Origin of the sequence: Streptomyces sp. PsTaAH-124 (assembly GCF_000373685.1) — a bacterium.
Taxonomy (GTDB): Bacteria; Actinomycetota; Actinomycetes; order Streptomycetales; family Streptomycetaceae; genus Streptomyces; species Streptomyces andamanensis.
Genome location: NZ_KB892160.1, coordinates 57,672 through 286,221 on the forward strand (window position 1 = coordinate 57,672; position 228,550 = coordinate 286,221).

The following is a 228,550-nucleotide window of genomic DNA, read 5'->3' on the forward strand; positions in this document are numbered from 1 at the left end:
CACCCGTACCAGATGGTCAAGGACCTGCGTACCGAGTTCGAGGTCGGCAACCCGGAGGCCGTGTTCAACGGCGAGATCGACGGGTTCCTGGAGGCCGGGATTCGCTGGCGCAAGCAGCAGGAACAGCAGAGCAAGTAGAGATCGGACGCTTTGTCGACAAGGCAACTGCTGCCCTCGTGGCGGCAGTTGCCTTTTCTGTGCCCGATGTCTGGGTTTTGCGTCACACTCACATCGCTCTTCCTCCGGCAAAGAGCGCTTACCCGGACATCGCGGTCGCAACGGCCTTGACGTTGCTTTGAAATATGGGAAGGGTGAGGCGCGGCATGCGTAGGTACGGGGCGCATGTGAACCGGGGGGCTTCATCGTTCAGCACCTCCGTCGATCACTGCCCCCGGCGCGGCCTCATTGACGATCGGCTACTGGGGGTAGCGAACATATGACGAAGAAGACGCGGGTCCGGGTCGCGCGCATAGCCGCCGGCGCGGTGATCGCCGCGGGTGCCTCGCTGACCGCCGCGGGCGCGGCTTCCGCGCTGGACGCGAACGTGCAGGTCGGTCCGGTCAGCCTCGGCGTCGCCGCCGGCGGTGACGACGAGGGCGCCAGCGAAGGAACCGACCAGGGTGGCACCAACGAGGGCACCTCGCTGGGTGTGAGCGAGGGCCAGTCCGAGGGCACCTCGACGGGCTCGGAGGGCACCTCCACCGGGTCGTCGGAGGGCACCTCGGAGGGTACGTCCACGGGCACCTCGGAGGGCACCTCCACCGGTACGTCCGAGGGCACGTCCACGGGTACGTCGGAGGGCACGTCCACCGGCACCTCGGAGGGCACCTCCACGGGTACGTCCGAGGGCACGTCCACCGGCACCTCGGAGGGCACCTCCACCGGTACGTCCGAGGGCACCTCCACGGGTACGTCCCAGGGCGGCGACAACGGCGGCAACGGCAACGGCGGCTCCGGCAACAGCGGGGGCGGCAACGGCGGCAACGGCGGCGGTTCCGGCAACAACGGCGGGAACGGCAACGGCGGAAACACCGGCGGCAACGGCGGAAACACCGGCGGCAACGGCGGGAACACCGGCGGCACCACCCCCGACGGCAGCAGCGGCGGCAGCGGCGGCCCCGCCCCGCAGGAGCAGGGCTCCTCGGCCCTGACCGACACCGGCACGGACACGCCGGCCGGCACCCCGGCGAACACCGCGCCCCAGGGCAGCGGCAAGCAGCTGGCGGAGACCGGTGCCGGCCAGACCGCGTTCCTGCTGATCGGTGCCGCGACGATGATCGCCGGCGGTATCGGCTTCCGGATCCTGCCGCGCATGATGGCGGGCCGCGGCGGCGCCACCGCCTGAGTGTGCCCACGGCCTCACGGGGCGTGAGCGACACCTGCTGAGGGGCCCGGAGCGCACCGCTCCGGGCCCCTCAGCCCTGTCCTGTCCACCCGCTCCCGGCGGGGCCCGCCGACCGCGGCTCCGTACGCCGCTAAGCGGTCTGCTGCGCCAGCAGCGCCACCCCGGCGATCAGCACCGCCAGCAGCGCGATCAGCGCCATCGGGTTCAGCCCCGCGAGGAAGTTGTTCTCCTGCTGGAGCCGCTCGCGGTTCGCGCGGCACACCGGGCAGCGGCCCTCACTCACGGGCGCCGCGCAGTTCGCGCACACCAGCCGGTCGTACGTCATGCGCTCGCCCTCCTTGCACCGGTTACACCCGTGACAACGCCCGCGGGCACGCGAACGTTCCCTTCTCCACCATGCCAGGTTCCCCGGATTTCAGCGCGGGGTCCTCCCGGATCCGGGCCGCGGGCACGACAAAACGCACAACTGTCCCCAACCCCGACCGGTGACTGCGCACCCACACCCGACTCGCGTATGGTCACGCTCATCTACCCCCGGCGACCCGTGGTGCATCCGTGATCCGATTCGACAGTGTCTCCAAGGTCTACCCCAAGCAGACCCACCCCGCCCTCAGGGATGTCTCCCTGGAGGTCGAGAAGGGCGAGTTCGTCTTCCTCGTGGGGTCCTCCGGCTCCGGAAAGTCCACCTTCCTGCGGCTGATCCTCCGCGAGGAGCGGTGCAGCCACGGCCAGGTGCACGTCCTGGGCAAGGACCTCGCGCGGCTGTCCAACTGGAAGGTGCCGCAGATGCGCCGCCAGCTGGGCACCGTCTTCCAGGACTTCCGCCTGCTGCCGAACAAGACGGTCGCGGAGAACGTGGCCTTCGCGCAGGAGGTCATCGGCAAGTCGAAGGGCGAGATCCGCAAGTCCGTGCCGCAGGTGCTGGACCTCGTCGGACTCGGCGGCAAGGAGGACCGCAGGCCGGGCGAGTTGTCCGGTGGTGAGCAGCAGCGCGTCGCCATCGCGCGGGCGTTCGTCAACCGGCCCAAGCTGCTGATCGCCGACGAGCCCACCGGCAACCTCGACCCGCAGACCTCCGTAGGCATCATGAAGCTGCTCGACCGCATCAACCGGACGGGCACCACCGTGGTGATGGCGACCCACGACCAGAACATCGTGGACCAGATGCGCAAGCGCGTCATCGAGCTGGAGAAGGGCCGCCTCGTCCGCGACCAGGCGCGCGGCGTCTACGGCTACCAGCACTGAGAAAGTCCACGACGGAAAGGCTTGACCAGACGCCATGCGCGCCCAGTTCGTCCTGTCGGAGATCGGTGTCGGTCTCCGCCGCAACCTGACGATGACGTTCGCCGTCATCGTCTCCGTGGCCCTGTCCCTGGCCCTGTTCGGAGGATCCCTCCTGCTGAGCGACCAGGTGACCAAGATGAAGGGCTACTGGTACGACAAAGTCAACGTGTCGATCTTCCTCTGCAACAAGAGCAACGCCGAGTCCGACGCGAAGTGCGCCAAGGGCGCGGTCACCGAGGACCAGAAGAAGGCGATCCTCGCCGACCTCCAGAAGATGTCGGTGGTGGAGAAGGTCACGTACGAATCCCAGGACGAGGCGTACAAGCACTACAAGGAGCAGTTCGGCAACTCGCCGCTGGCCTCCTCGATCACCCCGGACCAGATGCAGGAGTCGTACCGCATCAAGCTGAAGAACCCGGAGCAGTACCAGGTCATCGCCAGCGCCTTCAACGGCCGTGACGGCGTGCAGACCGTGCAGGACCAGAAGAGCATCCTGGACAACCTCTTCACCCTGCTCGGCTATCTGAACTGGGCGGCCCGCGGCGTGATGGCGGTGATGCTCACGGTGGCGACGCTGCTGATCGTCAACACCGTGCGGGTCTCCGCGTTCAGCCGCCGCCGGGAGACCGGGATCATGCGCCTGGTCGGCGCCTCCGGCTTCTACATCCAGGCGCCGTTCATCATGGAGGCCGCCGTCTCCGGGCTGATCGGCGGACTGCTGGCCTCCTCCTTCCTGGTGACCGTGCAGTACTTCGTGATCGACAACGGAGTGGCGCTGTCCTCGAAGCTCCAGCTGATCAACTTCGTGGGCTGGGACGCGGTGCTCACCAAGCTGCCGCTCATCCTCGCCGCGAGCTTCCTGATCCCCGCGCTCGCCGGTTTCCTCGCGCTGCGCAAGTATCTGAAGGTGTGACGCTTGTCCATCTGATGGTGTGACACATGTCGGCAGGGCCGCACCGCCAAGCGCGCGTGCGGCCCTGCGCGTTGTCCTAGACTCACCGCCATGTCAGGCCGTGACCCCTTCTGTCAGCCCCGCCGCAGCCGCTCCGGGGCCGGTCTGACGTTGGTCTTCGTGGGCGTGCTCGTGGCGGGCGCGGCGACCGGTTCGCTGCCCGGACACGAGCGCGGGTCCGCGGCGTCCGCGCACCGCGCGGTCCCGGTCCCGTCCGCCCCCGTCGGCCCGCCCGCTCCCGGCTCCGCCCCCGGCCCCTCGGACCCCGACTCCGCCGCCGCCTCCGCGCACCGGTCGTCGTCCCCCGTGAGCCCGTCCGAACAGGTCGCGCGGGCCGCCGCCGAAGCCATGGCCGCGGGCAAGTCGCCGGTGGAGGCCGCCGAACACGCCGTCAGCCGCAGCGGCGACCGCTGGGGCGCCGTCTACTCCCCGGGCGACTACGAGGAGTTCCAGGACGCCCTGGACGGCCGCTACACCGGCGTCGGGCTGTGGGCGCGGCGCGCGCGGGACGGCCGGATCGACGTCACCGAGGTGCAGACCGGCTCACCGGCCGCCGACGCGGGGATCCGCGCGGGCGACCGGCTGCGCAGCGTGGACGGCGAGACGGTGGACGGCCGGCCCGTCACCGACGTGGTCTCCCTGCTGCGCGGCGACGCCGACGACGCGCCCGCCGGCACCTCCGTCACCCTGGGCCTCCAGCGCGGCTCGCGCACCTGGACGCGGACGCTGCGCCGGGCCCGCCTGTCCACCGACTCCGTCTCGGTGCGGCGCCTGTCCGACGGTACGACCGTCATCAGGATCACCGCCTTCACCAAGGGCGCCGGGGACAAGGTCCGCACGGCCGTGCGCGGCGCCCCGGCCCGCTCCGGGATCGTCCTGGACCTGCGGGGCAACTCCGGCGGCCTGGTCACCGAGGCGGTCACCACCGCCTCCGCCTTCCTCGACGGCGGCCTGGTCGCCACCTACGACGTCGACGGCAGCCAGCGCGCCCTGCACGCCGAGCCCGGCGGCGACACCACCCGGCCGCTGGTCGCCCTGGTCGACGGCGGCACGATGAGCGCGGCCGAGCTGCTCACCGGCGCCCTCCAGGACCGGGGCCGCGCCCTCGTCGTCGGCTCCCGCACCTTCGGCAAGGGCTCGGTCCAGATGCCGACCCGGCTGCCCGACGGCTCCGTCGCCGAACTCACCGTCGGCCACTACCGCACCCCCGCCGGCCGCAGCGTCGACGGCCACGGCATCACCCCCGACCTGGACGCGGGGACGGACCCGCTGTCCCGCGCCCGCACGGTCCTGACGGGGCTGGGGGACCCTTCGTAGCGTCGGAAGACCACCCGGTGCCGCCGGGTGCCGCCGCTCCCGCCCCGGGCGGGTTTCGTACGGCACCGGTCAGCGCCGCTATCCGGGCGAACTCGTGCTCCAAGCGCTCCCGGCCGAGACGGGCCCACTCGCTCTCCAGGGCCGCCCGGCTCAGAGGGGTGACGTGCTGGAGTTCGACGAGCATGCGGTGGGCGACCGTCCAGCGGACGGCCGAGGACTCGGCCTGGATCTCCACCCTCACCGCGCGCGGCGCCAGCGTCCGCGGGTCGTGGACGTCACCCGTGACACCCCAGTAGGGGGCGTGCCGCGCCCACGCCGCTGTCCAGCAGTCCCGCAGGTCCGGGCAGACCTGGACGGCGACGGCGGCGCAGGGCAGATGAAGGGGCGGGCTGCCGGTGTGCTCGCCCTCGCAGACGGGCCCGCCCTCGGCCCTGCGGAGGAAGAGGTACGGGCCGGTGTAGCCGGGATCCACCGGCTGCTTGCAGATCGGGCACCACAGGTCGAGCATCGCGCGGCGCTGCCGGTACGGATGGACGGCCCGGGGCCGCGGACTCCCGCGCCGGCCCCTCGGCGGCATCGCCGTCCGCGTCCACAGCGTTCCCCAGCTGTCCCGGTCGTACGGCGTCTCGTCCGCGTAGGCCAGCCGGTCCCGGACCGGATCCCTGACCAGGGCGAGCGGCAGCGGTGTCTCGCGGCTGTAGCCCGCGAGGTAGGGCGTGATCCCGGCGGGGACGGGGGGCAGTACCGATGAGGCACCGGTCGGACCGGGGCGGCGGTCGGTGCCGGTCATCCCGTTCCCGCCTCTCCCACCTCGGCCCACACGCTCTTGCCGCGGACGCAGGGCGTGACGCCCCAGTCCTGGGACAGACCGTCGACCAGACGCAGCCCCCGGCCCGTCTCGGCCAGCAGGTCCGCGCCCCGCAGGCGCGGCAGCAGCGGACTCCCGTCCGTGACCGCCACGCGCACCTTCGTGTGTCCCGTACGGGTCACCGTCATCCCCACGTCCGGGCCACGCGCATGCCGGACGGCATTGGTCACCAGCTCCGAGGCGACCAGTTCGGCGTCGGCCACGAGCCGGGGCAGATGCCACACGGCCAGCACGGTCGCCACCATCACCCGCGCCTCCCCGGCGGCCCGCTCGTCCCGTGGGAACACTCCGCTGTAGGACGGGCATCCGGTGGCCGAGGCGACCGGATGCCAGGTCGGCCGCAGCCGTTTCGCACGCGTCGGCCCGTGCCCGGCCGGGCGGTCCGTGTCCGGCTCCGGCTCGTTCCGATCGCCGGACACACCGGGGACCATGCTTGTTCTGGTCATTTCACGCCTGACCTCTTCGGGGAGTCGGGGATGCCCTGCTCGCCTTCCCTCCGCTGCACACAGAGGGTGGGCCGGGCCATTGGTCGGCGGCCTGCTACGCGCCGACTGCCGATGACCAGACAACTCTGTCAGCCAGTGGCTCGGTTAGGGCGATGGGCAAGAGACCGGGCTTCGCCCCTAGGGGGATGTGACTCGCGGTTCTCCTGACGTGGCGCGTATGTGCCGCTACGTTGCGCGCATGAGTGCCGCGCGCAACGAAGCTCTTGAGACGTGGATGAAGGAGCACGGCCACAGCGCCAACAGCCTGGCTGAAGCGGCCAACAGAGCTGTGGAGCGGCTGACCGGACGCACAGGCAGCTATGACGGTTCGTCGGTCCGTTCCTGGAAGTCGGGCCGGGTCCGTTGGCCGAATGAATTCACCCGCAGGGCTCTTGAGGCCGTGACGGGGATGTCCGCAACGGAATTAGGGTTCGTGCCTCGTGGGCGGGCTCGGCCCGCCCGCGCCCCCCAGCAGGAGGACGACATGAAGCGCCGTACCCTCATCAGCGGAATCGCTGTGGCCGCGGCAGCAGTTCCCGGTACCGCCCCCCGACGTATCGGCATGAGCGACGTCGACCGTCTGCAGCAGCGATTCACCGAGATCATCGCCAGCGACATCCGCTGGGGAGGGCAGCCCGGCATCGAGCAGCGGGCCGCCGCGCTCGCGGACGAGGCACTGAACCTTCAGAACGCCGGCAGCGTCGCGCCGCGTGTGCGCAGCAGCCTGTATGCCTCTGCTGCCGCGTTCCGTTCCTCAGCGATGTGGGCCGCCATCGACGGCTGCCGCTACGACACCGCCAAGGCACACATGCGTGAGGCTCAGGCCCTTGCCGAGATGTCCGGCGACCAGGCGATCAAATTCCGAGTCTGGAGCCACGCGGGCAGCATGTACCGGCACATGGGCCTGCCCGCCGACGCCCTCGCGGCGAACGACGTCGCGCGAAGCCTGCACATCACGCGGCGTGATCCCCTGTTCAGCTGCCTCGGGCATGCCCGGCATGCCGCCACCCTCGGTCTCACCGGTGACACCGCGGCCGTCCACCGCGCCCTCGGAGCTGCCCAGGACGCGCTCGAACGCGCCGACCCGGACGCCGTTCGCCCGATGTGGATGGCCGCTGTGGGTGACGGAGCCGAGTTGGAAACGCTGGCCCTGTCCGCACATCTCCGCCTCGGCAACTTCGAACAGGCGGAAGCGCACGCTCACCGCAGCCTGGCCCTGCTCCGTCCCCAGATGCAACGTGACCGCGCGATCAACACTGCTCGGCTCGCACAAGCCCAGCTCGGGCAGGGGGAGGCCGACGCCGCCGCGTCCACCGCGATGGAAGTCCCCGCCATCACCGCTACCCGGCACGCCCGGGTCGCCCGGATGCTCCAGGAGTTCGGGGCCGCGCTACGGGCCGCCGCGCCCGGCAACACCATCATTCAGGACTGGACCGAGCACACCGCCACCTGGAGGACTGCCACGTGATCACGGAGCCCACCGTCGTACCGCACCTCTTCGCCCGCCCCTGATGTCACCGCAGTCACATGCGCGCCACTGCTCACCTGCCGAACCACGCAGTCACCGCCTTCGGCGAGCGCTTCGACCGGCACGGCACCGAGCCGGGTTTCGTGGCCGTGCTCGCGTACGCCGACGAGCACCCGGTCGGATACGCCTACGGCAACCGGATCGAGCACGGCGACCGCTACTGGCAGCGCACCAGCCCGGCACCGGCCGATGAATACACCGAGTATCCGGCCCTGGCCATCAAGGAGATCGGCGTCCGGCCGAACTGGCGTAAGACCGGAACGGCCCGGCGCATCCACGACGCCCTTCTGCTCGCCAGCCCCGGCGAGCGGTACGTGACGCTGATGGTCAACGGAGCGGCCGGCGACGGCAAGGTCCACGCGCTCTACCGGTCGTGGGGATACGAGGACATCGGCCACAGCCAGCCGTCACCGGCCTCCCCACGACTCACGGTGATGATCCGTCCCGTTCGCTGAGGAGCAGTGGCCGCTGCCTTCGAGGGGCCGCGGCCCGGACCTGAGCCGTCCCAGGCCGGGTGACTGGGAGACCGTGGAAATGGACTTCCCGTCCACCCCCCGTCTAGTGCCAAAATGGACCGCACTATGGCTAAGGAAAAAGGGCGCAAGCTGATCGCGCAGAACAAGAAGGCGCGGCACGACTACCTCATCCTCGACACCTACGAGGCCGGTCTGGTGCTGACCGGTACCGAGGTGAAGTCGCTGCGTCAGGGGCGGGCCTCGCTGGTCGACGGGTTCGTGCAGCTGGACGACCACGAGGCGTGGCTGCACAACGTGCATGTGCCGGAGTACACGCAGGGCACCTGGACCAATCACAGCGCCCGGCGCAAGCGGAAGCTGCTGCTGCACCGCGAGGAGATCGACAAGCTGGAGTCGAAGTCCCAGGAGACGGGGCACACCATCGTGCCGCTCGCCCTGTACTTCAAGGACGGCCGGGCCAAGATCGAGATCGCGCTGGCGAAGGGCAAGAAGGAGTACGACAAGCGGCAGACGCTGCGCGAGAAGCAGGACCGCCGCGACGCGGAGCGGGTGATGTCGGCGGTGCGCCGCAAGCAGCAGGCGTGACGCGCGCGTGACGCGTGACGGGACCGGGCGGGGCGCCGGGGCAGCGGGAATAAGCTGGCAAGGAGCCGCGTTGGTCACGTACGATGGCAACTGCACCGCACAGCCGGTGCGCGCCGCCTCTGCGGAGGGCCTCTGAGGGCCTCTTCGGAGGGATTGAAAAAACAACATGGGGATGATCGGTTTCGACAGCGGCTGTCGAAGCAGGGGAAGCGTGTCGAGGAAGCGGCCATGATCTCGTAAACCACAGGCCGAAAAAAATAATCGCCAATACCAAGCGCGATTCCTCCCAGCAGGCCTTCGCCCTCGCTGCCTGATCTCAGGTAGCGATCGCGAGCCTCCTATACAGGGAGTGTCAGCCCGGGGCTGTTCCCGACCCGGATCCTGGCATCAGCTAGGGGACTAAACCTTGATCCCGGTCACGGGGTGAAGAGGGAAACCAAACAGTGACTGAGCCCGTCGGAGACTTGTCCGCGTGATCTCCGGGGCCGAGAAAATCGTAGCGGACTGCACACGGAGAAGCCCTGGTTCCGCACCGTTGGACGCGGGTTCGATTCCCGCCATCTCCACTCACCCGTCCGCGGGTACCCCATGTGAGACCAAGGCCCTGCCGCTTTCGAGCGGTGGGGCCTTTGTCGTGCGCCGTGCGCGTAACCGCGGGCGGGGACGGTTCAGGGAGCGGGATGGTTCCCAGGTGCGCTGGTGTGATCCGGCCAATCTTGGCCGGGCAGCGGTGTCCGGAAACCGCTGGTTTCACAAGTGCTGCACGGGTCCTGCGGGGCATCTCCTTGTTTCGGTGAGGGGGGCGATTTCGGCCAGCGGATGATCCGGTTCTTGTCATGTACGCCCATGACCTGCCTAGAGTTGCCGGCGCGCCCGGCCGGAACTGACCCTTCTGGCGGTGGGCGCATCGGCCTGCGGTCGGGGGAATCGCCGGCAAGTGTCTGCTCGCGTCCCGCGCCTTCGGACTCTCCGGACGGGCTCCCGCCTGCCCGTTCACGAAGCAGGGATGCACTTTGAAGTCCAGAACAGGCCCGAGACCGCCCGTGCGGCGCGGCCGGCGCGGACCAGGGCGGTCCGCGCGTCTCGTACCCGCCCTTCTCACCCTCGCCGTCCTGACCCCGCTCGCCGCGCGGTCCGATCTGATCGGCCGCTGGGCCGAGGACGCGGTCCCGGTGGCCGACAGCTACGACGGCTTCGACACCGCCGCGGCCGAGCGGCTGCGCCAGGACCAGTGCCTGATGGCCGGTGTGCTGCGCCTGGGCGGCCCCGGGATGTACGGCGTCGCCCAGAACGCGCTGAACCAGACCCCCGAGCAGCTGCACACCGCGGCGAACCAGGAGTACTGGAACAAGACCCCGCTGTCCGAGGCGTACGAGGCGGACCGCAGCGCCGCCGACAAGGAGGGCTCGGCCCTCTACGACCGGGTCAAGGACTGGAAGATCTCCGGCCTGCCCACGCCCGGCGGCTTCAAGTCGGTCGCCGACTTCGAGGACCCGCCCGGCCTGCCCGGCGACAACCGCAAGGACTTCTTCGACCAGACCGGGCTCGGCCAGTGGACCGCGGCCCAGTTCTGGAAGGACGAGGACGGCTTCTACGAGGACCCCACGCCCCAGGCCGACGCCGAGACCGTCAAGGCGGTCAAGGAGCTCGGTACCCCGCTCTACGGCAAGGATCCCGACCCCACGGTCCCCGGCCAGGACTGGCAGCAGGCGACGGCCGAGCACGCCGCCTGGGACGATCTGGTCAACTGGGACATGGAGCCGACCGGCGCGGACAACGCCCGGCTCTTCCTGTCCTCCGGCGGATTCGCGCGCACCGCGCCCGAGCCCGGCAGCCTGGAGTACCGCATCGCGGTCGAGGACCTGAAGACCCGCTTCGCGGCCTGCGGCTGGCGCACCCCCGTCGACCCGGACAAGGTGCTGGGCAAGGAGGTCGCCGACGCCTCCGCCGAGTGGCAGCAGGAGATCGCCGCCCAGGCCGTCCAGCGCAACCAGATCCTGACCGCCAACAGCGACGCCACCAAGGCGCTCGCCGCCGGCGCCAAGGCGCTGGGCGAGATGCTCGGCCAGTCCTGGTACGCCGATCACCTCACCCGCTGGCAGGACTACTGGTCCGCGGGCGGCCCCGGCTGGATCGGTGACAGCCCGCTGGTGCTGCACGCCCACGGCTCCTCCGCCAACTGCCTCGACGTGGAGAGCGGCAAGAAGGACAACGGCACCCCGGTGCAGATCTACACCTGCAACGGCTCCGCGGCCCAGCAGTGGCAGATCCGCGACGGCGCGCTCGCGAACGTCGCCTCCGGCAAGTGCCTGGACGTCAAGAGCGCCGGCACGGCCGACGGCACCGCCATCCAGATCTGGACCTGCAACCAGAGCCCGGCCCAGAACTGGACGTACAACCCGCACGCCACCACGAGCCTGGTCAACGCGGGCTCCGGCAAGTGCCTGGACCTGAAGGCGTACACCAAGGGCCAGAACAGCCGGCTGCTCACGTGCAGCACCGCGGGTGTGCAGAAGTTCGACATCGTGCCGTCCGGCCACAAGGGCACGGACAGCCTCGAATACCCGAAGACGGCCCAGTTCACCACGGCCAAGAAGGGCGTCACCGACGCCCAGGCCGCCGCGAAGAAGCAGCTCGACCTGCTGAAGGCACAGGCTGCGGCGGCGAAGAAGGACGCCACCGACACGGACACCGCCGAACAGGCCGCCTACGCCGTCGCCGACAAGGCGGGCGCCCCCCGGGGCCGCGCGCTGCTCGTCGGCCAGCAGAAGGCCCAGGTCACCAAGGCGTCCGCCGCGGCGCTGGACGCGATGGCGAAGGCGGGCGACACCGCCTACGCCGCCACCCGCGCCGCCGCCGGTGACAGCGCCACCGTCGCCGCCCGCGCCCTGACGCAGGCCGCCGAGTCGAAGGCCGCCTTCCGTACGGCCGCCGCGCAGGAGGCCAACGCGCAGGCGAAGGCCGCCGCCGACGCCGCCGCCGTACAGGCGCAGACGGCCAAGGCCGCCCGCGACACCGCCCGCGCCAAGCTCGCCGAGACGCGCAAGGCCGAGGCGGACGCCAAGTCGGCCGCGGCCACCGCGCACGCCAAGCGGCTCGCGGCCGAGGCCGAGGAGGCCACCGCCAAGGCGGAGAAGGCGACCGCCGCGCAGAAGCAGGCGGAGGCCGCCCAGCACCGCAAGAACGCCGAGGGCTACGCCAAGACCGCCGAGGAGGCCAAGGGCCGCGCCGAGACGGCCGAGTCCACCGCCCGCGAGAAGCGGCAGGCCGCCGAGCAGGCACGGGACGGCGCCAAGGCCAAGCGGGACGACGCCTGGGACGCGGAGAGCAAGGCGAACGCCGCCCGCGCCAAGGCCGACGCCAAGGACGCCTACGCCGACGCCCACGCCTCCGCCGACGACGCCAAGGACGCGCGCGCCGCGGCCGACGCCGCCGACGGGGCCGCCGACGACGCCGAATCCGCCGCGCGCTCGGCACGCGGCGAGGCGAACGCGGCCACCCAGGCCGCCGCCGACGCCGACGCGGCCGCCACCCGCGCCGAGGCCGCGGCCGAGCGGGCCCGCTCCGACTCCGACGCCGCCCAGGCCGCCAAGCTCAAGGCGGACGCCGCGGTGCGCACCGCGACCAGCTCGGCGGCGGACGCCATCAAGGCGTCCCAGGACGCGGCCACCGCGGCCCGTACCGCCGTACAGCTGGCCGACGAGGCGGAGAAGCACGCCGCCGACGCGAAGAAGCAGGCCGACGCGTCCAAGGCGGAGGCCGCCAAGGCGGTCTCCGGCGCGGCGGACGCGGCCGGACACGCCCATGTCACCGCGCAGGCGGCCGAGGACGCCCGCAACTCCGCCCAGCAGGTGGCCGCCCCGGCCAACGACGCGATCCAGCTCGGCTCGCCGTACATCACCACCGACGCCGCCGCCGGGCTCGCCGTGCTGACGGGCCAGTCGTCCAAGACGATCGCCGAGCAGCAGCAGGCGGTCGCCGAGGCGCATGCCCAGAACGCGCAGCAGGCCGCCGCGCAGGCGCAGTCCACCGCGAACGCGGCGACCGGCGACGCCAAGGCCGCCTACACGATCGCGGCCGAGGCCGCCGGACACGCGGCGGACGCCCGCAAGTCCGCGAAGGAGGCCCTGGGATACGCGGCCGAGGCGGCACAGGCGGCCGCCGACGCCCAGACGTCACTGGCCAACACCCTGGAGTACGACCGCCAGGCCGGTGCGGACGCGGCGGCGGCCGACAAGGCCGCGGGACGCGCCGAGGGCTACGCCAAGGACGCCCGGGACTCCGCCGACCAAGCGGCGCTGGACGCCGAGGCCGCCCGTACCGCCGCGACCGAGGCGGAGCAGGCGGCCAAGGACGCCCGCGCCGCCGCCGACCGCGCCGACGCCGAGGCCACCGCGGCCGAGGAGGCGGCCAAGGACGCGCAGAAGTACGCGGACTCGGCCCAGCAGGCGGCCGACGAGGCACAGCGCAACGACGCCAACAAGCAGGTGCAGGCCGGTGCCGCCACCGGTGCCGGTGGCGTGTTCTCCGTCATCGACGAGATCAAGCAGAGCGGGGACCCGGAACGCCTTCCGGACGACTGCTCGCGGCTGCCCTGCGACCTGGTGTTCAAGGCGCACTTCGACGCGGTCGTCAGCTTCTACCTGTGCACGAACCCCGATGTCCCCGCCACCGAGTCCGGCTGCCCGGCCGAGGACACGGTCTTCCTCACCACGCAGACGATCAAGGGCCTGACCAAGACGGTCAAGGTCTCCTCGTGGCAGGCGACCAAGGACCTGTGGAAGGGCATCTTCGACTCGGTCGTCGGTGACTTCACCGGCTGCTACCACAAGATCAAGGGCGACGGCAGCGGCAGCTACGGCGACTGCGCCTGGGCCGCCACCTGGCTCCCGCTGGGCGGCCCCATCGCGAAGATCACCGAGGCGATCCGCGGGGTGGACGCCGCGCTGCGCACCGGCGTGGGCGTCTCCGACGCGCTGAAGGCGCTCAAGGCCCTCGACGTGGACGCGCGCACGCTCGCCGACATCGAGCGCACGGTGTCCGTCTACGAGGACGCGCGGACGGCGTGCCGGATCAACAGCTTCCCCGGCACCACGGACGTCGTCCTGGCCGACGGGAGCCGCAAGCCGATCCGCGACGTGCGCCTGGGCGACCGGCTCCTGGCCGCCGACCCGGCCACCGGACGCAACCGGTCCGAGCCGGTCACGCGCACCTTCCGGCACACCACCGAGGACCTGCTGGACGTCACCCTGGCGGGCGGCGGGCACCTCACCAGCACGCCGGGCCACCGCTTCTACGTCACCGGCCGCGGCTGGACCCTCGCGTCCGACCTGCGCGCCGGGGACCGGCTGCGCACCCCGGACGGCGGGACGCGCACGGTGGCCGCGCTGCCCGGCCGTGACTCCGCCGCGCCGCGGACGGTGTACGACCTGACCGTGTCGGGCCTGCACACCTTCTACGCGGTGGCGGGCGACGCCCCGGTCCTGGTCCACAACTGCAACGACCTGATCGCCGACGAGGGCAAGTTCCCCGGTCTCGCGCACGTCCTGGACGAGCACGTGGACCCGAGCAAGGCGGAGGCGGTCGCCCTGGCCGCCAAGAAGTCGGCCAAGGCCGGCCGGGACACGCCCAACAGCGTGTTCTCCGACGGCGTGACGGCCCAGCAGGTCGTCGACTACGCCATCGCCGGCAGGGCGGGCGCCATCGCCAAGTGGCTGCGCGGGTCGAAGCAGGAGCTGGAGTGGAGCGGTACGTTCGGGGCGAAGAACTCCCTGGGCACCGTCTACTACGCCAACAACACCGAGAAGGCCGCCGGCAACGGCTTCTACATCATGCTCAAGCGGGCCAAGGGCCACCCGCACGGCTACTACGTGTACACCGCGTACCCGAAGTAGGAAGAAGCAGGAAGGAAGCGGAACGAGATGCAGCGCTTCACCGACTTCGAGTTCGGTGTGCCGTGGGTGATGGGCTTCTTCCACGCGGACTGGACCCACTCGGGGGACACCCCCGCCGAGGTGGTGGCCAACCACTTCGCGGAGGAGGACGACCGGGAGGTCCTGGCCGTCCGGCGGGACGCCCTGACCCTGCTGGACGGCCTCGCCCCGGAGGCGGTCGGAGCGCTGTGGTCGGCCGGCGCGGAGTACCTGCCCGGTACCGCGCCGGCCGAGTGGACCGCGTGGACGCGGACGGTCGTCGCCCTGTGCGACGCGCGGCTGTCCGCGGTCATGGACCCCGTCGCCCTGTCCGGGGCCGACCTGGAGGACGGACGGGACCAGGAGGAGGCGGTCGTCGCCGAGATCGCGGGACTGTCCTTCCTGGCCGCGGACGTACGGGACGCGCTCACCGCGTGCGCCCGCCGCGGCACCCCCGACCTCGCGTTCCGGATCCTGCTGCGCGTCCTGCGCAACGCTCCGGGCGCGTGGCTGGCGCCGGACCGGTACGCGCGGATGGAGGCGATCGGTACGGCGCTGCACCTCGGCGAGTTCGTGGTGGACTCCGTCCGGTACCTGGTCGACGACGAGCCCCCGCCGGACCCGCCGACGGAGCGCTTCACCGACGGCGACTTCGGCATGAGCGGGCTGATGCGCGCCTTCGCTCCGGACGGCGGGGCAACAGCGCCGGTCGCCGTCGTCCGGGACCTGCTGTCGGAGGCGTCCGACCCGCGGGCGGTGCTCGCCGTCCGCCGGGATGCGCAGGCACTCCTCGACTACCTCCCCGGCCGTACGAGCGAGGTGCTGTGGTGCGCCGGTACGGGGCTGGGCCCCGGCTTCTTCGCGGGGGACGACCCCGCGAGGGCCTCGGGCAAGGCGTGGCTGCGGACCGTCGTCGCGGAGTGCGACGCCCGGCTGTCCGGCCTCGACGTGCCGCCGCTGGACGGAGGCGATCTGGTGGGCGGCGGCGCCAGGAACGGCCCGGCGACCCGTGAACTGGGCGAGTTCGCCGCGGTCCTGGATCCGGAGACCGCCCAGGCCCTCACCGACTGCGCCTGGCTCTACGCCCCGGAACTGGCCCTGCGCCTGCTGCTGCGGACGCTCGTGCGGACGCGGACACCGCTGACCGCCGGGCAGTACGAGCTGCTCGCGGCCCGCGCGGCGGCCTGTCTCCACGGCCCCCGCCTGCTGGCGGACGTCCGCCGCCTGGTGCCCGAGAACGCGGAGGGCTGACCCCGCCCGCGCCCCGCCCGCACCCGGGGCGCGTCCGGCGATGAGAACATGAGGTCTCGGCAACTACACCGCTGTAGAAGGACGTCAGGCACATGTTCGAACAGCTCAAGAACCTGAAGAACCTCAAGGACAAGGTCGAGGACCTGGCCGAGACCCACGGGGACAAGATCTCCGCCGGTCTGGAGAAGGCCGGTGACTTCATCGACGGCAAGACCGGCGGCAAGCACCACGACAAGATCGACAACGCCGTCGACAAGGCCCAGGACTACATCGGCAAGCTCGGCGAGAAGGAGAGCGGCAAGAAGCCGGAGAACCTGGAGAAGCCGGAGAACCTGGAGAAGTCGGAGAAGCCGGAGAGCGCGGGGGACGGGAAGGGCGGGGAGAAGTCCTGAGTCTCCCGGGAAGGGGGCGGGCGGCCGGTCCCGCGAAGCCCGCCCTCTCGGCCCGCCCCCGCCCCGCCCCCGAGTGAGCGGGGCGGGCGACAATCGGGGGGCGAGGTCGCGGCGCCGCGACGGCACGTGACACTGGTGGCAGGCACGACGAGGCGAGCACGGGACGATGAGCCATGGGTGAGGTCGAGGAACAGCAGCAGCCGGGACACGGACCCCTGGCCGGGTTCACCGTGGGGGTGACGGCCGCGCGGCGCGCCGACGAACTGGGCGCGCTGCTCGGGCGGCGCGGCGCGCTCGTCGTGCACGCGCCCGCGCTGCGCATCGTCCCGCTCGCCGACGACAGCGAACTCCTGGCCGCCACCGAGGAGATCGTCGGCCGGACGCCCGACATCGTGATCGCCACCACCGCGATCGGCTTCCGCGGCTGGCTGGAGGCCGCCGCCGGCTGGGGCCGGGGCGAGGTCCTGCTCGACCGGTTGCGGCAGGCGGAGGTGCTGGCCCGCGGGCCCAAGGTCAAGGGCGCGATCCGGGCCGCCGGACTGACCGAGCGGTGGTCGCCGTCCTCGGAGTCGATGGCCGAGGTGCTGGACCGGCTGCTCGAACAGGGCGTGGCCGGACGGCGGGTGGCCGTCCAGCTGCACGGGGAGCCGCTGTCCGGCTTCGTGGACGCGCTGCGGGCGGGCGGGGCCGAGGTCGTCCCGGTGCCGGTGTACCGGTGGCTGCCGCCCGAGGACCCCGGCCCGCTGGACCGGCTGCTGGACACCACCGTCGCGCGCGGCCTCGACGCGCTCACCTTCACCAGCGCCCCGGCCGCCGCGTCCCTGCTGTCCCGCGCGGCCGAACGCGGGCTGCTGGCCGAGCTGCTGGCCGCGCTCGCCCACGATGTGCTGCCCGCGTGCGTCGGCCCGGTGACCGCCGTGCCGCTGGAGGAGCACGGGGTGGCCACGGTGCAGCCCGAGCGCTTCCGGCTGGGGCCGCTGGTGCAGGTGCTGTGCCGCGAACTGCCGGGCCGGGCACGGACGTTGCCGGTCGCCGGGCACCGCGTGCAGCCCCGCGGGCACGCGGTGCTGGTGGACGACGACCTGAGGCCGCTGCCGCCCGCCGGTACGGCGCTGCTGCGGGCGCTCGCGCGGCACCCCGGCCGTGTGGTCTCCCGCGCCGACCTGCTGCGCGCCCTGCCCGGCACCGGCCGCAACGAAGACGAAGACGTGGTGGAGACCGCCATGACCCGCCTGCGCACCGCACTCGGACACCCCGACCTGATCCAGACGGTCGTCGGACGCGGCTACCGGCTGGCCCTCGACCCGACGCCGGACGCGCAGCACACGGACGACTAGGGTCTGTCCGCGCACTGCCGTGTCCCCGGCGGGACGGCGTCCCCGCCACGCCCGGCGGCGCGGCCCTCCGGTCCCCGGACCGTCCGTCGACCGCTCCTGCCCCGTCTGCCGTCTGCCGTCCGCCGTCCGCGGCCCCCTCACCCGCGCCGCTCCGCCCGCCCGTGCAGCAGCAGCGCCCGTGCCAGGCAGGCCAGGGCCAGTGTCACCAGTACGGTCCGGACGGCGTTCCAGGCCACCCACGGATTCTCGAAGTGCGCGCGGGCCGCGCCGGGGGCGGTGGCGCGGGCCAGCGCGTCGTTGAGGGGGACGTTGCACGCCGCGGTGACCGCGAAGGCGAGGACGTGCGCCGCCAGGGCCGCCCACACCCACGGGCGGAGCGGCCGGGTGCCGCGCAGCCGCCACGCCGAGACGGCGGTCAGCAGCGGGGCGCCGAGGAAGGAGAGGAGGAAGAGCGGGTTCTGGATCACGTCGTTGATGTCCCGCATGACCTCGACGTACGTGCGGTCGTCGCTGCGGGCCAGCGCGGGCATCACCGCGCAGGCGAAGACGTAGTAGACGCCCGCCAGCAGCCCGGTGGCGACGGCGGCCGTGCCCAGCACACCCGCCGTGGCGCCACGCCGCACCCTGTCCCCGCCCGCGCCGCGGCCCAGTCCCTCGCGGTAGCCGATCTCGATGTCCGTCATGCCACCCAGTCAACGCACCGGCCCGGCCCGCGCCCATCGCCGAGACGCGCGGGCGCATACGCGGCCGTCCACGCGCGGGGGGTTCCGGCCGGGGGAACGGGCGGGCACTGTGGGAGGGAACGCTTTCCCCAGCCCTGACGAGCACCCCGCCGTCGGTCCGGCGACCGGCCGGGGTGTCGCCCCCTAGGCGGTGACAGGCACATGGCACTGGGTACGGCTCCGCACACGGCCACGGTCCTCCCCGAACTGCGCTTCGACGCCGGGCGGATCTGTCTGGACCTGCTCGCCACCACCCACCCGGCGGAACGGCTCGGCACGCCCGCGCCGCTGCGCGCCTGGATCACGGGCTCGGGCCTGGTCCCGCCGGGCACCGGCCTGGCGCACGCCGACCACACCTGGGCGGCGGCCTTCCGCGAACTGCGCGGGCAGGTGGCGTACCTGGTGGACGCGCACCTGGACGGACCGCCGCCGCGCGACCCCCGCGCCCCGCGCGATCCCAGTGCCCCCCGCGCCCACGGCCTCGCTCTCGCCCTGGCCCGCGTCAACGACACCGCGCGCGCCGCCCCGCCCGCCCCGCGCGCCGTGCGCGGCGCGGACGGCGCCCTCGTACGGGTGCTGGCCGCCCCGCCCGAGCGCGCCGCGCTGCTCGCGGCCGTCGCCCGCGACGCCCTGGACCTGCTCACCGACCCCGTCGCCCGCGCCGCGCTGCGCCGGTGCGCGGGCGACCACTGCCCCCTCGTGTACCTGGACACCTCCCGGGGCCGACGGCGCCGCTGGTGCTCCAGCGAGGTCTGCGGCAACCGCGAACGGGTCGCCCGCCACCGCCGCCGCGCCGCCCTCGCCCGCACCTGACGGACCGTCCCGTCCCCGCCCGGCCCACCGCTCCGGGCGGCGCCCCGCCCGCAGGCCGGGTCCGGCTTCCGCCGACGGGCCTCCTTCGCGTACGGTTGACGGCTGCCCAGCACGTCAGAAGGGGGCCCGGTGGCCGCTCAGGCTCAACAGGATTCCGCGGTCGGTTCGGTTCACGACGCAGCGCACGACACCGTGCGCGACCGAGAGATCAGCATGGAGCAGGACCACCTGGACCGGGTGTACCGGCGGCTCGAGGTGAAGATCCACGAGGCCGAGTTCCTGATGCGGGACGCGGCCGAGCGCGGCCAGGTCGGCACGCCCGGCGCGCTGGCCGAACGGGACGCCCAGGTCTTCCGGGCGGGCATCCACCTCAACCGGCTGAACAACGAGTTCGAGGACTTCCTCTTCGGCCGCATCGACCTGCTGCGGGGCAAGGACGGCAAGAAGGGCCCGGACGGCGCCTACACCGCCGTCGAACCGGCCGAGGGCGCGGTGCGCGAGGACAACACCGCCGACATCGCCGAGACCCTGCACATCGGCCGCATCGGCGTCCTGGACGAGGACTACGCCCCGCTGGTCATCGACTGGCGGGCGCCCGCCGCCGCGCCGTTCTACCGCTCCACCCCGGTCGACCCCGGCCGGGTCGTGCGCCGCCGGGTGATCCGCTCCAAGGGGCGGCGGGTGCTCGGCGTCGAGGACGACCTGATGCGGCCCGAGCTGACCGCCCGGCTGGACGGCCGCGAGCTGCCCGCCGTCGGCGACGGCGCGCTGATGGCGGCGCTCGGCCAGGCTCGCAGCCACAGCATGCGGGACATCGTCTCCTCCATCCAGGCCGAGCAGGACCTCGTCATCCGGGCGCCCGCCGCCTCGGTGACCTATGTCGAGGGCGGTCCGGGCACCGGCAAGACGGCGGTCGCCCTGCACCGCGCCGCCTACCTGCTCTACCAGGACCGCCGCCGGTACGCGGGCGGCATCCTCATCGTCTCGCCGACCCCGCTGCTCGTGGCGTACACCGAGGGTGTGCTGCCCTCCCTCGGCGAGGAGGGCCAGGTCGCCGTCCGGGCGATCGGCTCGCTCGTCGACGGCGTCGAGGCCACCGTGTACGACGCGCCGTCCGTGGCCCGCGCCAAGGGCTCGTACCGGATGCTGAAGGTGCTGCGGAAGGCGGCGCGGGGCGCGCTGGAGCTGAGCCCCGGCGCACGCGGCGGGGCGCAGACCTCGGCGGGCACGCCCGCGCACGCGCCCGCGGGACAGCTCGCCTTCGGCGAGGACCCGGAGGAGACGGAGGAGGCGCCGGTCCCGGCCGGGCCGCCGACCCGGCTGCGGGTGGTCGCCTTCGGCCGCCGCCTCGAACTGGAGGCCGCGGAGCTGGAGCACGTACGGCGCACCGCCCTCGGCGGCACCGCCCCGGTCAACCTGCTGCGCCCGCGCGCCCGCAAGCTGCTCCTGGACGCCCTGTGGGAGAAGTCCGGGGCCGGTACCCGGCACACCGACCCGGAACTGGCCGCCGAGCTGCGCTCCTCCTTCGACGACGACGTCACGGACGAGGACTCCTTCATCGCCTTCCTCGACGCCTGGTGGCCCGAGCTGACCCCGCGCGCGGTGCTCGCCGCCATGGCCGACGAGCGGCGCCTGGGCCGCTGGGCCCGCCGGGTGCTCAACCCGGGCGAGGTGCGCAAGGTCGCCCGCTCGCTGCGGCGGGACGGGTACTCGGTGCACGACATCGCGCTGCTCGACGAGCTCCAGGCGATCCTCGGCACCCCGGCCCGGCCGCGCAGGAAGCGCGACCTGGACCCGCTGGACCAGCTCACCGGCCTGGAGGAGCTGATGCCGGTGCGCGAGGAGTCGCAGCGCGAGCGCGCCGAGCGGCTGGCCCAGGAGCGCACCGAGTACGCGCACGTCATCGTCGACGAGGCGCAGGACCTCACGCCCCTCCAGTGGCGCATGGTGGGCCGCCGCGGCCGGCACGCGACCTGGACGGTGGTGGGCGACCCGGCGCAGTCCTCCTGGTCCGACCCGGACGAGGCGGCCGAGGCCCGCGACGAGGCACTGGGCACCCGCCCGCGCCGCCGCTTCGAGCTGACGGTGAACTACCGCAACCCGGCCGAGATCGCCGAGCTGGCCGCCCGGGTGCTGGCCCTGGCCATGCCCGGCTCCCGCGCGCCCTCCGCGGTGCGCTCCACGGGCGTGCAGCCGCGCTTCGCCGTCGTCCGGGGCTCGCTGGGGGCCACCGTGCGGGCGGAGGCCGAACGGCTGCTGGAGCGGGTGGAGGGCACCGTCGGCGTGATCGTGGCCATGAACCGGCGCGAGGAGGCCCGCCGCTGGCTGGCCGGCCTGGGGGACCGGGTGGTGGCGCTGGGCAGCCTGGAGGCCAAGGGCCTGGAGTACGACGCGTCGCTGGTCGTCTCGCCCGCGGAGATCGCCGACGAGTCGCCGGCCGGGCTGCGGGTGCTCTACGTCGCGCTGACCCGCGCGACCCAGCAGCTCACCGTGGTCTCCGGCGAGCGCGACGAGCCGGACGCCGCCGGGGTGCCGGACCTGCTGCGGGACTGAGCGCGGAAAGGAACCTCGCCGGGGGAATGGTCTCGCCGGATCCGTTTGTTAGCCTTGGTGTGGCACCGGCCCGATCCAAGCCCCCGGGCCCAACCTTCGTCGCTACGAGCGACCACTTGCCGCGAGGCGAGCATGGCGGGCCGGTGTCATCAAGCTCAGCGGAGGCCCACGTCACAGCGAATGTGACGTGGGCCTCTTTTGCTGCTTCCGCCCCTACCGTGACCCCCGCTCTTCTCGTATGGTGGAAGTCACTTTCCGAAAATAGCGCCTCCCGGTGAACACAAAGTCCGCAATACGGGGCGGCTACCACGTACTCAGGGGTAGGTGCGACGATCGGACGGCACAACTTCGCGACACGGTGAAAGCAGAGGAAGTCGGCCATGGCAACGGCGCCCAGCGTCTCCTACTCGATGACCATCCGGCTGGAGGTGCCCGCGAGCGGAACGGCAGTCTCGCAGCTCACCACCGCTGTGGAGTCCTCCGGAGGCTCGGTCACGGGCCTCGACGTCACCGCGTCCGGCCACGAGAAGCTCCGTATCGACGTCACCATCGCGGCGACGTCCACCGGCCACGCCGACGAGATCGTCGAGCAGCTCCGGGGCATCGAGGGTGTCACCCTCGGCAAGGTCTCCGACCGTACGTTCCTGATGCACCTCGGCGGCAAGATCGAGATGCAGTCCAAGCACCCCATCCGCAACCGTGACGACCTCTCCATGGTCTACACGCCGGGTGTGGCCCGCGTCTGCATGGCGATCGCCGAGAACCCCGAGGACGCCCGCCGCCTCACCATCAAGCGGAACTCCGTTGCGGTCGTGACGGACGGCTCCGCGGTGCTGGGCCTGGGCAACATCGGCCCCAAGGCCGCGCTGCCCGTCATGGAGGGCAAGGCGGCCCTCTTCAAGCGGTTCGCCGGCATCGACGCCTGGCCGATCTGCCTGGACACCCAGGACAGCGACGCCATCGTCGAGATCGTCAAGGCGATCGCCCCCGGGTTCGCCGGCATCAACCTGGAGGACATCTCCGCGCCCCGCTGCTTCGAGATCGAGGCCCGGCTGCGCGAGGCCCTGGACATCCCGGTCTTCCACGACGACCAGCACGGCACCGCGATCGTCGTGCTCGCCGCGCTCACCAACGCCCTGCGCGTGGTGGACAAGCCGATCGAGAACGTCCGGGTCGTGATGTCGGGCGCCGGCGCGGCCGGTACCGCCATCCTCAAGCTGCTGCTCGCCGCGGGCGTGAAGAACGCCGTCGTCGCCGACATCCACGGCGTGGTGCACGCGGGCCGCGAGGACCTGGTCGACGCGGCCCCCGAGTCGGCGCTGCGCTGGATCGCCGACAACACCAACCCGGAGAACCTCACCGGCACCCTGAAGGAGGCCGTGCGCGGCGCGGACGTCTTCATCGGCGTGTCGGCGCCCAATGTGCTCGACGGCGCCGACGTGGCCGCCATGGCCGACGGGGCGATCGTGTTCGCGCTCGCGAACCCGGACCCGGAGGTCGACCCGGCGGTCGCCCGCCGGACGGCCGCGGTGGTGGCCACCGGCCGCTCCGACTTCCCCAACCAGATCAACAACGTGCTGGTCTTCCCGGGTGTCTTCCGCGGTCTGCTGGACGCGCAGTCGCGCACCGTCAACACCGAGATGATGCTCGCCGCCGCCCAGGCGCTGGCCGACGTCGTCACCGAGGGCGAGCTGAACCCGAACTACATCGTCCCCAGCGTCTTCAACGACAAGGTCGCCGGGGCCGTCGCCGGGGCGGTCCGGGAGGCCGCCAGGGCGGCCGGTGCGAGCGCGGCGGCCGGCCCGGTCACCGGAGTCTGACAAACGGCACGCATCAGTCAGAACGGACGTTCGGGGGCGATGGTTCCCGGGCGTGATGATCGCCACGACGCGCCGGGACCCGGCGCGTCGCGGCGGACGCTGTCAGTGGGGCGCCCTATCGTGGCTGGCCGGAGTCTGCGGCTGGAGCCGGACGGCAGGCCCTGGCCGGCAGACCCTCTTTTCGTGTGACTCCCAAGGGTGTTCTCACGACTCCTACGGGTGCCGGATTGGCTTTCCCGCCGCAGGTGGGGGCAGGATGCCACCCTGGGCGCGAGGGTCTGACGAGGGACCCGGGTCCGGGGACCCCCGAGGACCCTGGCAGCATCGGCTTGGCTGGCCCAACATGCGGCTTCGCCGCGTGGCACGCCTCAACGGCAAGAAGAACACGGGAGTAACAACATGAACCGCAGTGAGCTGGTGGCCGCGCTGGCCGACCGCGCCGAGGTGACCCGCAAGGACGCCGACGCCGTGCTGGCCGCGTTCGCCGACGTCGTCGGCGACATCGTCTCCAAGGGGGACGAGAAGGTCACCATCCCTGGCTTCCTCACCTTCGAGCGCACCCACCGTGCCGCTCGCACCGCCCGCAACCCGCAGACCGGCGAGCCGATCCAGATCCCGGCCGGCTACAGCGTGAAGGTCTCCGCGGGCAGCAAGCTCAAGGAAGCCGCCAAGGGCAAGTGACCTCGCCTTCCGTACGCCACGGGACGGCGTACGGGGCCCGCTAGGGCCGACAACGTCCATGGGGCGGCCCCCTTCACCGGGGGCCGCCCCATCGTCGTCGTACGCACCCGCGCGGCCCCTCCGGCAGGAGGCCGCGCGCGCGTGCCCGGTGGCTCAGCCGAGCGCCTGGCCCGGCAGCTCGACCTTCGCGCCCAGCTCCACCAGCTTGTCCATGAAGTTCTCGTAGCCGCGGTTGATCAGGTCGATGCCGTGGACACGGGAGGTGCCCTGGGCGGCCAGGGCGGCGATCAGGTAGGAGAAGCCGCCGCGCAGGTCGGGGATGACCAGGTCGGCGCCCTGGAGCCGGGTGGGGCCCGACACCACCGCGGAGTGCAGGAAGTTGCGCTGGCCGAAGCGGCAGTCGGAGCCGCCCAGGCACTCGCGGTAGAGCTGGATGTGCGCGCCCATCTGGTTGAGCGCGGAGGTGAAGCCGAGGCGGGACTCGTAGACCGTCTCGTGGACGATCGACAGGCCGGTCGCCTGGGTGAGGGCGACCACCAGCGGCTGCTGCCAGTCCGTCTGGAAGCCGGGGTGCACGTCCGTCTCCAGCGCGATGGACGTCAACTGCCCGCCGGGGTGCCAGAACCGGATGCCCTCGTCGTCGATCTCGAAGGCACCGCCCACCTTCCGGTAGGTGTTCAGGAAGGTCATCATCGACCGCTGCTGGGCGCCGCGGACGTAGATGTTGCCCTCGGTGGCCAGCGCCGCCGACGCCCAGGAGGCCGCCTCCAGGCGGTCCGAGAGGGCGCGGTGGGTGTAGCCGCCGAGCTTGTCGACACCGGTGATGCGGATGGTGCGGTCGGTGTCCATCGCGATGATCGCGCCCATCTTCTGCAAGACGCAGATCAGGTCCTCGATCTCCGGCTCGACGGCCGCGTTGGACAACTCGGTGACGCCTTCGGCGAGTACGGCCGTCAGCAGCACCTGCTCGGTCGTGCCCACCGACGGGTAGGGCAGCCGGATCTTGGTGCCGCGCAGCCGCTGCGGTGCCTCCAGGTACTGGCCGTCCGCGCGCTTCTCGATCGTCGCGCCGAACTGCCGCAGCACGTCGAAGTGGAAGTCGATGGGCCGGCCGCCGATGTCGCAGCCGCCCAGACCGGGGATGAAGGCGTGGCCGAGCCGGTGCAGCAGCGGGCCGCAGAACAGGATCGGGATGCGGCTGGAGCCCGCGTGGGCATCGATGTCGGCCACGTTGGCGCTCTCCACCCGGGTCGGGTCGAGCACCAGCTCGCCCGGCTCCTCACCCGGACGGACCGTCACCCCGTGCAGTTGCAGCAGACCGCGTACGACGCGCACGTCACGGATGTCCGGAACATTGCGCAGCCGGCTCGGTTCGCTGCCCAGCAGAGCGGCGACCATGGCCTTCGGTACGAGGTTCTTCGCACCGCGGACACGGATCTCGCCCTCCAGCGGGGTTCCGCCGTGGACAAGCAGTACGTCATCAGTGCCGTTGACGGTCATGTATCTCGCGTTCCGATGAGGTGGGGCAGGGGCGCGGCCGGTCACTCGGGCAGGGGCCGGACAGACAGACTAGTCGCGGCGGAGCCTGCTTTCGTAAGCCTGTGCACCACCCGTACGTCATGGCTGTGTCACAACACGAAGTGTCGGGCACCGGGCACGTGCGGTGACCGCCGTGGTCGTGCGCCCGCGACGCTCCCGTGCCCCGGGCGCGTCCTCACTCCGGTAGCCGGATTGGTCCCCCACGCCGGGGGAAGATGCGGGATCATGTCTGGCATGACCGAGGTGTCCTCGCTCACAGGGCGGCTGCTCGTGGCCACGCCCGCCCTGGCGGACCCGAACTTCGACCGTGCGGTGGTGCTCCTTCTCGACCACGACGAGGAGGGTTCCCTCGGTGTCGTCCTCAACCGGCCCACCCCGGTGGACGTGGGTGACATCCTGGCCGGCTGGGCGGACCTGGCCGGGGAGCCGGGCGTCGTCTTCCAGGGCGGGCCGGTCTCGCTGGACTCCGCGCTCGGTGTCGCCGTCATCCCGGGCGGCGGCGCGGGCGGCCGCGCCCCGCTGGGCTGGCGCCGGGTGCACGGCGCGATCGGCCTGGTCGACCTGGAGGCGCCGCCGGAGCTGCTGGCCTCCGCCCTCGGTTCGCTGCGCATCTTCGCCGGGTACGCGGGCTGGGGCCCCGGGCAGCTGGAGGGCGAGCTGGGGGAGGGCGCCTGGTACGTCGTCGAGTCGGAACCGGGCGACGTGTCCTCCCCGTTCCCCGAGCGGCTGTGGCGCGAGGTGCTGCGCAGGCAGCGCAGCGAGCTGGCGATGGTCGCCACCTACCCGGACGACCCGTCGCTCAACTGATGCCCGCGCACTTCAGTACCCTTGGCGTATGAGCACTCTCGAGCCCGAGCGCGGCACTGGTACGGGAACCCTCGTAGAGCCGACGCCGCAGGTGTCCCACGGAGACGGCGACCACGAGCGCTTCGCCCACTACGTCCAGAAGGACAAGATCATGGCGAGCGCCCTGGACGGGACACCCGTCGTGGCGCTGTGCGGCAAGGTGTGGGTGCCGGGCCGTGACCCGAAGAAGTACCCGGTCTGCCCGCTGTGCAAGGAGATCTACGAGTCCATGAGCGGCGGCGGCGACCAGGGCAAGGGCGGCGACAAGAAGTAGACCACCGGCTTTCCCCGCCCGTCCCGCGGGCCTTCGGGCCGACTGGGCCCCCGAGTGCGTTTCGCGCGCTTCGGGGGCCTTTGTGCGTTCCCGCGTTGCACGGGGTGCGTCGGGCGGTCACAGAGTGGTTGAGACCTCTTGTCGTCGCGTTCATGGAGTACCTAGCCTCCGTGGTGTTGTGCAGAGCAAAACCGCCATTGCATATGTTGCAACACTGACCGGAGGAACCGCTCCATGAAGCTCTCCGCAAGACTCCCCGGCCGACTGGCCCTGCTGGCCGCCGCGGCCGTCGTCGCCGCCACCGCCTGCGCCCCGCAGACCTCCGACAACTCCTCCTCCGGCAAGGACGAGAAGTCCGGCACCGTGCGCCTCTGGATGTTCCAGGAGGTCAACAACAAGCCGAAGGAACAGGTGGTCGCACAGGTCCTCGCCGACTTCCGCACGGCCCACAAGGACACGAAGGTCACCGTCGAGTACATCCCCGTGGAGACCCGCGCCCAGCGGATCAAGGCCGCCTTCAACGACCCGAAGAGCGCCCCCGACGTCATCGAGTACGGCAACACCGACACCGCCGGCTACGTCAAGGACGGCGGACTCGCCGACGTCACCGCCGAGTTCGGCGCCTGGAAGGAGGCCAAGGACACCGACCCCACCGCCCGCACCTCGGTCACGGTGGACGGAAAGGTCTACGGAGCCCCGTACTTCGTCGGCGTCCGCGCCCTGTACTACCGCACGGACGTCTTCCGGGAGCTGAACCTCCAGCCGCCGAAGACCCTGGACGAACTGGCCCGCACCGCCAGGAAGATCCGGTCTCAGAAGCCCGGCCTGTACGGCCTCGCCGTCGGCGGCGCCTACACCTACGGCGCCATGCCGTTCATCTGGGCCAACGGCGGCGCCCTCGCCACCGGCCAGGGCGGCTCCTACGCCTCCGCGATCGACACCCCCGCGGCCCGCAAGGGCATCGAGCAGTACACGGACCTGTTCGGCGACGACAACTGCCCCGCCGCCAAGTGCGCCGGGATGACCGGCAACGACACCATCACCGCCTTCGCCGCGGGCAAGGCCGCCATGGCGGTCGGCGGCGACTTCAGCCACCAGGCCGTGGAGGCGGGCAAGGCCAAGGGCAAGTACGCGGTCGTGCCGCTGCCGGGCGTCAAGGCCGGCTCCATCGCCCCCGCCTTCGCGGGCGGCAACAACATCGGCGTGCTCAAGAGCACCGCGCACCGCAGCCTCGCCGTGGACCTGATGGAGCGGCTCGCCTCGAAGAAGACCCAGGCCCAGACGTTCGACGCGATGGGCTTCCTGCCCACCTTCACGGACGTGCGCCGGGAGGTCGCCGCGAAGAACCCCTTCGTGAAGCCCTTCGTCGACACCCTCGCCGCGGGCACCGAGTTCGTGCCGGCCTCGCCCGCCTGGGCGCAGATCGACTCCTCGCTGGTGCTGCCGACCATGTTCCAGGAGATCGTCAGCGGCAAGAAGGACGTCGCGGCCGCCGCCGGGGACGCCGCGAAGAAGATGAACGACGCGTTCGGCTCCGTCGGATGACCGCTTCGCCCACGAGCCCGCAGGGCGTGGTGCGCGGACGGCCGCGGGCGCTCCGCGGCCGCCCGCGCGGCGCCCCGCGCCCCGGCGGGCGCGCCGTCACCCCCTGGCTGTATCTCGCCCCCGCCCTCGTCGTCCTCGGCGGACTGCTCGTCTACCCCGTCTACCAGCTCGGCCTGATCTCCTTCCTGGAGTACACCCAGGCCCAGGTCAGCGGCGGACAGCCGGCCACCTTCCAGGGCCTGGGCAACTACGCCGAACTGTTCGGCGACGACCAGTTCTGGCGGGTCCTGCTGGCCACCGTGGTGTTCGCGGCGGCCTGCGTGCTGTGCACCCTCGCCGCCGGCTGCGCGCTCGCCGTGCTCCTCACCCGGGTGCGCGCCGTGCCGCGGCTCGCGCTGATGCTCGCCGCCCTCGGCGCCTGGGCGACCCCCGCGGTCACCGGCTCCACGGTCTGGCTGCTGCTGTTCGACGCCGACTTCGGACCCGTCAACAAGATCCTCGGCCTGGGCGACCACTCCTGGACGTACGGCCGCTACAGCGCCTTCCTGCTCGTCCTGCTCGAAGTGGTCTGGTGCTCCTTCCCGTTCGTCATGGTGACCGTCTACGCCGGGATCCGCGCCGTCCCCTCCGAGGTGCTGGAGGCCGCCGCGCTGGACGGCGCCTCCCAGTGGCGGATCTGGCGCTCGGTGCTGGCGCCGATGCTGCGGCCGATCCTCGTCGTGGTCACCATCCAGTCCGTCATCTGGGACTTCAAGGTCTTCACCCAGATCTACGTCATGACGAACGGCGGCGGCATCGCCGGACAGAACCTCGTCCTCAACGTCTACGCCTACCAGAAGGCGTTCGCGTCCTCGCAGTACAGCCTCGGCTCCGCCATCGGCGTCGTGATGCTGCTGATCCTGCTGGCCGTGACGCTGGTCTATCTGCGGCTGCTGCGCCGCCAGGGGGAGGAGCTGTGAGCCTGGTGCGCACCTGGGTGCGCCGCCCCTGGCGGCTCGCCGCCGAGGCGTCGGCGCTGCTGATCGCGGCCGTGGTCGCCTTCCCGCTGTACTGGATGGTGCTGAGCGCCTTCAAACCGGCCGGGGAGATCGAGTCCGCCGAACCGCGCCCCTGGACGGCGTCCCCCTCCCTGGACTCCTTCCGACGGGTCTTCGGCCAGCAGGAGTTCGGCCGCTACTTCCTCAACAGCCTGCTCGTCGCGGGCACCGTGGTGATCGCCTCCGCGCTGATCTCGTTCCTGGCGGCGACCGCCGTCACCCGGTTCCGCTTCCGCTTCCGGACCACCCTGCTGATCATGTTCCTGGTGGCCCAGATGGTGCCCGTGGAGGCGCTCACCATCCCGCTGTTCTTCCTGATGCGGGACTTCGGCCAGCTCAACACCCTGGGCTCGCTGATCCTGCCGCACATCGCCTTCTCGCTGCCGTTCGCGATCTGGATGCTGCGCGGCTTCGTCAAGGCCGTGCCCGAGGCCCTGGAGGAGGCCGCCTACCTCGACGGCGCCGGCCGGGCGCGCTTCCTGTGGCAGATCCTCTTCCCGCTGGTCTTCCCCGGACTCGTGGCGACCAGTGTGTTCTCCTTCATCTCGACCTGGAACGACTTCCTGTTCGCGAAGTCCTTCATCATCAGCGACACCTCCCAGTCGACGCTGCCGATGGCGCTGCTGGTCTTCTACAAGCCCGACGACCCCGACTGGGGCGGGGTGATGGCCGCGTCCACGGTGATGACGATCCCGGTACTGATCTTCTTCGTACTCGTACAACGACGACTCGTCTCCGGCCTCGGCGGAGCGGTAAAGGACTGACGTGATGGACGTGATCCCCCAGCCAGGGCGTGCGACGGCCGACGAGGAACGCTTCCTCGAACTGGGCCCGGACACCACGGTGTCGGCGGGCGAGGGCACCGGGCGCACCGAACGCTGGCTGCGCACCGCCCTCGGCGCCGCCACCGGACTGCCGCTGGCCCCCGCCCCGGCCGGTGACGACGGCACCCTGCGCCTGCGCCTGGACGACACCGTCGCCCGCGACCTCGGGCCCGAGGGCTACCGCCTGACGGTCACTGAGCGGGGCGCCGACCTCGCGGGCGGCGGCCCCGCCGGGCTCTTCTGGGGCGCCCAGACGCTGCGCCAGCTCCTCGGCCCGGCCGCCTTCCGGCGCGCGCCGCTGCCCGGCGGCCGCTGGCGGCTGCCGCTCACCGAGATCGAGGACACCCCGCGCTTCCGCTGGCGCGGCGTGATGCTGGACGTCGCCCGGCACTTCATGCCCAAGGACGGCGTCCTGCGCTACCTCGACCTGATGGCCGCCCACAAACTCAACGTCCTGCACTTCCACCTGACGGACGACCAGGGCTGGCGCGTCGAGATCAAGCGCTACCCGGAGCTGACCGCCACCGGCTCCTGGCGCTCCCGCACCAAGTACGGCCACCGGGCCTCCCCGCTGTGGGAGGACAAGCCGCACGGCGGCCACTACACCCAGGACGACATCCGGGAGATCGTCGCCTACGCCGCCGAGCGGCACATCACCGTCGTCCCCGAGGTGGACGTACCGGGGCACTCCCAGGCCGCCATCGCCGCCTACCCGGAGCTCGGCAACACCGACGTCGTCGACACCGCCGCCCTCGGCGTCTGGGACGACTGGGGCGTCAGCAAGAACGTGCTCGCCCCGACCGACGCCACCGTGCGCTTCTACGAGGGCGTCTTCGAGGAACTGCTCGACCTCTTCCCGCCGGACGCCGCGCCGTTCTCGGACTTCTTCCACATCGGCGGCGACGAGTGCCCCAAGGAGCAGTGGCGCGCCTCGGCCACCGCCCAGGCCCGCATCAAGGAGCTCGGACTGGCCGACGAGGACGAGCTCCAGTCCTGGTTCATCCGCCACTTCGACACATGGCTCGCCGCGCGCGGACGCCGGCTCATCGGCTGGGACGAGATCCTGGAGGGCGGCCTCGCCGAGGGCGCGGCCGTCGCGTCCTGGCGCGGCTACGCGGGCGGACTCGCCGCCGCGCGCGCGGGACACGACGTCGTCATGTGCCCCGAGCAGCACGTGTACCTGGACCACCGGCAGGATGGCGGCGCCGACGAACCCGTACCGATCGGCTTCGTCCGCACCCTGGAGGACGTCTACCGGTTCGAGCCGGTTCCGGCCGGTCTGGAACCGGAGTTCACCGGCCATGTGCTGGGCACCCAGGCCAACCTGTGGAGCGAGGTGATGGACAGCCCCGCGCGCGTGGACTACCAGGCCTTCCCCCGGCTGGCCGCCTTCGCGGAGGTCGCCTGGAGCGCCCTGCCCGCTCCGGAGCAGCGGGACTTCGCCGGGTTCGAGGAGCGGATGACGGCCCACTACCGGCGTCTGGACGCGCTGGGGGTCGGCTACCGGCCGCCCGCCGGACCGCACCCCTGGCAGCGCAGGCCCGGCGTCCTGGGGCGGCCGATCGACGGCCCGCCGCCGGTCAGGTAGCGGGCGGCGGCCAAGGCCGGGCGGGGGTGCGGTGCGGGCGGCGTGGCCGTCCGTACCGCACCGCCGTGTCGCCGTACCGTCCGTGCCGTCCGTCTGTCTCGAACTGGCGGCGGAAATACACCGCAAGTGTCAGCGAACACCGGTAATTCGCTCGCATCGGTGATCCCGCGCCAAAACGGACCCGGCCCCCGATGAGGTGGGCGAACGCCTCCGCGCGGACCCGTGTCCGCGAGCCCTGCGAAGATGTGCCAGAGTTGCCACGTCCGCCCTGTCAGGCCGTACCGTACGGCAGCACGGGTGGGACCAGTGGGGCAGCGGGAAGGGGCAGCCGGTTTGACCACGCACGCACCACAGGCGGCGCAGGCCGTCACGCTGCCCACGACGCTCGACGAGGCCGTGGCGGCACTCGCGGCCATGCCCGCCGCCGTGCCCGTGGCCGGCGGCACCGACCTCATGGCCGCCGTCAACTCCGGGCAGCTCAGGCCCGCCGCGCTGGTCGGCCTCGGCCGGATCAGCGAGATCCGCGGCTGGCAGTACCAGGACGGGCACGCGCTGCTCGGCGCCGGTCTCACCCACGCGCGGATGGGCCGTCCCGACTTCGCCGCCCTGATCCCGGCGCTCGCCGCCGCCGCCCGCGCCGCCGGACCGCCGCACATCCGCAACGCCGGGACCCTGGGCGGCAACATCGCCTCGGCCGCCCCCACCGGGGACGCGCTGCCGGTGCTGGCCGCCCTGGAGGCGACCCTGATCGTCGCGGGTCCGGACGGCGCCCGCCGCGAACTCCCGGTCTCGCACCTGCTGGCCGGTGTGGAGATGCTCCGCGGCGGCGAACTCATCGGCTACGTACGCGTCCCGCTGCTGCACGCGCCGCAGGTCTTCCTCAAGGCGACCGGCCGCACCGGCCCCGGCCGCGCGGTCGCGTCCGTGGCGCTGGTCCTCGACCCGGCCCGGCGCGGGGTGCGCTGCGCGGTGGGCGCCATAGCGCCGATGCCGCTCAGGCCGCTGGACGCCGAGCAGTGGGTGGCCTCGCTCATCGACTGGGACAACGGCCGCGCGATCGTCCCGGAGGCGCTGGACGCCTTCGGCGAGTACGTGGCCGCGGCCTGCATCCCCGACCCGGTTCCGGCCGAGGACGGCTCGGTGCAGCAACTGCCGCCCGCCGTACTGCACCTGCGGCGGACCGTCGCCGCACTGGCCCGACGAGCACTGGGGAGGGCGCTGTCGTGACCGACGACCAGCACGGACAGGGCACGCCTCACGGCGGCGGCCGGTGGGACCCGCTGCCGCAGGGCGACTACGACGACGGCGCCACCGCGTTCGTGCAGCTCCCCGAGGGCGGTGTCGACGCCCTGCTGGCCGCCGACAGCCCGCTCGCCGCGCCCGGCCACGGCTATGTGCCGCCGCAGATAACGGTCACCGCCGCCCCGGCCGAGGCCACCGACCCGGCGGCCACCGGCACCTGGGCGGTGCCCGGCGTGCCCGCCCCGGGGGCGGGCTGGCCCGACCCGAACGCGGTGCCCCGGCAGGACGAGGGCACCGGCGGCGACCCGGGCGCGGGCGCCCCGTACGCCTACCGGCCGGACGCGACCCAGCAGTGGAACTTCCAGGAGGACCACGGGCATCAGGAGCACCCGGGCCACCACCAGGAGGCGGCGGCGCGGGGAGCGGTGCCCGGACACGATGTGACCGGGCAGTGGTCGATTCCGGTGGCCGGGGGTGACATCCCGGACGAATCCGGCGAGTTCACCACGTCGGCCCTCATCGAGCAGTGGGGCGGCACCCCGCCGGCCACCCTGCCCGGCGGCGCCCCCGCCCCCTGGGCCACGGAGGGCGCGGGCCAGCCGTGGGGCCGGACCGCGCAGGAACCCGCCCCGCCGCAGCCCTACGAGAGCGACGACCGGCCCTACGGGGCCGACCGGCCGTACGAGAGTGACCAGCCGTACGAGGGGGGGCAGGCGTACGGGAGCGACCCGTCCGGGCACTCGTACGGAGCCGGTCTCCCGGCCCCGGCGCCGGAGCACCCGACGACCGACCACCCGGGGGCTGCTTCCGGGCATCCGGGGCACCCCGGGCATCCTGCGCCGACCGAGGCGGCGGTACCGGAGGCACCGGCGGAGGACCCCGCCGAGGCACCGGAGGCCACGGGTCCCACGCGGCCCGCGCAGCCCACCGGAGCAGGCCACCCGGCCGAGCCCGCCGCCGGACAACTCCCCGAGGAGACCCCGGCGGAGGACGGCGAAGGCCCCGTGGAGGCCGCCGAGGGCGCCACCGAGCCGCCCGCGTCCCCTGTCGCGGCCGAGGACGCACCCGCCGCTTCCCGGGCCGCCCAGGAGCCGCCCACGGCCCCGGAGGACACCCCCGCCCCGGCGGCCGAACCCGCCCCCGGCCCCGACACGGCCCCCGACGCCACGGACCCTGGACAGACCGGACCGGCCGAAGCGACCGGAACGACCGAGGCGGATGCGGACGCGGCCGCGACCACGGAGGCGGCCCCCGAAGCCGCCGAGCCCGAGGACGGCCCCGGCACCGACACCCCCCACCCCGGGACGGCGACCGCACCGGACCCGCAGGGCCCGCCCCCCGTGCCGCCGCAGGACGAACACCCGCTCGCCTCCTACGTGCTGCGCGTCAACGGCGTGGACCGTCCCGTCACCGACGCCTGGATCGGTGAGTCGCTGCTCTACGTGCTGCGCGAGCGGCTCGGCCTCGCGGGCGCCAAGGACGGCTGCTCGCAGGGCGAGTGCGGCGCCTGCAACGTGCAGGTGGACGGCCGCCTCGTCGCCTCCTGCCTGGTGCCCGCCGTCACCACGGCCGGCAGCGAGGTCCGTACCGTCGAGGGCCTGGCCGCCGACGGGCAGCCCTCGGACGTGCAGCGGGCGCTCGCGCGCTGCGGCGCGGTGCAGTGCGGCTTCTGCGTGCCCGGCATGGCGATGACCGTGCACGACCTGCTGGAGGGCAACCCGGCCCCGAGCGAGCGCGAGGCCCGGCAGGCCCTGTGCGGCAACCTGTGCCGCTGCTCGGGCTACAAGGGCGTCCTGCGGGCCGTCGAGGAGGTCGTCGCCGAACGCGAGGCACAGGCCGCGGCGGAACACGCGGCGGCCGAGTCCGCGGGCGCGGACCACCGCACCGCGCGGCACCCCGCCGACGGCGGCGGCGCCCCGGACACCGACGAGCCCCGCATCCCGCACCAGGCGGGCCCCGGAGCGGGCGGCGTCCACCCGTCCGCCTTCGACACGCCCGACACGCACGGACACCCGCGCCCGCACCCGGACCCGCAGGGCCACGGCGAGGCGCACGCCCCGCACGAACCACCGCACGACACGCACGATCCGCACCACCCGCACGACCCCTACGGCCAGGACGGAGGCCAGGCGTGAGCAACGACGCCGGCACCGCTGCCACCGCTTCCGCCGCCTCCGCCGCGGAGACCGCGTCCGCGCCGGAGCCGCTGCCGCACGGGATCGGTTCCTCGCTGCCGCCCGCCGACGCCCGCGCCAAGACGGAGGGCACCTTCCCGTACGCGGCCGACCTGTGGGCCGAGGGCCTGCTGTGGGCGGCCGTGCTGCGCTCACCGCACCCGCACGCGCGCATCGTGTCCATCGACACCCGCCACGCGCGCGAGATGCCCGGTGTCCGCGCTGTCGTCACCCACGAGGACGTGCCCGGCAGCCCCCTGTACGGCCGGGGCCGGGCCGACCGGCCGGTGTTCGCCTCCGACGTCGTACGCCACCACGGCGAGCCCATCGCCGCCGTCGCCGCCGACCACCCGGACACCGCGCGGATGGCCGCCGCCGCTGTCATCGTCGAGTACGAGGTGCTCGATCCGGTCACCGACCCCGAGCAGGCGTTCGAGGCCGAACCGCTGCACCCCGACGGCAATCTGATCCGGCACATCCCGCTGCGCCACGGCGACCCGGAGGCGGCCGGAGAGGTCGTCGTCGAGGGTCTGTACCGCATCGGCCGCCAGGACCCGGCGCCCATCGGCGCCGAGGCCGGGCTCGCGGTGCCCCGCCCGGACGGCGGCGTCGAGCTGTACGTGGCCTCCACCGACCCGCACGCCGACCGGGACACGCTCGCCGCCTGCTACGGCCTGGCGCCCGACCGCGTCAAGATCGTCGTCACCGGTGTGCCCGGCGCCACGGCCGACCGCGAGGACCAGGGCTTCCAGCTCCCGCTGGGCCTGCTGGCGCTGCGCACCGGCTGCCCGGTGAAGCTGACGGCGACCCGCGAGGAGTCCTTCCTCGGCCATGTCCACCGCCACCCCACCCTGCTGCGCTACCGCCACCACGCCGACGCCGACGGGCGGCTGGTGAAGGTCGAGGCGCAGATCCTGCTGGACGCGGGCGCCTACGCCGACACCTCCGCCGAGGCCCTGGCCGCCGCCGTGTCCTTCGCCTGCGGCCCGTACGTCGTCCCGCACGCCTTCATCGAGGGCTGGGCGGTACGCACCAACAACCCGCCCTCGGGCCATGTACGCGGCGAGGGCGCCCTCCAGGTGTGCGCCGCCTACGAGGCGCAGATGGACAAACTGGCCAGGAAACTCGGCGTCGACCCGGCCGAACTGCGCCTGCGCAACGTGCTGGCCACCGGCGACGTGCTGCCCACCGGCCAGACGGTGACCTGCCCGGCACCGGTCGCCGAACTGCTCCAGGCCGTACGGGACCAGCCGCTGCCGCCGCTGCCCAAGGACACCCCCGAGGACGAGTGGCTGCTGCCCGGCGGCCCCGAGGGCGCGGGCGACCCGGGCGCGGTGCGCCGGGGCGTGGGCTACGGCCTGGGCATGGTCCACATGCTCGGCGCGGAGGGCGCCGACGAGGTGTCCACGGCCACCGTGAAGGTCCACGACGGCGTCGCGACCGTGCTCTGCGCGGCCGTCGAGACCGGCCAGGGATTCACCACGCTCGCCCGGCAGATCGTCCAGGAGACGCTGGGCGTCGACGAGGTGCACGTGGCCCCCGTCGACACCGACCAGCCCTCGGCCGGAGCGGGCTGCCGCGGCCGCCACACCTGGGTGTCGGGCGGCGCGGTGGAACGGGCGGCGAAGATGGTCCGCACCCAGCTCCTCCAGCCGCTGGCGCACAAGTTCGGCATGTCCACCGAACTCCTCCAGATCGCCGACGGCAAGATCACCTCCTACGACGGCGTGCTGTCGACCACGGTCACCGAGGCAATGGAGGGCAAGGAGCTGTGGGCCACGGCGCAGTGCCGCCCGCACCCCACGGAACCGCTGGACGAGTCGGGCCAGGGCGACGCCTTCGTCGGCCTCGCCTTCTGCGCGATCCGCGCGGTGGTGGACGTCGACATCGAGCTGGGCTCGGTGCGGGTGGTGGAGCTGGCCGTGGCCCAGGACGTCGGACGCGTCCTCAACCCCGCGCAGCTGGCCGCCCGGATCGAGGCGGGCGTCACCCAGGGCGTGGGCATCGCCCTCACGGAGAACCTGCGCGCCCCGCGCGGCCTGCTCCGCCACCCCGACCTCACGGGCTACGCCCTGCCCACCGCCCTGGACACGCCCGACATCCAGATCGTGCGCCTGGTCGAGGAACGGGACGTCGTGGCCCCCTTCGGCGCCAAGGCGGTCAGCGCGGTCCCGGTCGTCACCTGCCCGGCGGCGATCGCCTCCGCCGTGCGCGCCGCCACCGGCCGCCCGGTCAACCGCCTGCCGATCCGCCCCCAGGCCGCGGTCGTCACCGGCGGGTGACCACCCGTTCCCCGGGTGTTTCCCCAGGCCGGGGGCGTTGTCAGTGGTGCGGCGTAGTGTGCTGGGCAGTGGGGAGGACGGCTACCGCGATCCGACCCGCACCGGCACACACGGAAGCACGGAAACACGGGACACGGGGGACAGATGAGCACGACCGGCGCCGCCACCGCGGTGATCACCCTGCCCGAGGCCGCCCTCGACCCGTACGTCACGCACGCGCCGACCCGCCACCGGCTGACCGGCCCCGGCCTGCCGGCCGACAGCGCGTACCTGACGTTCGCTCCGCTGCGCCGCGACGGCCTGCGCACGGTGGCCGACTCCACCGGCGACCCCGACGGACTCGACGCCGAGCTGCGCGACCAGTTGGTGATAGGCGGTCTGCTGGGCCCCGGCGGTCTGGAGGCGGACACGCTGCTGCTGGACGGCGGCACCGGCGAGGTCTCCACGACGTTCTTCCTGCACGACCGCCCCGACCTGATGGACGCCAGCCCGCTGGCGCCGTCCCTGGACGCCCTGGTCCGCTTCGCCGCGGTCACGGAGGAACTGGCGGGCCTGCGCGGCCAGTTCGCCTCCTACGCCGGACGGTACGGCCCGGAGGCGGTGGCGGAGGCGTCCCGTCAGCTCCTGGCCGTGTTCGAGGAGGGCACGGACGGCGAGGTGCCGCCGTTCTGGAAGGCCGCCGCCCTCATCCGCCCCCTGGCCCTGATCGCGGGCCCCGGCACCCGCTCGGGCCTCGCCCTCGACCTGCCCGCCCGCCTCCTGGAGACGGAGTTCGGCCCCGGCCGCGTCGCCCGCTTCGAGGACGTCGACTTCCCCGCCGCCCTCACCCACGAGCCGACCCGCCGCTTCCTGCGCGAGACGGGCCTCCCCGAGGACGGCATCCTCTTCCAGCTGGACACCGACGTCCCCCTGCCCACCCTCACCGAGCACCACACCGACGCCGGCCGCCCGGCCCTGCCGCCCACCGGACTCCCGGTCCCCGCCGACCGCCTGATACGCCTCGGCCACCTCGTCGCCGACCACAGCCTGGTCGTCGACGGCGCCACGGGCACAGTCTGGAACTGGAGCGAACCGGAAGCCCTGCTCCGCCCGCTCAACACGGACGTCTCCACCCTCGCCTACACCCTCTGGCTCCTGCACCGCGAGAAGCAGATCGACGCCGACCTCGACGCCGAACTCACCACCGACGCCTACGACCAGCTCGCGATGCTCATGATCCAGGCCCTCACATCCATCGACCCGACGGGCACCACCCCGGACACCGACTGGCACTACTGGACAGAAATGTTCCAGGACGAGGCAGGCGGAGTCCTGTGACCCTCCACCTGCCCCGCCCTCATCCGGAGGCCGTGGCGGGAATCGAACCCGCGTAACTCGCTTTGCAGGCGAGTCCCTCAACCACTCGGGCACACGGCCGGGTCGGCGGGGCCGTGAGGCGGGCCGCCGTGTCGGTGTGACGACCGTAGGGCGGGTGGGGCGGGGGACTCAAGGGGAGAGGCGGGGGTGCAACGGGACTGCCATACGGCGTTCATGAACGGGGGAGGGCGGCGCGCGGGGTCGTACGACCAAGGTCCCGTCGCGGGGGCGACTCCGGACAGGGGTCAAAGCGGGCTGTGCACCTTACGCTGGCGACCATGACCGCCCTCGAACCACGCGACGCCGATGTCGCCGACACCCCTGGCAGATCCGAGACGCCCGCTCCGCCGTCCGTACGGGAGGCGGCGGAAGGGTCGGTGCTGGGCCGGGCCCACCGGGCGCTCAGTATCGGGATCGTCTCCGTCGTGCTGCTGATCGCCTTCGAGGCGACCGCCGTGGGCACGGCCATGCCGGTCGCGGCGCGGGAACTGCACGGGGTGCCGCTGTACGCGTTCGCGTTCTCGGGGTACTTCACGACCAGCCTGTTCGGGATGGTGCTCGCCGGGCAGTGGGCGGACCGGCGCGGTCCGCTGGCCGCGCTCACCACGGGCATCGGGGCGTTCGCCGCCGGGCTGCTGCTCGCCGGTACCGCGGGCACGATGTGGGTGTTCATCCTGGGCCGGGCCGTCCAGGGCCTGGGCGGCGGACTGGTGATCGTCGCGCTGTACGTGGTCGTCGGCCGGGCCTACCCCGAGCGGCTGCGTCCGGCGATCATGGCGGCGTTCGCGGCGGCCTGGGTGGTCCCCTCGATCGTCGGGCCGCTCGCCTCCGGCGCGGTGACCGAACACCTGGGCTGGCGCTGGGTGTTCATCGGCATCCCCGTCCTGGTGGTGCTCCCGCTGGCGATGGCCCTGCCGCAGATACGCCGCCGGGCCTCGGGCCCGGTGCACGGTCCCGGCCCGGTGAAGGGGGACAGCGAGGGCACGGACCGGGGCGCCGCGGCCTTCGACGCCCGCCGCATCCGGCTCGCCCTCGTCCTCTCCCTCGGCGCGGGCCTGCTCCAGTACGCGGCCCAGGACCTGCGCTGGATCTCGCTGCTCCCGGGTGCGGCGGGCGCCGCGCTGCTGGTGCCGGCCGTGCGCGGGCTGCTGCCGCACGGCACCTGGCGGGCGGCGCGCGGTCTGCCCTCCGTGGTGCTCCTGCGCGGCGTGGCCGCCGGGTCGTTCATCGCCGCCGAGTCCTTCGTGCCGCTGATGCTCGTCACCCAGCGCGGCCTGTCCCCGACCCTGGCCGGGTTCTCGCTCGCCGCGGGCGGGGCCACCTGGGCGCTGGGCTCGTGGGTGCAGTCCCGGCCGGGCCCGGCGGCCTACCGGGAGCGGCTGATGACGCTCGGCATGGTGCTGGTCGCGGCGGCCATCGCCACCGCGCCGAGCGTGCTGATCCACTCCGTCCCGGTGTGGACGGTCGCCGTCGCCTGGGGCTTCGGCTGCTTCGGCATGGGTTTGGTGATCTCCTCCACCAGCGTGCTCCTGCTGAAGCTGTCCGCCCCCGAGGAGGCCGGCGCCAACTCCGCGGCCCTCCAGTTGTCCGACGCCCTCTCCAATGTGCTCCTGCTCGCCGCGGGCGGCGCCGCCTTCGCCGCGCTGGGCGGCGGCACGGTGGCCCACACCACGGCGGCGGCCACCGGCACCGCCGCCCACCCCGCCGCCTTCGCGGCGGTCTTCCTGCCGATGGCGGGGGTGGCGCTCGCGGGCGCGTGGGTGACGCGGCGGCTCCGGACCCCCGACGGCACGGACGGACACCACATCACGGCCGATCTCACGGCCGATCTCCCGGATGACGTCACGGATGATCTGTGACCCGTGTCGCACCCGCCCCCGGTGGGGTGTCGTCGGCTCAGGGCCGGGGTGAGGACACCGGTAGGGTGGCCCGGTTGTCATACGTAGCCGAGCCCCGAGCCCCGAGCACAGCGAACCGGAGACCGTGACTACCACCACCGCCGCCGCCTCCCATCACCTCTCGCCCGCCTTCCCCGGCCGTGCCCCGTGGGGAACCGCCAGCAAGCTGCGTGCCTGGCAGCAGGGCGCGATGGAGAAGTACCTCCAGGAGCAGCCGCGCGACTTCCTCGCCGTCGCCACCCCCGGCGCCGGCAAGACCACCTTCGCGCTGACGCTCGCCTCCTGGCTGCTGCACCACCACGTCGTCCAGCAGGTGACCGTGGTCGCGCCCACCGAGCACCTGAAGAAGCAGTGGGCGGAGGCCGCCGCACGCATAGGCATCAAGCTGGATCCCGAGTACAGCGCGGGACCGCTGGGCCGCGAGTACCACGGGGTGGCCGTCACCTACGCCGGTGTCGGCGTCCGCCCCATGCTGCACCGCAACCGCGTCGAGCAGCGCAAGACCCTCGTCATCCTCGACGAGATCCACCACGCCGGAGACTCCAAGTCGTGGGGCGAGGCCTGCCTGGAGGCGTTCGAGCCGGCCGCCCGGCGGCTCGCGCTGACCGGTACGCCGTTCCGCTCCGACACCAACCCCATCCCCTTCGTCACGTACGAGGAGGGCAACGACGGCATCCGCCGCTCGTCCGCCGACTACACCTACGGCTACGGTTCGGCGCTGGGCGACGGCGTCGTCCGGCCGGTCATCTTCCTCTCCTACAGCGGCAACATGCGCTGGCGCACCAAGGCGGGCGACGAGATCGAGGCCCGGCTCGGCGAGCCGATGACCAAGGACGCCGTCAGCCAGGCGTGGCGCACCGCGCTCGATCCGCGCGGCGAGTGGATGCCGTCCGTGCTGCGCGCCGCCGACCAGCGGCTCACCGAGGTCCGCAAGGCCATCCCGGACGCCGGTGCGCTGGTCATCGCCTCCGACCAGGACTCCGCGCGCGCCTACGCCAAGCTGATCCGCGAGATCACCGGGGAGGGCGCCACCGTCGTCCTGTCCGACGACACCGGCGCCTCGCAGCGCATCGACGACTTCAGCCACGGCGACGACCGCTGGATGGTCGCCGTGCGCATGGTGTCCGAGGGCGTCGACGTGCCGCGGCTCGCGGTCGGGGTGTACGCGACGACGATCTCCACCCCGCTCTTCTTCGCCCAGGCCGTCGGCCGTTTCGTACGGTCCAGGCGGCGCGGCGAGACCGCCTCCGTGTTCCTGCCGACCATCCCCGACCTGCTGACCTTCGCCAACGAGATGGAGGTCGAGCGCGACCACGCCCTCGACAAGCCGAAGAAGGAGGGCGAGGAGGACCCCTACGCCGAGTCCGAGAAGGAGATGGACGAGGCGAACAAGGAGCAGGACGAGGACACCGGCGAGCAGGACATGCTGCCGTTCGAGGCGCTGGAGTCCGACGCCGTCTTCGACCGGGTCCTCTACGACGGCGCCGAGTTCGGCATGCAGGCCCACCCGGGCAGCGAGGAGGAGCAGGACTACCTCGGCATCCCGGGACTGCTGGAGCCCGAGCAGGTGCAGATGCTGCTCCAGAAGCGGCAGGCGCGGCAGATCGCGCACAGCCGCAAGAAGCCGGACGACGAGGCGGATCTGCTCGAACTGCCCGCCGAGCGGCGCCCGGTGGTGACCCACAAGGAGCTGATGGAGCTGCGCAAGCAGCTCAACACCATGGTCGGCGCCTACGTCCACCAGAGCGGCAAGCCGCACGGCGTGATCCACACCGAGCTGCGCCGGGTGTGCGGCGGCCCGCCGAGCGCGGAGGCCACCGCCGGACAGCTGCGCCAGCGCATCGCCAAGGTGCAGGAGTGGGCGACCCGGATGCGCTGACGGCACCGGTGCGCCGGGGGCCGGAAGACGGACCGTGGGGCCCCGGGGGCGTGTGAGGGATGTGTGCAGGCGGGTGCGGTACGTATCGGGACGAACGCGAGCAGTTTGTTTCGGTCGTTGACCGGATTCTGGACGGAGCCTTCCGCTCAGCGAACCGGCTTCGCTACTGTCCCGCTACGCACACGCCCCGTGGCAGCGCCGCCGCGGAGCGCAGCCGTGAAGCGACCGGGTCCGGGACCGCCCCCCGACCCGCCGGCCGATCGGCGGCCTCTGTCGCGCGTCACTGACGGGACTCGGTGACGCCCCGCCGCGATGAGCGCCGCCGACCTCACCACTGAAGGAGTGGGCGTCGTGACCGCGGAGACATCCCAGACGCTCGACCGGGGACTGCGGGTCCTCAAACTGCTGGCCGACACGGACCACGGGCTGACCGTCACCGAGCTGTCCCAGAGACTGGGCGTGAACCGGACCGTCGTCTACCGCCTGCTCGCCACCCTCGAACAGCACGCGCTGGTCCGCCGCGACCTGGGTGGCCGGGCCCGGGTCGGACTCGGGGTGCTGCGGCTGGGCCGCCAGGTGCACCCGCTGGTGCGCGAGGCGGCGCTGCCCGCACTGCGGTCGCTGGCCGAGGACATCGGGGCGACCGCGCATCTGACGCTGGTGGACGGCGCGGAGGCGCTCGCGGTCGCCGTGGTCGAGCCGACCTGGACCGACTACCACGTGGCCTACCGGGCCGGTTTCCGCCACTCCCTGGAGCGGGGCGCCGCGGGCAAGGCGATACTGACCGCCCGCCGCCAGCCGTCGGCCGAACCCGGCTACATCCTCACCCACGGCGAACTGGAGGCGGGCGCCTGCGGTGCCGCCGCGCCGCTGCTCGGGGTGACCGGCGTCGAGGGCAGCGTGGGGGTGGTGATGCTCGCCGACGCGGTGCCCGAGCGGGTGGGGCCGCGGGTGGTGGACGCGGCCCGTGAGGTGGCCGAGGCTCTCAGATGAGGGTGCCGCGCGGTCGCGTAGATTGATTCCGTGCTCTCTCGCCTCACACGCCCCCAGGCCCTCACCGTCTGCGCGTTGCCCGTCGTGGCCCTGATCGCCACGGCGGTCTTCGCGCCGCTGCCGTTCTCGGTGGCGCAGCCGGGGTCGACGGCGGATGTGCTCGGCAGCTACAAGGGCAACCAGGTGATCACCATCTCCGGGGCGCCCGTGCGCGGCACGACCGGGCAGCTGCGGATGACGACGATCGAGGCGACCGGTCCGGACGCGCGCATCTCGCTGAGCGAGGTGATCGACGGCTGGTTCGCCACCGACCGCGCGGTCATGCCGCGCGACGCGGTCTACCCGAGCGGCGACACCGTACGGCAGATCGAGCAGCACAACGCCGCGCAGATGAAGGAGTCGCAGGACTCGGCGACCCAGGCGGCGCTGAAGTACCTCGGCAGGTCCGGCGAGAAGATCGACGTCAAGCTCGACCTCGCCAACGTCGGCGGTCCCAGCGCGGGGCTGCTGCTCTCCCTGGGCATCGTCGACAAGCTGCACGGCGCCGGCGGCGGCGCCGATCTCACCGGCGGCCGGACGATCGCGGGCACCGGCACCATCACCCCCGACGGCACGGTGGGCGCGGTCGGCGGGGTCGGCCTCAAGACGCAGGCCGCGCGGCGGGACGGCGCCACGGTCTTCCTGGTGCCCAGGGCCGAGTGCAAGGACGCCGGGGCGGAACTGCCGAAGGGGCTGCGCCTGGTCCCGGTGACCACGCTGAAGGGCGCGATCACCGCCCTGACCGCCCTGCGCGAGGGCAAGGAGTCCGCCGTACCGAGCTGTTAGCCGGCCGTACCGAGCTGTCAGGCCGTCACGGCGCGCGGGGCGGGGGAGGCCGTGGCCAGGCGCAGGCCGACCTCCACCAGGGTCCAGCCGAGCCAACCCCTCAGGTCACGGGGCTGCCGCTGACGTGCGCTGTCGGCCAGCCGGTCGGCGTCGGCCTCCGCGTGGAGTGCGGCGGCGCGGTCGTGGTGCAGGGCGAGGTGGATCTCGGAGTGCATCGGGCTGCCTCTCAGGCCGTACGGGTGGGGAGGACGTGCGTGTGGATGCGGATCTGCTCGCTGTCCGGGGTGTTCTCCTCCGGGGCCAGGACCCGGTAGCTGTTCAGGAGCGCGTGCATCTTCTCGATGAGGTCGCGGGCGAGGTCGGGCGTCAGGCGCAGGGTCCAGTCGCTCATGTCCGAGGCCCGGCTCCAGCTCTCGCCCCAGTCGTTCCTGGTGGCGAGCCAGGTCGCCAGTTCCTGGGTGTGGTGGTTGGCGATCCCGTGCAGGAACACGTCGGCGGCGCCGCGCACGGTCGGGTCGGGGTCCTCGAGGAGCTGTTCGTCGAAGCTCACGCCGTCGTGCGCCGCCCGCCACCAGCGCTCGCGGCCCTTGCCGTGCTCGGGCGCGTCCTCGATGAAGCCGTGCGCGGCGAGCTGGCGCAGGTGGTAGCTGGTGGCACCGCTGGACTCGCCCAGCTTGGCGGCGAGCTGGGAGGCGGTGGCGGGGCCGCCCTGGCGCAGCGCGGTGAGCAGCTGCATCCGCAGGGGGTGGGCCAGCCCGCGGAGCGTCCGGGCGTCGAGGCGGCGGACTTCGGGCTGTTCGGGTCCAGGCAGTTCGGGTTCCGGCATGCGTACAAAGATAGCCTTGCAAAGGAACCCTTGCAAGGACTTCTTTGCAACTAAGTCTTTGTACGGGTGACTCGTTGTCCGGGCTCTCCCGCTGGACGCGGTCTCCCGGCTGGACGCGGTCTCCCGGGGGCCCGGGACCGGGCCCCCGTCGGGTCACTCCTCCGCCGCCTGCTCCACCAGCGGGATGATCCGCATCGGCACCGGGTTCTCCATCACGATCGCCGTGGAGGCGCGGACGATGCCCTCGATGCCCACCACCCGGTCGATCACCCGCTGGAGGTCGGCGTTGGAGCGGGCCACGAGACGGCACAGCATGTCGCCGGTGCCGGTGGTGGTGTGCAGCTCCAGCACCTCCGGCACGGTCGCCAGATGCGCCCGCACCCCCGCGCCCTGCCCCTGCCGGATCTGGAGCGTGGCGAAGGCGGTGACCGGATAGCCGAGCGCCGCCGGGTCCACCTCCGGACCGAAGCCGCGGATCACCCCGCCCGAGCGCAGCCGGTCCAGCCGCGCCTGCGCCGTCCCCCGCGCCACCCCCAGCCGCCGGGACATCTCCAGCACACCGATCCGCGGCTCGCGCGCCAGCAGCACGATGATGCGGCCGTCCAGATGATCGATCGCCATCAGCCCGCCTCCCGGTGGTCATCCTGTACAGAAAGCCCGACGTCACCGGGCATTCACTGGTCACCTTGCCCAGCGATTGTGCGAACTATTGCGCACCTTGCGGAGCCGGGTGACGCTTCGCCTATGACGCAGACCACACAGCACACTCCCGACGCGACCGCACGGCAGGCCGACCCCTTCCCGGTCAAGGGAATGGACGCGGTCGTCTTCGCCGTGGGCAACGCCAAGCAGGCGGCGCACTACTACTCCACCGCCTTCGGCATGACCCTGGTCGCCTACTCCGGACCGGAGAACGGCAGCCGCGAGACCGCGAGCTATGTCCTGGAGAGCGGCTCCGCCCGGTTCGTGTTCACCTCCGTGATCAAGCCCTCCACCCCCTGGGGCAACTTCCTCGCCCAGCACGTGGCCGACCACGGCGACGGCGTCGTCGACCTCGCCATCGAGGTCCCGGACGCGCGGGCCGCGTACAGCTACGCCGTCGAGCACGGCGCGCGCTCGGTGACCGAGCCGTACGAGCTGAAGGACGAGCACGGCACGGTCGTCCTCGCCGCCATCGCCACCTACGGCGAGACCCGGCACACCCTGGTCGAGCGCAAGGGCTACGACGGCCCCTACCTGCCGGGCTTCACCTCCGCCGAGCCCATCGTGGCGCCGCCCGCCCAGCGCTCCTTCCAGGCGGTCGACCACTGCGTCGGCAACGTCGAACTCGGCCGGATGAACGAGTGGGTCGAGTTCTACAACAAGGTCATGGGCTTCACGAACATGAAGGAGTTCGTGGGCGACGACATCGCCACCGAGTACAGCGCGCTGATGTCGAAGGTGGTGGCCGACGGCACGCTCAAGGTCAAGTTCCCGATCAACGAGCCCGCCATCGCCAAGAAGAAGTCCCAGATCGACGAGTACCTGGAGTTCTACGGCGGTGCCGGAGTCCAGCACATCGCGCTGAACACCAACGACATCGTGCACACGGTCCGCCAGATGCGCGCCGCCGGAGTCCGCTTCCTGGACACCCCGGACTCGTACTACGACACCCTCGGCGAGTGGGTCGGCGACACCCGGGTGCCCATCGACACCCTGCGCGAGCTGAAGATCCTCGCCGACCGCGACGAGGACGGCTACCTGCTCCAGATCTTCACCAAGCCGGTCCAGGACCGCCCGACGGTGTTCTTCGAGATCATCGAGCGGCACGGCTCCATGGGCTTCGGCAAGGGCAACTTCAAGGCCCTGTTCGAGGCGATCGAGCGCGAGCAGGAGCGCCGCGGCAACCTCTGACCGCACCGCACCCGCACCGCACCCCGCAACGGCGAGGCCCGGCCGTCCGTCCCGGCGGCCGGGCCTCGCCGTCTCCGGGAGACGCCCCGCCCCGGCCGGTGCCCGGCGCGGGCCTATCCGGTGGCGTCCGTCGCCACCTCCACCCCCGCGGGCGCCTCCGCCGCCACCGGCTCGCCCAGCTCCGCCAGCGCCCGGCCCGCCTCCGGCGCCCGGAGGGGGGAGAAGGCCGGGGCGGTGCGCAGCGCCTGCTCCAGATGGCGGCGGGCCGGTCCGGTCAGCCCCAGCTCCGCCTCGATGGCCCCCCGGTGGAACTCGTACAGCGCGTCGCGCACCCCGCCCCCCTGCGCCTCCTCCGTCGCCGTCGTCGCGAACTCCAGCGCCTCCTGGTCCTGCCCCGCCCGGTGCAGCGCCCAGCCCAGCGCGTCGGCCACCGCCGTGCCCGGCTGGCGCCGCCACTCCTCGCGCAGCCCGCGCACCGCCTCCTCGGGATCCCCGTGGTCCGCCTCCAGCCGCCCGAGGACCAGCGCGGTGTCCACCCCGGCCGCCTCTTCCTGCCCGGCCCGCTCCCGCACCCGCTCGTACTGCGCCTCGGCCGGTCCGTCCTGCCCCAGCGACTCGTACAGCTCGCCCAGTTCCAGCAGATGCTCCGGGCGCGGCCGGTCGCCCAGCGCCCGCCGGTAGGCGGCCACGGCCTCCGCGGACCGGCCCAGCGAGGCCAGCGTCCGGGCCCGCCCCGCCAGGGCGTCCCGCCGGGCCGGGTCCAGGCGCAGCGCCGCCGTGAAGGAGCGCTGTGCCTCGTCGAGATCGCCGCGCTCCCAGGCGTAGCGCCCGGACTGCTCCAGGTACGCGGCCCGTTCCGCCGGCCCGGTCGCGGCCGCCACCGCGTCCGTGAGCTGGGCCGCCGCGTCCTCGCGCCAGCCGCGGTCCCGGTAGACGGCCGCGGCCCGCGCCCGCGCGGCGGGGGAGTGGTCCGCCTTCAGTGACTGCTCCAGATAGCGGCCGACGGCCTTGTGGTCACCCATCCCGGTGCAGGCGTCGATCAGCAGCGCGTACGTCGCCCCGCGCCCCGGCGCCAGGGCCAGCGCCTGCTGGGCCCAGGTGCGCGCCGCGGGGAAGTCCCGCCGCTCGACGGCCAGCGCCGCCAGGGCGGTGGTCGCGTCCGCGTTGTGCTCCGGGCTCAGCCGCAGCGAGGTGCGCAGCGCCCGTTCGGCCGCCGGGAGGCCGGCCGGGTCCGCCGTGTGCCGCGCCCGCTCGACGTACGCCGCTCCCAGCACCGCCCACGCCCGCGCGTCCGCCGGGTGCGCCCGTACCCGGCGCTCCCGGTCGGCGATCAGCTCCGTCAGACCGGGCAGCGCGGCGGGCACCCCGGCCGTCACCGCGTCCAGCGCCGCCCGCGTCAGTCCGGCCGCCCGTGCCGCGCCGGGCGCCCCGGGCGCGGACGGCCGCAGCGCCGGGCGCTCCGCGGGCCGCGCGAGCAGGACCGCGCCCGCCGCACCGCCCAGCACGGCCAGCGCGACGAGGATCCGTGCCGCCGTCCGGCGCGCCGGGCGTCCCCCGCGCGCCGGGTGAATGGCCGGGGCCGGGTCCGGGGCCGGGTCGGGGGTCCGTGCAGGCTTCTCCATGGCGCACACTGTGCGCCGGTGCGCCCGCGCACGCCCGGCGCGACCCGGCGGCGGCGCCGAGGGCCACCCGGCGGGCGCAACCCGCCGCCACCGAGCAGGGGCACCGGGCAGGGGCACCGGGCAGGCCACCCGGCGGGCGGAGGGATCGCGTCCACGGGGTTCCCACCGGTCGCCGCGGGTGTCACGCTGTGATCATGAGCCGTATCCAAGCCGCACCCGACGCAGTGGAGGCCAACCTCACCGACCGGCTCCTCGCGGGCCTGCCGGCCGAGGCGGTCCTCACCGATCCCGACGTCACCGCCTCCTACGCCCAGGACATGGCGAGCTTCTGCCCGTCCGGCGCCCCGGCCGTCGTCGTCCTGCCGCGCACCGTGGAACAGGTCCAGCACGTCATGCGGACCGCCACCGAGCTGCGCGTCCCGGTCGTCCCGCAGGGCGCCCGCACCGGCCTGTCCGGCGCGGCCAACGCCTCTGACGGCTGCATCGTCCTCTCCCTGACCAAGATGGACCGCATCCTGGAGATCAACCCCGTCGACCGGGTCGCGGTCGTCGAGCCCGGCGTCGTCAACGCCACCCTCTCCCGCGCGGTCAACGAGTACGGCCTCTCCTACCCGCCGGACCCCTCCAGCTGGGAGATGTGCACCATCGGCGGCAACATCGGCACCGCCTCCGGCGGCCTGTGCTGCGTGAAGTACGGGGTCACCGCCGAGTACGTCCTCGGCCTGGACGTGGTGCTCGCCGACGGCCGCCTGCTGTCCACCGGCCGCCGCACCGCCAAGGGTGTCGCCGGGTACGACCTCACCCGGCTCTTCGTCGGCTCCGAGGGCTCGCTCGGCATCGTCGTGCGGGCCGTCCTCGCGCTCAAGCCGCAGCCGCCGCAGCAGCTCGTGCTGGCCGCCGAGTTCTCCTCCGCGAGCGCCGCCTGCGACGCGGTGTGCCGGATCATGGAGGGCGGCCATGTGCCCTCCCTGCTCGAACTGATGGACCGTACGACGGTCAAGGCCGTCAACGACCTGGCCCGCATGGGCCTGCCGGAGACCACCGAGGCGCTGCTGCTCGCCGCGTTCGACACGCCCGACCCGGCCGCCGACCTCGCCGCCGTCGGCGCGCTGTGCGAGGCGGCCGGCGCCACCCAGGTCGTCCCCGCCGACGACGCCGCCGAGTCCGAACTGCTGCTCCAGGCCCGCCGGATGTCGCTGACCGCGCTGGAGGCGGTCAAGGGCACGACGATGATCGACGACGTGTGCGTGCCCCGCTCCCGGCTCGGCGAGATGCTCGACGGGGTCGAGCGGATCGCCGCGAAGTACGGGCTCACCATCGGTGTCTGCGCGCACGCCGGTGACGGCAACACCCACCCGACCGTCTGCTTCGACGCCCGGGACCCGGAGGAGTCGCGGCGCGCCCGCGAGTCCTTCGACGAGATCATGGCCCTCGGGCTGCGGCTGGGCGGCACCATCACCGGCGAGCACGGCGTGGGCGTCCTGAAGAAGGAGTGGCTGGCGCGCGAGATCGGCCCGGTCGGGGTGGAGATGCAGCGGGCCGTCAAACAGGTCTTCGACCCGCTGAACCTCCTCAACCCGGGCAAGCTGTTCTGACCGCCGCCCGGCCCCCGTCCGCCCCGCTCGCTCTTCCCGCTCCTCCGGCTCACTGAGCGAGCAGTCCGGCCAGCCCCGCGTCGATCCCGAGCTGCTCGCCCTCGCTGCCCGGCGGCACCACCCGCAGGGTGCGCTCCAGCCACGACGACACCTGCGCGGAGGGCGCCTCCAGCAGCGCCGTACCGGACGGCGAGCTGAGCGCCATCAGCACCACGCTGCGGCCCTCCGCCTTCGACGGCCACACCCGTACGTCGCCGTGGCCGCACGGCCGGAACACCCCCTCCACCAGCAGATCCCGGGCGAACGCCCAGTGCACCGGCTGACCGGAGTCGACATGGAAGTCGATGTGCACGGCGTACGGATCGGCGGTGCGGTAGGAGAGCCGGGCCGGTACGGGGATCCCCCGCTCGGGCGACAGGATCAGCCTCAGCTCCAGCTCGCGCTCCACCACGGTGTGTCGCATGGTTCTCGTCCTCTCCACTCATGACGCGTGTCGCGTACGGCCCCGGATGCGGGCCCGCACGGGAGAGAGGCGGCCGGACGCCGGGCATTACGCGGGTCCGCGAAACTTTTTCCGCGCCCGTCCGGGGGAGGAGGGGGGGCGGCGCCCGGCTCCGGGAGGTGACGCACATGTACGAGGGAGTGCCCGGAAAGGGGTGGGTCCGGCGGGACGGGCCGTGCCGGGTGCGCCGGTCTGATAGATGTGGAGGCCCCCAAGACGACCCCCGAGCAGATACGGGACGACGGACATGAGCGCCCCAACCCCCGCACCAGGCGACGACAGGCCCCGCGAGGGGTACTACCCGGACCCGTCCATCCCCGGATACGTCCGGTACTGGAACGGTTCCTCCTGGGTGCCGGGCACCAGCCGGCCGGCCCCCGCCGACGGCGAGCCGCTCAGCCCGCCGCCCGGCGCGCGGCCCGCCGCGTCCGCGACCCCGGAGGTCGAGGAGACGGGCCCGCACTTCTTCGACGAGGACCCGCCCCCGGCGGCCGCCCGCCCGGAACCGGCGGCCGCGCCGTGGACCGCCGGCCCGGATCCGCACCCCCGGTGGACCGCACCGGCCGGCCCCGACCCCCGGGTCGCCCACACGAACTCCCCTGCGGGGGAGGGCGATCGGGGCCAGGGCCAGTTGCAGGGCCAGTTGCCGGGGCAGGGGCAGGGCGGTGGCGCCGCTCCGGCACAGGACGGCGGCGGATCCGCCGGTACGTTCGTGTTCCGGCGGCCGACCGCCGCCGACGCCCCGGCCGGTCCCGCCGGTCCGGCCGATGCTGCCGCCCCGGCTGCTCCCGCCGGTCCCGGCATCCCCGGGCCGGGCGGTCCCGTGGACGACGGCACCATGACCTTCCGGCCCGTCCCGCGCTCCGGCCCGTCTCGGGCCGCGTCCGGGCAGCCCTCCGTGCCCGCCCAGGGCGCCCACGACCCGGCTCCCGCACAGGCACAGGTCCAGCCGCAGGGTCCGGTCCAGCCGCAGGGCCCGGTGCGCGCCCAGCCCCCGAGCCCGGCACAGGCAGCAGGGCCCGCCCCGGCGCACGTACCCGCCCCCGCGTCACCCTCGCCTGCCCCCGCTCCGTCGGCGCCCGTCGCCCCCGCGGCGCCGCTGCCCCACCAGGCCGCAGCGCCCCCGCACGCCGCCGCGGTGCCCGGCTCGCTTCCCTCCCCGGTGGCCGGTGGCCCCGGTGGCGGCCAGGCGTCCTGGGCGCAGCAGGTGCACCAGCTCGCGGGAGCGGGGACCGGAGCGGGCCCCGGCGCGGCGGCCGGGGAGCAGCCCGTGGCGCCCTGGAAGCCGCCGGTGGAGGACGTGTTCCAGGCCGCGGCGCGGCGACAGGCGGCGGCCCGGCCGGCGGGCCTCGGCAAGCGGCTGGCCGCCCGCCTGGTCGACACCGTGCTCCTCGCGGGCGTCACCGCCGTGGCCGCCGTGCCGCTCGGTACCCGGGCCGTCGACCATGTCGACGCGAAGATCGACGCGGCCAAGCTCACCGGGCGCACGGTCACCGTCTGGGTGCTGGACGGCACGACGGCGGCGTACCTCGGTGTCGTCCTGGCCGTCCTGCTGCTCGCCGGTGTCCTCTACGAGGTGCTGCCCACCGCCAAGTGGGGCCGCACGCTCGGCAAGAAGCTCTGCGGACTCCAGGTGCGGGACATCGAGGGCCATGAGCCGCCGTCGTTCGGCCCGGCGCTGCGCCGCTGGCTGGTGTACAGCGTGCCCGGACTCCTGGGCGTGGGGATCGTGGGCGTCCTGTGGTGCCTGTTCGACCGGCCGTGGCACCAGTGCTGGCACGACAAGGCGGCGCACACCTTCGTGGCGGACTGACCCGGCCCCGGGCCGCGGGCGCCCACGGCCGTCCGCCCGCCGCCCGGTACCCGGCGCCCGCCGTCCGGCATCCGTCATCCGTCATCCGTACGGATGCTCGCCGGATGCGCCCCGCCCGCGTTCGGGTTCCACTCGGCGCATGAGCACCGAACCGCCGCCCCCCGGCTCCGAACCGCCCGCGGGCTCCGGACCCCCGCCCGGAGGCCAGCCGCCGCCGGGCGGCCCGCCCCCGGGAAGCGGCAACCCGTACAGCGGCGGCGGCAGTCCGTACAGCGGGGGAGGCGGCCCGTACGAGGGCGGCGGCTCTCATGAGGGCGGCGGCCCCTACGGCGGTGGCGGCGGTCCGTACGGCGGTGGCGGCGGTCCCTACGGCGGCGACCCGTACGGTGGTGGCCCGCCCCCCGGCGGCCCGCTCGCCGGGATGCCGCCGCTGGCGGAGAGCGGCAGGCGCACCCTCGCCCGGATCATCGACCTGGTCCTGGTCGGCATCGTCACCTGGGTGATCACCTGGGCGCTGCGCGTCAACGAGACGACGATGAACGCCGATCAGGTCGAGGTCGGTACGTCCATCGCGCAGTCGGTGGTCGGCGTGGTGCTCTACGTCGCCTACGACACCTTCATGATTTCCCGGTCGGGGCAGACGCTGGGCAAGAAGTGGCTGGGGATGCGGGTGGCGAACCTGAGCGACGGGTCGACGCCGTCCGCGGCCACCGCACTGGGGCGCTCGGCGGTGCTCTGGGTGCCGTTCTGGTTCTGCTGCGCCTGCATCTGGCTCGCGGTGTGCGGCGGCTGGAGCTACTTCGACCGGCCCTACAAGCAGGGCCTGCACGACAAGGCGGCCAAGACGGTGGTGGTCAGCACGGACCGGTGAGCCGACGCGGCGTCAGGGACGCGTGAGAGCAGCGCGGTCCGGTCCGGCGGCCCCGACGACAGCCGTCAGCGGCGGGCCGGGGTCCGGGGGCGTCCGGCGGCGGTCCGAGCCGCGGCGGCCATCGCGCCGGTGCCCGGCACCGCCGGGGAACCGGCCGCGGCGCTGCCGACGGCCGACGCGCGTGACTTCGGCAGCGGCACCGTCATGGCGACCAGGAGCCCCAGCGCGAGCGCCGCGAGGGCGATGACGGCGATCCCCACCCCCGAACTCGTCTGCGACAGCAGCAGCATGGCGAGCGTCGAGCAGATCACGGTGCAGGAGCCGTAGGCGAGCTGTGCGGCGGTCGGACGAGGCATGGCAATCGTGTCCTCGGAAGGATTGGGGGGTGCGACGGGGGCCGGCCTGGCGTCCCGTCCGCCGACTTCCGGGCGATCCGCCACATCGACTGTAATCTCCTGGATGCCCCTGCGGAACGCCCGGTAAGCGTGACCTAACCCACGGTGCCGGTGCACAGGGGGCGCACGGATTCACGGTGCGCCCTCCCGGGCCCGTTCCACGCGCCGGGACGGTCACCGGCCGGCGTCCGGCCCGCGTCCGGGCAGCCTGCGGTGCACCCCTGACCGTCCGTAAAGCGAACGAACGCTCCGCATAGTGCACTTGAACTGTCCAAGTCAAGGTCTGTCTTTTCTCGTAAACCTCTAGTCAAATGTCGTCACTTGACTAACACGCGTTGATCGCGCGCGGACTTTCTCGTGCCTCAGAGACCCCCCTTCCGCGCGTACGGACGCGTCAGGGGAGGACAGCAAGTGACCAGTAGACCCTGGACTTTCAGAGCAGCCGCGATCGGCGTCTCGCTCGCGGCGGCCGCCGCGACGTTCTCGACGTTCGCCGTCGCGGAGGCCGCCACCACGGCCGGCTCTCCCGCCGCCGTGAACCGGCACGACCCGCAGCCGGTCGGGCAGCACGAGCACAACCTCGACGGACCGCTGAGCAAGACCCAGGAGGCCCAGCGCCAGGAGGCCCTCAGCCAGGTCATCTCCGGCAAGGCCAAGGTCCAGAACCGCAATGGTTCCAAGGTCGTCGGCCTCAAGGGCAAGAAGGGCGACACCAAGTACGTCGAGCTGGGCCGGGAGAAGACCGACAAGATCTTCACCATCCTGGTCGAGTTCGGCGACCAGACCGACCCGAAGTACGGCGGCACCCCCGGGCCGCTGCACAACCAGATAGCCGCGCCGGACCGCAAGAAGGACAACTCCACGGCCTGGCAGAAGGACTACAACCAGAAGCACTTCCAGGACCTGTACTTCGGCACCGGCAAGAAGACCGAGTCGGTCAAGAAGTACTACGAGAAGCAGTCCTCGGGCCGCTACTCGGTGGACGGCGAGGTCTCGGACTGGGTCAAGGTCCCCTACAACGAGGCCCGTTACGGCTCGAACTACTGCGGCTCCACCAACTGCTCCAGCGTGTGGAACGTCGTCAGCGACGGCGTCAACGCCTGGGTGGCGCAGCAGAAGGCGGCCGGCAAGTCGGACGCCGCGATCAAGGCGGATCTGGCCAAGTACGACCAGTGGGACCGCTACGACTACGACGGCGACGGCAACTTCAACGAGCCGGACGGCTACATCGACCACTTCCAGATCGTGCACGCGGGCGAGGACGAGTCCGCGGGCGGCGGCGTCCAGGGCACCGACGCGATCTGGGCGCACCGCTGGTACGCGTACGGCACCGACGCCGGTTCCACCGGCCCGTCGGACAACAAGCTCGGCGGCGCGCAGATCGGTGACACCGGCGTCTGGGTCGGCGACTACACCATCCAGCCGGAGAACGGCGGACTCGGCGTCTACGCGCACGAGTACGGCCACGACCTCGGCCTGCCCGACGAGTACGACACCGCGGGCGGTGACAACTCCACCGGCTTCTGGACGCTGATGTCCTCCGGTTCCTGGCTGGGCCGGGGCGAGGACGCCATCGGCGACCTGCCCGGCGACATGAACGCCTGGGACAAGCTGCGTCTTGGCTGGCTGAACTTCGACACCGCCAAGGCCGGTGTGAAGTCCTGGCACAAGCTGGGCGTGTCCGAGTACAACACCAAGTACCGGCAGGCCGTGGTGGTCTCGCTGCCCGACAAGGCGGTCACCACCGAGGTCGTCAAGCCCGCGCAGGGCGTCACCCAGTGGTGGAGCGGCAGCGGCGACGACCTGAAGAACACCCTGACCCGGTCCGTCGACCTGACCGGCAAGAAGTCGGCCACGCTCAGCCTCGACGGCTGGTACGACATCGAGGCCAACTACGACTTCCTCTACACCGAGGTCTCGACCGACGGCGGCGCCAACTGGACCGCCCTGGACGGCACCGTGGACGGCCAGGCCATCCCGCGTGACGGCAGCGACAAGCCGGCCCTGACCGGTTCGGTCGACGCGTACAAGAAGCTGGCGTACCCGCTGGACGCCTACGCGGGCCAGAAGATCCAGCTCCGCTTCCGCTACCAGACGGACGGCGGCGCCGCGCTCAAGGGCTTCGCGGCCGACGAGATCGCGGTGACCGCGGACGGCACGGCGCTCTTCTCCGACAACGCCGAGACCGAGGACGCCGCCTGGACGGCGAAGGGCTTCTCCCGCATCGGCGCGTCCTTCACCAAGGACTACGAGCAGTACTACATCGCGGAGAACCGCCAGTACGTCTCGTACGACACCACGCTGAAGACCGGCCCGTACAACTTCGGTTCGGCCAAGCGCCCCGACTGGGTCGAGCACTACCCGTACCAGAACGGTCTGCTGATCTGGAAGTACGACACCTCCCAGGCGGACAACAACACCAGCGTCCACCCGGGCACCGGTCTGATCCTCCCGGTCGACTCGCACCCGACGGCCCTGCGCTGGTCGGACGGCACCCTGCTGCGCAACCGCGTCCAGGCGTACGACTCGCCGTTCAGCCTGTACCGCACGGACGGCATCACCCTGCACAAGGCGGACGTCAAGACCACGGTCAAGTCGTCGAAGGGGGTGCCGGTCTTCAACGACCACACCAGCACCTACTACGACGCCTCGAACCCGACCGGCGGGGTCAAGGTCACTGACACCAACACCCGGATCCAGATCACCAAGGAGGCCCACGACGGCTCCACGATCGAGCTGGAAGTCGGCCGCGCGGTGAAGTAAAGGTAAAAAGCCCAGGTCAAAAGCGTATCGGCGGCAACCCCCTGGCGGGTTGCCGCCGATCGTGTTTAGGTGCCTGCTGTGGCTCTCTTATTGACACCGACCGGAACGGGGAAGTGACCGCATGGCCGCAGGAGGCTTCAGCAAACTGCCGAACGGCACCGTCGTGGTCGCCCTCAACCTGCCCAGTCCCGCCCCCGGCAGCACCGGCGGCGTCCGGGTGCTCGTGCTCGCCCGCAACCGCGCCCGCGCCCTGACCCGGCTGCGCAACCTCGGTCTGCGCGCCGTCTACCTGCGGGGCAACGCCGCCCCGCCCACCCCGGACGAGATCACCGCGGTGCTGCACCACCCCGACGGCCTCATCTGGCGCACCTCGCCCGACGACGGCGGCGCCCCCGCCGGCCCCCCGGAGCTGTGGCACCCGATCAGGGCCCTGCTGCGCCCGCGCACCCCCGGAGCGGGCGTCAGCCCCGCCCAGGTCTGAGCACGCCCGGGTCCGTACGCCCCTGCGTCACCGCCCTAGGCGACGACGGGCTTGCCGGTCAGCTCCACGCCCGCCCGGCGCAGCTCCTCAAGGGCCCGCTCGGTGGTCTCCCCGGCCACGGCGGCGGTGAGGTCCAGCAGCACATGGGTGCGGAAGCCCTCGCGGGCCGCGTCCAGGGCGGTGGCGCGCACACAGTGGTCGGTGGCGATCCCGACCACGTCGACCTCCTCGACCTCCCTGGCCCGCAGCCAGTCGGCCAGGGACACGCCGTTCTCGTCGACCCCCTCGAAACCGCTGTAGGCGGCCGAGTAGGCGCCCTTGTCGAAGACGGCGTCGACCGCGCCGGAGGCGACGGCGGGCGCGAAGTTCGGGTGGAAGCCCACGCCCTCCGTGCCCGCCACGCAGTGCGGGGGCCAGGAGTCGACGTAGTCGGGGTGCTCCGAGAAGTGCCCGCCGGGCGCGATGTGGTGGTCGCGGGTCGCCACCACGTGCCGGTACCCGGCCGGGGCCTGCCCGATCAGCTCGGTGATCGCGGCGGCCACGTCGGCGCCGCCGGCCACCGCGAGGCTGCCTCCCTCGCAGAAGTCGTTCTGCACATCGACGACGATCAGGGCGCGGCGCATGTCGGGTGTCCTTCGGTTCCGGGGATCAGCGGGCTGGACGGGGTCTGAGGGTCCTGGTCGGGGCGGAGACGGCCATGCGCTCTAGCTACCCGACGCCCCGGTGGCGTACTCCGTCGGGAGGACGGGTTCCCCGCGCGAGAGCTGGGTGGCCGACAGCGGCAGCCCCGCGCGGGCCGCCACATGCCGGTCCCGTACGGCGTCCAGCGGCTCCCGGCGGACCACCTCGCCGCCCTTGACCAGCTCGACCTGGAGCTGCTGGTCCGCCAGTGCGACGGGCACCGGCCCGGTGCCCACCACCTCGGCCTCGGCGACGCCGTACGCGTCCAGGCGCCGGGCCGCCCACTTGCGGCCGCCGATGGAGGTCTTGCCGCCGCTGGACCGTTTCGCCACCGGCTTCAGCGGCGCCCCCGGGTCGGCGGACTCGGCACGGGCGACCAGCTTGTAGACCATGGAGCAGGTCGGGTGGCCGGAGCCGGTGACCAGCTGGGTGCCGACGCCGTAGGCGTCCACGGGCGCGGCGGCCAGCGAGGCGATGGCGTACTCGTCCAGGTCGGAGGTGACGACGATCCGCGTGTCGTGCGCGCCCAGCTCGTCGAGCTGCTGGCGCACCCGGTGCGCGACCAGCAGCAGATCGCCGGAGTCGATGCGCACCGCGCCCAGCTCGGGCCCGGCCACCTCCACGGCCGTGCGCACGGCCTCGGCCACGTCGTAGGTGTCCACCAGCAGCGTCGTGTCCCGGCCCAGCGACTCCACCTGGGCGCGGAAGGCGTCCCGCTCGTTGTCGTGGACCAGGGTGAAGGCGTGGGCGGAGGTGCCGACGGTGGGGATGTTGTAGCGGAAGCCCGCGGCCAGGTCGGAGGTGGAGGCGAAGCCGCCCACGTAGGCGGCGCGGGAGGCGGCGACCGCGGCCAGCTCGTGGGTGCGCCGGGCGCCCATCTCGATCAGCGGCCGCTCCCCGGCGGCCGAGGACATCCGGGAGGCGGCGGCCGCGATCGCGGAGTCGTGGTTGAGGATCGACAGGATCACGGTCTCCAGCAGCACGCACTCGCCGAAGGAGCCCTCCACCCGCATGACGGGGGAGCCCGGGAAGTAGACCTCGCCCTCGGGATAGCCCCAGATGTCACCGCTGAACCGGTAGTCGGCCAGCCACTGGAGCGTCGGCTCGTCCACGACCTGCTTCTCGCGCAGATAGCCGAGGACGTCCGCGTCGAAGCGGAAGTTCTCCACCGCGTCCAGCACCCGGCCGGTTCCGGCCACGACGCCGTAGCGGCGGCCCTCGGGCAGCCGCCGGGTGAAGACCTCGAAGACACTGCGCCGCTCGGCCGTCCCGGCCTTCAGGGCGGCCCGCAGCATCGTCAGCTCGTAGTGGTCGGTGAAGAGCGCCGTAGAGGGAACATCCACCGGCAGCCCAAGGTCCGCTGTGTTCATGACCGAGAAGCGTACTCCCATTTCGTCAGTCTGACGATTTAGGGATGCGGCCAGCTCGTTTGTGCTCCCGCGCCCCGGTAGTGGCAGCATGGGCCTTGTGACGTCAGCCGCACCCATCGAGATCGAGAAGACCGAGTCGGCACAGGAGGTCTTCGCCGTACCCGAGCCCGACGTCCCCTGGGTGACGATCGTCCACAACGATCCCGTCAATCTGATGAGCTACGTCACCTATGTCTTCCAGACGTACTTCGGGTACTCGAAGGACAAGGCGACCAAGCTCATGCTCGACGTCCACCACAAGGGCCGGGCGGTCGTCTCCAGCGGCACCCGCGAGGAGATGGAGCGGGACGTTCAGGCCATGCACGGCTACGGCCTGTGGGCCACCCTTCAGCAGGACCGCAAGTAGCCAAGCGGCCGGTGGCGCACGCGCCGACGACGGCCCGGACCGGAAGCAGCGAATCCCCTCCATGCCCGGACACTTCGAACCGCTCCCCGGCGGCGGCGCCGCCGTCGCCCTCGACGACGTCGAGATCTCCATCATCCGCTCGCTGGCGATCCAGCTCCTGGAGCTGATCGGCCCCGGGCCCGCCGAGGACGAGGGCGCCGACCCGCTCGCCGAGCTGTTCGCCGAGGGCCCGAGCGAGCCGCCCGCCGACCCGGTGCTCAGAAGGCTCTTCCCGGACGCCTACGGCGACCCCGGGCAGCCGCCGGCCGGCGCCGAGGAGGCCGCCGAGCAGCGTGCGCACGCGGCCGAGTTCCGCCGCTTCACCGAGAACGACCTGCGGGCCGGCAAGCGCGAGAACGCCCTCGCGGTGATCCACTCGCTCAACGCCCTCGCCGCCTCCGGTGAGGGCGGCGCGGTGCTGAAGCTGTCCCCGGAGGAGTCCCGGCGCTGGCTCGGCGCCCTGAACGATCTGCGCCTGGCCATCGCCTCCCGGCTGGAGATCGGCGCCGAGGACGACGCCGACGACCTCTACCGGCTGCCGGACGAGGACCCGCGCAAGCCGATGGTGATGGCGTACCTGTGGCTGGGCGGCCTCCAGGAGACCCTGGTCTCCACCTTCATGCCCTGAGGTGTCCCGCGGCGCCCCGGGTGTCCCGGGGTGTCCTGGGGTGTCCTGGGGTGTCCTGGGCGCTCTTCCCCCGCCTGCCCGGATCATCCCGTTCCGGGATGATTTCCTGTCCGCTCAGAGGATGCTCAAATCCGGATAACGATCGCGTCACCGCGACCGGCCCATTTCGGCCGGTCGCGTGTGTTTTGTCGGTTTTTCCAGGTTCCCCTGGTGTCGTGAACCACACGTACGTCCTGCGATCAGTGGTTCGAGCGTGATAAATCTTCACGACCGCCCGGCGAACACCACCCACGTTCGCCCGGGTGCGCCACCGAGCCGCCCACCAGCGGCCAGGCACAACTCCATTTCAGTCCGGGGGGATCGCGACCCGATCCGCGGCCGACAGACGGCCCGGGTCGGCATGGAGAAAGGCGCACGACACATGACCTCAGCGCGGGTCGAGAAAGAACGCGCCGGCACGGAGGCCGTGCCGGACGGCGAGGGGTACCAGCGCGGGCTCGGTGCCCGCCAGATCCAGATGATCGCCATCGGCGGTGCGATCGGCACCGGTCTGTTCCTCGGCGCCGGCAAGAGCATCTCCAAGGCCGGACCCAGCATCATCCTGGCGTACGCGGTCGCCGGTTTCGTCATCTTCCTCATCATGCGGGCGCTCGGCGAGCTGCTGATGTACCGCCCGGTCTCCGGTTCCTTCTCGGAGTACGCGCGCCAGTTCATCGGCCCCTTCGCGGGCTTCGTGACCGGCTGGACCTACTGGCTGTTCTGGGTCGTCACCGGCATCACCGAGGTCACCGCGGCGGCGGCGTACATGACGTACTGGTTCGAGATCCCGCAGTGGGTCTCGGCGCTGGTCTTCACCGTCGTGCTCTACGGCGCCAACCTGATCTCCGTGAAGCTCTTCGGCGAGCTGGAGTTCTGGTTCTCCATGGTCAAGGTCACCGCCATCATCGGCATGATCCTGATCTGCGTGGGCGTCCTCACGATCGGCTTCTCCGACGCGGGCGACACCGCCTCCGTCTCGCACCTGTGGAACGAGGGCGGCTTCTTCCCGCACGGCGTCGGCAACACGCTGATGACCCTCCAGATGGTGATGTTCGCCTTCCTCGCCGTCGAGCTGGTCGGTGTGACCGCGGGCGAGTCCAAGGACCCCAAGACCGTGCTGCCCCGGGCGATCAACACCGTGCCGTGGCGCATCGCCGTCTTCTACGTCGGCGCGCTGATCATGATCCTTTCGGTCGTGCCGTGGACCGCCTTCCACGCCGGTGAGAGCCCCTTCGTGGTCGCCTTCCAGAAGATGGGCCTGCCCGCCGGTGCCGGCATCGTGAACTTCGTGGTGCTCACCGCCGCCCTGTCCTCCTGCAACTCGGGCATGTACTCCACCGGCCGCATGCTGCGCGACCTCGCGCTCAACAGCCAGGGCCCGCGCTTCTTCACCAGGCTGACCAGCAGCGGCACCCCGCTGATCGGCACGACGTTCTCCGCCGCGCTGATGCTGGTGGGCGTCTGGATCAACTACCAGTGGCCGGGCAAGGCGTTCGACTACGTGGTGTCCTTCGCGACCATCTCCGGCATGTGGGCCTGGATCGTCATCCTGGTCTGCCAGATCCGCTACCGCCGCAAGTCCGACCGCGGCGAGCTGCCCGTCTCGGAGTTCCGCGCCCCCGGCGGCGTCTGGGCCAGCGTGTTCGCGCTCGCCTTCATCGGCATGGTGATCGTGCTGATGGGCATCGACAAGGACGCCCGGGTCTCGCTGTACTGCGCGCCGGTGTGGGGCCTGGTCCTCGCCGTCGCCTACCTGGTGCTCAAGCGCCGCAACCCGGAGGCCGCCGCCTTCAGCAGGCGCTGACCTCCTTCCGCAGGACGTCCGGCCGGAGCGGCCGCTCGTGGGAACCGCTCCGGCCGCCGCTCAGGGCGTCCGGCATATGGGCCGTCCCGTACCACTCACCGGTACGGGGCGGCCCGTCCGCCGTCCGCCGGGCGTTGACCGGCGCGCCGCGGGCCGTTCTGCTTTCCTGCTTATCCTGTGGCCCATGCTGACCATCACCCAGTCGCTCCACGACCAGATCGTCGCCCACGCCCGCGCGGACCACCCCGACGAGGCGTGCGGAGTGGTCGCCGGACCCGCCGGTACCGGCCGCCCCGAGCGGTTCGTCCCGATGCTGAACGCGGCCCGCTCGCCCACCTTCTACGAGTTCGACTCGCAGGACCTGCTCAAGCTCTACCGCGAGCTGGACGACCGCGACGAGGAGCCGGTGATCATCTACCACTCCCACACCGCGACCGAGGCGTACCCCTCGCGCACCGACATCTCCTACGCCAACGAGCCCGGCGCCCACTACGTCCTGGTGTCCACCGCCGACACCGACGGGGCGGGCCCGTTCCAGTTCCGCTCGTTCCGCATCGTGGAGGGCGAGGTCACCGAGGAGGAAGTGACGGTCGTGGCGGCGTACTGACGGGGCGCGTCTCGCACCGCGGATACCGGACGTCCGCAGGGTGAGATCACATTCCAGGGTGCGGACCGGGAATCGATACGATGAGCCCATGGTTCTCCACGACGTGAGCGACGAGATCCCGGGCACGCTGCTCGTGGCGCGGCTGCACGTCGACCTGTGCAGGTTGAACAGCGCCATCTGTTGACGTTCCCTGCCGCCGCCGTACGGCCGTGAGCCGCGGCGCTCCCCGGGGCCGACGCCCGGGGGGACCTCCCTCGCGCGCCCCCCCGATCCGACGACATCTTCCTGACAGGAGCCCGCACCCATGGCCATCGAGGTCCGCATCCCGACCATCCTCCGCACCTACACCGACGGGCAGAAGGCCGTGGAGGGCAACGGGGAGACCATCGCCGCGCTCTTCGCCGACCTGGAGGTCCGGCACCCGGGCATCCAGGCGCGCATCGTGGACGGCGAGCAGCTGCGCCGCTTCGTCAACGTCTATCTGAATGACGAGGACGTCCGCTTCCTGGACGGCATCAGCACCAAGCTCGCCGACGGCGACAACGTGACGATCCTGCCGGCGGTCGCCGGCGGCATGCGCTGAACGGCCGCTGAGCAGCGATGCGCTACGACTCCCCGCTGGCCGCGGTGGGCAACACCCCTCTGGTGCGCCTGCCGCGGCTCTCGCCGTCCGCCGACGTCCGTATCTGGGCGAAGCTGGAGGACCGCAACCCGACCGGCTCGGTCAAGGACCGTCCCGCCCTGCACATGATCGAGCAGGCGGAGAAGGACGGCCGGCTCACCCCGGGCTGCACGATCCTCGAACCCACCTCGGGCAACACCGGCATCTCGCTGGCCATGGCGGCGAAGCTCAAGGGCTACCGCATGGTGTGCGTGATGCCCGAGAACACCTCCCAGGAGCGCCGCGACCTGCTCGGCATGTGGGGAGCGGAGATCATCTCCTCCCCGGCGGCGGGCGGCTCCAACACCGCCGTGCGCGTCGCCAAGGAGCTGTCCGCCGAGCACCCCGACTGGGTGATGCTCTACCAGTACGGCAACCCGGACAACGCGGGCGCGCACTACGCGACCACCGGCCCGGAGATCCTGGCCGACCTGCCCTCCGTCACCCACTTCGTGGCGGGCCTGGGCACCACCGGCACCCTGATGGGTGTCGGCCGCTATCTGCGTGAGCACAAGCCGGACGTGCGGATCGTCGCCGCCGAGCCGCGCTACGACGACCTGGTGTACGGCCTGCGCAACCTCGACGAGGGCTTCGTCCCCGAGCTGTACGACGCCTCCGTGCTGACCACCCGCTTCTCGGTCGGCTCCGCCGACGCCGTCACCCGTACCCGGGAACTGCTCCAGCAGGAGGGGATCTTCGCGGGCGTCTCCACCGGCGCCGCGCTGCACGCCGCGATCGGCGTGGGCCGCAAGGCGGTCACGGCGGGGGAGAGCGCCGACATCGTCTTCGTCGTCGCCGACGGCGGCTGGAAGTACCTGTCCACCGGCGTCTACACCGCGGCCACCACGCAAGAGGCCATCGAGACGCTCCAGGGCCAGCTCTGGGCCTGACCGCCGCGCCGGCACCCCGCCCGCAGGAGCCGTGAGCCCGGTCCCGGAAGGGCCGTGAGGCCGGTCCCGGAAGGGCCGTGAGAGCGGTCCCGGAAGGGCCGTGAGAGCGGTCCGGGAAGGGTCGTGAGCCCGGTCCGGACCGGGCCCGGCCCGTCTCAAGCACGTCCCAGCCCCCTCCCACGAGGGGGCCAATCTCATCCTATGGAGGGGCAAAGAAATCCCTCCGGTACTGCCGTCCCCCGGCGGCCCGGGGCTACGTTCCTGGCGCACCCTGTCATGTCACGATCACGCGGCGTACAGGGTGTGGAGTGTCATGCTCATGACTGCGCGGCTACCGCCGCCACGCGCGTCACGGGCTGCCCGACCAGTGCGATCCCCACGTCAACGGAGGCAGTACCCCCATGCGTGAGTCACGCCCGAGCAGCCGGAGACGGAGTCCGCGCCGACTCCTCGCCGTCGCCTTCCCCGCCCTCGCCCTCACGGTCACCGGGTTCGTCGCGGCACCGACCGCAGGAGCGGCCCAGCCCGCCGCCGCGCACCCGGACACCGGCAGGACCGCCCAGAACGCGCACGCCCTCACCGCCCCCGAGCGGCAGGTCCTGCACAGCACCGGCACGGCCGGACAGAAGGTCCCCACGACCCGGCTGTGCGCCGACGCCCGTCCCGGCGAGGCCAGTTGCTTCGCCCAGCGCCGCACCGACATCCAGCAGCGGCTGGCCTCGGCGCTCGCCGCCGCGCCCTCCGGCCTCTCCCCGGCCAACCTGCACAGCGCCTACAACCTGCCCTCCTCGGGCGGCTCCGGCCTGACGGTCGCGGTGGTCGACGCCTACAACGACCCCAACGCCGAGTCCGACCTGGCCGCCTACCGCTCGCAGTTCGGGCTGTCCGCCTGCACCAAGGCCAACGGCTGCTTCAAGCAGGTCAGCCAGACCGGCTCCACCACCTCCCTGCCGACGAACGACAGCGGCTGGGCCGGTGAGGAGGCGCTCGACATCGACATGGTCAGCGCGGTCTGCCCCAACTGCAACATCATCCTGGTGGAGGCCAACTCGCCCACCGACGCCGACCTCGGCACCGCCGAGAACGAGGCCGTCGCGCTCGGCGCCAAGTTCGTCTCCAACAGCTGGGGCGGCGACGAGGAGTCCTCGCAGACCAGCCTGGACAGCCAGTACTTCAAGCACCCGGGCGTCGCGATCACCGTCTCCTCGGGCGACTCCGGCTACGGCGCCGAGTACCCGGCGACCTCCCAGTACGTGACCGCCGTCGGCGGCACCGCGCTCACCACCGCGTCCAACTCCCGCGGCTGGAACGAGACCGTCTGGAACACCAACTCCACCGAGGGCACCGGCTCCGGCTGCTCCGCCTACGACCCGAAGCCGAGCTGGCAGACCGACACCGGCTGCGCCAAGCGCATGGAGGCCGACGTCTCCGCGGTCGCCGACCCGGCCACCGGCGTCGCCGTCTACGACACCTACGGCGGCAGCGGCTGGGCGGTCTACGGCGGCACCAGCGCCTCCGCGCCGATCATCGCCGGCGTCTACGCCCTCGCGGGCACCCCGGGCGCGAGCGACTACCCGGCGAAGTACCCCTACGGCCACACCGGCAACCTGAACGACGTGACCAGCGGCTCCAACGGCTCCTGCTCCACCGCCTACTTCTGCAAGGCCGCCACCGGTTACGACGGCCCGACCGGCTGGGGCACCCCCAGCGGCACCGCCGCCTTCACCGCGGGCGGCTCCACCGGCAACACGGTCACCGTCACCGACCCCGGCAGCCAGTCCACCACCGTCGGCGGCTCCGCCAGCCTCCAGATACACGCCACCGACAGCGCGGGCGCGGCCCTCACCTACACCGCCACCGGCCTGCCGTCCGGCCTGTCCGTCAACGGCTCCACCGGCCTGATCACCGGCACCGCCTCCACCGCCGGCACCTACCAGGTCACGGTCACCGCGAAGGACTCCACCGGCGCCACCGGCTCCGCCTCCTTCACCTGGACCGTCGGCACCGGCGGGGGCGGCACCTGCACCGCCGCCCAACTGCTCGGCAACCCCGGCTTCGAGTCGGGCGGCTCCTCCTGGACCGCGTCCAGCGGCGTCATCACCACCGACAGCGGTGAGGCCGCCCACGGCGGCTCCTACAAGGCGTGGCTCGACGGCTACGGCGCCACGCACACCGACACCCTGTCCCAGACGGTGACGATCCCGGCCGGCTGCAAGGCCGCCCTCACCTACTACCTGCACGTCGACACGGCGGAGACCACCCGCACCACCGCCTACGACAAGCTGACGGTGACCGCGGGCAGCAAGACCCTGGCCACCTACTCCAACCTGGACGCGGCCACCGGCTACACCCAGAAGACCGTCGACCTGTCGTCCCTGGCGGGCTCCAGCGTCACGCTGAAGTTCAGCGGCGTCGAGGACGCCTCACTCCAGACCAGCTTCGTCGTCGACGACGCGGCCCTGACGACCGGCTGACCGTCCCGCCGGTCACCCACCGGCACACCGCTGGTCACGCATCCGTACACCTGCTGGTCACGCACCCGCACACCGCGACCCCGGCCGGAGCCACCGGCCGGGGCCCCGGCGTGCGCGGGACCGGGGATCCTGATGTGCTGGAGAAACGTCTCATCGGCACCAGGGCACCGGCCACCGGGAACGGGACAGCAGAAAGGCGGCCCCCATGCGCCGTACGACGCTCCACCGCACCACCCTCGCCACCGCCGCGACGGCGACGGCCCTGCTTCTGGCGGGCTGCGGCACATCGCAGGACGGCAAGGGCGGCGGCGGGTCGCCGGGCACCACGGCCCCCGCCTCCTCACCGGCCGCGACCGCCCCCACGAACCCCACGGCCTCCACGAACCCCACGGACTCCGCGAGCGGCGGGAGCACCGCGCCCTCCGCCCCGGCCTCCCCGCCGGTCTCCGCCTCCCCGCCGCCCCCGGCCGGCTGCACCGGCCACGCCGACCTGACCGCCGCCGACTCCGGCCGCACCGTCTGCCTCACCGTGGGCGGCTACCTCCGGCTCACCCTGGACGGCACCAAGGACCGCCCCTGGGCCCCCGTGACGGTCAGCGGTGGCGGTGGCGTCCTCAAGGGCGCCGACGCCGGCATCGTGATCCTTCCGGGCGACGCGCTCGCCGCCTACACCGCCACCGCCCCCGGCACGGCCCGCCTGACGTCCTCGCGCCCGATGTGCGCGACCTCGCCCGGGACCGTGGCCTGCCAGGGCATCGCCCGATGGACGGTCACCGTACGGGTGACCCGGCCGTGAGAGCGTCCCGCGCGGCGCCGGTTCCGCGCCCCGGCCCGCGCCTCACCCGGCCAGGTAGCGCACCTGGTCCCAGAGCACCGGATCCACGACCCCCACCCGGCGCCGGAAGTCCCACACCGGCACCTCCCGCACCTCGTCGGTCTCCAGAAAGCTGGTACGGCCCCGCGCGTCACCCACCGAACCGGGCGGCAGCGGGATCACCCCGGCCCGCTCCTCGTGGTACCGGCTGGTGATCTTGGCGACCCGGGCGCGCTTGCCGTGCACGGACAGCACCAGGCAGGGCCGGTCCTTCGCCCCGGGGCCGTCCTCGTAGGGCACGTTCGCCCACCAGATCTCCGCCGGGCGCGGACGCGCGGGCGCACCCCGGTCCTCCCGGCCCCTCGGCCGCGCGGGCGGACGCGACCTGCGCCCCGCGGGCCGGCGCCCCCGGCCCCACCCGTCGACGAGCGTGGCGACGAGCGCGAGCAGCACCACCGCCGCGAGCGCCAGCCACCAGGACGTGTCCATGAGAACGACGTTACCGGCGCGCGAGCGTCCCTGCGCGCCCTCTTCCGCACCTCGTGCGCCCCACGTCCAGCCGAACCGGTGACACCACAGGTGAGTTCGCCCACAACCCACCTGTGCAAAGGAGCGACCGGCCGTCGCGCGCCGTACTCTCGACGGACCGCACGACCCCCGTCACCTTCTGTATCCACCCGCCAGCGGAGGTTTCTGCTCCATGAAGCTCACCGTCGTCGGCTGCTCGGGGTCGTTCCCGTCCGCGGAATCGGCCTGTTCGAGCTACCTCGTAGAGGCCGACGGCTTCCGGCTGCTCCTCGACATGGGCAACGGCGCCCTCGGCGAGTTGCAGCGCCACTGCGGTCTCTACGACCTCGACGCGATCTTCCTGAGCCATCTGCACGCCGACCACTGCATCGACATGTGCGCCTACTTCGTGGCCCGCTACTACCGGTACGACGGCGGACGCTGCGCCCCGCTGCCGGTCCACGGTCCCGAGGGCACCGAGCACCGGCTGACCACGGCCTACGCCGACACCCCCTCGGCCTCCTCCATGAGCGAGGTCTTCGACTTCCACACGGTCAAACCGGGCACGTCCGAGATCGGCCCCTTCACCGTGCACACCGAGCGGGTGGCCCACCCGGTGGAGGCGTACGCCATCCGCCTGGAGCACGGCGGCCGGTCCCTCACGTACTCCGGTGACACCGGCGTCAGTGAGGCCCTGGACGAACTGGCCCGAGGCGCGGACCTGTTCCTGTGCGAGGCCGCCTTCACGGACGGCAAGGAGAACATCCCCGACCTCCACCTCAACGGCCGCGAGGCCGGCGAGTCCGCCGCCCGCGCCGGGGCCCGCCGCCTGGTCCTCACCCACGTCCCGCCGTGGACCGACCCGCAGATCAACCTCGCCGACGCCCGCGCGGTCTACGACGGACCGGTGGAACTGGCGGCGCCGGGAGCGGTGTACGAGATCTGACGGACATGAGGAGACAGACGCGCGAAGGCCCCCCGGCCTGACGGCTCGGGGGGCCTCCTCACGTCCTGCGGGGACTCACGCCTTGGTGAGGTCCTCGACCTCCTCCTCGGGCTCGCGGCCCGGGGTGGGGAGGTTGAACTTGGTGATGGCGAAGCGGAAGGTCACGTAGTAGATCGCCGCGAAGACCAGTCCGATCGGGATGATCAGCCAGGGCTTGGACGCCAGGTGCCAGTTGAGCGCGTAGTCGATGAAGCCGGCCGAGAAGTTGAAGCCGTCGTGCACGCCCAGGCCCCAGGTGATGGCCATCGACGCGGCGGTGAGCACGGCGTGCAGCACGTACAGGATCGGCGCGATGAACATGAACGAGAACTCGATCGGCTCGGTCACACCGGTGACGAACGAGGTCGCGGCCAGCGAGATCATCATGCCGAGGACGGCCTTGCGGCGCTCGGGACGGGCGCAGTGCGCGATGGCGAGCGCGGCGGCCGGCAGACCGAACATCATGATCGGGAAGAAGCCGGACTGGAACAGACCGGCGGACGGGTCGCCGTGCAGGAAGCGCGGGATGTCACCCTGCCAGACCTGGCCGGAGGCGTCGGTGAAGCTGCCGAGCTGGAACCACGAGACGGTGTTGACGAACTGGTGCATGCCGACGGGGATCAGCGCGCGGTTCACACCGCCGAAGAGCGCGGCACCGCCCGAGCCGAGGCCGGTCATCCAGTCGCCGAAGTTGGTGATGCCGGTGCCGATGGGCTTCCAGATCAGGGCGAAGACGACACCCATCACGATGCCCACGAAGGCCATGATGATCGGCACCAGACGGCGGCCGTTGAAGAAGCCGAGCCAGTCCACCAGCTTGGTGCGGTGGAACCGCTGCCACAGGACGGCGGCCAGCAGACCCATGATGATGCCGCCGAGCACCCCCGGGTTGTTGTAGCTGGCCTCGACTATCTTCCCCTTCTCGATGTGCTGCTCGGTGAGGGGGAAGGCCTCCAGGACCTTGCTGTAGACGAGGAAGCCGACCACCGCGGCCAGAGCGGTCGAACCGTCCGACTTCTTGGCGAAACCGATGGCCACGCCGATGCAGAACAGGATCGGCAGCGAACCGGTCAGCGCGCCGCCCGCGTTGTTGAACACGGCGGCGACCTTGTCCCAGCCCAGGCCGTCCTTGCCGAAGATGTCGTCCTGGCCCAGCCGGACCATGATGCCCGCGGCCGGCAGCACGGCGATCGGGAGCTGCAAGCTGCGGCCGACCTTCTGCAGGCCCTGGAAAAGGCCAGATCCCCGCTTCTTCGCGGGTGCCGCCGTCGATTCGGCGGTGGCGGTGCTCATACGTCCGTCCTCCATCGGGTGGTGGTCTACACCACTCAGTGGTGTAGACCTGTTGTAGCACGATGAAGGTGGCGTAAGGAACCCGCGAAAACGCGACCGAACCGCTACACGCCGTGCGGACTCCGGCCGCCGGTGACAAGCCGATTTCACGCCGGTCTCAGACCGATATCAGCCCCTGTCCGAGAGCTGTGCGCACCCCCGCCGAGGGCCCGCCGTGAGCCCCCGTCATCCGCCGCGGACGTCAGGGCTTCGTGGTGTCCTCGACCTCGTCCGCGGGCTCCCGCCCCGGAGTCTTCAGGTCGAACTTCGTGATGGCAAATCGGAAGACCGTGTAATAGACGGCGGCGAAGCACAACCCGATCGGGATGATCGCCCACGGCCGGGTCGCCAGATTCCAGTTGATCACGTAGTCGATCAGCCCCGCCGAGAAGCTGAACCCGTCGTGCACCCCCAGCGCCCACGTCACCGCCATCGACACCCCCGTCAGCACCGCGTGCACCGCGTACAGCACCGGCGCGATGAACAGGAACGAGTACTCCAGCGGCTCCGTGATCCCCGTGACGAACGACGTCAGCGCCACCGACAGCATCAGCCCGCCGACCTCCTTGCGCCGCGCCGGCCGCGCCGTGTGCGTGATCGCCAGCGCCGCCGCAGGCAGCGCGAACATCATGATCGGGAAGAAACCCGAGGTGAACTGCCCCGCGTTCGGATCGCCCGCCAGGAACATGTTGATGTCACCGTGCACCACCGTCCCGTCCGGCTTGGTGTAACTGCCGAACTGGAACCAGATGGGCACGTTCAGGAACTGGTGCAGCCCGATCACCAGCAGCGCCCGGTTCGCCAGCCCGAACACCCCCGCGCCCCACGCGCCCGCGTCGCTCAGCCAGTCGCTGAAACTCTCCAGCCCCCGCCCGACCGGCGGCCACACCCACAGACACAGCGCCGCGAACAGGATCGCCACGAACGCCATGATGATCGGCACCAGCCGGCGCCCGTTGAAGAAGCCCAGCCAGTCCACCAGCCTCGTCCGGTGGAACCGCCGCCAGAAGAAGGCCGACAGCAGCCCCATCACGATCCCGCCGAAGATTCCCGGATTCTGGAAAGCGAACGCCGTCACCGTCCCGTCGGCCGCCCGGCACCCGGCCGCCGTCGCCACCGCACCCGCCCCGCAGCCCACCGGGAACTGATGCAGCACGTTGTAGTAGACGAGGAAGCCCGCCACCGCCGCCAGCGCCGTCGAACCGTCCGCCTTCTTCGCCATGCCGATGGCCACCCCGACACAGAACAGCAGCGGCAGCCCCAGCGAGCCGTCGAGCAGCGCGCCCCCCGCCCCCGCCATCACCTTCGAGACGTCGATCCAGCCCAGCCCGTCCTTGCCGAACACATCCGGCTGCCCCAGCCGGTTCAGGATCCCGGCCGCCGGGAGCACCGCGATCGGCAGCTGAAGACTGCGGCCCATCTTCTGCAACCCCTGGAACAGGCTGTTCCAGTGCTCCCGCAGGGGCGAGACCCCCGTCCCCGCACCACCCGCGCTGTCGGCACTCATGGCGTCCTCCCGAGGCTCCGCTCCGTCGTGCGGCACCGCGTTTGGCCACCGCGCCAACGGTGGTGTAGACCAGTTGACGGACGGTTCCGCTGTCGTGAACGCCATCATCGGCCACCCACGGCACGACCGCTCGCGAAGATGGGCCAACTGTGGGTTACTGCGACAAAGCGGTTCGGATCAGGGAGACAGAACATGGCCAGCAAGGCTGAGAAGATCGTTGCCGGTCTCGGCGGCATCGAGAACATCGAAGAGGTCGAGGGCTGCATCACCCGCCTCCGCACCGAGGTCATCGACCCCAGCAAGGTCGACGAGGCCGCCCTCAAGGCCGCCGGCGCCCACGGCGTCGTCAAGATGGGCACCGCCATCCAGGTCGTCATCGGCACCGACGCCGACCCGATCGCCGCGGACATCGAAGACATGATGTGAACCACCGGTCCCACGGGACCGCGATTCACCCCCCAAGGGGCTCTTCCCGACGCGGGAGGAGCCCCTTGACCATGGGGCACTACGCTCGACCCCATGTCTCGAACCGACGGCCGCACCGCCGAACAGCTCCGCCCGGTCACCATCGAACGCGGCTGGAGCAAGCACGCCGAAGGCTCCGTCCTCGTCTCCTTCGGCGACACCCGGGTCCTCTGCACCGCCTCCGTCACCGAAGGCGTCCCGCGCTGGCGCAAGGGCAGCGGCGAGGGCTGGGTCACCGCCGAATACTCCATGCTGCCCCGCGCCACCAACACCCGCGGCGACCGCGAGTCCGTCAAGGGCCGCATCGGCGGCCGCACCCACGAGATCAGCCGCCTCATCGGCCGCTCCCTGCGCGCCGTCGTCGACTACAAGGCCCTCGGCGAGAACACCGTCGTCCTGGACTGCGACGTCCTCCAGGCCGACGGCGGCACCCGCACCGCCGCCATCACCGGTGCCTACGTCGCCCTCGCCGACGCCATCACCTGGGCCCAGGGCCGCAAGCTCGTCAAGGCCGGCCGACAGCCCCTCACCGGCACCGTCAGCGCCGTCTCCGTCGGCATCGTCGGCGGCGCCCCCCTCCTCGACCTCTGCTACGAGGAGGACGTCCGCGCCGACACCGACATGAACGTCGTCTGCACCGGCGACGGCCGCTTCGTCGAGGTCCAGGGCACCGCCGAGGCCGAACCCTTCGCCCGCGACGAACTCAACGCCCTGCTCGACCTCGCCGCGGCCGGCTGCACCGAGCTCGCCGCCATCCAGCGCGCCGCGCTCGACCAGCACCGCGAGAAGTAGCGGACCCAGAGAACACCGAAAAGCGGCGAACACCGAAAAGTAAAGAGCAGACCAAGGAAGGGGCCGCCGGGGCGCAACCCGCACCGCACACCCGGCGTCCCTACCGGTACGGGCGTACGGCACGACAGCCGCACGCCCGGCCACCGACCGGGGAGGGAACCCAGCCATGGCCGCGAGCCGACGCCGACGACCGGGCCGCACCACCGCCATCGCCGCCACCACGGCCGCCATCGCACTCGCCACCGCCGCCCTCACCGGCTGCGACGCGGTCGGCAAGGCCCTGGACTGCGTACAGACCGCCGACGCCATCGCCGACAGCGTCACCGACCTCCAACAGGCCGTACAGAACGCCGCCGACGACCCCGGCAAGACCGACGACGCCCTCCGCGCGATAGAGGACAAGCTCGGCAAGATCGGCGACAAGACGGACGACACCGACGTCAACAAGGCCGTCGACAACCTCGACAAAGCCGTCGGCAACGTCCGCACCGCCGTCAAGAACGGCGACCACACCCCCGACCTCACCCCCGTCACCGACGCCGCCGGCGAACTCACCAAGGTCTGCACCCCCTGACCCGCCCCCGATACTGGTGACCATGACCCGCCTGATCCTCGCCACCCGCAACCCCGGAAAGATCACCGAACTCCGGGCGATCCTCACCGACGCGGAACTGCCCCACGAACTCATCGGCACCGACGCCTACCCGGAGATCCCCGACGTCAAGGAGACCGGCGTCACCTTCGCCGAGAACGCGCTGCTCAAGGCACACGCCCTGGCCCGCGCCACCGGCCTGCCCGCCGTCGCCGACGACTCCGGCCTCTGCGTCGACGTCCTCGGCGGCGCGCCCGGCATCTTCTCCGCCCGCTGGTCCGGGCGCCACGGCGACGACCGGGCCAACCTGGACCTGCTCCTCGCCCAGCTCTCCGACATCGCCGACGGCCACCGCGCCGCCCACTTCGCCTGCGCCGCCGCCCTCGCCCTCCCCGACGGCACGGAACGCGTCGTCGAGGGCCAGCTCCGCGGCACCCTCCGCCACACCCCCGCCGGCACCGGCGGCTTCGGCTACGACCCGGTCCTCCAGCCCGACGGCGACACCCGCACCTGCGCCGAACTGACCCCCGCCGAGAAGAACGCCATCAGCCACCGCGGCAAGGCGTTCCGCGCGCTGGTACCGGTGGTACGGGAGCTGTTGGGCTGAACTTGCGGAGAGGCCCCGCACCTTGGAATCCAAGGTGCGGGGCCTCTCCTGCCTGTGCGCCCGGTCGGATTCGAACCGACAAACACGACCACCTAAAGATCGCCGCTCGGCCGTTGGCGTACGGGCGCGTGAGTCGGCCCTACTCTACTGCGCTGTGCCGGTCGGCGTCCGCCCCTGCACCAGGTACTGGTGACCGCATGGCAGTTGGGACAGAGCAGCCGCAGGTTCTCCCGCCGGTCGTCACTCCAGTCGCCGTTGATGTGGTCGATCTCCAGCGTCATGGGCTTCCCGAGCCACTCGGGTCCGACACCGCATTCGGCGCACTCCTCCGGTACACCAATCTCGCGGAGCGCGCGGCGCAACGGCGCCGTCCTGGTCCGGCGCCCGCCCTCGTGCTTGACCAGCACCTCCTCCGGGCGTTTGGCAGGCACCGGCCCCGGTCTGCCGCGTCCATGGGCCTGCCCGAGGAAGTGCGCGGTCGACAGCCGCTCCTCGGCGATCCACTGCCGCAGCAGGGAGCGTTGCCTGGAGTTGTCAGGGCACCCCAGGCGGCGGAGCGCCTCCGCGACCGAGACCGATGCGGCGACCGCCGTACGCAACTGCTCCGGCCCGGGACGGCCGCGCCGGGCACTCACCGGGCACCCCCATGGGCGCGACCCTTGCCGCGTCCACGGTAAGTATCCGTTGTGGAATGGCAGTTGGGGCAGAGCAGGCGCAGGTTCTCGATGCGGTTGTCACGCCAGTCGCCGTCGATGTGATCCACTTCCAGTGGCAGCGGGCGGCCGCGCCATACCGCCTCCGTACCGCACAGGGCGCACCACTCCCGCACGCCCGTCGTCGTCATCGCCCACTTGAGGCGGTCGCTCGGGATGCGCCGCGCTTGTGCGGCCGGTTGCTCGACGAGAATGTCTTCCGGTGTCCGGGGCCGCCAGGGCCGCCCGCGCCGGGTCGGGATCACGAAGTGCGACGTGTCGATGCCGTACGCCTTGATCCGACGGCTGATGTGGGTGTGGTGCCCGCCGACCACTTCGAGGCCGAGCCGCCGCAGTACCTCGCACATGGTCGTGGAGGCCGCCACCGCCTGTTCGAGGATCTCCCGGGTCCACTTCACGCCCTCCGGCTCGAAGTGGGAGACGTCCACGCCCAGTTTTCTCATCCGCCCCAGCACGTAGCGCCGCGTGGTGCTTCGCGGATCCACCCCCAGTCTCTCCAGCGCCTCCGACAGCGTCCGCGCGCCGCGTGCCGCTTCCTCCAGGCGGTCCCTGGTGTACGCACTGGCCCCCATCGAGTCCCCTCCGGTCCGGTGTCGGGCGTGTGTTCTTCGCCCGCACGGAGCAACGAACCGGATGCCGGGTGGTCACGCACGGCACACGGCAGGGGAACGGCCCGTGCCGGGGGTGCCGGGACGGGCCGTTCGGGAAGGGACGGCAAGGGAGGGGTGGGGCGAGGGCCGGGTCAGATGCCCAGGTCTCGGATGATCTTGGCGACGTGGCCGGTGGCCTTGACGTTGTAGAGGGCGCGTTCGACCTTGCCGTGCTCGTCGACGACGACGGTGGAGCGGATGACGCCGGTGACCGTCTTGCCGTAGAGCTTCTTCTCGCCGAAGGCGCCGTATGCCTCCAGGACCTTCTTGTCGGGGTCGGCGAGCAGGGTGACCTTGAGGGACTCGGTGTCGCGGAACTTGGCGAGCTTCTCGGGCTTGTCGGGGGAGATGCCGATGACGTCGTAGCCCGCGCCGGCCAGCACGTCGAGGTTGTCGGTGAAGTCGCAGGCCTGCTTGGTGCAGCCGGGGGTGAGGGCGGCCGGGTAGAAGTAGACGATGACCTTGCGGCCCTGGTGGCCGGCCAGCGACACCTCGTTGCCGTCGGCGTCGGGGAGGGTGAAGGCGGGAGCCGTGTCCCCGGGCTGGAGTCGCTCGCTCATCGAAGGTGCTCTCCTCGTACATGTCCTCGTGGGGCCAATACCGTGTCGGTCCGAGGGTAACCGGGGGTGCCGACGGTGCGGTCGCGGTGAGAGCTGACAGACTGTTCCGGACACGCACCAGTTGACTTCGGAGGCGCTACGGTGGCGGACACGGCGGACACCAGGACCCCGGCTGAGATCGAGGCGGACATCAGGCGTCGCCGCGCAGTGCTGGCCGAGACCCTCGACGAGATCGGGGTGCGCGTGCACCCGAAGACGCTCGTGGGGGATGCCAAGGCCAAGGTCGCCTCGAACGTCGACCACACCCTCGGGCGGGCGTACGTGCAGGTGAACCGGGTGGTGAGCGAGGTGCGGGCGCAGTTCACGGACGAGGCGGGCGCTCCCCGGCTGGAGCGGATCGTGCCGGTCGCGCTCGTCGCCGTGGGTGTCGTGGGCCTGCTCGCGGTGAGCGGGCGCAGGCGCCGGGGCTGACCCGCTGAGCAGGGACATCGGTCGAGGCAGGTAGGTTTCAGGCGTGAGCGCCAACAGAAACGAGCACAGCACCCATCAGGACAAGCTGCCCATCCGCATGCTGCACGACCGGGTGCTCGTCCGGCAGGACACGAGCGAGGGCGAGCGGCGGTCGGGCGGCGGGATCCTGATCCCCGCGACGGCCGCGGTGGGCCGTCGCCTGGCCTGGGCGGAGGTCGTCGCGGTCGGGCAGAACGTACGGACCGTGGAGCCGGGGGACCGGGTGCTGTTCGACCCGGAGGACCGGGCGGAGGTCGAGGTGCGGGGCACCGCGTACGTGCTGATGCGCGAGCGCGATCTGCACGCCGTGGCCGCGGACCGGTTCGAGGGCTCGGAGGACTCCACAGGTCTGTACCTGTGACGGAGTGAGCTGCTTCCCCAAGGGGCCGGTGACCAGGGTCACCGGCCCCTTGGGCGTTCCTTTGCTAGCCTCGGTGGGGAACCCGACGAGACGCGCCGTACCGGGACGAAGGCAAAGACGACGCACCTGGTGTCCGTCGCAACGCCCGCCCGTGGGGCAGGCGTTGCCGTTGTCTCGGAGGTGCCCGTCGTGGCCTGGGTTCTGCTTGTCGTCGCCGGTCTGCTGGAGGTCGGCTGGTCGATCGGGATGAAGTACAGCGAGGGCTTCACCCGTCCGGTGCCCAGCGTCCTGACCGGCGCGGGGATCGTCGTGAGCATGCTGCTGCTGTCCTACGCCGCCCGCTCCCTGCCCATCGGTACCGCCTACGGCGTGTGGGTGGGCATCGGCGCGGCCGGTGCGGCGGTGCTCGGCATGGTGGTGCTGGGGGAGCCGGCGACCGCCGCCCGGATCTTCTTCGTCTGTCTGCTGCTGGTGTCCGTGGTGGGCCTGAAGGTCACCTCGGGGCATTAGCGGCGGGCGTCACCCGGCGTCCTCACCGGCCGGTGCCGGTGTTCGTCCCGGTGTTCGTGCCGGTGCCGCCCGCGGCCGGTCCGGTGCCGGTGCCGCCGTCGGCGCCCGCGTCTCCGCCGCCGGGGCCGCCCGTGGTGGGGGTGCCGCCTCCGCCGGGTGTGCCGCCGCCCTCGGTGGTGCCGCCGGTGGTCGGGGTGCCGCCGGTGCCGTCCGTGGCGCCGGTGTCGCCGCCGCCGGGACCGCCCGGGGTGCCGCCGTCGGTGCCGCCGTCCGTGGCGGTGCCGCCGGTGGAGTCGCCCGGCGTCCCGGTGGTCTGTCCGGGGTCCTGGCTCTGGCCCTGGGTGCTCTGGCCGCGGGTGTCCTGGCCCTCGTCGCCCGTTCCCGGGCTGGCGCCGGTGCCGTCGTCGCCGGTGCCGGGGCTCTGGGCCGAGCCGCTGGGCGGTGCCTGGGACTCGTCGGCGCCGGGCTGGAGCTTGAGGTCGAAGTCGCTGACCGGAGTGCCCTTGAGCGCGTCGCCCATGTACTGCGCCCAGATGCTGCCGGGCGCGCCGCTGCCGTTGATGCGGGGCAGGCCGAGGGCGCCGTAGAGCGGCTTGTGCTTGGCGGTGTCGGGGTCCTGGCCCATGACGGAGACGACGGTGGCGAGGTCGGGTGTGTAGCCGGCGAACCAGGCGGCCTTGTCGTCCTCGGCGGTGCCGGTCTTGGCCGCGGCGGGGCGGTCGATGGCCTGGGCGGGGGCGCCGGTGCCGTTCTGCACGACGCTCTGGAGGACGGCGGTGGTGGTGTCGGCGGCCTCGCGGCTGACGGCCTGCGACTCGGTGCTGCCGTGGCCGGGCAGGGCCACCGCGTTGGCGCCGTCCTTGGTGATCTTCTTGATGATCGTGTAGGTGCCGTGCTTGCCGTGGTTGGCGAGGGTCGCGTACGCCTGGGTCATGTCGAGGACGCTGGCCTGGGCCACGCCGAGCGCGATGGACGGGGAGCCGATCAGCTCGGGGGTGTCGGCGGGCAGGCCGAGGGCGAGCGCGGTCTCCTTGACCTTGTCGGAGCCGACGTCGACGGCCATCTGCGCGTACACGGCGTTGACGGACTTGTCGGTGGCCTCGCGGACGGTGATGTCGCCGTAGGACTGCTGGTCCTCGTTCTCGGGGGCGTAGTGGCCGCCGTTCCAGCCCTGGACCGGCCGCTTGTTGGTGCCGTCGTAGAGGGTGTTCGGGGTGATGGTGCGGGAGTCCTGGGTGGTGGACTCGTTCTGGACGGCGGAGGTGAGCACGAAGGGCTTGAAGGTGGAGCCGACCTGGAAGTCCCGGCGGGTGGCGTTGTTGGTGTACTGCTTGACGTAGTCGATGCCGCCGTACATGGCGACGACCTCGCCGGTCTTCGGGTCGACGGAGGCGCCGCCCGCGCGGACGTAGCGGTCGGTCTTGTTGTTCTTCTTGTCCAGCTTGTCGATCAGCTGTTCGTCGACGGCCTTGACGAAGGCGTCCTGCTTGCTCTTCTGGAGCGTGGTGGTGATGCGGTAGCCGCCCGCGGACAGCTCGTCCTCGTCGAGGATCTTGTTCTTGGCGAGGTAGTCCTTGACCGCGCGCACGAGGTAGCCGCGCTGGCCGGACATGCCGGTGGGCACGGTGGCGGATCTGGGCGCGGGGAACTTGAGACCGGCCCGTTCGGAGGCGCTGAGCCAGCCCTTCTTGACCATGCCGTCCAGCACGTAGTTCCAGCGGGCCTCGGCGGCGCGCCGGTTCTCCGGGTGGGCGCTGACGTCGTACTCGCTGGGCGCGTTGACGAGGGCGGCGAGGTAGGCGGCGCGGGCCGGGTCGAGGTCCTTGGCGTTGACGCCGTAGTACGCCTGGGCGGCGGCCTGGATGCCGTAGGCGTTGCGGCCGAAGAAGCTGGTGTTGAGGTAGCCCTCCAGGATCTTGTCCTTGGACTCGTTGCGGTCCAGCTTGATCGAGATGAAGAACTCCTTCACCTTGCGGGTGACGGTCTGCTCCTGGCCGAGGTAGTAGTTCTTCACGTACTGCTGGGTGATGGTGGAACCGGACTGCTTGCCCTTGCCGGTGACGGTGCGCCAGCCGCCGCGGAGCACGGCCTTGGGGTCGATGGCGGACTCGCTGTAGAAGTCGCGGTCCTCGGCGGCGAGCACGGCGTGCTGGGCGGCCTGGGAGACCTGGTCCAGCGGGACGCTCTCGCGGTTGACCTCGCCGTCGCGGGCGATCTCGGTGCCGTCGGCGTAGAGGTAGATGTTGGCCTGTTTGACGGCGAGGGCGTTGGCGTCGGGGATCTTCACGAGGGAGTAGCCGAGGAAGAACAGGCCGACGCCGACGAGGACCAGGGTGAGGAACCCGCCGAGCGTCATCCGCCAGGTGGGGAACAGCCGCCGCCAGCCGGTCCGCCTGCGCCGGGGCTTCTTGCCCTTGCCGCCCGCGCCGGCTGTGGCGGCGGAGGCGGTGGTGACGTCGCGGTCGGCACGGCCCGCGCCGCCCTGGCCCTGGCCCTTGCTCTGGCCCGGGGCGGGAGAGGGGGAGGGCGTGGCGGTGCGGGGGGCCGCGGGTCCGGCGGTGACCTCCCGGCGGCCGGGGGTGCCGGGAGGCGTCGGCGCCGCGCCGGAGCGCGGTCCCCGGCGCGCGTCGGAGCCGGGGCCAGAACCGGAGCCGGAGTCAGAGCCGGTGCCGGTCTCCTTCGCGGCCCAGGCGGGCGTCGTCGTACGGCGGTCCGCCGCGCCCCCCGCGGCGGTCTCCGAGGAGTCCTGGCCGGAGTCCCGGCCCGAGTCCTGGCCGGAGGCCCGGACCGATTCCCCGTCCGAGGCCGCGTCCGCCGCGGCGCCCCGCCGCTCGGCAGCCGGGCCCGTCTCCGGTCCCGCGCCGGGTCGCGCTCCTGACTGCGCCCCCGGCTTCCCCTCCGGTTCCCCGGCGGGACGCGGTGCCTCGGCCTTCGGCTGCGGCTCGTCGCTCATCTCGTGCACGGACTCCGTTTCGCGTGTTCACGTTTCGCGGCATACGTTCGCGTACGCCCTCATGCGCCTTCTGCGCCCCTCGATGAAGACTCTCGCACCAAGCGTTCCGTTCCCGTGCCCGGGAACTTCTCGTCCGCGGAAAATGCGTGGCACATCACGTCCGGCGCGCACTAGGCTCCTGCGCTTCGGTGTCGGCTTGGCGGGAGGGGCGTGGCGTGGGCGCTGGACGGTTGTACGCGGCCGTCGCGGCGGGCGGATTCAGACGGTACGCGACGTATCGGGCGGCCACCGCGGCCGGGGTGTTCACCAACACGGTCTTCGGGCTGATCCTCGTGTACACGTATCTCGCCCTGTGGGACATCCGGCCGCATCTGGGCGGCTACGACCGCTCCCAGGCGGTGACGTACGTATGGCTGGGGCAGGCGTTCCTGGCGACCCTCGCCATCGGGGGCGGCGGGGCCGAGGAAGAGCTGATGGAGCGCATCCGTACGGGGGACATCGCGACCGATCTGCACCGCCCGGCCGACCTCCAGCTGTGGTGGCTGGCGGCGGACGTGGGCCGGGCGACGTTCCAGCTGCTGGGCCGCGGGGTGGTGCCGTTCGTGTTCGGGGCGCTGTTCTTCCCGGTGGCGCTGCCCACGGACCCGGTGACCTGGGCGGCGTTCCTCGGCGCCGTGCTGCTGGCGATGCTGGTGAGCTTCGGGATCCGCTTCCTGGTGGCGCTGAGCGCGTTCTGGCTGCTCGACGGGTCGGGTGTGACCCAGATCGCCTGGCTGGCCGGTGTGTTCTGCTCGGGGATGCTGCTGCCGCTGAACGTCTTCCCGGGCGCCCTCGGCGAGGTCGTCCGGGCACTGCCGTGGGCGTCGCTGCTCCAGGCCCCCGCCGATGTCCTGATGGGGCAGGCGCGGCCGCTGGGCACGTACGCCCTCCAGGGGGCGTGGGCGGTGGCGCTGCTGGCGGCCGGACGGCTGCTCCAGACGGTGGCGACCCGGCGGGTGGTGGTCCAGGGTGGCTGAGCGGTCCACCGGGACAGCGGCGGCCGGAACGACGGCTGATACGACGGCCGGAACGACGGCTGGTACGCCGGCCGGGGCCGGCTTCCGCGCGGAGCACGGCGGACGGGGCGGCGCGCGCGGCCGGCTGGCGGACGGGCTGCGCGCCTACCGCATGATCGCCGGGATGTGGCTGCGCTCCACGATGGCCTACCGGGCGTCCTTCGTGATGACGACGCTGGGCAACTTCGCGGTGACCGCGCTGGACTTCGTCGCGATCCTGCTCATGTTCTCCCGGGTGGACGCGCTGGGCGGCTACTCGCTGGGGGAGATCGCCCTGCTGTACGGGCTGTCGGGCACGTCCTTCGGTCTGGCGGACCTGGCGATCGGCTCGATGGACCGGCTGGGGCGGCGGGTGCGCGACGGCACGCTGGACACGCTGCTGGTCCGCCCGGTGCCGGTGCTCGCGCAGGTCGCCGCCGACCGGTTCGCGCTGCGCCGCCTCGGCCGGGTGACCCAGGGGCTGCTGGTCCTCGGGTACGCGCTGGCCACGCTGGACGTGCACTGGACGGTGCTCAAGGTGGTGCTGCTGCCGGTGATGGTGGTGAGCGGCTGCGCGATCTTCGGCGCCGTGTTCGTGGCGGGCGCCGCCTTCCAGTTCGCGGCGCAGGACGCCTCCGAGGTGCAGAACGCGTTCACCTACGGCGGCACCACGCTGCTCCAGTACCCGCCGACGGTGTTCGGCAAGGAGCTGGTGCGCGGGGTGACGTTCGTGCTGCCGCTGGCCTTCGTCAACTGGCTGCCCGCCGCCTATGTGCTGGGGCGGCCGTACCCGCTCGGGCTGCCGCACTGGACGGGGTTCCTCTCGCCGCTGGTGGCGGTGGTCTGCTGCGCGCTGGCGGGGCTGGCCTGGCGGGCGGGCCTCAGGTCGTACCGGAGCACGGGAAGCTGAAGGGACAGGGAGGACGGCATGGTGACGGGCGGAGCGGACGGGACCCACGAACCGGGCGGGCCGGACAGGACGGGCGGGCCGGACGGGGCGTTCATCCAGGGCGGGCCGGGCGGGCCGGGCGGGGCCGACGGGGCGTTCATCGAACTCGACCGGGTCGAGAAGGTCTTCGACGTGCGCAAGAAGACCGGGTTCCTCAAGCGGGAGCGGCGGCAGGTGCGGGCGGTCGACGCGATCTCCTTCACCGTGGCGCGCGGCGAGATGGTCGGCTACATCGGCCCGAACGGCGCGGGCAAGTCGACGACGATCAAGATGCTCACGGGCATCCTCACCCCCAGCGGCGGCCGGCTGCGGGTGGCCGGCATCGACCCCTCGCGCGAGCGCACCCGGCTCGCGCAACGTATCGGAGTGGTGTTCGGACAGCGCACGACCTTGTGGTGGGACCTGCCGCTGATCGACTCCTACCGGCTGATGCACCGCATGTACCGGATCCCCGACGCCCGTTACCGGGAGAACCTCGACCGCTGCGTCGAACTCCTCGAACTGGCCGACCTGCTGGACGTCCCGGTGCGCCAGCTCTCGCTGGGCCAGCGCATGCGCGGTGACATCGCGGCGGCGCTGCTGCACGACCCGGAGGTGCTGTACCTGGACGAGCCGACCATCGGCCTGGACGTGATCAGCAAGTCCCGGGTCCGCTCCTTCCTGCGCGACCTGAACGCCGAGCAGGGCACGACGGTGCTGCTGACCACCCACGACCTCCAGGACATCGAGCAGTTGTGCTCGCGGGTGATGGTGATCGACCACGGGCGGCTGATGTACGACGGCTCGCTGCCCGGTCTGCACGAGGCGGCGCAGGGCGAACGCACCCTGGTGGTGGACCTGGAGCGGGAGCTGCCGCCGCTTGAGGTGCCGGGCGCGCGCGTGGTGCGGGTGGAGGGGCCGCGGCAGTGGCTGTCCTTCCCGGCGGGCGAGTCGGCCGCGCCGCTGGTGGCCCGGGTCGCGGAGCACTACCCGCTGGTGGACCTGTCGGTGCGCGAACCGGACATCGAGGCGGTGATCGCCGAGATGTACGCGGCGGGCGCCACGGTCGCGGGCGAGGTCGGCGCGGCCGGCGGGGACGGTGCGGACGGCGTGGAACGCGCGCTCTCATAGCCTGCGGCGCGGGGATTTCGTAGGCTGCTGCACATGACCGACGATGCCCCCGAACTGCGCGCCTCAGACGCCGATCGCGAACGGGTCGCCGAGACCCTGCGGGACGCCCTCGCCGAAGGCCGCCTGGACATGGCGGAGTTCGAGGAACGGCTGGACGCCACCTACAAGGCACGTACGTACGGCGAGCTGGCGCCGATCACCCGTGACCTGCCCGTGGCGGGGGGCGTGCCGGCGGCGCCCGCGGTGTCCCTGCACAAGGAACCGGCCGAGCCGGGCAGCTGGGCGTCGCGGATCACCGGCGGCGAGGGCTCGTCGTCGTGGGCGGTGGCCGTGATGTCGGGCTTCCAGCGCAAGGGGCGGTGGACGGTCCCGAAGCGGTTCAGCTGCTTCTCCTTCTGGGGCGGCGGCGAGATCGACCTGCGGGAGGCGAACTTCGCGGACCGCGAGGTGGAGATCAACTGCATCGCGATCATGGGCGGCGCGCAGGTGATCGTGCCGCCCGGCGTCGAGGTCGTCGTCCGTGGCATCGGCATCATGGGCGGCTTCGACCACCGCGAGGAGGGCGTACCGGGTGAGCCGGGCGCCCCGCGCGTGATCGTCACCGGGTTCGCCTTCTGGGGCGGGGTGGCCGTCGAACGCAAGCTCACCAAGGCCGAGCGGCTGCTCCAGAAGGAGCAGCGCCGCCAGGAGAAGCTGGACCGCCGGACGGAGCGCCGCGAGCTCCAGTCCTCCCGGCACGAGGAGATGCGCGACCGCTGGGAGCGGCACTGGGACCGCCAGGAGGAGCGCATGGAGCAGCACCGGCAGCGCCACGAGGAGCGCTGGGAGCAGCACCGCGAGCGCCGGGAGCAGCGCCGGGACCGCCGCGGGCACCGGGACTACTAGCGGGTTTCCGGCGGGCGGGCACGAGGGCTCTCCGGGCCCGTGAGCTGCCCCGGCCGCCCCCGGGCGCCTGCGGCCCGCCCCCGCGGGAACTCCTGGTCCGCTCCGGGAGTAGGTCAGAGGGGACAATCGGGTACGGGGTGTGCGCCGGGCGCGCGCCGCCCGTGCGGACCGCTCACCGAAGCGGTGCGTACGGGAACGAAGCGGCGCGCACGGGAACACGGAACGGGTGGAGCGGATGGAACGCACGACGGAGGCCGAGCCTCGGACGGATCCCGCGGCGGGTTTGGCGGCGGGTCCGGCGGCGGAGCCCGCCACGGCCCGCCGCACGATGACCGTGTTCAGCCCCGCCGACGAGGAGCGCCGGCGCGGGGTGCGCCGGATGAAGCTGACCGCGACCGGACTGCTGCTGTTCGTCGCGGTGGTGTACGTCCTGGCCAAGTGGGCCGGGCACAGCGGCGCGGGCGCCTGGGCGGGCTACGTCGCGGCCGCCGCGGAGGCGGGCATGGTCGGCGCGCTCGCCGACTGGTTCGCGGTCACCGCCCTCTTCCGCCACCCGCTCGGTCTGCCCATCCCGCACACCGCGATCATCCCCACCAAGAAGGATCAGCTCGGTGTCTCGCTGGGCGAGTTCGTCGGCGAGAACTTCCTCTCCGAGGACGTCGTACGCCAGCGGCTGCGCGCCGTCGGCATCGGCGGCCGGCTGGGGACCTGGCTCGCCCGGCCGGAGCACGCCGACCGGGTGACCGCCGAACTGGCCACCGCGCTGCGCGGTGCGCTGACCGTGCTGCGCGACTCCGATGTGCAGGCGGTGGTCGGGGAGGCGATCACCCGCCGGGCCGCCGTGCAGGAGATCGCGCCCGGCCTCGGCAAGATGCTGGAGAAGATCGTCGCCGACGGCGGCCACCGGCGCGTCGTCGACCTGGTCGTCACCCGGGCGCACGACTGGCTGGTGCTGCACGGCGACTCCGTGATGGACGCGGTGCAGGGCGGCGCGCCCGGCTGGACACCGAGGTTCGTGGACCGCAAGGTCGGCGAGCGCGTCTACAAGGAGCTGCTCCGCTTCGTCACCGAGATGCGCGACATGCCCGGCCACCCCGCGCGCGGAGCGCTGGACCGGTTCCTCGGCGACTTCGCCTCCGACCTCCAGTCCGACAGCGAGACCCGGGCCCGGATCGAACGCCTCAAGAGCGAGGTCCTCGGCCGGGGCGAGGTCCAGGACCTGATCGCCTCCGCCTGGACGGCCGTACGATCCATGATCGTCTCCGCGGCGGAGGACGAGCACAGCGAGCTGCGCCTGCGGGTGCGGGCCTCGCTGCTCTCCCTGGGCCACCGGATGGCCGAGGACCCCGGGGCGCAGCGCAAGGTGGACCGGTGGGTGGAGGGCGCCGCGGTGTATGTGGTGACGACGTACCGCAAGGAGATCACCTCGCTGATCACCGACACGGTGGCGGGCTGGGACGCCGAGCACACCACCCGGAAGATCGAGGCCCACATCGGCCGTGACCTCCAGTTCATCCGCATCAACGGCACGGTGGTCGGCTCGCTGGCCGGGTTGCTGATCTACACGGTGTCGCGTCTCCTCGGAGCGTAGGCGGACCGCCGCCGTGCGTGACGTCCCCGCTTCGGGGGCACCCGCAGGGCGTTCCGCTCGTCGAGGAGGGAGCCCATGGCCAGTGCTGAGACCGCGGGTGCCGGGACCGGCCGCACCGTGACCACCGACATCCCCGCCAGACTCGACCGCCTGCCGTGGTCGCGCTGGCACTGGACCATCGTCGTCGGGCTCGGCACGGTGTGGATCCTCGACGGCCTGGAAGTGACCGTCGTCGGCAACATCGCCGGCCGGCTGTCGGAGCCGGGCAGCGGCCTGGCGATCAGCTCCGGGCAGGTGACCGGGGTGGCCGCCGCGCTGTATGTGGCGGGCGCCTGTGTCGGTGCCCTGTTCTGGGGGCGGCTGACCGACCGCTACGGCCGCCGGAAGCTGTTCATGATCACCCTGGCGGTGTATCTCGCGGCCACCGCCCTGACCGCGTTCTCCTTCGAGGCCTGGTGGTTCTTCCTCTTCCGCTTCCTGACGGGCTTCGGCATCGGCGGCGAGTACGCGGCCATCAACTCCGCCATCGACGAACTGATCCCCTCGGACTACCGCGGCCGGGTCGACCTGATCATCAACGGCAGTTTCTGGGTGGGCGCGGTGGGCGGCTCGCTGCTGTCGATCCTTGCCCTCAACACCGATCTGCTCGCCGCCGACCTGGGCTGGCGGCTGACGTTCGCGCTCGGCGCCGTCCTCGCCCTGGTGATCCTCCTCGTGCGGCGGCACGTCCCGGAGAGCCCGCGCTGGCTGCTGATCCACGGCAGGGACCGCGAGGCCGAGGAGGTGGTGGCCGGGATCGAGGAGCGGATCGAGGCCGAGAAGGGGGCGCCGCTGCCCGCGCCGCACGGGGAGATCACCATCCACCAGCGCCGTACCGTCTCCTTCGCGGAGATCGGCCGCACCGTCTTCGCCCGCTACCCCAAGCGGGCCGTCCTCGGCTTCTCCCTCTTCATCGGCCAGGCCTTCCTCTACAACGCCATCACCTTCGGCTTCGGCGCCATCCTGACCACGTTCTTCCAGGTGCCCTCCGGCCACACCGGCTACTACTTCGCCGTCATCGCGGTCGGCAACTTCCTGGGCCCGCTGCTGCTCGGCCGGCTCTTCGACACGGTCGGGCGCCGGGTGATGATCTCGTCCACGTATCTGCTGTCGGGGCTGCTGCTGTTCGGCACGGCATGGCTGTTCGACCGGGGCACGCTGGACGCGACCACGCTGACCGCCTGCTGGTGCGCGGTGCTGTTCTTCGCCTCGGCGGGCGCCTCCAGCGCCTATCTGACCGTCTCCGAGATCTTCCCGATGGAGACCAGGGCGATGTCCATCGCCTTCTTCTACGCCCTGGGCACCGCGGCCGGCGGCATCAGCGGACCGCTGCTCTTCGCCGACCTCACCGGCACCGGCGAGGTCGGCGACACGGTCCTCGCGTTCTGCATCGGGGCGGCGCTGATGTGCGCGGCGGGTCTGGTCGCCGCGTTCCTGGCGGTGAACGCCGAGCGCCGCTCCCTGGAGGACATCGCCACCCCGCTGACGGCGGTGGCGGGCAAGCCGGGCCCGGCCGCGCAGAACGGCCGCCCCGACGTCACGCCCCCGTCGTCGAGCCCGGCGTGAGGTGCCGCCGGTCCTCCTGGCGTGGCGCGGGTGTCAGGGGCGGTCGCTTGCGTGGCGCGCGGGCCGCTTGCGGGGGCGCGCGGATCGCTTGCGCGGGACGCGTGCGCGGCGCGGGGCGGGTCGCGCGGCACGCGTGACTCGCGCAGGCCGTACGCAGCGCGCACGCCGTATGCCGTACGCAACTCACGCCGTACGCAACTCACTCACGCCGTACGCAGCTCGCGCACGCGGTACCCGGCTCGCCTACGCGGCGTGCCGGTCGGCGACGGCCCAGGAGGCGAGGGCGACCGCGCCGGCCACGCCGACCACGGACGGCCAGGCGCCCACCTTCTTGGCCAGCGGGTGCGACCCGGCGAACGCGGCGACGTAGGCCGCCGTGAGGGCGCCCGCCGCCCTGCCGCCCGCCTGCCGCCGCCACTGCTGCGCGGCTGCGGCACCGGCGACGGCCAGCACGGCCCCGCCGAGCTGCCGCTTCTTGGTCCAGCGGGCCACCCCGTACCCGCCGACGAGCCCGGTCGCGGCGACCGCCGCCGTAGGAATCCTCGCCATCACTGTCTCCCTGTCTCCCCCGATGACCTGCGGACGCCCGGGTGCGGACGCCGAACGGACCGAGGCTAACCCTCGTCCGCACGGCGGATCGGACCGGCCCGCGAGGACGGAGCTGCCCGACGACGCACGGGCACGCGAGTGAGACCCAGGTCACACCACAAACATCTCCGGACCCGTCACACATGGCTCCCGCGCTCCGTCATGTCTGTGCAACCGAGCGAGCGAACGACGAGCGCACCAGCGCAGCACCAAGACCAAGACCATGACCATGACCATGACCAAGGAGCCCATGATGGAAGCCCGCCTCAGCCTTTTCGGAAACCCCGTCGCCGGCAAGTTCATGCGCCACGTCAACTCCGCGGGCAAGGTCCTCACGGACTCGACGCTCCCGGCCGCGACCCAGGAACTGGTGAAGATCCGCGCCAGCCAGATCAACGGCTGCGGTTTCTGCACCGACATGCACACCAAGGACGCCACGGCCGCCGGTGAGACCGCCGACCGCCTGAACCTGATCGCGGTGTGGCGGGAGGCGAAGGTCTTCACCGAGGCCGAGCGCGCCGCCCTGGAACTGACGGAACAGGGCACCCGTATCGCGGACGCGGCCGGCGGCGTCACCGACGAGGCGTGGGAGAACGCCGCCAAGCACTACGACGAGGACCAACTCGCTGCCCTCGTGAGCCTGATCGCCCTGATCAACGCCTACAACCGCCTGAACGTCATCGTCCGGCAGCCCGCGGGCGACTACCGGCCGGGCATGTTCGGCTGACCGGCCCGCGTCCCGGGGGAAGGGGGAAGAGGGACCTCGGGGCGTAGGCGGAGGGACCCCCTGGCCCAGAGCGCCCTGGCCTAGGCTGACGCCGGACCGAACGGCAGCAGTGACGACGCGCTGGGGGACGAACGGACGATGCCCGAGGGACGACCGGACACGCCCCCCGCCGCCGCACCCACCCGTCCGGGCCTGCTGCCCCGCCCGGACGGCACGCACCTTGCCTACGAGGACCACGCGCCCCCCTCGCCCTCCTCGTCCCCACGCCCGCCCGTCCTGCTCCTGCACGGACTGGCGGGCCACCGGGGCGAGTGGGACGATCTGGCCGCGCGGCTGCGGGCGGACGGCCATCGGGTGGTGGCGTACGACGCCCGGGGGCACGGAGGGAGCACCCGCCGCCCCGGAGACGTGAGCCGCGAGGCACATGTCGCGGACGCGGCGGCCCTGGCGGACGAACTGGCCCTCGCCCCGGCCGTGGTCGTGGGCCAGTCCTTCGGCGGCCACACCGCCCTCCTGCTGGCCGCCGCCCGCCCCGACCTGGTGCGATCGCTGATCCTCGTCGAGGCGGGCCCCTCGATCGCGCCCCCGGACCTCCCCGCCCGGATCGGAGCCTGGCTGGACTCCTGGCCGGTCCCGTTCCCGACCGCCGAGGCGGCGGCCCGCTTCCTCGGTCACGAGGCGTGGGCGCGGGGCCTGGAGCAGCGGGCGGACGGCTGGTGGCCGAGGACCGACAAGGACGTCATCGTCTCCACGATCACCGAACTGACCCGGCGCGACCACTGGCGGGAGTGGCAGGCGATCACCTGCCCCGTACTGGTGGTGCGGGGCGCCGACGGCACGATGCGCGAGGCGGAGTCCACCGGGATGCACGCCCGCCGCCCCGCCGCGACCCGCCTCCTGACCCTCCCCGCCGCGGGTCACGACGTCCACCTGGACCAGCCGGAAGCCCTGTACGAGGCGGTGCGGGCGTTCCTCGCCGACCAGACCTGAGTCGGTCTTCGGCCCCGCCCGGCCCGGCGCCATGCCCACGGACGCCTGTCGCTCGGGAGACGACTCCGTCGTCCACTTCGACCTCCCCGGGGTCGACCCGGAGACCCTCGACCCGGACGTCGAGCGGAACGTGCTGGACATCCACGCCGAGCGGACCCACGCAACCCACGCGACCCACGCGGAGGAAATCCCCGCAGCCAGGCTCATCGCCGCCCGGATCCCGGCCCTCCACCCCTCCCGGCCCGCGACTTCGTGGGATCGATGGCTCCCGCCTCGACAACTCCACGACTGCAAAGGCCCGTTGGGACACCGGCACGCCCCTGACCGCCCTGGCGAACCTCCTTCCCCACCCCTCCTGACGAACACCCTGGCGCAACTCCCCCCGGTGTACGCCCTGCTGTTCGGACCAGCACAAGTGAACTGAACGGCAGCCGACCGCCCGCACACCGAGGGGGGTGATCTGGCCGGATCTTCCCCCTCCGTGCCGAAGTGCGTTGTTCCGGCGATCGCCGCCCTGATAGAGATGAGGGCCTTCTCCGCCGGTCCGCGCGGCCTGCCCGGACCGGCGAAGGGAACGGTGTCGTCGCGGGAGATCCACGGGGGGTAGACGTGACGGGGTGGGATGTCACGCCCAGCGGGGTGGAGTCGATTCTGTCGCTGGTCGGTCTGGCGGCCGAAGATCTGGCCAAGGACATCAAGGGGTACGGCAAGAGCGTCGAGGAGGCCGCCCTCTGCGCGGGCACGATCAGCGGCCCGTACTGCGGCTCCGCGCCCGTCGGTCCGGTCGGTGCCGCGGTGGCGGACTTCGTCGCCGACACCGAGTCGCAGATCACGTTCATGGCGGCCCGTATCAAGAAGACGACGGACGGAACCGTCGACGCCACCACCGCGTACATCGACGGTGATCTGACCATGGCAGCGCGTGCCCAGCGCGAAGCGGCGAAGGTCCCCTCGTCCGCCGACCTGCGCGCGGTAGTCGAGCAGACCGGCCGGCACAGGGAGCGGCCGAGGTGATCGAACCCGGGAGAATCCCGCAGTACACCGGTGACTTCGCCAAGCTGTCCAAGGCCGTCTCCCAGCTTCGCACCCGCGCGGTCGGTATCCGCAACGACGGCCAGGACGTCCACTCCCGCTTCCAGGCGACGGCCGCCTACTACAAGGCGCCGGAGGCCGACCAGCTCCTCTCCACCACCCGGCCGGTGATGGACACGGCGGACGAGTTCGCCGCCCACATCGAGTCCCTGGCCGACGCCCTGGAGACCTTCGCCGCGGAGGCGAAGCCGCACGCGGACCGCTTGAAGGAACTGCGGGAGAAAGCGTCGACCTTCGTGGACAGCGTGCGGGGCGACGACGACTGGACCAAGGACCAGGACAAGATCGACGCGCACGACGCGCTGATGGACGGTGTCGCGGAGGCCGTCGACGGGTTCCAGACCGCGGAGCGCGACGCCGCGAACAAGATCAGCCGCATCAGCCCGGGGGCGTGCCGCCCCAGTTGGGTGGTCGACGACGGCAGCCACGCACCCGGCATGTACGGGGTCCACGCCGACACGCTGACGTCCATGGGCGACCTGCCGTGGGGCAGTCCGGAGAGCCGTTCCTACGAGCGGTGGAGCCTGGACTGGTGGGGGCACGGCGCCAAGAGCTGGGCCTGGGACGGCATCGTCAAGGACAGCGTCTGGGGCGGATTCGTCGGCCTGGGCGTCCTCGAGGACAACCTCCTGGGCGTCAACGGCGCCCAGGCCCGGAGCGACACCTGGGACGGCCTCAGACGTACCGTCGTCGGGACGTACGCCTACGGCATGGACGCGGTCGGCCTCGGCGGCCGTCTCTCGGACTGGCAGCGGGACAGCGAGGCGTACGCCGACGAGTTCGGCAAGGGGTTCGTCGCCTACGACACCTGGGACGAGGACCCGGCACGCGCCCATGCCGTCACCACATTCAGCCTCCTCACCCTGTTCGGAGGGGCCGCCGGCGGCCTTGCCAGGGTGAGCAGGGCAGGCCGGGTGGCCGAGACCGCCGGCGCCCTGGCCAGGGCAGGCGACGTCCTCGACCCCGTCTCGGGCGGCATGAGGGCGGCCAAGGCCCTGTCCGACCTGCCGAAGGTCTCCGAGACCCTCACTCGCGTCAGCGACCACCTCAAGCTCCCGAAGCCCCACCTCTCCGACACCGCCCTCGACCTGAACGACCGCTACCGGATCACCAAGGACGGCAACCTGGTTCCACTGCACGCGGACGGCACACCGGACATGGCCCTGCCCGAGCGTGAACCGGCGGCCACCGACCGTGCAGCCACCCCACAGCCCAGCGATCACCAGCTGCTCACTGCCGGAGCGCGACGCGGCGGGTCTACGGCAATGCATGCGGGTGACGCACCGCCGTCGAGTCCGGCACAGCATTCCGCAGGGCCCCATGGCTCTGAAGCAGTACGGCGTACGCACGAAGGGACTCACGCGGGACCGCCCCATGACGGCGGTAGCGAGCCCCATGACGGTGGTCACCGAGCGGGCGGAGATCATTCCGCGTCTTCGCACTCGGACTCGGACAGGGGTGAGGTCCCGCGCGGTACCGATGGGAACGATCCGTTCTCCGACGGTACGCCCCACCAGGAGACCGTCCCGTCAGGGCTCGATCACGGTCCTGCGGATCACGCCTCGAACCGAGAGCGCCCGCCACGTGAGGGTGACACCAATTACATCGTGGACAATCCCGAAAACTGGGCCGACACCATCACGGACATCGACCGGATCGATGGCGGTATTCTTTGGGAGGAGAAGACTGCGACGGGGCGTGATCCACGCGTGAATGTGAACAAGTGGATTGCAAAACACGTCTTCAAGAAACTGGACTCCTATGTTCGAGCCCGGCACTGCATGAGCGGCTATGAGGGAGCTCCGCTCGGTCTTGACTTCACAGAGCCTGGGGCGACGTCGGAGTTCAGGGCTGCGGTAGAGTCCGGCGTAGCCGAGTGGGTTACCAGAAATCCCGGCGTGGATGTGCGAGTGAGGTGGGCGGAGTGAGCTGTTACTTCCAGATGGGTGATCAGGAGTTGTGGAACCCTTCGAACTCTTTGGCTAAAGTTTTCCTGGGGCAGGCTGAGGTGCTGTCTGGGCTGGTCAGGAAGGATTCGGGGTTGGCGGGGGTCATTGAGGATGAATGTCAGGTCGATCCCTCGCTTTTCGTTCCATTCGTGGATGAAGTCGTGAAGGTTTACCAAGATTCCAACAATGAGGCGCTCAGGGCGCTCCTCAAGGGGTTTGCCTCCGTCGCGCTGGTGCTGGTGGATCGCATGGGTATGGAAGTGGTGGAAATCGCCCCGGAATTCTCTGAAATGTGGGCGACTGAACAGGAATTCCGAGCCAGGTACATGCCGACGGGTTGAAAAAGGGGTGGTGGAGATTTCCCGTGCCGACCCGTCGAGTGCGAGAAGAGTGCATTCCTGTCGACGCTCGCTGCTGTCAGGTCTTGCTGTCGAAGTGTCGCAAGCATGTGCATCCAGGTTGAATTCACTTCCGGTTGTGCCGTGATTTCGAGGAATCAGTACATGCCCCGTAGCACATTCGCTCTCACCGCGAGAATGCCGGACCCCGTCTCCCTGCTGGCCGCCCTCCACGCAGGCGGCCCCGATCTGCGCGTCGACCGGGCGGGTCAAGGCGCCGTGGTGCGACTGTGCACGGAGGACGGGCGCCAGGTGGTCGCGGTCGAGGCACCTCGCTACCTCCAGGTCCCGGGGGAGGCGGCACGGTTGCTGGGTCCTGCGGCGGCCACGGAGAGTCCGGTCTGGTGGACGGAGGTCCGCGCGGCCTCCGCCGTCCCCGAGGCCCCCCGGCTGGCGGCCTCCGTAGCCGGACGCCTGGCCACCTTGCTCGACGGCACCACCTGGCCTCGCGAGACTGCCGCCCACACCGATGTCGTCACGGTCGAGGCATCCGGCGAACCGGCGCCCGCCCTCGCAGCCGGCGATGACGTACTCACCGAAGCAGACATGCTCACGGACCGAGCTGCGGTCGTCCTCCCCGACATCCCGGTCCTGGCCGCCACCACCTGGCTGACCGAACTCCTGCGTACCACCGCACGGACCGGCCGGCACCTGTACCTGGTCACCCCGCCGACGACCCGCCTCACGCTGCCCGCCCGCACGCTTCTCGACCGTGCCCCCGCCCGCTGGGTCGTCAGGGACCCCGAAACCGGCTACTACGACGGGCTGACAGGTCTGGAACTGGTCTGGCACGGCGACCACTTCGCACCGCCAGTCGGTCGGAATCCCACCGTCGTGGATGCCTACCGACCGCCGCCGACCGGCCGATCCGGCGAGCGCCAGTTCCTCCTGTCGGCGCGCACCATCCACCCTGCCGACGAACAACTCCTCCTGGGCGGCACCCTGGAATGCGCCTGGCAGACCCTGACCGGCGAACCGCCCGCAGGCTGGTCCACAGCGGAACCCGTCAACGTCCCCTGGTCCCGCCGCCAGTTGACCGACCTCGCCCGTAGCCGTGCCCGCCGCGGCTCACCGACCTGGCTCGTGGCAGTCGGCAGCCCCGGCCGACCGGCCATCGCCACCCAGCGGGTGACCCACACCCGCCTGGGCGTGGAGGAGCACATCACGCTCGCCCTCGGCCACACCGCCGACAGCCCCGTCCCCTTGGACCTCCTGCCCCACCTGGCGAAGGACCTGGCCGCTCGACACCACCTGGCCACCATGGTCACCGAGGTACGAGCAGCCCGCGCGGACCTCATGGCCCCGGCGCACTACGAGCCACCGGCCCTCCCCGTCTCTCTCACCTTCGGCCCCGACACCGTTGCGGACACCGGCCTCAGCCGCGTGGAGGAAGCCCTACCGGACACACCCGTCGTACGCCTCGGCCCGACAGCCCGCCCCACCCTTCACTGCACACTCGGAGACGGAACGGATCCCGCAGCGTGGAGGCGCCTCCGGCGCGCCACAGCCCACCTGCACGTAGCCCCCGCAGCTCAGGCCGTACTCGGCCGGCCGGGCGGCTGAGCCCCTCCAGTCCGCTGCGCCAGGCCGGCCCCGAGCCGCCCGCCGAGGTGGAGCGAACTCCTCGCCCTCCTGCCGGAACTCGCGGCACTGGCCGCTCTGACCTGGTGGAGCTTCACCACCCCACCTCGCGACGGCGCTCGCGGTGGCCGGCCCGGCCACCGCGAACACGACACGGGGGGTGTTCCGGCAGCGCCAGGGGCGAGAGTGCCGCAGGCTGGAGACCGGACTCGCCGTGTTCGCGTGGGAGACCGGTCAGGCGGTGGTCCAGAAGTCCAGGGCCTCCCTGAGGATCTCCCGCGCACCGGCGCCGTAGGACGCGGCGGCCCTGAGTGCTTCGAATGCCTTCACATGGAGGGCGATCTCGGCCGGGTCGGTCACGTCCACGGCGGAGGAGACGAGCTCGTAATGCGCGCGCTGATCGTCGTAGACGTGGAAGCCAGAGGTGGGAACGATGCCCACCTCGACGCTCCGGGGGACGATACCGAGGTCGAGCGACGGCAGGTCGATCTCGCCGAGGATCCGCTTCACCTGCTCGCGCATCACCTCAGCTCCACCGACGTTCGTGTACAGCGCCTGCTCACCGAGGATCACGTCGTAGTGGTGCTCTCCGTCGTACAGGACCTTCTGGCGTTCCATCCGCTTCGCGACTCCGGCCCTCACGTCGTCCGGGACACCCAGGAAGTCGACGACTCGGCGCAGGATCACCGAGGCGTACGCCTCCGTCTGAAGCGTGCCCCAGATCATGTGGGGGACATACGCCTTGGCGTGAGCGCTCTGTCGATACCAGTGGATCACCTCGTCCTGAATGTCCTCCGTTCCGGTGGACAACCGCTGCTGCCACGGAACCGCGCTCGTCATGTGATCTCCTTCCGTCGACATCGGTGCCTCGGTCCGTCCGGACGTCGGTCGTCAGGGGGCGAGGACGGTCCCGAAGAACCCCAGAGTCGGCTCTTCCGGTGTCCCCACCAACAGTGCGCGGTCCAACAGGATGTTGTTGTGCTCGCAGCTCGTCTCCGGGAGCATGACGCAGGCGTGGCAGGCGGCGAGATTCGTTCCGGCGGAGCCGGCCGCGTCGGCCTCCATGCAGAGCGGGTCCGCGGAGCACCACTCGGCCCGGCGGATCGCCGAGCGCACCGTGTGGTCGAGGAGTTCCGGTTCGCCCTGTGCCACGAGGCCGCCGAGGCTGCCCGCCGAGTCGCTCGTCGCCGTGTGGACGAGCACGCCGGCCATGTCGTCGGCGGCGTACAGGCGCTCCCGCAGGGAGGCGGCCGGATAGCCCGCCTCCAGGCTCCACTCGTCGATGAGGACGTGGGCCAAGGTGTGCAGCAGCACCATGCGAGGCGTCGCGGGGGACGGTACGGCCCGGCTCGGGTCGTCGGCCCGCTGTTCGAGCACGCGCTGGTGGGCGGTGCGTATGCGCTCGACGCGGGCCGCCACGGCCGGGGCCTTCTCCCAGGTGTCCAGTCGGCTCTCGTCCAGACGCAGGAAGACTCCCTCTCCCTGGACCTCCATGGCCGGCAGCCAGCGCATGGGGTTCTGGGAGAGCGGCATCTCCTTCGCGTCGGTCGTCGACTCGGCGTCCACGAGTCGGGTGAACGCCTTCAGGGCCCGCACCTCGCGGAGCTTCTTGACCAGCATCGGACCGGTGATCCCGAGCGGCTGAAGCACGGTCGGGTCACCGAGCGGCGTCTCGCAGACGAACTGCTCCGCACGGGAGTGCTCGCTCTCGTCGTTGCCCGAGCGCAGGCGCTCGTACTCCTTGTTGCGCAGGGCTCGGTAGCGGTGGTCGAAGCTCGGCGTGCTCCCGTCCTCCGGGTCCTCCTCGCGTTCCGCGGCGAGCAGGGCCATGACCTCGTCCAGCGGAATCGGGCACTCGCCCTTGAAAGCCCCCTTGAGATAGATGCCGATGTGCTCGCGGCTGTCGAACTGGCGCAGAGCGTCCCAGTGTTCCGCGAGCGGATCCGCGCGACCGTCGCTCCACGGCGGGATGGACAGCGCCGACTTCAGCACCGGCTGCCACACCGACGAGGAACCGCGCTGCAGGGTGCGCAGGGGGAGCCCGCACCCCGCCGGGTCCGTGGCGGAGAGGCCGAGCCACGGGCGGGCGCCCCGGCAGGTGAGGCGCAGGTCCTTCAGCGCGTTCCTGCGGAAGGAGCCCTCCATCGAGACCTCGGGCACCTGGCCGCAGGTGCAGGAGATGACGACGGAGCGCAGCGAGGAGGTGCGTCCTGTGGTACGCATCCTGAGCCGGCCGCCGCACCTTCCGAGCCTCGTGGCGTCCCGGTCCGGCGAGCGGTGAACCCACTGCCAGTAGGGAAACTCGTCGAGGTGCCCGGCCTCACAGGCGACGACGAAGCGAGAGGGGACGAGGTCCACCTCGCACGTGCCGCAGACGCTTCGACCGGCCGGTGGTGAGAAGTCGCGGTGCGGTTGCAGTTCGTTGCACTCGGGGCAGGAGTGCATCAGCGGGAAGCGGCGGACCCGAAGACCGTCCGTGCTGGTGTCCTCGGACGCCGGCGGCAACCGGAAGAAGTCGACCCCGAGCAGACGGGCCAGACGCCGCTCATGGACGACTTTCGACTCGTCCGCGCTCCAGCTCCGGTCGGCCTCGTCCAGACCCGAGACGACGAAGGACTCGTGGTCGACGGCGACGAGCGACCCGACGCCGTACGTGGTGATCACCTGGGAGCGGCGGACCGTGCCTCGGCGCGGGAGGTTGTGGGCCGGGCCGGTGCCGTTCGCGGTGGTCCGGCGGCGTCGGGCGGGAGGCGGGGTCATCGGGTTCCCTCCATGAACAGGGCGGACTCGGCGTCGACGTCACGCAGGCTCCACAGGGTGGGCCACGCTTCGCGGTCCGCGGACTCGTCGTCGTACGACTTCAGGAGCGAGGGGGCACGGCTGCCCCGCCTCGGTTCGAAGAGCAGCTCGCTGTGGATGTCGGCCTCCTCGCACCACCAGTCGACGAACTCGTCGAAGCCCTGTGCCACGGCCTCGCTCTCCGAGGGGGTGACCGCGCGGACGCGATCCAGGAGCAGACACCTGATGCGGTCCCGCAGGACGTGCTCGTAGGACGAGATCCGGCCGGCGCCCTCGTTCGGGCGTGCGGCCGGGATCAGGACGCGGGCGAGAGCGACGATCACCGCGTGCAGCCCTCGTTCGCGCGCGCGGGCGGAGAACGGGGTCACGGAGGTGGATTCGACCTCGCGGTAGAGAGCCGAGTGGTAGTGCCGGAAGTTCTCGTAGTGCGACCGGTCCCGGGCGCGGGCGGAGTTGAGCATGACCGCGACCAGGCCGGGGTGCGCGCGGCCGACACGGCTCGTGGCCTGGATGTACTCGGCCGTCGTCTGGGGCTGGCCCATCACGGCCATCAGACCGAGCCGGTCCACGTCCACACCCACCGCGATCATGTTGGTGGCCAGCAGGACGTCCACGGTGTCCTCGTCCGGAAGCCTCTTCTCGATCCCCTTGAGGCGCGTGGGGATCTCGCTGGCGTCGATCCGGCTGGTCAGCTCCGAGTAGTTGGCCACCGGGCGCACGGCCACGCCCTCGCGCTCGCGCTCGGCGAGCAACTCCAGATAGGCCACCACGTCGTCGTGGACCTGGAGTTCGGCCGCGGACAGCAGTCGCAGGCTGTTGAAGTAGCCGACGAGGCTCCAGTAGGCGTCGCGCACCTTGTCGTCCGTGTCCGCGTGCATGGCCCGGTGCAGCAAGGTGGCGTACGTGCGGATCAGCAGCGTGGACTGGCTGGTGCCGGGAGCCAGCAGGCCGACGTAGCGGCGGCTCGCCTTCTCCTCGCGCGGGGTCTCCACTGCGAACCACGAGTCGCGTGCGTCCAGGCCCGCGGGCGGGAACTGCCGCACCTCGCGGGCGAAGAGGTGGCGACCCTGGTCGGCGGCCCGGCGGATGGTCGCCGTGGAGGCGATCACCTTGGGCCGGTCGGCCAGTGCGTCCACGGCGGTCTCGTAGAGGCCGGTGAGAGTGCCCAACGGGCCCGAGATCAGATGCAGTTCGTCCTGGACGATCAGTTCCGGCGCAGGGGTACCGTCGGCCGGGTCGTCCAGGTTGAAGAGCGCGGAGGTCGCCGGACGCCACGGCATCGAGGCGAACTTGTCGACGGTGGCGATCACCAGTGTCGGACGTGCGTCGTACACCGCCTCGTCGATCAGATGGACGGGGAGACCGTCGGCGAACTCACAACCCGTACCGGGACAGCGGATGTACATCCGCTTGGCGTCCTCGTCGACCTCGTAGTTCCGGGCGTCGAGCCGGACCGCGCACCAGGGACAGGCGTGCAACTGGACGGGGTTCTCGGTGGCGAGCCGCTTGTCCGGGTTGCCGCGCAGCTCGTCGAGCCTGGCGGCGGCCTCGGCCAGTGTGTTGGGGGTGGCCGAGCGACCCACCCACATGCCCACGGAGAACGGCTCGTCGCCCAGCTCGGGCGCGCGGCGCCGCATGTCCTCCATGGCACAGAGCAGGATCGCCGCACGCTCGAACTGTTGCAGGGTGAGCAGCCGGAGCGTGTACCGCATGAGGACGGTGACCCCGCCGCCGTTCGGGCCCCTGCGGATGCGGCGCAGGAAGGACGTCAGGGCGATCAGCCCGAGGTATGCCTCCGTCTTGCCACCACCGGTGGGGAACCACAGGAGGTCGGAGACCTTTCGGTCGTCGTGCTCGGGGTCGTCGATCCCGGCGACGCAGAGCAGGACGAAGGCGATCTGGAAGGGCCGCCAACGACCGGCTGACGGATCGGGCTCGCCCACGCGCCCGCCCTTCACCCAGGCACTGCGGGCGCGCTGGTCGGCCATGGCGCGGTTGGCGAGCCGGAACGCCCGCATCAGGTCGGGCTTGCCGCGCAGCAACCGGATACCCTCGCGGATCCGACCGAGCGCCTCGCGACAGGCGTCCACCTGCTCCCGTGCCGGCGCCTCGTGCGGGCCGCCCTCCAGAGCTGCCGCCTCGGCCGACTTCCGGTCGATCCAGTCCTCGTATCCGGTGGCCAGGGCCTCCAGGGCGGTCAGGATCTCGGTGTCGGACCGCTCGGCCAGCCCCAGCATCGACAGCGAAGAGCTGTCGATCTCCGGGTTGGAGTCGGTGAGCAGCACCTCCACGCTGGGCACGAAGTCGCTGCGCACCTCGGGGACCGCGGCCGGGACGCTGTCGGTCACGCCGATCGGCGACGGATTCCAGTCCCAGACGGCGGCGCAACCGTGCCCGACGGCGAAGGTCGGGGCATGGCGGTGCAACAGCCGACTGGTGGCGATCTCCGGATCGTGCGCGGCGGCCGGGGCGGTGCGTTCGACGAACGCACTCGACCCGTTCGCGGCCCGGACGGTCAGGGCGCACTGGAACAGGGCGAAGGCGTCCTGGAGGTCCCGTTCCCCGACCTTCTGCCGGTTCATCAGCGTGACCGTGACGGTGATCGTGCCGGTGACCGGGGCGGGCCGACGGACGATGACGTGCAGGGCGACCTTGTCCGGAACGAGGTCGATCAGATCGCCCGCGGTGGGGACGGTCACGTCGATGCTCTGCTCGGGAAGCAGCAGTTCCTCGCGCCGCCATCGCTCCCGCTGCTCCGCGACGGTCCGGGCCTCGGCACGGCGGGCCGGGACCGGCTTGCCGTCGGTGTCGGTGGGCTCGTAGACCGCCGCGCGCGCCGAGACCACGATCGCGTCGCTCATGGCCGGGGCGACCGCGAAGGTCAGCCCCATGGAGGACGGGCGTCTGTCGCCCGGGACACCGATCTCCTGCGCGGCGCCGGACTCCTCGGTGTCCCCTCGGGTGAGAACGGCAGGAGCGTCCGGACCGTCCTGTTCGGCGACGTTCTCGGCCCTCCGCTCCCGCGAGGCACGCGGGTACAGCACACCGGTCAGGTACCGGTCGATCGGCGCGTCCTGGGTGAGGATCTCGGTGCCGTCCGCCGATGCCGACCCGTCCGTCGGACCGAAGAGTTCCCTGCGCAGTCCCGCGAGAAGTTCCTCGTCCCGCACTCGATAGTGCTCGGAGTGCCGACCTGCCACGTGCGTCATGTGCCCTGCTCCTCTTCTTCCTCGGCCCGCCGCCGAAACATGCCGATGCCGGTGATCCTCGGCGCGATCCACACGCCACGATCGCCGAGGCCGGCGTTGGCGCCCGCGGCGACGCCGCCCGTCACCGTCTCCAGGGTGTCGATCCGCAGACCGTGGATCTCGTCGGGCCACCACGGGTCCCACGTCCGGTTCACCTTCTGCACCAGGAACAGCTCCTGCCGGAACCGCTCCGACGCCTCGCCGATCTCCCGGCCTCGGTGCAGCAGGGCGTAGGGCGGGCTCTGCGCCTCACCCGCCGGTAGGTCGTGACGCTTGCGCAGCAGTACCTCCTGACCGGGACCGACCTCCCGCAGGAGGTACGCCTGGGTCGCCACGGCGTCGGTCGCGTCACCGGGCGGGTTGTCGCGGCAGACGTCCCCGGCCTCGGCCAGCACGCCGTACCTCTCGTACGAGCGCCACCCGCCGACGTACCGTCGACTGTTCCTGCGGTTCCCCGCCCTCCTGATGGGTGGCACCTCCGGGGAGCGGACGTGATACAGGTCCTGGCGGGCGCGGGTCATCGCCACGTACAGGGCACGGACCTCTGCGGGGAGGTCCGTCTCGGTGCCGTACCGCTTGCGGAGTTCGGCGACGGTCGGAGGAGTCAGGACGATCACCCGATCGAACTCCAGCCCTTTGGCGCGGTGCACGGTGGAGACGACGATCCGTGCGCTCTCCGGGTCGGCCGCCTCGTCGGGGAACCGGCCGTCGGCGACCAGGCGGCGCAGTCGGTCCAGGTCGAGTGCGGAGCGGGCGGGCGAGCGGGTGGCGCGTCGCAGCACCGTCCACAGGGCGTCCGCGTTCGGCTCGTGGGGCAGTGGGATCTGTTCCAGCAGGGAGCGGAACCGGTCCTCGGTCAGTCCGGTCGCCTCGGTGCGGCGCAACAGCTCGGCCACCCAGTAGGGCACCGGCCGCTCCTCCAGAGGACGGCGCAGCCGGTGGCCGATGCCGTTCTCGTGGAGCAGCCGGGAGACCACCAGGGCCTGTCCGTTGTCGCGGGTGAGGACGGCGCAGGTGTCGTCGAGGTCCCGCAGACCGTGCAGTGTGTACTCGTCGGTGAGGTCGCCCAGTGCGTTCACCGGGTCCAGCAGCAGGTCGCGCAGTTCCTCGTGGAGCGTGGCGGCCTCGTCCGCGTCCCGGACCCGCTGGAGTCGGGAGCCGTACGGCAGCGCGATCCGCGCCTCCGGGGTGAGGGCCCGGAAGTTCTCGGTGAGACGCAGCTCCACCAGGTCGTCGGGATAGGAACTGCGCAGCCACTCGAAGAACCGACCGGTCTCGTCGTTCCGTTCCGCCGGGTCCTCGATCTGGAAGCCGTACACGGACTGGGCGGCGTCACCGACCACGGTGAAGCCGCAGCTGTCCTGGTAGCGGTCGAGCAGGGCCTCCACCAGTTCCCGACGGTCGCCCAGCAGGTCCTGCACCTCGTCGATCACCACAAGGGACGGCGGGACCGAGTCGCCGGACTCCAGCGCGCCCTCCTCGACGGCTTCCGCCGCGGCCTCGATCCGCTCGTCGAAGGAGGCCGTGGCCCAGTCCTGGTCCGGACGCGCCTGGCGGAGCACTCCGTACGCCCAGGCGTCGAAGGTCTGGGCGCGTACACGGCGGGCCCGTTCCCCGTGCCGGGTGATGCGCTCACGCAACTCACGGGCCGCCGCCCGGGAGAACGTGAGCACGAGGATGTCGGCGGCCTCCAGCGCCTCCTCCGGGTCCTCGTGACCGCAGAGCGCGTCGAGGCGGCGCACCAGCGTGTGCGTCTTTCCCGCGCCGGCCCCGGCGGTGACCAGGACCCGTGCGTCCCAGGGCTGCTCGACGACGGCCCGCTGCTCGTCGGTGAGCGGCGGACTGTCGAGGTGGACGTCGGTCACGTACGGCTCCAGAGGTGCTCGAACTGGGTGAACGCCAGCCGGGTGTCGAAGTTGGCGATGTTGTCGTCGACGTTGAGGATCAGACAGGTGTCCTTGCCGCCGTTCCCGGGGCCGCGCAGGCCGCGCCCGATCATCTGCTGGTACACGTTGGTGCTGTAGACCGGTCGGGCCACCACGACGACGCGCGTGGCCGGAGCGTCGAAACCCTGGGTCAGGACACCGTAGTTGGTGAGCACACGGAGGCGACCGCTCCGGAAGTTCTCGATCCGCGCCCTGCGGTCCTGCGCGCTGGTCGTCGAGTCCACGGCGGCGGACGGGACTCCCCGGTCGTTGAACATGGCCGACAGGTACTTGGCGTGATCGACGGAGGTGGCGAAGAGCAGCGTCGGCCAGTCCGCCGGCAGGGCGGCCACCGATTCGACGATGCGCCGGCTGCGCTCGTGGTCGTCGGCGAGTCGTTGCTCGGCGGCGCGGGACAGCATCGCCATGCGTTCGGCGTGCGACTTCTCGTCCTGGCTCAGTACGATCCGACCGCCCTCCAGGGTGCGGTGCTCGACCTGGGCGAGCATGCCCCACTCCTGGAGATCACGGTACGGGTCACCGGAGGGGAACACACCCTCGTCGAGGCGCCGGTTGCCGAAGCGGGTGACCAGTCGGCGGGTCTCGTCCTCGTTGGCGTTGCGGAACGGGGTGGCGGTCAGGCCGAGCAGATGCCGGCGCGTCTCGTACTGGGTCAGTCCCAGCAGGCCGAGGATCTCCGTGTACCGCTTGGAGATGGCGGTGTGCGCCTCGTCCACGACCACGAGTGCGGGCTCGCGCAACCACGTGTACTGGTCGGTGTCCAGACACCGCTCCAGCTTGGCATCCGTGGCGATCACCAGATGGGGGTGGTCGACGACGTTGCCGACCTCGTTGCTGCCCCACAGCCGGCTGATGGTCAGCGGTCGCTCGGCACCCACCTTGTTCCAGACGAACTTCCAGCTCTGCACGGCCTGTTCGCACAGTTCCTCGGTCTGCGCGATCCACAGCAGGGGGCCCTTGAGGTCACCGACCCGCTTCACCCAGCGGATCACGGCCTCGGCGGTGACCCGTGTCTTGCCGGCACCGGTGGGCAGCGACAGCATGCCGCGCTGCGGGGCCAGCCGGTCGAGCAGGGTGGAGATGTTCCGGACCAGATCCTCCTGGTAGCCGTGGAGCCTGGGGAAGTCCCGGGGGCCCTCGACGGTCTCGGAGGACGGCGGCGAGGGAGTCCTGGACCCGGCGAACGTGGCGGGCAGGCGGAGGTCGGAGACGAACGCCACTGCGGCCGACGACCCCCCGTACGCCACGGGGGCGTTGGGAAAGCGCGCCTGGATGTCCCGGGCGTGCTGCTGGAGCACCCCGTCGCCGTGCGCGTTGAACGCCATCTGCGCGACGCGCCGGCCGGACGGCTCCACCCCGTCGGTCGCCTGTAGCTCGGCGTCCATCAGCCCTTCGGGCAGACCGGCCCTGAGAGCGTCCGCACCGATCAGCAGTTCCAACTTGGCCACGACGTCGCCGGCTTCGCGTACGGCCTTCTGCGCCGCCTTCAGCGCGCTGTCCTTGGCCATGCGGTCCTGGTGCTCCAGCACCGCGCGGCAGCCGGCGGCGCCCAGGCCGAGACCCAGCTCGCGGTCGATCAGCCGCAGCATGGGCTCCGGCTCCACCGGCACCCGGACCTTGACCGTGCTGTCCTGGCGCACGGCGTCCAGGGGAGAAGCGTGCGTGCCGTTGGGAGTCCGGGTGACCTCCTCCAGCTCGGTGCACCGCTGCACCACGCTGTTGCGGTTGCCGCTGTTCAGGCGCTGCCGCAGGGCGGGGAACAGCTCGACGAGAGGCACGGGCTCGCCGTCGGGCACCTCGCGGGTCTCCCGGCTGATCACATCGGCGTAGCGGAGCATGCCCCACTTCTCGACCATCAGCTCGGCGTCCCCGGCCGTCGGTACGAGCAGGGCGGGCAACTGTTCGGCACGCAGGGCCCGGTACTCGGCGGTGCCGACGGCGAGGGTGATCTCGTCGTCGGGACGGGTGCCCCAGGTGTCTCCGATCCTGCAACGGGTCAGCGAGTCCTCGGGGAAGTCCGCCCCGAACCGGGTGAGCATCACGTAGGTGGTGCCGACGAAGGCGTCGTCCTCGCTGCGCGACACCTCGTCCAGGAGCGCGTCCCAGCGATCGGCGGGCACCTCCTCGACGGTGGTCGGCAGCCGCAGTTTGCGGGCCTTCTCGGCGGAGACGTCGGCGACCGGGAGCACATCGCGGTAGGCGGCGAGCTGGGGACCGACGGCCTGTGCGAGCGGCTTGAGCCCCTGTGAGGTGGCGACCCTGCCGTGTTTGCGCAGCATCCATCGGATCGGTGACATCACTGCCTGGCGCGTGCTGGTCTGGGCGCCGAACTGGCGCGTCCAGTTGTCCACCACCGCGTCGTCGGGCAGCGCCTTCAGGAAGGCGGCGCGGGACTCCTCGGACAGGTCGCGGAAGAGATGGAGAGGCCCACCGATCGCGGCGCCCTCCACCTTCATCCGGTTCAGCGACGGGCGCGGGGCACCGCTGTCCAGGTTGCGCAGCGAGGCGGCGTGGACGGCTGCCCGGTACTCCTCGAACCACGGCTCGTCCGCCCGGGGCTGCACGCCACCGGCCGGTCGGTCTCGCAGGGCGATCAGGGAGAAGAAGGACGTGTCGTCGGAGTGGAACGTCATGTCGACGGCGACGCTCGGGTCGCGCTCGGCGTCCACCACGACACCGGGCAGCATGCAGTCCGCGACGGGGCGGAAGTGCTTGTCGGCGGTCCGTACCCGGAGTGTCGAGCGCGGATCGGGCAGGCGCTCCAGGACCTTGTGCGCCAGCCGACGGACGCCGGCCCGGCGGAACAGTTCCCAGAAGCGCTCCCAGTCCGACTCCCCGTAGTGGTCGAAGCCCTGGTCGAGGACACTGGCGAACCGCCCCTCGACGTCGGCCTCACGGATGCCGAGGACATCGAGGGCGTGCGCCAGCGAGGGGTCCTGGGCGAGTTCGTCGACGACGTACACCAGGGACTCGCGCAGTCCGTCCTGGTGCTCGGCCCGACGGAACACCTTGCCGTGGACAGGAGCGACCAGCCCGTGTTCCTCGGTGAGTACCACGTGGGCCTTGCGTGCCTCGTCGGCGAAGGGGGAGCGGTTCTCGATCATGTCGGCCAGGATGCGGACGGCCACCGCCGACCCCTCGGCGGTGCCGCTCGCGACGAGGGCCTCCAGCCAGTCGCGGACGCCCGATCGTTCGTGTCCGGCGGCGAGGAGGATGTGCTCGACCTTGCCCGAGCGCAGGGCATCTGCCTCGACGCTCGGGTGCAGCCAGTCGGCGGGGCGTCCGGGGCACTCGTGCCACATCCGCAGCCACCGTGTCAGTTGCTTCAGATCCCTGTCCAGCCGCGGGTGGACGCGCAGTCGCTCGGGAATCCGCAGGACGCCGTCCTGGTCGGGCAGCGAGGGGCACGTGGCGGTGCGGGCCCAGATCTCCCGGGTCAGGAACTCGTCGGCCCAGCTGATCGACTCCTTGACACGGCCGGGCAGCAGGGGGAGGTAGGCGGCCGGGTCCTCCGCCGGGGCCAGCCCGGGGAGGGAGTCGACGACCAGCTTCGCCGACACCCTGATCATTTCCTGGTTGAAGGGGGAGGAGTCGAGCAGGTTCTGCCGGTCCTCGTTGGTCTTCCACGCCCCGTTGAGGATGCCGCTCAGGGACATCTCGTACTTGGTGGGGAAGAAGGACCAGAACTTGCCGCGCCCGCGTGAGCGGGGGCTGACACACATACCGCTCTCGGGGTCCGGCACCAGCGCGGGGACTGCCCAGGACAGGTCGAGCGTCACCCGGTCGTGCAGCTCGCCGGCGTCCGCGCGGGCGGCCGGACCCGGCTCGTGCGTGGTGGTGAACACGCGCCAGCGCTCCGTGGAGAGAGCCTTCCCCGTGCGCTCCTCGGTCACGGTGTGCAGGTCACCGGAGTGTCGGGCGGTCAGCGTCCGGCGTGCCGACGGCCTGGGTCGGTGGTCCTCCAGGACGACCTCGGCGACGTGCGGCGAGAAGAGCTGGAACCCGACCGGGAACTCCTCGCGGGGCTCACCGTGGTCCTTGCCACGATTGCCGTGCATGTCCCTTCCCAGCCGGTCGTCGGCCTTCGGGAGCAGCGGGAGCCGGACGACCGTCGTCGCCCACGTCAGCAGCTTGTCCAGTACGGGGTCGGAGGCACGCTCGGCCTGTGTGTCGAGCGGGCGGGCCATCCGCAGGACGGGGGCGTCGAACTCCGGCCCGTAGCGCTCCGTCACCCCTGGCACGGCCTTGATCTGCGCGTAGGACCAGGTGCGGTCGAATCCGAAACTCCCGGTGCTACTGAAGAATTCAGGCGCGTCGGTCACCACGAGGACAGACTTCACGCCGACCCCGAACCGCCCGATCTGCCCGCCGCGCTTCTTCGACATACTCATGCGAAGAATGGTCTCCGCCCCTTCCGGGGTGACCGGATTTCCCTCGTTCGCGCAGTAGAGATGGGTTTCTGTGAGGACCACGTGGACGCGTCCACCGGGTTCGTCGGCGATTTCGTCGGCAGCGTTCTGGACGAGCTCGAAAAGCTGACGGTCGCCGTATCCGCCCTGCGTGATGCGACGCTCACCATTGGCATGTTCGGCGACCAGGCCGGGGTCCACCGCATAGGTCCGCAGAACACGGGCGGACTGTTCGAGGACGGTTTCGATCACCGCTGAGGACGAGGACGGCACGACTGATGCTCCTGGTGACAAGGGGGGGTGGAGATCTGGATGACGGGCCGGCTCGCCGTCGGCTGCGCGTGAGCCGGCCCGTGGGGCATCGGGGTACTGGTGGCCGGAACGTCTTGCCAGGTCGTGCCGGTCATTCGAAGTGGGGTGCTCTCGAAGGGTCAGGTGTCGGGCAGGCTCCCGTCCGGCAGCTCCTGGACCACCTTCGCCAAGTCGGCGAATCCCGTGAGCAGATCGTCGTCGGACAGGTCGTGCTGGTCCAGGATGTCAGTGACTTCGGCCCTGCTCCTCGCTGAAAAGATGGCCAGAGCCATCGCACTGCATTCCCGCTGGCTGAGCAGCAAGGGAGAACAGTCGTCCTCGTTCTTCAATGAGACCCCGCCCCTGTCGAGTCATGGCCTGGTATCGCACGGGCGTAATCGGCTCACACCTCTGCGAAGTGACATGTTTTTGCTGTGGGAGTCGATCCCGTCGATCAACGTATCGGGTGGGTCCTTCGGGTCGCCAGCTTTTTGTCAGAAAAGCTTCTCATTACGGTCGTTGGTCGTGCGTGGACACACTTCTCCCCTTGTCGCCCGGCCCCCGGATTTCCGGTTCGCTGGCGAGTCAGGATTCCCAACGTGCCGAATGTAGCGAGGTCCGCCGGAATCGGCAACCTCAACTTTGGCCCGATGGGCCGGAGTTCATGGTCCCGCTTCGACGGGGTGGTGGAGAAGGTGGGGCGAGGCGGGCAAAACGGATGTTTCGGTCGGACGGGCAAGTCTGCTCGGCGCCTCCGCCTTGTTAACCATTGGTTGACGTGATCGCGATCGTCAAATTAGCCTCCCTCGTACGACCCGAGGAAGAGACAGGTGACGTGTGGAGACAGGTGAGGAGTTCGGACCATGGCTGGCCCGGCAGCTCAAGCTCGCGGGGAAGACCCAGGCCGAACTGGCCAAGGAACTCCAGCTGACCCGAGCGGCCGTCTCCGCGTGGATCGCCGGACGCTCGACCCCCCGTCCGACCGTCATGGCGGACATCGCCAAGGCGCTCGGCACGGACGTCGGCACGGTGCACACCCGCACCACCGACACCCAGGCCGGCCTCCCGGTCACCTGGTACCACCGACCCGGGTATCCCGACGGCGGCCGTGACCTGGGCAATGCCGCGGCCTTCGCCTTCGACGCCGACGTCCAGGTCCTCGGTCGCGAAACGTGCCAGAACAGCCTCGACGAGCGGTTGACGGAGAACGGCCGCCCCGTCCGCGTCCGCTACACCCTGAACGAGCTGACCGGTGAACACCTGGACGCCTTCCGCGAGGCCATCCTCTGGAACGACCTCTTCCCGCACTACTCCGCCGTCTCGGAGCTGGCCGGCAACCAGAAGGTCGGCCGGGTCGTCGACGCCGGTGTGCGCGACATGTACGAGAAGGGCCGTCTGGTCCTTCTGCGGGTCGACGACTACAACGCCTCCGGTCTGACCGGCGACGACTACAAGGACGGCAAGTTCGCCGCCGTGGTCCGACGTCAGCTCGAAAGCCTGAAGTCCGGTCCCGGCGCCGGTGGTTCGTACGGTCTGGGCAAGGCGACGCTGTGGGCGACCAGCGCTCTCGGCCTCGTGCTCATCAACTCCACCCTGTCGGTGCCGCACGAGGGGCGTACCGAACGACGGATGATCGGTCGTCTCGAACTGCCCTGGCGGGAGGTCGACGGGTGCGCTTACGCGGGCCCCGCCTGGTTCGGCCGTCCCGACCCGGACTCCCTGGGCGCCGAGGTCGCCCGTTCCTGGTGGGCGGACGAGGAGACCGCGGCCCGCCTGCATCTGAGCCGAGAGGGCGAAGAACCCGGCACGTCCTTTCTCATCGTGGGAGCGCACGACGTGGCCAGTCTCGAAGGGGATTGGTCCGATCAGGACGAGAGACCCCATGACGAGGAGGGTTCCGAGGACACGCGCGACATCGAGAGAATGCACAAGCGCCTGGTCGAGGCCCTGGGTCGCGACTTCTGGGCCGCCATGATCGGTGGCGGCGGCCGACTTCCGCTGCTGGAGGTCTCGGTCCGGGCCCTGCGCAACGGTGAGGAGGTCGTTCCGGAGACGAAGGTGGATCCGTCCGTCGAACAGCCTTCCCGGACCCGTGCCCTGCGGGCCCACTACGAGGGAGCCACGGTGGATCGGCTCACCGAGGCCGGGCAGGTGGCGGTCAGGAAAGTCCCGTTCAAGTTGCCGCTGGCCGGAGGCGCCCGAGGGACACTCGGCACCCATCAGGCGATCCTGCTCGTCACCGAGGCCACCAGCGACAAGGACACACCCAAGAACCAGGTGCACTCGCTGCGCGGCAACCGTATGACGGTCAAGAAGGCCACGGTCCCGAACCTGCCGTTGGGCACCAATCCCTTCCAGGCCGTTCTCCTGGTGGGCGAGGCCGCCGGTGACTCGGCCCCCTTCGCGAAGGAGGCCGAGGAGTTCCTGCGGGCGGCGGAACCGCCCGAGCACGACCGTTGGGGGCAGACGGAGGAGCTGATCCTTCGCTGGTCCCCTTCCGCGTACCGGCGGATCAACAACCTGACCACCGAGGTCAACAGCGCGGCCAGGGAACTCGTCGCCCGCCCGAGACGCGGCAGGGGCGAAGGCGGCGAGGCGCTGCGCAAGGCGCTGACCGTCAAGAGCAGGCCCAAGGCCAAGGTGCCTTCCGGCCCGGTGGTCCCGGTGCTGGCGGGGCTCGAGGCGACGATCGGCGACCACGGAGAGTGGACGGTCACCGCGGAGGTGAGCGTCCCGCGCGGTGACGAGATCGTCCCGATGGTGCCGATCGCCCAGTTGGACGTCCGCTCCGGGGGGCGCCCGAGACTCGACTGGGCGGAACTCGTGGCCGTCGAGGGCTGCGACGTGGAGGACGGCACCCTGCGTTTCCCACCGGGCACGCGGCGCGCGAAGTTCCGAGGAGCCACCGACGTCTCCAGCCATCCGGTGAGGACCATGTTCACCCGCCTCGTCGTCGAACTGCGCGCCGGCAAGGGGGCGTGACGCGTGAAGATCTACCCGTACAAGCGGCTTGCCCGTCCGGTCGTGCTCAGGGTGACGTCGGTCTCCCTCAGACTCTCCGACGGCACCCGTGAACCACTGGACACCAGTGCCTACTCGGCGCAGGATCAGGTCGTCGCCCTCGGGGTCCGGGGGCACACGGACTGGGAGAGCGCCACGATCGGTCTCTCGGCCACGCTGCCGCCCGGCGCCGACGCCCCGGACGCGGCCTGGTCCGATCTGCGGGTCCTCGCCGTGGCTACCGATGGCGAGACCAACGTCCGCACGTCGACGGCCCTCACGCGCGACACACAGGACAGCCACGACTGGTCGGGCCGCCTGGAAGTGCTCCGCGACGACCACCTCGGACGGGCCTCTCTCGCCGCGTACGCCGTCGGGACGGTCGACGGGGTGCGGGGCCGGTCGATCGCCGAGACCGACCGGAGCTGGGTCGTCGACACCGTGTCCGACGAGCCGGTCAGGGGCCTTCGACTCGACGTCCGGAAGGCGTCGTTCGGCAAGAGTTCCAGGGAGTGGCTGCGCGCCTACGCCGACGCGCCCTGGCTGGTGGACACCACCGCACGGGTTCCCACGGTGTTCGTCAACACCGACATCGACGGGATCGTCGGGCTGTTGGACAGCAACGGCTCCGGTGTGGACAGCAAGGTACGGGACCTGCTCGTCGCCCAGATGGCCACGGACGTGTGGACGGCGGTGTTCCACGCGGCCCTCGGCGACCTGGAGGTGGAGCCGGGCGGTGGCCCGGTCTTCCCGACCGACTGGCAGGGCGAGGTGTTGCGCGAGATGCTCCCGGACGTCGTCCCCGGTGTGCACGTCGAGGAGGCCCTGCGGCAGGTCCACCACCGCCGCACCGGCGAGTCGGGCTGGGGCGAACTCCAGACCCGTATCCACTACGCGGCCGTCCGGCGTGCCGAGGCCGCCAGAGCGGTGGGCTACGTCATCCGCGGCCTGGAACGGACGAACAGGGAGAGCGAGACGTGATCACCCAGCCCCACCACGTACCGGAGCGTCTGGCGCTGCTCTCCGGTTCGGCCGTCGACACCTTCCTCACCGAGGGGCTGCTCAGCGGTGAACAGGTCCACAGCGGCATAGACCTCGCCAAGCTCGTCCAGCCGCTCCCCGAGGACGACGCCAGGTGGTGGGTCGAGCCGATCCGCAGCCTGGTCGAGGACGCCATGTTCGAGTTCGGCAAGGACCGGACCCGGGCCGACGCCTGGCTCGCGCCACGGCTGCACGCCACGCTGCGTCTGACGCGGCGGGAGGCGGCGGACAAGAGGCTGTGGAACCACCTGGCGTTGGCCGTCGCTCCGGACTATGTGGTGTGGCGTCATCGGTCGGAGCCGGCAGGGCGCGTCGCCGCGGAGCGCTTCCGGGGCCCTGCGGACCGGCAGTGCTTCTCCCGCCTGTGGTGGGCGGCCGAACTCTTCCGGAACGGGCCGGACTACGGCCCGGCCGAGATCGCCTGCGGCAACCAGGACCTCATCCACACCGTCCTCCGGAACGACTTGATCGACCACCGTCCCACAGCCCAGGCCCTCGTCCGCCTCCTGAAGACGGGAAGGATCAGCACCGGCCGGGACGTCAACGGCCTGAGCATCGCCGTCAACGCGGCGGGAGCGACCTTGATCTACGACGTCCTCGCACCGGACGAACCCAGGGACCCCGCCCGTCTGCGGGACTGGATCGCGGAGGCGGAGACGGCACCACCGGTCTCACGCCACATCCTCCCGCAAGGGCCGGACGAGGACCCCGTCCCGAAGGAGTCCGTGGCGGCGCTCACCGAGTACCTCGCGGAGCTGTTCGAGACCGCTCCGGTCAGGGGCAGGAGGAGCGAGGGCTGATCGGGACCCCCGATGATCACTGCCGCGAGGCGGTGTTCCTGCGCGGGCGCGAGGTCGATCGGGGCGGTGTCTGGTCCTCGGGGCGCGGGCAGCGGGCGGTGCAGTCGTCCGCCGTCCCGCAGCCGTGGCTGCGCAGCTTGGCCCGCTGCTCCTCCGTGGCCGGGATCCACGGCTCCCTCATCACCTCCGGGGCCGGCGCGGGAAGACCGAGCGCGGCACTCAGGAGGTGTGCCCCGAACAGGGGCGGCACGGCGTTGCCCACCTGCTGCGCCTTCGCGGTGCCCGACCACGGGTAGTCCGGCGGGAAGCTCTGTAGCATTCCTGCCTCGTTCATGCTGAACCGCGCCCCCTCGTAGACGATGTCGTCGTCGAGGTGCTCGAAGACCACGAAGCGGGAGATGCGGCCGGTGACGGTGGTGGCGGGTTGTCGGTCCGTACGAACTCCGCGTCGTCCCGGGATTCCGGAGCTGCCGTAGTTCGACCGGACCAAGAAGGGTGTCCGGCGTCCCCGATGCTGCGTGCCGACCGGTTCGGCAAGGGCGTCGCCCATCGACGTCCAGTGCTCCAGATCGTCGTCCGCCGCGGGGCTCGGTCCGGGGACGCTCGCGTCACAGAGAGTCGGCTGAGCCACCGGGGCCGCGCTGTCGCCGTTCCTGCGATTCCACTCCTTCGCCTCGTAGGCGCGATGGGTCGGTTCGGGCAGCGAGGGCGTGCCCAGTCCCTCACGGCGGGCGATCAGCACGGCGCGGGACCGGGTCTGCGGCACTCCGTAGGTCTCGGTGGCCAGGACATCTACGACGACCTCGTACCTGGTGCCGTCGGGGAGGCCGACCTTCTGCAACACCTCGGCGTAGCGGACCCAGAGCGCCTCGACGGCGGGGACCTGCTCCAGGACGATGACGTCGTACGGCCGGTGCCCCCGGTTCGGGCTCCTGGTCGCCTGGATCGCGTAGCGGAGGGGTTCCAGCACCAGCGCGGTGCGCGGGTCACTGAGCTTCCTCAGCTCCTTGTCGATCTCTTCGTCGGAATCGCCTGCCATGAGCCGTTCGATGAACTTCTTGACCTCCTCCAGAGCCTCACGACCCGTGCCCGTCCCGGCCACCGAGTAGGTCTGGCACGGTGGACCGCCGGCGAGCACGTTGATCTCCGGGGGGAGCGACTCGAAGGACTCTCTGCGGATCGCGCTCACGTCGGCGTGGAGGGTGTCCAGCCCGGCCGCGTACCGCGTCAGACACGCGCTCCGGTCCCATTCGAGGCCGAGACTCGGGATGCCCAGCCGGTGTCCGGCCACGTCCAGCCCGCCCGGTCCTGCGAAGAGATCCAGGACAAAGGGCTTGTCGAGGATGGACTGGTGGGGAGGCGCGCTGGTCATGTGGCGGAAGTCTAGCCGGCGGCGGTGGCCATCGGCTCCCCGCACAGAGCTTCGGCGATCGCTCGTCCCAGCGCCTCCCCGACCGGAGGCGGCGTCGCGTGCCCGACCTGCCGGTACCGGGACGTCTTGAGCCCGGTGATCTGCCATGTGCTCGGGAACCCCTGCAGAAGTGCCGCCTGCTCGACTGTGATTTTCACCATGTTGTCCCTGCCGAGGCGCGGATCCCATACGAAGTCCGAGTCGGGAACCTCGTCCCCCAGGGTGTGTGCGTTCACGCCCATGGTCGCCCACTTCTGCTTCGCCCTGGTGGGCCCGAGGTCGGCGCCCCCGCGGTTCTTGGAACCTCCCACGAGGGTCGGGGCGGGTTGGTCGGCCTGGGCCGCCCAACGGTCGGCGTCCGTCCAGCCGCGCGCTGCCATCGTCGTTCTCAGGACCTCGCCGACCGTTCGCGGTTCGTCCACGGTCGGCGTCGGAAAACGGAACGCGGCGGCACACCGACGTTCGACCGCGACCAGGACGCCGTGCCTACGGCTCTGCGCCACACCGAAGTCGAGGGCGTTCATGACGGACCAATCGGGCTCGTATCCCAGGTGGGCCAGTTCGGCGAAGGCGAACTGGCGGAACGACTCGTGGTCCGAGGAATGTGCCAGTTGCGGGACGTTCTCGATGAGGATCGCCCGAGGGCGGATGCCATGGGCCAGATAGATCGCCGCTCGCAGGAGTTGCTCTTCCAGCCCAGAATCCACGCGTCGGGCGGTCGCGTCCGACCTCACCCGCGGCAGGCCGGCGGCGAGCAGGTCGACGTCGTGGCTCTCGGGGTGTTCGCTCGGGTCGAAGTCCAGAAGGTCCGCCTGAAGCACGTTCCACCGCGGCCGGTTGGCGCGCAGGGTCGCGCAGGCGTCGGCGTCCTCGTCGAGCAGCAGTCGGGGCTCGAAGCCGGCGCGCTCCAGTCCCAGGGCCAGTCCCCCCGCTCCCGAGCACACGTCGACGAAGGTCAGCCCCGTCATCGACGGCCCTCCGTGTCCTCTCGCGATCTGCGTCGCTCGACCGCGGCCGCGATGCGCAGGGCGACGTCCGGTGCGGGCTCGTGCTCCCAGAAGCGCAGGACCTCCCACCCGGCGGCGACGAGATGGTCGGTGGTCTCCGTGTCACGTGCCATGTTGCGGTCCAACTTCTGGCGCCACCACTGAGCGTTCGCCTTCGGCTGCGTGGCGTGTTCGGGGCAGCCGTGCCAGAAGCATCCGTCGATGAGGACGGCCACCTTGACCGAGGTGAAGGCCACGTCGATCCGTCGTCGGGCCATGCCGGGAACCGGATACTCCACGCGGTAGCGCAGCCCGGCGGCGTGCAGCAGACGTCGGACCGTCAGTTCGGCGGCCGTGTCCTTGCTGGCCTGTCTGCTCATACGTGCCGAGACGGCGGCCGACGACGGCTTCACTGTGCTCAAGACGACTGTGCCTCACGATCGTGACTCGGTCCCTGTGTCGATTCCATCATGGGGACGAGTACGTCCGCACGGGGTTCGGGCGGGAACCGCGGCCGATGCCGGCACCCCTCCCTCACGCCTCGACCGTCACCCCCACCACCCCGTCCTCCCCGTCGAACCGCACCGCCGGCCAGTAGCCGTCGAGGAAGTGGGCGCCGCAGGAGTCGGTCAGGTGGAGGGTCAGGTCGGTGGGGCTGGTGGCTTCGATGGTGTCGAGGAGGAGGTCGGTGAGGTCGTCGGGGGTCGGGGGGCCGTCGCTGAGGGTGTGGACGACGGCGGTGACGGCTCGGTGGTGCAGGTCCGCGTGGTGGGTGACCGCGTGGCGGAGGCGGGGGAGGAGGCGGTGGGCCTCGGCCGGGTCGGTGGTGGCCAGTTGGAGGGTGACGGTCCGGCCGCCGAGGTCGCGGGTGAGGCTGTACGAGGAGTCGTACAGGAAGGTGCCGTCGGAGAGGGCGAAGGAGCCTCGGGTGAAGACGCCGAGGACCCCGTCCGTGAGGTGCGGGTGCGGGTGCGGGGGCTCGGCGGGGTGTGAAGGGGTGGTCACGGTGGTCACTCCAGGGGCGGGGCAGGAGCGGTGGCGGGGGTGAGGCATCCCGCGTCCCGCCCCCGCCGGATGTGCGTGCGGCTCAGGCCGTCCCGCCGTGGCATTCCCCGTACGTCCGGCCCGAGCCGCACCAGCAGGTCGCCGTCTGCTGCGGGGGCCAGGCCACCGCGCGTCCCCGGGCCGCCAGGGTCGTCGCGTACTGGGGGAGGAGGGCGGTGTCGGTGGGGGAGGTGCCCTCGGAGGCGGCGAAGGCCTCGTAGGAGGGGACCGTGCCGGTGACGATGCCGAGGTTGGGGGTGCCGGAGGCGGACAGTTCGCGCAGGGAGCGCTCTATCGTCGCGAGGTGGGTCTCGTGGGAGGGGTACTCCGCCGCGAGGCCGTCGTACGCAGCGACCAGTTCCTCCAGTTCCGGGGCGGGCCAGTGCAGGACCGCCACCGGGAAGGGGCGGGAGAGGGCCTCGCGGTAGGCGCCCAGCTCCGCGCGCAGGCGGACCAGTTCGGCCTGGAGCTCGGCCGGGTTCTCCGAGCCGAGGGACCAGACCCGCTTGGGGTCGTGCAGCTCGTCCAGGGAGACGGACGAGGAGTGGAGGGTGTCGGCGAGCGCGTCCCAGGTGTCGTGGGACGCCCCGAGCATCCGGCGGACGCGGTGCCGGCCGAGGAGGAGGGGACGGGTCGCGTACGGGGGTTCCTCGACGCCGGTCAGCAGCAGCGTCACCGCCTCCGTGAACGTCTCGTGCGCCGCCTCCAGCTCGTCGTGCGACTCCAGGGACTCCGCGACGATCACCCAGGGCGCCGGGTCCCGCGGGGCGGCGGTGCGGACGCCGTCGATGATCGCCCTGGCCTCGGCCTCGTGGTCGTACTCCCACAGGTTGGCCGCCTTCAGGGCGCGCACCAGCGTGGCGTTCTCCAGGGCGTCCGCGGTGGCCAGCAGGCGGTCGTAGAGCGTCGTCGCCGCGGGGCGGTCCCCGGCCAGTTCCAGGTGGGCGGCGGCGCGCAGCAGCAGGGCCTCGGCGTCCTCCGGGTACAGGCCGGCGGCCCGCTCCAGACGGGCCGCCTCGGCGGTGTGGTCGGCGTTCTCGGTCCAGCCGGTGGGGCCGGGGGCACCCGCACGGCCGGCGCGGCCGGTGGGTTCCGGGGTCTCGACGTTCACGGCGGCTTCTGCGTGCACGGCGGCTTTGGCGTCTTCGGCGTTTTCGGCGGGCGTGTCGGGGCGCATGGGGGACACCGTACTGCCGGTCCGTGACGAAGGTGAGGCACCCGCGGGCCGGACGCCCCGACGGGTGGTCCTGTATAACCATGGGGAAGAAACGGGGAAGAAGCCGTCGGGGAGAGCAGGGGAGGGCCGGTCGTGATCCGTCGCGTTCGCCAGCGGGCCGGTGCTCCGCTCGTGCCCCTGCTGCTGCCGGTACTGCTGTCGCTGCTCTTCGTGGTCTTCCTGGTCCTCCAGCTGTCGCTGCTCGACTCGGGCAGCCTCGCCGCGACCGTCGCCGCCGGTGCCGCGCTCGTCGCGTGCGCGCTGCTCGGCTCGCGCTGCGCGCCCGCCGTGGCGCCCACCCGGGTGCGTACGGCGATCCGGGACCGCGACCGGCGTACGGCCTTCCTGCCGCAGCGCGATCCCGACGCGGCGGGCCGGCGACGGCCCCGCGCACCCGGACGGGCCCTTCCGGCGACCGCCGCCGCGTAGGGCACACTTCCGGACCCGTCACCCGCCGCCCGGCACCTTCCGACGGCCTCAGGGCCTGAGGTTCCGGGTTCCGCGTTCACCGCGTCCACTCCACTCCGTGACCCTGCGCCGCGGGTCGTCATGCCGCCATGTCCCGCTTCCGGCACGACGAGACCCCGAAGGGCTCCTCCACCATGTCCGTCTCCTCCGCCTCATCTGTCATTTCCGTCTTCTCCGGCTTCTTCTCCGGCGTTCTCACCGGCTTCGCCGCTCTGGTCGAACGCCTCGCCGATCTGATCCAGCCGCTGTTCCACGCCTCCGCGGCCGCCGCCGCGATCGTCCTGGTCACCCTGCTCGTACGGCTGCTCGTCCATCCGCTGTCCCGGGCCGCCGCGCGCGGGCAGCGGGCGCGGGCCGCGCTCCAGCCGCGCCTGGCCGAACTGCGCAGGAAGCACCGCAGGGATCCGAGGCGCCTCCAGCAGGCCGTACTGGCGCTGCACGCCGAGGAGAAGGTGTCGCCGCTGTCCGGCTGCCTGCCGGGGCTGCTCCAGATGCCCGCCTTCTTCCTCCTCTACCACCTGTTCTCCAGCTCGACGCTCGGCGGGAGCGCCAACGGCCTGCTCGGCCACCGGCTGCTGGCCGCGCCGCTGGGCGGGCGGTGGAGCGACGCCCTCGCGGACGGCGGGGTCTTCGGGGCGGCCGGGCTGGTGTACGTCGTGCTGTTCGCGGTCGTGACCGCCGTCGCCGGGTTCAACTTCGCGCGCGCCCGGCGGGCCCAGGCAGTGGCCACCGCCGCCGGTGCGGGCGAGGCGGCGCAGGTCCCCGGGCTCGCGGCCGTGGGCAAGGTGGTGCCCTTCCTGTCCTTCGCCACGCTCGTCACCGTGGCCGTCGTACCGCTGGCGGCCGCGCTGTACGTGGTGACCAGCTCCGCCTGGAGCGCCGTGGAGCGGACCGTGCTCCAGAGCTGAACGCGCACCCGTCCGGCGGCCCTACGGTCCAGTACGTGAACGGGGTATTGCGGAGTGGACGCGGACCTTGGAGGATCGACCAGTCCTCCGATGGCTGTGTCCGCCGCACCCGGACGCCGTCCCACCGGACGGGCTTCCCGCGAATCGAGGGAGTTGGGGAACATGAAGCTGCTGCGAGTCGGTACGGCCGGGGCTGAGCGGCCCGCACTGCTGGACGCCGAGGGCACCGTGCGCGACCTGTCGGGCGTCGTCGCGGACATCGACGGCGCCCTGCTCGCCGACGAGGCGGCACTCGGCCGGATCCGGGCCGCCGCCGACGCGGGCGAGCTGCCCGCGCTGGACGCGGACGGCCTGCGGATCGGACCGCCGCTGGCCCGGATCGGCAAGGTGGTGTGCATCGGCCTGAACTACCACGACCACGCCCGCGAGACCGGCGCCGAGCCGCCCGCCGAGCCCGTCGTCTTCTTCAAGGCGGCCGACACGGTCGTCGGGCCGAACGACACCGTGCTGGTGCCGCGCGGCTCCGCCAAGACCGACTGGGAGGTGGAGCTGGCGGTCGTCATCGGCCGTACGGCCCGCTATCTGGAGACCGACGAGGACGCCCTCGCGCACGTCGCCGGGTACGCGGTGGCGCACGACGTCTCCGAGCGGGAGTTCCAGATCGAGCGCGGCGGCACCTGGGACAAGGGGAAGAACTGCGAGACGTTCAACCCGCTCGGACCCTGGCTGGTCACCGCCGACGAGGTGCCCGACCCGCAGAACCTCTCCCTGAGGCTGTGGGTCAACGGCGAGCTGAAGCAGGACGGGACGACCGCCGAGCAGATCTTCCCGGTCGCCGAAGTGGTGCGCTACGTCAGCCACTTCATGACCCTCTACCCCGGCGACGTCATCAACACCGGCACGCCCGCCGGGGTCGCCCTCGGCCAGCCGGAGCCGAAGCCGTATCTGCGCTCCGGTGACGTGGTCGAGCTGGAGGTCGAGGGGCTGGGGCGGCAGCGGCAGGAGCTGAAGGACGCGTAGGCGCTCCGCCGTTCGCCGGAGGGCGGGGAACCGCGGTGCGCTTCCGCGTGCCGCGCCGCGGGGACGGCCGCGCGGTTCCCCGGCCCTTCTTCACAGGCCCTAGCCGAGAAGCGAGGCCAGGCGGCGCCACTCCTCCCTGGGGAGTTCGTCCGGGTCCGTCGTGCCGGTGACGACCTGGAGCGCCAGGTGGTCGGCGCCCGCCGCCAGGAACTCCTCCACCCGGGCCCGGATCCGGTCCTCGTCGCCCCAGGCGTACACCGCGTCGATCAGGCGGTCGCTGCCGCCGTCCCTGACGTCGTCCTCGGTGAAGCCGAGCCGGAGGAAGTTGTCGGTGTAGTTGGGGAGCTGGAGGTACATCGCCAGATAGCCGCGGGCGGTGGCGCGGGCCCGCTCGGGGTCCTCGTCCAGCACGACCTTCAGCTCGGGGGCGAGCAGCGGGCCCTCGCCCAGGATCTCGCGGGCCTGCGCGGTGTGTTCGGTGGTGACCAGGTACGGGATCGCGCCCGCGGCCCGGTCCCGGGACAGTTCGAGGGTCCTGGGGCCGAGCGCGGCCAGGACCCGGCGCCCGGCGGGCACCTTGGCGGCGTCCAGCTCGTCCAGGTAGGCGACCAGCGCCGAGTACGGGCGGCGGTACTGCTCGGCGAGCTTGGCGTGGCTCACCCCGAGGCCCAGCACGAAGCGGCCGGGGTGGGCCGCGTCCAGCTCGGCGAAGCCGGCCGCGCTCGATCCGGCGTCGTGCTGCCAGATGCTCTGGATGCTGGTGCCCACGGTGAGTGTCCGGGTCGCGCCGAGCAGGGGCGCGGCGTTGGCGGGGGCGCTGTTGCCGCCGAGCCACGCGGTGCCGTAGCCCAGCTCCTCCAGTTCGGCGGCGGCCTCGGCGATGGCGCCGCGCCGGTCCGCCTTCTCCGAGCGGAGGCCGATGCTCCAGACGCCGTAGCGTCCGACCGCCTCCTTCAGCGGGGCGGTGGTGTCCCGTGGGGCTGCCGTGTCGCTCATTCGGTTCCGATCCTTCCGGCGGTTTCCGTCCGTCACGCGTGACCGCGTCCGCGCATCACCGCTGCCCCGCATGACCATTTCGCGTACAGCCAACCCCAACCGGCCCGGCGGGCCCGGTCATTCCCGCTTTCCGGCGGGTCCGCCCTTCCGGTCGTTCCATCCTTCCGGACCCTTCCGGCCTTCCGGTCCCGGCTCGGCCGTCCGGCCCGGCCCGGCTACCGCTCCAGATACGCCTCCAGCGCCTCCACCACCAGCCGGTGGTCCTCGGCCTGCGGCAGGCCCGACACCGTCACCGCGCCGATCACACCGGCGCCCTGGACGGTGATCGGGAAGGAGCCGCCGTGGGCCGCGTAGGTGCCGGGGTCCAGGCGGGAGGAGTCCTCGAAGGTCGTGCCCTTGGCCCGGAACCGGGCGCCGACCAGGTAGGAGGCGCAGCCGTAGCGCTCCACCACCCGGCGCTTGCGGGCGATCCAGGCGTCGTTGTCGGGGGTGGAGCCGGGCAGCGCCGCGTGGAACAACTGCTGTCCGGCGCGGTGGATGTCGACGGCGACCGGGGCCCGCCGCTCCCGCGCCAGCGCGACCAGGAGCGAGCCGAGCGCCCAGGCGTCCTCGTGGGTGAACCGGGGCAGGACCAGCCGGCGCTCCTGCGCCTCCAGCTCCCTGATCAGCGCGCCTGCCGCCTCCTCGCCCGCCGCCTTCTCGCTCGCCGTCTTCTCGCCCGCCTCGGCCGGCTCCGCTTGCGCGGCCTTCGACGCCGTCGCCGTCGCCGTCGCCTTCGCCGCCGTCGTCCTGTCCGTGCGTCCGGTCGTCACAGCCGCACCGCCACGCCGTCGCGGGCCGAGCGGCGGGCCGCCTCCAGGACGTCCAGCGCGGCGGCGGCCTCGTGCGCGGTCACCGGGTTCGGGGCACCCTCGCGCAGCGCGGCGGCCACGGCCGCGTAGTACGCCGGGTAGTCGCCGGGCCGCGTCGGTACGGGGCTGCCGCCGCCGGTCAGCGGGGACTCTCCCGCGCCGAGACGGCCCCACAGCGACTCCTCCTCGACGCCCCAGCCCTCCGGCCCGGAGCCGGACCCCTGCTCCGGCCCCGTTCCGGTTCCGGTTCCGGGGCGCGCGCCCGCCCGCAGCGCCGCCTCCTGCGGATCGAGGCCGTACTTGACGTAACCCGCCCGCGAGCCCAGCACCCGGAAGCGCGGGCCCAGTTGGGCGGCCGTGGAGGAGACGTGGAGGTGGGAGCGGACCCCGCCGGTGTGCGTCAGCGCGAGGAACGTGTCGTCGTCCGCCTCGGCGCCCGCGCGCCGGACCACCGACTCGGCGTACACCTGGGTGACCGGGCCGAAGAGGACCAGGGCCTGGTCGACGACATGGCTCCCGAGGTCGTAGAGCAGACCTCCGATCTCTGCGGGGTCGCCGGACTCGCGCCAGCCGCCCTTGGGCTGCGGCCGCCAGCGCTCGAAGCGGGACTCGAAGCGCCAGACGTCGCCGAGTTCGCCGCGCTCGACCAGGTCGCGCAGGGTCAGGAAGTCGTTGTCCCAGCGGCGGTTCTGGAAGACGGAGAGCAGCAGGCCGCGCTCCTCGGCGAGGGCGGCGAGCGCGCGTGCCTCGGCCGCGGTGGCGGCGACCGGCTTGTCCACGACCACCGGCAGGCCCGACTCCAGCGCCCGGGTGGCGAGCGGGACGTGGGTCTTGTTCGGGGAGGCGACGACGATCAGGTCCAGCTCGCCGGCGCGGGCGAACAGGTCGTCGGGGCCGGCCGCGAGGCGGACGTCCGGGAACTCCGCGCGGGCCTGCGCCCGGCGCTCCTCGTCCGAGGTGACGACCGTGTCGAGGGCCAGGCCCTCGGTGGCGGCGATCAGCGGCGCGTGGAAGACGGAACCGGCGAGGCCGTAGCCGATGAGTCCCACACGGAGGTCGCGGCGGAGGGTGCTAGTCATGGCTCCTACTTTCGCAACGCTGTTGCCTAAGTGCAAGCGCGGGGGAGAATGAGGGGGCGGCGCCGCACGGGCGGCGGCGGGCGGACGGACGGGGAGCGACGAGGGTGGAGATGGCCGGGACGGTACGCGGCTCCGGTGCGGGCGCGCGCACCCGCGCGGGCGGGGAGGCGGATGTGGGCGGTGCGGGCTCGGGCGCGAACCTGCTCGCGCTGCGCAGCCACAACACCGCGCTCGTGCTCGACCTGCTGCGCCGGGCGGGCGCGGCCGGGATCAGCCGGCTCGAACTGGCCGAGCGGACCGGCCTCACCCCGCAGGCGGTCAGCAAGATCACGGCGCGGCTGCGGGACCGCGGGCTGGCGGCCGAGGCGGGGCGCCGGGCCTCCACCGGGGGCAAGCCGCGCACGGTACTGCGACTGGTCCCGGAGGCGGGCCGCGCGGTGGGCGTACACGTCGAGCGGGACGAGGTGCGGGCCGTCCTGGTGGACCTGGACGGCACCGTGACCGGCGAACGCCGCCGCCCGCTGGACCTGGGGGCGGCGGCGGGTGCGGTCGTGGCGGCGGTGGCGGAGCAGACCGAGGCACTGGTGGCGGAGGCGTTCGGGACGGGCCCCCGGGAGGCGGGTGCCGCCTCGCTGCTCGGGGCCGGGGTGGCGCTGCCCGGTCCGCTCGACCACGAAAGCGGGGTGCTGCACCGCGTCACCGGCTTCCCCGGCTGGGACGGCTTCCCGCTGCGGGACGCGCTGGAGCGGCGGCTCGGGGTGCTGGTCGTCGTGGACAAGGACACCAACGCGGCGGCCCTCGGCCTCGCGGTCGCGGGCGAGGGGCGCGGCGGCTCCTTCGCCTATCTGCACCTCGGTACGGGGCTGGGGGCCGGGCTGGTCGTCGGCGGGAGCGTGCACCGGGGCGCGCGCACCGGCGCGGGCGAGTTCGGGCACCAGGTGATCCAGCTGGACGGGCCGCCGTGCGCGTGCGGGGACCGGGGGTGCGTCGAGGCGCTGTGCCTGGCGGCGGTCGCGCGCGGGGACACGGCGGAGGCGGCGCGGGTGCTGGGCGCGGGCGCCGCCAATCTGGTGGGGCTCCTGGACATCGACCTGGTGCTGCTCGGCGGGCGTACGGTCGCGGCGGACCCGGAGGCGTTCGAGGCCGGGGTGGGCGCGGTGGTCGCCGCGCGCGTCCGGCGCAACGGGCTGCCGGAGGGCGCGGTCCCGGTCCGCCGGGCGCCGACCGGAGCGCGCGGGGTCGCGGAGGGCGCGGCGCAGTTGCTGCTGGCGCCGCTGTTCGGGCGGGGGGAGGGATAGACGGGGAGGCGGCGCGAGTCACCTCACCCCCGGCGGGAGTTGTCCCACCCCTGGCGGGCGCGACCCCGCCCCCGTCCGCCGTCGCCCCACCCCTGTCGCACCCGTAGGCGACTTTGAGCCACCCCGCACCCGGCGGCGGCGCCGAGCACGCGTCCGGGTCTGCGAACATTCCCCGGTGGACTACCCGAACGACCAGGCCCCCGGCGCGCCGGTCCGCTCCGGCATCCCGGAGCACGGCCGGATCCCCAAGTACTACGCGGTGAAGGCGCGGATCGACCGCCTCATCGGCGAACTGGGCGAGGGCGGCGCGATCCCCACCGAACGCGATCTGTCCGAGGAGTACGGTGTCGCCCGCGAGACCGTGCGCCAGGCGCTGCGCGAACTGCTCCTGGAGGGCAAGCTCAGGCGCCGGGGCCGCGGGACGGTCGTCGCGGGCCCCAAGCTGGAGCAGCCGCTGTCGCTGGCCAGCTACACCGAGGGCGTGCGCCGCCAGGGCCGTACGCCGGGGCGTACGCTCGTCGGTCTAGACCGCTTCCCGTGCCCCGACGCGCTGGCCGCCGAGACCGGGCTCACCCGGGGCGAGCCGGTCTGGCACCTGGAGCGGATCCTGCTCGCGGACGACGAGCGGGTCGGCCTGGAGAGCACCTATGTGGCCGTGGCGCGCGTGCCGCGCCTGGACACCGACTTCGACCCGGACTCGTCCTTCTACGGCTACCTCCAGAGTCTGGGCCTGTCCTGCGGCGACGCCGACGAGCGCATCGAGACCGTGCTCGCCACCCCGCGCGAGGCGCTGCTGATCGGCACCCCGCCCGCGCTGCCCATGCTGCTGATCCACCGTGTCTCGCGGGACGCGGTGGGCGGGGCGCTGGAGCGGGTGCGGAGCCTGTACCGGGGGGACCGGTTCTCCTTCACCGCCCGGCTGGACGGCTGACCGTCCCCGCGAACCGTGGCGCCTTTCACGCCCTCTTAGAATAACAAAAAGATAACGGGTCTAGCCCATTTTTGGCGCCTCGTTCAGGCTCTCGTTGTCAGCAGGACTCTTCCGGTTCGTTGTTCGAGAGGAACGTTGCCGTCGTGAAAGTGACAGTCGTCGGAGCCGGCGTGGTGGGAACCATGCACGCCTGGCAAGCAGTGGAACGCGGCCACGAGGTCGTGCAGATCGAGCGCGAGGCCGAGGCCCGCGGCGCCTCGCTGCGCAACTTCGGGCAGATCTGGGTGAGCGGGCGCGCCAGTGGCGAGGAGCTGGAGACCGCCCTGCGCGCCCGGGAGCTGTGGGAGGAGATCGGCGGCCGGGTGCCCGCGCTGGGCTTCCGCGCCAACGGCTCCCTCACCCCCGTACGCGGCGCCCTGGAGCTCGCCGTGGCCGAGGCCGCCGCCGCTGCCCCGGACGCCGCCGTACGCGGTCGCAAGCTGCTCACCCCGGGCGAGGCCCGCGCCCTCAACCCCGCGCTGCGCGGGGACTTCGACGCGGCCCTCTTCTGCGAGCGGGACGCGGCCGTCGAGCCGCGCACCGCCCAGCTCGCCCTGCGGGCCGAACTGCTCAAGCGGCCGGGCTACACCTTCCTGCCGGGCCGCGAGGTGCGCGAGGTCGTCGGCGCGGGTGCCGTCCGCGACGACCACGGCGACGTGCACACCGCCGACGTGGTGGTGCTCGCCACCGGCGCCTGGCTCGGCGGACTCGTGCGCGAGCTGGCCGGACCCGGCCTGCCCGTGCGCCGCGTCCGGCTCCAGATGATGCAGACCGACCCGCTGGGCGAGTCGCTGCCCACCTCGGTCGCGGACGCCGACAGCTTCCGCTACTACCCGGCGTACGCCTCCTTGGCCCTGGACGCGCTCAACGCGGGCCAGGCCCAGACCGAGACGGCCGCCGCGCACCGGATGCAGCTGCTCATGGTGCAGCGCGCCGACGGCGGACTGACCATCGGCGACACCCACGAGTACGAACACCCCTTCGCCTTCGACACCGTCGAGGACCCCTACGAGCACCTGACGGCCGTCGTCGAGTCGCTGCTGGGCCGCCCGCTGCCGAAGATCCGCCGCCGCTGGGCCGGGGTGTACGCGCAGTGCACCGACACCAGCAGGGTCGTCCACCGCCAGCAGGTCCGCGAGGGCGTCTGGCTGGTCACCGGGCCCGGCGGCCGCGGCATGACCTGCTCCCCGGCGATAGCCGAACGCACCGCGAACGAACTGGGCTGGTGACAGAACCCATGACCGAGACACCCACCACCGCCACCGACGCCTCGACGGCCACCACCGCCGCCACCACGCAGGCCGGGCCCGCCGGCATCCGCCTGGTCGTCCTCGACATGGCCGGGACCACCGTCGCCGACGGCGGCCTGGTCGAGCGCGCCTTCGCCGCGGCCGCCGCCGAGCTGGGCGTCGAGCCCGGCTCCGCCGAGCACACCGAGCAGCTCGCCTACGTCCGCGCCACCATGGGCGAGTCGAAGATCTCCGTCTTCCGGCACCTGTTCGGCGCCGAGGAGGCCGCCCAGCGGGCCAACGCCGCCTTCGAGAAGGCGTACGGCGAACTCGTCGACGACGGGCTCATCGAGCCCGTGCCCGGCGCCCGCGAGGCCGTCGAGGCGATCCGGGCGAGCGGCCGCACCGTCGTCCTGTCCACCGGGTTCGCACGTGTCACCCAGGACGCCATCCTCGACGCGCTCGGCTGGCGCGACCTGGTCGCGCTCACCCTGTGCCCCGCCGACGCGGGCGGGCGCGGGCGCCCCTACCCGGACATGGTGCTGGAGGCGTTCCTGCGCACCAAGGCGGCCGACTCCCTGGACCAGGTGGCCGTCGTCGGGGACACCTCCTACGACATGCTCAGCGGCGTCCGCGCCGGTGCCGGTCTCGTCGCCGGGGTGCTGACCGGGGCGCACCGCGAGCCCGACCTGCGCGCCGCAGGCGCCACCCACGTCCTCCCGTCCGTCGCCGACCTGCCCGCCCTGCTCGAGGGAGCCCGGTGAGATGAGCATCCGCTTCGACTCCGTCACGGTCGCCTACGACGGCAACGTCGTCCTCGACTCGCTCGACCTCACCGTCGCGCCCGGCGAGGTGATGGCGCTCCTCGGACCGTCCGGTTCCGGCAAGACCACCGCGCTGCGGGCGGTCGCCGGGTTCGTGCGGCCCGTGTCGGGACGGGTGCTTCTGGGGGAGCGGGACGTGACGGACCTGCCTCCCCACCGCCGGGGCATCGGCATGGTCGTCCAGCAGTACGCCCTCTTCCCGCACCTGCGGGTCGAGGACAATGTGGCCTTCGGCCTGAAGGCCCGCAAGACCCCCCGGTCCGAGATCCGCGCCCGGGTGGGCGAGGCCCTGGAGATGACCGGCATGGCCGCCTACGCGCGCCGCTACCCCCGGGAGCTCTCCGGCGGCCAGCAGCAGCGCGTGGCCATCGCCCGCGCGCTCGCCATCCGGCCCGCGGTGCTGCTGCTCGACGAGCCGCTGTCCGCGCTGGATGCCCGGCTGCGCTCGGGCATGCTCGCCGAACTCGCGCGCCTGCACCGCGAACTGCCCGACGTGTCCATCCTGTACGTCACCCACGACCAGATCGAGGCGCTGACCCTGGCCGACCGGATCGCGGTCATGGACAAGGCCCGGCTGCGGGCCTGCGGGACACCGCAGGAGCTGTACCGGGCCCCGGCCGACGCCTTCACGGCGTCCTTCGTCGGCAACGCCAACCTGCTGCCGGTCACCGTGACCCCCGGCGGCGCCGCCCTCGGCGCCGCCGAGCTGACGGTCGACACGGCGGGTGCGGCGTCCGGCGCGCGGGCCACCCTGTGCGTACGACCGCACCTGGTCGGGCTCGGCGACGGACCCAACCGGCTCACCGGCACCGTCAGCGAGATCCAGTGGCGCGGCTCCACCCACCGGCTCTACGTCGACGTCGACGGCCACCCGGTGATGGCCGACCTGCCCGAGCTGCGCGAGCCGCCCGCGCACGGCGCCGAGGTCAGCCTGCACTTCGCCGCCGAGGACGCGGTGCTGCTGGCGGCGGGGGTGAGCGGCGATGAGCGCTGAGCCGCTGACCACCCCGGCGCCCGCCCGCGCGACGGGCCCCAGCGCCGCCCCGGCGCCCCCGGCGGCGGTGCGCGCCCCCGCCGCGCCCCGCACGGCCCGGCGCCTGCTGTGGGCGCTGCCCCCGGTCGCGCTGCTCGCCGTCTTCTTCCTCTACCCGCTCGCCCTGGTCGTGCGGCAGTCCTTCCAGCCGGACGCGGGCGGCACCTCGGTGCAGCCGTACGCCGACGTGTTCGCCTCGGACGCCTTCCGCGAGGCGCTGTGGACCACCGTGTGGCTCGCGCTCGCCTCGACGGCGGGATGCCTGGTGCTGGGCTTCGTGCTCGCGCTGGTCATCGCCTTCGTGCCGTTCCCCGGCGCGAAGGGCGTGGCGAAGTTCATCGACGTCTTCCTCTCCTTCCCGTCCTTCCTGATCACCCTGGCGCTGCTGTTCGTCTACGGCCGCACCGGACTGGCCAACGGGCTGTGGACCCAGGTCACCGGCTCCGCCGACGGGCCCTTCGCGTTCCTGACCACGCCCTGGGGCGTGCTGCTCGCGGAGATCACCTACTTCACGCCGTTCGTGATGCGCCCGCTGCTCGCCGCGTTCACCCAGCTGGACACCGCGCAGCTGGAGGCGGCCGGTTCGCTGGGCGCCCGCGCCCCGCGCATCGTCCGGCAGGTGATCCTGCCCGAGGCGCTGCCCGCGCTCGGGGCCGGCGGGAGCCTGGTGCTCGTGCTGTGCCTCAACGAGTTCGGCATCGTCCTGTTCACCGGCGCCAAGGGCGTCACCACCCTGCCGATGCTCGTCTACAGCAAGGCGATCCTGGAGTCCGACTACCCGGGCGCCTGCGTGGTCGCCGTCGTCAACGTCCTGATCTCCGTGGGCCTGTACGGCCTCTACCGGGTGGTGAGCCGCCGTGCTGGTGCATAGCCGCAAGGGCCGCTGGGCCGTGTGGGCGGTCTTCCTCGTCCTCTTCCTGCCCCTGTTCGCGCTGCCCCTCCTCGTCGTCCTCGGCGCCTCCTTCGCCACCCACTGGTCCGGTGTGCTGCCCTCGGGCCTGACCACCGGCAACTACCGCACCGCCACCCGCGGCGACGCCCTCCAGGCGCTGACCACCAGCCTGGTCACCGCCGTGACCGCGAGCCTGCTCGCGCTGGCCGTGGGCACCTGGGCCGCGCTGGCCGGATCGGCGCTCAGGAAGAGCCACCGCCGGGTGCTGGACGCGCTGTTCGTGCTGCCGGTCGCCGTGCCCTCGGTGGTGGTCGGCCTGTCGGTCCTGGTGGCCTTCTCCAAGCCGCCGATGCTGCTCAACGGCACCAGCTGGATCGTGATCCTCGCGCACACCGTGCTGGTCACCGCCTTCGCCCACCAGTCCGTGTCGGCGGCGATCGTCCGCCTCGACCCGGCCTACGAGCAGGCCGCCGCCTCGCTCGGCGCCCGCCCCTCCCACGTCCTGTGGCGAGTGCGGCTGCCGCTGCTGCTGCCCTCGCTCACGGCCGCCGCCGGGCTCTGCTTCGCCCTGTCCATGGGCGAGCTGAGCGCCACGATGATGCTCTACCCGCCCGACTGGACCCCGCTGCCGGTGCTGATCTTCGCCGCCACCGACCGGGGCTCCCTGTTCACCGGCTCCGCCGTCGCCGTGGTGCTGATGGCGGTCACCCTGCTCGCCCTGCTGGCCGTCTCCCGCGTCCGCACCCGGGCGACCTACCGCTGACCCACCCCCCGCGCCCCACCCCGCTGGTCCCTCCCGTCCCACGTCTCAGGCTTCCGCCCCCGCAAGGAGTCCGTCCCGCCATGCCCAGGAACACCCTCAAGCTCGCCGTCGCGCTCGCCGTGCTCGCCACCCCGCTGCTGTCCGCCTGCGGCGGCTCCTCCGCCGCCGCCGACGACAAGTCCGTCACCGTCTACAGCGCCGACGGCCTCAAGGGCGAGAACGGCGACGGCTGGTACGACCGCGTCTTCAAGGACTTCGAGAAGCAGACCGGCATCAAGGTCAAGTACGTCGAGGGCGGCTCCGGCGAGATGGTGCAGCGCGCCGTCCGCGAGAAGGCCAACCCGCAGGCCGACGTGCTGGTCACGCTGCCCCCGTTCATCCAGCAGGCCGACGGCAAGGGCCTGCTCCAGAAGTACGCCCCCAAGGGCGCCGACCAGGTGGCCGCCGCCGACAAGGCCGCCGACGGCACCTGGACCTCGGTCGTCAACAACTACTTCGGCTTCGTCTACGACAAGAAGGAGCTGAAGCCCGCCCCCACCACCTGGGAGCAGCTCCTGGACGCGAAGTTCAAGAACCGGCTCCAGTACTCCACGCCCGGTGTCGCGGGCGACGGCACCGCCGTCCTGGTCAAGGCCATGCACGACTTCGGCGGCAAGGACGCGGCCCTGGAGTACCTGAAGAAGCTCCAGGCCAACAACGTCGGCCCGTCCGCCTCCACCGGCAAGCTCGCCCCCAAGGTGGACAAGGGCGAACTGCTCGTCGCCAACGGCGACGTCCAGATGAACTACGCCCAGTCCAAGACCATGCCGAACCTCGGCATCTGGTTCCCGGCCCGGCAGGGCGGCCGGCCCACCACCTTCGCGCTGCCCTACGCCGCCGGGCTCGTCACCAAGGCCCCGCACTCCGACAACGGCCGCAAGCTCCTCGACTTCATGCTCGCCCGGCAGGCCCAGGAGCAGGTCAGCGAGATCGGCGGCGGCTTCAGCTCGCGCACGGACGTCAAGGCCACTGACGCCAACGCCACCGCGCTGGCCAAGCTGATGACGGGCGTCGAGGTGTTCCAGCCGGACTGGGCGGACATCGACAAGAACCTCACCGCGTACGTCGACGCGTGGAAGGCGGCCACCGGGAGCTGAACCGTTCCGGCAAGATCGGGCCACTGGTTAGGCTGGGGCCACGCAGGCCCGCGTACGGCAGGAGACCGAAGCCCATGGCAGACCGCAAGCCCATCGAGTCGTGGCTCACCGACATGGACGGTGTACTGATCCACGAGGGTGTCCCGATCCCCGGCGCCGACGCCTTCCTGAAGAAGCTGCGCGACTCGGGACGCCCGTTCCTGGTGCTCACCAACAACTCCATCTACACCCAGCGCGACCTGCACGCCAGGCTGCGCCGGATGGGACTGGACGTACCGGTGGACAACATCTGGACCTCGGCGCTGGCCACCGCGCAGTTCCTGGACGACCAGCGGCCCGGCGGCAGCGCCTATGTCATCGGCGAGGCCGGTCTGACCACCGCGCTGCACGACGTCGGGTACATCCTCACCGACCACGAGCCCGACTTCGTGATCCTCGGCGAGACCCGCACGTACTCCTTCGAGGCGCTGACCAAGGCCGTGCGCCTGATCAACGACGGGGCCCGGTTCATCGCCACCAACCCCGACAACGTCGGACCCTCGGTGGAGGGCGACCTGCCCGCCACCGGCTCGGTCGCCGCGCTGATCACCGCGGCGACCGGCAAGAAGCCCTACTTCGTCGGCAAGCCCAACCCGCTGATGATGCGGGCCGGGCTGAACGCGATCGGCGCCCACTCGGAGACCTCCGCCATGATCGGGGACCGGATGGACACCGATGTGCTCGCCGGTCTGGAGGCCGGGATGCGCACCTTCCTCGTGCTGTCCGGCGTGACCCAGCCCGACGACGTCGACCGCTACCCGTTCCGCCCCTCCGAGGTCGTCGCCTCCATCGCCGACCTCGTGGAGCAGATCTGAGCGAGGGCACACCGGCGGCACCCCGCCCTCCGGCTCAGCGCCCGCCCGGCATCCGGGCGGGCGCTGATCCATGTGCTCACCCGTTCGGAGCAGCACCGGCCCGTTGTGGATGCGGACGCCCCTGCCGTGGAGTCTCCTGGTACCCGGAGGTCTCACGATGGGTTCACTGCGCCTGACACTCTGTACAGGACTGCTGCTGGCCGGTGCCTTCGCACCGGCCCTGGGCCCCGCCTCCGGCACCGGCGACGGCACCGCCGGGGCCGGCGGCAGCCCCGCGGCGCCGTCGGCGGCGGCGCCCGCCGCCGCACCCGCAGAGGCGGCGCACCCGGAGCCCTCCCCGGCGCGGTCCACCCCCGCCGCACACGCCGTCGCACCCCTGCCCGGCGCGGCGCACGCGGTGACCGGGCTGGTCCTCGCGGGCGCCGCGGCGGCCGCCGTCGTCCTCCTGCCCCGGGCCCGCGCCGCCCGCGCCGGGGACGGCGGGAGCGGGCCCGGCCGACGGCGCACCGAGGACTGAAGGCGAGCACTGAAGGCGAGCACTGAAGGACGGGATCACGATGTCGTACACCGAACGCTTCCGCGGCGCCGGCCGCGTCCTCGCCGCGGTGCTCTGGGTTGCGCTGCTGCTCGCGCTGTGGCAGTGGGGCGCCTCGGCCGACGTACAGGGGTCACCGGCCGTGCCGACGACCGGGGACATGGCCGCGGTCGGCCGCCCCGCCCAGGACCACCCGGACCGGCGCGCCGAGCTGCCCGGCCCCGCCGTCTCGGCGTACCTCACCCGAACCGGCCCGTGAGACCGCCGTCGCCTGGCAGCATGGAACGCGGCGAATGCGCCGTATGCGACTAGAGAGCTGAATGCGCTGAATGTGCCGAAGGGGACGAGGGGGAGGGAGTCGTATGCGCGGCCACAGGGGGGTGCGCGGACGCGTCCGCGCGGTGGCGGTGGTGCTGGGGGCGGCGCTGCTGGCGGCCGGATGCTCCTCGGCGTCCCCGGGCGGGGACGACGGGGCGGGCGCGGCGGTCACCCAGCGGCCCGGGGCGGCCGGTGACCCGTACTGGGTGAACCCGGACAGCGCGGCGGCCCGCCGCCTCGCCGGTCTCGTCCGGGCCGGGCGCACGGACGAGGCCGCGCTGCTCCGCAGGATCGCCGAGCAGCCCACCGGCCAGTGGATCGGACCGGAGAACCCCGAGCGGGAGGCGCGCGGCTTCACCGAGGCCGCCGACCGGGCGGGCCGCACCGCGCTCCTCGTCCTGTACGACATCCCGCACCGCGACTGCGGCCGGTACTCGCGCGGCGGTGCCGCCGACGGCGACGCCTACCGGGCCTGGATCGCCGCGGTGGCCCGCGGGATCGGCGGCCGCGCCGCCACGGTGGTCCTGGAGCCGGACGCCGTGCTGCACCTGGTGGACGGCTGCACCCCGGCCGAGTTCCAGGAGGAGCGCTACGACCTGCTCGCCGGGGCCGTCGCCACCCTCACGTCCCTCGGGCGCACCGAGGTCTACCTGGACGCGGGCAACCCCGGCTGGAGTCGCCCCGGCCAGATCCAGGAGCCGCTGCGGCGGGCGGGCGTCGAGCAGGCGGACGGCTTCGCGGTCAACGTCGCCAACTTCTACTCCACCCGGCAGTCGCTCGCCTACGGCCGACAGCTCTCCGCGCTGACCGGCGGCAAGCACTTCGTCGTCGACACCAGCCGCAACGGCAACGGCCCCGCCACGGACGGCGACCCCGGCGAACGCTGGTGCAACCCGCCCGGCCGGGCCCTCGGCGAGCCGCCCACGACCCGGACCGCCGACCCGCTCGCCGACGCCTATCTCTGGGTCAAGCGCCCCGGTGAGTCCGACGGCACCTGCAAGGGCGGCCCGAAGGCGGGCGACTGGTGGCAGGAGTACGCCCTCGCGCTGGCGGGGGCGGCCCGGTAGCCGCCCGGGACCGGGCGCGCGGCTCACCGGACCCGCACCCACCGGGCGACACTGGGCGTGCCCCGGGCGTCGTCCACGAACAGCATGTACCAGCCCGGCTGCACCAGGTTGCGGTTCCCCGGCACCCGTACGGTGACCCGGTCGCCCGACGCCGTGAAGTCCAGCGCGATCGAGCGCTGGTCCACGTCCGTGACGTGCGTGGAGGCGCTCGGCCGGATCAGCCGGACCTTCCTGATCCGGGCGGCGTCGCGCGAGACGAAGGTGGCCGGGGCCCCGCGCGCCACGGTCCCCGGGCCGCCGGACAGGGCGGGCCGCGCGCCCCGGTACAGATACGGCGGGGTGTAGATCTCGATGCGCTGCTCGAACGTGCCCGGCCGGGTGCCCGCCTTGTCGCCGTAGAGCGGGTCGGAACCGAAGAACATCACCCGGCCGTCCGGCAGCAGCAGCGAGCCGGAGTGGTAGTCGCGGCCCACCAGCGGATCGGCGACCCGGCGGAAGGCGCCGGTGCGCGGGTCGTACAGCCGGGCCCGGAGGATGTCGGAGGCGCCGCGCCCCCGGTAGTCCTCGGAGCCGCCGGAGACCAGCACGGTGTCGTCGGGCAGGACCGACGCCTGCGGATAGCGGGTGCCCCGCTCCAGCGAGGGGCCGTCGGTGAAGCGCGGGTGCGCCGCCTTCAGGTCGATCAGCCGGGTCCTGCGGCTGGAGCGCGCGGACTCCCCGACGCCCCCGCCGCCGATGACCAGGTACCGCTCGTCCTGGGCGGGCGGCAGCAGCACCGTGCCGGACGTCTCCATCAGGTCCGGGTCGCTCAGTCCGGGCAGCGGGGTGAACCGGTTGCTGCCCACGTCCCAGATGCCCGGGGCGCGCCCCACGTCCGCGGGCCCGTACCCCGCGTTGGACCCGGAGTAGAAGAGCCTGCCGTCCTGCATCAGGAACAGCGCCGGGTAGGTCGGGAACTGACGGACCTTCGGGGTGTACGCCCAGGTCCGGGTCGCCGGGTCGAAGAGCTCGTTCTTGCCGGGGACCAGCTGGCCGATGTCGTCCAGACCGGAGACGCCGAGCACCTTCCCGTCGCCCAGGGTGGTGAGCGTCGGGTACCAGCGGGCCTCGTGCATCGGGTCGACCTTGACGTACTTCTCGGCGACCGGGTCGAACTCGAAGGTGTCCCGGATCCCCTGGAAGTCCTTCTTGTCCAGGGCGAGTTTCTGCGCGATGCCGTAGGTGTTGCGGGCGTCGGCGCCGGTCAGGCCCCGGACGCGGTAGTTGTCCTGGGTGCCGGTCTCGTAGCGGGTGCCGCGGTGCTCGGCCTCGACGTAGATCCGGCCGAGCCCCGGGGTGTTGCCGCGGAACCTCCCGGTCCGGTCGAAGTTCTTCCTCGCCCGCGGGACGAGCACCGGGTCCTTGGAGACGAACGTCCGGCCGTTGGCCTTCCCGGTGAAGCGGGTGCCCGCGGGCAGGGTGACCGGCTTGTCCGGGTTCTCGTTGTGGACGATCATCAGACCGCCGGCCTTGGTGACGTCGCCCTTCAGCTTCTCGTAGCGTTTGGTGCCGCCCGCGATCAGGATGCTGCCGTCCGCGAGCTGGGCGTGGCCGGTGCAGAACAGGTCGGTCGGTGTGGGCACCTTCTTGACGGTGCCCTTCACCGGGTCCCACAGCCGGGAGTCGAACCGCCTGGCGTCGAAGTTCGCCTGGTTGTTGCCCGAGCCCGCGACCAGCAGCACCTTCCCGGTGTGCAGGAGCACCGCGTGGATGGTGTCCTGCCGGTACTCCTTCGGGAACTCCACGATGTCCCAGTGGCCGTGGGACGCCTTGTACCCCGGCTCGTCGATCTTGTACTGGTGGTAGCGCTGCGCGCCGAAGCGGTAGAGCCACGGCCCGTTCATCCCGGCCAGGGCGAGCACCACCACGGCGCCGAGCCCGACCCGGCGGGCCCGGCGCAGACCGGCCCGGTCCCTCATGCCTCACGCCCTCCCGTCCCGTGCCCGGCGTACGCCCGGGGTGCGGCGTCCCGCGCCGACGGCACCGGGTTCGCCGGGTTCGCCGGGGTCGTCGGGTTCGCCGGGTGCGCCTCCCGCCCGGGTCCGGTCCCCGGCCGCCGCGGCGAGCAGAGCCGGACGGCGACGGGGGAGAGGGTGATCAGCAGGGCGAGCCCGGCCCAGGTGAGCATCGCCGGGTGGGAGTGCCCGCGGACGATCCCGGCCGCGATCGAGCCACCGAAGACCAGCACGAAGAACCAGTGCACACGGAACGTGCCGAACGGCGTGTCCGGGCTGTGCGCCGCGCCCTTGGGCGTCACCACGAACCGGCTGGGGCGGCGCAGCACCGCGTCCAGCAGCGCGCGGGCGTACACCGGCGCGGACAGCGCCGACATCACCATCCCGGCCACCCCGCCGGAGCCCTCGGGTTCGTGCGGTGAGACGTTGTGCCGGCGGTTCCAGAGGTACAGACCGATCTGGAGCGCGGACGCGTTCCCGTACAGCATCAGCCAGACCACGGGGTCGATGTTCACACCCGAGGCGCCGAGGCCCAGGAAGAGCGCGCAGCTCAGCGCCGCCAGGATCCAGTTGAGCGCGGACAGCGGATAGAAGGCGATCAGCAGCGTGTAGTTGAGGAGGCGGCCCGGCGGCAGCGAGCCGAAGCCCTTCCAGTACTGCGTGAGGATCGTCTCGTACGTCCCCCGGGACCAGCGCAGTTGCTGGGAGAAGAAGTCCGTCCAGGAGGCGGGGCCCTCGCCGACCGCGAGCACGTCCGGGGTGTACACGGACTTCCACCGGCGGCCGGTCGCGGGGTTCCTGGCGCGGTGCATCTCGAAGCCGGTCGCCATGTCCTCGGTGATCGAGTCGTGGAGCCCGCCGATCTGCTTCAGGGCGCTGATCCGCACGGCGTTGCAGGTGCCGACGAACATCGGGGCGCCGTAGCGGTTCCCGGCGCGCTGGATCAGCGCGTGGAAGAGGAACTGCTGCGACTCGGCGGCCTTGGTGACGAAGGTGTCGTAGTTGCCGTAGACCTGCGGGCCGACGACGAAGCCGACGTCCGGGTCGCGGAAGTAACCGAGCATCCGCTCCAGGTAGTTGGGCAGCGGCACATGGTCGGTGTCGACGGAGGCGAAGACGTCGTAGGCGCCGCCGTGCGCCTGGAGCCAGGCGTTGTAGTTGCCGTGCTTGGTCCTGGCCCGGTGGGGGCCGCTGGGGCGGTTCCAGCGCTCGACGCCCCGGCGCGTGAAGTGGTGCACGCCCAGGCGCGCGCAGAGCGCCTTCGCCTCGGGGTCGTCGCCCTCGTCGAGCAGCCATACGTGCATGACGCCCCGGTGCCGCAGCCGTACGGCGGCCCGCAGCGTCCTGGCGGCCAGCTCCAGCGGCTCCTTGCCGGGCACGAACGTGGTGAGGAAGGCGACCCGGGTGCCGCTCTCGGGCACCACCGGGACGGGGTCGCGGGCGACCAGGGTGGCGTGCGCGTTGGACAGCACGTTCACACAGCGGAAGAGCTCGATCAGGCCGATCGAGACCAGCATCACCGCGTCCAGGAACGGCAGCCAGGGGTGGGCCGGGTGGTCGCGCTCGGTCCAGTGGGCGGGCTGCATCAGCCACGCGAGCAGGACCAGGGAGAGCAGCGGCGCGGCCACCAGCATCAGCGTGACCCGGACGCGGTGCGGCTCCTGGGCCAGCAGCGAGCGGTGGCGCACCCGGTAGGGGCGGTCCGGGTCGGGCCGGGTGAGCGGTCCGGCCAGCCGGCTGTGGTGCTCGTAGTCGTATCTGGGCAGGGCGCTCCTGATCGTGCGGAACGCCCCGGTGGTGCTGCCGCTGCGGTGCCGGGCGCCCGGCGGCGGCGTCGATGTCATGACTCATCCCCCCCACGCGCGCTCCGGCGCGTGTCGATCCCGTTTCGTACCGGTTCCATGGCTGCCCGGCCCGACCCCACTCGACGCGCGGAATCCGCGCCTTCGGGGGGCGCACATGAGTGCGAGCGAGGGGTGGGGGTGGTGACCGGGCAACGCGGAAGGCCCCCCGCTCGCGCGGGGGGCCTTCCGGTGTCGGGGGTGTGGGTGGCGGAGCCCCCGCCGCGCACGGCGCAGCCGTGCAAAAACGAAGATGGCGGGTCTTGTCCACACTTTCTGTGGACAAGACCCGCCATCGTCATCGTGCGCCGCCAGGGACTCGAACCCCGGACCCGCTGATTAAGAGTCAGCTGCTCTAACCAACTGAGCTAGCGGCGCCTGCTGACGTGGAGAACTTTACAGGAAGCAGTGAGGTGCCTGTGACCACTGCCCGGGGGTGGGGGGCGGGCCGGGAGAGGCCCCTTTGCGTCATTCAGACCGTCAGACATGCGTATTTTTGGGCTGATTGTGGCACTGATCACCGTGCATAGATCCGGACAAGTCCGTATGGAGTGTGACGTGGATCGCATGGAGCTCCCGGCCGACCTGCCGAATCGTTCCTTCCCTCGGCTCATCCAGAACGAGGCGACCACCGAGATCCCGGTCCACCTGCTCTTCCGCGACGAGGGCGGCCCGGTCCCCGCGCGGTCCTCGCCCACGGCACCGGCGGCCCCCGTCCGGCCCGCCGTGGTGGGCAGCAGGCGGGGCGGCCCGGACGAGCCGTCGCGCCCGCGCCGCCGGGTGCCCGCACCGGCCCGCCCGGCGCCCGGGGCGGACCCCGGCCTGGTGGAGCGGCCGGCCCGGACGCTGCCCGGCGCGGCCGGTGTCCTGGCCGGTGCCTGCGGGGCGGCGGGCTGTGTGCTCACCTCCTGGTGGGCGGGGGTGCTGCCGCCGCTCGCGGTGGAGGCGCTGCGGCTGCCGTCGGTCACGGGGGCGGGTCTCGGCCTGCCGCAGTGGGCCGCGTACGCCGGGGCCGGGGCGCTCGGGCTGCTCGGCTTCGGCGGGCTGGCCCGGGGGCGGACCGGGCGGGCCTGGGTGCTCCAGCGGTTCGGCCGCTACCGGGGGACCGTCCGGCGCGGCGGGCTCCTGTGGGTCAACCCGCTGGTGCCGCGCCGCCGGATCGACGTACGGCTGCGGCACTGGCGCAGCGAACCGCTTCCGGCCGCCGACGCGGACGGGGTCGCGCTGCGGGTGGCGGTCCTCGTCGTCTGGCGGGTGCGGGACACCGCGCGGGCCGCGCTCGGCGTCGACGATCACGAGGGATATCTGCGGGACTGTGTGGAGGCCGCGCTGGCGCGGGTGACGGTGCGCGCGGCGGGCGGCGCGCGCCAGACGGCGGAGGCGGCCGGGGAGGCGCTGACCCGGCTGGTGGCGCGGGAGGCGGAGCCGGTCGGGATCGAGGTGTTCTCGGTCCGCCCGGCCCGGGTCGTGTACGACCCGGAGGTCGCCGGGGCCATGCACCGGCGCAGCGTGGCGGCGCTGGACGCCCGCGACCGGGCCGGTGCGCTGACCTCGGTGGTGGACTCGGTCGAGGACACGGTGACCCGGCTGACCATGCGGGGACTGGTCGATCTGGACGCCGGGGAGCGCAAGGTGCTGGTGCGGGATCTGACGGTGGCGTTCTGCGCGGGACGGCGGGAAACCATCCCGTGATTGGTATGGACATGTTCAAGTGGCGGCCATAATCTGGGCTTGGTCTAGACCAGCACACCAGCACAGTTCAGCTCAGCGAACCTCCCCACACGTTCACCAGGAGCGACTCCATGCGGACCAAGGCCAAGTTGTACGCGGCCGTGCTGGGCCTCGCCACCACCGGTGCTCTCGCGCTCTCCACCGGCGGTGCCAGCAGCCACGGCTACACCGACCTCCCCATCAGCAGGCAGCTGCTCTGTGCCAACGGCACGGTGCGCGGCTGCGGCGAGATCCAGTGGGAGCCGCAGAGCGTCGAGGGGCCCAAGGGCTTCCCGGCGAGCGGAGCGGCCGACGGGCACCTGTGCTCGGGCGGCCTGGACCGGTTCGGGCAGCTCGACGGCGCCCGGACCCCCAAGGGTGCGGACTGGCCCACCACCAAGGTGACCGGCGGCCAGAGCTACACCTTCCGCTGGCAGTTCGAGGCACGGCACGCCACGACCGACTTCAAGTACTACGCCACCAAGCAGGGCTGGAACCAGGACCACGCCCTGAGCAGGAGCGACCTCAACACCACGCCGTTCCTCACGATCCCCTACGGCGGCAAGCAGCCCCCGGCCACCCTCAGCCACAGCGGCACCCTGCCCACCGGTCTGAGCGGCCACCACGTGATCCTCGCCGTCTGGACGATCGCGGACACCGGCAACGCGTTCTACGCCTGCTCCGACGTCACGTTCTGATCCGGACACCCGGCGCCGGCCGCGCGGTCCAGAGCTTTCTCCGAGCAAAGGGCGCGGCCGGTGCGGGTAGCCTCCCCTCCACGCCGGCCGGTCACGGCGTACCGGGGGGGGATCCGATGGAAACGCTGTTCTACGTCGTCCCGGGACTCATGGTCTGCGGCGCGCTCTGCGCACTGGTCGTGGTCACGCGACGCGCCGGTGAGATACGCCGCGCCTGGCGCGGCGGGCCGACCGCCGAGGCCCGCTGCCTGCGGGTGCACCTCGCGTCCGGCGGCGGGCAGACGTCCGCCGCCTCGCACCACGTGTACGAGTTCAGCACGCCCGAGGGCCGTGTCGTGCGGTTCACCGAGCACGGGGGACCGCTGACGACCGTCGAGGGCGACATCGTCACCGTGCGCTACCCGGCCGGGCGTCCGGAGCGGGCCACGGCCCATGCCCCGGCGTCCGGCAGGCTCCTGGCGGAGCAGGGCTGCCTCTGCGCCTTCCTCGGGGTGTTCATCGCCGTGTGCCTCGCCTTCATGGGCGTCGCCCATCTCGCCTTCGCGGCGGCAGGCGACGTGCTGCCGTGAAGCGACGCGCGGAGAAAAGCGAAAAAGCGAGGACGGTGAGAGGCGAGGACGGTGAAAAAAGCGGTGAGGCCGGTCCATGGACTCATGGACCGGCCTCACCGTCGGTGCGCCGCCAGGGACTCGAACCCCGGACCCGCTGATTAAGAGTCAGCTGCTCTAACCAACTGAGCTAGCGGCGCATGACTCCCGCCGTCCGCTTCCCGCGTTCGGCGACGAAGAAAATACTACCCGGTCCCGGGGGGTGCTCGTGACCACCCGCGCGGCGGGCGGAGCAGGGGCGGCGCGCGCCCCGGCCCCGCCCGCGCGGGCGGCTCACAGCACCGCGCTCAGGAACTCCCGGGTCCGCTCCTGCTCCGGGTCCCCGAAGATCCGCTCCGGCGGCCCGGACTCCACGACCCGCCCGGCGTCGAACATCAGCACCTGGTCGGAGATGTCCCGGGCGAAGCCCATCTCGTGGGTGACGCAGAGCATCGTGATGTCGGTGGAGCGGGCGATGTCCCGCAGCACGTCCAGCACGCCCGCGACCAGCTCCGGGTCGAGCGCCGAGGTCACCTCGTCCAGCAGCAGCACCTGCGGGCGCATCGCCAGCGCCCGCGCGATGGCCACCCGCTGCTGCTGCCCGCCGGAGAGCTGGGAGGGCCGCGCGTCGCACTTGTCGGCGAGACCCACCAGCTCCAGCAGCTCCCGCGCGCGGACCTCCGCCTCGTCCCTGCTCATGCCGAGCACGGTGACGGGGGCCTCGGTGATGTTCCGCAGCACCGACATGTTCGGGAACAGGTTGAAGTGCTGGAAGACCATCCCGATCTTCTTGCGGATCTCCCGGACCTGCTTCTCGGGCGCCGGGAAGAGCTGCTCGCCGTCGACCGTGATGGTGCCCTCGTCCGGCCGGGTCAGCGTCATCAGCAGCCGCAGGATCGTGGTCTTGCCCGAGCCGGAGGGGCCGATCAGCGTGACGTGCTTGCCGGCGGCGACGGAGAAGTCGAGCCCGTCCAGGACCGTGTGGTCGCCGAAGCGCTTGGTCACGTTCTCCAGGCGGACCAGCTCGCCGCCCGCCCCGGCGCCGGACCGGCACGGCCCGGCGGCGTCCTCGGGATTCTTCGTGGTGTCAACGGACAAGACGTCGCTCCAGTGCTCGCAGGAGGAGGGAGGCCAGGTAGGAGACGAGGATGAAGGCCACACCGATCACGGTCAGCGGCTCGGTGAACTGGAAGTGCTGCTGCGAGTACAGGCGTGCCTGCCCGAGCATCTCCAGCACCGTGATCGCCATCAGCAGCGGTGTGTCCTTGAGCATCGAGATGACGTAGTTGCCGAGCGCCGGGACCACCCGGCGGATCGCCTGCGGCAGGATCACCGCCGTCCAGGTCCGCCGCCGCGGCAGGTTCAGCGCCGTCGCGGCCTCCCACTGGCCGACGGGCACCGCCTCGATGCCGGCGCGGTACACCTGCATCGTGTACGTCGAGTAGTGCAGCCCGATCGCGAAGACACCGGTGGTCAGCGCGGAGAACGTCAGCCCCCACTCGGGCAGCACGTAGAAGAGGAAGAACAACTGCACCAGCAGCGGGGTGTCCCGGACGAACTCCGTGACCACCCCGACCGGCCAGCGCACCCACCGGGTCGGCGTCCGCATCAGCAGCGCCCACACCAGACCCAGCGCGAAGGAGATCAGCGAGCCCAGCACCAGCGCCTGGAGGGTGACCAGCAGACCGTCCCAGAAGTGCGGCAGGAAGTCGCGTACGGCGCCCCAGTCCCAGTTCACGCCGCACCACCCCCGACCGAGGTGCCCACCGGCCGCGCCGGGCGGGCGGCCGCGCCGCCCGGCGCCTTGCCGACGCCTCGCTTGAGCCGCTTCTCCAGACCGCGCATCAGCCGGGTGAGCGCGAAGGCGATCACGAAGTAGATGAGCAGGATGTACGTGTAGATGTGCGCGCTCTCCTGGAGCGCGAGCCGCACCAGGTTGCCGCTGAACGCCAGGTCGCCCATGCCCATGACCGACACCAGCGCGGTGCCCTTGAGCAGTTCGACCAGCAGGTTGCTGAAGGGCGGGATCATCTCCGGCACCGCCTGCGGCAGCAGGATCAGCCGCATCCGCTGCCAGGGCGTGAAGCTGAGCGCGATCCCGCCCTCGCGCTGCGCCGGTTCCACCGCGGTCAGCGCGCCGCGCACGATCTCGGCGCCGTACGCGCCGTACGTCAGCCCGAGCGCCAGCGTGCCCGCCCACAGCGGCACCAGCTGCCAGCCGAAGGCGGGCGGCAGCACGAAGAACACCCAGAAGATCATCACCAGCGCGGAGGTCCCGCGGAACACCTCGGTGTAGAAGCCCGCCAGGAAGCGGACGATCCACAGCCGGTGGGTGCGGGCGATGCCGACCACGAAGGAGACGGCACCGGCCAGCAGCGCGCTGAGGACGAGCAACTGGACCGTGATCCACACGCCTTGGAGTACGAGTTCCCACAGTCCCTTCGTCATCCGGCGCACAGCTCCTTCGCGGTCAGCTCCGTCATCTCGTCCTTCGAGAACCCGAAGGGCCGCAGGACGCGGAAGAGTTCGCCGCTCTTCTTCAGCTTGTGCAGCTCGGTGTTGAAGGCGTCGCGCAGCTTCGTCTCGGTCGGCCGGAAGGCGAAACCGCCGCCGTCCACATGGGGCTTGCCCTTCACCAGCGGCGCGAACGCCTCGGTGGCCTCCGCCTTGGCGGACTTCTGCACCACCGCGCGGGTGGTCAGCGCCGTCCCCGCGAAGACGTCGACCCGGCCCGCCTCCACGGCGTTCAGCCCGGCCACCTGGTCCGGCACGATCAGGATGTCGCTCTCCTTGTACCCGGCCTCCACCGCGTACTGGATCTCCGCGTAGCCGGTGCCGGTGGCGAACTTCGCCTTCTTCGCCACCACGTCCCGGTAGTCGTGCAGCCCCTTCGGGTTGCCCTTGCGGACGATGAAGGAGTCGAGCATCTGGTAGTCGGGGTCGGCGAAGAGCACCTGTTCGCACCGGTCGGCGTTGATGTACATCCCGGCGGCCACGACGTCGAACTGCTGGGAGTTCAGCCCGGGTATGAGCGAGCCGAACTCGGTGGGCACGGGCTGCACCCGGTCCACCCCCAGCCGCTTGAAGATCACCTTCGCCAGTTCGGGCGCCTCGCCCGTCACCTTCCCGTCCTTGCCGATGTATCCGAACGGGATCTCGCCCGCGATACCGAGCCGGACGACCCCCTGGGCCCTGAGCCGGTCCAGGAGGTCGCCACCGCCGTCCGCGGACGCCGTCGCCACGCGACTGCACCCCGCCGCCCCGAGCGCACCGGCCGCCGCGACCCCCGCGAGCAGCGACCGGCGGCTGGGCCGCGCGGGCGTCCGTCTGCCTCTTCCAAGTCCATGTGGTGGAGCCATGAGCGCGCCGCTACCCAGAGCCGGAGAACTTATGCGAAGGAAAACGCGGCCCCTCCTGGGTACCCGGAGAGACGACCCTGGCGGGGCCACGACCGGGCAACGGCACCGGACGCGGGCCCCGGCAGGGCCGACGACGCCCGCGAACACAGCAGAAAGGCTGGTCATGACCGCACTCGGAGTCCTCTACCCGGGCCACTTCGCCGAGGACGACTATCCGCGCATCGAACAGCTCCTGGGCAGCGACATCCGGGTCGACCTCGTCCACACCCCGAAGGACGAGGACGCGTACCGGACGGACGTGCCGCGCACGGCCCGGCCCGTCGAGGAGCTGACGCGCGGCGCGGAGGAACTGCGGCTGTCCGGCGCCGAGGCGGCGGTGTGGGCCGGCACCGGCGGCGGCTTCACCGCCGGCTGGGACGGCGCCCACCAGCAGGTGCGCGCCCTGGCACAGGCGATCGGCATGCCCGCCTCCGCCACCTCCTTCGGCTTCGTGCACGCGGTGCACGAGATCGGCGTACGGCGCGTCGCCGTCGCCGCCACCTACCCGGACGAGGTGACCGCCCTCTTCGCCGACTTCCTGCGCGCGGGTGAGGTCGAGGTGGCCGCCGCGCACAGCGCGGGCTGCCGCTCGGCCGCCGAGGCGGCGGCCTGGGGCGAGCCGGAGGTCCTCGCCCTGGCCCGCGCCGCCGACACCGCGCGGGCCGAGGCGGTGCTGCTGCCGGACACCGCCCTGCACACCGCCTCCCACCTCATGGCCCTGGAGAAGCACCTCGGCAAGCCCGTCCTCACCGCGAACCAGGTGACCGTCTGGGAGGGGCTGCGGCTCACCGACCGCCGCGTCAACGCCCCCGACCTGGGCGCGCTGTTCACCCGGGAACCGATCGTCCAGGTATGAGGCCGGCGGCCATCCGGCGGAAAGGTGTGAGAAGGGCGGGCGCGCTTGCGGCCGCCCGCGCCGAGGCGTTACCTGGAAGTGTCCGGCGGTGCAGCGAGAACGCCCCGGGTCCGGCGCAGGCACGGACCGGCGGCACCCGCCCGCCTGTGCTCGTGCGCCCCTGCCCGCGTGCCCCGCCCCTGAGGCGGGCCGCCGTCGCCGCCGCCCCTGAGCGATGACGCGGAGGTGACCGAAGGTGAAAGCCGTCGTCTACGAGAAGCCCTTCGACGTGGCGGTGCGCGACGTCGACGATCCCCGGATCCAGCACCCCAACGACGTGATCGTCCGCATCACGTCCAGTGCGATCTGCGGCTCCGACCTGCACATGTACGAGGGCCGCACGGCCGCGAAGGCGGGCATCGTCTTCGGCCACGAGAACCTGGGCGTCGTGGAGGAGACCGGCAGCGGCGTGACCTCGCTGGCCGAGGGCGACCGGGTCGTCATGCCGTTCAACGTCGCGTGCGGGTTCTGCAAGAACTGCCTCGCCGGAAAGACCGGGTTCTGCCTCACGGTCAACCCGGGCTTCGCCGGCGGCGCCTACGGCTATGTCGCGATGGGCCCCTACACCGGTGGCCAGGCCGAGCACCTGCGGGTGCCCTTCGCCGACTTCAACTGCCTGAAGCTGCCGCCGGGCGACGAGTTCGAGACCGACTTTGTGCTGCTCGCCGACATCTTCCCGACCGGCTACCACGGCTGCGAACTCGCCCAGGTCACGCCGGGTGAGTCGGTGGCGGTGTTCGGCGCCGGGCCGGTGGGCCTGATGGCCGCCTACTCGGCGCTGCTGCGCGGCGCGTCCAAGGTGTTCACCGTGGACCGGGTGCCCGAGCGGCTGGCCAAGGCGGAGGAGATCGGGGCCGTCCCCATCGACTTCACCCAAGGCGACCCGGCCGAGCAGATCAAGGAGCAGACGGGCGGCGAGGGCACCGACAAGGGCGTGGACGCCGTCGGCTACCAGGCCCAGTCGCACAAGGACGTGGGCCACGAGGAACCCGCCGTCGTCCTGAACACCCTGGTCGAGACGGTACGGCCCACCGGCATGCTCGGCATACCGGGCCTGTACGTCCCCTCCGACCCGGGCGGGCCCGACGAGCACGCCAAGCACGGCCAGCTGCTGGTCTCCATCGGCAAGATGTTCGAGAAGGGGCAGCGGATGGGCACCGGCCAGTGCAACGTCAAGCAGTACAACCGCCAGCTTCGCGATCTGATCATCGCCGGGCGGGCCAGGCCCAGCTTCGTCGTCTCGCACGAGCTGCCCCTGGACCGGGCACCGCAGGCGTACGAGAAGTTCGACCAGCGCGTCGAGGGCTACACCAAGGTCGTCCTGCACCCCGGGCACGCCCTGGCCGCGTGAGCCCCGCCCCCGGGCCGCCCCCTCCGGAGGGACGGGTCCGAGGGGAAGGGGGAACAAGCGGGGACCGTCTCCTGTTGTCGCCCGGAGGAACCAGCACGGCCAACCAGCAGGAGGCACCCCGTGGCGGCAGACGAGATCCGAGGCGAGCGGCACGGCAGCGCGCCCGTACCCCTCTCCGTCCTGGACCTGGTGACGGTGGGCGCGGGCCACACCGCCACCGAGGCGCTGCGCACCAGTGTGGCCCTGTCCCGGCTGGCGGAGAGCCGCGGCTACCACCGCTTCTGGGTCGCCGAGCACCACTCCATGCCCGGAGTGGCCTCCTCCTCACCTGCCGTGATCCTCGCCCACCTCGCCGCCCACACCGAGCGCATCCGCCTCGGCTCGGGCGGCGTCATGCTGCCCAACCACGCCCCGCTGGTCATCGCCGAGCAGTTCGGCACCCTGGAGGCCATGGCCCCCGGCCGCATCGACCTCGGCCTCGGCCGCGCCCCCGGCACCGACGGCGCCACCGCCGCCGCCCTGCGCCGCACCGACCACCTCGGCGAAGGCGCCGACGAGTTCCCGCAGCAGCTCGCCGAGCTGACCCGCTTCCTCGACGACGACTTCCCCGACGGCCACCCCTACCGCCGTATCCACGCCGTACCCGGCCCGGTCCAGGCCACCTCGCCCGGCGGCGTGCAGTCCCCGCACCGGCCGCCCATCTGGCTGCTCGGCTCCTCCGGCTTCAGCGCCCGGCTGGCCGGCATGCTCGGCCTGCCCTTCGCCTTCGCCCACCACTTCTCCGCGCAGAACACCGTCCCGGCGCTCGACCTCTACCGCGAGTCCTTCCGGCCCAGCGCGGTCCTCGACGCCCCGTACGCCCTCATCGGGGTCGCCGCCCTCGCCACCGAGGACGAGCGCGAGGCCCGCCGCCAGGTGCTGGCCGCCGCGCTCAACATGGTCCGGCTGCGCACCGGCCGCCCGGGACTCGTCCCCACGCCCGAGGAGGCGGAGGCGTACGAGTTCAGCCCGATGGAGCAGGACTTCATCGCGTCCTGGAACGCCAACGTCGTGCACGGCACGCCCGACGAGGTCCGCTCCGGCCTCGACGACCTCCAGAAGCGCACCGGCGCCGACGAGCTGATGATCACCGGCAACGCGCACAGCGGCGACGTACGGCTGCGCAGCTACGAACTCATCGCGGACGCCTACGGGCTGCCCCGCGCCTGAGCCGAGCCCAGCCCGTGCCGGGCGCCGGGGGCCTACCGGCGGCCGCAGGCGTGGCCGCCGAGCAGCTCGGAGATGCGGTCCGGTGACACCGGGCGGGAGTACAGCCAGCCCTGCCCGGTGTCGCAGCCGATGCGGCGCAGCCTGCTGGCCTGGTCGGTGGTCTCCACACACTCGGCGGTGACGGTCAGCCCCAGCCGGTGCGCGAGCTGGATCATCGCCTCGACGATCACCTCGTCGGCCGGGCTCGCGGGCTCCGCGCCCGCCTCCGGCGTCCCGGTGTCCGCGAGGGCCGGCCGGACCGCCTCCCGCTCCGCGTACTGGAAGCCCCGGACGAACGAGCCGTCCAGCTTCAGCGCCGACACCGGCAGCCGGCTGAGGTAGGCGAGGTTCGAGTAGCCGGTGCCGAAGTCGTCGATGGCGATGTGCACGCCCATGCCGCTCAGCGCCCGCAGCGCCTCCAGCGGCCGCCCGGCCGAGCCCATCACCGCCGACTCGGTCAGCTCCAGCTGGAGCAGGCCCGGCGCGAGCCCCGTCTCCGCCAGCACCTCGGCCACGTCCGCGACCAGGTCGGAGTCCCACACCTGGCGGACCGCGACATTGACGCTGACGAAGATCGGCGGCTCGTCGGGGTGGTCGAGCTGCCAGCGGCGGGCCTGGCGGCAGGCGGTCGCCAGGATCCAGCGGCCCAGCGGCACGATCGAACCGTCCTCCTCCGCCAGTGCGATGAACCGATTCGGCGTCAGCACCCCGAACTGCGGGTGCCGCCAGCGCACCAGCGCCTCCACCCCGCGCAGCCGCCCGTCCTCCATGGCGACCAGCGGCTGGTACTCCAGCGTGAACTCGCCCCGCTCCACGGCCGCGCGCAGCGTGGAGACCAGCGCCTGCCGGGTCATCCGGTGCGCGTTGCGCTCCGGGTCGAACAGGGTCCAGCGGGCCCTGCCGTCGGCCTTCGCCCAGTACAGGGTCGTGTCCGCCGCCTGCATCAGGGCGGTCGCCGAGGTCCCGGCGGCCTGCCGCTCGACCACGCCGATCGACGCCGACACCGACAACAGGCGCCCGGCGACCTCGAACGGCGCCTGGAGCGCGGTGAGCACCGACTCGGCCAGATCGGCCAGTTGTTCGGTGCCGGTGGAGTCCTCCACGAGCAGCGCGAACTCGTCGCCGCCGAGCCGGGCCACCAGCGGGGTGCTGCCCCGGCCGGAACCGGCCTCGTCCGCGCAGCCGGTCAGCCGCCGTGCCACCGCCGCGAGCAGCCGGTCGCCGACCCGGTGCCCCAGGGTGTCGTTGACCGCCTTGAACCCGTCGAGGTCCAGGTAGCACAGCCCGATCCGGCCGGTCCCGCCGTCGTCGTACGCGTCCGCCTCCAGCACGGCCGACAGGCGCTCGAAGAACAGGGTGCGGTTGGGCAGCCGGGTCACCGGGTCGTGCATCCGCAGATGCCGCAGCCGGGATTGCAGTTCACGGCGGGCGCTGACGTCGGCGATCGACAGCAGCACACCCGGAGGGACGTCCGGGCGGACGTCCGGCGGGGCGCCGTCCGAGCCGCCGTCCGAGCCGCCGGGCGCGGCTCCGGGCGCGTTCGGGGGACGGTTCTCCGGCGGCAGCGGCGCGACCGTGACCTGCGCCCACAGCGAGCGGCCGTCGGCCTGTTTGAGCCGCCGGGTGCAGCGCAGCCGGGCCTGCCGCCCGCGCAGCACCTCGCGGTACGCCTGCCAGGTGCGGGCGTCGGAGCCGAGCTCCACCAGATCGGCGGCGGGCTGTCCGGCGAGGTCGGCGGCGGACGCGCCGACCAGGGCGGCGAAGGTGTCGTTGGCGCTGACGACCAGGCCGTCGCGGTCGACGACCGCCATCGCGAGCGGGGCGGCGCCGAAGGCGGACCGGAAGGGCGGGGCGGGCGGGGCGGTGGAGGGGGGCGGGGTGGTGGAGGGGGACTGGTCCGGCCCGGCGAATCCGGCCCTGGCGGGGACCGGTTCCGCCATTGGGGTGACGCCGGGGCTGAGGACGGGGGTGACGCCGGGGGTGGGGACGGGCGCGGGCGGGGGCGTGGGGGCCCTGGTGGACAGGGCGGTGCCGTGACCGCCGTTCGGACCGGCCGTGGCCCCGGTGTCCGGGCCGCCGCTGCCCGGGTCGGTACCCGGAGCCTTCATAACATCACTCTGTGTGACTTTCGGCCGCATGAAGTCTGCCGCGGGCGTCGGCCCTTCGGACGTTCCGCTCACCGCTCGCTCCCGCAGTGCACTCGTTCTTCGTATCGGTCTCGTCGGGTGGCCGGCCAGGTGGGGATCGGCCGCCGGGCCCGTGTCCGCGCAGGAAGTGCCAGGAAAGTGTGCCGATCATAGATGCTGGCGCGGGGCCCCTTCCAGCCACTTGCCGGTTCCGCCGGATGGACGACCTTTCTGACAGATCGTTTCTGCCCACACCTGGGCAGGTTCTTCAGAAGGACGACCGATTGTGACGTTCCGTGAGTGGTCCGGGGGTGTCATCCCCGTCACGGCCGCTACGGCTCTGTATCTCGTGAACTCGCGTCCCGCACGCTCGCGCTCACCCTTCCGGTGCAGACAAACAGGGCGTACCTCTCCAAACTCGCACAGGCTGGGTTCGGTGTCCCCGCGAACCGCACCCGGAGGTCCCTGTGCCGCGTCAGCTCCCCCTGAAAGCGCTCGGCCGTGACGCTTTCCAGGCGCTGAGCCGCGCGGGGACGCGCCCCCGACTGCGCAGCACCGCCGCCGTGTTCACCACCCTCTCGGCGGTCGCCGCCACCTCGATCCTCAGCGGGCCCTCGGTCGCCGAGCCCTTCGCGGCCGCCCCCTGCGCGCTGCGCCGGACCGAGGCCCACCACTCGGAGGGCGTCGACACCTGGAACCCCTCCTACACCCGGCCGGTCAGACCGCTCGACGCCGTGATGATCTTCCTGTCCTTCCCGGACGCCGCCCCGCTCACCACCCCGGCCGAACTCGCCGCCGACCACTTCCCGGCCACCAGCCGCTTCTACGCGCAGGCGTCGTACGGCAGGTTCACGCTCCGGGCGCATCCGCTCAGGCGCTGGATCCGGATGCCGCGGCCGTCCACGGCGTACGCCATGCACCGCGACTGGGACGTCCGGGACCGGGCCGCCTATCTGCGCGACGCCGTCGCCGCCGCCGACCCGCAGGTCGACTTCTCCCGCTACGACATCGTCTATCTGGTCGCAGACCCGGACGCGCCCGGTGTCGACTCCGACGCCACGAAGGTCGTCAACCTCAACACCCCGCTGCGGGCGGACGGCACGGACATCCGGCGGGTGGTGACGGTGTTCGAACGGCACCCGCCGGACCGGCTGGTCCTCGCCCACGAGACCGGGCACGTCTTCGACCTGCCGGACCTGTACCACCGGCCGGCCGACGGCAAGGGCGACTGGGACACCTATGTCGGCGACTGGGACCTGATGGGCAGCCAGTTCGCGCTCTCGCCGGACCTGTTCGCCTGGCACAAGTGGAAGCTCGGCTGGCTGGACCCGCGCCAGGTCGTGTGCGTACGGGGGACCGGGCCGACCCGGCTGACCCTGGAACCCGTGGAGGCGGGCCCGGCCGCCGCGGGGCCGCCCGCGACGGCGGAGCCGCCGGACATGGGGCAGTCGTCGGACGTGCCCGGGGTGGCGCCGTTCGGGCTGGGCGGCGGCACGAAGCTCGCGGTGGTGCGGACCGGGAGCGACCAGGTGCTGGCCGTCGAGGCGCGCTCCTCGGTCGGCAACGACCTCACCGGATGCCGGCAGGGCGTACTGGTGTACCGGGTGCGGGGGGACACGGAGTCGGGCGGCGGCGCGGTCCAGGTGATCGACGCCCATCCGCGCACGGGGGCGTGCGCGCACACCTCCGTCTATCCGCCGCTCGCCGACGCGCCGATCGGCGTGGGGGAGAGCTTCACCGTGCCCGGCGACGGTGTCCGGGTGGAGGTCGAGGACCGCACGGCCTCGGGGGCGTACACCGTGAGCATCACCCCGGCTCTGGAGAGCGAGGGGTGAGGAGCCCGAGGCGAGGGGGCGCGGGAGGGGGTGGACGGGTGCGCGTGCACGAGAAAGGCGATGCGTGCTCGCTAAACGCGAACCCGCATCGCCTCTGTCATGGTGCGCCGCCAGGGACTCGAACCCCGGACCCGCTGATTAAGAGTCAGCTGCTCTAACCAACTGAGCTAGCGGCGCCTGCTGACGTCGTAGACCTTAGCATCCTGATCGGGGGGAGGAAAAATCGAAATCCGCACGGCCGACCGGGCCGCCCGGACGGCCGCCCACAGCAGGATCTCGGGACCCGGCAGCCACGGTCGCCGGGTGTCCGGCGCGACCAGCCAGCGGGACGCGGCGTGCGGGGCGCCGGGGCCGCCGACCGGTGCCGGGACGGTCACCGCGTCGCCGTTGCCGTGGCACAGCAGTGGCGGGACGCCGTCCGCGCGGCCCCGCCCGGCCGCCGGGCTCCGGGAGCCGAAGTCCTCCCACTCCAGCAGCGACGGCAGCCGGTGCGCGGTGCCCGGCGCGGCGAACAGCAGCATCCGTCCGCGGTGGACGGCCACCGGACCGGAGCCGGGCCCCTCCGCCCACAGCCGGTCCAGCATCCGGCGGCCGAAGACCGCGGGCACGCCGACCACGTCGAAGGCGGTGCCGCAGGGCAGGACGACCGGTGCGTCCGGCCGTTCGCGCCAGTGGGCGAGTGTGCTGCGCGGATACGGCCCGGCCGAGGCGAGCCAGCCGGCCCCGTCGGCGGTGACGCGGGTGGCGTGGGTGGCGCCGGGGAGGTTGGTGAGGTCGTTGAGACCGGCGGCGGCGGTCCGGTCGGCGAAGAGAGACGTTTCTGTGAGGCTCATGTCCCACGTCTACCGACCGTGAGGGTTTCCTCGCGCACAGTTGCCGGAAACCGGGACAGGGCGGGGGCCTGGGGCGTATCTTGCCCCGCGGGCATATGCCAGGGCGGGTCCGGCCGTGAGCGGCTGGGGCGGCCGGGCCGGGTGGGGTGAGTGTGCCGGGCGGGGGCGGCCGGGATCAGAGGGGATCGGCCGGGTTCGCGTGCACGCTGTCCTCGGCGCCGCGCAGCAGATCCCGTCCGAACTCGACCATCCTGTGGGCGTAGTCCTCGGTCCACTGGGCACGCTCGGCGATGTCCGCGGGCTTCAGCCGGTCGAAGCGGCGGGGGTCGGCGAGCTGGGCCGCCGCTATCGCCTGGAACTCCACCGCCCGGTCGGCCGCCGCGCGGAACGCCGTCGTCAGTTCGGTCGCCCGCTCCAGCAGCGTCCTGGGATCGTCGATCGACTCCAGGTCGAAGAAGTGCTCCGGGTCGGAGGCGGCTGCCACGGGCTCGAAGAGCAGGGGCGCGGGGCGTAGCCGCGGTTCGTTCCGACGCGGCGTGGGCTCCGCCATGTCTTCTCCTCCTCGTACTCGTACGGTCTCGGGTGGCGCCGTCCTCGTGGCGGGCCACCCTCCATTCTCTCGCGTGTGCGCAAGGGGACGGGTGCTCGCTGCCCATCCCCGGACCTTCTCAAGCCCCCGCCCCCACGGGATGTTCCCGCCTCACCCGCCCGGGGAGCCCCCGAGGCTCAGGGTCTCCATGGCACCCGGTGTTCGTGCAGGCGGGCCAGGACCGCGTGGTTGGCCTCCCAGCCGTCCGGGAACTTGACCGTGACGCCGAGCTGGACCGGGTCGGTGGAGGGGTGTTCGTCGAGGAGTTCGCTCACGCCCGCGCGGCAGACGACGATGCAGGCGTGCCGGTGCCGGGAGGCCAGCACGCACAGGCGGCCGGTCTCCAGGTGGAAGGCGGTGGCGTCGGGGCGGCCGGAGAGCGGGTGGAGCACGACGGTGACGTCGAACTCGCGGCCCTGGAGCCGGTTGGCGGTGTCCACGGTCACGTCCGTGACGCCCAGGGCGGCGAGGGCCGCGCGGACGGCCGCCGCCTGGTCGCGGTGGGCGGTGCCGACCGCGATCCGGCCGGCGGTCAGCGGCACCGGTTCGTCCGGCGACCGCTCGGACAGCGCCGCGCCGCCGCGCTCCAGCAGCCGCGCCACGACCGCCGCCACCGCCCGCACCGCCTCCGGGTCGGTGCGCGGAGTGTGCCGCGCGGGCAGCTCCAGCAGCCCCCAGCCGGACTCGGCGGCCTCGTCGATCACCCGGTCGGGGCCCGAGCCGTCCGAGGGCACCGCGAAGCCGAGCCGCCGCTCCCCGGCCGCCGTACCGCTGCGGAAGGGCGTGTACGGGTAGAACGCGTCGGACACCAGCGGCGCAGCCGACGCGGGCAGCCGCCACGACACGGGCAGCCGGTGCTGCGGCAGCTCCGGGTTGTGCGCCAGCAGTGTCGTCACCGCCGAGGCCGACGGGTCGTACGACAGCCCCGCCCACTGCTCGCCCCCGACGATCGAGAACGGGTCCAGCTGCCCGGGGTCGCCCACGAACAGCGCCCGCTCGAACAGCCCGGCCACGGCCAGCAGCGCGTCCGAGCGCATCTGGTACGCCTCGTCGACGATCGCGTGCCGCCACGGCTCGTCGGTCTTCACATGCGCCCACTTCGCGGCGGTGGACAGCACGATGTCCAGCCCGGCGAGGTCGCCCGCCTTGGCGGACGTGCGGACGTTCTCCAGGGCGTCGAGCGTCTTGTCGTACGGGTCGGAGTCGCTGCTGTGCAGCCGCCCCACGGGCAGCTCGGGCTCCTTCTCCGCGAGCCGTACCACCAGGTCGTCGACCTGCGCGTTGGTCTGCGCCACGACCATCAGCGGCCGTCCGGCGGCGGCCAGCTCCAGCGCGGCGCGCACCACCAGCGTCGACTTCCCGGCGCCCGGCGGGGAGTCGACGACGACGCCGCGGTGCGTGCCGTGCAGGGTGTCGCGGAGGATCGCCTCGGTGGCGCGGGCGGCGGCCGCGCCGGGGCCGAGGCCGGGCCCGGGGGCACCGGACGAGGCGGAGGTCTCCTCGGTGGGGGCGGTCACAGGACGTCCTCCTCGGTCACCGGGTCCGGGGCCTGGGCGGCGCTCTCCTCGCCCGGCGGCCCGCCGTGCGTCCACGGGGTCTGCTCCGGGTCGGGCAGCTTCGCCCCGCCGCGCTGCTCGTGCTCGAAGAGCGTGAAGCAGACCCGGTCGCCCTTCTGCGGCACCGAACCGGCCTCCGGCTCCTTGCCGCGGCCCATCTTGTCGAGGATCCGCAGCACCACCAGCGTCCCGTCGGCCCCGGCCTGCTCGGCCTCCTCGACGGCCACGCACTGCGCCGACTGCGGCCTGCCGTCCAGCGAGCGGTACACCTTGACCCGCTCGGCCAGATGCGGACGGTCGTCGGTGCGCACGGTGACCAGCGGGCGCGGGCTGGGCCGCTTGCCCTCGCTGTACGCCATGGTCACATCGGTGACCTCCCCGGCGAACGCCTCCCCGGACAGCCGCCGCCCCGCCATGACCAGCGGGTCGTCCAGTGCCTCCTGGGCGTCCAGGCGGGCCTGCTCGCGCTCGCGGGCCGCCAGTTTGTTCGCCGCGGTGACCGCGTCGTCGCGGCGCGGCTGCGGCGGCTCCCCGGCCAGCACCCGGTCGCGGTGGCCGGTGAACGACCAGCGGTCGCGCGTCCACCGCTCCGCCACGCGCGCGCCCTGAGGCAGCTCCCGCAGCAGGTCGAGGCCCTGCCAGACCTTCTCCCAGGTGGGCAGCGCACAGCCCAGGACCAGCTCGTGGACGCGGCGCTCGGCCGCGGTGAGCGCGGCGAGCCGGTCGTCGGCCTCCAGCCCGTCCGCGGCGGCGGCCAGCTCCCCGCGCGCGCGGTCGTAGCGCTCGATGGCGGGCGCGAGCAGCTTGTTGTCGAAGGCCGGGTCGGTGGCCGGACCGGCGGGCGGGCACAGCAGCTGCCCGGCCGCGTCCCGCTCCAGCTCGGCGCGCAGCGCGGCCTCGGCGCCCGAGAGGCCGTCCGGCGGGTCGATCCAGGCGAGCAGCGCTCCCAGGTGCTGGTCCTCCAGGGCGGACTGGCCGGTGGTCCAGTGCCGGGCCAGTACGTCGCTGAGGGCCAGCAGCAGCGAGGAACCCGGCACCCGGGCCCGCTCGCCGAAGTGGGTCAGCCAGCGCCCCAGCAGGGGCACCCGGGGCGGCGCCGGATACGGGGTCTCCGGGTCCTGCTCGGCGGTGCGCCGAAAGCGCATGGAGCGGCCGAGCAGCCGTACGAAGTCGAGGCCCGCGCGGCTCGGCACGATCAGCTGGGGGGCGTCCGCGCACAGCTCGGTCTCGACCTTGACCCGCTTGCCGGTCTCCGGGTCGGTGTCGGTGCGCTCGGCGGCCTCCACCACGTCGGCGTAGGAGTCCAGGTAGGGCAGGACGACGTCCGCCAGCTCGGCCAGGAACGCGAACCGCAGGTCGCGGTCGCGCGGCTGCGCCACGGCCAGCAGCCGGGGCGCGTCCCGGTCGGTGCCGACCAGCGCGCCGAGCGGGGCGCCCGCCTCACCGGCGGTGGTGAGCGGCACGAGCACCAGGGGCCGCCCGGACAGATGCCGGTGCCGGACGGTCGCGGCGGGCTGGGCGTGGCCGTCGTGCACCGCCTGGAGGCGCGCGAGGGTGTCGATCAGCGACATGCGGCCCCCCTCCGCTCGTCGGCGGCCGCGGTCCGGCGCGCGGGCGCCGGGCGCGGGTGGTCCCGCAGGGCCTCCGCCCGCAGCAGCGCGGCCCGGCGCAGGGCGGCCACCGCCGGGTCGTCCGGCTCGCCCGCCTCGCCGTGGGCCGCGGCGAGCACGTCCTCGACGGTCTCCAGGCCGCCCAGCTCGGCGCGGACCGAGCGGCCCAGGGCGGTCACCGCGCCGTGCGCGCGGGAGCGGGCCCGGCAGTGGAAGGCCAGCTCGCAGGCGGCCAGGCACTCGGGCGCGTAGGCGGCGGGCACCGCCTCGACCGCCGCCGTCAGCCGCTCGGCGGGCAGCTCGGGGGAGAAGCACACGCCCTCGGGGAGCAGGTCGGCGATGTCCTGCAACCGGGTCAGCCGCGCCAGCTGGCGGGCGGTCACCGCACGCTGCTTGCGCACGTCGACGGCGGAGGCGGCGGGCAGGTTGGAGAAGTCCTTGGGGCACACCAGCAGCACGCTGTGCCGCACGCGCGGGGGCGGCGCCCCGTCCGGGGAGCACCGGGCGGCGACCTCCTCCAGGGCCAGCACGTACACCGCGGCCTGGCGGGCCGCCGCGCCCACCTTCGCCGGGTCGGCGGAGCCGTCCAGCATCGGGAACGACTTGATCTCCACGACGGTCCAGGCGCCGTCGGGGTGCACCACCACCGCGTCCGGTTCCAGGAAGGCGGGGGAGCCCGCCACGTCCAGGGCGAGCATCGGGTGGTCCAGCAGCGTCCAGGCGCCCGCCGCGGTGGCCTCGCGCAGCGCCAGCGCCGTACGCGCCGCGCGTCCCTCGGGGCCGACGGCGGTCAGGTCCGGGACACGCGCCTCGTGCGGCGGCTCGGCGCCGGGGTCGAGCCGCCGGTGCACCAGCCGCAGCAGCTCGGCGCCGCCGTCCGCCTTGACCCGCGCCTCGAACGCGTTGCCCCGGGTGAGGGCGAACTGCGACTGGCCGAACGCGGAGGGGGCGCCCAGCGCGCCGGCGAGCGCCGTCTTGTCCACACCCGCGCCGTCCAGGATCGCGCGCCGTCTGCACCCCGGGTTGGCGGCCAGGGCCGCCAGCGCGCGGGCGTCCAGGGCACGGGCCGGTACGCCGGGGCCGCGCAGCTCAGCGAGCTGCTGCCGGAGCGCCGTCCCCGGTGTCCTGGGGGGAGGCACCCGGCTCGGCTCCGGAACCGAACCGTGTTTCGCGCTGCCGTGGAATTCGCTCACCCGCCGAAGTCTGGCACTCGCCACTGACAACGGGGGAACCCGCGCCGTCCGGGCGGCCCGCCAGGGCCGGGACCCGCGCGGCCAGCAGCGTCCGGGCCCGGTCGGCGGCGCGCAGCACGTACGGGGCGAGCAGCAGCCCGACGCCCATCACGGCCACGCCCGCGACCGCGTCGAGGAAGTAGTGGTTGGCGGTGCCCATGACCACGATCGCGGTCAGTGTCGGGTAGGCGACACCGGCCGCCTTCGCCCAGCGGGTGCCGCCGTGGCGCCACAGCATCACGCCGCACCACAGCGCCCAGCCGACGTGCAGGCTGGGCATGGCCGCGTACTGGTTGGTCATGCCGCCCATGCCGCGCGGCGCGCTGGCGTCGCCGCCCCACCAGCCGTACGAGCTGTAGTGGGCCATGGTGTCCACGAAGCCGTGACCGGGCGAGAGCAGCCGGGGCGGGCAGGTCGGCAGCAGGGTGAAGCCGATCAGTCCGATGAACGTGGACGTCATCAGCCAGGTGCGGGCCGTGCGGTAGGACGCGGTGCGCCGCCGGAACAGCCACACCAGGATCGCGGGCGTCACCACGTAGTGCAGGGACGCGTACCAGAAGTCGGCCGGGACGCCGAGCCAGGGCTCGCGGGTGAACAGCCGGTTCAGGGGGTGCTCGAAGTTGATCCGCAGCACCTTCTCGATGTGCAGGATCGACAGACCGTGGTCGACGGCGCCCGCGACGTCACCGCGGACCAGCAGCCGCCCGGCCGAGTAGCAGCCGTACACGAGCAGGATCAGCGGCAGTTCGGTCCACCAGCGGGGCCGGGTCCGCGGGGGCGCCTCGGCGCGCGGTGCACGTGCCGGTGCCTCGGTCTGCGGCATCCGATGCCCTCCCCCTTCAGGTCGCTCTTGTCGTCGCTGCGGCGCCCGGTGATCTCCGGTGGTCCCCGGCCGGTCGTGCCACTTTACGGTGTATGCGCCCGCCTGCGCGGGGCGCCCCGGCCCTCAAAGACGCGAGGGCCGCCCGCCGGGTTGCCCCTGCACAGGGTGCGCGATGATGGAAACCCCCGTCCGAAGATCTCACTATTTCCCGGAAAGGCTCCTCATGGCACCGCGCATCCTGCTGGCCCGGCACGGGCAGACCCAGTGGTCGCTGTCCGGCAAGCACACCGGCAGGACCGACGTGCCCCTCCTGGAGGAGGGCCGACGCGGCGCCAAGCTGCTCGGCGAGCGGCTGCACCGGGCCCCCTTCGACGGCCTGCCGGGCATCGAGGTCCGCACCAGCCCGCTCGTGCGCGCGCGGGAGACCTGCGAACTGGCCGGTTTCGGCGAGCGCGCCACGGACTGGGACACGCTCATGGAGTGGGACTACGGCTCCTACGAGGGAATGACGCCCCGGCAGATCCAGGACGAGGCCCCCGGCTGGCTCCTGTGGCGCGACGGCGCACCGCGCGGGGAGACGCCCGGCGAGGTGCGGGACCGCGCCGACGAGGTGGTGGCCTGGGCCCGCGCCGAGGACCGCGACGTGCTGGTCTTCGCGCACGGGCACATCCTGCGGGCGATCGGCGCCCGCTGGCTCGGCCTGCCGCTCGACTTCGCCGCCCGCGTGCGCCTCAGCCCCACCTCGCTCTCGGTGCTGGACTGGGCCTACGGCGAACCGGTCCTGCACAGCTGGAACGACGTGGGGCACCTGGAGGGCTAGGACGCCCGCCGGACCCGCCGCGCGCGGTACGCGCGGGGCGTGGTGCCAGACCCACGCGCGCGTGGCTGCCGTGTGGCCGGTCTCACGCCGTCCTGGGGGTGCTCGCGTGGCGTTCCAGGAACGCCGAGACGCCGTTCGCCCGGCGGTGCGGCAGCAGCACCCGTGCCGTCCCGGCCAGCATCATCTGGATCCGTGAGGACTGCACCTGGTCCAGCAGGTCCAGGACCCGCATCCCGGCCGCCGCCGCCTCGTCGGGACGGCCCCCGCGCGCGAGGTCGTCGGCCAGCTCCGCCGTGTACAGCGCGATGTTCCGGGTGAAGTGCGGGTCCTGGAGGCGGGCGGCCCGCAGCGCGTACCGGGCCGCGCGCGGCCAGTCGCCCAGCGTCGACCAGCACTGGGCCTCCAGGCCCGCCAGCTCCGCCTCGCCGTAGAAGCTCATCCACTCGGGGTCGGCGTCCGAGGGGCCCCGCCTGTACAGCGCCTGCGCGCGCGTGAGCGCCTGCGCGCAGCCGGTGCGGTCGGCGAGCCCCGCCCAGCCGCCCGCCTCGCGCAGCGCCAGCAGGGACATCAGCCGGGCCGAGCCCAGCTCGCGGGCGGCGCGCTGGGCCGCCTGCGCGGCGCGCACCGCCTCCCGGGGCCGTCCGGCGTCGCGCGCGAGGAACGCCGTGTTGCAGAAGGCGTGCGCCTCCACGGCCGCGTCCCCGGTCATCCGGGCGGTGGCCAGCGCCTCGGCGTAGTGCGAGCGGGCGTCGTCGAAGCGGCCCGAGTCATGGGCCAGCCAGCCCACCGAGATGGCGAGTTCACCGGCGCCCGCGTGCAGCCGGTCGGCCGTGGCCCGCCGGGTGGCGCCGGCGTCGAGCAGGGCGTACGCGGCGCGCAGCGGAGCCGCCGCGCGCCGGTAGAGGCCGTCCGCCCCGTGCCGGTCGTCGAGCAGCCGGATCCGGCGGACGGCCTCTTCGACGGCGCCCGCCTCGCTCGCACCGGCGCGGCGGACCGGGCGGTCCGCGGCCGACGCGTCGAGGGCGAGCCCCAGGGGGCCCAGCGAGGCGGCGGCCATCGTGGCGCCCCCGCGGGTCATGAATGCGCGACGCAGCACGTCGCTCTCCTCGTGGTCCTCGTGCGGGTGGTTCGGGTCTTGCTCGTCGTGACGATGGTCGTACGGGTCGTGCCGGTCGTGCGGGTGATCCTGGTGGTACGGGTCGTACCGGTGATTCTGGTGGTGCGGACGGGGCGCCCCGGTCGTCTCCCGTGGCGCGTGGGCCGGGCTCTCGGTGTGCGCGGGGGGTGTGTCGCCGCTTCCCGGGGCGCGCGCGGCACGCCCGCGCACGGACGAGCGGGGCGCGAACCCCAGGTCGGCGAGGGTGCGGCCGGGGAACATGTGCAGGAACACACGTTCGTATGCGTAGTTGGGGCAGCGGATCTCGCCCGCCTCCACCCGGCCGATGTAGCGCGCGTCGCAGCTGACCCGCTCGCCGATCTCGCGGGCGGCACGCCGCACCGCCGCGGCGAACTCGGCCGGGGAGCGCTGTCCGCGCAGCCGCCGGAAGGCGAGGTTCGGCCGCGGTGGCCGGGGGGACGGGGACGAGGTCACCGTTGACGACGCCATGGCCGGGCCCTCTCGTGCGAACCGTCGAACCATGCCGGAACCGAGGGGAGTTGCCCGGGTTGCCCCGGTGACGCCCTGTTTCCGACGGGCAAGAACGTACCGGTTGTGTCCGGGCCGCCACGCAGTGTTTGGCTACAAACCGGATATCTCATCCGTGATCTGCCATGAAGTGCCATCCTTTGTGGCTTACTTCGGCCGTAGCCGTTGACGTCCCCGCCGCGTTGTACCCCGTGAACCGGGAGCCGCCCGACTCCCGACCCGCTCGCGCACGAGGAGGGGTATCCGTGGTGGAGTCCGGGACGCGGACCAAGGGGAGCGCCGATCGTCGGCCGTCGCCGTCGGCACAGGAGGCCGACTGCGACCTGGTGACCGTACCGGCCCGGCAGGGTCTGGAGGCGGTCGACATCCTGCGCCGCGAGGCGGAGGAGGCGGTGGGACCCGTCCTGCACGACGACGGCGGCGACACGCTGGGATTCCTGGTCCCGGCGGGCACCGCGGCGGGCTGGGACGTACCGGGCAGCACCTGCACCAGGACGGACGGCCGCGGTCTGCGCACCGCCCCGGAGCCGCCCGTGGAGGGCTCGGACTGGCTCCTGCCGCCCGAGGAGTCCGACCTCGCGACCGACCCCGCCGTGCTGCGCCGCGCCCTGGACGAGGCGGCCCGGATGCTCGCGGTCGTGGACAACTGCTGCTGACGGGTCCGCGGCGGCTGCGGTGGCTGTGGCGGCTGCGGCGTACGGCGGACGCGGCGTACGCGGCGTACGGGGCGTACGCCGGTTATGACGTACGGCGGATGTGGCGTACCGCGAGCGCGGCGGGTGCGTCGGGCCGGGTGCTCTGCGGACTCCGTCGGGCCGCCCGGTCCGGCCGGCCGGACCTTGCGACACCGGACCTTGCGACAATGGGGGAATGGGAAGGTCCAGAAGTCCCCGGCGCGAGCGCGGGAGCACGGCAGCCGTCGCCGCACAGGTGGACGGCGGTCTCGCCGAACTCGTGCCCGACCGGGAGCGGGCGCGGGCCTGGACGCTGCTGATCGACGGGGCACCGCAGTCGCACGTCGACCTGGACGACCCGGCGTACCTCTCCTTCGAGTACCAGCGCCGGATCGGCCATGTCATCGACCTCGCAGCCCCCGCGGGCAAGCCGGTGCACGCCGTCCATCTCGGCGGCGGCGCGTTCACCCTCGCCCGCTATGTCGCCGCCACCCGCCCCCGCTCCACCCAGCAGGTCGTCGAACGGGACGCCGCGCTGGTGGGCCTCGTGCGGCGCGAACTGCCGCTGGACGCCAACGCCCGTATCCGGGTGCGTTCCACCGACGCTCGCGAAGGGCTCGCCAAGGTGCCCGACGGATGGGCCGATCTCGTGATCGCCGATGTGTTCAGCGGCGCCCGCACCCCCGCCCACCTCACCTCGGCCGAGTTCCTCGACGAGGTCCGCCGGGCGCTGAAGCCCGGTGCCGTCTTCGCCGCCAACCTCGCCGACGGTCCGCCGCTCGCCCATCTGCGGGGCCAGATCGCCACCGCCGCCGCCCGGTTCGCCGAACTGGCGCTCGTCGCCGACCCGGCCGTCCTGCGCGGCAGACGCTTCGGCAACGCGGTCCTCGTCGCCTGCGACCGGCCGCTGCCGATCGCCGAACTGACCCGCCGCGCCGCCTCGGACCCGCACCCCGGCCGGGTCGAACACGGCCGTGCGCTCACCGACTTCACCGGCGGCGCCGCCCCTGTCACGGACGCGGTGGCCGTCGCCTCACCGGCCCCGCCGCCGTCCGTCTTTCGCTGACGCCGGACGCCGGACACCGGACACCGGGCGCCGGCCGCCGTGCGGCCGACGAGCAGCGGACGGCGGACGGCCGATGGCGTAAGAGGGGTGCACGGGTCAGTAGTTGCCCACCTCGACCCGGGGCGGCCCGTCGTGCCATGAGCAGATGACCGACACCCGGTCCTCGCCCGAGGTGAACTCGACCCGGATCCAGCTCGCCGTCTTCCACACCTGCATCGACCAGCCCGTGCCCGGCGTCGCCGAGACCAGGCTCGCGGAGGCCGTGTCCAGGTCGAACACCACGCGTCCGCCCTCGGTGTCATAGCCCTTGACCGTCCCGGAACCGCCCGAACCCTCCGAACCGCCGGAAGCCCCGGAGCCGTCGCCGCCGCCCGGACCCCCGGCCGCGCCGGGCGCGTCGGGGGAAGCCGCGGACGCGTCGCCGGTGCCCTCGGGCGGCGCGGAACGCGACACGCTCGGGGCGGGCGCCGACGGGGTGCGGGACGGCGCGGCCGACGGCGCGGACGGGCGCGCCGACGACGGACGCCGCGTCGCGGAGGCCGGCGGCCGCGACTCCCGCGCATCCGCGTCTCCCGCCGTGATGGGCAGGGCGCGCGGCGGGTCGTAGGCGGTGCCCGCCAGCACCGTGTGGACACCCCACCACGACAGCGTGACCGCCGCGCTCGTCGCCAGCGACCACGCCAGTACGTGTACGAATCCTCTGAGCATCGCGGCCATCCTGCCGCACGCCCCCCACCGGCGTCTCCGCGGTGTGCCCCGGAGGGCAGTTGTCCACAGGTGGGGGGCCTCCCGGGTGGTTGTCCACAGGCGCGCACCGGCCCCGCCGGTATGGCGTACGGTGCGGCGCATGGCAAGTGTGCTCGTGGTCGAGGACGACCAGTTCGTACGCTCGGCGCTGATCCGGCATCTGACCGACGCCTCGCACACCGTGCGCAGCGTCGGTACGGCACTGGAGGCGCTGCGCGAGGTCGCCCATATCCGCTTCGACGTGGTCGTCCTGGACCTCGGACTGCCCGATCTGGACGGCGCCGAGGCCCTGAAGATGCTGCGCGGCATCACCGACGTCCCGGTCATCATCGCCACCGCCCGGGACGACGAGGCGGAGATCGTCCGCCTGCTCAACGACGGAGCGGACGACTATCTGATCAAGCCCTTCTCGGTCGAGCACCTGTCGGCCCGCATGTCCGCCGTGCTGCGCCGGGTCCGCTCGGGCCCCGACCGCACCGCGCGGCCCACCGTCATCCGCGTCGGCGGCCTGACCGTCGACCCGCTGCGCCGCCAGGCCGAGCTGGACGGCGCGCGGCTCGACCTGACGCGCAGGGAGTTCGACCTGCTCGCCTTCCTCGCCGGGCGGCCGGGCGTGGTGGTGGCCCGCAAGGAGCTGCTGGCCGAGGTGTGGCAGCAGTCCTACGGCGACGACCAGACCATCGACGTCCATCTGTCCTGGCTGCGGCGGAAGCTGGGCGAGACCGCCGCGCGCCCCCGGTATCTGCACACCCTGCGGGGTGTGGGCGTGAAGCTGGAGCCGCCCGGAGCGGGGCCGGACCGATGAGATGGGCCCTGGTCAAGGTCTGCCTGGCGGTCACCGTGATGGTCGTCGTCGCCTTCGCGGTCCCGCTCGGCCTGGTCGTCAAGGAGATGGCCCGCGACCGCGCCTTCTCCAACGCCGAGCGTCAGGCGGCCGCCGTCGCCCCCGCCCTGTCCATCACCACCGACCGCGAACAACTGGAGCGGGTCGTCGCCTCGGCGGACTCGGACGGCCGGATGGCCGTGCACCTGCCGGCGACCGGCGGCAGCGCTCCCGTCGACATCGGCCGGCACCGGTCCGCCGCCGCGGACATCGCCACGGTACGACGGCTCGGCCGCGCCTCCACCACCCAGGTGCCCGGCGGATCCGCGCTGCTCCAGCCGGTCGCGCTCAACTCCGGTGCCATCGCGGTCGTCGAGGTCTACGTCCCCGAGGCCGAGGTGAGCAACGGCGTGGGCACGGCCTGGGCGGTGCTCGCCGGGGTCGGCGCCGCGCTGATCGTCGGCTCGGTCGCCGTCGCCGACCGGCTCGGCGTGCGGATGGTGCGGCCCGCGCGCCGGCTCGCCGAGGGCGCGCACGAACTGGGGGAGGGCAGACTGGGCGCCCGGGTCCCGGAGGACGGACCACCCGAACTGCGCCGGGCCGCCGTCGCCTTCAACTCCATGGCCGACCAGGTCGTCCAGCTCCTCGCCAACGAGAGGGAACTGGCCGCCGACCTGTCCCACCGGCTGCGCACCCCGCTGACCGTGCTGCGGCTCAACACCGCCTCGCTCGGCGACGGACCGGCCGCCGAGCAGACCCGGGCCGCCGTCGCCCAGCTGGAGCGCGAGGTCGACACCATCATCCGCACCGCACGCGAGGCCAAGCCGCGCACGGCGGCGGCCGGACCGGGTGCGGGCGCGGGGTGCGACGCGGCCGAGGTGGTCCGGGAGCGGATGGGGTTCTGGTCCGCGCTCGCCGAGGACGAGGGCCGCACCTGGCGGCTGGCGGGGGTGGAGCGGCCGGTGCGCGTCCCGGTGGCCCGCGCCGACCTCGCCGCAGCCCTGGACGCCCTGCTCGGCAACGTCTTCCGGCACACCGCCGAGGGCACCGCCTTCGCGGTGGACGTGCACACCGCCGAGGACGCGGTGATCGTGCTCGTCTCCGACGCGGGCCCCGGCATACCCGACCCCGCCGCCGCCATGCTGCGCGGCAGGGGCTCGGGGAGCGACGGTTCCACCGGGCTGGGCCTGGACATCGTGCGCCGCCTGGCGGAGTCCACCGGCGGCGACGTCCGGATCGGCTCCTCCGTGCTCGGCGGCACGGAGATACGCCTCTGGCTGCAACTGGACGGCCGCCGTCCCGTACGGGGCACGGGCCACCGGGGCACGGTGCGCGGCCGCCGCCGCGCTGCCGCGCGATAGGGCGAGCCGCCGCGCGATAGAGGGAGCCGCCGCGTGGTGGGGTGAGGAAGGCCGGGCGAGGAGAGCCGGGCGAGGGCCGGAGGGACAGGGGCAGGGGCGGGGGCGGGCCGGGGGCGGGGGCGGGGGCAGGGGCTGAGGGGAGGGAGGGGGGGGAGGGGGGAGGGCCCCGGGACGGAGGCGAGGGGGAGCAGCGAAGTGAGTCACCCCCCAGGTCCGGACCTTTAACCGTCCCCGATCCCTCCCTTAAGCCAACCCTAAGATCCCCGACTCCCGCCCGGAACAGCCTGATTGCCCGGTTCCGGATCGCTAGCGTGCTGCCGCACCCCACTCGCACCGCATCCCCCACCACATCCCCCACCCGCACCGCACCCCCCACCCCGCGGCACCCCGCGCGCCCCCCGGCACCCCCCCACGCACCCCCCCACGCACCCCACCCCCGACCCGCACGGCACCCCCACTCCCTCGGGCGCCTCAGGGCTCCCGTGAACAGCGAAGGCAGGCACCGCGATGAGCACGCACCGGCGCAGGATCAGCGGCAGGAACAAGGCGATAGGCGGCCTGGTGGCGGCGGCCGTGGCCGGTGGCGGGGTGTTCCTGTTCACCGCCACCGCGCAGGCGGCCGGGACCGGTGCCGCGTACACCAGGACCAGCGACTGGTCGACGGGCTACACCGCGCAGTACGTCGTCACCAACAACAGCGGATCGGCCGAGAGGGTCTGGACCCTGGAGTTCGACCTGCCGTCGGGCACGAAGCTGGGCTCCCTGTGGAACGGCGAGGCCGCTGTCAGCGGACAGCACGTCACCGTGAAGCCCGCCAAGTGGGACACCGCGGGGCTCGCCGCGGGACAGTCCGTCACCGTCGGCTTCGTGGTCGACGGCACCGGCGAGCCGACCGGCTGCCGCATCGACGGCGCGGCCTGTTCGGCGGACGGCGGAGCGACCCCGCAGCCCAGCGGCCGGCCCACCCAGTCCGCGAGCCCGGCCCCGACGCCCACCCCCACCAGGACGTCGACGCCCGCCCCGACGGCGACCGCGACGGCTCCGACCGCGAGCCCCACGTCCTCCCAGAGCCCCGGCACCGGCCCCGGCACCGGCACGACCGCGGGCGCCGGCTTCGCGCCCTATGTCGACACCTCCCTCTACCCCGCCTTCGACCTGCTGGCGAGCGCCGACGCGACCGGCGTGAAGAACTACAACCTCGCCTTCGTCACCGACGGCGGCGGTTGCACACCCAAGTGGGGCGGTGTCACCGACCTCGGCGGCGACGCCGTGGCCGCGCAGATCGGTGCGCTGCGCGCCAAGGGCGGCGACGTACGGGTCTCCTTCGGCGGCGCCAGCGGCTCCGAGCTGGCGACGACCTGCTCCTCGGCGGACGCGCTGGCGGCGGCATACGGCAAGGCGGTCGACCAGTTCAAGCTGACCAAGGTCGACTTCGACATCGAGGGCGGTGCGCTGCCGAACTCCGCCGCCAACACCCGCCGCGCCCAGGCCATCGCCGCACTCCAGCGCCAACACCCGGACCTGGACGTCTCCTTCACCCTCCCGGTCATGCCCGAGGGCCTGACCCAGGACGGCGTGAACCTGCTGGCCGGTGCGAAGTCGGGCGGTGTGAAGATCTCCACCGTCAACATCATGGCGATGGACTACGGCGCCTCGTACAACGGCGACATGGGCACGTACGCCGAGCAGGCCGCCACCGCCACCCAGGCCCAGATCAAGAGCGTCCTCGGGCTGTCCGACAGCGCCGCCTGGAAGGCCGTCGCCGTCACCCCGATGATCGGCGTCAACGACGTCTCCGCCGAGGTCTTCAAGGTCGACGACGCCGGCCAGCTGGTCGCCTTCGCCAGGTCCAAGGGGCTCGGCTGGCTGTCCATGTGGTCCGCCACCCGCGACAAGCAGTGCGCGGGCGGCCCCAAGCCCACCGCGGACGCGACGTGCAGCTCCGTCGCGCAGGAGCCGTTCGCCTTCAGCAAGGCGTTCGGCGCCTACAACTGACCGGCGCGCCCCCGCGCCAAGCCGGCGGGCCGTACGGAGAGGTGTTCCGTACGGCCCGCCGCGCGCCAAGAAGACGTCCGTCAGGAGACGAGACGTCCGTCAGGAGACGTCCGTCAGGAGACGTCCGTCAGAAGGCGTCCACCGGCGGCAGTTGCCCGGTCCGGGCCGCCTGTCCGTACCAGAGGGCGCTGGACTTCGGGATGCGGTCCAGGGTGGCGTGGTCGACGTACACCGCGCCGAACCGCTTGGCGTAGCCGTAGGACCACTCGAAGTTGTCCATCAGGGACCACAGGTAGTAACCGCGGACATCCGCGCCGTCCGCGACGGCCCGGTGCACCGCCGCGAGGTGGGCGTGCAGATAGACCACGCGCTCCGGGTCGCGTACGCGGCCGTCGTCGTCGACCTTGTCGGGGAAGGCGGCGCCGTTCTCCGTGACGTGCAGCGGGAGGCCGGGTGCCTCGCGGCTGTAGCGCATGATCAGTTCGTGCAGGCCGCCCGGGTCGATCGTCCAGCCCATCTCCGTGCGGTCGCCCGGCGGCTGGTGGAACGCCACGTCCCGCGCACCGGGCCACGGCGAGTGCGCGCTCGCGCCGTGGGCGTCCGCGCGCGGGCCCGCGGGCGCGTTCCGCGCCGAGGAGACCAGCGCGGGCGTGTAGTAGTTGAGGCCCAGCGCGTCCAGCGGCTGGTGGGCGGTGGCCAGATCGCCGTCGAGGACGTACGACCAGTCGGTGAGCGGTGAGGTCGCCTCCAGCAGGGTCGCCGGATACGCCCCGTGCAGCATCGGACCGTGGAAGACCCCGCAGGCCAGGTCGTTGATCTGCCGGGCCGCCGCCAGGTCCTCCGGCTGCTGCGACAGCGGGCGGATCACCTGGGAGTTGAGGCTGACGGCGACCGAGGCGCGGGCCGGGAGCACCGAGCGCAGCGCCTGGGTGCCCAGGCCGTGCGCGAGGTTGAGGTGGTGCGCGGCGCGCAGCGCGGCCACCGGGTCGGTGCGGCCGGGCGCGTGCACGCCGGAGCCGTAGCCCAGGAAGGCGCTGCACCAGGGCTCGTTGAGCGTGGTCCACTGGTCCACGCGGTCGCCGAGCGCCTCGCCGACGAGGTGCGCGTACTCCGCGAAGCGCCGCGCGGTGTCACGCTCGGGCCAGCCGCCCGCGTCCTCCAGCTCCTGCGGCAGGTCCCAGTGATAGAGGGTGACGGACGGCTCGATGCCGTGGGACAGCAGTTCGTCGACCAGTCGGCGGTAGAAGTCCAGGCCGGCCTGCACGGCGGGCCCCCGGCCGGTGGGCTGGACGCGCGGCCAGGAGACCGAGAAGCGGTAGGCGTTCAGGCCGAGCCGGGCCATCAGGGCCACGTCGTCGCGGTAGCGGTGGTAGTGGTCGACGGCGGTGTCGCCGGTGTCGCCGTCGGCCGTCGCGCCCGGCGTATGGCTGAAGGTGTCCCAGATCGAGGGGGTGCGGCCGTTCTCCCGTACGGCGCCCTCGATCTGGTAGGCGGAGGTGGCCGCGCCCCAGAGGAAGGAGGGAGGGAAGGACACGTTCTGCGCTTCGGGCATGGAATCGCTCCCACGGGTCGGTGGCCCTCATTATGCATGGGAGCGCTCCCACAACAAAAGAGGGTCCCGCGCGGACCACGCCCCGTCCCCGGACCCCGTCCCCGGACCCCGTCCCCGGGTCACCGATCCGATCCCCACTACGCCCCCGGCCCCCCGGACCGCACCCCGCCGCCGGACCCACCCCAGGGCGCAGGCCCACGAGCCGACCACCGGTCCCGCTCAGGCCGACTCGCGCACCACCAGCTCCGTCGGCAGGACCACCGCGCGGTGGCCGGTGCCGCGCTGGGCGATCTCGGAGAGCAGCAGGTCCGCCATGGTGCGGCCCATCTCCTCCAGCGGCTGGCGGACACTGGTCAGCGGCGGATCGATGTGCCGGGCCACGATCGAGTCGTCGAACCCGACGACGGCGACGTCGTGCGGCACCCGCAGCCCGGCGGCGCGCAGTTCGAGCACCGCGCCCGAGGCCATCACGTCGGAGGCGGCGAAGAGCGCGTCCAGCGCGGGCCGCCGCCGCAGCAGTTCGCGCATCGCCGCGCGCCCGCCCTCCTCCGTGAAGTCGCCCCCCGCGATCAGCTCCTCGTCGCCGGGGAGCCCGGCGTCCGCGAGCGCCGTGCGGTAGCCGTCGAGCCGGGCCTGCGCCGCGTCCATGTCCAGCGGCCCGGTGATGGTGCCGATGACCCGGCGGCCCTGGGCCAGCAGGTGCCGCACCGCGGTGCGGGCGCCGCCGCTGTTGTCCGCGCGGACGTGCCCGAGCCGTTCGCCGTGGCTGCGCCGCCCGGCCAGCACGGTGGGCACCGCCAGTTCCTCCAGCCGGTCGGGCAGGGTGTCGTCGCCGTGCACCGCCATCATCAGGACGCCGTCCACGCGTTGGGCCGACAGATAGCCGGCCAGCCGCGCGTACTCCTTCTCGTCCCGGGCCAGGACCAGCAGCAACTGCATCCCGGCGTCGGCGAGTCCGGTCGACACGCCCCGGATGATCCCGGAGAAGTACGGCTCGGAGAAGAGCCGGGTCTCGGCCTCCGGGACGACCAGGGCCACCGAGTCGGTGCGGCGGGTCACCAGGGAGCGGGCGGCGCGGTTGGGGACGTAGCCGAGTTCGGCGATGGCCTGCTCCACGGCCGCCCGGGAGCGCTCGCTCACCTGGGGCGAGCCGTTGATCACCCGGGAGACCGTGCCCCGGCCGACCCCGGCGCGGGCGGCCACGGCGTTCAGGGTGGGGCGCCGGACGTCCGCGGGCCTCGGGGGCGGTTCGGCGGGGGTCATCGTTCACCTTCCGGCGGTTGCGGTGGGGGTCCGCTCATTCTGGCCCAGAAAATCCGGCGGTCGCCCCGGACGATCACCCCGCGGTCGCCCGGGGCCCGTTCACCCGGCTGTGACCTGCGCGAATCCTGGAGGACACCGGGCGGGGGCCGCAGGGTCACGATGCGCGGCACGACACATTCACGTGACGTGCGGAACACGCTTGCGCAACAACGCCGTTTTCAAGTCTTGACACCTGGCCCGGCAGCAACGAGTCTTCCGGCATGCCGCATGGGAGCGGTCCCACGGAGATTCCGGGACGCTCTCCCGTGCGGACCCCCGTACCAACGGCCCTTCCCTCTACCTCATATGGCACACCGTTGACCAGCAACTTCGCACCGCACTTCGGGTGCAGTGGGCTGGCCGCTGCTCGAACCGAGAGGGCAGGTCCGCACCGCCGGGATCCGGCGGTCTGATTCCTGAGGTCCCGTTCCCCCTGGAACAAGGAGTAGTGGAATGCGCATCACCCGTACCGTCGGCGGTCCAGGCCGCAGAGCAGCGGCCCTGACCACGACGGTTCTGACGGCCTCGGCCCTGCTGCTGACCGGTTGCAGCAGCGACGGCGACTCGGACAGCTCGGATGCCAACGGGAAGATCACCCTCAAGGTGGCCGACTACGGGCAGTTCGGCTACAAGGAGGCCGGTCTGTTCGCGCAGTACGAGAAGCTGCACCCGAACATCACGGTGAAGGAAGAGACCACCGCGAACGAGCAGGACTACTACCCGAAGCTCCTTCAGCAGCTGAACTCGGGCAGCGGTCTGGGGGACGTCACGGGTATCGAGGTCGGGCGCATCAAGGAGGTCGTCGACACCCAGGCGGGCAAGTTCGCCGACCTCAGCAAGACGATCAACGTCGCCGACTGGGTGTCCTGGAAGGAGAAGCAGGCCACCGCCAAGGACGGCACGGTCATCGGCGCGGGCACCGACATCGGTCCGATGTCGCTCTGCTACCGCAAGGACCTCTTCCAGCAGGCGGGCCTGCCCAGCGACCGCGAGGCCGTCGCCAAGGCGGTCGCGGGCGGCTGGGAGGACTACATCAAGCTCGGCGAGCAGTACAAGACGAAGGCGCCGTCCGGCACCTTCTTCATGGACTCCGCCAGCGCCATGTACAACGCGGTCGTCAGCTCCTCCGCGAAGCAGTACTACGACGCCGAGGGCAAGCCCGTCTACAAGGACAGCGAGGCCGTCCAGCAGGGCTGGAACCTGGCCGCCGAGGCCGCCTCCAAGAAGCTGAGCCAGGGCCTGCCGCAGTTCCAGGACGCCTGGCAGGCGGCGCTGCGCAAGGGCACCGTGGCGTCCATGGCGTGCCCCGCCTGGATGGCCGCCCAGATCGCCACCTACTCCGGTGAGACCTACAAGGGCAAGTGGGACATCGCCCGCGCGCCCGGCTCGACCGCGGCCAACTGGGGCGGCTCCTTCCTCGCCGTGCCCAAGGGCGGCAAGCACGTCAAGGAGGCCACCGAGCTGGTCAAGTGGCTGACCGCCCCCGAGCAGCAGGCCGCCGTCTTCAAGGCGGTCGGTGTCTTCCCCTCGAACAAGGGCGCGTACGAGCTGGCCGGTGTGAAGGACGCGAAGCTGCCGTACTTCAGCGACGCCCCGGTCGGCCAGATCTACGCCGACGAGGCCAAGGCCATCCCCGAGGCGGTGCTCGGCCCGAAGGACGCCGCGATCAAGGACATGATCTCGACGCAGATCAACAACATGGAGCAGCGCGGCACGGCGCCCGACAAGGCGTGGAAGGCAGCGACGGAATCGATCGACAAGGCGATCGGCTGACGTCCGCCGGTACGGGCGGCCCCACCGGTCCCACCGGCCGCCCGTACCACCCGCCCGCACCGCGCGCGACGGCCGCACCCCGGCGGCCGGCCCCGGGCGGCGGCTCCCGGTGACGGCTTCGGGCAGCGGCTCGGGGCGGTGGCTCCGGGTGCCGGTGCCCGCACCAGGCCCGGCCGCCGACGCCGGGCCGTACGGGCGTTCGCAGACGGACCGGGTGGACCGGACGGACCGGGTGGCTCGGATGGACCGGACGGACCGGACGGAACCGTCGGGCTGTCCTGGCCGTGACGGTTCCTGCGGGAATCCGGGCAGGGGGCGGCGCGAGGATCCGGTGGCGGGACTCGACCGCTCCGGCCCGCCGGGCCCTCGGGCCTGCGCCGGTCCGGCTCGCCGGGCCAGCCGCACCGCCCCGATGGCACGGCCGAGTTCACGGGCGCGGCCGTACCCCTGGGACGGCGGCCGATCCCGTGGGACGGTGAACGCTCCCGCAGGACGGTCCCCGTCCCTGGGGAGGGGACCGATCCAGGATCGGCACCGGCCCGCAGTTCGTCGGCCGACCCGACAGGACGGCGACGGTCCCGCGGGCCGGGCTCCGGTCCCGCAGACCGGTCCCGGCCGGTAGGACGAACCCCCCCGTGGGTCGGACTCGTCCCCGTGGGTCGGACCCGCCCGTAGGCCGGGCTCCCGCCCCCCGCCCGCAGGTGGCGACGGCCGGTACCGCGCAGGAGCGGCGCCTGGCTCCGGCGGCCTGCGGGCTCCGGCGGCCCCGGCGCCCGCCGGAGACCACCGCCCACCGCCCGCCGGAGATCACCGCCCGCCTCCGCCCGCCCCGCCCCCACCCGACCCCCGACCCCCTCCCTCCGTGGCAACGACAACCCCCGTACGGGGCGCCCACACCCCGCCGCCCGGCGGTTCCGGCGCCGCGCCGAGCCGTCGCGGCACATGGCGCACCCGGCTGTGGCGCTTCGACGACAAGGCGTCGCCGTACGCGTACATCGCCCCCTTCTTCCTCGTCTTCGGCGCCTTCGGGCTCTACCCGCTCCTCTACACCGGCTGGATCGCCCTGCACCGGGTGGAGCTGACCGGGCTCGACCAGTCGCAGTGGGTCGGCTTCGACAACTTCTCGAAGATCCTCCAGGACTCCGAGTTCTGGACGGCCGTCTCCAACACCTTCGTCATCGGTGTCATCTCGACCGTCCCGCAGCTGCTCGTGGCGCTGGGCCTGGCCCATCTGCTCAACTACAAGCTGCGCGCCAGCACGTTCTGGCGGACGGTGATCCTCACCCCGTACGCCACCTCCGTGGCCACCGCCGCCCTGGTCTTCGCGCTGGTCTTCCGCGCCGACGGCGGCATCCTCAACTGGGTGCTGCACTTCTTCGGCGCGGGCAACACCGACTGGGGCAACGGGGAGTGGACCTCCAAGATCGCCGTCTCGGTCATCGTCATCTGGCGCTGGACCGGCTACAACGCCCTGATCTACCTGGCGGCCATGCAGGCGGTGCCGAGCGACCTGTACGAGGCCGCGTCGATCGACGGCGCCACGCGCTGGCAGCAGTTCCGCAAGGTGACCATCCCCTCGCTGCGGCCGACGATCCTGTTCACCATCGTCATCTCGACCATCGGATCCATGCAGCTGTTCGGTGAGCCGCTGCTGCTCCAGGGCGGCACCCTCGGATCCCAGGGCGGCAGCGAGCACCAGTACGAGACGCTCAGCATCTACCTCTACAACTACGGCTGGAAGCTGGGGCATCTGGGCCCGGCCGCGGCCGTCGCCTGGGCCATGCTCGTCCTGCTGCTGCTCATCGCCCTGATCAACTGGATCGTCGGCCGGTTCGTGCGCAAGAGCGCGGCCTGACGGGAGCGACATCGATGACCACGACCAGTCCCCTCACCCCCGTACCGGACCTCACCCCGGCACCGGACGCCACCGCCCCGGGCGGGACCCGCGGCGGCCGTTTCAAGATCGGCGCCGGCCAGCAGCTCAAGGGCGGCCCGTTCACCTACCTCGCCCTCGTCGTCGTCGGCCTGGGCTCGATCTTCCCGCTCTACTGGACGCTGGTGGCCGCCTCCCACGACCAGCAGCGGGTCCTGGACAGCCCGCCGCCGCTGGTGCCGGGCGGCAAGCTCTGGCACAACATCCAGGCCGCCTGGGAGCAGGCCAACCTCGGCAAGGCCATCGTCAACAGCGTCGTCGTGGCCGGCTGCATCACCGTGGCCACGCTGTTCTTCTGCACGCTCGCCGGTTACGCCTTCGCCAAGATGCGCTTCCGGGGCCGGGGCGCCCTGATGACCGCCGTCATCGCCACGCTGACGATCCCGCCGCAGCTCAGCGTGGTCCCGCTGTTCATGCTGATGTCGGACATCGGGTGGGGCGGCAAACTGGAGTCGGTGATCTTCCCGACCCTGGTCGGCGCCTTCGGTGTCTTCTTCATGCGCCAGTACCTGCTGGAGGCACTGCCCTACGAACTGGTCGAGGCGGCCAAGGTGGACGGCGCGAGCAACCTCCGCATCGTGTGGAGCGTCGTCCTGCCCGCGGCCCGCCCGGCGATGATGGTGCTCGGCATGCTGACCTTCGTCCAGGCGTGGAACGACTTCTTCTGGCCCTTCCTCGCCCTCAACCAGGAGAACCCGACCCTCCAGGTCGCGCTCGGCCAGCTCAGCGCCTCCTACACCCCCGACCAGAGCATCGTCATGGCGGGCGCGCTGGTCAGCACGCTCCCGCTGCTGCTGGTCTTCATCGTCTTCGGCAAGCAGATCGTCGGAGGCATCATGGCGGGCGCGGTGAAGGGCTGACCTCCCGCGACCCGCCCCGCGACTCGCCCCGCAGTCCCGCCCCGCAGTCCCGCACCGCCTCGCCCGCGGGCCGGGCGCACACCCCGGCGCCCGCCCGCATCCCCCCACCGGACCCCGGTCCGGGCCCTTTCCGCACGCCACCCCTGGGAGCGCTCTCACCATGACCGCCGTACGACCCGAGACCACCGCCCGGACGGCCTCCGGCACCTCCTTCCCCACGGGTTTCGTCTGGGGCGCCGCCACCGCCGCCTACCAGGTGGAGGGCGCCGCGGCCGAGGACGGCCGCACCCCCTCCATCTGGGACACCTTCAGCCACACCCCCGGCAAGGTCCTCAACGGCGACACCGGCGACATCGCCGCCGACCACTACCACCGCTACCGCGACGACGTGGCGCTGATGAAGGACCTCGGCCTCAAGGCGTACCGGTTCTCCGTCTCCTGGTCCCGGGTGCAGCCCACCGGCCGCGGCCCCGCCGTCGAGCGCGGCCTCGACTTCTACCGCCGGCTCACCGACGAGCTGCTGGCGGCGGGCATCACCCCGGTCGCCACCCTCTACCACTGGGACCTGCCCCAGGAGCTGGAGGACGCCGGCGGCTGGCCGCACCGCGACACCGCGCACCGCTTCGCCGAGTACGCCGAGATGACCGCCCGCGCCCTCGGCGACCGCGTCGGCGTGTGGACCACCCTCAACGAGCCCTGGTGCTCGGCCTTCCTCGGCTACGGCTCCGGCGTGCACGCCCCGGGGCGCACCGACCCGGCCGCCACCCTGCGCGCCGCGCACCACCTGAACCTCGCCCACGGGCAGGCGGTCGGCGCGCTGCGTTCCGTGCTGCCCGCGTCCGCGCAGACCTCCATCACGCTCAATCTGCACCAGGTGCGCCCGCTCACCGGCAGCCCCGAGGACGCCGAGGCCGCGCGCCGCATCGACGCGGTCGGCAACCGGATCTTCACCGGCCCGATCCTGGACGGCGCCTATCCGCAGGACCTGCTCGACGACACCGCGCACCTCGTCGACTGGAGCACGCTGGTGCGCGACGGCGACCTGGCGGAGATCTCCCGCCCGCTGGACGTGCTCGGCGTCAACTACTACGCGCCGACCGTGGTCTCCCACTCCGCCGACGGCGCCGCCACCAAGAACGACGGCCACGGCGCGAGCGAGCACTCGCCGTGGACCGGCTCCGACCACGTCGCCTTCCACCTGGCCAACGACCAGCTCACCGCGATGAACTGGGCCATCGACGCCAGCGGCCTGCACACCCTGCTGACCGGCCTGGCCGCCTCCCACCCCGAGCTGCCGCTGATGGTCACGGAGAACGGCGCCGCCTTCGACGACTACATCTCGCCCGAGGGCCGGGTCAACGACCCGCGCCGGATCGCCTACCTCCACGCCCACCTGGAGGCCGTGCGCCGGGCGGTGGCGGACGGGGCGGATGTGCGCGGGTACTTCCTGTGGTCGCTGCTGGACAACTTCGAGTGGTCCTACGGCTACTCGAAGCGCTTCGGCGCCGTCTACGTCGACTACGGCACCCAGCGCCGCATCCCCAAGGAGAGCGCCCACTGGTACGCCGGGGTGATCCGGGACAACGCGCTGCCCTCGGCCGGCTGAGCGCGGCCGCCCCGCCCGCCGCCCTCCCCGCGGCGGCGGGCGGCGGCGGGGGAGGGGGCGGCCGCGCCCCGGCTGTTAGATTCCTGGCCTGGGTTCCCGGCCTGTCGGCGGGGTGAACGGAAGGCGGCGACTATGGCGGTCAACGGTGGGCGGGGCCGGGGTGGCGGCCGGCCGACCCTGGAGGAGGTCGCCGCCCGCGCCGGGGTGGGCCGCGGCACGGTCTCCCGCGTGATCAACGGTTCGCCCCGGGTCAGCGAAGCCACCCGCGCGGCCGTGGAGGCGGCCGTCGCCGAACTCGGCTACGTCCCCAACACCGCCGCCCGCGCGCTGGCCGCCAACCGCACCGACGCCATCGCGCTGGTCGTCCCGGAGCCGGAGACCCGGTTCTTCGCCGAGCCGTACTTCTCCGACATGCTGCGCGGGGTCGGCGCCGAACTGTCGGACACCGAGATGCAGTTGCTGCTGATCTTCGCGGGCGGCGACCGGGAGCGCAGACGCCTCGCGCAGTATCTGGCCGCGCACCGGGTGGACGGGGTGCTGCTGGTGTCCGTGCACGCCGACGACCCGCTGCCCGACCTGGTCGCCCAGCTCGGCATCCCGGCGGTGATCAGCGGCCCGCGCTCGGCGGCCGAGGCGCTGACGTCGGTGGACTCCGACAACTACGGGGGCGCCCGCTCGGCGGTGGAGCACCTGCTCTCCCGGGGCCGCCGCCGCATCGCGCACATCACCGGCCACATGGACGTCTACGGCGCCCAGCGGCGCGTCGACGGCTACCGCGACGCGCTCGCCGACGCCGGACTCACCGAGGACGAACACCTCATCGAGGAGGGCGACTTCACCGAGGAGGGCGGGCACCGGGCGATGACCCGGCTGCTGGAGCGCGAGCCCGCCCTCGACGCGGTCTTCGCCGGTTCGGACGTCACCGCGGCCGGCGCCCGCCAGGTGCTGCGCGCCTCGGGCCGCCGCATCCCGGACGACGTGGCGCTGGTCGGCTACGACGACTCGGCCATCGCCCGCCACATGGACCCGCCGCTGACCAGCGTCCGCCAGCCCATCGAGGAGATGGGCCGCGCCATGATCGGCCTGCTGCTCACCGAGATCGCCGACCGCCGCCCGCCCGAGTCGGCCGCCCCTGAGCGGCGGCACGCGGTGCTGGCCACGGAACTGGTGGTCCGTACGTCCTCCTGACGCGCCCGGCGGTCACCGTTCGGGCGCCGGTGCCGTCCCCCGCCACACGGTCTCGCCGTCCTGGACCTCCCCGGTCGGGGCGAGCCCGGCGGCGGTGGCGACCGCGGCGGAGGCGTGGTGCCCGGGGTGGATGTGCGCGACGACCGTGCCGACGCCCGCCCGCCCGAGCAGGGCGACCAGCGCCCGCGCCGCCTCGGAGGCGAACCCGCGCCCCTGCCAGGCCGTCCCGACGACCCACGCGATCTCGGCCGTCTCCCGGCCGCGCACCGTGGCCTGCACGGTGCCCGCCAACTGCCCGCCGGACCGCACCCGCAGCACCCAGTTGCACCAGGAGACCCCCGCCTCCCCGGACCCGCCCACCAGCCGCTCGTAACGCGCCCTCAGCCCGTCCTCGTCCAGCGGCTCCCCGCCGATGAACACATGCAGCCCCGGATCGGCCAGCACCCCGGCCATCTCCCGCGCATGTTCCACCCGCAGCGGGACGAGCTCCAGCCGCTCGGTACGGACACGCTCGGCACGCACGGGCACCCTCCGGCCTCCGGGGAACGACATCCCGGTCCTTGACCTCAAGCAAACCTGAGGTCCTACGGTCATCGTATTCCGTCGATCAAGAGGCACGAGGAGGGGCACATGAGCACGACGCTCAAGGAGTACACGCAGGAGGAGTTGGCCGCCCAGCCCATCGGGGCGTGGACCGGCGTGGCGTACCGGCTGGTGGTCGGCGCCATCCGCGAACAGCTTGCGGTGGAGGACCTCACACAGCCGCACTGGTGGACACTCAACCACGTGGCCGGGGACCCCGGCAGGTGGACCCGCGCCGCACTGACCGAGCGGCTGGCGAAGTGGGACGACCTCGGTACCGACTTCGACGCCGTCTTCGACGACCTCACCGGCCGCGGCTGGCTCACGGAGGACGCGGGACTCATGACCCTGACCGAGGCAGGCGAGAGCGGCCTCGCCCGCGCCAGGGAACGCGGCGCACGCGTCCACCGGCAGACACACCAGGGCATCGCCCCGGCCGACTTCGCGACCACGATCGACGTCCTGCGCCGCATGGTCGCCAACCTGGGCGGCGACGGCAACCTGCCGGACTGAGGGGAGGGGGGGGCGGCGAGGCGCCGAGAACGACGGGAGGGCCTCGGCGCGGCCGCGGTGGTCGCGGCGTCGAAGTCGCCTCGGGCGGCCGCTCGGTCAGGGAGAAGGCGGTACTGCGCACGACCACGCCTGCCTCCACTCGCGGAGCCGTTCCTCGCGAGGCACGGTGACAGTGAGCTGCGCCGGGTCGGAGGCCGGCCATGTCCCGCCCGAGTACCTGCCGAGGGGGCGCAGGACGTACGTCCCCTTCTTCACGTCGGTGATCACGCCCTCCCGGTTCGCGTGTCCGTCGTGCACCTGGTCGCCCACCCAGGGCTCCCGCCCGGTCACCGGGCGACCCCACAGTCCAGCTCGGCCCAGACCTGCTTGCCCCAGGGGTGTGGGTCGGCTCCCCAGCGCTCGGCGAGGGCGTCGACCAGCAGGAGTCCCCGGCCGTTGGTGAGGAGGCCGTCCCCGGGCTCAGCCGGTTCCGGCAGTCCCCGGGCTGTGTCGACCACGCCGATCCGTACGAACCGTTCGCCCGGCCGGGAGACGACGATGCGGATCACGCGGCTGTCCGTGTGCTTGACCGCGTTGGCCACCAGCTCCGAGACGACCAGTATCGAGGTGTCGGCCAGTTCCTCCAGGTGCCAGGCGGCCAGAGCCGTACGGACGAGCTTGCGGGCGATCCCGGCACTCTCCTCCAGAGCAGGGAGGGTCTCGGAGTAGCCGGGGCGCCCCGTGGGGTGTGGCCTTGCCATCACAGTCATCAGGACCTCTGGGAGTGCGGTTGCGGTGTGGCCGTACCCGAGTGAACGGCTCATGACCTCCCGGCGGCAGGAAAAATCCGTGCTGTGCGCGTCAGCGGGCACCGGAAATTCCGCGGCAGCCCTGATACCAAGGGGAACCGGATCGCTACTTTGGGTACGTGACGGAGAACGGGAGCCTCGCCGGTGCCCTGCGCGAGAGCGGGCTGACGCAGGCCGAGTTGGCCGACAAGGTGAACGCTCGCCTGATCTGCGCGGGACACGAGGGGACGGTGAGCGACCGCACCGTTCGCAACTGGCTGACCGGGAAGACGCTGTGGCCGCACCCCAGACAGAGGGAGGCGTTGGAGGCAGTATTCGGCTGTACCGCCGTAGAGCTGGGCTTCAGCGCACCAGAGCGACGGCGCCCCTCGAACTCTCTGGAGGCCCCTGTGAACCGCAGGAACTTCCTCACCGCCACCACCGGCACGACCGTCGCTGTGTCCGTCCCTCTTGTCGGCGCTCCTCCTCAGGTCGGCACCTCCGATGTCATCCGCCTCCGCCGGGGCCTGGACGCTCTGATGGAGGTCGACCGCAGCCGAGGCGGCCACGAGGGCTTGGAGCGGGCCGCCCTCCTCGGAGCCCAAGAGGCCCTGGCCAAGCAGAAGCTCGGGGCCACCCAGCGCATCCGCCGACGGCTCTTCTCCGTGGCCGCCGACTACACCGCCACGGCGGCATGGAGTGCCATCGACGCCCGCCGGCTGGACCGTGCGCACGTCCTGCTGGGAAAGGCCCTGTACCTGGCGGGGATGGCCAAGGATCCCATCGCGGAGATGCGGGTGTGGAACTCGTACGCGATGCTCGCCCACCATCGGCACGAGTTCACCGAGGCGGTCGATGCCGCCTACGCAGCGCAGGGCACGGGCATCGCCCGACGGGTTCCCTTCTTCGCCTCCCTGGCTCACGCCCGTACGGCCGTCGGCCACGCCAACCTCAGGGACCGGCAGGCCGCGTTGCGGTCCCTGGGGCACGCAGAGGACGCTCTGACCAAGGCGGAAGCCGCAGGGACCGCGCCGTCGTGGATCGCCTTCTACGGACCGGCCGAGCTGTTGGCCATGACCGCGATCGTCCGTGACCGCATCGGGGACGCAGCCGAGTCGGAGGCCGCCTCTCACAACGCCCTGGCCACGATCCCCGAGGAATTCCGGCGCAACCGGGCGCTGGCCATGTGCCGCCTCGCTCTGGCCCAGCTCCACCAGCGCGACGTCGACCAGGCGTGTTCGACGGCCTCAACGGTCTTCACACTGATGTCCGGACACCCGATCCCCGGCAGGATGCGTTCTCTGCTCGGCGACTACTACCGGGACTTGATCACTCTTGCGCCGGACGCTTCGATCGCCCGAGAGTGGGGCGACCGCTATCGCACTGAATGGAGCCGACTGTGAGCGCCGCCGGGCTGGACATCCGACACTTCGGGACCGATGACCTGGCGGAGATCCGTCAGACGCTCATCGCCCTGCACGCCGCAGCCGCGGGGCCCGACCGGGACGACGACTTCAAAAGGAAGTTCCCCTGGTTCGTGGATCACTGGGGCGGCAAGGACGGGTTCGCCTGCGTGATCGCCTACGACGGTGCGGAGCCGGTGGGCTTCGCCTACGGGGCCCCGTCGGACGAGGGCCGGGAGTGGTGGCGCGAGTACTTGGCGGAAGTTCCCGACAGACACCGGACATTCGCCTACTCCGAGCTGGCCGTCCACCCCTCCTGGCGCGGGCAGGGCGTGTCGGACGCGCTCTCCCGGGCGCTTTTCGAGGACCGTCCCGAAGATTTCGTGGTCCTCCTGGTCGACGTGACCCACCCGCGCGTACAGGCCCTGTACGAGGGCTGGGGCTTTCGGAAGATCGGCGAGCGGCAGCCGTTCCCGGACTCCCCGGTCTACGCCGTGATGCTCGCCGAACTGCCGTTGAAGTAGGCGCGGCGCTCAGGAGGCAGTCTCGGCCGCGCACTCCTCGATCCACCGGGCCACGACCGAGAACGTCGCCAGGTACTCCAGCCGCGATACCAGGGTTCGTCCCAGCCCTGCTCGGCGCTCCCGCCCCCTGCGCCGGTCATCCGGCGATTGCCCGAGTCTGCCGCGGCGGAAACGGAAGAAGCCGGTGACCCAGGATTCCCGGGCCACCGGCTTCTCCGGTGAGGGTGAGTGACGGGACTCGAACCCGCGGCATCCTGGACCACAACCAGGTGCTCTACCAGCTGAGCTACACCCACCATGACCGGTGGTGGAGGAGGCTTTCGCTTCTCCGACCGGCCGAGAAAAAGTGTACAGGGTCCGAAGGGGTGCTCGCGCACGACTTTCGCGGCGCCCCTCCGAGGGACCCTTCTAGCCCTGCTGAGCAGGCAGGACGTGCTTCGCGGCGATCGCCTTGGCGGTGTCGGAATCGGGGCCGGGCTGGGGGACGAAGACGGCCTCGCGGTAGTAGCGCAGCTCCGCGATGGACTCGCGGATGTCGGCGAGGGCGCGGTGGTTGCCGTTCTTCTCGGGGCTGTTGAAGTACGCCCTCGGGTACCAGCGGCGGGCCAGCTCCTTGATCGAGGAGACGTCGACGATGCGGTAGTGGAGGTGGCCCTCCAGGGCCGGCATGTCGCGCAGCAGGAAGCCGCGGTCGGTGCCGACCGAGTTCCCGCACAGGGGCGCCTTGCCGGGCTCCTTCACATGCTCGCGGACGTAGGCGAGCACCTGCTCCTCGGCGTCCTGGAGCGTCGTGCCGCCGGGCAGCTCCGCCAGCAGGCCGGACGCGGTGTGCATCTGACGCACCACCTCCGGCATCGTCTCCAGCGCCGCGTCCGGCGGGCGGATGACGATGTCGACCCCTTCGCCGAGCACGTTCAGCTCGGAGTCGGTGACGAGGGCGGCCACCTCGATGAGAGCGTCGTCGGACAGCGAGAGGCCGGTCATCTCGCAGTCGATCCACACCATGCGATCGTTCATGTGTCTCACCTTACGGCGAGCCGCCGCGGGCCGGACCGTCCGTGCACGTCCCGGGGCGGGAGCGCGATGCGCGCGCTCCCGCCCCGGGACGGTGCCCGAGCCCCCCGGGGTTCCTCGCGGTTCCCCGGGCGCCGTTCCTCAGCCGCCGCTGCGCTGGCCCGGCAGGCTGCCCGACAGTGCCGCCGGTGCCCGGCGGACCGTGTGCTGGAGCGGCCCCTCCGGGTGCAGCGCGGACACCGGGCCGGAGGGCTGCGGGACGCCCAGGATCTGGGCCGTCCCGGCACCCGGGCCCACAGCGCCCAGCGGCGCCTCGGCGGCGTCGACCGGTCGCTCGCCCTGCGGCCTGCGTGCCCGGTACGCCGCCCGGGGACGAGCCCAGCTGCCGCCGGAAGTGGCCGCGCAGCGCCACCGGCGAGCGGAAGCCGCAGCGGCCCGCGACCTCGTCCACCGAGTAGTCGGACGTCTCCAGCAGTCGCTGCGCCTGGAGCACCCGCTGGGTGATCAGCCACTGAAGCGGCGCGCTCCCGGTCAGCGAGCGGAACCGGCGGTCGAACGTACGGCGGCTCATGTACGCCCGTGCCGCGAGCGTCTCCACGTCGAACTGCTCGTGGAGGTGCTCCAGCGCCCAGGCGACGACCTCGGCGAGCGGGTCGGCGCCGATCTCCTCTGGTAAAGACCTGTCCAGGTAGCGTTCCTGGCCTCCGCTGCGGCGCGGCGGGACCACCAGGCGGCGGGCCAGCGCGCCGGCCGCCTCGTTGCCGTGGTCCGTGCGCACGATGTGCAGGCACAGGTCGATCCCGGCGGCCGTGCCCGCCGACGTCAGCACATCGCCGTCGTCGACGAACAGCTCCCGCGGATCGACGTGCACCGACGGATAGCGCTTGGCCAGCGTCGGCGCGTACATCCAGTGGGTGGTCGCCGGGCGGCCGTCCAGCAGGCCGGCGGCGGCCAGCACGAAGGCCCCGGTGCACAGGCCCACGATGCGGGCGCCCTCTTCGTGTGCCCGGCGCAGCGCGTCGAGCGCCTCCTCGGGCGGTGGCGCGGTGATCGAACGCCAGGCGGGCACGACGACCGTGCCCGCGCGTGAGATCGCTTCCAGGCCATGTGGCGCGGTGAGTTCCAGGCCCCCTGTGGTCCGCAGCGGGCCGTCCTCGCCGGCTGCCACCAGCAGGCGGTAGCGCGGCACTCCGGCGTCCTGGCGGTCGATCCCGAACACCGAAAGCGGTATGGAACTCTCGAAGATGGGGCCGCCGCTGAACAGCAGCACCGCGACGATCTCCTTGCGGCGGCGCCCGGACAGTTTCCGGACCGCGTTTTCCGGCGCGGCGGTGGAGTCGTGGCTCATACTGCTAAGCCCCCCTCGGTGGTCGCGGCTCCTCGGTTGTGTCGCTCCTGCACGTTTCCCCTCGGTCCTGCACGAGTCCCCCGCCGTAAGACATCAAGATCGAATCTACTGTGTCCGGCCGTGCCGCGGTGACCAGTTCGACACCCGGCACATTGTCGACATGGCAACTTGGCGTGAAGCATTCGATCACGAAGCGTTGCACTCCCACAGCGCGCAGGGAAGTGCGCCTTGTGGCGGTGGCCAATCCCCGTAGGGTGCGCAGGGGCCCTGAGACCCTTTTCTTGCAGGTCAAACGGGGGTTGGGGGGGTGTGGGGGCGGGGGATGCGCCAGTTCAAGAAGTTGGCTGAAAAGATACGGCCGCGTGCATGGAAACCGGTCAGTCGACCGGTGTCGTTCCCCACGGTCCTCCCGGTCTTCCGGGCCCTCCCGGCCCGCCCGGACTTCCCGGCCCTCCTGGTCCCCCCGGCCCTCCCGGTCCCCCCGGATGCCGGCCGCCCCGGTGGGCTCCCGTCCCGGTCCGCTGGTGGCGGCCGCGGTGCGGGGCCCGCTCCTCGGCGCGCAGCCGGGCCGCGCCGCGCTCGGACTGGCGCAGCAGCGCCCGGCAGACCGCGGTGACGGCCGCCAGGCCCAGGGCGGTGCCGACGGCGCCGGCCGACGAGGCGCCGCACCAGAGCAGCACCACCGGAACCAGGACACAGCTGAAGGCGGCCCAGCGGACCACGTCGCCCGCGCTGTCACCGGCGGGCCGCTCCGGCGGCGAGGGGCGTTTTCCGGATGCGGTGCGGGGTCCGGACACGGCGTGCTCCCTACGGTGCTCCCTGCGGCGGTGCGGCTCACGGGGTTCAACGCGTGTTCGATCCGTCGGTCACTGTACGGAACCGGAGGCCACCGGTACGGCGGCCCCCCGGGTGGTGTCGAGACACCGGTCTTACGGGTTCCGGACGGCCGGGGCAAGTGAATGCTGTGCAAACCGCCTGTACGGGGCAGCAACCATTGCGTTACGGGCGCCTGTCGTGCATGCTCCGGTGAACCGCCACGGAGAGTGCGCGGGATCTGGGCCAAGGAGGAGTGCGGCCGTACCCTTGCGGGTATGGGGACGGGAAGACGATTCCCGGACACAGCTCCGCCGCAGATTGTCGTCCCCGACAAAGGATCACCTCGCCGAGACAGCCATGGCCGGTCACGAATTCTTCGAACCCGCGGACCGCAAGCGGCCGGTCGCCGACCCCACGGCGGCCGAACCCCTGGCGGCACAAGAGCCACGCCATCCCTGCGATCCGGCGTTCAAGCACGGCGTCGTCGTCGGCTTCGACGGATCCGACTCCAGCGAGCGAGCCCTCGCCTACGCGATCGGGATGGCGCACCGCACCCGATCCGGTCTGATCATCGTGCATGTGGCCAACCGACTGCCCACCACGGTCTGGGCGGGCTGCGAGCCCCCGGTCTTCGTGGACGTCCCCGACCACCGCACCGAGGTGCTCGGCCTCGAACTGGCCTGCGCGGAGTATCTCGCCGAGGTCCCCTGGATCCTGGTCGAGCGCGGCGGGGACATCTGCCACGAACTCGAAGAGGTCGGCAAGGAGTACGCGGCGGACGCGATCGTGGTCGGCTCCACCCACGGCATCGTGGGCCGTATCTTCGGCTCGGTCGCCGGCCGTCTCGCCAAGCGCGCGCAGCGTCCGGTCGTCGTCATCCCCTGAGGGGTGCGGCCCGCACACCGCGACTACCGGCCATTCCGGCTCCCTTTGTTCAACGCTCAAGTTACCTGTGCGTAGAAGGTGATTGTGCCCTTGTGAAGGGCATATACCGGTCACCCGACACCGCACCGCACAGGCAAGAAGGGAGCCCGCCGTGGCCAACGACGTCTCTGCGGGAAGCACCACCACCACCACGATCGCCGGACGGCTCGCCCTGTTCGTCACCCTGATGGCCTTCGGCCTCGGGCACACCAGGGTCGTCCACTCCGTCACGGCCGCCGACGCCGTGACGATCGCTCACTATGTCGGCGGCGTCGCCCTGTTCGTCGTCGGACTGCTCGCCTTCCGGGAGGGCGACCACGCCTCCGGCACGGCTTTCACCGTCCTCGGCGCCCTCTGGTTCACCTGGGCGCTCGCGGCGGGCGACCGGGCCTCCGCCAACGGCGCCGGGCTCTTCTTCGCCCTGTTCGCCGCCGTGGTCCTCACCCTCACCCTGGCCGGCGGCGACCCGCTCACCCAGGGCACCTACGGGCTGTTCCTCGTCTCCCTGGTCCTGCTCGCGGTGGCGGCCTTCACCGGCAGCGACGGCCTGGCGAAGGCGGGCGGCTGGTTCGCCGTCGCGGCCGGGGCGGCGGCCTGGTACGCCGCGACCGCGGCACTCGCGCACTGGCCCACGTCGCTCCCGCGCCGCGCGACCGGCCGGGGCGTGACGGCCGCCGGATAGCCGCGCCCGCCGGACCGCCGCGAGGGGAGCGGGCGGCTCCCCGGCACGGGAACGGCCCTCCACGCGCCGACAGCGAGCGCGTGGAGGGCCGTTGTGGTGATGTCGGGCTCCGGCGGGGGTTACTCCACCGTCACCGACTTCGCCAGGTTGCGGGGCTTGTCGATGTCCCGGCCCAGGGCCAGGGCCGTGTGGTAGGAGAGGAGCTGGAGGGGGATGCCCATGAGGATGGGGTCCAGTTCGTCCTCGTTCTTGGGGACGACGATCGTGCGGTCGGCCTTCTCCTGGGGCTGGTGGGCGACGGCGAGGATCGGGCCGCTGCGGGCCTTGATCTCCTCCATGGCCGCGCGGTTCTTCTCCAGCAGGTCGTCGTCCGGGACGATCGCCACGGTCGGCAGGGCGGGCTCGATCAGGGCGAGCGGGCCGTGCTTCAGCTCGGAGGCCGGGTACGCCTCGGCGTGGATGTAGGAGACCTCCTTGAGCTTCAGGGAGGCCTCGCGGGCCACCGGGTAGCCCCGGACGCGGCCGATGAAGAGCATCGAGCGGGCGTCGGCGTAGGACTTGGCCAGCTCCTCGATCTCCGCCTCCTGCTCCATGATCGCGGAGATCTGCTCGGGCAGCTTGCGCAGGCCCTCGATGATCCGCTTGCCGTCGCGCACCGACAGGTCGCGGATGCGGCCCAGGTGCAGGGCGAGCAGCGCGAAGGCGACGCAGGTGTTGGTGAAGCACTTGGTGGAGACGACGCACACCTCGGGCCCGGCGTGCACGTAGACGCCGCCGTCCGCCTCGCGGGCGATGGCCGAGCCGACCACGTTGACCACACCGAGGACCCGGGCGCCCTTGCGCTTCAGCTCCTGCACGGCGGCCAGTACGTCGTAGGTCTCACCGGACTGGGAGACGGCGATGTAGAGGGTGTCGGGGTCCACGACCGCGTTGCGGTAGCGGAATTCGGAGGCCGGCTCCGCGTCGGCGGGGATCCGGGCCAGCTCCTCGATCATCTGGGCGCCGATCATGCCCGCGTGGTACGAGGTGCCGCAGCCGAGGATCTTCACCCGGCGCACCGCGCGCGCCTCGCGGGCGTCCAGGTTGATGCCGCCCAGGTGCACGGTGGCGAACCGGTCGTCGATCCGCCCGCGCAGCACCCGGTCCACGGCCTCGGCCTGCTCGTGGATCTCCTTGTGCATGTACGTGTCGTGGCCGCCCATGTCGTACGACTCGGCCTCCCACTCCACGGTGGTCGGCTCGGCGGTCGTCCGGGTGCCCTCGGTGGTGTACGTACGGAAGTCGTCGGCCTTGAGGGTGGCCATCTCGCCGTCGTCGAGGGTGACTATCTGCCGGGTGTGGGCGACCAGCGCGGCCACGTCGGAGGCGACGAACATCTCCTTCTCGCCGATGCCGAGGACCACGGGGGAGCCGTTGCGGGCCACCACGATCCGGTCGGGGAAGTCGGCGTGCATGACGGCGATGCCGTAGGTGCCCTCGATCAGGCGCAGGGTCTCGCGGACCCGGTCCTCCAGCTTCTGGGCCTCCGAGCGCGCGATGAGGTGGACGAGCACCTCGGTGTCGGTCTCGGAGAGGAACTCCACGCCGTCCGCCTCCAGTTTGCGGCGCAGGTCGGCGGCGTTGTCGATGATGCCGTTGTGCACGACGGCGACCCTCTGGTCGGCCGACATGTGCGGGTGGGCGTTCACGTCGGAGGGGGCGCCGTGGGTGGCCCAGCGGGTGTGGGCGATGCCGGTGGTGCCCTTGAAGCGCGCGGGGACCTTCGCCTCCAGGTCGCGGACCCGGCCCTTGGCCTTGACCATCCGCAGGCCCGGGGTCTTCGGCGAGGTGATGACGACGCCCGCCGAGTCGTAGCCGCGGTACTCCAGGCGTTGCAGGCCCTCCAGGAGCAGCGGGGCGACGTCACGCTTCCCGATGTATCCGACGATTCCGCACATACAAGTCTCTCTTCCCCGAGTTGATGCCGCGTCGATTGCGCGCCCGTGCCGATGCCGTGCCGGTGCCGTGCGGGGCACGGCCGGGTCCCGGCCCGTGTGCCGCGCGGTCAGCCGTAGACGATGCGCCGCAGCTGCCGCAGCGAGAGGTCCGGCGGTGCCACCGCGCGGTACTTCAGGTCTGCCGCGATCCGTCCGAAGATCTCCGCGTTCACCAGGCCCTGTGCCTGGAGTTCGCGGTGCCGGCGCCGGACGAACTCCTCGGTCGTCTCGTCGAAGTAGGCGAGCACGTCCTGGACCACCCGCAGCGCCTCGCCCCGGCTCAGGGGCGTGGACCGCGTCAGATGATCTACGAGTTCGTCGTGCACCCGGTAGATCCTGGGGTACCGGGATCACTTTCGCAAGAATCCTGCCCGATATCGGGCAAGCGACAGTTCAAGCGCTGGTGAGCCGCTGTTCGCGTGCCGTCCATCTCCCGTCCCGCGCGCCGTCGCACCGGTAGACCATTTTCAGACGCCATGGACATTCCTCGCATGGGCGTACCCGAGAAGCTCGCCGAGCGCATGAGCATGGCCGAGCAGCACGAGTACCTGCGTTCCAAGTTCTCGCGGCGCACGATGATCCGGGGCGGCGCGGTCACCCTCGGCACGGTCGCGGGTGGCGCGTTCGTGACGGGCACCGCCGCGCAGGCCGCGGTGCCGGCCCAGCGCACCGCGTCCCCGGCCCCCGCCTCCTCGGCCGACGCCGTCGACGGCGCGCTGGTCGCGCCCTTCGGCCGCCACCTCGCCTTCGGCAACGACCCGCGCACCGAGATCACCGTCTCCTGGCAGGTCCCGGTCGCCGTCAGGAAGCCGTTCATCCGGGTCGGCGCGCACCCCTGGGACCTGTCGCGGAAGATACCCGCCGAGGTCCGCACCCTCTACACCCCGGCCGGAGTCGGCGCCAGCGGCGACCGCACCCAGTACTACCTGCACGCCAAGCTCACCCATCTGCGCCCCGGCCGGACGTACTACTACGGTGTCGGCCACCAGGGCTTCGACCCGGCCGAGCGCCACCTGGCCGGCACCCTGGGCACCTTCACCACCGCGCCCTCGCACAAGGAGCCGTTCACCTTCACCGCCTTCGGCGACCAGGGCGTCAGCTACCACGGCCTGGCCAACGACGCGCTGATCCTCGGCCAGGACCCGGCCTTCCACCTGCACGCCGGTGACATCGCCTACGGCGACCCGGCCGGCCAGGGCAAGACCAGCGACAGCGGCTTCGACTCCCGCGTCTGGGACCAGTTCCTGTACCAGACCGAGTCCGTCGCCAAGCAGGTCCCGTGGATGGTCTCCTACGGCAACCACGACATGGAGGCCTGGTACTCGCCCAACGGCTACGGCGGCGAGGAAGCCCGCTGGACCCTCCCGGACAACGGCCCCGACCACGAGAACCTGCCCGGCGTCTACTCCTTCGTCTACGGCAACACCGCCGTCATCTCGCTGGACGCCAACGACATCTCCTTCGAGATCCCGGCCAACCTCGGCATCTCCGGCGGCACCCAGACCCGGTGGCTGGAGACCCAGCTGAAGAAGTACCGGGCCAGCCGGGACGTCGACTTCATCGTCGTCTTCTTCCACCACTGCGCCTACTGCACCTCCACCGCGCACGCCTCGGAGGGGGGCGTGCGCCAGGAGTGGGTGCCGCTGTTCGAGAAGTACACCGTGGACCTGGTCATCAACGGCCACAACCACGTCTACGAGCGCACCGACGTCATCAAGCGCGGCCAGGTCACCAAGAAGCTCCCGATCGGCGGCACCGCCTACCCGGAGACCGACGGCGTCGTTTACGTCACCGCGGGCGCGGCCGGCAAGAGCCTGTACGCCTTCAGCGCCGACCAGACCTACGAGGGCCACGAGAAGGACATCGACGCGGTGTCCTCCTTCGTCTGCCTCAAGGACGGCGCCCGCCAGAAGGAGACCGTCGACTGGTCGCGCGTGCGCTACCTCGACTACTCCTTCCTGCGCGTGGACGTCACCCCGGCCTCCCGGGGCCGCCAGGCCACGCTGACGGTGCGCGGCATCGCCGAGACCGGCGCGCAGGTCGACCACTTCACGGTGTCGCGCCGCGCCAAGTAGGGCTCCGGCACCCGCGGACGGTCCCCGGGCGCATGCGCTCACATGCGCTTGAGGACCGCCTGCTTGGCGAGCGCGAACTCCTCCTCGGTCAGCACCCCGGAGCGGTGCAGCTCGCCCAGCTCCCGCAGGCGGCGCAGCAGCGCGTCGTGCTCGTCCTCGGCGGGCGGCGCGCCGTGCGGGGCCGCCCGCTCCGTACGGCGCCCGGCCGGGCCGTCGGCGGCGGCCGGACCCGGACCCGGCGCCGCGGCGGCGGCCCCGGCCGGATGCGGCAGCCGGGCCTGCACCGCCGCCGCGACCAGCGCCATCAGCGGATCCCTCTTGAAGCCCCACAGCTCGACGGCGTTCGGGTCGTACTTGGGCGGGGCGGCGTCGGGGGCGCCGCGCACGGCCAGCCGCAGATGGCCGTTCTCCAGCCCGGCGGCGGGCAGCCACTCCACCCCGGTGAGGTCGGCCGGGGCGAGGACGCGCGGACCGGCGGCGGCCTTGGCGTCCTCCGTCTTCCAGTTCCACTCCAGCCGGATCCGCTCCCCGTCGAAGCTCGCCGTGCCGTCCCCGGCGGACACCGACAGCGGCACGGCCGGGCCGGGCAGCAGGTACTCCGTCACCGGACCGGTGGGCACCTGCTCCAGCAGCAGCGCGTTGCGGACCTCGTCGGCGAGGTACTCGGCGACACCGAACCGGTCGGGCTCCACCAGCAGCTGGTACGGGTCGTGCGGCTCGGCCAGCCGGCCACCGGTGGCGTGCAGCAGTGGATCGGCGCCGTCGCGCAGCCGCAGTCTGAGCCGTCCGGCCCGCTTGCCCTGCTCGAACGAGATCCCGGCCAACGCCCTGAGCGGTACGGAGAGTTCACCCAGTGTCCGGCGCAGCACGCTGATGTTCCGGTCGCGCCCCGGGGTCAGCCGCAGCGCGTCGCCGTCGAACGCCCAGGCGCCGTCCTTCTGGATGATTTCCGCCATGGGGTGATTCTTTCACCGCCGTGCGGGAGAGTGGTCGGTACTGATCCGAGTGTGAAGGGAGCGCATGTGAGACGGCACCGCGGTACGACTCTCCGCAAGTCCCTCTCCACCCGAACCACCCCCACGCCCCACCCCACCCCCACCCCCGGCCGGGTCCCGCGCGCCGGGCGCGTCCTGGGCGCCCTGCTGCTGGTGACGGCGGCCGGCGCCTTCGCCGTCGGCGCCGCGCCGGCCGGCCGCGCCGGCGGGGGAGCGGCGCCCGCCGCGACCGCGCTGAGCCAGGTGATCCCCGCCCCGGCGGCCGTCGAGCCGGGCCGGTCCCCGTACCGGATCACGTCCGGCACCCGTATCCGTGTCGACGGCTCCCGCGAGGCGCGCCAGGTCGGCACCTATCTCGCGGACCTGCTCCGCCCGGCCACCGGCTACCGGCTGCCGCTGACCACGCACGGCACGGCGGGCATCCGGCTCCGGCTGGCCCAGGGCCCCTTCGGCGCCGAGGGCTACCGCCTGGACAGCGACGCCCGGGGGGTGACGATCACCGCGGCGAAGCCGGCCGGGCTCTTCCACGGCGTGCAGACCCTGCGGCAACTGCTGCCCGCCGCCGTCGAGAAGAAGTCCGTGCAGCGGGGCCCCTGGCTGGTCGCCGGAGGCACCGTGCGCGACACCCCGCGCTACGCCTACCGGGGCGCCATGCTGGACGTCGCCCGGCACTTCTTCACCGTCGACCAGGTCAAGCGCTACATCGACCAGCTCGCCCTGTACAAGATCAACGAGCTGCATCTGCATCTGAGCGACGACCAGGGCTGGCGCATCGCCATCGACTCCTGGCCGCGCCTGGCCACCTACGGCGGCTCCACGCAGGTGGGCGGCGGACCGGGCGGCCACTACACCAAGGCCGACTACCGGGAGATCGTCCGCTACGCCGCCTCCCGCTATCTGGAGGTCGTGCCGGAGATCGACATGCCCAGCCACACCAACGCGGCCCTCGCCTCCTACGCGGAGCTGAACTGCGACGGCGTGGCGCCCCCGCTCTACACGGGCACCCAGGTCGGCTTCAGCTCGCTGTGCGCGCCCAAGGAGGTGACGTACGACTTCGTGGACGACGTGATCCGCGAGCTGGCCGCGCTCACCCCCGGCCGCTATCTGCACATCGGCGGGGACGAGGCGCACTCCACCAGCCACGAGGACTACGCGACGCTGATGAACCGGGTGCAGCCGATCGTCGCCAAGTACGGCAAGACGGTCATCGGCTGGCACCAGCTGACCGGCGCCACCCCGGCCCCGGGCGCGCTCGCCCAGTACTGGGGCCTGGACTCCACCAGCGCCGCCGAGAAGGCCCAGGTCGCCGAGGCCGCGCGGCACGGCACCGGGCTGATCCTCTCCCCGGCCGACCGGGTGTACCTGGACATGAAGTACACCAAGGACTTCCCGCTGGGCCTGGCCTGGGCCGGGTACGTCGAGGTGCGGCGCTCCTACGACTGGGATCCGGCCGCCTATCTGCCCGGGGCGCCCGCGTCCGCGGTGCGCGGCGTCGAGGCGCCGCTGTGGTCGGAGACCCTGTCGACCTCGGCGCAGCTGGACACCATGGCCTTCCCGAGGCTGCCGGGCGCCGCCGAGCTCGGCTGGTCGCCCGCCGCCACGCACGACTGGGACACCTACAAGGTCCGGCTCGCCGCGCAGGCGCCGCGCTGGGACGCCCTGGGCATCGGGTACTACCGCTCGCCGCAGGTGCCCTGGACCGACGGGTGACCTGACCGGCCCGGACGGCGGCGGACCGCGGGCGCCCCGGAGGACCGTCTCCGGGGCGCCCGCAGTCAACTGAGGTAAGCCTAACCTAACTCGGTATGCCTGGGAAGGCGGCGTGCGAGTCCCGGCGGCCCCCGGCGGTCAGGCGACCTTCTTCGCCGTCTCCAGGGCCTTGGCCAGGTCGTCGAGGAGCGGCACGCACTTGTCGTAGGACAGGATCGGCTCCGGGTTGCGCGCGATGACCTGGCCGGCCTTGACGGCGGGGAGCTTCTTCCAGGTGGCCTGGGTGATCGCGGCGGGCTGGATGGCCGAGGAGCGGTTGTCCATCATGATGATGTCGGCCGGGTACTTGTCGATGTTCTCCCAGCTCAGCGACTCGTACCAGCCGCCGCCCTGCTTCTTGGCGCTCTCCGGGGGCTCGACCAGGTCCACGCCGAGCGCCTTGAAGTACTCCAGATCGACGGAGAGGTTGCTGCCGGAGACGTAGAACAGGTCCTGGCTGGCGGAGCCGACCAGCACCTTGAGGCCGGGCTTGGCCTTCGCGGCGGCGCGCAGCCGGGCCGCGGCGTCCTCGAAGCGCTTCTTGGCCTGCTTGACCCGCTCGCTCGTGGCATCGCCGCCGAGCGACCCGGCGAGCGCCCGCATCCGCTCCAGCGGCTGGGTGAGCTGGCGGTCGTAGACGGAGATGCCGACCGTCTGGGCGCCCAGCGCGAAGATCTTCTTCTTCTGCTCCTCCGGGACGTACCAGAGGGTGCCGGCGCTGTCGAACATCGTGGAGACGAGGAGGTCGGGGGAGAGGGCCGCGTACTTCTCGATGTTGAACTGGCCCCACTCGTTGCCCAGCACCGTCACCTTGGTGACGTCCAGGTCGCCGGCCTGCACGTCCGGCTTGCCGTCCTTGGTGGTGGTCGGGCCGAAGACGCCCTTGACCGGGACGCCGTAGTCGTGGAGCGCGGCGGCGACGCCGACGAACGCGACGACGGAGGAGGGCACCTTGCCGGCCTTCGCCGTCCGGCCGCGGTCGTCCTCGAACGTCCAGGGGCCGGACTTCCCGGCGCCCGCGCCGTCGCCCGAGCCCCCGTCCTTCGCCTTCTCGCTGCCGCAGGCCGCGAGCGCGGCCCCGAGTCCGAGGGCGCCGCCCGCGGCGAGGATGCCGCGGCGGGTGAGGGTGGTGGCACGGGCGTGGGACATGGAGATGGCTGCTTTCGAACAGGGCGGGAGGCCGCCGGACCGGTTCAGGGGAGGTTAGCCTAACCTCACTGCCTGTCCGGGGGCGGAGCCGGGACCCCGGCGGCCTCCCGCTCCGGTTCAGCTCGTGAGGCCCAGCTCCCGGGCGATCAGCATGCGCTGGACCTCGCTGGTGCCCTCGCCGATCTCCAGGATCTTGGAGTCGCGCCACATCCGGGCCACCGGGTACTCGTTCATGAAGCCGTAGCCGCCGTGGATCTGGGTGGCGTCGCGGGCGTTGTCGACGGCGATCGTCGAGGAGTACAGCTTGGCGAGGGCGGCCTCCTTCTTGAAGGGCTCGCCGGCCAGCAGCCGGTAGGCCGCGTCGCGCCAGGCCAGCCGCGAGGTGTGGGCCTTCATCTCCATGTCGGCGATCTTGAACTGCACCGCCTGGTTGGCGCCGATCGGGCGGCCGAAGGCGTGCCGCTCCTTGGCGTACTTCACCGACTCGTCCACACAGCCCTGGGCGAGGCCGGTGGCCAGCGCTGCGATGGCGATGCGGCCCTCGTCCAGGATCCGCAGGAACTGCGCGTAGCCGCGCCCCTGTTCGCCCAGCAGGTTGGCCGCCGGGACCCGGACGTCGGTGAAGGACAGCTCGCGGGTGTCCGAGGCGTTCCAGCCGACCTTGGAGTAGGCGGGCGCCACGGTGAAGCCGGGGGTGCCGGACGGCACGATGATCGCGGAGATCACGGGCCTGCCGTCGCTCTTGCGGCCGGTGACGGCGGTGACCGTGACCAGGCCGGTGATGTCCGTGCCGGAGTTGGTGATGAAGCACTTGGTGCCGTTGATCACCCACTCGTCGGTGTCCGGGTCCAGCCGGGCCGTCGTACGGGTCGCGCCCGCGTCCGAGCCGCCGTCCGGCTCGGTCAGCCCGAACGCGCCCAGGATCTCGCCCGCGCACAGCCGCGGCAGCCAGGTCCGCTTCTGCTCCTCGGTGCCGAACAGGTGCACGGGCATGGCGCCCAGCGAGACGCCCGCCTCCAGGGTGATGGCCACCGACGAGTCGACCCGCGCCAGCTCCTCCAGGGCGATGCCGAGCGCCAGGTAGTCGCCGCCCATGCCGCCGTACTCCTCGGGGAACGGCAGCCCGAACAGGCCCATGCGGCCCATCTCGCGCACGATCTCGTACGGGAACTCGTGCCGCTCGTAGAAGTCGCCGATCTTGGGCGCCACCACGTCGTGCGCGAACTGCTCGACGGTGCGGCGCAGTTCCTCCAGCTCGGGGGTGAGGCGGTGGTTCATCGTCGATCACTGCTCCTTGTGGGAGAGGGCGCGGAGAGTACGGGAGGGGCTCGGGCGGCCCAGGTGCGCGGCCATCCACTCGCTCGTGGCGACGAGACGGCCGAGGTCCACCCCGGTGTCGATGCCGAGGCCCCGCAGCATCCACACCAGGTCCTCGGTGGCGAGGTTGCCGGTGGCGGACTTGGCGTACGGGCAGCCGCCGAGGCCGCCCGCGGAGGCGTCGACGGTGGTGACGCCGTGCTGGAGCGCGGCCAGGGTGTTGGCGAGCGCCTGGCCGTAGGTGTCGTGGAAGTGCACACCGAGCGCCGAGGTCGGCACCCCCTGCTCGTTCAGCGCGGCCAGCAGCTCCAGGACCTGGCCGGGGGTGGCGACGCCGATGGTGTCGCCGAGGCTCAGCTCGTCGCAGCCCATCTCCAGCAGCGCCCGGCAGACCCGGACGACCTGGTGGACCGGGACGGCGCCCTCCCAGGGGTCGCCGAAGCACATGGACAGATAGCCGCGCACCCGCGCGTCCGCGTCCTTCGCGCGCCGCACCACCGGCGCGAACATGGCCAGCGCCTCGTCCACGCTCCGGTTGAGGTTGGCGCGGGCGAAGGACTCGGTGGCGCTGGCGAAGACGGCGACCCGGTCCGCGTGCAGCGCCAGGGCGCGGTCCAGACCGCGCTCGTTGGGCACCAGCACCGGGAAGGCGCCGGGCAGATCGCGCACCAGCGGGAACAGGGCCTCCGCGTCGGCGAGCTGGGGCACCCACTTCGGATGGACGAAGCTGGTGGCCTCGATCGTCGTCAGGCCCGCACCGGCCAGGCGGCGGATGAACTCCGCCTTGACCTCGGTGGGCACGGTCAGCTTCTCGTTCTGCAAGCCGTCGCGCGGTCCGACCTCGTAGATCCTGACCCGCTGCGGCAGGTCGGGGGCCGGGACGACCATGGGCAGGGCCTCGGGGGCGGTCATGACCGCACCGTCCCTTCCTCGTCGGGCAGCGCGGCCGGGGCGGCGGTGTCCTCCTCGTGCGGGGCGACGACCGCGAGCACCTGGTCCATGGCGACGGTCGCGCCGGGGGAGACGTCCAGCTCGGTGACGGTCCCGGCGTGCGGGGCGGAGATGACGTGCTCCATCTTCATCGCCTCGACCACCACCAGGCTCTGTCCGGCGCTCACCTCGTCGCCGACGGCCACCTTCACCACCGTGACCGTGCCGGGCATGGGCGCGGTCAGCGAGTCGGCGCCCGCCCGGTCCGCGCGGGTGAGGGAGGCGGCCACCGGGTCGTGGTCGCGCACGTGCCAGGCGTCGCCGTCGCGGCCCAGCCAGTCACCGGCCCGCTCGAAGGTGTGGCGGACGCCGTCGAGGGTGACGGAGACCGTGTCGCCGTCGACCGTGTGGCTGCCGCGCGGGGTGTACGCGACCGGGTCGGCCGCCCGCAGCCAGAAGGTCACCGGCTTCGGCTCCCCGCCCAGCCGCCAGCCGCTCGGCTCGGCGAACGGGTCGGTCCAGCCGTCCGCGCGATCGGCCTTCGGGCGCAGCGCGTCGAGGCGGACCGCGGCGGCGGCCTCGTACACCTCCTCCGGCACGCCCGCGGGGACCAGTTCGTCCACCACCCGCGCCACCAGGCCGGTGTCCAGGTCGCCCGCCACGACCGCCGGGTGGGCCAGCAGCCGGCGCAGGAACCCGGCGTTGGTCGGCACGCCCAGCGTGACCGTCCGCGCGAGGGCCGCGCGCAGCCTGCGCAGGGCGGTGGCGCGGTCGGGGCCGTAGGCGATCACCTTGGACAGCATCGGGTCGTACAGGCTGCCGATCTCGGTGCCCTCGCTCAGCCCGGAGTCGGTGCGCACCCCGTCGCCCTGCGGCTCGCGCAGCCGCAGCACGGTGCCGCCCGAGGGCAGGAAGCCGCGCGCGGGGTCCTCCGCGCACAGCCGGGCCTCCACGGCGTGCCCGGTGAGGGTGATGTCCTCCTGCGCGTACGGCAGGGGCTCGCCGGAGGCGACGCGCAGCTGCCACTCGACCAGGTCGAGCCCGGTGACCAGCTCGGTGACCGGGTGCTCCACCTGGAGGCGGGTGTTCATCTCCATGAAGTAGTACGCGGACGGGTCGCCGCCGGGGACGATGAACTCCACCGTGCCCGCGCCCCGGTAGCCGCAGGAGCGGGCCGCCTGCACGGCCGCCTCGCCCATCGCCGCGCGCGTGGCCTCGTCGAGGAGCACGCTGGGCGCCTCCTCGATGATCTTCTGGTGGCGGCGCTGGAGCGAGCACTCGCGCTCGCCGAGGTGGATCACCCGGCCGTGTCCGTCGGCCAGCACCTGGATCTCGATGTGCCGGGGGGTGTCCACCCAGCGCTCGACCAGGAGGGTGTCGTCGCCGAACGAGGCGCGGGCCTCGCGGCGGGCGGCGGCGATCTCCTCGGCGAGCAGTTCCTCCTCGCGCACCAGCCGCATGCCCTTGCCGCCGCCGCCCGCGGACGGCTTGAGCAGCACCGGCATGCCGATGGCGCGGGCCGCGTCGGCGAGTTGTCCGTCGCTCAGGCCCGAGCCGCTGGAGCCGGGGACCACCGGCACCCCGGCCGCCGCGACCGTCTCCTTGGCGCGGATCTTGTCGCCCATCAGGGAGATCGCGTCGGCCGGCGGTCCGATGAAGACCAGACCGGCCGCCTCGCAGGCGCGGGCGAACTCCGCGTTCTCCGCGAGGAAGCCGTAGCCGGGGTGGACGGCCTGGGCGCCGGTGCGGGCGGCGGCCTGAAGGATCCGGTCGGTGCGCAGATAGCTCTCGGCCGCGGCCGCCGGGCCGATGCGCACCGCGGTGTCGGCCTCGCGCACATGGCGGGCGTCCGCGTCGGCGTCGGAGAAGACGGCCACCGAGCGCACGCCCAGGGCGCGCAGGGTGCGGATGACACGGACGGCGATCTCGCCGCGGTTGGCCACCAGAACTGTGTCGAACATGGTCAGCAGGTCCCCCTCACATCCGGAAGACGCCGAACTGGGGGTCACCCAGCGGGGCGTTGGCGCACGCGGTCAGGGCCAGGCCCAGCACCTGCCGGGTCTCCAGCGGGTCGATCACGCCGTCGTCCCACAGGCGTGCGGTGGCGTAGTAGGCGTTGCCCTGGCGCTCGTACTGGGCGCGCACGGGGGCCTTGAAGGACTCCTCGTCCTCCACGGACCACTCCTCGCCGCGCGCCGCGAGCTGGTCGCGCTTGACGGTGGCCAGCACGGAGGCGGCCTGCTCACCGCCCATCACGGAGATCTTGGCGTTGGGCCACATCCACAGGAAGCGGGGCGAGTAGGCCCGGCCGCACATGGAGTAGTTGCCCGCGCCGTAGGAGCCGCCGACGACCACGGTCAGCTTGGGCACCCGGGTGCACGCCACCGCCGTGACCATCTTGGCGCCGTGCTTGGCGATGCCGCCCGCCTCGTAGTCGCGGCCCACCATGAAGCCGGAGATGTTCTGGAGGAACAGCAGCGGGATGCCGCGCTGGTCGCACAGCTCGATGAAGTGGGCGCCCTTCTGGGCGGACTCGGAGAACAGGATGCCGTTGTTGCCGATGACGCCGACCGGGTGGCCGTGGATCCGGGCGAAGCCGGTGACCAGGGACTGCCCGAACTCGGCCTTGAACTCGGCGAAGCGGGAGCCGTCCACCACGCGCGCGATGATCTCCCGCACGTCGTAGGGGGTGCGGGAGTCCACCGGCACCGCGCCGTACAGCCCGTACGGGTCGGCCTTGGGCTCCGCCGGGGCGGTGACCTCCCAGGGCAGCGGCCCGCGCGCGGGGAGGGTGGAGACGATGGTGCGCACGATGCGCAGCGCGTGCGCGTCGTCCTCGGCGAGGTGGTCGGTGACGCCGGAGGTGCGCGCGTGCACCTCGCCACCGCCCAGCTCCTCGGCGGTGACGACCTCGCCGGTGGCCGCCTTCACCAGCGGCGGGCCGCCCAGGAAGATCGTGCCCTGGTTGCGGACGATGACCGCCTCGTCGCTCATCGCCGGGACGTACGCCCCGCCGGCCGTGCACGAGCCGAGCACCGCGGCGATCTGCGGGATCCCGGCGCCCGACAGCCGCGCCTGGTTGTAGAAGATCCGCCCGAAGTGCTCCCGGTCGGGGAAGACCTCGTCCTGCATCGGCAGGAAGGCGCCGCCCGAGTCCACCAGGTACAGGCACGGCAGCCGGTTCTCCAGGGCCACCTCCTGCGCCCTCAGGTGCTTCTTGACCGTCATCGGGTAGTACGTCCCGCCCTTGACGGTGGCGTCGTTGGCGACGATCACGCACTCGCGTCCGCTGACCCGGCCGATGCCCGCGATGACGCCGGCGGCCGGGGCCTGCCCGTCGTACATCCCGTCGGCGGCCAGCGGTGCCAGCTCAAGGAACGGCGAACCGGGGTCGAGAAGGGCGTCCACGCGCTCGCGCGGCAGCAGCTTGCCGCGCGCGGTGTGGCGCTCGCGCGCCCGCTCCCCGCCGCCCAGCCGGGCGGCGGCCAGCTTGCCGCGCAGTTCCTCCACGAGCGCCCGGTGCGCCTGTTCGTTGGCCCGCCAGGCCTCCGACGCGGGGTCTGCCGCGCTCGTCAGCTCCGGTGCCTCCTGCATCCTCGCGGTCCCCTCACCCAGTGATCCACTGTTAATGAGCGTTAACCCATTTCCCTCAGGTTAACGACCGCTAACGCCGCTGTCTAGAATTGTTCTCATGGCCACGCGAACCGACGCCCCCACCCGCCGCGAGCAGATCCTCAGGGAAGCCGCGCGGCTCTTCGCCGAACGCGGCTTCCACGGCGTCGGCGTCGACGAGATAGGCGCCGCGGTGGGCATCAGCGGACCGGGCCTGTACCGGCACTTCCCCGGCAAGGACGCGATGCTCGCGGAGCTGCTGGTCGGCATCAGCGGGCGGCTGCTGACCGGGGCGAAGCGGCGGCTGGCGGAGGCGGACGGGACGGCGGGGCCCGAGGCGGTCCTCGACTCGCTCATCGAGGGGCACATCGACTTCGCGCTCGACGACCGCTCCCTCATCACCTTGCACGACCGCGAGCTGGACCGCCTCCGGGACAGCGACCGCAAGCTGGTGCGCCAGCTCCAGCGGCAGTACGTCGAGCTGTGGGTGGAGGTGGTCCGCCGGGTCCACCCCGGCCTGGCGGAGCCCGCCGCGCGCTCGGCGGTGCACTCGGTGTTCGGCCTGCTGAACTCGACCCCGCACCTGGGGCGGCGCGGGACCCTGCCGGGACGGGGGCCGATGGGGGAGCTGCTGCACCGGATGGCGCGGGGGGCGTTCGCCTCGGCGGTGTCGCCCGCGACGGACTGAGCGGGGCGCCCCGGGCGGCGGCCCGCGCCCCGCCCTCCTCCGCTCCCGCGTGACGAGCCCCTCCTCCGCTCCCGCGTGACGAGCGTTACCGGCCCGGCCCTTTACTGGCCTCGTACTCGTCGGTACGTTTGTGTGAGCAAGCGCTTAGACAGTCGAGGTCGCGGAGGTGGGCGGCGTGCGCCGTACGGTGTTCAACGAGGATCACGAGGCGTTCCGGGAGACCCTCCGCGCCTTCATCGAGGCCGAGGTCGTACCGGTGTACGACGAGTGGTTCGCGGCCGGGCAGGCCCCCCGGGACTTCTACTACAAGCTGGGCGAGCTGGGCGTCTTCGGGATCAACGTGCCCGAGGAGTTCGGCGGCGCGGGCCTGGACAGCCACAAGTTCGAGGCCGTCCTGTACGAGGAGACCGCGCGCGCGGGCGTGCAGTTCGGCGGCTCCGGCGTGCATGTGCTGCTCGCCCTGCCGTACATCAAGATGCTGGCCACCGACGAGCAGAAGAAGCGGTACCTGCCGAAGTTCGTGACCGGCGAGGAGATGTGGGCCATCGCGATGACCGAGCCGGGCACCGGCTCCGACCTCGCGGGCATGAAGACCACCGCCAAGCTGTCCGAGGACGGCACGCACTACGTGCTCAACGGCGCCAAGACCTTCATCACCGGCGGAGTGCACGCCGGCAGGGTCATCGTCTGCGCCCGCACCTCCGCGCCCAAGGAGGACGACCGCCGCTTCGGCATCTCGCTGTTCGCGGTGGACACCAGGTCCGAGGGCTACTCCGTCGGCCGCAAGCTGGACAAGCTGGGCCTGCGCACCTCCGACACCGCCGAGCTAGCCTTCGTCGACGTCAAGGTCCCGGCCGAGGATCTGCTCGGCGAGGAGAACAAGGGCTTCTCCTACCTCGGGCACAACCTGGCCTCCGAGCGCTGGGGCATCGCCTTCGGCGCCTACGCGCAGGCCAAGGCCGCCGTCCGGTTCGCCAAGAGTTACGTCCAGGACCGCACCGTCTTCGGCAAGCCGGTCGCCCACTTCCAGAACACCAAGTTCGAGCTGGCCGCCTGCCAGGCCGAGGTGGACGCGGCCGAGGCCGTCGCCGACCGGGCGACCGAGGCCCTGGACGCCGGTGAGCTGACCCCGGCCGAGGCCGCCTCCGCCAAGCTGTTCTGCACCGAGGTCGCCCACCGCGTCATCGACCGCTGCCTCCAGCTGCACGGCGGCTACGGCTACATGAACGAGTACCCGATCGCCCGTCTGTACGCCGACAACCGCGTGAACCGGATCTACGGCGGCACCAGCGAGATCATGAAGTCGATCATCGCCAAGAACATGGGCCTGTAGGACCCGTGAGCACGGCACTGCGGTCCCTGCTCGATCTGCTCGACCTGGAGCGGATCGAGCAGGACATCTTCCGGGGCCGCTCCCGCTCGGCCGTCGTCCCGCGCGTCTTCGGCGGGCAGGTCGCGGCGCAGGCGATGGTCGCCGCCGGGCGCACGGTCCCCGCCGACCGGCACGCGCACTCGCTGCACGCCTACTTCCTGCGCCCCGGCGACCCCGGCGCGCCCATCGTCTACACGGTGGACCGCATCCGCGACGGCCGCTCCTTCACCACCCGCCGGGTGGTCGCGGTCCAGCACGGGCAGCCGGTCTTCCACCTCTCGGCGTCCTTCCAGACGTACGAGGAGGGCCTGGACCACCAGGTGCCCATGCCGCCCGCGCCGGACCCGGAGACCCTGCCCGCCTCCGCCGAGCGGCTGCGCGGCTACGGCCATCTGGCGCCCGAGGTGGTCGAACGGCTCCTGGAGACCCGCGAGGCCGTCGACCTGCGCTACGTCGGCGAACCCCCGTACGGCGACTACGGCACACCCCGCGAGCCGCACTCGCAGGTGTGGTTCCGGGCCAACGGCAAGCTCGACGGCGACGTCGACACCCCGCTCCTGCACGTCGTCCTCGCCACCTACGTCTCGGACATGACGCTGCTCGACTCGGTGCTGCTCGCCCATGGACGCGGCGGCTGGGCGGTCGGGGACGTCGTCGGGGCCTCCCTGGACCACGCGATGTGGTTCCACCGGCCCTTCCGCGCCGACGAGTGGCTGCTGTACGACCAGGTCTCGCCCTCGGCGTCCGGCGGGCGCGGGCTCGGGCAGGCCCGTATCCACACCCAGGACGGACGGCTGGCCGTCACGGTGATCCAGGAAGGTGTGGTGCGCGTTCCCCGGGAACCCCGGGAACACTGAGGGGCATGGCGCAGACCGACCAGGACGACCGGGACGGCCCGCAGGCACGGCGCGGCGGCGGCGAGAGCACCACCACGGTGATCGTCGCCGCCCTCGCCAACCTCGGCATCGCGCTGGCCAAGGCGGTCGCCGGAGTGCTCAGCGGGTCCAGCGCGATGCTGTCCGAGGCCGCGCACTCGGTGGCCGACACCGTCACCGAGGTCCTGCTGCTGACCGCGCTCAAGCGCAGCGAGCGCCCCGCCGACGAGGAGCACCCCCTCGGCTACGGCCCCGAGCGCTACATCTGGGCGCTGCTGGCCGCCGTCGCCACCTTCGTCGGCGGCGCGGTCTTCTCCCTCTACGACGGCGTGCACACCCTGGTCGCGGGTGAGCAGCCGGGCGATCCGCTGGTGGCCTACCTGGTGCTCGCCGTGGCCTTCCTGCTGGAGGGCTTCTCGCTGCGCACGGGCCTGCGCCAGGCGCGCGGCGAGGCCGCCCGGCTCGCGGTGCCCTTCCGCCGCTGGTTCCGGCGCACCGCCGACACCGCCGTCAAGGCCGTCGTCATGGAGGACTCCGCCGCCCTGGTCGGCCTGCTGCTCGCCGCGGGCGGCCTGCTCGGCGGCCAGCTCACCGGCTCGGGCGTCTGGGACGGCCTCGCCTCGCTGTGCATCGGCGCGCTGCTGCTGTACGTGGCCTGGGTGCTGGGCCGGTCCAACGCGGAGCTGCTGATCGGCCGCCCGCTGCCGCCCGGCGCCCGGGAGCTGATCCGGCGCGAGCTGCTGGCCCTGGACGACATCGAGGACGTACTGGAGCTGGTCACGCTGGTGCAGGGGCCCCGGGAGGCGCTGGTGGCGGCGAAGGTCGACCTCCGGGACGGGGCGAGCGCCGCCCGGATCGAATGGACGTGCGAGCAGGCCGAGCAGCGGCTGCGCGCGGCGCTGCCCCTGGTCGGCCGGGTCTATCTGGACCCGACGCCGGGCCGCGCCCGGCGCGGCCCGCACGGGTCCGCCCCGCCGCCCTGAGGTGCGGCGGCGCTCAGGCCAGGCCCGCCTGCTCCAGCAGATACGCCGTCATCGGGTCGTAGTGGCGCGGGCTGACCACATGGTCGTCGAGCGGCACGGTCACCTGGACGGTGCCCTCGGCCTCGGCGAGGAAGAGCGCCGGGTCGTTGCAGTCGGCGTAGCCGCAGGAGTCCACGCCCAGCTGTCCGGCGCAGCCCGCCCAGCCGTGGTCGGCGACGACCAGGTCGGGCAGCGGCCGGCCCGCGCGCTCCAGACCGGTCAGGATCGCCCGCATCGGCTCACCGGAGTGGGTGTGCCACAGCGTGGCGCCGTGCTCCAGCATCGCCACGTCCGCGAACTGCATGACGTAGCCCTCGTCGGTCTGAAGGCCCTCGGGGATGACGACGACCTCGCAGCCGGCGGCCCGCAGCGCGGCGGCCGTGGCGCGGTGCACGTCCAGCAGCCCGCCGGGGTGGCCGGTGGCCAGCAGCACCCGCTGCCCGCCGTCGGCGGCCTTGCGCAGCCGCCCGGCCAGCCGCTCCAGGCCGTCCACGGTCAGCTCGGGATCGATGGTGTCCTGGCCCTGGCGGTGCTCCGGGTCGTCGACGACCCCGACCCGCTCGGCCATCACCGCGAGCACGTCCTGCTCATCGGTCCAGCGGTCGCCGAGTTCCAGACCGAGCCAGTAGTTCCGGTCGCCGTTGGCCAGTTTGCGGTAGTGCGACAGGTTGTTCTCGCGGGGCGTGGCGACGTCCCCCGCGATACGGGTCCTGACGAGGTGGTCGACGAGTTCGGCGCGGCTGGGTGTCCCGGGTATCGGCATGGCTCCCATTGTGGGGCAGCGGGCGGCGCGCGAGCGCCGTACGCGAGAGGCTGGGACGCGGGTCACTCCCGGCGCCCGAGCGCGAACCACAGCTCCATCCGGACGTCGGGATCGTCCAGGTCGGCGTCGAGCAGGGCCGCGCACCGGGCGATCCGCTGCCGCACGGTGTTGCGGTGCACGGCCAGCGCCACCGCCGTGCGGTCCCAGCCGCCGTGCAGCGACAGCCAGGCGCGCAGCGTCTCGGCGAGCGCCGGGTGCCCGGCCAGCGGGGCGAGCACGGCACGCGCGTGGGCGGCGGCCTCAGCGGGCGGCACCAGGTCGTCCAGCGCGGGCCGGTCCGCGTGCCGGACCAGGGCGGTGCGGGTGGCGCGGGCGCGGGCCAGGGCGCGGGCCGCCTGGGTGTCGGCGGCGGGCCACTGCGCGGGCGCGGCGGGCGCGCTGAGCCCGAGCGTCCAGCCGGGCTGCTCGGCCGGTGCCCGGCCGGCGGGCAGCAGCACCCGTACGACCCCCGATCCGTCGTCCGCCAGGTCCACCAGGGGCGAGCCCAGGGCGGCGCCCAGCGCCGAGGCGGCGATCCGGTCGGCAGGCCGGTCCGGCCGGTCCGGCCGGTTCTCGGGACGGGCGTGCACCACGGTCCAGGGGCCCGCGCCGAGCAGCGGCGCCACCTCCTCGGCCGGTGCGCCCAGCAGCAGCCGCACCAGCGCGGCGGACCGCTCGGCGCCGCTGCCGCCGTGGTGCTCGCCGGTGAGCAGGGACAGCAGGACCGCGGCCACCGAGGCGATGGTGTGGTCGCCGGGCTCGTGCCGCGCGGTGGCGACGGCCAGGACGAAACCCTGGCCCGCGCCCAGCGCGTAGGCGGCCAGCCGGGTCCCGGCGACGGTGCCGGTGTCGGTGGCCGAGCTGGGCGCCCGCGCACCCGCCCGCTCCCCGGGCCGCACCCGGGCGGCCAGCGCCGCCAGCGCGTCCGGCACCCCGGCCGCCGGTTCCCGCCCGGCCCGCGCGACCGGGGCGCCGTCCGGCCCGTAGAGCACGGCCGGGCCGTCCAGTTCCCGGGCCAGCCGACGCAGCACCGACGGCACCGGGTCGGGCCGCGAGGCGGCGGCGGCCAGACCCTGCTGCGCCCCGGTGACCCGGCGCAGCTCGGCCAGCCGCGCCTCGGCCATCAGCTGCCACACGGCGCGGGCGACCGCCGCGAAGGTGGTCCGCGGGGGCACCTCGACCAGCGGCAGCCCGCGCCCGGCGCAGGCGGCGGCCAGGGCGGCAGGCACGGTGTCGTGCACCGGGGCCACACCGAAGCCGAGGGCCGCCCCGCCCGCCGCCACGATCCGGCCGACGTAGGCGTCGAAGTACCCGGCGGGCACGCCCCCCTCGGCGGGCCCGGGGACATGCACGCCCGCGGTCAGCAGCAGCTCGCCGCCCAGCAGGTACGGGTAGGGGTCGGCCATCTCCGTGGTGTGCGCCCCGTGGATCACGACACCGGGGCCGCTCGGCCCGGCGAGCAGGCGCAGGGCCAGGTCCTCGCGGGCCAGCAGCGCGGACAGCGGGACGGGCGGGGTCGGCGGGACCGGTGGGACCGGTGGGCCCGGAGACGCGGGCGGGGGCTGCGGTGCGGGGGTGTCCGGCATGGTGTGCGTTTCCTCCTTCCAGGGCGGCTCGGATGGAGGAAACGTACACTTCGCAGCCGCTTCCCGGCCGCCTAGTGTCGGTCGGTGCGCCCCGGGCCGTCCTGGCGGCCTCCGGGACGGCCCGGGGACCCGGAGTCCCCGCCCGACGTGGCCCGAACGCGCGTCCGGACCCGCCCGGCACACCAGTAGAGTCGCCTGAAGCAGTACATGCGCGACGAAGCGCAGGAAAGAAGGCTTTTCATCATGATCAGCAACGAGACGCCCCGCGGCCCGGTCGACTCCTCCCGGATCCCGCGCTACGCCGGTCCGGCCACCTTCGCCCGGCTGCCCCGCCTCGACGAGGTGGGCACCGCCGACGTCGCGGTGGTGGGCGTGCCGTTCGACTCCGGTGTCTCCTACCGGCCCGGCGCCCGCTTCGGCGGCAACGCCATCCGCGAGGCGTCCCGGCTGCTGCGCCCCTACAACCCGGCGCAGGACGCCTCTCCGTTCGCCCTCGCCCAGGTCGCCGACGGCGGGGACATCGCCGTCAACCCGTTCCACATCAACGAGGCCGTGGAGACCGTCGAGGCCGCCGCCGACGACCTGCTCGGCACCGGCGCCCGCCTGATGACCCTCGGCGGCGACCACACCATCGCGCTGCCACTGCTGCGTTCGGTCGCCAAGAAGCACGGCCCGGTCGCCCTGCTGCACTTCGACGCCCACCTGGACACCTGGGACACCTACTTCGGCGCCGAGTACACGCACGGCACCCCCTTCCGCCGGGCCGTGGAGGAGGGCATCCTCGACACCTCCGCCCTCTCCCACGTCGGCACCCGCGGCCCGCTCTACGGCAAGCAGGACCTGACCGACGACGAGAAGATGGGCTTCGGCATCGTCACCTCGGCGGACGTCTACCGGCGCGGCGCCGACGAGATCGCCGACCAGCTGCGAGAGCGCATCGGCGACCGGCCGCTGTACATCTCCATCGACATCGACTGCCTGGACCCGGCCCACGCGCCCGGCACCGGCACGCCCGAGGCCGGCGGCATGACCTCCCGCGAACTCCTGGAGATCCTGCGCGGTCTGGCCTCCTGCCGTCTGGTGTCGGCCGACGTCGTGGAGGTCGCCCCGGCCTACGATCACGCCGAGATCACCTCGGTGGCGGCCTCCCACACCGCCTACGAGCTGACCACGATCATGGCCCGTCAGATCGCCGAGGAGAAGGCAGCCAAGTGACCCACGACCACGACCTGGTGCTCCGCCCGACGCCCGCCCAGACGGAGGCGGCGCTCAGTCCGCCCCCGGGCCGCACCGGCGCGGACCTGGTCGTGGAGACCCTGGCCGGGCTGGGCGCGACCACCGTCTTCGGCCTGCCCGGCCAGCACGCCCTGGGCGTGTTCGACGCGCTGCGCCGCTCGGACCTGCGCTACATCGGTCTGCGCACGGAGGGCAACGCGGGCTTCGCGGCCGACGCGTACGGCCGGATCACCGGCGAGGCCGCCCCGCTGCTGGTGTCCACCGGCCCAGGGGCCCTCACCTGCCTGCCCGCGCTCCAGGAGGCGGCGGCGGCCTCGGCGCCGGTCCTCGCCATCGGCAGCCAGGTCCCCGTCGCCGGGCTCGGCGGCGGGCGCCACGGCCATCTGCACGAACTGCCCGACCAGGCCGCCGTGTTCCGGGGCGTGGTGAAGTCCGTCCACCCGGTCCGTACCGCCTCCCAGATCCCGTCCGCCCTCGCGGCGGCCTGGCAGTCGGCACTCACCGCGCCGCACGGCCCGGTCTGGGTGGAGATCCCGCAGGACGTGCTGCTGGCCGAGACCGTGCTGCCGCAGGTCACGGCGGTGGACGCCACCCCGCAGGAGCTGGTGCCCCGCCCCGAACTGACCGCCGTCGCCGCCCGGTTGCTGGCCACGGCGGAGCGCCCGGCGATCATCGCGGGCGGCGGTGTGGTCCGCGCCGACGCCGCCAGGAAGCTGCGGGCGCTCGCCGAGCGGCTGAACGCGCCGGTGGTCACCACCTTCGGCGGCAAGGGCGCCTTCCCCTGGAACCACCCGCTCTCCCTCCAGTCCTGGCTGGAGGACCGGCACACCACCGACTTCCTGGAGGACGCCGATGTCCTGCTGGTCGTCGGCTCGGGACTCGGCGAACTCTCCTCGAACTACCACACGTTCGCCCCGCGCGGCCGGATCGTCCAGATCGAGGCCGACCTCGGCAAGCTGGAGTCCAACCACCCGGCCCTCGGCATCCACGCGGACGCCCGCCTCGCCCTCCAGGCACTCCTGGAGACCGCCGAGGAGCGCCCCGACGACACGGCCGCCGACCGGGTGCGGGAGCTGCTGGCCAAGGTCCGGGGCCGGATCGCCGCCCAGGAACTGACCCTGGAGCAGGACGTCCTGGCCGCCGTGCGCCGCGCCCTGCCCGCCGGTTCGCCGTCCTTCTGGGACATGACGATCCTGGCGTACTGGGCGTGGTCGGCCTTCGACGCCGAGGCGCCCAACACCATGCACTCCGCCCAGGGCGCCGGCGGTCTCGGCTACGGCTTCCCGGCCGCGCTCGGCGCGGCCGTGGCCGACCCGACCCGCCCGGTCCTCGCCGTCTCCGGCGACGGCGGCGCCCTGTACTCCGTCGCCGAACTGGCCACCGCCCGCCAGTACGGCCTGGACGTCACCTGGCTGATCGTGGACGACGGCGGCTACGGCATCCTGCGCGAGTACATGACCGACGCCTTCGGCCGGGCCACCGCCACCGACCTCAACGGCCCGGACTTCGCGGCCCTCGCCGAGTCCTTCGGCGTCCCCGGCGTGCGCACGAGCCCGGAGACCCTGGAACAGGACCTCGCGAAGGCCCTGGCCACCCCCGGCCCCTCGGTCGTCGTCCTCCCCGCCGTCCTGCGCATGTTCGCACCGACCCACCTGGGCTGAGCGCCGCCGGGCGGCCGCCGTCCGCTCACCCCGCCACGAGGTGCCCGTACTTCTCCGCGTACGCCGTGCGCTGTTCGGCGTAGCCGTCGACGAAGGCGCGCTGTTCGCCGGGGCTCATGGTGTGGCCGGGGATCCGCCGGGGGAGCAGCGGGCCGGGGAGTTCGCGGAAGGTCTCGGCGGCGGCCTTCCAGTGGCCGCCGCCGCGGCGGCGGGCCGTCATGAGGTGGTCCATCACGGACGACAGCTCCTCGCCGAGGAAGTCCATGGGCATCTCCTTGACCAGGAGTTCGTCCGGTTCGGGCGGCTCGCCCGGCCGCCCGGCCAGCAGGCGCAGGGTCCACAGCGCCGCGAGGAGCCGTCCGGACACGTGGTGGTCGTTCGGCCTCTGTTCTGCCACGTGCCCTTCCTACCCGCCGGGTGGCCGCCCATCCACCGTACGCGCGGGGGCCGTTCGGGCAGCGTCGGCGGAAATCACCGCACTCGTACAACCATTCCCTTCCGTCCGTGCGTCCACTGGGTATGACTCACTGGATATCCCGACGCGTCAGGACGCTCGCCGCGATCGGTGCGGGCGCCGGCGTGCTCGTCCCCTGTGTGGCCGCCGCGCCCCCGGCCGCGGCTGCCCCCGCGCAGGTCAGCTGCACGTCCGGCAAGGCGGGGCTGGCCGCCAGGCTCCAGCAGGACATCACCGCCGCGATGGCGGGCCGCCAGGGCTCCATCGCCGTCGGTGTGCGCGACCGCAGCACCGACACGACCTGCACCTTCCGCGAGTCGAGCGCCTACGACTCGGCGAGCGTGGTCAAGGTGACCGTCCTCGCGACCCTGCTGTGGGACGCGAAGAAGACGGACCGTCAGCTCACCGACCGCGAGGCGTCCCTCGCCCAGGCGATGATCACCCAGTCGGACAACGACTCCACCACCAGCCTGTGGAAGCAGCTGGGCATCTCCAAGGTCAGGGGCTTCCTCTCGGCCGCCGGCATGACCCAGACCGTGCCGGGCGAGGACGGCTACTGGGGCCTGACCCAGATCACCGCCCGCGACGAGCAGAAGCTGCTCGCCCTGGTCACCGCGAAGAACTCGGTGCTGAGCGACAACTCCCGCGCCTACATGCTGAAACTGATGGGCCAGGTCGTCGCCTCGCAGCGCTGGGGCACCCCCGCCGGAGCGCCCTCCACGGTCGCCGTGCACGTCAAGAACGGCTGGCTGGAGCGGGCCACGCACGGCTGGCGGGTGCACAGCGTCGGTACCTTCAACGGCCCCGGCCACGACTACACCGTCACGGTGCTCACCCAGGACAACAGCACCATGGACTACGGCGTGGCCACCATCCAGAACATCGCCCGTGCCGTCCACAAGGACCTCGGCCGGACCGTCTCGCTGCCGCACCGCCCGGTGACCGGGTTCAACCCGACGACCCGGCCCCGGGAGGCCACCGTCCCGCTGCCGCCGACCGGCTGACGCTTCACGAGGCGGTCTCCCCCGAGTCACCCGGGGCCCCTACGGTGACGGTCATGCGCCTGAGAACCGTACTCGCGACCGTCACCGCCGGCCTGGCGGCGGCCACCTGCCTCACCGCGGGACCGGCCGCCGCCACCACCGCCCCGGACCCCGCCCAGGGCCGTGCCCGGGACCACGTCTGCTCCCCGTCCGTCTCCCTCGACCGCTTCTCCGACGCGCTCGACAAGACGACCTACCGGGGCTCCTACACCGGCAACTTCTCCGCCCTCGCCCGCGACCGGCACGGCGACCTCGCCGCCCTCTCGGACCGCTCCGAGCTGTTCACGCTGGACCGCCGCACGCTCAAGCCGACCGGCGTGACCGCGCTCGCCGACGAGCAGGGCGCGCCGCTCGACTCCGAGGGCCTGGTCGTCGACCGGGACGGCACCCGGCTGATCACCTCCGAGACCGAGCCGTCCGTACGCCGCTACTCCCGCGACGGCCGCATCCTGGACCGGCTGCCGGTGCCCGGCGCGCTGCGCGTCGCCCCCGCGGGCCGCGCCACCGCCAACCAGACCTTCGAGGGCCTGACCCTGCTGCCCGGCGGCCGGACCCTGCTCGCGTCCATGGAGTACGCGCTCAGCGGCGACGACAGCCGCACGGTGCGCTTCCAGACCTGGCAGCGCACCCGGGACGGGCACTTCCGGCTCGGCGCCCAGTACGCCTACCGCACCGACGACGCGAGCCTCGGCGTCCCCGAGGTGCAGGCCGTGCCGGACGGCCGGCTGCTCGTCCTGGAGCGCGGCTTCACCGCGGGCGTGGGCAACACCGTCCGCCTCTACCTCGCCGACCCGCGCCGCGCCACCGACACCAGCGGCATCGAACACCTGACCGGGCAGTCCGGGGTCCGGCTGATCGGCAAGACCCTGCTCACCGACCTCGCCGCCTGCCCCTCGCTCGGCGCCACCGCCCACCAGCCCCAGCCCAACCCGCTCCTCGACAACATCGAGGGGATGACCGTCGCCGGCCACGACACCCGGGGCCGCCTGCGCGTCCTGCTGGTCAGCGACGACAACGCGAACGCGGCCCAGACCACGCGGTTCTACTACCTCCGCGTCCGGATCTGACCCTTCGCGGACCGTCCCCGCCCGCACGCGCATTGTTGCGGGGGGATGAAATCCGCGGCCGTCCGTGTTGGTGCCTTCCGGAAGATCAGGCCGTCAGGGAGGCACCGACGTGGCAGCGCAGCCGGGGGAGACACGAGGGTGGGTGCGCAGGCTCGCCTCGTACGCGTGGCGCCATCCCAGGGACGTGGTCCTCGCGCTCGGCTCCTCCCTCGCCGGAATGGCCGTCCTGGCACTGGTCCCGCTGATCACCAAGGTGATCATCGACGATGTCGTCGGTGACCGCAGCCGCGCCATGGCTCCCTGGGCCGGCGCCCTGATCGGCGCCGCTCTCCTCGTCTACGCGGCCACCTACGTCCGCCGCTACTACGGCGGCCGGCTCGCCCTCGACGTCCAGCACGACCTGCGGACCGAGATGTACGAGTCGATCACCCGGCTCGACGGCCGCCGCCAGGACGAGCTGTCCACCGGGCAGGTCATCGGCCGCGCCACCAGCGACCTCCAGCTCATCCAGGGTCTGCTGTTCATGCTGCCGATGACCATCGGCAACGTCCTGCTCTTCCTGATCTCGCTGGCGATCATGGCCTGGCTCTCGCTGCCGCTGACCCTGATCGCGCTCGCCGTCGCCCCCGCGCTCGGCTGGATCGCCTCGCGCAGCCGCCGCCGACTGCACCCCGCCACCTGGTACGCGCAGGCGCAGGCCGCCGCCGTGGCGGGCGTGGTGGACGGCGCGGTCAGCGGGGTCCGCGTGGTCAAGGGCTTCGGGCAGGAGGAGCAGGAGACCGCCAAGCTGCGCGCGGTCGGCCGCAGGCTCTTCGCCGGGCGGCTGCGCACCATCCGGCTGAACGCGCGCTTCACCCCGGCCCTCCAGTCGGTCCCCGCGCTCGGCCAGGTCGCGATGCTGGCGCTCGGCGGCTGGCTGGCCGTGCACGGGCACATCACGCTGGGCACCTTCGTCGCCTTCTCCACCTACCTCGCCCAGCTCGTCGGCCCGGTCCGGATGCTCGCCGTGGTCCTCACCGTCGGCCAGCAGGCCCGCGCCGGCACCGAACGCGTCCTGGAGCTGATCGACACCGAGCCCACGCTCACCGAGGGCACCCGGGAACTGCCCGCGGACGCGCCCGCGACCGTCGAGTTCGACGACGTGTCCTTCTCCTACACCGACGGCCGTCCCGTCCTGAAGGGCCTGTCCTTCGCGATCCGGCCCGGCGAGACCCTCGCCGTCGTCGGCTCCTCCGGCTCCGGCAAGTCCACCCTCTCCCTGCTGCTGCCGCGCTTCTACGACGTCACCCACGGCGCCGTCCTGATCGGCGGCCACGACGTGCGCGAGCTGACGCTCAGGTCGCTGCGGTCCGCCATCGGCCTGGTCCCCGAGGACTCCTTCCTCTTCTCCGACACCATCCGCGCCAACATCGCCTACGGCCGCCCCGACGCCACCGACGAGGAGATCACCGCCGCGGCGCGCGCCGCCCAGGCCGACCGGTTCATCACCGAGCTGCCCGAGGGCTACGCCACCGAGGTCGGCGAGCAGGGCCTGACCCTCTCCGGCGGCCAGCGCCAGCGCGTCGCCCTGGCCCGCGCCCTGCTGGCCGACCCGCGGCTGCTCGTCCTGGACGACGCCACCTCCGCCGTCGACGCGCGTGTCGAGCACGAGATCCACGAGGCGCTCGCCCAGGTCATGGCGGGCCGCACCACGCTGCTGATCGCGCACCGCCGCTCCACCCTGGCCCTGGCCGACCGCATCGCCGTCCTCGACGGCGGCCGCCTCGCCGACCTCGGCACCCACGACGAGCTCCAGGAGCGCTCCGCGCTCTACCGGCGGCTGCTCACCGACCCCGACGGACTCGGCGACGTCTCCCCGGGCCACACCCCGCCCGCCGCGCCCCCCGAGGACGCCTCCGTCCGCGCGGAGCTGGACGCCGAGTTCGACGCCGAGCGGGGCATCACCCCGAAGCTGTGGACGGGCGAGCGCGAACCGCGCGACGCCGCCACCGCCGGCATGCCCGCCACCCCCGGACTGCTCGCCCAGGTCGAGGCCCTGCCACCGGCCACCGACACCCCCGACGTCGACGAGGCCCGCGCCGTACGCCCCGAGGACTCCTACGGCCTGCGCCATCTGCTGCGCGGCTTCGGGCTGCCCCTGCTGGCCAGCCTCGCCCTGGTCGCCCTGGACGCCGGGATGGGCCTGCTGCTGCCGGTCCTGATCCGGCACGGCATCGACCAGGGCGTCACCAGGGCGGCCGTCGGCGCCGTCTGGGCGGCCGCGCTGCTCGGGCTGCTCGCCGTGCTCGTGCAGTGGGCGGCGCAGACCGGCGAGACCCGGATGACCGGCCGCACCGGCGAACGCGTCCTGTACACGCTGCGCCTGAAGATCTTCGCCCAGCTCCAGCGGCTCGGCCTCGCCTACTACGAGCGCGAGCTGACCGGCCGGATCATGACCCGGATGACGACGGACGTGGACGCCCTGTCGACGTTCCTCCAGACCGGCCTGGTCACGGCGTTCGTCTCGGTGGTCACCTTCTTCGGCATCATGGTCGCGCTGCTGGTGATCGACGTACAGCTCGCGCTGGTCGTCTTCGCCACCCTGCCCCCGCTCGTCATCGCCACGTTCTTCTTCCGCCGGGCCAGCGTGAAGGCGTACGAGCTGGCCCGTGAGCGGGTGTCGGCGGTCAACGCCGACCTCCAGGAGTCGGTGGCCGGGCTGCGGATCGTGCAGGCGTTCGGGCGCGAGCGCGACGGCGGGCGGCGGTTCGCCGAGCGCAGCGACAGCTACCGCCGGGCCCGGATACGCGGCCAGTGGCTGATCTCCGTGTACTTCCCGTTCGTGCAGTTCCTGTCCTCGGTCGCGGCGGCCTCCGTGCTGATCGCGGGCGCGGGCCGGGTCGAGGCGGCCACGCTGACCACCGGCGCCCTGGTGGCGTACCTGCTCTACATCGACCTGTTCTTCGCCCCCGTCCAGCAGCTCTCCCAGGTCTTCGACGGCTACCAGCAGGCCACCGTCTCGCTGGGCCGCATCCAGGAGCTGCTGCGCGAGCCCGCGTCCACGAAGCCCGCCGAGCGGCCCCGCGAGGTGTCCGCGCTGCGCGGCGACATCGCCTTCGAGGACGTGCGCTTCGCCTACGGCGCCGAGGGGGCCGAGGAGCAGGCCCTCACCGGCATCGACCTGCGCATCCCCGCCGGGCAGACCGTCGCCTTCGTCGGCGAGACCGGCGCGGGCAAGTCGACCCTGGTCAAGCTGGTCGCCCGGTTCTACGACCCGACCGGCGGCCGGGTCACCGCGGACGGCACGGACCTGCGCGAGCTGGACCTGACGGCGTACCGCCACCGGCTCGGGGTGGTCCCGCAGGAGGCGTACCTCTTCCCGGGGACCGTCCGCGACGCCATCGCCTACGGCCGCCCCGGCGCCGCCGACGCCGAGGTGGAGGCGGCGGCCCGCGCGGTCGGCGCGCACGAGATGATCGCCACCCTGGAGGGCGGCTATCTGCACGAGGTCGCCGAGCGCGGCCGCAATCTCTCCGCGGGCCAGCGCCAGCTGATCGCCCTGGCCCGCGCCGAACTGGTCGACCCGGACGTCCTGCTGCTCGACGAGGCGACCGCCGCCCTCGACCTGGCCACCGAGGCGCAGGTCAACCAGGCCACCGACCGGCTCGCGGGCCGCCGCACCACGCTGGTGGTCGCCCACCGGCTGACCACGGCCGCCCGCGCGGACCGGGTGGTGGTCCTGGACCACGGCCGGGTCGCCGAGGACGGCACCCACGACGAGCTGCTGGCCCTCGACGGCCACTACGCCGCGCTGTGGCGCACCTTCACCGGCGCGGCCGAGCCGGAGGAGCCGGTCGGCGTCCCCCGGTGACCGGCCGGGGCAACCGTCCGAGGTGCGTACGGCGTCCGTACACGCGTACGCCGATGTGCCTGCTGTGAGGGGACGTGAGGGGAGAGGTGACCGTGGACAGGGCTGTGCTGCGCCGACGGCTGGCGCTGGGCCTGGCCGTGCTGACCGGATCGGGGCTGCTCTCGCTCGCCCTGCCCGGCGCCGCCCAGGCGGCCTCCGCCGCCTGCTCGGGGCGCCAGGTCAAGACGCTGTCGTTCGCCGCCGGGTCGGTGCGCGTCTACCGGAGCAACGGCTATGTGTGCGCGGTCACGGTCCCCGCGCGCGCCGGGCGGCCGCAGGCGATGTCGGTGAGCGTGCAGGCGCGCGGCAACCGCCCGGTCACCGACCGGGGCCGCTACTCCCAGCACGCGGGCCCGGTCACCGTGCACGCCGGGCACCGCTGCGTACGGGTCACCGGCGCGGTCGGGAAGCGGACGGTCAGCAGCGGCTGGATCCTGTGCTGAGCCGCTGACCGGGACGGCGGCCCGCCCGCCGCGAGCCGATCAATTCTTCGACTCCCCTGGTGCGCACCCGAGTTGCTCCGATAGCTTCCGGCGCACATCTGTCTCACAGGGGAGTGTGCATGCGCAAGGCGCTCAGATGGCTGCTGGCACTGGTGGTGCTCGTCGGCACCGTCAGCACGGCCGGGGCGGCCACCGCCGCCCAGCAGGGAGCCACCGGCACCGACATCAAGGACCGGCTGCTGTCCATACCGGGCATGAGCCTGATCGAGGAGAAGCCCTACACCGGCTATCGCTACTTCGTCCTGAACTACACCCAGCCGGTCGACCACCGGCACCCGTCCAAGGGCACCTTCCAGCAGCGGTTCACCCTGCTGCACAAGGGAGTCGACCGCCCGACGGTGTTCTACACCAGCGGCTACAACGTCTCCACCAACCCCAGCCGCAGTGAGCCGACCCGGATCACCGACGGCAACCAGGTCTCCCTGGAGTACCGTTTCTTCACCCCGTCCCGCCCGGCCCCGGCCGACTGGTCCAAGCTCGACATCTGGCAGGCCGCCAGCGACCAGCACCGCCTCTTCACGGCGCTGAAGAAGGTCTACTCGCACCGCTGGATCGCCACCGGCGGCTCCAAGGGCGGGATGACGGCGACGTACTACGAGCGCTTCTACCCGCGCGACATGGACGGCGTCGTCGCCTACGTGGCACCCAACGACGTCGTCAACGACGAGGACTCCGCCTACGACCGCTTCTTCGAGACGGTCGGCACCAAGGAGTGCCGCGACCGCCTCGGCGCCGTCCAGCGCGAGGCCCTGGTGCGCCGTGAGCCGCTGGAGAAGAAGTACGCCCAGTACGCCGCCGACCACCACAACACCTTCACCACCATCGGCAGCCTGGACCGCGCCTACGAGGCGGTCGTCCTCGACTATGTGTGGGGCTTCTGGCAGTACAGCCTGCTGTCGGACTGCGACACGATCCCGGCCGACGCCCGCCACGCCACCGACCAGCAGATCTGGGACTCGGTCGACACCATCTCCGGCTTCTCCGCCTACACCGACCAGGGCCTGGAGACCTACACGCCGTACTACTACCAGGCGGGCACCCAGATGGGCGCGCCCACCATCCACTTCCCGCACATCGAGAAGAAGCTCATCCGCTACGGCTACCAGCCGCCGCGCAACTTCGTGCCGCGCTCCATCCCGATGCGCTTCCAGCCGTGGGTGATGCCCGACGTGGACAGCTGGGTGCGGCACAACGCCCGGCACATGCTGTTCGTGTACGGGCAGAACGACCCGTGGGGCTCGGAGCGGTTCCGCCTCGGGCACGGCGCGCGTGACTCCTATGTGTTCACCGCGCCCGGCATGAACCACGGCGCCAACGTCGCGGGCCTGGTCCCCGACCAGCAGGCGCTGGCCACGGCCAGGATCCTGGACTGGGCGGGCGTCGCCCCCGCCGCGGTGCGGGACGACCCGTCGGCGGCGCGCCCGCTGGCCCGCCCGGACGCGAAGCTGGACGCCCGGGAGACGGAGCGCGAGCGCGCGCTGAGGCCGTGACCCGCATCCGGTCGCACGGCGGCCGCTGAGCGGCAGGCCGCGCCCGGAGCACCGGCTCCGGGCGCGGCCCACCGCCGCGCGGCCCGCTGATCAGTACGTTCAGTACCTTCAGTACGTCAGGCCGTACCCGACGGGGTACAGCACCCGCGCCGGGTCGTCCGCCCGCTGCACCGGCACCGGCAGCTTCCCGCGCGGCCGCACCCGCCCGGCGATCACCCGGGCCGCGGCGCGCACCTCCACGTCCGTCCAGGAGTACGCGGCCAGGAACGCCGGTACGGACGGGAGCTGGGCGACGTCATAGGGGTTGCGCACGGCCAGCGCGACCACCGGCCGGCCCGTCGCGGTCAGCCGCTCCACCAGCGTGCGCTGGGAACTGCCCGCCGTGACGTTGTACGTCGCCACCACCACCGCGTCCGCCTGCGCCGCCGCCGCGACCGCCCGGTCGATGACGGCCTGGGCCGGGGCGGTGCCGGTGGACAGGGCGGTGGCGGTGAAGCCCAGTTCGGTGAGGGCGGCGGCGAGCACCCCGGTCGGCGGGCCCGTGGTGCCCGACGGCGAGGCCGGGTCGGCGCCCACCACGAGGATCCTGCGGTGGCCGCGGCGCGAGAGCGGCAGCAGCCGGCCCTCGTTGACCAGCAGTGTCGTCGTCCGCTCGGCGATGCGGTCGGCCGCCGCCAGATGCTCGCGGGTGCCGACCCGGTACGGCACCTGGCGCTCGGAGACGTACGGGCCGTCGAAGAGGCCGAGGCGGTCCTTCATCCGCAGGATGCGCAGGATCGATTCGTCGAGCCGGGCCTCGGTCAGCTCGCCGCCGCGCACCGCGTCCAGCACCGCGTGCCAGGCGACGTCCAGGTCCGGCGGGTTGAGCAGCTGGTCCACGCCCGCCTTCAGCGCGAGCACCGGCACCCGGTCGTCGCCGTACTTGGTGCGCACCCCCTCCATGCCGAGCGAGTCGGTGATCACCACCCCGTCGTAGCCCAGTTCGCCGCGCAGGATGCCGGTGAGGATCGGCTGCGACAGCGTGGCCGGGTCGCCGGAGTCGTCGAGCGCCGGGAACTGGATGTGCGCCGTCATCACCGAGTCGATCCCGGCCCGGATCGCGGCCCGGAACGGCACCGCGTCCAGCTTCTCCCACACCTCCCGGCTGTGCGTGATGACGGGGAAGCCGTAGTGGCTGTCCACGGCGGTGTCGCCGTGCCCGGGGAAGTGCTTGGCGGTGGCCGCGACCCGCGCGCCCTGATAGCCCTTCACCTCGGCGGCCACCAGCCGTGCCACGGCGTCCGGGTCGGCGCCGAAGGACCGTACGCCGATGACCGGGTTGGCCGGGTTGACGTTCACGTCGGCGTCGGGCGAGTAGTCCTGGTTGATGCCCATGGCGCGCAGTTCGGTGCCGGAGAGCCGGCCCAGCGTGCGGGCGTCGGCGGTGGAGCCGGAGGCGCCGACGGCCATGGCGCCGGGGAAGAGCGTGGCGGGTCTGCCGACCCGGCAGACGATGCCGTGCTCCTGGTCGGTGGCGACCAGGACGGGCAGCCCGCGCGGCTGCTGGAGCGAGGCCCGCTGGATGCCGTTGGACAGGGCGGCGATCTGCCGCGGGTCGCGGGTGTTGTGGGCCCAGGTGAAGTAGATGATGCCGCCGACGCGGTACTTCGCGATCAGCTCGGCGGCGGTGCGGACGCCGATCTCGCCGAGGTTGGCGTCGATGTCGGCCTGGTCGGGGTCGGTGGCGGAGTGGCCGTAGACCCGCATCACGAAGAGCTGGCCGACCTTCTCCTCCAGGCTCATCCGCGCGACGAGGGCGCGCAGCCGGCGGTCGTCGTGCGGGGCGGCGGCCTGAGCGGTGCCGGTGGCGCCCACGGCGAGGGCGGCGGTGAGTGTGGCGGTGGCGGCGAGGACGGCGCGTCTGGAGGGGGAGGGGCCGGAGGTGCCGGAGAGGTCGGAGAGGTCGGAGAGGTCGGAGGGGGAGGAGGGGCGTGTGGTGTCGTGCACGTGCGCTCCTTCCGGAGGGGTTCCACTGAAGGAAACTTCCGAGGGATCACCAATATCCGGGAAGTTTCTGCCAGTCAAGGGAACGCACGGACCCGGGCGGTGGGGCGGCCGGGCCCGGAGGACGGGGGACGCGAGCCCGGTGGGCGGGGCGCACAGCCCCGGCCGGAGGGCTCAGGAGGTCCGCGGCGTGTGCGCCGACACCGCCGGCCAGTGCTCCCGCAGGGTGCGCACCGTCTCCGCGATGGCCGGCCGCCGGGCCGCCCCCGCGCGCCACAGCGCGTACAGATGCCGTACGGGCACGGGATCGAGCGCCACCTCCACGACCCCCTCGGGCAGCGGCCCCCGGCCCAGCCGGGGGATCAGCGCCACCCCGAGGCCCGCGGCGACCAGCGCGACCAGCGTCGGGTTCTCGTCGGCCTGGTGGACGACGTCCGGCTCGTGCCCGGCGGCCCGCAGCGTGCGCAGCAGCCAGTCGTGGCAGACCCGGCCCGGCGGCTGGCAGATCCACCGCTCACCGCCCAGCTCCGCGCGCCGCACCGCGCTCCGCCCCGCGAACGGATGCCCGGCCGGCACCAGCAGATCGCACACGTCGTCCCCGACGGCCATCTGCTCCACCCCGGCCGGTGCGGGCAGCGGCGCGATGTCCCAGTCGTGCGCCACGGCCAGGTCCACGGCACCCTTGGCGACCAGATCCACCGACAGATGCGGGTCGACCTCGCTGAGCCGGGCGTCCAGCGCGGGGTGCCGCCGGGCCAGGTCGGCGAGCACGCCCGGCAGCAGCCCGCGCGCCGCCGAGGCGAACGCCGCGATGGCCAGCCGTCCGGACGGCACCCCGCGCCGCTCCTCGAGATCGGTCTCCGCCCGCTCCACGATGGCCAGCAACTCCCGCGCGGCCGAGACCAGTTGGTGCGCCTCGTCGGTGAGCCGCACCCCGCGCCCCTCGCGCTCCAGGAGGACGGTCCTGGTCTCCCGCTCCAGCTTGGCGATCTGCTGGGACACCGCCGAGGAGGTGTAGCCGAGCGCGGTGGCCGCCGCCCCCACCGTCCCGTGCACGGACACGGCGTGCAGGGCGCGCAGGCGCTGGAGATCGAGCACGGTTCCTCCCACAGGACGGCGCGGCCGGCCGCCGCCCCCGCGGGGCGACGCTGCGACCGGTTAGCGTTGCTGCATCCAACAGTGCAGCAATCATCGCTGGTGCTACACGGTCCGGGCGAGTGATCCTCGACGCATGCGACCACCCCACGTCCTCCTCGCCGTCCTCGTCGCCGCCGTCTGGGGCGTCAACTTCACCGTCATCGAGGTCGGCCTCGGCCACTTCCCGCCGCTGCTGTTCTCGGCCCTGCGCTTCCTGGCCGCGGCGCTGCCCGCCGTCTTCCTGGTGGGCCGGCCCAAGGTGGCCTGGAAGTGGATCGTGGGCGTGGGACTGGTGCTCGGCGTCGCCAAGTTCGGCCTGCTGTTCGTCGGCATGGACCACGGGATGCCCGCCGGGCTGTCCTCCCTGGTGCTCCAGATCCAGGCGGTGTTCACGGCCCTGTTCGCCTTCGCCGCCCTCGGCGAGCGCCCCACCCGGCTGCGGCTGGCCGGCATGGGCGTGGCGCTCGCCGGGATCGCCGTCGCCGCCGTGGACGAGGGCACCACGGGACCGCTGGGCGCCTTCGTCCTGGTCGTCGTCGCGGCGGCCTGCTGGGGCGTCTCCAACGTCCTCACCCGCAAGGCGGCCCCGCCGGACTCCCTGAACTTCATGGTCTGGGTGAGCACCGTCCCGGTCCTGCCGCTGCTCGGCCTCTCCCTGCTGACCGAGGGCCCCTCCCAGGACCTCGCCGCCCTGCGCGGCCTGGACTGGCAGGGCGCGGGCACGGTCCTCTACGTCGCCTGGGTCACCACCGTGTTCGGCTTCGGCGCCTGGGGCTGGCTGCTGCGCCGTCACCCCGCCTCCACCGTCGCCCCGTTCTCCCTGCTGGTCCCGGTCTTCGGCATGTCGGCGGCGGCCCTCTTCCTGGGCGAGTCCGTCACCCCCCTGCGCTGGTGCGCGGCGGCCCTGCTGGTGGGCGGCGTGGCACTGACGTCGCGCGCACCGGGGAGGAGGGGCGGCGCGGAGGCGCGTACGGGGAGCGCCGGGGGCGCCCCGGCGGACGTTCCCGCACGGACGGCCGCGGATGCCCCCGCGCCGGACGGGGTCACGGTTCCTGTCGCCTCGCGGCGGGTCTGACCCGCCCCGGCGAAGGCCGCCGGGCAGGAGCGGCCTGGCCACGGCGGCGACCGGGCCACGGCGGCGATCGGGCACCGGCGGCCGGGCAAGGGCCGCCCGACGCGCCCACCGGCTGAAACACGGTCGACGCCACCGGACCCGTACGCCACACTCCAGGCGTGACGATCACCCTGACCGGCCCGGTCCTGGAGGGCACCCTCGTACGCCTGGAGCCGCTGGAGCAGCGGCACGCCGCCGACCTCGCGGTGGCGGCGGAGGAGGACCGCGGTACCTACGCGTACACCTGGGTGCCCCGGGCGGAGGAGGCCGCGGCCTACATCGACGGGCAGCTCGCCCGCGCGGCCACCGGCCGCCTCGCGCCCTACGCGCAGATCTCCCTGGCCACCGGGCGCGCGGTCGGCGCCACCTCCTTCTGGGAGCCGCGCTGCTGGCGGGACGAGGACCGCCTCGACGCCGTCGAGGTCGGCTTCACCTGGCTCGCCCGCTCCGCGCAGGGCACCGGCATCAACGCCGAGGCCAAGTACCTGCTCTTCCGGCACGCCTTCGAGGTGTGGGAGGCCGCCCGCGTCGACCTGAAGACCGACGCCCGCAACAGCCGCTCCCGCGCCGCGATCGAGAGCGTCGGCGCGCGCTTCGAGGGCGTCCTGCGCAACTGGTCCCGTTCCTCGGTGCCCGGCGAGGAGGGGCGGCTGCGGGACTCGGCGATCTTCTCGATCACGGCCGAGGAATGGCCCGAGCGCCGCGCGGCACTGGAGGCCCGGGTGCGCCGGGCAGTCGAACGGACGGCCCGCACGGACCGGGACCGGAGCCGGGACCAGGAAGGGGACCGGCCCGCGCCCGCTACGCCGACGCGCTGAGCAGCCGGTCCAGGTACTCCCGTCCCGGCCCGAGCAGTCCGGGCAGCGGCGCCGCCGCCTCGTACCACCGCTTCTCGTACTCCCAGCACAGCCAGCCGTCCCAGCCGGCCCCGGCCAGCGCCGCCACGCATCCGGCGAGCGGCAGCACGCCCGCGCCCAGCGGCAGCGGGGTGGTGTCCTCGGCCGACGCGATGTCCTTGACCTGGACGTATCCGAGGTGCGGGGCGAGCGCCGCGCAGGTCTGCGACGGCTGCTCACCGCCGAGCCAGGTGTGCATCACGTCCCACAGCGCGCCCACCTGCCGGTGCCCGACCGGGCCGAGGACGCGGATCGCGTCGGCGCCGGTGCGGTGCGAGTCGTGGGTCTCGAGCAGGATGCGGACGCCGAGGGCGGCGGCGTCCTCGGCGGCGGCACCCAGCCGCCGGGCCGCGACGGCGTCGGACTCCTCGGGCGGCAGCGCGGTGCCGGCGCCCGGGAAGACCCGTACCGCGCCCGCGCCCAGGTCGTGCGCCAGCCGCAGCAGCCCGCGGATCTCCTCCAGTACGGGAGCGTCGTCGCCGGGCGCGGCGACCCGCGCGTATCCGGCCACGGCCAGCACCTCCACCCCGGCCGCCGCGAACTGGGCGGCCGTCTCCGCCCGCCGGGCCGGGGAGAGGCCGGGGTGCACCGGTTCCTCGGGGTGGGCGCGGAGTTCGACGCCGTCGTAGCCGTGCGCGGCAGCGAGCGCGAGGACCTCCGGAACGGGCAGGCCGGGGACACCGAGAGTGGAGAACGCGAGCTTCATGGCCCGGACCCTACGCGCCACCGCGGCCGCCCGTACCGGTTCCGCCGGTCAGGCGGGCGATCCGGCGGCCCGCCGCACGGGCCGGAACACATTGAGCTGCGCGCCGGTCCTGGCGGTGGCCGACGACACCAGTTCCCAGGTCCGCAGCACCCCGTCCACGGGGAAGGCCGACTTGCCGCCGCCCAGCAGCACCGGCATCACGGCGAGCCGCAGTTCGTCCACCAGGTCCGCGGCCAGGAGCGCCCGCACCAGGGTGGGGCTGCCCATCATCGCCAGCTCCCCGTCACCGCCGGACGCCCGCAGCCCGCGCACCTTCCCCAGCGCCTGGCCGCCCGGGACGCGTACGGTGTTCTCCCAGGTCAGCGCGGAGTCGTCGAGGGTGTCGGACACGACGTACTTGGGCAGCGAGTTGAGCCGGTCGGCGAAGGGGTCCCCGGCCCGCTCGGGCCAGGCCGCGGCCATCGTGAGATACGTGCGGCGCCCGTACAGCAGCGCCTCCGCCCGGTCGAGACCGGCCGCGAACGCCCCGCCCAGCACCTCCGGATCGAAGAACGGATGCGACCATCCGCCGTGCGCGAACCCCCCGTCGGTGTCCTCCTGCGGCCCTCCGGGCGCCTGCACGACCCCGTCGAGGCTGATGAACTCGGTGACGACGACACGCATGGGATGCCTCCCGCTCGCTGTCCGTTCGGTACGCGAGACAGACCGGGACCGGCGCCGGAACTCATCGGTCCGGGCACGGAACCGGGCGTGTTCTCCTCTGTGGAGTACATGACACCGCACTAGGCTGACGCGCGATCAAGAGCCGGCTGACCACCGGCCGGCGAACCACCGGCAGCAGAGCCGGAACGGTTCAGCGAACCATACGGAGGGACTTTGATGAACCGCCTCAAGCGCGTACTCGCGGCAGGCGCCGCATCCATCACGCTCGCGACCGGACTGCTGGGTGCCGGAGCGGGGTCGGCGTCCGCGGCGTCGGAGGACTGCCCCGTGGGGGCCATGTGCGTCTACGCGGAGGGTCTGAGCGGGCTGAACGGCAAGCCGACCGACATCTTCTGGACCCGGGGGGTGCACAAGATACACAACAAGTACAACTACCACTGGGTGTTCAACAACCAGACCGACGGCTGGACCGCGAGCCTGTGCAGGGGCGCCGACGGCACGGGATGCGACGTCCCCGTCCAGGCCGGCTACCTGAGGTGGACGGACCTCACCCCGATCAACACGATCGTCCTGCGGCCGTAACCCGCCCGCCCCGCACAACAGGCCCCGCCCCGTGCCCGGTTCCGGCTCCGGCGAGTCCGGACCCGGACCCGGACCCGGGCACGGGCTGCCGGGCTGTCACGAGGAGTGCGCCGGACCGCCCGCGGGCCGTGACCGTCGCGACGAGGAGCCACCTCGGCACGAGCCACCCCGGCACGAGCCACCTCGGCACGGTGCGGGTGCCGGGCGGCCCGGCAGGTCACCCCCGCTGTTCCCGGGGCACTCCCGTCGACCCCCGCACCATCAGTTCCCCGTGCACCGTGGCGATCCCGCCCGGTGGCGGCTCCTCGCGGGCCATGGCTATGCGGCCGGCGCGAGCGCCCGCCTCGGCGAGGGGCAGGCGGACGGTGGTGAGGGAGGGCACCGCGTCCATGCTGAAGGGCAGGTCGTCGAAGCCCGCGACGGAGACGTCCTGCGGGACGCGCAGCCCGGACTCGCGCAGGGCCGCGCAGGCGCCCAGGGCGACGGAGTCGTTGGCGGCGACGATCGCGGTGAGCGAGGGCTCGCGGCGCAGCAGCTCCAGCGCGGCCTCGTGGCCGGAGCGGCGGTCGAAGCGGCCGTGCACGGTGAGCGCGGGATCGTCGTCGAGGCCGGCCGCCGCCAGGGCCTCGCGGTGGCCCTCCAGGCGGTGGCGGGTGGTGGTGCGCTCGCGCGGGCCCGCGATGTAGCCGAGCCGCCGGTGGCCCAGGCCGGTCAGATGCGCGGTCAGCCGCCGCGCGCTCCCGCGGTTGTCGAAGGCCAGCGTGACGGCTCCGGTGTCCGGCACGGGCGGCCGTCCGCACAGCACCACCCGGGTGCCGGCCTCCGCGAGCCGGCGCAGCTTCGCCGCGACCGCCGCCGCGTGCGGCGCGTCCTCCACGGCGCCGCCGGTGAGCACGACCGCGGCGGCCCGCTGCCGCTGGAGCAGCGTCAGATAGGTGAGTTCGCGCTCGGGCGAGCCGCCGGTGTTGCAGACCACCGCCAGCCGTTCGCCGCCGGCCCGGCCGCCCGGACCGCCGATCTCCGACTGGATCGCGCTCGCCATGATCCCGAAGAACGGGTCGGCGATGTCGTTGACCAGGATGCCGACCAGGTCGGAGGTGGCGGCGGCGAGGGCGCTCGCGGGACCGTTGAGCACGTAGTCCAGCTCGTCGACCGCCTTCAGGACCCGCTCCCGGGTGGCCGCGGCGACGGGGTAGTTGCCGTTCAGCACGCGCGACACCGTCGCGGGCGAGACCTGGGCGCGGGCCGCCACGTCCGCCAGGGTCACCGTCATCTCGTCGTCCTCCGGTCGTGCAGCTCGTCGTCGTGAGTGATCACACCACCGCCGTACGGCCGGTGCCGGCCGCGGTGTCGTGCCGACCTTACGGCCCCCGGGGACGTCCGCGTCCGCCCGCTCGGACAACAGGCGCTGCCCGCAGCGTACGAGGGCTCCTGCCCTCGGGGCGCGACGGGTCGTGCCCAGGGGGCACGGTGGCTCCTGCCCGCCCGGACCACCGCGTCCCACCGGACGGGACGACCACCTCGGCCCCATGCGCCCGGACCGCCCCGCCGAGCCGCCCCTGCCACCGGATCCGCCCGCCCGGCCGACACGTTCCGCCTCCGCCCTTGTCCGCGACGCCGCCCAGAGGCTAGCTTCTCCCTCGGATAGAAAGCGCTTGCTGTCCGGGAGGCTGCAGGCGCGGTACGCCGTACGAAGGGACGGGCACTGACGTGACACGCAAGACGGTGCGGATCGCCATGAACGGCGTGACCGGGCGCATGGGCCACCGCCAGCACCTGGTCCGCTCGATCCTCGCGCTGCGCGAACAGGGCGGCCTCGACCTCGGCGACGGCACCGTGCTGTGGCCGGAGCCGGTCCTGGTCGGCCGCCGCGAGCACGCGCTGAAGGCGCTGGCCGAGCAGCACGGCCTGGAGCACTTCTCCACCGACCTGGACGCCGTCCTCGCCGACCCGGCCGTGGACATCTACTTCGACGCCCAGGTCACCTCCGCCCGCGAGGAGGCGCTGCGCAAGGCGATCGCCGCGGGCAAGCACATCTACACCGAGAAGCCCACCGCCACCGGTCTCGACGGCGCCCTGGAACTGGCCCGGCTCGCCGAGGCCGCGGGCATCCGGCACGGCGTCGTCCAGGACAAGATCTTCCTGCCGGGCCTGCTCAAGCTGAAGCGCCTGATCGACGGCGGCTTCTTCGGCCGCATCCTGTCCGTGCGCGGCGAGTTCGGCTACTGGGTCTTCGAGGGCGACTGGCAGGAGGCCCAGCGTCCCTCCTGGAACTACCGCACCGAGGACGGCGGCGGCATCGTCACCGACATGTTCCCGCACTGGGAGTACGTGCTGCACGAGCTGTTCGGCCGGGTCACCTCCGTCCAGGCGCTCACCGCCACCCACGTCCCGCGGCGCTGGGACGAGCGGGGCAAGCCCTACGACGCCACCGCCGACGACGCCGCCTACGGGATCTTCGAGCTGGAGGGCGGTGCCGTCGCCCAGATCAACTCCTCCTGGGCGGTGCGCGTGCACCGCGACGAACTCGTCGAGTTCCAGGTCGACGGCACCGAGGGCTCGGCCGTCGCGGGCCTGCGCCGCTGCCGCGTCCAGCACCGCTCCGCCACTCCCAAGCCGGTCTGGAACCCGGACATCCCGGCCACCGAGGACTTCCGCGGCCAGTGGCAGGAGGTGCCCGACAACACCGTGTTCGACAACGGCTTCAAGGCCCAGTGGGAGCTGTTCCTCCGGCACGTCTACGCCGACGCCCCCTACCACTGGGACCTGCTGGCCGGCGCCCGCGGCGTCCAGCTCGCCGAGCTGGGCCTGCGCTCCGCCGCCGAGGGCCGCCGTATCGACGTACCGGAGATCGGCCTGTGACCCTGCACCTCCCCGACGCGCACGGCGCTCTGCGCGCCTACGAACCGCGCACCGAGCCCCTGCCCGCAGTGCGCTCCGGCCCGGGAAGCGCTTTCACCTCCCGTACGGTCTTCTCGGCCGCGCACGTCGTCGCCGATCCGTACGCCGACACCACCCCCGACTCGCCCGCCGCCGTCGACTGGGACGCCACCCTCGCCTTCCGCCGCCATCTGTGGTCCCACGGGCTCGGCGTCGCCGAGGCGATGGACACCGCCCAGCGCGGCATGGGCCTGGACTGGCCCACGGCGGCCGAACTGATCCGTCGCTCCGCCGCCGAGGCGAAAGCGACCGGCAGCCGCATCGCCTGCGGCGTCGGCACCGACCAGCTGACCGCCATGACCGCCGCGACCGCCACCCTCGCCGAGGTCCGGTCGGCCTACGAGGAACAGCTCGCCGTCGTCGAGGAGTCCGGCGCCCAGGCGATCCTGATGGCCTCCCGCGCCCTGGCCGCCACCGCGCAGGGCCCCGACGACTACCACGAGGTCTACGGCCACCTGCTGCGCCAGGCCGCCGGACCGGTGGTCCTGCACTGGCTGGGCCCGATGTTCGACCCGGCGCTGGAGGGCTACTGGGGCTCGTCGGACCTGGACACGGCGACCGGCACCTTCCTGGAGGTCATCGCCGCCCACCCCGACAAGGTCGACGGCATCAAGGTCTCCCTGCTGGACGCGCAGCGCGAGATCGACCTGCGCCGCCGCCTCCCGCAGGGCGTGCGCTGCTACACCGGCGACGACTTCCACTACCCGGAGCTGATCGCGGGCGACGAACAGGGCTTCAGCCACGCCCTGCTGGGCATCTTCGACCCACTGGGCCCGCTGGCCGCCGAGGCGGTCCGTGTCCTGGACACGGGGGACGCCGACGGCTTCCGCGCCCTGCTCGACCCCACCGTCGAACTCTCCCGCCACCTCTTCCGGGCCCCCACCCGCTACTACAAGACGGGCGTGGTCCTCCTGGCGTGGCTGGCCGGGTACCAGAGCCACTTCACCATGGTCGGCGGCCTCCAGTCGGCCCGCTCCCTGCCGCACCTGGCCCGCGCCTACGAACTCGCCGACCGGCTCGGC

The 228,550-nt window shown here is 72.7% G+C and carries 194 protein-coding genes, 6 tRNA genes, 1 other RNA gene, 4 pseudogenes and 1 riboswitch (2 of these 206 only partly in view); of the genes and pseudogenes, 126 read left to right on the forward strand and 79 right to left on the reverse strand.

Annotation, left to right across the window (positions count from 1 at the left end; all coding sequences use genetic code 11):
* Together prfB and B086_RS0106085 are read left to right on the forward strand one after the other, a co-directional pair.
* A protein-coding gene (gene prfB / locus B086_RS0106080) for a peptide chain release factor 2 (protein WP_018565516.1) crosses the window boundary here: on the forward strand, nt 1-138 show its 3' end. 978 nt of this gene lie to the left of the window's left edge; the window shows 138 of its 1,116 coding nt (coding positions 979-1,116); its start codon lies off the left edge, out of view; the stop codon is at nt 136-138.
* A 298-nt stretch (nt 139-436) separates the two neighbouring features.
* Entirely contained in the window at nt 437-1,345 is a 909-nt protein-coding gene (locus tag B086_RS0106085) for a hypothetical protein (protein ID WP_018565517.1), read from the forward strand.
* Between the two features lie 130 nt (nt 1,346-1,475).
* On the opposite strand, the gene B086_RS0106090 is transcribed toward B086_RS0106085, so the two are convergent.
* Entirely contained in the window at nt 1,476-1,670 is a 195-nt protein-coding gene (locus B086_RS0106090; protein WP_018565518.1) for a hypothetical protein, read from the reverse strand.
* 230 nt (nt 1,671-1,900) lie between these two features.
* Here B086_RS0106090 and ftsE point away from each other — a divergent pair, with 230 nt between their 5' ends.
* From ftsE to B086_RS0106105, 3 genes are all read left to right on the forward strand, one after another.
* Nucleotides 1,901-2,590 carry a cell division ATP-binding protein FtsE gene (gene ftsE, locus B086_RS0106095; protein ID WP_018565519.1) on the forward strand — a complete coding sequence of 230 codons (690 nt, stop codon included), beginning with the start codon at nt 1,901-1,903 and terminating at the stop codon, nt 2,588-2,590.
* A 34-nt stretch (nt 2,591-2,624) separates the two neighbouring features.
* Entirely contained in the window at nt 2,625-3,542 is a 918-nt protein-coding gene (ftsX, locus tag B086_RS0106100; protein WP_018565520.1) for a permease-like cell division protein FtsX, read from the forward strand.
* Nucleotides 3,543-3,632: 90 nt separating this feature from the next.
* A complete protein-coding gene (locus tag B086_RS0106105) occupies nt 3,633-4,898 on the forward strand; it encodes a S41 family peptidase (RefSeq protein WP_106436031.1) in 1,266 nt (421 codons plus the stop codon).
* On the opposite strand, the gene B086_RS39260 is transcribed toward B086_RS0106105, so the two are convergent.
* Both B086_RS39260 and B086_RS0106115 read right to left on the reverse strand, forming a co-directional pair.
* Complete coding sequence (locus B086_RS39260; protein ID WP_018565522.1) at nt 4,819-5,688, reverse strand: hypothetical protein; 870 nt, start codon at nt 5,686-5,688, stop codon at nt 4,819-4,821. The two genes, B086_RS0106105 and B086_RS39260, sit on opposite strands and share 80 nt — an antisense overlap.
* Complete coding sequence (locus B086_RS0106115; RefSeq protein WP_234029263.1) at nt 5,685-6,185, reverse strand: ATP-binding protein; 501 nt, start codon at nt 6,183-6,185, stop codon at nt 5,685-5,687. Before B086_RS0106115 ends, B086_RS39260 begins: the two co-directional genes overlap by 4 nt.
* Nucleotides 6,186-6,450: 265 nt before the next feature.
* Here B086_RS0106115 and B086_RS0106120 point away from each other — a divergent pair, with 265 nt between their 5' ends.
* The 8 genes and pseudogenes from B086_RS0106120 to B086_RS0106150 all read left to right on the forward strand — a co-directional run bounded on the left by B086_RS0106120 (nt 6,451) and on the right by B086_RS0106150 (nt 17,732).
* Nucleotides 6,451-7,719, forward strand: a complete 1,269-nt coding sequence (locus tag B086_RS0106120; protein ID WP_106436032.1) for a hypothetical protein — start codon at nt 6,451-6,453, stop codon at nt 7,717-7,719.
* A 59-nt stretch (nt 7,720-7,778) separates the two neighbouring features.
* Nucleotides 7,779-8,234 (forward strand): GNAT family N-acetyltransferase, encoded by a 456-nt coding sequence (locus tag B086_RS0106125; RefSeq protein WP_018565525.1) that lies wholly within the window; start codon nt 7,779-7,781, stop codon nt 8,232-8,234.
* Nucleotides 8,235-8,360: 126 nt separating this feature from the next.
* On the forward strand, nt 8,361-8,840 hold the full coding sequence (gene smpB / locus B086_RS0106130; RefSeq protein ID WP_018565526.1) for an SsrA-binding protein SmpB: 480 nt from the start codon (nt 8,361-8,363) through the stop codon (nt 8,838-8,840).
* 168 nt (nt 8,841-9,008) lie between these two features.
* Nucleotides 9,009-9,409: a transfer-messenger RNA gene (ssrA, locus tag B086_RS42215) on the forward strand.
* Between the two features lie 474 nt (nt 9,410-9,883).
* Nucleotides 9,884-14,734, forward strand: coding sequence for a ricin-type beta-trefoil lectin domain protein (locus tag B086_RS0106135; protein WP_018565527.1), 4,851 nt, complete (start codon nt 9,884-9,886; stop codon nt 14,732-14,734).
* A 27-nt stretch (nt 14,735-14,761) separates the two neighbouring features.
* Nucleotides 14,762-16,003: a hypothetical protein gene (locus tag B086_RS44925; protein ID WP_018565528.1), complete on the forward strand. Its 1,242-nt coding sequence runs from the start codon at nt 14,762-14,764 to the stop codon at nt 16,001-16,003.
* Between the two features lie 92 nt (nt 16,004-16,095).
* A pseudogene (locus tag B086_RS39275) lies at nt 16,096-16,296 on the forward strand (antitoxin); the annotation flags it as partial.
* A gap of 272 nt (nt 16,297-16,568) precedes the next feature.
* Nucleotides 16,569-17,732, forward strand: coding sequence for a uroporphyrinogen-III synthase (locus B086_RS0106150; protein ID WP_018565530.1), 1,164 nt, complete (start codon nt 16,569-16,571; stop codon nt 17,730-17,732).
* Between the two features lie 137 nt (nt 17,733-17,869).
* Here B086_RS0106150 and B086_RS0106155 read toward each other — a convergent pair whose 3' ends face one another.
* Complete coding sequence (locus B086_RS0106155; protein ID WP_018565531.1) at nt 17,870-18,415, reverse strand: DUF1772 domain-containing protein; 546 nt, start codon at nt 18,413-18,415, stop codon at nt 17,870-17,872.
* A 201-nt stretch (nt 18,416-18,616) separates the two neighbouring features.
* Between B086_RS0106155 and B086_RS0106160 the strand changes: the two genes are divergently transcribed.
* The 4 genes from B086_RS0106160 to B086_RS0106175 all read left to right on the forward strand — a co-directional run bounded on the left by B086_RS0106160 (nt 18,617) and on the right by B086_RS0106175 (nt 24,321).
* On the forward strand, nt 18,617-19,267 hold the full coding sequence (locus B086_RS0106160) for a CGNR zinc finger domain-containing protein (RefSeq protein ID WP_018565532.1): 651 nt from the start codon (nt 18,617-18,619) through the stop codon (nt 19,265-19,267).
* Nucleotides 19,268-19,396: 129 nt separating this feature from the next.
* Nucleotides 19,397-21,820, forward strand: a complete 2,424-nt coding sequence (locus B086_RS0106165; RefSeq protein WP_026252152.1) for a HelD family protein — start codon at nt 19,397-19,399, stop codon at nt 21,818-21,820.
* A 380-nt stretch (nt 21,821-22,200) separates the two neighbouring features.
* Nucleotides 22,201-23,640, forward strand: a complete 1,440-nt coding sequence (locus B086_RS0106170) for an NAD-dependent malic enzyme (protein WP_018565534.1) — start codon at nt 22,201-22,203, stop codon at nt 23,638-23,640.
* 399 nt (nt 23,641-24,039) lie between these two features.
* On the forward strand, nt 24,040-24,321 hold the full coding sequence (locus tag B086_RS0106175; protein ID WP_003990598.1) for an HU family DNA-binding protein: 282 nt from the start codon (nt 24,040-24,042) through the stop codon (nt 24,319-24,321).
* Between the two features lie 153 nt (nt 24,322-24,474).
* Here B086_RS0106175 and murA read toward each other — a convergent pair whose 3' ends face one another.
* Complete coding sequence (murA, locus tag B086_RS0106180; protein ID WP_018565535.1) at nt 24,475-25,821, reverse strand: UDP-N-acetylglucosamine 1-carboxyvinyltransferase; 1,347 nt, start codon at nt 25,819-25,821, stop codon at nt 24,475-24,477.
* A 273-nt stretch (nt 25,822-26,094) separates the two neighbouring features.
* Between murA and B086_RS0106185 the strand changes: the two genes are divergently transcribed.
* From B086_RS0106185 to B086_RS0106230, 10 genes are all read left to right on the forward strand, one after another.
* Nucleotides 26,095-26,667: a YqgE/AlgH family protein gene (locus tag B086_RS0106185; protein WP_018565536.1), complete on the forward strand. Its 573-nt coding sequence runs from the start codon at nt 26,095-26,097 to the stop codon at nt 26,665-26,667.
* A gap of 28 nt (nt 26,668-26,695) precedes the next feature.
* Nucleotides 26,696-26,980: a DUF3039 domain-containing protein gene (locus B086_RS39280; protein ID WP_026252153.1), complete on the forward strand. Its 285-nt coding sequence runs from the start codon at nt 26,696-26,698 to the stop codon at nt 26,978-26,980.
* 234 nt (nt 26,981-27,214) lie between these two features.
* Nucleotides 27,215-28,525 carry an extracellular solute-binding protein gene (locus tag B086_RS0106195; RefSeq protein ID WP_018565538.1) on the forward strand — a complete coding sequence of 437 codons (1,311 nt, stop codon included), beginning with the start codon at nt 27,215-27,217 and terminating at the stop codon, nt 28,523-28,525.
* Nucleotides 28,522-29,484, forward strand: coding sequence for a carbohydrate ABC transporter permease (locus tag B086_RS0106200; protein ID WP_026252154.1), 963 nt, complete (start codon nt 28,522-28,524; stop codon nt 29,482-29,484). Before B086_RS0106195 ends, B086_RS0106200 begins: the two co-directional genes overlap by 4 nt.
* Nucleotides 29,481-30,326 carry a carbohydrate ABC transporter permease gene (locus B086_RS0106205; RefSeq protein WP_018565540.1) on the forward strand — a complete coding sequence of 282 codons (846 nt, stop codon included), beginning with the start codon at nt 29,481-29,483 and terminating at the stop codon, nt 30,324-30,326. Before B086_RS0106200 ends, B086_RS0106205 begins: the two co-directional genes overlap by 4 nt.
* A gap of 4 nt (nt 30,327-30,330) precedes the next feature.
* Nucleotides 30,331-31,974, forward strand: a complete 1,644-nt coding sequence (locus B086_RS0106210) for a beta-N-acetylhexosaminidase (protein WP_018565541.1) — start codon at nt 30,331-30,333, stop codon at nt 31,972-31,974.
* Nucleotides 31,975-32,307: 333 nt separating this feature from the next.
* Nucleotides 32,308-33,201 (forward strand): FAD binding domain-containing protein, encoded by an 894-nt coding sequence (locus tag B086_RS0106215; protein ID WP_018565542.1) that lies wholly within the window; start codon nt 32,308-32,310, stop codon nt 33,199-33,201.
* Complete coding sequence (locus B086_RS0106220) at nt 33,198-35,351, forward strand: 2Fe-2S iron-sulfur cluster-binding protein (RefSeq protein WP_018565543.1); 2,154 nt, start codon at nt 33,198-33,200, stop codon at nt 35,349-35,351. Before B086_RS0106215 ends, B086_RS0106220 begins: the two co-directional genes overlap by 4 nt.
* Nucleotides 35,348-37,672: a xanthine dehydrogenase family protein molybdopterin-binding subunit gene (locus tag B086_RS0106225; protein ID WP_018565544.1), complete on the forward strand. Its 2,325-nt coding sequence runs from the start codon at nt 35,348-35,350 to the stop codon at nt 37,670-37,672. Before B086_RS0106220 ends, B086_RS0106225 begins: the two co-directional genes overlap by 4 nt.
* Before the next feature lie 144 nt (nt 37,673-37,816).
* Entirely contained in the window at nt 37,817-38,989 is a 1,173-nt protein-coding gene (locus B086_RS0106230; protein ID WP_018565545.1) for an SUKH-4 family immunity protein, read from the forward strand.
* A gap of 27 nt (nt 38,990-39,016) precedes the next feature.
* Here B086_RS0106230 and B086_RS0106235 read toward each other — a convergent pair.
* A tRNA-Cys gene (locus tag B086_RS0106235) sits at nt 39,017-39,088 on the reverse strand.
* A 218-nt stretch (nt 39,089-39,306) separates the two neighbouring features.
* Between B086_RS0106235 and B086_RS39285 the strand changes: the two genes are divergently transcribed.
* The 4 genes from B086_RS39285 to B086_RS0106255 all read left to right on the forward strand — a co-directional run bounded on the left by B086_RS39285 (nt 39,307) and on the right by B086_RS0106255 (nt 44,623).
* Entirely contained in the window at nt 39,307-40,887 is a 1,581-nt protein-coding gene (locus B086_RS39285) for an MFS transporter (protein ID WP_051115771.1), read from the forward strand.
* A 124-nt stretch (nt 40,888-41,011) separates the two neighbouring features.
* A complete protein-coding gene (locus B086_RS0106245; protein WP_018565547.1) occupies nt 41,012-42,805 on the forward strand; it encodes a DEAD/DEAH box helicase in 1,794 nt (597 codons plus the stop codon).
* 351 nt (nt 42,806-43,156) lie between these two features.
* Nucleotides 43,157-43,798, forward strand: a complete 642-nt coding sequence (locus B086_RS0106250) for an IclR family transcriptional regulator (protein WP_018565548.1) — start codon at nt 43,157-43,159, stop codon at nt 43,796-43,798.
* A gap of 30 nt (nt 43,799-43,828) precedes the next feature.
* On the forward strand, nt 43,829-44,623 hold the full coding sequence (locus B086_RS0106255) for a S16 family serine protease (protein ID WP_026252155.1): 795 nt from the start codon (nt 43,829-43,831) through the stop codon (nt 44,621-44,623).
* 17 nt (nt 44,624-44,640) lie between these two features.
* Here the strand turns inward: B086_RS0106255 and B086_RS0106260 are convergent, their stop codons facing one another.
* The 3 genes from B086_RS0106260 to B086_RS0106270 all read right to left on the reverse strand — a co-directional run bounded on the left by B086_RS0106260 (nt 44,641) and on the right by B086_RS0106270 (nt 46,070).
* Nucleotides 44,641-44,838 carry a hypothetical protein gene (locus tag B086_RS0106260; RefSeq protein ID WP_018565550.1) on the reverse strand — a complete coding sequence of 66 codons (198 nt, stop codon included), beginning with the start codon at nt 44,836-44,838 and terminating at the stop codon, nt 44,641-44,643.
* 11 nt (nt 44,839-44,849) lie between these two features.
* Complete coding sequence (locus B086_RS0106265; protein WP_018565551.1) at nt 44,850-45,449, reverse strand: ArsR/SmtB family transcription factor; 600 nt, start codon at nt 45,447-45,449, stop codon at nt 44,850-44,852.
* 153 nt (nt 45,450-45,602) lie between these two features.
* Nucleotides 45,603-46,070, reverse strand: coding sequence for an Lrp/AsnC family transcriptional regulator (locus B086_RS0106270; RefSeq protein ID WP_018565552.1), 468 nt, complete (start codon nt 46,068-46,070; stop codon nt 45,603-45,605).
* A 123-nt stretch (nt 46,071-46,193) separates the two neighbouring features.
* Here B086_RS0106270 and hppD point away from each other — a divergent pair, with 123 nt between their 5' ends.
* On the forward strand, nt 46,194-47,342 hold the full coding sequence (gene hppD, locus B086_RS0106275) for a 4-hydroxyphenylpyruvate dioxygenase (protein ID WP_018565553.1): 1,149 nt from the start codon (nt 46,194-46,196) through the stop codon (nt 47,340-47,342).
* A gap of 113 nt (nt 47,343-47,455) precedes the next feature.
* Here hppD and B086_RS0106280 read toward each other — a convergent pair whose 3' ends face one another.
* Nucleotides 47,456-48,964 carry a tetratricopeptide repeat protein gene (locus tag B086_RS0106280; protein WP_018565554.1) on the reverse strand — a complete coding sequence of 503 codons (1,509 nt, stop codon included), beginning with the start codon at nt 48,962-48,964 and terminating at the stop codon, nt 47,456-47,458.
* A 188-nt stretch (nt 48,965-49,152) separates the two neighbouring features.
* On the opposite strand from B086_RS0106280, the gene B086_RS0106285 reads away from it, so the two are divergent.
* Nucleotides 49,153-50,559, forward strand: coding sequence for an FAD-binding oxidoreductase (locus tag B086_RS0106285; RefSeq protein WP_026252156.1), 1,407 nt, complete (start codon nt 49,153-49,155; stop codon nt 50,557-50,559).
* A 49-nt stretch (nt 50,560-50,608) separates the two neighbouring features.
* Here the strand turns inward: B086_RS0106285 and B086_RS0106290 are convergent, their stop codons facing one another.
* Complete coding sequence (locus B086_RS0106290; RefSeq protein ID WP_018565556.1) at nt 50,609-51,022, reverse strand: SsgA family sporulation/cell division regulator; 414 nt, start codon at nt 51,020-51,022, stop codon at nt 50,609-50,611.
* A gap of 286 nt (nt 51,023-51,308) precedes the next feature.
* Between B086_RS0106290 and B086_RS0106295 the strand changes: the two genes are divergently transcribed.
* Nucleotides 51,309-52,874 (forward strand): RDD family protein, encoded by a 1,566-nt coding sequence (locus B086_RS0106295; RefSeq protein ID WP_026252157.1) that lies wholly within the window; start codon nt 51,309-51,311, stop codon nt 52,872-52,874.
* A 139-nt stretch (nt 52,875-53,013) separates the two neighbouring features.
* A complete protein-coding gene (locus tag B086_RS0106300) occupies nt 53,014-53,745 on the forward strand; it encodes an RDD family protein (protein ID WP_018565558.1) in 732 nt (243 codons plus the stop codon).
* 65 nt (nt 53,746-53,810) lie between these two features.
* Here the strand turns inward: B086_RS0106300 and B086_RS39290 are convergent, their stop codons facing one another.
* Nucleotides 53,811-54,101 carry a hypothetical protein gene (locus tag B086_RS39290; RefSeq protein ID WP_018565559.1) on the reverse strand — a complete coding sequence of 97 codons (291 nt, stop codon included), beginning with the start codon at nt 54,099-54,101 and terminating at the stop codon, nt 53,811-53,813.
* 450 nt (nt 54,102-54,551) lie between these two features.
* Between B086_RS39290 and B086_RS0106310 the strand changes: the two genes are divergently transcribed.
* Nucleotides 54,552-56,903: an immune inhibitor A domain-containing protein gene (locus B086_RS0106310; RefSeq protein ID WP_018565560.1), complete on the forward strand. Its 2,352-nt coding sequence runs from the start codon at nt 54,552-54,554 to the stop codon at nt 56,901-56,903.
* Nucleotides 56,904-57,024: 121 nt separating this feature from the next.
* On the forward strand, nt 57,025-57,384 hold the full coding sequence (locus B086_RS0106315; protein ID WP_018565561.1) for a hypothetical protein: 360 nt from the start codon (nt 57,025-57,027) through the stop codon (nt 57,382-57,384).
* Nucleotides 57,385-57,419: 35 nt separating this feature from the next.
* Here the strand turns inward: B086_RS0106315 and B086_RS0106320 are convergent, their stop codons facing one another.
* Together B086_RS0106320 and B086_RS0106325 are read right to left on the reverse strand one after the other, a co-directional pair.
* Nucleotides 57,420-58,007 (reverse strand): isochorismatase family protein, encoded by a 588-nt coding sequence (locus B086_RS0106320; RefSeq protein WP_018565562.1) that lies wholly within the window; start codon nt 58,005-58,007, stop codon nt 57,420-57,422.
* 81 nt (nt 58,008-58,088) lie between these two features.
* Nucleotides 58,089-59,435 carry a nicotinate phosphoribosyltransferase gene (locus B086_RS0106325; RefSeq protein WP_026252158.1) on the reverse strand — a complete coding sequence of 449 codons (1,347 nt, stop codon included), beginning with the start codon at nt 59,433-59,435 and terminating at the stop codon, nt 58,089-58,091.
* A gap of 88 nt (nt 59,436-59,523) precedes the next feature.
* Between B086_RS0106325 and clpS the strand changes: the two genes are divergently transcribed.
* The 9 genes from clpS (at nt 59,524) to B086_RS0106375 (ending at nt 67,779) form a co-directional block, all read left to right on the forward strand.
* On the forward strand, nt 59,524-59,841 hold the full coding sequence (gene clpS, locus B086_RS0106330; protein ID WP_026252159.1) for an ATP-dependent Clp protease adapter ClpS: 318 nt from the start codon (nt 59,524-59,526) through the stop codon (nt 59,839-59,841).
* Nucleotides 59,842-59,902: 61 nt separating this feature from the next.
* On the forward strand, nt 59,903-60,508 hold the full coding sequence (locus B086_RS0106335) for a DUF2017 domain-containing protein (RefSeq protein ID WP_018565565.1): 606 nt from the start codon (nt 59,903-59,905) through the stop codon (nt 60,506-60,508).
* Nucleotides 60,509-60,929: 421 nt separating this feature from the next.
* Nucleotides 60,930-62,351: an amino acid permease gene (locus tag B086_RS0106340; protein WP_018565566.1), complete on the forward strand. Its 1,422-nt coding sequence runs from the start codon at nt 60,930-60,932 to the stop codon at nt 62,349-62,351.
* A gap of 184 nt (nt 62,352-62,535) precedes the next feature.
* A complete protein-coding gene (locus B086_RS0106350) occupies nt 62,536-62,958 on the forward strand; it encodes a Mov34/MPN/PAD-1 family protein (RefSeq protein ID WP_018565568.1) in 423 nt (140 codons plus the stop codon).
* Between the two features lie 88 nt (nt 62,959-63,046).
* The gene (locus B086_RS46060; RefSeq protein WP_018565569.1) at nt 63,047-63,142 is read left to right on the forward strand and encodes a putative leader peptide; all 96 of its coding nucleotides are present in this window, start codon (nt 63,047-63,049) and stop codon (nt 63,140-63,142) included.
* Between the two features lie 120 nt (nt 63,143-63,262).
* The gene (locus tag B086_RS0106360) at nt 63,263-63,541 is read left to right on the forward strand and encodes a MoaD/ThiS family protein (protein ID WP_018565570.1); all 279 of its coding nucleotides are present in this window, start codon (nt 63,263-63,265) and stop codon (nt 63,539-63,541) included.
* Nucleotides 63,542-63,558: 17 nt separating this feature from the next.
* Nucleotides 63,559-64,509 carry a PLP-dependent cysteine synthase family protein gene (locus tag B086_RS0106365; protein ID WP_018565571.1) on the forward strand — a complete coding sequence of 317 codons (951 nt, stop codon included), beginning with the start codon at nt 63,559-63,561 and terminating at the stop codon, nt 64,507-64,509.
* Nucleotides 64,510-64,910: 401 nt separating this feature from the next.
* Entirely contained in the window at nt 64,911-66,983 is a 2,073-nt protein-coding gene (locus B086_RS0106370; protein WP_018565572.1) for a putative Ig domain-containing protein, read from the forward strand.
* Nucleotides 66,984-67,188: 205 nt separating this feature from the next.
* Nucleotides 67,189-67,779 carry a hypothetical protein gene (locus B086_RS0106375; protein ID WP_018565573.1) on the forward strand — a complete coding sequence of 197 codons (591 nt, stop codon included), beginning with the start codon at nt 67,189-67,191 and terminating at the stop codon, nt 67,777-67,779.
* A gap of 42 nt (nt 67,780-67,821) precedes the next feature.
* On the opposite strand, the gene B086_RS0106380 is transcribed toward B086_RS0106375, so the two are convergent.
* Complete coding sequence (locus tag B086_RS0106380; RefSeq protein WP_018565574.1) at nt 67,822-68,286, reverse strand: type II toxin-antitoxin system PemK/MazF family toxin; 465 nt, start codon at nt 68,284-68,286, stop codon at nt 67,822-67,824.
* Between the two features lie 211 nt (nt 68,287-68,497).
* On the opposite strand from B086_RS0106380, the gene B086_RS0106385 reads away from it, so the two are divergent.
* Nucleotides 68,498-69,250 carry an MBL fold metallo-hydrolase gene (locus tag B086_RS0106385; protein ID WP_018565575.1) on the forward strand — a complete coding sequence of 251 codons (753 nt, stop codon included), beginning with the start codon at nt 68,498-68,500 and terminating at the stop codon, nt 69,248-69,250.
* Nucleotides 69,251-69,325: 75 nt separating this feature from the next.
* On the opposite strand, the gene B086_RS0106390 is transcribed toward B086_RS0106385, so the two are convergent.
* Entirely contained in the window at nt 69,326-70,582 is a 1,257-nt protein-coding gene (locus tag B086_RS0106390) for a PTS transporter subunit EIIC (protein WP_018565576.1), read from the reverse strand.
* A gap of 241 nt (nt 70,583-70,823) precedes the next feature.
* On the reverse strand, nt 70,824-72,128 hold the full coding sequence (locus B086_RS0106395) for a PTS transporter subunit EIIC (RefSeq protein ID WP_026252160.1): 1,305 nt from the start codon (nt 72,126-72,128) through the stop codon (nt 70,824-70,826).
* Between the two features lie 192 nt (nt 72,129-72,320).
* Between B086_RS0106395 and B086_RS0106400 the strand changes: the two genes are divergently transcribed.
* The 4 genes from B086_RS0106400 to rdgB all read left to right on the forward strand — a co-directional run bounded on the left by B086_RS0106400 (nt 72,321) and on the right by rdgB (nt 74,584).
* Nucleotides 72,321-72,554 (forward strand): glucose PTS transporter subunit EIIB, encoded by a 234-nt coding sequence (locus B086_RS0106400; RefSeq protein WP_018517946.1) that lies wholly within the window; start codon nt 72,321-72,323, stop codon nt 72,552-72,554.
* A gap of 93 nt (nt 72,555-72,647) precedes the next feature.
* Complete coding sequence (rph, locus tag B086_RS0106405) at nt 72,648-73,385, forward strand: ribonuclease PH (protein WP_018565578.1); 738 nt, start codon at nt 72,648-72,650, stop codon at nt 73,383-73,385.
* 166 nt (nt 73,386-73,551) lie between these two features.
* Nucleotides 73,552-73,959 carry a hypothetical protein gene (locus tag B086_RS0106410; protein WP_018565579.1) on the forward strand — a complete coding sequence of 136 codons (408 nt, stop codon included), beginning with the start codon at nt 73,552-73,554 and terminating at the stop codon, nt 73,957-73,959.
* Between the two features lie 22 nt (nt 73,960-73,981).
* Nucleotides 73,982-74,584, forward strand: a complete 603-nt coding sequence (gene rdgB, locus B086_RS0106415; protein WP_026252161.1) for an RdgB/HAM1 family non-canonical purine NTP pyrophosphatase — start codon at nt 73,982-73,984, stop codon at nt 74,582-74,584.
* A 55-nt stretch (nt 74,585-74,639) separates the two neighbouring features.
* Here rdgB and B086_RS0106420 read toward each other — a convergent pair.
* The 4 genes from B086_RS0106420 to bcp all read right to left on the reverse strand — a co-directional run bounded on the left by B086_RS0106420 (nt 74,640) and on the right by bcp (nt 76,507).
* A tRNA-Leu gene (locus tag B086_RS0106420) sits at nt 74,640-74,712 on the reverse strand.
* A complete protein-coding gene (locus B086_RS42600) occupies nt 74,677-75,219 on the reverse strand; it encodes an HNH endonuclease (RefSeq protein WP_078530996.1) in 543 nt (180 codons plus the stop codon). The genes B086_RS0106420 and B086_RS42600 overlap by 36 nt, the downstream gene beginning before the upstream one ends.
* Nucleotides 75,216-75,869, reverse strand: coding sequence for an HNH endonuclease signature motif containing protein (locus B086_RS0106425; RefSeq protein ID WP_018565581.1), 654 nt, complete (start codon nt 75,867-75,869; stop codon nt 75,216-75,218). The genes B086_RS42600 and B086_RS0106425 overlap by 4 nt, the downstream gene beginning before the upstream one ends.
* A gap of 170 nt (nt 75,870-76,039) precedes the next feature.
* Complete coding sequence (gene bcp / locus B086_RS0106430) at nt 76,040-76,507, reverse strand: thioredoxin-dependent thiol peroxidase (protein WP_018565582.1); 468 nt, start codon at nt 76,505-76,507, stop codon at nt 76,040-76,042.
* Between the two features lie 141 nt (nt 76,508-76,648).
* Here bcp and B086_RS0106435 point away from each other — a divergent pair, with 141 nt between their 5' ends.
* The 3 genes from B086_RS0106435 to sugE all read left to right on the forward strand — a co-directional run bounded on the left by B086_RS0106435 (nt 76,649) and on the right by sugE (nt 77,888).
* Entirely contained in the window at nt 76,649-76,978 is a 330-nt protein-coding gene (locus B086_RS0106435) for a DUF3618 domain-containing protein (protein WP_018565583.1), read from the forward strand.
* 43 nt (nt 76,979-77,021) lie between these two features.
* Nucleotides 77,022-77,378 (forward strand): GroES family chaperonin, encoded by a 357-nt coding sequence (locus tag B086_RS0106440; RefSeq protein ID WP_018565584.1) that lies wholly within the window; start codon nt 77,022-77,024, stop codon nt 77,376-77,378.
* 63 nt (nt 77,379-77,441) lie between these two features.
* A riboswitch (guanidine-III (ykkC-III) riboswitch) is annotated at nt 77,442-77,505 on the forward strand.
* A 62-nt stretch (nt 77,506-77,567) separates the two neighbouring features.
* A complete protein-coding gene (sugE, locus tag B086_RS0106445) occupies nt 77,568-77,888 on the forward strand; it encodes a quaternary ammonium compound efflux SMR transporter SugE (RefSeq protein ID WP_018565585.1) in 321 nt (106 codons plus the stop codon).
* 22 nt (nt 77,889-77,910) lie between these two features.
* Here sugE and B086_RS0106450 read toward each other — a convergent pair whose 3' ends face one another.
* Nucleotides 77,911-80,841 (reverse strand): transglycosylase domain-containing protein, encoded by a 2,931-nt coding sequence (locus B086_RS0106450; protein ID WP_106436033.1) that lies wholly within the window; start codon nt 80,839-80,841, stop codon nt 77,911-77,913.
* A gap of 215 nt (nt 80,842-81,056) precedes the next feature.
* On the opposite strand from B086_RS0106450, the gene B086_RS0106455 reads away from it, so the two are divergent.
* The 6 genes from B086_RS0106455 (at nt 81,057) to B086_RS0106480 (ending at nt 88,015) form a co-directional block, all read left to right on the forward strand.
* Nucleotides 81,057-81,857, forward strand: coding sequence for an ABC transporter permease (locus B086_RS0106455; protein ID WP_078510157.1), 801 nt, complete (start codon nt 81,057-81,059; stop codon nt 81,855-81,857).
* Between the two features lie 124 nt (nt 81,858-81,981).
* Nucleotides 81,982-82,785, forward strand: coding sequence for an ABC transporter permease (locus B086_RS0106460; RefSeq protein ID WP_234029270.1), 804 nt, complete (start codon nt 81,982-81,984; stop codon nt 82,783-82,785).
* Between the two features lie 18 nt (nt 82,786-82,803).
* Nucleotides 82,804-83,934 carry an ABC transporter ATP-binding protein gene (locus B086_RS39295; RefSeq protein WP_018565589.1) on the forward strand — a complete coding sequence of 377 codons (1,131 nt, stop codon included), beginning with the start codon at nt 82,804-82,806 and terminating at the stop codon, nt 83,932-83,934.
* 33 nt (nt 83,935-83,967) lie between these two features.
* The gene (locus B086_RS0106470) at nt 83,968-84,819 is read left to right on the forward strand and encodes a DUF1707 domain-containing protein (protein ID WP_018565590.1); all 852 of its coding nucleotides are present in this window, start codon (nt 83,968-83,970) and stop codon (nt 84,817-84,819) included.
* 235 nt (nt 84,820-85,054) lie between these two features.
* Entirely contained in the window at nt 85,055-86,410 is a 1,356-nt protein-coding gene (locus B086_RS0106475) for a DUF445 domain-containing protein (protein ID WP_234029264.1), read from the forward strand.
* Between the two features lie 75 nt (nt 86,411-86,485).
* Nucleotides 86,486-88,015 (forward strand): MFS transporter, encoded by a 1,530-nt coding sequence (locus tag B086_RS0106480; RefSeq protein WP_018565592.1) that lies wholly within the window; start codon nt 86,486-86,488, stop codon nt 88,013-88,015.
* Nucleotides 88,016-88,258: 243 nt separating this feature from the next.
* Here B086_RS0106480 and B086_RS0106485 read toward each other — a convergent pair whose 3' ends face one another.
* Nucleotides 88,259-88,564, reverse strand: a complete 306-nt coding sequence (locus B086_RS0106485) for a hypothetical protein (RefSeq protein WP_018565593.1) — start codon at nt 88,562-88,564, stop codon at nt 88,259-88,261.
* A 292-nt stretch (nt 88,565-88,856) separates the two neighbouring features.
* Here B086_RS0106485 and B086_RS0106490 point away from each other — a divergent pair, with 292 nt between their 5' ends.
* The 7 genes and pseudogenes from B086_RS0106490 (at nt 88,857) to B086_RS0106515 (ending at nt 95,322) form a co-directional block, all read left to right on the forward strand.
* Nucleotides 88,857-89,330 (forward strand): carboxymuconolactone decarboxylase family protein, encoded by a 474-nt coding sequence (locus tag B086_RS0106490; RefSeq protein WP_026252164.1) that lies wholly within the window; start codon nt 88,857-88,859, stop codon nt 89,328-89,330.
* Between the two features lie 138 nt (nt 89,331-89,468).
* Complete coding sequence (locus B086_RS0106495; protein ID WP_018565595.1) at nt 89,469-90,320, forward strand: alpha/beta fold hydrolase; 852 nt, start codon at nt 89,469-89,471, stop codon at nt 90,318-90,320.
* Nucleotides 90,319-90,474: pseudogene (locus B086_RS45325) on the forward strand (Hsp20/alpha crystallin family protein); the annotation flags it as partial. The gene B086_RS0106495 and the pseudogene B086_RS45325, both read left to right, overlap by 2 nt.
* Before the next feature lie 455 nt (nt 90,475-90,929).
* Nucleotides 90,930-91,334, forward strand: a complete 405-nt coding sequence (locus tag B086_RS39300; protein ID WP_267880883.1) for a DUF6507 family protein — start codon at nt 90,930-90,932, stop codon at nt 91,332-91,334.
* On the forward strand, nt 91,331-93,340 hold the full coding sequence (locus tag B086_RS41845) for a hypothetical protein (protein ID WP_018565597.1): 2,010 nt from the start codon (nt 91,331-91,333) through the stop codon (nt 93,338-93,340). Before B086_RS39300 ends, B086_RS41845 begins: the two co-directional genes overlap by 4 nt.
* Nucleotides 93,337-93,702, forward strand: a complete 366-nt coding sequence (locus B086_RS0106510) for a DUF6086 family protein (protein WP_018565598.1) — start codon at nt 93,337-93,339, stop codon at nt 93,700-93,702. Before B086_RS41845 ends, B086_RS0106510 begins: the two co-directional genes overlap by 4 nt.
* A gap of 162 nt (nt 93,703-93,864) precedes the next feature.
* Nucleotides 93,865-95,322 (forward strand): DUF6177 family protein, encoded by a 1,458-nt coding sequence (locus tag B086_RS0106515; RefSeq protein ID WP_026252165.1) that lies wholly within the window; start codon nt 93,865-93,867, stop codon nt 95,320-95,322.
* A gap of 252 nt (nt 95,323-95,574) precedes the next feature.
* Here the strand turns inward: B086_RS0106515 and B086_RS0106520 are convergent, their stop codons facing one another.
* The 6 genes from B086_RS0106520 to B086_RS44520 form a co-directional block, all read right to left on the reverse strand.
* Nucleotides 95,575-96,180: a DUF5753 domain-containing protein gene (locus B086_RS0106520; RefSeq protein ID WP_018565600.1), complete on the reverse strand. Its 606-nt coding sequence runs from the start codon at nt 96,178-96,180 to the stop codon at nt 95,575-95,577.
* A 51-nt stretch (nt 96,181-96,231) separates the two neighbouring features.
* On the reverse strand, nt 96,232-98,100 hold the full coding sequence (gene drmB, locus B086_RS0106525; protein ID WP_018565601.1) for a DUF1998 domain-containing protein: 1,869 nt from the start codon (nt 98,098-98,100) through the stop codon (nt 96,232-96,234).
* On the reverse strand, nt 98,097-101,348 hold the full coding sequence (locus B086_RS0106530; RefSeq protein ID WP_026252166.1) for a helicase-related protein: 3,252 nt from the start codon (nt 101,346-101,348) through the stop codon (nt 98,097-98,099). The genes drmB and B086_RS0106530 overlap by 4 nt, the downstream gene beginning before the upstream one ends.
* Nucleotides 101,345-103,252 carry a UvrD-helicase domain-containing protein gene (locus B086_RS0106535; RefSeq protein ID WP_018565603.1) on the reverse strand — a complete coding sequence of 636 codons (1,908 nt, stop codon included), beginning with the start codon at nt 103,250-103,252 and terminating at the stop codon, nt 101,345-101,347. Before B086_RS0106535 ends, B086_RS0106530 begins: the two co-directional genes overlap by 4 nt.
* On the reverse strand, nt 103,249-108,015 hold the full coding sequence (locus B086_RS0106540; protein WP_026252167.1) for a DEAD/DEAH box helicase: 4,767 nt from the start codon (nt 108,013-108,015) through the stop codon (nt 103,249-103,251). Before B086_RS0106540 ends, B086_RS0106535 begins: the two co-directional genes overlap by 4 nt.
* A 158-nt stretch (nt 108,016-108,173) precedes the next feature.
* Nucleotides 108,174-108,326 carry a hypothetical protein gene (locus B086_RS44520; RefSeq protein ID WP_018565606.1) on the reverse strand — a complete coding sequence of 51 codons (153 nt, stop codon included), beginning with the start codon at nt 108,324-108,326 and terminating at the stop codon, nt 108,174-108,176.
* A 544-nt stretch (nt 108,327-108,870) separates the two neighbouring features.
* Here B086_RS44520 and B086_RS0106550 point away from each other — a divergent pair.
* From B086_RS0106550 to B086_RS0106560, 3 genes are read left to right on the forward strand one after another with little or no spacing between them, the layout of a single operon-like run.
* Nucleotides 108,871-111,015 carry a helix-turn-helix transcriptional regulator gene (locus B086_RS0106550; protein WP_018565607.1) on the forward strand — a complete coding sequence of 715 codons (2,145 nt, stop codon included), beginning with the start codon at nt 108,871-108,873 and terminating at the stop codon, nt 111,013-111,015.
* Nucleotides 111,016-111,018: 3 nt separating this feature from the next.
* Entirely contained in the window at nt 111,019-112,014 is a 996-nt protein-coding gene (locus B086_RS0106555) for a hypothetical protein (protein WP_018565608.1), read from the forward strand.
* Nucleotides 112,011-112,874: a DUF6339 family protein gene (locus B086_RS0106560; RefSeq protein WP_018565609.1), complete on the forward strand. Its 864-nt coding sequence runs from the start codon at nt 112,011-112,013 to the stop codon at nt 112,872-112,874. Before B086_RS0106555 ends, B086_RS0106560 begins: the two co-directional genes overlap by 4 nt.
* 16 nt (nt 112,875-112,890) lie before the next feature.
* Here the strand turns inward: B086_RS0106560 and B086_RS0106565 are convergent, their stop codons facing one another.
* The 5 genes from B086_RS0106565 to B086_RS0106585 all read right to left on the reverse strand — a co-directional run bounded on the left by B086_RS0106565 (nt 112,891) and on the right by B086_RS0106585 (nt 117,492).
* Nucleotides 112,891-114,246, reverse strand: coding sequence for a DNA cytosine methyltransferase (locus B086_RS0106565; protein ID WP_026252168.1), 1,356 nt, complete (start codon nt 114,244-114,246; stop codon nt 112,891-112,893).
* 11 nt (nt 114,247-114,257) lie between these two features.
* A complete protein-coding gene (locus B086_RS0106570; RefSeq protein ID WP_018565611.1) occupies nt 114,258-115,253 on the reverse strand; it encodes a DNA cytosine methyltransferase in 996 nt (331 codons plus the stop codon).
* A complete protein-coding gene (locus B086_RS0106575) occupies nt 115,250-115,651 on the reverse strand; it encodes a very short patch repair endonuclease (RefSeq protein ID WP_018565612.1) in 402 nt (133 codons plus the stop codon). Before B086_RS0106575 ends, B086_RS0106570 begins: the two co-directional genes overlap by 4 nt.
* Nucleotides 115,652-115,805: 154 nt before the next feature.
* Complete coding sequence (locus B086_RS41850; RefSeq protein WP_018565613.1) at nt 115,806-116,276, reverse strand: hypothetical protein; 471 nt, start codon at nt 116,274-116,276, stop codon at nt 115,806-115,808.
* 82 nt (nt 116,277-116,358) lie between these two features.
* Nucleotides 116,359-117,492, reverse strand: a complete 1,134-nt coding sequence (locus tag B086_RS0106585) for an SEC-C domain-containing protein (RefSeq protein ID WP_018565614.1) — start codon at nt 117,490-117,492, stop codon at nt 116,359-116,361.
* 171 nt (nt 117,493-117,663) lie between these two features.
* Between B086_RS0106585 and B086_RS0106590 the strand changes: the two genes are divergently transcribed.
* The 3 genes from B086_RS0106590 (at nt 117,664) to B086_RS0106600 (ending at nt 119,927) form a co-directional block, all read left to right on the forward strand.
* The gene (locus B086_RS0106590; protein WP_018565615.1) at nt 117,664-117,960 is read left to right on the forward strand and encodes a DUF6412 domain-containing protein; all 297 of its coding nucleotides are present in this window, start codon (nt 117,664-117,666) and stop codon (nt 117,958-117,960) included.
* 128 nt (nt 117,961-118,088) lie between these two features.
* The gene (yidC, locus tag B086_RS0106595) at nt 118,089-118,907 is read left to right on the forward strand and encodes a membrane protein insertase YidC (protein ID WP_018565616.1); all 819 of its coding nucleotides are present in this window, start codon (nt 118,089-118,091) and stop codon (nt 118,905-118,907) included.
* Nucleotides 118,908-119,069: 162 nt separating this feature from the next.
* Nucleotides 119,070-119,927, forward strand: coding sequence for a fumarylacetoacetate hydrolase family protein (locus tag B086_RS0106600; RefSeq protein ID WP_018565617.1), 858 nt, complete (start codon nt 119,070-119,072; stop codon nt 119,925-119,927).
* 99 nt (nt 119,928-120,026) lie between these two features.
* Here B086_RS0106600 and B086_RS0106605 read toward each other — a convergent pair whose 3' ends face one another.
* The 3 genes from B086_RS0106605 to B086_RS0106615 all read right to left on the reverse strand — a co-directional run bounded on the left by B086_RS0106605 (nt 120,027) and on the right by B086_RS0106615 (nt 122,853).
* Nucleotides 120,027-120,923: an LLM class F420-dependent oxidoreductase gene (locus B086_RS0106605; protein ID WP_018565618.1), complete on the reverse strand. Its 897-nt coding sequence runs from the start codon at nt 120,921-120,923 to the stop codon at nt 120,027-120,029.
* Between the two features lie 215 nt (nt 120,924-121,138).
* Nucleotides 121,139-121,591, reverse strand: a complete 453-nt coding sequence (locus B086_RS0106610) for a heme-degrading domain-containing protein (RefSeq protein WP_051115776.1) — start codon at nt 121,589-121,591, stop codon at nt 121,139-121,141.
* A 140-nt stretch (nt 121,592-121,731) separates the two neighbouring features.
* Entirely contained in the window at nt 121,732-122,853 is a 1,122-nt protein-coding gene (locus tag B086_RS0106615; RefSeq protein ID WP_026252172.1) for a Gfo/Idh/MocA family oxidoreductase, read from the reverse strand.
* A 110-nt stretch (nt 122,854-122,963) separates the two neighbouring features.
* On the opposite strand from B086_RS0106615, the gene B086_RS0106620 reads away from it, so the two are divergent.
* The 12 genes from B086_RS0106620 (at nt 122,964) to B086_RS0106680 (ending at nt 133,772) form a co-directional block, all read left to right on the forward strand.
* On the forward strand, nt 122,964-124,151 hold the full coding sequence (locus B086_RS0106620; protein ID WP_018565621.1) for an ROK family transcriptional regulator: 1,188 nt from the start codon (nt 122,964-122,966) through the stop codon (nt 124,149-124,151).
* 175 nt (nt 124,152-124,326) lie between these two features.
* On the forward strand, nt 124,327-125,082 hold the full coding sequence (locus B086_RS0106625; RefSeq protein WP_018565622.1) for a GntR family transcriptional regulator: 756 nt from the start codon (nt 124,327-124,329) through the stop codon (nt 125,080-125,082).
* Nucleotides 125,083-125,225: 143 nt separating this feature from the next.
* Nucleotides 125,226-126,350 carry a TIGR03364 family FAD-dependent oxidoreductase gene (locus B086_RS0106630; protein ID WP_026252173.1) on the forward strand — a complete coding sequence of 375 codons (1,125 nt, stop codon included), beginning with the start codon at nt 125,226-125,228 and terminating at the stop codon, nt 126,348-126,350.
* 8 nt (nt 126,351-126,358) lie between these two features.
* On the forward strand, nt 126,359-127,114 hold the full coding sequence (locus B086_RS39315; protein WP_018565624.1) for a phosphonatase-like hydrolase: 756 nt from the start codon (nt 126,359-126,361) through the stop codon (nt 127,112-127,114).
* Nucleotide 127,115: 1 nt separating this feature from the next.
* Nucleotides 127,116-128,168 (forward strand): ABC transporter ATP-binding protein, encoded by a 1,053-nt coding sequence (locus tag B086_RS0106640; RefSeq protein ID WP_018565625.1) that lies wholly within the window; start codon nt 127,116-127,118, stop codon nt 128,166-128,168.
* Nucleotides 128,158-129,078: a 2-aminoethylphosphonate ABC transporter permease subunit gene (locus B086_RS0106645; RefSeq protein WP_018565626.1), complete on the forward strand. Its 921-nt coding sequence runs from the start codon at nt 128,158-128,160 to the stop codon at nt 129,076-129,078. The genes B086_RS0106640 and B086_RS0106645 overlap by 11 nt, the downstream gene beginning before the upstream one ends.
* The gene (locus B086_RS0106650) at nt 129,065-129,862 is read left to right on the forward strand and encodes an ABC transporter permease (protein ID WP_018565627.1); all 798 of its coding nucleotides are present in this window, start codon (nt 129,065-129,067) and stop codon (nt 129,860-129,862) included. The genes B086_RS0106645 and B086_RS0106650 overlap by 14 nt, the downstream gene beginning before the upstream one ends.
* Before the next feature lie 80 nt (nt 129,863-129,942).
* Entirely contained in the window at nt 129,943-130,998 is a 1,056-nt protein-coding gene (locus tag B086_RS0106655) for a 2-aminoethylphosphonate ABC transporter substrate-binding protein (protein ID WP_018565628.1), read from the forward strand.
* Nucleotides 130,999-131,072: 74 nt separating this feature from the next.
* Entirely contained in the window at nt 131,073-131,852 is a 780-nt protein-coding gene (locus tag B086_RS0106660) for an HAD-IIA family hydrolase (protein WP_018565629.1), read from the forward strand.
* Nucleotides 131,853-132,009: 157 nt separating this feature from the next.
* The gene (locus tag B086_RS44525) at nt 132,010-132,369 is read left to right on the forward strand and encodes a hypothetical protein (protein ID WP_018565630.1); all 360 of its coding nucleotides are present in this window, start codon (nt 132,010-132,012) and stop codon (nt 132,367-132,369) included.
* 40 nt (nt 132,370-132,409) lie between these two features.
* The gene (locus tag B086_RS0106675; RefSeq protein WP_018565631.1) at nt 132,410-132,646 is read left to right on the forward strand and encodes a hypothetical protein; all 237 of its coding nucleotides are present in this window, start codon (nt 132,410-132,412) and stop codon (nt 132,644-132,646) included.
* A 103-nt stretch (nt 132,647-132,749) separates the two neighbouring features.
* Nucleotides 132,750-133,772: a glycoside hydrolase family 6 protein gene (locus B086_RS0106680; protein WP_018565632.1), complete on the forward strand. Its 1,023-nt coding sequence runs from the start codon at nt 132,750-132,752 to the stop codon at nt 133,770-133,772.
* Nucleotides 133,773-133,795: 23 nt separating this feature from the next.
* On the opposite strand, the gene B086_RS0106685 is transcribed toward B086_RS0106680, so the two are convergent.
* The 3 genes from B086_RS0106685 to B086_RS0106695 all read right to left on the reverse strand — a co-directional run bounded on the left by B086_RS0106685 (nt 133,796) and on the right by B086_RS0106695 (nt 137,985).
* Nucleotides 133,796-135,730, reverse strand: a complete 1,935-nt coding sequence (locus B086_RS0106685) for a kelch motif-containing protein (protein ID WP_018565633.1) — start codon at nt 135,728-135,730, stop codon at nt 133,796-133,798.
* Nucleotides 135,727-137,610, reverse strand: a complete 1,884-nt coding sequence (locus tag B086_RS0106690) for a glycosyltransferase family 2 protein (RefSeq protein ID WP_018565634.1) — start codon at nt 137,608-137,610, stop codon at nt 135,727-135,729. Before B086_RS0106690 ends, B086_RS0106685 begins: the two co-directional genes overlap by 4 nt.
* Before the next feature lie 301 nt (nt 137,611-137,911).
* Nucleotides 137,912-137,985, reverse strand: a tRNA-Lys gene (locus B086_RS0106695).
* Nucleotides 137,986-138,174: 189 nt separating this feature from the next.
* Here B086_RS0106695 and B086_RS0106700 point away from each other — a divergent pair.
* From B086_RS0106700 to B086_RS0106710, 3 genes are all read left to right on the forward strand, one after another.
* Nucleotides 138,175-139,299, forward strand: a complete 1,125-nt coding sequence (locus tag B086_RS0106700) for an SPFH domain-containing protein (RefSeq protein WP_018565635.1) — start codon at nt 138,175-138,177, stop codon at nt 139,297-139,299.
* A 110-nt stretch (nt 139,300-139,409) separates the two neighbouring features.
* Nucleotides 139,410-140,015: a lytic polysaccharide monooxygenase auxiliary activity family 9 protein gene (locus tag B086_RS0106705; protein ID WP_018565636.1), complete on the forward strand. Its 606-nt coding sequence runs from the start codon at nt 139,410-139,412 to the stop codon at nt 140,013-140,015.
* Between the two features lie 116 nt (nt 140,016-140,131).
* A complete protein-coding gene (locus B086_RS0106710; RefSeq protein WP_018565637.1) occupies nt 140,132-140,584 on the forward strand; it encodes a DUF3592 domain-containing protein in 453 nt (150 codons plus the stop codon).
* Nucleotides 140,585-140,689: 105 nt separating this feature from the next.
* On the opposite strand, the gene B086_RS0106715 is transcribed toward B086_RS0106710, so the two are convergent.
* The 5 genes from B086_RS0106715 to ehuB all read right to left on the reverse strand — a co-directional run bounded on the left by B086_RS0106715 (nt 140,690) and on the right by ehuB (nt 143,961).
* Nucleotides 140,690-140,763, reverse strand: a tRNA-Lys gene (locus B086_RS0106715).
* A 133-nt stretch (nt 140,764-140,896) separates the two neighbouring features.
* Nucleotides 140,897-141,700: an ectoine/hydroxyectoine ABC transporter ATP-binding protein EhuA gene (ehuA, locus tag B086_RS0106720; protein WP_018565638.1), complete on the reverse strand. Its 804-nt coding sequence runs from the start codon at nt 141,698-141,700 to the stop codon at nt 140,897-140,899.
* On the reverse strand, nt 141,690-142,340 hold the full coding sequence (gene ehuD / locus B086_RS0106725; protein ID WP_018565639.1) for an ectoine/hydroxyectoine ABC transporter permease subunit EhuD: 651 nt from the start codon (nt 142,338-142,340) through the stop codon (nt 141,690-141,692). Before ehuD ends, ehuA begins: the two co-directional genes overlap by 11 nt.
* Nucleotides 142,337-143,050, reverse strand: coding sequence for an ectoine/hydroxyectoine ABC transporter permease subunit EhuC (ehuC, locus tag B086_RS0106730; protein ID WP_018565640.1), 714 nt, complete (start codon nt 143,048-143,050; stop codon nt 142,337-142,339). The genes ehuD and ehuC overlap by 4 nt, the downstream gene beginning before the upstream one ends.
* Nucleotides 143,047-143,961 carry an ectoine/hydroxyectoine ABC transporter substrate-binding protein EhuB gene (gene ehuB, locus B086_RS0106735; protein WP_026252174.1) on the reverse strand — a complete coding sequence of 305 codons (915 nt, stop codon included), beginning with the start codon at nt 143,959-143,961 and terminating at the stop codon, nt 143,047-143,049. Before ehuB ends, ehuC begins: the two co-directional genes overlap by 4 nt.
* Before the next feature lie 163 nt (nt 143,962-144,124).
* On the opposite strand from ehuB, the gene B086_RS0106740 reads away from it, so the two are divergent.
* The 3 genes from B086_RS0106740 (at nt 144,125) to B086_RS0106750 (ending at nt 147,455) form a co-directional block, all read left to right on the forward strand.
* A complete protein-coding gene (locus tag B086_RS0106740; RefSeq protein WP_018565642.1) occupies nt 144,125-144,856 on the forward strand; it encodes a hypothetical protein in 732 nt (243 codons plus the stop codon).
* A gap of 235 nt (nt 144,857-145,091) precedes the next feature.
* Entirely contained in the window at nt 145,092-146,246 is a 1,155-nt protein-coding gene (locus tag B086_RS0106745; protein ID WP_018565643.1) for a glutathione-independent formaldehyde dehydrogenase, read from the forward strand.
* Between the two features lie 120 nt (nt 146,247-146,366).
* Nucleotides 146,367-147,455: an LLM class flavin-dependent oxidoreductase gene (locus B086_RS0106750; protein WP_018565644.1), complete on the forward strand. Its 1,089-nt coding sequence runs from the start codon at nt 146,367-146,369 to the stop codon at nt 147,453-147,455.
* A gap of 32 nt (nt 147,456-147,487) precedes the next feature.
* Here B086_RS0106750 and B086_RS0106755 read toward each other — a convergent pair whose 3' ends face one another.
* Nucleotides 147,488-149,632, reverse strand: coding sequence for a putative bifunctional diguanylate cyclase/phosphodiesterase (locus B086_RS0106755; protein WP_420712539.1), 2,145 nt, complete (start codon nt 149,630-149,632; stop codon nt 147,488-147,490).
* 455 nt (nt 149,633-150,087) lie between these two features.
* Between B086_RS0106755 and B086_RS0106760 the strand changes: the two genes are divergently transcribed.
* The gene (locus B086_RS0106760) at nt 150,088-151,455 is read left to right on the forward strand and encodes a M6 family metalloprotease domain-containing protein (protein ID WP_018565646.1); all 1,368 of its coding nucleotides are present in this window, start codon (nt 150,088-150,090) and stop codon (nt 151,453-151,455) included.
* Between the two features lie 100 nt (nt 151,456-151,555).
* On the opposite strand, the gene B086_RS0106765 is transcribed toward B086_RS0106760, so the two are convergent.
* The 7 genes from B086_RS0106765 to B086_RS0106795 all read right to left on the reverse strand — a co-directional run bounded on the left by B086_RS0106765 (nt 151,556) and on the right by B086_RS0106795 (nt 158,098).
* Nucleotides 151,556-151,632, reverse strand: a tRNA-Lys gene (locus tag B086_RS0106765).
* The gene (locus B086_RS42225) at nt 151,623-152,288 is read right to left on the reverse strand and encodes a bifunctional DNA primase/polymerase (protein ID WP_063746760.1); all 666 of its coding nucleotides are present in this window, start codon (nt 152,286-152,288) and stop codon (nt 151,623-151,625) included. The genes B086_RS0106765 and B086_RS42225 overlap by 10 nt, the downstream gene beginning before the upstream one ends.
* A 175-nt stretch (nt 152,289-152,463) precedes the next feature.
* Nucleotides 152,464-152,838 (reverse strand): hypothetical protein, encoded by a 375-nt coding sequence (locus B086_RS0106775; RefSeq protein ID WP_018565647.1) that lies wholly within the window; start codon nt 152,836-152,838, stop codon nt 152,464-152,466.
* A 176-nt stretch (nt 152,839-153,014) separates the two neighbouring features.
* Complete coding sequence (locus B086_RS0106780; protein ID WP_018565648.1) at nt 153,015-154,394, reverse strand: AAA domain-containing protein; 1,380 nt, start codon at nt 154,392-154,394, stop codon at nt 153,015-153,017.
* On the reverse strand, nt 154,391-156,004 hold the full coding sequence (locus tag B086_RS0106785; RefSeq protein ID WP_018565649.1) for a hypothetical protein: 1,614 nt from the start codon (nt 156,002-156,004) through the stop codon (nt 154,391-154,393). The genes B086_RS0106780 and B086_RS0106785 overlap by 4 nt, the downstream gene beginning before the upstream one ends.
* On the reverse strand, nt 155,995-157,182 hold the full coding sequence (locus B086_RS0106790) for a hypothetical protein (RefSeq protein ID WP_018565650.1): 1,188 nt from the start codon (nt 157,180-157,182) through the stop codon (nt 155,995-155,997). Before B086_RS0106790 ends, B086_RS0106785 begins: the two co-directional genes overlap by 10 nt.
* On the reverse strand, nt 157,133-158,098 hold the full coding sequence (locus B086_RS0106795; protein WP_018565651.1) for a phosphatase PAP2 family protein: 966 nt from the start codon (nt 158,096-158,098) through the stop codon (nt 157,133-157,135). Before B086_RS0106795 ends, B086_RS0106790 begins: the two co-directional genes overlap by 50 nt.
* A gap of 223 nt (nt 158,099-158,321) precedes the next feature.
* Between B086_RS0106795 and B086_RS0106800 the strand changes: the two genes are divergently transcribed.
* Nucleotides 158,322-158,918, forward strand: coding sequence for a histidine phosphatase family protein (locus B086_RS0106800; RefSeq protein ID WP_018565652.1), 597 nt, complete (start codon nt 158,322-158,324; stop codon nt 158,916-158,918).
* An 82-nt stretch (nt 158,919-159,000) separates the two neighbouring features.
* Here the strand turns inward: B086_RS0106800 and B086_RS0106805 are convergent, their stop codons facing one another.
* On the reverse strand, nt 159,001-160,524 hold the full coding sequence (locus B086_RS0106805) for a hypothetical protein (protein ID WP_026252176.1): 1,524 nt from the start codon (nt 160,522-160,524) through the stop codon (nt 159,001-159,003).
* Nucleotides 160,525-160,808: 284 nt separating this feature from the next.
* On the opposite strand from B086_RS0106805, the gene B086_RS0106810 reads away from it, so the two are divergent.
* Together B086_RS0106810 and B086_RS0106815 are read left to right on the forward strand one after the other, a co-directional pair.
* Nucleotides 160,809-161,219: a hypothetical protein gene (locus tag B086_RS0106810; RefSeq protein ID WP_018565654.1), complete on the forward strand. Its 411-nt coding sequence runs from the start codon at nt 160,809-160,811 to the stop codon at nt 161,217-161,219.
* 214 nt (nt 161,220-161,433) lie between these two features.
* Entirely contained in the window at nt 161,434-162,303 is an 870-nt protein-coding gene (locus tag B086_RS0106815) for a spermidine synthase (RefSeq protein WP_026252177.1), read from the forward strand.
* Nucleotides 162,304-162,399: 96 nt separating this feature from the next.
* Here the strand turns inward: B086_RS0106815 and B086_RS0106820 are convergent, their stop codons facing one another.
* Nucleotides 162,400-163,011 carry a hypothetical protein gene (locus B086_RS0106820; RefSeq protein WP_026252178.1) on the reverse strand — a complete coding sequence of 204 codons (612 nt, stop codon included), beginning with the start codon at nt 163,009-163,011 and terminating at the stop codon, nt 162,400-162,402.
* A 139-nt stretch (nt 163,012-163,150) separates the two neighbouring features.
* On the opposite strand from B086_RS0106820, the gene B086_RS0106825 reads away from it, so the two are divergent.
* The 3 genes from B086_RS0106825 to B086_RS0106835 all read left to right on the forward strand — a co-directional run bounded on the left by B086_RS0106825 (nt 163,151) and on the right by B086_RS0106835 (nt 167,229).
* The gene (locus tag B086_RS0106825) at nt 163,151-163,855 is read left to right on the forward strand and encodes a response regulator transcription factor (RefSeq protein WP_018565657.1); all 705 of its coding nucleotides are present in this window, start codon (nt 163,151-163,153) and stop codon (nt 163,853-163,855) included.
* Entirely contained in the window at nt 163,852-165,234 is a 1,383-nt protein-coding gene (locus tag B086_RS0106830; RefSeq protein ID WP_018565658.1) for a sensor histidine kinase, read from the forward strand. Before B086_RS0106825 ends, B086_RS0106830 begins: the two co-directional genes overlap by 4 nt.
* A 507-nt stretch (nt 165,235-165,741) precedes the next feature.
* Entirely contained in the window at nt 165,742-167,229 is a 1,488-nt protein-coding gene (locus B086_RS0106835) for a cellulose binding domain-containing protein (protein ID WP_026252179.1), read from the forward strand.
* 127 nt (nt 167,230-167,356) lie between these two features.
* On the opposite strand, the gene B086_RS0106840 is transcribed toward B086_RS0106835, so the two are convergent.
* Nucleotides 167,357-168,781 carry a GH1 family beta-glucosidase gene (locus B086_RS0106840; RefSeq protein WP_018565660.1) on the reverse strand — a complete coding sequence of 475 codons (1,425 nt, stop codon included), beginning with the start codon at nt 168,779-168,781 and terminating at the stop codon, nt 167,357-167,359.
* A 219-nt stretch (nt 168,782-169,000) separates the two neighbouring features.
* Nucleotides 169,001-170,044, reverse strand: coding sequence for a LacI family DNA-binding transcriptional regulator (locus B086_RS0106845; protein ID WP_018565661.1), 1,044 nt, complete (start codon nt 170,042-170,044; stop codon nt 169,001-169,003).
* 492 nt (nt 170,045-170,536) lie between these two features.
* Between B086_RS0106845 and B086_RS0106850 the strand changes: the two genes are divergently transcribed.
* From B086_RS0106850 to B086_RS0106870, 5 genes are all read left to right on the forward strand, one after another.
* Nucleotides 170,537-171,856, forward strand: a complete 1,320-nt coding sequence (locus B086_RS0106850; protein ID WP_018565662.1) for an ABC transporter substrate-binding protein — start codon at nt 170,537-170,539, stop codon at nt 171,854-171,856.
* A gap of 862 nt (nt 171,857-172,718) precedes the next feature.
* A complete protein-coding gene (locus B086_RS0106855) occupies nt 172,719-173,711 on the forward strand; it encodes a carbohydrate ABC transporter permease (RefSeq protein ID WP_018565663.1) in 993 nt (330 codons plus the stop codon).
* Nucleotides 173,712-173,725: 14 nt separating this feature from the next.
* Complete coding sequence (locus tag B086_RS0106860; RefSeq protein ID WP_018565664.1) at nt 173,726-174,649, forward strand: carbohydrate ABC transporter permease; 924 nt, start codon at nt 173,726-173,728, stop codon at nt 174,647-174,649.
* A gap of 160 nt (nt 174,650-174,809) precedes the next feature.
* Entirely contained in the window at nt 174,810-176,255 is a 1,446-nt protein-coding gene (locus tag B086_RS0106865) for a GH1 family beta-glucosidase (protein WP_018565665.1), read from the forward strand.
* 132 nt (nt 176,256-176,387) lie between these two features.
* On the forward strand, nt 176,388-177,443 hold the full coding sequence (locus B086_RS0106870) for a LacI family DNA-binding transcriptional regulator (protein WP_018565666.1): 1,056 nt from the start codon (nt 176,388-176,390) through the stop codon (nt 177,441-177,443).
* A 12-nt stretch (nt 177,444-177,455) separates the two neighbouring features.
* Here the strand turns inward: B086_RS0106870 and B086_RS0106875 are convergent, their stop codons facing one another.
* Nucleotides 177,456-177,995, reverse strand: a complete 540-nt coding sequence (locus B086_RS0106875; protein ID WP_037872941.1) for a GNAT family N-acetyltransferase — start codon at nt 177,993-177,995, stop codon at nt 177,456-177,458.
* Nucleotides 177,996-178,073: 78 nt separating this feature from the next.
* On the opposite strand from B086_RS0106875, the gene B086_RS0106880 reads away from it, so the two are divergent.
* Complete coding sequence (locus B086_RS0106880) at nt 178,074-178,538, forward strand: hypothetical protein (RefSeq protein WP_018565668.1); 465 nt, start codon at nt 178,074-178,076, stop codon at nt 178,536-178,538.
* Nucleotides 178,539-178,864: 326 nt separating this feature from the next.
* Here B086_RS0106880 and B086_RS0106890 read toward each other — a convergent pair whose 3' ends face one another.
* Nucleotides 178,865-179,278 (reverse strand): ATP-binding protein, encoded by a 414-nt coding sequence (locus B086_RS0106890; RefSeq protein ID WP_018565670.1) that lies wholly within the window; start codon nt 179,276-179,278, stop codon nt 178,865-178,867.
* 167 nt (nt 179,279-179,445) lie between these two features.
* Between B086_RS0106890 and B086_RS0106895 the strand changes: the two genes are divergently transcribed.
* Nucleotides 179,446-180,708: a helix-turn-helix domain-containing protein gene (locus B086_RS0106895; RefSeq protein ID WP_018565671.1), complete on the forward strand. Its 1,263-nt coding sequence runs from the start codon at nt 179,446-179,448 to the stop codon at nt 180,706-180,708.
* The gene (locus tag B086_RS0106900; RefSeq protein ID WP_018565672.1) at nt 180,705-181,232 is read left to right on the forward strand and encodes a GNAT family N-acetyltransferase; all 528 of its coding nucleotides are present in this window, start codon (nt 180,705-180,707) and stop codon (nt 181,230-181,232) included. The genes B086_RS0106895 and B086_RS0106900 overlap by 4 nt, the downstream gene beginning before the upstream one ends.
* A 223-nt stretch (nt 181,233-181,455) precedes the next feature.
* Here B086_RS0106900 and B086_RS0106910 read toward each other — a convergent pair.
* The 4 genes and pseudogenes from B086_RS0106910 to B086_RS0106925 form a co-directional block, all read right to left on the reverse strand.
* A tRNA-His gene (locus B086_RS0106910) sits at nt 181,456-181,528 on the reverse strand.
* Nucleotides 181,529-181,640: 112 nt separating this feature from the next.
* A complete protein-coding gene (gene orn / locus B086_RS0106915; RefSeq protein ID WP_018565674.1) occupies nt 181,641-182,249 on the reverse strand; it encodes an oligoribonuclease in 609 nt (202 codons plus the stop codon).
* Nucleotides 182,250-182,387: 138 nt separating this feature from the next.
* Nucleotides 182,388-183,594 (reverse strand): annotated as a pseudogene (locus B086_RS39335) (helix-turn-helix domain-containing protein).
* A gap of 476 nt (nt 183,595-184,070) precedes the next feature.
* Nucleotides 184,071-184,391, reverse strand: a pseudogene (locus tag B086_RS0106925) (hypothetical protein); the annotation flags it as partial.
* A 376-nt stretch (nt 184,392-184,767) separates the two neighbouring features.
* On the opposite strand from B086_RS0106925, the gene B086_RS0106930 reads away from it, so the two are divergent.
* Together B086_RS0106930 and B086_RS0106935 are read left to right on the forward strand one after the other, a co-directional pair.
* The gene (locus tag B086_RS0106930; RefSeq protein ID WP_018565676.1) at nt 184,768-185,295 is read left to right on the forward strand and encodes a universal stress protein; all 528 of its coding nucleotides are present in this window, start codon (nt 184,768-184,770) and stop codon (nt 185,293-185,295) included.
* Nucleotides 185,296-185,446: 151 nt separating this feature from the next.
* Entirely contained in the window at nt 185,447-186,016 is a 570-nt protein-coding gene (locus B086_RS0106935; protein ID WP_018565677.1) for a GPR1/FUN34/YaaH family transporter, read from the forward strand.
* Nucleotides 186,017-186,135: 119 nt separating this feature from the next.
* On the opposite strand, the gene glmS is transcribed toward B086_RS0106935, so the two are convergent.
* Nucleotides 186,136-187,953: a glutamine--fructose-6-phosphate transaminase (isomerizing) gene (glmS, locus tag B086_RS0106940; protein WP_018565678.1), complete on the reverse strand. Its 1,818-nt coding sequence runs from the start codon at nt 187,951-187,953 to the stop codon at nt 186,136-186,138.
* A 107-nt stretch (nt 187,954-188,060) separates the two neighbouring features.
* On the reverse strand, nt 188,061-188,318 hold the full coding sequence (locus B086_RS0106945) for a hypothetical protein (RefSeq protein ID WP_018565679.1): 258 nt from the start codon (nt 188,316-188,318) through the stop codon (nt 188,061-188,063).
* A 165-nt stretch (nt 188,319-188,483) separates the two neighbouring features.
* Between B086_RS0106945 and B086_RS0106950 the strand changes: the two genes are divergently transcribed.
* Nucleotides 188,484-190,067 carry a purple acid phosphatase family protein gene (locus tag B086_RS0106950; RefSeq protein ID WP_018565680.1) on the forward strand — a complete coding sequence of 528 codons (1,584 nt, stop codon included), beginning with the start codon at nt 188,484-188,486 and terminating at the stop codon, nt 190,065-190,067.
* A gap of 38 nt (nt 190,068-190,105) precedes the next feature.
* On the opposite strand, the gene B086_RS0106955 is transcribed toward B086_RS0106950, so the two are convergent.
* Complete coding sequence (locus tag B086_RS0106955; protein WP_018565681.1) at nt 190,106-191,023, reverse strand: DUF4429 domain-containing protein; 918 nt, start codon at nt 191,021-191,023, stop codon at nt 190,106-190,108.
* Between the two features lie 66 nt (nt 191,024-191,089).
* On the opposite strand from B086_RS0106955, the gene B086_RS0106960 reads away from it, so the two are divergent.
* Nucleotides 191,090-192,772: a family 20 glycosylhydrolase gene (locus tag B086_RS0106960; protein WP_018565682.1), complete on the forward strand. Its 1,683-nt coding sequence runs from the start codon at nt 191,090-191,092 to the stop codon at nt 192,770-192,772.
* A gap of 138 nt (nt 192,773-192,910) precedes the next feature.
* Here the strand turns inward: B086_RS0106960 and B086_RS0106965 are convergent, their stop codons facing one another.
* From B086_RS0106965 to B086_RS0106985, 5 genes are all read right to left on the reverse strand, one after another.
* A complete protein-coding gene (locus B086_RS0106965) occupies nt 192,911-193,960 on the reverse strand; it encodes an ABC transporter substrate-binding protein (RefSeq protein WP_018565683.1) in 1,050 nt (349 codons plus the stop codon).
* Nucleotides 193,961-194,077: 117 nt separating this feature from the next.
* Complete coding sequence (locus B086_RS0106970; RefSeq protein WP_018565684.1) at nt 194,078-195,238, reverse strand: acyl-CoA dehydrogenase family protein; 1,161 nt, start codon at nt 195,236-195,238, stop codon at nt 194,078-194,080.
* Between the two features lie 6 nt (nt 195,239-195,244).
* The gene (locus tag B086_RS0106975) at nt 195,245-196,189 is read right to left on the reverse strand and encodes a hydroxymethylglutaryl-CoA lyase (RefSeq protein ID WP_018565685.1); all 945 of its coding nucleotides are present in this window, start codon (nt 196,187-196,189) and stop codon (nt 195,245-195,247) included.
* Nucleotides 196,186-198,168, reverse strand: coding sequence for a biotin carboxylase N-terminal domain-containing protein (locus B086_RS0106980; RefSeq protein WP_018565686.1), 1,983 nt, complete (start codon nt 198,166-198,168; stop codon nt 196,186-196,188). The genes B086_RS0106975 and B086_RS0106980 overlap by 4 nt, the downstream gene beginning before the upstream one ends.
* A 16-nt stretch (nt 198,169-198,184) precedes the next feature.
* Nucleotides 198,185-199,801, reverse strand: coding sequence for a carboxyl transferase domain-containing protein (locus B086_RS0106985; RefSeq protein ID WP_018565687.1), 1,617 nt, complete (start codon nt 199,799-199,801; stop codon nt 198,185-198,187).
* Nucleotides 199,802-199,898: 97 nt separating this feature from the next.
* Here B086_RS0106985 and B086_RS0106990 point away from each other — a divergent pair, with 97 nt between their 5' ends.
* The 4 genes from B086_RS0106990 (at nt 199,899) to B086_RS0107005 (ending at nt 203,737) form a co-directional block, all read left to right on the forward strand.
* Entirely contained in the window at nt 199,899-200,507 is a 609-nt protein-coding gene (locus tag B086_RS0106990; RefSeq protein ID WP_018565688.1) for a TetR/AcrR family transcriptional regulator, read from the forward strand.
* Nucleotides 200,508-200,682: 175 nt separating this feature from the next.
* The gene (locus B086_RS0106995) at nt 200,683-201,840 is read left to right on the forward strand and encodes an acyl-CoA dehydrogenase family protein (protein ID WP_026252181.1); all 1,158 of its coding nucleotides are present in this window, start codon (nt 200,683-200,685) and stop codon (nt 201,838-201,840) included.
* 5 nt (nt 201,841-201,845) lie between these two features.
* Nucleotides 201,846-202,736 carry an acyl-CoA thioesterase gene (locus tag B086_RS0107000; RefSeq protein WP_018565690.1) on the forward strand — a complete coding sequence of 297 codons (891 nt, stop codon included), beginning with the start codon at nt 201,846-201,848 and terminating at the stop codon, nt 202,734-202,736.
* Between the two features lie 5 nt (nt 202,737-202,741).
* Nucleotides 202,742-203,737: a cation diffusion facilitator family transporter gene (locus tag B086_RS0107005; protein WP_018565691.1), complete on the forward strand. Its 996-nt coding sequence runs from the start codon at nt 202,742-202,744 to the stop codon at nt 203,735-203,737.
* Between the two features lie 13 nt (nt 203,738-203,750).
* On the opposite strand, the gene B086_RS0107010 is transcribed toward B086_RS0107005, so the two are convergent.
* Nucleotides 203,751-204,539, reverse strand: coding sequence for a phosphatase (locus B086_RS0107010; protein ID WP_018565692.1), 789 nt, complete (start codon nt 204,537-204,539; stop codon nt 203,751-203,753).
* A 62-nt stretch (nt 204,540-204,601) separates the two neighbouring features.
* The gene (locus B086_RS0107015) at nt 204,602-206,164 is read right to left on the reverse strand and encodes a PucR family transcriptional regulator (protein WP_018565693.1); all 1,563 of its coding nucleotides are present in this window, start codon (nt 206,162-206,164) and stop codon (nt 204,602-204,604) included.
* A 243-nt stretch (nt 206,165-206,407) separates the two neighbouring features.
* On the opposite strand from B086_RS0107015, the gene speB reads away from it, so the two are divergent.
* Together speB and B086_RS0107025 are read left to right on the forward strand one after the other, a co-directional pair.
* Entirely contained in the window at nt 206,408-207,379 is a 972-nt protein-coding gene (gene speB, locus B086_RS0107020; protein ID WP_018565694.1) for an agmatinase, read from the forward strand.
* Nucleotides 207,376-209,061, forward strand: coding sequence for a thiamine pyrophosphate-binding protein (locus B086_RS0107025; protein ID WP_018565695.1), 1,686 nt, complete (start codon nt 207,376-207,378; stop codon nt 209,059-209,061). Before speB ends, B086_RS0107025 begins: the two co-directional genes overlap by 4 nt.
* A 25-nt stretch (nt 209,062-209,086) precedes the next feature.
* On the opposite strand, the gene B086_RS0107030 is transcribed toward B086_RS0107025, so the two are convergent.
* Nucleotides 209,087-209,458 (reverse strand): hypothetical protein, encoded by a 372-nt coding sequence (locus B086_RS0107030; RefSeq protein WP_026252182.1) that lies wholly within the window; start codon nt 209,456-209,458, stop codon nt 209,087-209,089.
* 122 nt (nt 209,459-209,580) lie between these two features.
* Here B086_RS0107030 and B086_RS0107035 point away from each other — a divergent pair, with 122 nt between their 5' ends.
* From B086_RS0107035 to B086_RS0107055, 5 genes are all read left to right on the forward strand, one after another.
* Nucleotides 209,581-210,519, forward strand: a complete 939-nt coding sequence (locus tag B086_RS0107035; protein WP_026252183.1) for a serine hydrolase — start codon at nt 209,581-209,583, stop codon at nt 210,517-210,519.
* 53 nt (nt 210,520-210,572) lie between these two features.
* Entirely contained in the window at nt 210,573-211,625 is a 1,053-nt protein-coding gene (locus tag B086_RS0107040) for an esterase-like activity of phytase family protein (protein WP_018565698.1), read from the forward strand.
* Between the two features lie 109 nt (nt 211,626-211,734).
* Nucleotides 211,735-215,475, forward strand: coding sequence for an ABC transporter ATP-binding protein (locus B086_RS0107045; protein ID WP_026252184.1), 3,741 nt, complete (start codon nt 211,735-211,737; stop codon nt 215,473-215,475).
* A 92-nt stretch (nt 215,476-215,567) separates the two neighbouring features.
* Nucleotides 215,568-215,957 (forward strand): hypothetical protein, encoded by a 390-nt coding sequence (locus tag B086_RS0107050; protein ID WP_026252185.1) that lies wholly within the window; start codon nt 215,568-215,570, stop codon nt 215,955-215,957.
* Between the two features lie 119 nt (nt 215,958-216,076).
* Nucleotides 216,077-217,507 (forward strand): S28 family serine protease, encoded by a 1,431-nt coding sequence (locus B086_RS0107055; protein ID WP_018565701.1) that lies wholly within the window; start codon nt 216,077-216,079, stop codon nt 217,505-217,507.
* A gap of 108 nt (nt 217,508-217,615) precedes the next feature.
* On the opposite strand, the gene B086_RS0107060 is transcribed toward B086_RS0107055, so the two are convergent.
* Complete coding sequence (locus tag B086_RS0107060) at nt 217,616-219,493, reverse strand: glycoside hydrolase family 3 protein (RefSeq protein WP_018565702.1); 1,878 nt, start codon at nt 219,491-219,493, stop codon at nt 217,616-217,618.
* Between the two features lie 171 nt (nt 219,494-219,664).
* Complete coding sequence (locus B086_RS0107065; RefSeq protein ID WP_018565703.1) at nt 219,665-220,588, reverse strand: LysR family transcriptional regulator; 924 nt, start codon at nt 220,586-220,588, stop codon at nt 219,665-219,667.
* Between the two features lie 133 nt (nt 220,589-220,721).
* Here B086_RS0107065 and B086_RS0107070 point away from each other — a divergent pair, with 133 nt between their 5' ends.
* On the forward strand, nt 220,722-221,702 hold the full coding sequence (locus tag B086_RS0107070) for an EamA family transporter (protein ID WP_018565704.1): 981 nt from the start codon (nt 220,722-220,724) through the stop codon (nt 221,700-221,702).
* Nucleotides 221,703-221,860: 158 nt separating this feature from the next.
* A complete protein-coding gene (locus B086_RS0107075) occupies nt 221,861-222,559 on the forward strand; it encodes a GNAT family N-acetyltransferase (RefSeq protein WP_018565705.1) in 699 nt (232 codons plus the stop codon).
* Here B086_RS0107075 and B086_RS0107080 read toward each other — a convergent pair.
* Both B086_RS0107080 and B086_RS0107085 read right to left on the reverse strand, forming a co-directional pair.
* Complete coding sequence (locus B086_RS0107080; RefSeq protein ID WP_018565706.1) at nt 222,543-223,343, reverse strand: sugar phosphate isomerase/epimerase family protein; 801 nt, start codon at nt 223,341-223,343, stop codon at nt 222,543-222,545. The genes B086_RS0107075 and B086_RS0107080 overlap by 17 nt on opposite strands.
* Before the next feature lie 48 nt (nt 223,344-223,391).
* Complete coding sequence (locus B086_RS0107085) at nt 223,392-224,006, reverse strand: dihydrofolate reductase family protein (RefSeq protein WP_018565707.1); 615 nt, start codon at nt 224,004-224,006, stop codon at nt 223,392-223,394.
* A 216-nt stretch (nt 224,007-224,222) separates the two neighbouring features.
* Here B086_RS0107085 and B086_RS0107090 point away from each other — a divergent pair, with 216 nt between their 5' ends.
* On the forward strand, nt 224,223-224,588 hold the full coding sequence (locus tag B086_RS0107090) for a hypothetical protein (RefSeq protein WP_018565708.1): 366 nt from the start codon (nt 224,223-224,225) through the stop codon (nt 224,586-224,588).
* Nucleotides 224,589-224,805: 217 nt separating this feature from the next.
* Here B086_RS0107090 and B086_RS0107095 read toward each other — a convergent pair whose 3' ends face one another.
* The gene (locus B086_RS0107095) at nt 224,806-225,861 is read right to left on the reverse strand and encodes a LacI family DNA-binding transcriptional regulator (RefSeq protein ID WP_018565709.1); all 1,056 of its coding nucleotides are present in this window, start codon (nt 225,859-225,861) and stop codon (nt 224,806-224,808) included.
* Nucleotides 225,862-226,298: 437 nt separating this feature from the next.
* Between B086_RS0107095 and B086_RS0107100 the strand changes: the two genes are divergently transcribed.
* Together B086_RS0107100 and B086_RS0107105 are read left to right on the forward strand one after the other, a co-directional pair.
* Nucleotides 226,299-227,450: a Gfo/Idh/MocA family protein gene (locus B086_RS0107100; RefSeq protein WP_018565710.1), complete on the forward strand. Its 1,152-nt coding sequence runs from the start codon at nt 226,299-226,301 to the stop codon at nt 227,448-227,450.
* Nucleotides 227,447-228,550 carry the 5' portion of a dihydrodipicolinate synthase family protein gene (locus B086_RS0107105; RefSeq protein ID WP_018565711.1) on the forward strand. The gene runs 72 nt beyond the window's last position, so 1,104 of the gene's 1,176 nt are visible here — the first part of the coding sequence; its start codon is at nt 227,447-227,449; its stop codon lies beyond the right edge, outside the window. Before B086_RS0107100 ends, B086_RS0107105 begins: the two co-directional genes overlap by 4 nt.

Excerpts from the sequence above, each read along its gene's own strand:
- B086_RS0106870 (WP_018565666.1), top strand. The coding sequence starts at position 176,388 with ATGGCGGTCAACGGTGGGCGGGGCCGGGGTGGCGGCCGGCCGACCCTG.
- B086_RS0106890 (WP_018565670.1), bottom strand. The coding sequence starts at position 179,278 with ATGGCAAGGCCACACCCCACGGGGCGCCCCGGCTACTCCGAGACCCTC.
- B086_RS0106340 (WP_018565566.1), top strand. The coding sequence starts at position 60,930 with ATGACCTCAGCGCGGGTCGAGAAAGAACGCGCCGGCACGGAGGCCGTG.
- B086_RS0106570 (WP_018565611.1), bottom strand. The coding sequence starts at position 115,253 with ATGACGGGGCTGACCTTCGTCGACGTGTGCTCGGGAGCGGGGGGACTG.
- B086_RS0106990 (WP_018565688.1), top strand. The coding sequence starts at position 199,899 with ATGGCCACGCGAACCGACGCCCCCACCCGCCGCGAGCAGATCCTCAGG.
- B086_RS0106875 (WP_037872941.1), bottom strand. The coding sequence starts at position 177,995 with ATGTCGTTCCCCGGAGGCCGGAGGGTGCCCGTGCGTGCCGAGCGTGTC.
- B086_RS0106975 (WP_018565685.1), bottom strand. The coding sequence starts at position 196,189 with ATGACCGCCCCCGAGGCCCTGCCCATGGTCGTCCCGGCCCCCGACCTG.
- ehuB (WP_026252174.1), bottom strand. The coding sequence starts at position 143,961 with ATGGCTCCACCACATGGACTTGGAAGAGGCAGACGGACGCCCGCGCGG.
- B086_RS0106280 (WP_018565554.1), bottom strand. The coding sequence starts at position 48,964 with ATGGAGAAGCCTGCACGGACCCCCGACCCGGCCCCGGACCCGGCCCCG.
- B086_RS0106160 (WP_018565532.1), top strand. The coding sequence starts at position 18,617 with ATGGCACTGGGTACGGCTCCGCACACGGCCACGGTCCTCCCCGAACTG.
- B086_RS0107040 (WP_018565698.1), top strand. The coding sequence starts at position 210,573 with ATGCGCCTGAGAACCGTACTCGCGACCGTCACCGCCGGCCTGGCGGCG.
- B086_RS0106880 (WP_018565668.1), top strand. The coding sequence starts at position 178,074 with ATGAGCACGACGCTCAAGGAGTACACGCAGGAGGAGTTGGCCGCCCAG.
- B086_RS0107085 (WP_018565707.1), bottom strand. The coding sequence starts at position 224,006 with ATGCGTGTCGTCGTCACCGAGTTCATCAGCCTCGACGGGGTCGTGCAG.
- B086_RS0106850 (WP_018565662.1), top strand. The coding sequence starts at position 170,537 with ATGCGCATCACCCGTACCGTCGGCGGTCCAGGCCGCAGAGCAGCGGCC.
- B086_RS0106350 (WP_018565568.1), top strand. The coding sequence starts at position 62,536 with ATGCTGACCATCACCCAGTCGCTCCACGACCAGATCGTCGCCCACGCC.
- B086_RS0106170 (WP_018565534.1), top strand. The coding sequence starts at position 22,201 with ATGGCAACGGCGCCCAGCGTCTCCTACTCGATGACCATCCGGCTGGAG.
- B086_RS0106950 (WP_018565680.1), top strand. The coding sequence starts at position 188,484 with ATGGGCGTACCCGAGAAGCTCGCCGAGCGCATGAGCATGGCCGAGCAG.
- B086_RS0106320 (WP_018565562.1), bottom strand. The coding sequence starts at position 58,007 with ATGCGCCGCGCCCTGATCGTCGTCGATGTGCAGAACGACTTCTGCGAG.
- B086_RS0106660 (WP_018565629.1), top strand. The coding sequence starts at position 131,073 with ATGGCAGACCGCAAGCCCATCGAGTCGTGGCTCACCGACATGGACGGT.
- B086_RS0106175 (WP_003990598.1), top strand. The coding sequence starts at position 24,040 with ATGAACCGCAGTGAGCTGGTGGCCGCGCTGGCCGACCGCGCCGAGGTG.
- B086_RS0106955 (WP_018565681.1), bottom strand. The coding sequence starts at position 191,023 with ATGGCGGAAATCATCCAGAAGGACGGCGCCTGGGCGTTCGACGGCGAC.
- B086_RS0106270 (WP_018565552.1), bottom strand. The coding sequence starts at position 46,070 with ATGGCGATCGATCATCTGGACGGCCGCATCATCGTGCTGCTGGCGCGC.
- B086_RS0106370 (WP_018565572.1), top strand. The coding sequence starts at position 64,911 with ATGCGTGAGTCACGCCCGAGCAGCCGGAGACGGAGTCCGCGCCGACTC.
- B086_RS39290 (WP_018565559.1), bottom strand. The coding sequence starts at position 54,101 with ATGCCTCGTCCGACCGCCGCACAGCTCGCCTACGGCTCCTGCACCGTG.
- B086_RS46060 (WP_018565569.1), top strand. The coding sequence starts at position 63,047 with ATGGTTCTCCACGACGTGAGCGACGAGATCCCGGGCACGCTGCTCGTG.
- B086_RS0106495 (WP_018565595.1), top strand. The coding sequence starts at position 89,469 with ATGCCCGAGGGACGACCGGACACGCCCCCCGCCGCCGCACCCACCCGT.
- drmB (WP_018565601.1), bottom strand. The coding sequence starts at position 98,100 with ATGACCCCGCCTCCCGCCCGACGCCGCCGGACCACCGCGAACGGCACC.
- B086_RS0106195 (WP_018565538.1), top strand. The coding sequence starts at position 27,215 with ATGAAGCTCTCCGCAAGACTCCCCGGCCGACTGGCCCTGCTGGCCGCC.
- B086_RS0106740 (WP_018565642.1), top strand. The coding sequence starts at position 144,125 with ATGACCGCACTCGGAGTCCTCTACCCGGGCCACTTCGCCGAGGACGAC.
- B086_RS0106480 (WP_018565592.1), top strand. The coding sequence starts at position 86,486 with ATGGCCAGTGCTGAGACCGCGGGTGCCGGGACCGGCCGCACCGTGACC.
- B086_RS39315 (WP_018565624.1), top strand. The coding sequence starts at position 126,359 with ATGACCGAGACACCCACCACCGCCACCGACGCCTCGACGGCCACCACC.
- ehuC (WP_018565640.1), bottom strand. The coding sequence starts at position 143,050 with ATGACGAAGGGACTGTGGGAACTCGTACTCCAAGGCGTGTGGATCACG.
- B086_RS0106820 (WP_026252178.1), bottom strand. The coding sequence starts at position 163,011 with ATGCTCAGAGGATTCGTACACGTACTGGCGTGGTCGCTGGCGACGAGC.
- B086_RS0106315 (WP_018565561.1), top strand. The coding sequence starts at position 57,025 with ATGGCCGCAGGAGGCTTCAGCAAACTGCCGAACGGCACCGTCGTGGTC.
- B086_RS0106085 (WP_018565517.1), top strand. The coding sequence starts at position 437 with ATGACGAAGAAGACGCGGGTCCGGGTCGCGCGCATAGCCGCCGGCGCG.
- B086_RS0106710 (WP_018565637.1), top strand. The coding sequence starts at position 140,132 with ATGGAAACGCTGTTCTACGTCGTCCCGGGACTCATGGTCTGCGGCGCG.
- B086_RS0106385 (WP_018565575.1), top strand. The coding sequence starts at position 68,498 with ATGAAGCTCACCGTCGTCGGCTGCTCGGGGTCGTTCCCGTCCGCGGAA.
- B086_RS0106830 (WP_018565658.1), top strand. The coding sequence starts at position 163,852 with ATGAGATGGGCCCTGGTCAAGGTCTGCCTGGCGGTCACCGTGATGGTC.
- B086_RS0107015 (WP_018565693.1), bottom strand. The coding sequence starts at position 206,164 with ATGCCGGACACCCCCGCACCGCAGCCCCCGCCCGCGTCTCCGGGCCCA.
- rdgB (WP_026252161.1), top strand. The coding sequence starts at position 73,982 with ATGACCCGCCTGATCCTCGCCACCCGCAACCCCGGAAAGATCACCGAA.
- B086_RS0106755 (WP_420712539.1), bottom strand. The coding sequence starts at position 149,632 with ATGCGGCCGAAAGTCACACAGAGTGATGTTATGAAGGCTCCGGGTACC.
- B086_RS0106485 (WP_018565593.1), bottom strand. The coding sequence starts at position 88,564 with ATGGCGAGGATTCCTACGGCGGCGGTCGCCGCGACCGGGCTCGTCGGC.
- B086_RS0106620 (WP_018565621.1), top strand. The coding sequence starts at position 122,964 with ATGGCCGGGACGGTACGCGGCTCCGGTGCGGGCGCGCGCACCCGCGCG.
- B086_RS0106090 (WP_018565518.1), bottom strand. The coding sequence starts at position 1,670 with ATGACGTACGACCGGCTGGTGTGCGCGAACTGCGCGGCGCCCGTGAGT.
- B086_RS0106150 (WP_018565530.1), top strand. The coding sequence starts at position 16,569 with ATGGGTGAGGTCGAGGAACAGCAGCAGCCGGGACACGGACCCCTGGCC.
- B086_RS44520 (WP_018565606.1), bottom strand. The coding sequence starts at position 108,326 with ATGGCTCTGGCCATCTTTTCAGCGAGGAGCAGGGCCGAAGTCACTGAC.
- B086_RS0106265 (WP_018565551.1), bottom strand. The coding sequence starts at position 45,449 with ATGCCGGAACCCGAACTGCCTGGACCCGAACAGCCCGAAGTCCGCCGC.
- B086_RS0107055 (WP_018565701.1), top strand. The coding sequence starts at position 216,077 with ATGCGCAAGGCGCTCAGATGGCTGCTGGCACTGGTGGTGCTCGTCGGC.
- B086_RS0106565 (WP_026252168.1), bottom strand. The coding sequence starts at position 114,246 with ATGACCAGCGCGCCTCCCCACCAGTCCATCCTCGACAAGCCCTTTGTC.
- B086_RS0106120 (WP_106436032.1), top strand. The coding sequence starts at position 6,451 with ATGAGTGCCGCGCGCAACGAAGCTCTTGAGACGTGGATGAAGGAGCAC.
- B086_RS0107035 (WP_026252183.1), top strand. The coding sequence starts at position 209,581 with ATGACTCACTGGATATCCCGACGCGTCAGGACGCTCGCCGCGATCGGT.
- B086_RS0106530 (WP_026252166.1), bottom strand. The coding sequence starts at position 101,348 with ATGACGCACGTGGCAGGTCGGCACTCCGAGCACTATCGAGTGCGGGAC.
- B086_RS39260 (WP_018565522.1), bottom strand. The coding sequence starts at position 5,688 with ATGACCGGCACCGACCGCCGCCCCGGTCCGACCGGTGCCTCATCGGTA.
- B086_RS0106475 (WP_234029264.1), top strand. The coding sequence starts at position 85,055 with ATGGAACGCACGACGGAGGCCGAGCCTCGGACGGATCCCGCGGCGGGT.
- murA (WP_018565535.1), bottom strand. The coding sequence starts at position 25,821 with ATGACCGTCAACGGCACTGATGACGTACTGCTTGTCCACGGCGGAACC.
- B086_RS0106105 (WP_106436031.1), top strand. The coding sequence starts at position 3,633 with ATGTCAGGCCGTGACCCCTTCTGTCAGCCCCGCCGCAGCCGCTCCGGG.
- B086_RS0106155 (WP_018565531.1), bottom strand. The coding sequence starts at position 18,415 with ATGACGGACATCGAGATCGGCTACCGCGAGGGACTGGGCCGCGGCGCG.
- B086_RS0106805 (WP_026252176.1), bottom strand. The coding sequence starts at position 160,524 with ATGGCGTCGTCAACGGTGACCTCGTCCCCGTCCCCCCGGCCACCGCGG.
- B086_RS0106605 (WP_018565618.1), bottom strand. The coding sequence starts at position 120,923 with ATGAGCGACACGGCAGCCCCACGGGACACCACCGCCCCGCTGAAGGAG.
- B086_RS0106840 (WP_018565660.1), bottom strand. The coding sequence starts at position 168,781 with ATGCCCGAAGCGCAGAACGTGTCCTTCCCTCCCTCCTTCCTCTGGGGC.
- B086_RS0106615 (WP_026252172.1), bottom strand. The coding sequence starts at position 122,853 with ATGACTAGCACCCTCCGCCGCGACCTCCGTGTGGGACTCATCGGCTAC.
- B086_RS0106395 (WP_026252160.1), bottom strand. The coding sequence starts at position 72,128 with ATGAGTGCCGACAGCGCGGGTGGTGCGGGGACGGGGGTCTCGCCCCTG.
- B086_RS0106825 (WP_018565657.1), top strand. The coding sequence starts at position 163,151 with ATGGCAAGTGTGCTCGTGGTCGAGGACGACCAGTTCGTACGCTCGGCG.
- B086_RS44925 (WP_018565528.1), top strand. The coding sequence starts at position 14,762 with ATGCAGCGCTTCACCGACTTCGAGTTCGGTGTGCCGTGGGTGATGGGC.
- B086_RS0107095 (WP_018565709.1), bottom strand. The coding sequence starts at position 225,861 with ATGACGGTGACCCTGGCGGACGTGGCGGCCCGCGCCCAGGTCTCGCCC.
- rph (WP_018565578.1), top strand. The coding sequence starts at position 72,648 with ATGTCTCGAACCGACGGCCGCACCGCCGAACAGCTCCGCCCGGTCACC.
- B086_RS0106410 (WP_018565579.1), top strand. The coding sequence starts at position 73,552 with ATGGCCGCGAGCCGACGCCGACGACCGGGCCGCACCACCGCCATCGCC.
- B086_RS0106470 (WP_018565590.1), top strand. The coding sequence starts at position 83,968 with ATGACCGACGATGCCCCCGAACTGCGCGCCTCAGACGCCGATCGCGAA.
- B086_RS0106575 (WP_018565612.1), bottom strand. The coding sequence starts at position 115,651 with ATGAGCAGACAGGCCAGCAAGGACACGGCCGCCGAACTGACGGTCCGA.
- B086_RS0106775 (WP_018565647.1), bottom strand. The coding sequence starts at position 152,838 with ATGGCGGAGCCCACGCCGCGTCGGAACGAACCGCGGCTACGCCCCGCG.
- B086_RS44525 (WP_018565630.1), top strand. The coding sequence starts at position 132,010 with ATGGGTTCACTGCGCCTGACACTCTGTACAGGACTGCTGCTGGCCGGT.
- B086_RS0107090 (WP_018565708.1), top strand. The coding sequence starts at position 224,223 with ATGAACCGCCTCAAGCGCGTACTCGCGGCAGGCGCCGCATCCATCACG.
- B086_RS0106785 (WP_018565649.1), bottom strand. The coding sequence starts at position 156,004 with ATGTCGCTGATCGACACCCTCGCGCGCCTCCAGGCGGTGCACGACGGC.
- B086_RS0106970 (WP_018565684.1), bottom strand. The coding sequence starts at position 195,238 with ATGAACCACCGCCTCACCCCCGAGCTGGAGGAACTGCGCCGCACCGTC.
- hppD (WP_018565553.1), top strand. The coding sequence starts at position 46,194 with ATGACGCAGACCACACAGCACACTCCCGACGCGACCGCACGGCAGGCC.
- B086_RS0106865 (WP_018565665.1), top strand. The coding sequence starts at position 174,810 with ATGACCGCCGTACGACCCGAGACCACCGCCCGGACGGCCTCCGGCACC.
- B086_RS0106450 (WP_106436033.1), bottom strand. The coding sequence starts at position 80,841 with ATGAGCGACGAGCCGCAGCCGAAGGCCGAGGCACCGCGTCCCGCCGGG.
- B086_RS0106640 (WP_018565625.1), top strand. The coding sequence starts at position 127,116 with ATGAGCATCCGCTTCGACTCCGTCACGGTCGCCTACGACGGCAACGTC.
- B086_RS0106845 (WP_018565661.1), bottom strand. The coding sequence starts at position 170,044 with ATGACCCCCGCCGAACCGCCCCCGAGGCCCGCGGACGTCCGGCGCCCC.
- B086_RS0106325 (WP_026252158.1), bottom strand. The coding sequence starts at position 59,435 with ATGAACACAGCGGACCTTGGGCTGCCGGTGGATGTTCCCTCTACGGCG.
- B086_RS0106965 (WP_018565683.1), bottom strand. The coding sequence starts at position 193,960 with ATGTCCCACGCCCGTGCCACCACCCTCACCCGCCGCGGCATCCTCGCC.
- yidC (WP_018565616.1), top strand. The coding sequence starts at position 118,089 with ATGTCCCGCTTCCGGCACGACGAGACCCCGAAGGGCTCCTCCACCATG.
- B086_RS0106655 (WP_018565628.1), top strand. The coding sequence starts at position 129,943 with ATGCCCAGGAACACCCTCAAGCTCGCCGTCGCGCTCGCCGTGCTCGCC.
- B086_RS0106645 (WP_018565626.1), top strand. The coding sequence starts at position 128,158 with ATGAGCGCTGAGCCGCTGACCACCCCGGCGCCCGCCCGCGCGACGGGC.
- B086_RS0106520 (WP_018565600.1), bottom strand. The coding sequence starts at position 96,180 with ATGACGAGCGCGGTTCCGTGGCAGCAGCGGTTGTCCACCGGAACGGAG.
- B086_RS0107080 (WP_018565706.1), bottom strand. The coding sequence starts at position 223,343 with ATGAAGCTCGCGTTCTCCACTCTCGGTGTCCCCGGCCTGCCCGTTCCG.
- B086_RS0106515 (WP_026252165.1), top strand. The coding sequence starts at position 93,865 with ATGCCCCGTAGCACATTCGCTCTCACCGCGAGAATGCCGGACCCCGTC.
- B086_RS0107070 (WP_018565704.1), top strand. The coding sequence starts at position 220,722 with ATGCGACCACCCCACGTCCTCCTCGCCGTCCTCGTCGCCGCCGTCTGG.
- B086_RS0106815 (WP_026252177.1), top strand. The coding sequence starts at position 161,434 with ATGGGAAGGTCCAGAAGTCCCCGGCGCGAGCGCGGGAGCACGGCAGCC.
- glmS (WP_018565678.1), bottom strand. The coding sequence starts at position 187,953 with ATGTGCGGAATCGTCGGATACATCGGGAAGCGTGACGTCGCCCCGCTG.
- B086_RS0106375 (WP_018565573.1), top strand. The coding sequence starts at position 67,189 with ATGCGCCGTACGACGCTCCACCGCACCACCCTCGCCACCGCCGCGACG.
- B086_RS0106585 (WP_018565614.1), bottom strand. The coding sequence starts at position 117,492 with ATGCGCCCCGACACGCCCGCCGAAAACGCCGAAGACGCCAAAGCCGCC.
- B086_RS0106985 (WP_018565687.1), bottom strand. The coding sequence starts at position 199,801 with ATGCAGGAGGCACCGGAGCTGACGAGCGCGGCAGACCCCGCGTCGGAG.
- B086_RS0106360 (WP_018565570.1), top strand. The coding sequence starts at position 63,263 with ATGGCCATCGAGGTCCGCATCCCGACCATCCTCCGCACCTACACCGAC.
- B086_RS42225 (WP_063746760.1), bottom strand. The coding sequence starts at position 152,288 with ATGAGCCTCACAGAAACGTCTCTCTTCGCCGACCGGACCGCCGCCGCC.
- B086_RS0106380 (WP_018565574.1), bottom strand. The coding sequence starts at position 68,286 with ATGGACACGTCCTGGTGGCTGGCGCTCGCGGCGGTGGTGCTGCTCGCG.
- B086_RS0107005 (WP_018565691.1), top strand. The coding sequence starts at position 202,742 with ATGGCGCAGACCGACCAGGACGACCGGGACGGCCCGCAGGCACGGCGC.
- B086_RS0106125 (WP_018565525.1), top strand. The coding sequence starts at position 7,779 with ATGCGCGCCACTGCTCACCTGCCGAACCACGCAGTCACCGCCTTCGGC.
- B086_RS0106365 (WP_018565571.1), top strand. The coding sequence starts at position 63,559 with ATGCGCTACGACTCCCCGCTGGCCGCGGTGGGCAACACCCCTCTGGTG.
- orn (WP_018565674.1), bottom strand. The coding sequence starts at position 182,249 with ATGAACGATCGCATGGTGTGGATCGACTGCGAGATGACCGGCCTCTCG.
- B086_RS0107010 (WP_018565692.1), bottom strand. The coding sequence starts at position 204,539 with ATGCCGATACCCGGGACACCCAGCCGCGCCGAACTCGTCGACCACCTC.
- B086_RS0106680 (WP_018565632.1), top strand. The coding sequence starts at position 132,750 with ATGCGCGGCCACAGGGGGGTGCGCGGACGCGTCCGCGCGGTGGCGGTG.
- B086_RS0106705 (WP_018565636.1), top strand. The coding sequence starts at position 139,410 with ATGCGGACCAAGGCCAAGTTGTACGCGGCCGTGCTGGGCCTCGCCACC.
- B086_RS0106675 (WP_018565631.1), top strand. The coding sequence starts at position 132,410 with ATGTCGTACACCGAACGCTTCCGCGGCGCCGGCCGCGTCCTCGCCGCG.
- B086_RS0106930 (WP_018565676.1), top strand. The coding sequence starts at position 184,768 with ATGGCCGGTCACGAATTCTTCGAACCCGCGGACCGCAAGCGGCCGGTC.
- B086_RS0106860 (WP_018565664.1), top strand. The coding sequence starts at position 173,726 with ATGACCACGACCAGTCCCCTCACCCCCGTACCGGACCTCACCCCGGCA.
- B086_RS0106490 (WP_026252164.1), top strand. The coding sequence starts at position 88,857 with ATGGAAGCCCGCCTCAGCCTTTTCGGAAACCCCGTCGCCGGCAAGTTC.
- B086_RS0106210 (WP_018565541.1), top strand. The coding sequence starts at position 30,331 with ATGGACGTGATCCCCCAGCCAGGGCGTGCGACGGCCGACGAGGAACGC.
- ftsX (WP_018565520.1), top strand. The coding sequence starts at position 2,625 with ATGCGCGCCCAGTTCGTCCTGTCGGAGATCGGTGTCGGTCTCCGCCGC.
- B086_RS39295 (WP_018565589.1), top strand. The coding sequence starts at position 82,804 with ATGGTGACGGGCGGAGCGGACGGGACCCACGAACCGGGCGGGCCGGAC.
- B086_RS0106685 (WP_018565633.1), bottom strand. The coding sequence starts at position 135,730 with ATGAGGGACCGGGCCGGTCTGCGCCGGGCCCGCCGGGTCGGGCTCGGC.
- B086_RS0106800 (WP_018565652.1), top strand. The coding sequence starts at position 158,322 with ATGGCACCGCGCATCCTGCTGGCCCGGCACGGGCAGACCCAGTGGTCG.
- B086_RS0106185 (WP_018565536.1), top strand. The coding sequence starts at position 26,095 with ATGACCGAGGTGTCCTCGCTCACAGGGCGGCTGCTCGTGGCCACGCCC.
- B086_RS0106795 (WP_018565651.1), bottom strand. The coding sequence starts at position 158,098 with ATGCCGCAGACCGAGGCACCGGCACGTGCACCGCGCGCCGAGGCGCCC.
- B086_RS0106295 (WP_026252157.1), top strand. The coding sequence starts at position 51,309 with ATGAGCGCCCCAACCCCCGCACCAGGCGACGACAGGCCCCGCGAGGGG.
- B086_RS0106260 (WP_018565550.1), bottom strand. The coding sequence starts at position 44,838 with ATGCACTCCGAGATCCACCTCGCCCTGCACCACGACCGCGCCGCCGCA.
- B086_RS0106690 (WP_018565634.1), bottom strand. The coding sequence starts at position 137,610 with ATGACATCGACGCCGCCGCCGGGCGCCCGGCACCGCAGCGGCAGCACC.
- B086_RS0106980 (WP_018565686.1), bottom strand. The coding sequence starts at position 198,168 with ATGTTCGACACAGTTCTGGTGGCCAACCGCGGCGAGATCGCCGTCCGT.
- B086_RS0106425 (WP_018565581.1), bottom strand. The coding sequence starts at position 75,869 with ATGGGGGCCAGTGCGTACACCAGGGACCGCCTGGAGGAAGCGGCACGC.
- B086_RS0106700 (WP_018565635.1), top strand. The coding sequence starts at position 138,175 with ATGGAGCTCCCGGCCGACCTGCCGAATCGTTCCTTCCCTCGGCTCATC.
- B086_RS39285 (WP_051115771.1), top strand. The coding sequence starts at position 39,307 with ATGACCGCCCTCGAACCACGCGACGCCGATGTCGCCGACACCCCTGGC.
- B086_RS39280 (WP_026252153.1), top strand. The coding sequence starts at position 26,696 with ATGAGCACTCTCGAGCCCGAGCGCGGCACTGGTACGGGAACCCTCGTA.
- speB (WP_018565694.1), top strand. The coding sequence starts at position 206,408 with ATGATCAGCAACGAGACGCCCCGCGGCCCGGTCGACTCCTCCCGGATC.
- B086_RS0106600 (WP_018565617.1), top strand. The coding sequence starts at position 119,070 with ATGAAGCTGCTGCGAGTCGGTACGGCCGGGGCTGAGCGGCCCGCACTG.
- B086_RS0106200 (WP_026252154.1), top strand. The coding sequence starts at position 28,522 with ATGACCGCTTCGCCCACGAGCCCGCAGGGCGTGGTGCGCGGACGGCCG.
- B086_RS0106400 (WP_018517946.1), top strand. The coding sequence starts at position 72,321 with ATGGCCAGCAAGGCTGAGAAGATCGTTGCCGGTCTCGGCGGCATCGAG.
- B086_RS0106335 (WP_018565565.1), top strand. The coding sequence starts at position 59,903 with ATGCCCGGACACTTCGAACCGCTCCCCGGCGGCGGCGCCGCCGTCGCC.
- B086_RS0106835 (WP_026252179.1), top strand. The coding sequence starts at position 165,742 with ATGAGCACGCACCGGCGCAGGATCAGCGGCAGGAACAAGGCGATAGGC.
- B086_RS0106300 (WP_018565558.1), top strand. The coding sequence starts at position 53,014 with ATGAGCACCGAACCGCCGCCCCCCGGCTCCGAACCGCCCGCGGGCTCC.
- clpS (WP_026252159.1), top strand. The coding sequence starts at position 59,524 with ATGGGCCTTGTGACGTCAGCCGCACCCATCGAGATCGAGAAGACCGAG.
- B086_RS0106390 (WP_018565576.1), bottom strand. The coding sequence starts at position 70,582 with ATGAGCACCGCCACCGCCGAATCGACGGCGGCACCCGCGAAGAAGCGG.
- bcp (WP_018565582.1), bottom strand. The coding sequence starts at position 76,507 with ATGAGCGAGCGACTCCAGCCCGGGGACACGGCTCCCGCCTTCACCCTC.
- B086_RS0106290 (WP_018565556.1), bottom strand. The coding sequence starts at position 51,022 with ATGCGACACACCGTGGTGGAGCGCGAGCTGGAGCTGAGGCTGATCCTG.
- smpB (WP_018565526.1), top strand. The coding sequence starts at position 8,361 with ATGGCTAAGGAAAAAGGGCGCAAGCTGATCGCGCAGAACAAGAAGGCG.
- B086_RS0106230 (WP_018565545.1), top strand. The coding sequence starts at position 37,817 with ATGAGCACGACCGGCGCCGCCACCGCGGTGATCACCCTGCCCGAGGCC.